A 229,012-nucleotide genomic window follows, 5' to 3' on the forward strand; every position below is an offset into this window, starting at 1 on the left:
CGGTTGCCGGCTGGCTGCTCGCCGCGGGGGTGTCGATTTTCTGCCGCTTGGGGGGGATACTGTCGACCGGCTTCAGCGTGGCGGGCTCTACCGGCCCCGCCGCCGCTGCCGGGCTGTCGGCCTTTTTCTCTTGGGCCCCATGCCGTTTTTCCCCCGGTTCTTCCAGCGGGCTCTTCCCTGCATCGCTGGCCTCCCGGGGTTTTTGGGGGTCCAGCGGCGCGCTGTTTTCACGGAGCTTGGCCAGATCGACCATGACGGCCTGGGTATGGTTGACCGGCGCCACAAAGGTGTAGGTCCCGAACATTCTCAGGATATACAGGAAGAGGATATGGGACAGCAGGGAGAGGGCCAGGCAGGATGCCAGTATATTGATTTTTTTGTGGGATATGTTCATCGGAATAAGAATAGCAAATTACCGGCCATAAGAAAACCCCGCCTCTTGCGAGGCGGGGCAGATACGGCATTACAGCGTTACGTCAGAGTTACGGACGTTCTGAAACACCGGAAGTAGAGCTATTCCACGCTCCGGTACTGCGGCTCCACCCGATCAAGAAGATCATGCTTTCAGTGGTGCCGGGGGACAACGTGGTCAAGGTACCGTCAGTATAGGCAGCCGTACCCATGCCAAACAAGCCATAGACAGGATTGCCGACTGTAGCGCTCTTCGTTGTTGCCGTTGTGCTAACCGATTGGTTCATGACGCCATCGTCAAGGAAGTCGATGGTGTCGTAGACAAGCCGACGGGTATAGGAACGAGCATGTGCGTAGGCGGCAGTTTCGTTGGTGAGGAGCCTGATGTTGAATGCAGCTCCCAACAGCTTCTGGCCGAATTTCTGGTTGTGCGTCCCAAGAGTCCAGTCCGTCACCGTCTTACTACCAATCTTGAAGGTCGACGGTGCGGTGAAGGTGATGCCATAGGTTGTCTTAAGGCAGTCAATCGCCAGTTTAATGGCATTTTGATACGATTCGGATTGCGGCTCAAGGAAGTACGTCTGGAAATCCGTCACGGTGGCAATAGCGTGTCCGCCTTCGCTCGTATGGCAATTACTGCATACCTGGTTGATTGCATCCTGATTAATTGCCAAGGTATGGCTGGAACCACGGCTAGGAACGCCACTGCCATTAAGGTGGCAGGTTACACAGGGGCCATTGGAGTCGAGCGTGCCGGCAACGAAGAAACTCGGATTGTGGCTGTCGCCGTTGATCGCGGTTGTGCCTAATTTGCGATGAGTCGAGGTCACGCCGCCAGCGATCCCGTTAATTGAATCTGAAGTACTGTCAATGGTCAATGTCTTGGCGTACGTAGTGGTCGCTGTGGCACTGGTCTTATATGAAGCACTTGAGGTGGTGAAGTCTTTAAAACCCGTCGATATGTACATCATCCCTGCAGCCGGCAAATAATGGGGGCTCGGCACTCTTGCAGACGTGAACGTGCCGTAAAGCGCCTTGACAGTGTTCCCGTTTTCGCGAGCGGAATGGCAAGCGATACAGAGGTTGGACGCACTGGCATTCGGGAAGGTCCATGGGTTTTTACCTGAGTTGTAAGGAGCCACAACCTGAGGAGCCTGGCGGACCCTGTTCTTAAAGTTGTAACTCGTGTGGCACGCTGCACAGGTAATGACCTCTTTGGTCTTGTCGCCAGTTGTTCCCCAAGCAGGGGCAGGATAGGCATAACCAGAATTCACGTAATTAATGAAGCCCGTCGAGGTGTGGCAACGGTTACAATCTGCATCAAATTTGAAGTCCTCGCCAAAGGCGGGTCCATTGACATCACCATGGCCACCGGCGGTTTCAGCCCAGTCTTTATGCTCAGTGCCCTTGGCTGCGCCTATGGTAAGGGTTTGTGGTTCCGCAGTAGTTGTAGTTACGGTGGAAGCTTCGCCATTCCGGACACCGTTTTCAGCCAAATGCGGATCATGGCAGCTGGTGCAGGATTTCTGGTAGTTCAAACTTACATAAACAGCGGGCCTGCCATTGTTTCCTGCTGCGGCTGTGTAATTGAAAAAATGACCATGATCATACTTCAGATAATTCTGGTGGCAAGCAAAGCATTTACCTGCCGCTGATGGGTCGGGATACGGCAGGGGGCCGACACCGTTATGCTGTGAGCCACCACCATGGCAATCCTGGCATCCGACCTCGCCACTTTTATAGTGTCCCGTGCCCAAATAGGCTTCGTAAATTTTTGTTCCAGCCACGGTATCAATACCCGTGCTATGGCACTGGGCGCACAAAGCCTCGTCGACCTTGGGCACATCACTCGGGAGTATGCCCGCTTCTTTGCTGCTGGCACCGCAGCCGTTCAATAATACGGCACAAGACAACGCGCCCAGCAACATCATGCTTAACTTCTTGATCTGCATTGTTTTCCTCCCTCTGGTTGGTAATTACCTAAAAGGTTCCCGACGTATGGCACTGCAAGCAAACCCTGCCGCCACTTCTGTCTTTGTAGTTGCCAGCCTTGAAGCCCCGCGGATGGGGGCTCACACCCGTTTTCGAACTGTGACATTTCTTGCAGGTGTTGCCGTCTTCATGGCACGTCTGGCATGCCTGCAGGTTCCGCCGCGCTTCGGTGGCATGCTCCATGCCCCATCTGTTCCCGTTCACCGCCTGGCTGTTGTGGGATTTGAAGCCCAGCGATTTCAGGCCGGCCTGGGGAAGTTTGCTGTGGCATGCCGTGCAGTATTTCTGGTCATGGCAGCGATAGCATTGCTGCTGGTTGTCCTGAGCCTTGATCGGGTGAATCTGCAGCCAGCCGCTCCGGTGGCTCTTCGGTTTGTAGTCGCGCCCAGCATTGCTCTGCGACAGGTCGTCCCCCGTGCCGCCACCTTGGTGACAGTCGAGACACCAGGCTTGGGCGTGGCATTGGCTGCAGTTGTTGCCGGCCCTGCTCGCCAGGACGCGGTGACCACGGACAAAGTCGGCGTCGTGGTTGGGCGCAATGCCTTCGCCTTTATGGCAATCGTTGCATTCCTTGATCGCCATCTTGGCGTATTCCGCGTGAGACATCTTCTTGTCGGCGTACGACCGTTGCTGTAAACAGATCAGGCCGAAGCCGAGAAGTGCCAGGATTAATACAATTCGCTTCACGTAGGTCCCTCCTTTCTAAAAGTCGTAGTTGAAGACCGCACGACCTTGCCAGTCGTTTTTGTACTGGGCATTGACGTTGTCTTCAACCCGGACGGACGCGGACATGTTCTTGGCAAGTTTGTATTTGCCGCCGACCCAGTATTTGCGCGCAGTTTCGTCCCCGGTCGTCCGGTCGAACTGGTAGACGTCGTACTGGAGGCCCGCAGCCAGTTCCAGAGGTTTGATCGGGGTGTAGTTCACCTCGGCGCTCCCGCCGTTCAGGTCGCCGCCGTAACCGTTGTTGTGGTCGTAGTTCAGGCTGATGAGTACCTGGTCGATCGGACGAATCCGGCAGCCGACCTCGACGACGTCGGAGGCATCGCTGCTCTCACCGTAGAATTGCCTGGTGTAGCCGGCGTTGACCGACAGTTTGTCGTTGATGGTGTAGTCGGCACGGATGAGGGCTTCCTGGTAACGGTCAACGGCAAATATCGAGTAGATGGACGTTGAGTCGAAGGTCGGGTAGCTCTGATACCATTCCGCGGTCAGGATCAGGTCCGCCGTGGGGAAGTATTTGATGCCCGTGAGAAGTTCGCTGAAGGTTTCACTCGGCAGGTCGAACCGGGTGTTGGCGTACAGTTTGAACGAGTTCCAATACTGTTTGAAGGTGCCGCCGATCTGGTCGCGCGCGACGCCGTCCTTGTCCAGCTTCATGAAGTAGCTGACTTCGGCGTCGGTGTTTTTGTACCCGTTCAGGTACGCGGCAACGCCGAAGGCGAAGTCGTGGTCCCGGGTCGCCTCGCCATTCAGGTCGAAGTAGACGTTGCGGCCGCCCATCACCGAGAAGGCGACCGGACCGACATTCTTCAGGTCGATCTTGCCACCGTCGATCAGGGCAGAACCCGCCGCGTAGTTGACGAATTGCCGACCGAGGCGAATGTCCACCTTGTCGAACAGGTTGCTGTAGTCGCCGTACAGGTAGTAGAGCCGACCGTTGATACCCTCACCGTTGCGGATGTCTTCGGTGACACGGCCGTATCCCTGGAATGACAGCTTGCCTTCTTTGTCGATCTGGGTGACCGACAGGTTGAGATACTCTCCGAGTTCGGCCTGTTTGTTGCCGGTAAAGATGTCGTTGAACCAGCCAAACTGGGTCGAGCTTCTGCCGTGAATCTCCGCCGGCCACGCAGCGGTCGAGCCAAACACAACCGCTGAACAGGCCAACAGGCAGAATAATCTTTTACATGTCATCAGAAACCTCCTTTCATGTAATCTCAAATCTTGAAAAACAAACAAACTTCGTGCGTTTCTTCACCACCTTTCTATCCATTAATATCTGGTCAACGAAAACATTGACAAAACACGAACACATTTTACCGCCCTGACGCGAAACGGCGACCACCATAAGCTGCTTCTTGCCGTTAAGCGCAAAGCATCAATCACATACGCATCAACCTCATAATACATTGAAATAAAAGATTAAAATAAAATTACGCTGAAATCGAATACAGAATGAAGCGCTTGCAAAGTTTACCGGCAAAAACGCCATATCACGCATCCATCCGCGATATGGCGCTTTCACGGGACGGACAATCCCTGCCGCCACAATCGGTGTGACGGCACAAGATTATCAAAAAAACATAACAATTGAAGCTTGTTATAGCTGGACATTTCCTCACAGTGGCGCAAATACGAGTGTTACCCCGTATTCGAGACCGATAATTACTGCACAAAACAGGCCAAGAGCGCCTGTAACTTGCTGATAAGAGTATTGTTTTGGAAAAGTGACGAAAAAATAGCACGATAGAAGGTTGCTGCACGACGGCTGCCGGCAAAGATCACAATCACCGGTGGCGGTTCTCCGCGATTTAGCGCAAGCAACAACGCCAAACAACCGATCCCACCCCGAGCCCTATGGCGGAGTTGCCCACGCAGCAAGTAATGGCCATATGCCGTAGACAAAACCGATACTAAACGGTATTGTAAAAGTCAAGCATCAACATTGACAAACAGGTCGCATAGTTATTACTATTGTTTGAGCACCAAAGAAAAACCGATCAACCAAGGAGGTTGGAATAAGGAGTTATGCCTGTCTACGAATATTGTTGTTCAGCCTGCAACCACCAGTTCGAGCTTCGTCAGAAATTTTCCGATCCGCCGGCCAGTGAATGCCCCAAGTGCGGCGGGGCCGTGCAAAAACTGATATCCTCCACCTCGTTCAGCCTGAAGGGTGATGGCTGGTTCAAAGAGGGATACTGCCACAAAGCGGATGGTCCCAAGCCCGCGGCCTGCGCAGGCGGAAGCTGTTGCGGGGGACACTGACCCCCCGGCGTTTACCTTGAAAATCCCCCGTTTGGGGGATTTTTTTTGTCGAAAATCATGTGCCGTCGCCCGACAACCCGCAAAATATCTTTACAAATCACCGGGTTGAAACGTAGTATACGCTGACGTTCCAGCCCGCGCATCACCGGGTTGTCCCCCTGGCATGGCAATGGGGCGGCAAAGAGAGCGACCAGCCGAAAACCGAACTAGCGAGAGGGACTCACATGAAAGTCAAGAAAGCGGTATTCCCGGTCGCCGGACTCGGCACCAGATTTCTACCCGCCACCAAATCCTCACCCAAGGAAATGCTGCCGTTGATCGATAAGCCGCTGGTGCAGTACGTGGTCGAGGAGGCGGTTGCTTCGGGAATCGAGCAGATTCTGTTCGTCACCGGCAGGGGCAAGCGGGCCATTGAAGACCATTTCGACATCTCCATCGAACTGGAGTCGCATCTGGAGGAACAGGGGAAACTGGCGACCCTGAAGGCAATCCGCGAAATCGCGAAGATGCTCGATATTTTCTACGTCCGCCAAAAAAAGGCGCTCGGGCTAGGGCACGCCATCCTCTGCGCCAAGGACTTTGTGGGCAACGAGCCTTTTGCCGTCCTTCTGGGTGACGATATTATCGACAGCAAACGCCCCTGTTTGCGGCAACTGCTGGATGTCTTCGAAGAGCGTGCAGGTTCGGTGCTGGCGCTTGAGCAGGTCCCCCTGGAGAATATCTCCTCCTACGGCTGCGTAAAGGCGGACCGGTTATCCGAGCGTGTCTTCAAGATCGAGGACATGGTGGAGAAGCCCAAACGGGAGGAGGCGCCTTCGGACATGGCCATTATCGGCCGTTACGTCCTGACGCCGCGGATTTTCGGGATTTTGGAGCAACAGGAACCGGGCAAGGGGGGGGAGATCCAGCTTACCGACGCCATCCTCAAACTTTCAAAGGAAGAATCGGTGTACGGCTGTCTTTTCGAGGGATTGCGCCACGACTGCGGCGACAAATTGGGCTTTCTCAAGGCCACGGTGGACATGGCCCTGAAACGGAGCGAGTTCAAGGTCGAGTTCGAGCGCTACCTGCATCAGAGACTGGCGCAGTAACTGCCGCCGCCCAGGGGAGACGCTCCGGGGCGGCACGCCCGGCCGTCTATTTCCGTTCCTTCTGCCAGACGTATTCCGGTTCGAAATAGGGGGCATAAAAACCGGGGAAGGGAAAAGGGAAGGTGATGACCTCGCCCACGCCGCTCAACGTTCTGACCAGCGTCATGCCGATCCCCTTGAGAGGCCCGACGGTGAGTCCCATCCCGACCCCATCCTCGTGAAAAGTCTGATAGACCTGCTTCGGCAACTCCCACCATCCCAGAGTAACATTGGATACCCCGCGAACCATCTTGACAGACATCCCCCCGACCACCTCCTGGGGTGTCGAGGTCTCCACCGTTTTGAACTGGTCCGTGGCGCGGGACGGTTGCGCACAGAGGCTTACCGCCAGGAGGAGGCCCGCTGCCGTCAGGGAACGAATCCGCCGCATGCTAGTGCGCCTCCTGCTGGGAAGGCTCCGTAACGCTTTGGGAGGAAACTGCCGACGTATCCCGTTTGGGCTCCCACCCTTCCCACACGTAGGCCGGGTCGATCATGGGGTCGTAGTAACCGGGTTGGGGGACAAGGAAAAAAACCGCCTCCGTCACGCCGATGAATCCCCGGTACAGCGTCATGCCGATCCCCTTGAGCGGACCGACGACATACCCGACCTTTCCCATATCGCGGACGGTCAGTACCGACTGCTTGGGGATTTCGACAATGCTGGTGGCAAAATTGGTTACGCCGCGGGTAAATTTGACGGCCATCTTTTCGGCGATCATCTCAGGCTGCTGATCGGCTCGGGCCATAACCGGAACCGTCAGTACGACGGCCAGTAGCATAACGGAAAGCAGCAGGTTCGTCTTCATGGCATCTCCTTTTGTCCGCGATTACTGTCTTTATTAGCCTCTTACCACAAACGACCTCTGCATGCAAGAAGGTTCACAAGTCGAAAAGCGTTGGCTCCTTGGGGAGATATGGCTCGAAACGCCGTTTGAGATGGCGCAGCTTATCGACGTAGTAGGGGATGTTAATGTCGGGGCGCTCGGGGACGAAAGCGCTCACGGGGCGGCAATGCTCGTACGCCGTCGCGTCCCGGCCCGACCCGCCGACATAGTAGCTCACCTGATCCCCGGCCCGGTAGACGCGCTGCGATGCCAGGGCGATCTCGAAGGCGGCGGCAGGGTTGCGCCGCCCCTTTTCGACCTTCTCCCGGTAGGTGGCCGGCGACTCGTTGAGCGTCTCGGTGCGGGCAACCCATGCCACATCCAGATCCCTGGACCGAAGGCGGGTCAGATACCCCTGGTACAGCCGCTCTATATCCGCCGATGAGCCGGTCAAGAGCAGCGTAATGGCGTCACGCATGAACTCCCGCAGGTAACGTTCCAGCCCCCGGGAACGGAGCCCGCTCCCCCTGATGACGACCCGGCCGCCGTAGTCCAGGAGGGCGTAGTTCTTGGCCTTGTAGGCGAACATGGACCGGTACCTGCCGTCCATCTCCACCTCGATCCCTTCGGGAACCCCCCGGGATACCCGTTCCACGAGGGCCGCCTCGTCGGCCTCCGTAACGCACGAGTCCGGCGGCCTGAAGTAGATCCCGTCCGTATCCACCTCCACCGGCACCGCCCCCTCCGCCTTCAGCAACGCGATCATGCTCCTGATGGTCAGACGCCCCAGGCGGGTGACCTCGGCAGCGGCCTCGGGGTCGGAAAAATTATGGAGCGGAGCCCCCAGGTAGCCGAAAAACGAATTGATCAGCACCTTGAAGACCTGTTGCAGGGCATCGTAGTAGTGACGCTCGCTCTCGGCGGCGCTCTCCCGGGCGGCCCGCTTTGCCTCCAGCCGGAAGCGGCGCAGCTCCGCCAGCATCGGGAGGAAAAGCCCCAGGGTATCCTTGACCGGGCCGAGCCGGTAGGCCAGCATCAGGGAGGGGTAGAGCGACGCCACGTCACAATGGACGATCGGCCCCGAGACTCCCTGCACCGCACTCTCCGTGTATCCCCCCTCGAAGGCGGGCGCTTCGCCGGTGCGTTGGGGGATGGCATGGCCACGGTGCAGATACTCCCGCAGAAACAGCGCATTGATCCGGGTTGCGTTGCCCCGCAGGGGGCAGTTCTGAAAGGAGTAGGGGAAGATGCGGGTCTGCAGGAACCAGGGGTAGCCCAGCAGGCGGAACAGAGCCAGGGTCTCGCGTACATCGTCCAGGTTATAGCGGTAGAGCAACTCCGGGTCGTGGTCGAAGGTTGCGGCAATCCCGTTCCCCTCCAGATAGACCCGTTCGTCCGCGGCGATGCCGAAATGCCGGGCCACCTGTTTCAGGCCGTGGCTTTCCAGGCTGCGCAGCGAGATGTCGTAGAGCTGCACCAGAAAATAGGTATCGATGATATGACGGCCGTACACATCCCACCGCGGATAGTCGATGACCTTCTCCGCCAGGGCCCAGCGGGAATTGGCCGTGATGTGGGGGGCGGCACCGTTACGGCCCCAGGTGAGGCGGATGCCGTGCAGCGCGGCGCGCGTGGCGATGTACTCCAGGTCGAACCGGAAGATGTTGTGGCCGATGATGACATCCGGGTCGCAGGTCCGGATCGCCTCGTTGAGCGCCCGGAGCATGGCCGGCTCGTCGAGCAGGTCGCCGCGCAGCACGGTTTCCTGGCCGTGGGAATCCTTGAGGGCGATGGAGACGATCCGGTCTTCCCGGCGTTTTGGGTTCGAAAACTCGAACCCCTCGGCGCAGTAGGTTTCTATGTCCAGCGCCAGGCAGCGCAGGTCGCCGAACTCCAGTCCCTTGAACAGCGTAGCGCCGGTGGCCAGCAGGTACTGATGGGAAAGGTCGGAGATGAACAGGTAGGGGGCAGCGGCGCTGCCGGCCGGCACCCCGGTTTTGGCGGCCAGGAAGTCCCGCGCCGTCAGGCAATCGCCCCACGAATCGAACAGGAGCTGGAACCGGTAGAAATCGTCGCCCGCCAGTTGACGCACCGAGCAGGGCGCCCGGCAACCGCTCACCAGGGCCGGGTCACTGAGCAGGATGAACGGGCGGAACGGCTCGTCATGGAACTGAACGCCGTGGCCCGTCCTGAAGAAGAGGCGCATAAACGGACCCGCCGGCTCCACGGCAATGATGCCGGTCCGGTTGTCATGGCCGAACAGTAACGGGTTATGTCCCATATCGCTCATCTGCATGGCGGCGACTCTCTCTAAGAGGTTGTTGAAAAACAGCATCTCGCCGCCGTCCTCGAAGTCCCTTTGTGCGGCGTAGCGCTGCTACGCCTCCGCGGGGCTTGTCTAGCGGGTGCGACGATCTGACTATTTTTGAACAACCTGGGCTTTTCAACAGCCTACAAGTGTGCCGTGGTTACTGGCGGCTGAACAAAAAAGGCGCAGCAAGAATGCCGCGCCTTTTCACGAATGGTGCCCTCATGGCCACGGGAGGATTGTTGCGTCTCTTAGCGGGCACCGGGTACACAGCATGCTCCCATGCTATTTGGCGTGTTTGGCAAGGTAGGTGGCAACCCCTTCCTCTGTCGCCTTCATGGCTTCGTCGCCTTCCTGCCAGTTGGCCGGGCAGACCTGGTCGCCGTGGGTTTCGACGAACTGGAGGGCATCCACCATGCGCAGTGCCTCAGCCACATTGCGGCCCAACGGCAGGTCGTTGATGACCGCGTGGCGGATGACGCCCTTGGTATCGATCAGGAAGAGGCCGCGCAGGGCAACGGATTCGTTGAAAAGGATGCCGTATTCCCTGGCGATGTTCTTGTTCAGGTCGGATACCAGCGGATACTGGATATTGCCGATGCCGCCATCCTCGACCGGGGTGTTTTTCCAGGCCAGGTGGGTGAATTTGGAGTCTATGGAGACGCCGATCACCTCGGTGTTGCGCTTTTTGAACTCATCCAGCTTCTTGTTGAAGGCCAGGATCTCGGACGGGCAGACAAAGGTGAAGTCCAGCGGGTAGAAAAACAGGATGACATTTTTGCCCTTGAGGCTGGATATGGTGATCTGACCGAAGGTATTGTCGGGCATGACCGCATCGGCGGTGAAATCGGGGGCTTGTTGGGTGACGAGAGTAGCGACAGGCATGGGATTCTCTCCTTTTTTGGAATAGTTACATCGAATGTGTAACTAATACCAGCCAATCCGGCACCTGTCAAGAAGATAAAAATAGTCTTTTAGTCTTTTTAATGCCGAAGACGCTGTGAAACCGGCAATCTATCGGTTGTCATTGGAAAGCGGGTGACAAAAATGTTCTTGACTCTTTGCTTCAAGCGATTTAGTTTAACATTAAATCGTTTAGCACTAATCAAATGTGAGACCTGCGGGCGATGAGGAACTGCTGCTTACGGCGGGCAGGGAAACAGCGGTACTCCTGCTGTCGATCCGACCGGGCTCGGAAGCACGCTTTCAACAATCAAAAAAGGAGATGTTGTATGCAGAGTTCATTTTGGGATGCCGTAAAGACGAGAAGATCCTACTACACTATCAGCAAAGAACGCGTCGCCACTGATGAGCGGATCGAGGAGATCGTGGGGGAGGCGGTGAAGCATGTGCCGTCATCGTTCAATTCGCAGAGCGCCCGGGTGGTCATCCTCCTTGGCGAACAGCATGATCGCTTGTGGGATCTGACCAAGGACGAATTGCGGAAGATTGTGCCGCCGGAGAGTTTTCCTGCCACTGAAGGCAAGATTGATGGAGCGTTTCGCAGCGGCTACGGTTCGATTCTCTATTTTGAAGAGACCAGCGTCATCGAGGGATTGCAGCAGAAGTTCCCGTTATACAAGGACAACTTCCCCGTCTGGTCCAACCAGTCCTCCGGCATGTTGCAGTTTGCCATCTGGACGGCTTTGGAGATCGAGGGATTCGGCGCCACATTGCAGCATTACAATCCGGTTATCGACGAGGCGGTAAAAACCGCCTGGAACATCCCGGCGACATGGAAACTGATGGCCCAGATGCCGTTCGGCAAGCCGGTTTCCCAGCCTGATGAGAAAGAGTTCCAACCTTGTGCGGAGCGGATAAGACTATTCAAATAGCTTTTGCAGCTACCACGATAAAGGAGCATAATGCCATGGCACCAGAAACCGGAAATGATACCTGCAGCGCTCGTGAGGAACACCAAGGCCACCTCTGCGAATTGGAAAGCCAGCAGGAGTGGGACATTATCAAACAGGTCACGGACCACCCCGCCGTTAGGTGCGAGAACTGCGGCAACGTGGCAAATTCCCCCAGAAACGTCTGCATGCCTACAGATTTATAGGGATAGCCGGTTACGGTTTCCCTCTGGCACGCCGTGCGGTAAAAACCGCCTCACGGCCAGCACTATAAAATCACCTGCAAGGAAAAGGAGAGTGTCATGAAGAAATTCGTCTGTACCATCTGCGGCTATGTTCACGAGGGGGATGCTCCACCGGCCGAGTGTCCCCAATGCAAGGCTCCGGCGGAGAAATTCGTCCTGAAAGACGACCTCGACCTTAGCTGGGCCGACGAACACCGGATCGGTGTCGCACAAGGAGTCGATCAGGAGATTATCGAAGGTCTCAGAAGCAACTTCATGGGCGAATGCACCGAAGTCGGCATGTATCTGGCCATGAGTCGTCAGGCTGACCGCGAAGGACATCCCGAAGTTGCCGAGGCCTATAAACGGATCGCTTTCGAGGAAGCAGAGCATGCCGCCAAGTTTGCCGAGTTGCTGGGAGAAGTCGTCAAAGCCGACACCAAGGCAAACCTTACGGTGCGTATTGAAGCCGAAAACGGGGCCTGCAAGGGCAAAAAAGAGTTGGCGACCAAGGCCAAGCAACTCAATTACGATGCCATTCATGACACCGTTCATGAGATGTGCAAGGACGAGGCCCGCCACGGGCAAGTCTTCGCCGGGCTGTTGAAACGCTACTTCTGAGATGTTCCCAAGGTTTCTGCCCGGGTAAAATCACGTACCCCGGACAGTGCCACGGTATCTCTCTCCTGATGTTGCCTAGCCCAACCGAGAGGAGCAAGAAGCCCCGACTCCGGGTCTCTTGCTCCTCTCATGACATAACAATTTCTGCAACCACGCCTACCCCTGGGGAACCGGCTGCATCGGCGTGACGAATCGTTCCATAACCCAGCCGCGCTCGCCGTTCGTCAACTCCACATAGTACCAGTCCGGCACCTTGCCGAGCACATTCAGCACCGTTCCCCGGCCGACCTCGGTCAGGATATCCTGCTCCAGGCTCGGGCCGCTGCGCACATTCAACAGTTCACTCTGCACCACGACCCGCTGGCCGGACTGGCCGACGCTCGGCGCGGGGGTTACCGCCGTCGCCGGCGGCTCCACCACCGCATACCCCTCGGGGACCTGCCGGTAGTAGATGCCGTTCAACTCATAGTAGGTGAGCCCACCCACCACGAGGGCGGCAAAACCCAAGGGGAGCGTGGGGACGATCAAACCAAACGGCGGAGCCACCAGAAAGAAGCCATCGCCCCCCCGGCGATAATAGCGGCCCCGGGTGAAATAGAACGAATCCCTGCCGTACCCTATGACCCGGTGCTCCCGGGGCAGTTCGCGAAAACGCGGTCCCGACCAGTATGCGGGTGGAGGCGACCGCCATGCCCACGCATCCCCGAACGTCATAAACGACGTCCCGAGGAGCGCCAGACACGCTGCCAGCGGATACCATCTCCGTTTCTTGAACATTACCATACCCATTACCTCCTGTTTTCACCTTGTGGTGCGTCGTAACCTTTCACTCCGTTCGCGGGGCGGGCCCCACACGGGACATTAGCCGTCGGCAGGCGTCGGCCGCACGGTTGATTCGGGCAGAATCCGGGGCGATTCGCCCGGCGTGAACGGCAACAGCAGAATCTGTTGAACCCCGCTGCTGCGAAAGCGGATCTGCAGCCGCAACGCCTTGGCGCTTTGGGCCTCGCCCGGGAAAAAGATGAAGCCGCTGGCCAGTGAACCGGCAGGGATTGCCTTGCCTTCCAGCACCTTTTCGCGAACATCGCCGGCAATCCGCGCCCGCTCTTCCCGGTCATCGGCCTTTGATGCCCCGCCGATGACGGCGCCGCCGGCTGCGCCCAGGACGCCCCCCGTTAGCGCCGCACTGCCGGCCCTATGACCGGATACGACCCCCAAGGCCAGACCAAGAATGGAACCGGCCGCGGCGCCGTACATGGCCCCTTTGCCGGCACCGCTGCCGATGGCCCCTCCGGCGGTCGCCGTATCGACACGACCTATCGCCTCCCCTTGGGTCAGGACCTTCCAGTAACGGTTGTTGCCATCGATGAGGAAGGTTTGCGCCGCCATGACCTCAACCCCCTGCCCGCTTTGGTTGTCCAGCACCAGTTGGATCGGGAGGAGGCCGGCGCTGCGGACATCGAAGCCAAAGGCGTCGTCTGCCTTGGCGGGATCGGCGAATGCCTCGGCCCCGACCCTCAAGCCGTTTACCTGCAAAGAGGTGGCGTTATCCTGCGGGGCGAGAAAGGGGACCGACCTGCTTTGGTACGCGACGCACCCCGTAAGATGGGCGGCAATAACCATGACACTCAGAATTTTCTTCATCGCTCAACTCTCCCAAAATGCAAAACAGCAACCCGCACGGGCCGGTCTTGCGGATACCTCTTTGGGCGCCCATCCCTCACCGGGGACAGGCGCCCCCTCTCCGGTTACTTATCCGTGGTTTCGGAGTGTTTCTGGTACAGTGCCTTCAGCTTGGCAAGCTGGTCCGGCGTCAGAATGGCCCGGAACCGGGCGCCGACCTTGGCTTTGTTGATATTCAGGTCCGCCTGGATGCCGGCAATCTTGGCAGTTTCGGCGCGGATGGCCGCTTCGTCGATGCTGTCGGCGTGGAGCAGCGCCTCCAGGTTTTTGCGTTCCGTACGGAGGTTGGCGACTATCGGCTTCACCACATCCCTGTTCCCCTGGAAGATCGCCTTGGCCTGGGCTTTCTGGGCGTCGGTCAGGCCAAGTTTGCCGAAGAGTTTACCCACGTGCTTGTGCTGCTGCCTGCCGCAGCCGCCGTCGTCCCAACCGCCGTCGTGCGCCTGTGCAATGCCGGCAAACGCCGTCACTGCCGTAATACAAAGCATCGCCGCAATTCTCTTGATACCGTTGTGAGAGTTTCCCATGATTTTGTACCTCCGGTAAATAATGACATCTACCTTCTAGACACCACGACTCCCGAAAAGGTTACTATGCCCTGAAAACCTTTTTGTATCAGGGGACTGGGCGGCGCTAGCCATGAGTGCCGGTGGAGGGGGAGGAGAGAAGGGACGCGGATGCACGCGAACGGCAAGCACTGTGGCTTGCGGCAAGGGAAAGCGCAACGTCATCGTTTGAGCGCGGCGCTGGTTTGGACGGCCTAGCGGCCGGAACGGTAATGGCGTTCAATCTCTTCGACCAGATGCGCCAGGGTGGAGTTGGACGGCTCTATGTCGACCTTGAGCCCCAGGCTCCGGCAGGCCTTGGAGGTAATGGCCCCGATGCTGGCCACCGACACCCCCTTCAGCATGTCCACCAGGAGGTCGCTGCCCAGCATGTCGGCCAGGTTGTGGACCGTGGACGAGGAGGTAAACGTGATGCAGTCGACGGTGCGCTTTTCCAGGGAAAAGAGCGCTTCGGGCGGCAACCGGTCCGGCATGACGTTGCGGTAGGCGACCGGGCTGTCCACCTGGGCTCCCATGCGTTTCAGTTCACAGGGGATGACCTCGCGCGCCTTGTCGGCGCGGGGGAAAAGAACCCTGGCACCGTTCATCGCCAGCTTGGCGAATTCGGCCACCACCCCTTCAGCCTTATAATCCGTAGGGACCATGTCGGGAAGAATGCCGCAGGCGCGTATCGCTTCGGCCGTCTTCGGTCCCACCGCACAGACCCGGCAGGTTCCCACCGCCCTGGCATCCAGGCCCAGAAAGGCGAGACGCTGGAAAAACCGGCGCGCCCCATTGACCGAGGTCAGCACCAGCCAGTCATAGTCGCTCATGTTCCGGATGGCGCCATCCAGCGGCTCCCAGGATTCCGGGTCCACCAGCTTGATGGTGGGGCACTCCATGACCAGCGCCCCGCGATCGGTCAGCATGGCGGCAAATTCCCCGGCTTGGTCGGCGGCGCGCGTCACCAGTATCTTGCGGCCGAAAAGCGGGCGGTTGTCGAACCACCGCAACCGGTCTCTCAACGCGACCACCTCGCCGACAATGGTCACGGCCGGCGGCTTGAAGCCGATAGCCTCGGCCCGGTCGGCGATGTCGCCCAAGGTGCCGACCAGGACCTGCTGTGTCGGCGCCGTTCCCCAGCGTACCAGCGCCACCGGCGTCTCCGGGCTTCTGCCGTGCCGCAGCAAACGCTCCATGTTGTTCCGCAGGGTGGTGATCCCCATGTAAAAGACCACCGTGCCGTTGCCCAGCGAAAGGCGGTCCCAGTCGATGGCCGACTCGCTCTTCTCTTTGCCCTCGTGACCGGTGACAAAGGCCACCGAGGCGGTGAAATTGCGGTGGGTCAGGGGAATGCCGCTATAGGCCGCCGCGCCGACCGCAGCGGTAACGCCCGGCACCACCTGGAAGGGCACCCCGGCCGCGCTCAGCGCCTCGCATTCCTCGCCGCCCCGCCCGAAGACGAAGGGGTCCCCCCCCTTGAGCCGGACCACGGTCTTCCCCTCGCGCCCCTTTTCCACCAGCAGACGGTTGATCTCCTCCTGGTCCTGATTGTGGCGGCCGCCGATCTTGCCGGCGTAAATCAGTTCCGCATCGGCCGGCGCATGGGCCAGGAGTTGCTCGTTGGCCAGGTAGTCGTAGATCACCACCTGGGCCCGCTGCAGACACTCCACCCCCTTGAGGGTGATCAGCCCCGGATCGCCGGGACCGGCGCCGACGAGATAAATCATCCCGGTATGCTGCGCCGGACTGTTCATGGATGCGAAGGAGAACTGATCTCTCTCTGGTAGACCTCTTCAAGGATAGCCTTGCCCCCCTCGCCCAGGAGCTGGTCGGCCAGCTGGGTGCCCAGCTTCTCGCACTCTCCCACCGGTCCGGTGACCTCCCCGCGTACGGAACGCCGGCCATCAACCGCCGCGATAAAGCCGACCAGGCGCAAGGCTCCGCCGTCGACCGTCCCATGGGCCGCAATGGGCACCTGGCAACCGCCCTCGCAGCGTTTCAGCAGGGCGCGCTCGGCCCGTACCGCATAGCTGGTGTCCGGGTGGTTGAAGAAATCGATGGTCTCCGTGATCACGGCGTCGTCCAGACGACACTCGATACCAAGCGCCCCCTGGCCGATGGCCGGGATGGAGAGATCCGTATCCAGGTATTCGGCGACCTTTTCGGTGAAACCGAGCCGTTTCAGGCCGGCTGCGGCCAGGATGACGGCATCCAGGTTATCGTCTTCCAGCTTGCGGATGCGGGTTTCCACATTGCCGCGGATAATGACCATCTGCAGGTCGGGGCGCACCTTCAAAAGCTGGGCCTGGCGGCGCAGGGCGCTGGTGCCGATGCGGGCCCCCTGGGGCAATTGGCTGAAGGTGACGTTGCGGGAGATGACGGCGTCGCGCGGGTCTTCCCGCTGGGTGATGCAGTGCAGCCCCAGCCCTTCCGGGAACTCGGTCGGGACGTCCTTCATGCTGTGCACGGCGATGTCGATATCCCCCCGCAGCATGGCCTCTTCGATCTCCTTCACGAACAGCCCCTTACCGCCGACCTGGGCCAGGGGCACGTCCAGGATCTTGTCGCCGATGGTCTTGATCTTGGTCAGGGTGACCTCCATGCCGGGATAGCGCTTCTCCAGCTCGGACTTGACCCAGTTGGCCTGCCAGAGGGCCAGCTGACTGGCACGGGTGCCGATGCGTAACTGTTTGGGGGGCATAATCTGTCTCCATTCGCGAGGAAATTCAAACAAATTCAAAAAAACACACCAACGTCTGCCACAGAGACACGGAGACACAGAGGTTCATAGAGAAAGGCGAAATGCTTTTCGGGAAAAGCAGGAATGTTGTCTTTTGGCCTGTCTTGCTTTTCCGGTTTTCTCTGTGTCTCCGTGTCTCTGTGGCGGATTATGCTGTTTAGCTTTCAAGCCTCACACGATGACCGGCAAGCGCTCCGTCAGCCTGATCTCCTGGGGCGTCACCAGCGCCCGGTAGGCCAGGGCCTCCACGCCGCTGTCCAGGGCCAGCCTGAGCAGCCGCCCGTATTCCGGGTCGATGGCGTCGGCCGGGGAAACGCCGGCGCCGTCTCCGCGCTGGACCGTGAAGAAGATCACCCCCCGGTCCCCCTCCCCGACGACCCGCATCAACTCCCGCAAATGCTTCTGGCCGCGGGTGGTGACGGCATCCGGGAACAGGGCCCGGCCGCCTTCCACCAGGGTGACGTTCTTGACCTCCACAAAGCAGCGTCCCCGCGCCCCTTCCAGGAGCAGGTCGATACGGCTGTGTTCGCCATAGGGCACCTCGGGCCGGATCGTCCCGTACCCCTGCAACTCCGCCACCGTACCGTCTTCGATCGCCTCCCGCGTCAAGCGGTTGGGCAGGGCGGTGTTGATGCCGGCCCAGAAGCCGTCCGCCTCCACCAGTTCCCAGGTGAGGGGGTATTTGCGCCCCACGTTGGCGCTGCGGGAGAGATACACCCTGCTGCCGGGGACGGCGCACCCCTTCATGCTGCCGGAGTTGGGACAGTGGACGGTCACGACCGTGCCATCCTCCAGCTCCACATCCGCCAGAAACCGCTTGTAACGCTTGACCAGGCGGCCCGCAATCAGCGGCGGCAACCTCATGGCCGGGCGCCCCGGGCGCTACACCTCAAGTTCCAGCTCTTCGTGCTCTTCGAGGACAGCCTCGAGTTCGAAGAGCTGCCGCAAGCCGTCCACGTACAGGTCCACACGCCCCCCCTGGCCGGCCTTCTTCAACACCGTGGTGGGGGTATGGAGCAGTTTGTTCATCATGGCCAGGGTCAGGGCCTCCAGGCGCTTCTCCGCGTCGGGGGGCAGGTCCTTCCAGTTGGACAGGGTCTTCTCCAACTCCGCCCGGCGGATCTCGTCGAAGTGGTTGCGCAGCGCAACAATGGTGGGGGTGACCTCCAGGGACGCGAGCCACTTGAAAAACTGGCCGATCTCCTGGTTGACGATCTCCTCGGCCTTCTCGGCCTCCAGGCTGCGCTGGGCCAGATTGGCCTGGACGATCTCCTGCAGGTTGTCCACCGTGAAGAGGTAGGCGTTCTCCAGGTCGTCCACCTTGGGGTCGATGTCCCGGGGCACGGCGATGTCGATGAAGAACATCGGCTTGAACTTGCGCCGCCTGACCACATCCTCCACGTCCTTGGGGCCGATGATGACATGGGGGGCACCGGTGGAGGAGAGGATGATGTCGGCCCGGTGAAGGTGCTGGAACAGCTCCTCGAAGCGCACCGCCTCGCCGCCGAACTCCTCGGCCAGGCGCTCGGCCCGCTCGAAGGTCCGGTTGGTCACCATCACGCCGCGGGCGCCGCTGTTCATGAAGTGCTTGGCGGCCAGTTCGCACATCTCGCCGGCGCCGATCAGCATCACGGTCTTGTCGGACAGGTTGCCCAGGATCTTCTTGGCCAGCTCGACCGCGGCAAAGGCGACGGAAACCGCCGAAGAGGCGATCTTGGTCTCGGTGCGCACCCGCTTGGCAACGGAAAAGGCCTTGTGGAGAAAGCGGTTCAGGATGATGCCGGATGACTTGTATTCGGCGGCGTAGCCGTAGGAGGTCTTGATCTGCCCCAGGATCTGGGGTTCCCCCACGACCATGGAGTCCAGACTCGACGCCACCCGGAAGACATGGCGGATGGCCGCTTCGGAATGGTAGCTGTAGAGGTGGGGCTCAAGGGATTCGAGGGGGATATGGTGATATTCCGCCAGGAAACGCTTGATCCGGGCGATGCCCCCCGCGATGTCGCGGGTTGTGGCATAGATCTCGACCCGATTGCAGGTGGAGACGATCACCCCCTCGACGATCTCGTCGAGGGCGACCAGTTCGTGGAGCGGTTTCTCGATCAGGTTGGGCGAAAATGCGACTTTTTCCCGTATTTCAACGGTTGCGGTCTTATGGGAGAGACCAACGACGATAATATTCATTCAGCACGCATTCCTTACAGCATGTGATAACTGCTGAAACGATGAGCTAGAGTACGATATCCTATTTATAGCTGTGGAGGCCGGGCAGCCACATGTTCACCCCGATAAAGGTAAACAGCATGATCAGAAACCCTGCGATGGAGAGCAGGGCGGCCCGCTTTCCGCGCCAACCGGTGGTCATGCGGCCGTGCAGAAGGGCGGCATAGATGAACCAGGTAATCAGCGACCACGTTTCCTTGGGGTCCCAGCTCCAGTACGTACCCCAGGCCTTTTCGGCCCAGATGGCGCCCGAGATGATCGCAACCGTCAGGAGCGGAAAACCGATGGTCAGGCAGCGATAGTTGATGTCGTCAAGGGTGTCGAGGGAAGGCAGCTTCTGGAACAGGGCGCCGAATTTCTTTTTCTTGAGAAAATGCTGCTGGATCAGGTAGATCACGGCAGCGGCGAAGGCGATGGTGAAGGTCGCATAACTGACGAAGGCCATGATGGTATGCACCCACAGCCAGCCGCTCTTGAGGGCCGGGTTGAGCTCCTTGATCACCGACGGGAAGGCGCTGGAGCCGATGATCATGAGAAGCGCCAAGGGAATGACGAACGAGCCCAGGATGGCGATCTTGTACTTGCGCACGAACAGGAGGAACGCCCCCACAATGACGAGGCTGAAGAAGGAGAGGGACTCGTGCATGTTGGTGATCGGCAGGTAGCCGGCCGAATTGAAGCGGTGGATGGTGGAGAGGAGGTGGGCCACAAAACCGGCGGCCACCAGCCGGCTTGCCCATGTCGCCACGCCCTGCGTCGTGCGCAGCAGATAGCCAAGGTAGAGCACGGTAGCCAAACCGTACAACACCAGGGTGCAATAGAAGAAAATCTGGCTCATGAAATGTCCTTGGGTGCGGAAAGCTCGGCGATCAGGCATCTCGCCTTCGTGCGTAAAACCGCTTTATTGTATGTGGTGCCATTCCCTTCCGTCAATAGCTTTTCTCGGTCGGCGGCCAGTTGCTCCACAATATCTGCGTAATCATTGCCAATCATGCCGGCGATGGCGTCGCGCACCTCGACGGCGAGGGCCGGGCAGCGGCCGCCCGTCGAAACGGCGATCTCCAGCCCTCCCCGCCGCAACACCGCGGGGAAATGGCAATCTCCCGCCTCCGGCTGGTCGGCAACGGAGACAAGAATGCTTCTCTCCCCGGCCTCCTGCGCTACCCTGCGGTTCAGGGCGGGGTCATCGGTTGCCGCCACCACCAGCGTAACGCCGTCCAGGTCGGCGGTTTCATAGCCGCCGCTCCGTATCGTCACGGCGCCGGACGCTTCCTGCTCCCGTATCGCGGGCAGCACCGCCGGGGCGACGACCCGGACCATGGCCCCCGCCTCGCGCAAGGCCTGCAATTTCCGGGCGGCCACCTTCCCGCCCCCCACTATCAGGACGGCCCGTTTCCCCATATTTATGTTCAGGGCAAGGTACGGCATCGGTTCCCTTCCGCAAAAAGCCCCCGCCCGGCCCGCTCACTTGTGCCGGGCGGGGCGGAGAGGCGGGGGTGGAATCTGCGATTTTGATCGAAGAATTGCCAACATACAACCTTTCGTCCCGTAATTCAACAAATGGGATACCTACTGAGTTTATTCTTGATTTTTTCCCCGGCTGGTATATCATTTTTCAACTATGAACCCACCAAAAGGAGATGTTTTTTATGTCCAGTGAAAAGGTACTTGCATTCACCGATGCAAATTTTGAGCGCGAGGTAATCCAGTCCGATATCCCGGTGCTCGTTGATTTCTGGGCTACATGGTGCGCCCCCTGCAAGGCCATCGCCCCGCTTGTGGATGCGGTTGCCGACGAATATGCCGGCAAGGTCAAGGTCGGCAAGGTCAATGTGGACGAAAATCAGGCAACGCCCGGCAAATACGGCGTGCGCGGTATTCCCACCATCATCCTGTTCAAGGGCGGGGCCGTCATCGACCAGATCGTCGGAGCGGTTCCCAAATCCCAGTTGGACGCCCTGATCGCCAAGGCGCTCTAACAACCATGATGGAGCGTATCAGACCTGTCCGCGGGCTTGTCATGGGCCTTGCCATAACCGGGCTCATAGCCCTGCTGCCGGCCCAGCTCCTGGCCCTGCCCAAGGCGGGGCAGCCGGCCCCCGCGTTCAAGGTGGTCACCACGTCGGGCCAGCCGGTGTCCCTGGAAAACTACCGGGGATATGTGCTGATCATCGATTTCTTCGCCACATGGTGCGAGCCCTGCCGCATGTCCATACCCCACCTGGTGAAGATGAACCAGAAATACGGGAAGCAGGGGTTGCAGGTACTGGGGCTGAGCGCCGATGAGGATGGGGAGCGCGTCGTCAAATCATTTGCCGCGGAACACCACATCAACTATCCCGTCGCCCTGGCGGGGGACCCGGTTACGGAAGGGTTCGGCGTCCGCTCGGTGCCGGTCATGATCGTCATCGACAAGCGGGGCAGGGTTGCCGAGGTATTCAGGGGGTTTTCCGACGAGATCGGCGGTTCCATGGAGACCCTGGTCAAAAAGCTGCTGGCTGAAAAATAGACTCCTCCTCGTCCCTGCCATCCGTGGGATAAAAAACCTTCATCAGGCAGAGTCCACAGGCCGGCGCCGTAACGCCGGCCTTTTTCCTATCCCGGTTCTGCAGCAGCCAGGCGATGTGGTCCGGAGCAAAACGCCCCTTGCCGATATCGACCAGCGTCCCCACCATGACCCGGACCATGTTTTTCAGGAATCCCTCTCCCACCACATCGATGAAAAGAAAGCCATCCTCCTGCCGCATGGTAACGGAGTCGATCCTCCGCACCGTCGTTTTGGCGACGCAGTTGGAGGCCCTGAACGCCGCGAAATCGTGCCGCCCCTCGAACGCCGGCAGGGCCGCGCCCATGGCCTCCAGGTCGAGCCGTTCCTTGACCTGCCAGGCATGGAGGCGGTGTAACGGCGAGCGCACCGGGGAGAGGAGAATGGTGTAGCGGTAGTGCTTGGCCAGGGCGTCGCCGATCGGCTTGAAGCCGGCCCGGACCTCGGTGGCGTCGATGATGGCGATATCCGCCGGCAGGAACCGGTTGGTCCCCTCGACGAAGGCGCGCAACGGCAGGTCCCGGTGCGTCGTAAAGGCGGCAGCCATGCCCCGGGCGTGCACGCCCGCGTCGGTCCGCCCCGACGAGCGGAGCCGCACCGGTTCTCCCAGCAGGCGTTCCAGGGCCTCCTCGACGACCTGCTGTACCGCCAGGCCATTGGGCTGGATCTGCCAGCCGGAATAATTGGTGCCGTCGTACTCTATGGTCAGCTTGACGGTCCGCATCCGTCAGACGCCGGCCGGCGCGGGGGACCGGGCGGCAAGCGCCGCCAGTTCCGCTTCGTCGAAACGGTACCGTTGCCGGCAGAACTCGCAGGTGATGTCGGCGCCCTGCTCCTTCTCCCCCATGTCCCTGAGCTCGTCCGGCCCCAGGGTCAGGAGGGCGCGCTCGACCTTTGCCTTGCTGCAGCCGCAGCGGAAGAACGCCTCGCGCGTCTCCAGCAGGTTGCAGGCCATGCCGCCGAACAGCCCGTGCATGATCGCTGCAGGCCCCCCCTCCTGCAAGAGCGTGCAGAGCGGCGGCAGTTCCGCAATCCGCCGCATCATCCCGTCGATCTCCGCGCCGTCCGCCTTCGGCAGCGCCTGGACGAGAAAACCGCCGCACAGCGCAACGCCACCCTCCTCGTCCAGCGAGGCGCTCAGGCCGACAGCCGAGGGGACCTGCTCCGAGTCGGTCAGGTAGTAGGCCAGGTCGTCGCCGATCTCGCTGCTGCGCAGTTGCACCATGCCGTGGTACGGTTCCCCGCCCATCCCCAGGTCCTTTGAGACCGTGAGAAAACCGGCATGCCCCAGCACCCCCGGGACATTCCACCTCCCGTTCAGCGGAGGGGCCTCGGCGCCGGGATCGCCGACGCACCCCCGCACCGCGCCATCCGCTTCCGCTTCGATGATCATCTTGCCCATGGGGCCGTTGCCCTCGAATTTCAGCGCCACCCTCTGGCCCGGCTTGAGCTGGGCCCCGAGCAAGGCGCCACCGGCAAGGCCGCGGCCCAGGGCCACGCTTACCGTGGCCGCTGCCTGCTGAAGCGAGCAGATCTCACGGGCAAGGCCGCTGACGCTGCACGTCAGCACGCGTAGCCCGCCTGACGCGCTCATGGCGCGGACGATAGTATCGGTCATGGTATCGGTCTCCTTTTTCAACCTCTCACAAGGGTACAAGTTCCCGGCAATGGCGGCAACCATATTTCTTAGCCGGGGTACAGACACAAAAAAGGCCGCATGCCGGGATGCGGTCCAGTCAGATGCGAAAACGCCCCATTCCTGAACGGGACAAACGGCAGGAGCCGCTCTTCAGCGGCGGTTATTGCCGTTTGGCTTCAGGCCTTCCGCTTCCGCAGCGTGGTAACGCTCTCCCCGCCGATGCCCCAGTTGTCCGTCTCCACCTCGTCGATCACCACCACCGTAGTGGCCGGATTCTTCCCCAGCACATCCACCAGCAGCTGGGTGGCCCCCTTGATCAATTGGGCCTTCTGTTCGGCGGTCGCCCCTTCACGGGTGATCCTGATATTCACGTACGGCATGCCGTTGCCTCCTCGAAAAAACGGTAGCGACCCGGTCTGCCTGGCCGCCTTGACGTCAGATTATCCCCTGCTCCTTGACCTCCGCCTTGAGCCAGGCATACACCACCGGCGCCGCCACCAATCCCACAAGGCCAAAGACGGCCTCCATGAGCAGCATGGCGCTCAAGAGCTCCCAGGCGGTCGCCTGGACCTCATGCCCCACGATTCTGGCATTCAAGAAATATTCGGCCTTATGGATCACCACCAGAAACAGCAGTGAGGCGACGCCGACCCCCGGGGAGACGCCGAGGCTGATCACGACGATCACCGAGTTGGACACCAGGTTGCCCACCACGGGCAGCATCCCGACGGCAAAGGTCAGCAGGATCAAAACCGTTGCCATGGGGAGATGAACGCCGAAGAGCGGCAGCGCGATCAACAGGTAGACGGCGGTCAATGCCGTGTTGAGTGCCGAGATCTTCACCTGCGCGAAAACCACCTTGTCGAAGGCTGTGGCAAGCGCCCGCAGCCGGGAGCGCAGCGCCCCCGTGAACGGCGGCACCTGGTCGTGCTCCTTGAAATGATGGACGGCAGCCATCCCGCCGACGACCATGCCCAGCAGGATATGGGCAAAGACCTTGAGCCCCTCCATACCGGCGATTGAGATCTTCTGGACATGATCGCCCAGCATCTCCACCATCTGCTGACGCAGCCCTTCAATGGTCGTCGGCAGCACCTCGGCAACCGAGGCGGGGAGCGCCCGGCGCAGACTGCCGAAGGTCTCGACCACCATGGCGAGCAGGGCGCCGATGCCTTGGCTGCTGCCGATGAAAGACCAGGCGGCGGCGCACGCGCTGGTCAGGCAGGCGATGACGCACATGACGACAACGCCCAGGGCGACCGTATGCGCAACGCGGTTCATGTTCTTGGGGAGGTGGCGGGCGAGCTTCAAGGTCAGCACATACACCGCAAGGCCGGCAAACGCGGCCGGCAGCAGATGGAAGTGCAGGACGGCCACGGCGGCCGTTACGGCCAGGATATAACTGATCATGGTAGAGCGGGGCATGGGTACCTTCTCACTTGGGTCGAAATCCGGGGTGGGGTTGCAGGGGACCGTGCCGGTGCGTCGTCTCGCCACTCGCCGGGTCCGGGTCAACCACCGCCGCACCGGAGATTATCACGAATGGCTTCTCTGTTCCACATAAAGGCGCGCCCAAAGCCGTTACCGCTGCGGCGTCACTGCCGAAGCCGTGAATCAATCCCACCAAAAAAGGCACCCGGATCGCCTCCGGGTGCCTCTGGTCGTGCTGTTTATGCAGCTCGTCGCCGCTTCAGGCCTCCTCCACCCCGCCGCCAGGATGGAGGAACAGGTTCGGGCCGCCGCGCACCTTGCCCGCTTCCCCCATCAGCATATCCAGCGTCAGGGTCGCCAGGTCGTCGGCCGTGGCTTCCATGCGGCCGTCCTTCTCCAGATACAGCAGCTTCAGGTAGGCGTTGCACTCCGGGCAACTCTCCGCCTTGACCGCACCGTTGGTCCCCTCCAGGCTGTAGTAGCCGAGCCCCTCGGTGGCCTCGCAACTGCTGCACTTGAGCCGCACCATGTGCCACTGGGTGGCGCAGAGGGAGCAGGAGAGGTAGCGCAGCCCCTGTTTCGAGCCGTTGGCGTGGACGATGCCGGAGGCCGGCGCCGAACCGCACACCGGGCAGACCCCGCCCGCTTCCAGCCGGGCAAAGGCGTGTTCCCCCAGGGCCGTGGCCATGTGCACCCAGTAGGCCTGGAGGGCGGCGGCGACAAAGGGGAGTTCCGGGGGAGGGACGGCGGCCTGATCGCCCGCCAGTATCTTGTCGGCCAGATCATCCAGCCTGCATTCGGCAGCAGCCAGCAGCCCCGCCGCGGCTTCGCGGGCGGCAGCGGGTACCTCCGCCCCGGCCATGCGGCGCAGGATCAGGGCCAGCCCCTCCCGCCAGGCCGAGTTGCGGCGCCAGGAGCGGGCGGCCAGGAGCGGCATGCCGTGCTCGCGGCAGAGCGCCTGTTCTTCGGGGGTGGGAGGAGGCACGGCGGGGAACCGGTCCAGGGCCTCCTGCTGGGCATCGGCCAGCAGCGCCAGGAAGCTCAGGTAATCCGCCAGGGGATGGCCGGGGGCAAGGAGCCGGAAGCGCTCGGCGCGGCGGGCGAACAGGTCGCGTTCGGCCAGGAACAGGAAACGTATCTCCCCGGCCGGCGGTTCGATCTGCCCCGGCTCAAGCAGCTGGTCTTCGTTGCTCATTTACGTCCTCCCGTCATCTCCCGGAACCATGCCGGGTGGTGCTGTTTCGCCCAGGCGCGTCTGACCTTGCCGTACAGCATGGCGCCGATGCTCTCCTTGGTCCAGATGGCCAGATAGATGTGGCCCATGATCAGGGAAATCATCCCCGCCCCGGTCGCCGCATGCACGACCGCGGCCAGGCGGATCACACCGGGGGGGAACAGGAACGAGAAATAGGCGCGCCACATGACGATGCCGGAGAGGACGAGCAGCGTCATGCAGGCGGCCAGCAGCCAGAACAAGAGCTTCTGGCCGCCGTTCAGCTTGCCCGCTTCCGGCATGTTCCGGTCATCGCCGCCCATCATCTCGCGGGCATGGCGCAGCCACTCCCAGTCGGCCGGCGTCAGGACGCACAGCTTCCGGAACCGGAAGAACATGCTGCCGAAGGAGAAGATCAGCGCCACCCCGATGAAGGGGTGGAGGATGCGCGTCCAGATGCCGCCGCCAAAGAGCTGGCTCAGGGGGTAGAAGGCGGGGTGGAACAGCGCCAGACCGGACAACGCCAGGAGGATGAAGGCAAACGCCACCAGCCAGTGGTTGACCCGCTCGGGAGCCGTATAACGGTCTAATTTATCGGGATCTCGTTTCATTCCTCGAACTCCTTCTCGATCTCTTCCGAGACCTCGTTGGGACCCTTGGTCACGTAGTGGAGAAAGGCGCCGGCGGCGACCGCGCCGAGGGCCAGGGAGGCCAACGGCTTGGCGGCCCCCTTCCAGAGTTCGACCATGGCGCCGATGGAGGGGTCCTTGGGAAGGCCGCTGTAGATCTCGGGCCGGTCCGCGTGGTGCAGCACGTAGATCACGTGGGTGCCGTCCACCCCTTTGGGGTCATAGACCCCCGCCTTGGCGAAGCCCCGGCTCTTCAGGTCCGCGATCCGCTCTTCGGCGTGGTGAAGCATCGCCTCCTTGGAGCCGAACACGAGGGCGCCGGTGGGGCAGGTCTTGACGCAGGCCGGTTCCAGCCCCGCCGCCACCCGGTCGGAGCAGAGGGTGCACTTGTAGACCTTGCTGTCCTTCCGGGACAGGCGGGGGATGTTGAACGGGCAGCCGGTGATGCAGTAGCCGCAGCCGATGCAGTTTTCCTCGTGGAAATCCACGATGCCGTTGCTGTACTGGACAACGGCGCCGGGTGCCGGGCAGGCCTTGAGGCAGCCCGGATTGGCGCAGTGCATGCAACCGTCCTTGCGGATCAGCCATTCGAGTTTCCCCGGTTCCAACTCCACCTCGGCGTAGCGCATCACCGTCCAGGAGTTTTCGGTCAGGTCGGTCGGGTTGTCCAGGACGCCATGGTTGGCGCCCACGGCGTCGCGGGTGTCGTTCCACTCCATGCACGCCACCTGGCAGGCCTTGCAGCCGATGCACTTGGTGACGTCGATCAGCTTGGCCACCTCGATCGTCTGGCGCTGGCTCGGCGAGGGGGTGGTGGTGGCGGAACGGCGGGTGATGTCCAGTGATTGCAGTGCCATGATCCGCCTCCTATGCCTTCTCGATATTGACGAGGAACGACTTGAACTCCGGCGTCTGGGTGTTGGCGTCCCCCACGAAGGGGGTCAGGGTGTTGGCCAGGTAACCGCTCTTGGCAACGCCCTTGAAGCCCCAGTGGAACGGGATGCCCACGTGGTGGACGGTCTGGCCGTTCACCGTGAGGGGCCTGATGCGTTTGGTCACCACCGCCACCGCCTTGATGAAGCCGCGATGGGACCAGACCTTGACCCGGTCCCCGGCCTTGATCCCCTTTTCCTTGGCCAACTGCTCGCCGATCTCCACGAACTGCTCCGGCTGCATGATGGCCGACAGCTTGGTGTGCTTGGTCCAGAAGTGGAAGTGCTCGGTGAGGCGGTAGGTGGTGCCGGCGTAGGGGTACTCCTTTCCCTTGCCGAAGGCCTCCAGATCGCCCTTGAACACCCGCGCCGCCGGGTTGCTGATCACCTTCGGGTGCAGGAGGTTGGTGTCGATGGGGGTCTCGAACGGCTCGTAGTGCTCGGGGAACGGCCCTTCCGCCATCTTGTCCAGGGCAAAGAGCCGCCCCACGCCTTCCGTTTGCATGATAAAGGGGTTCATCCCCTCGCTGGGAGGTGAGTCCGCCTTGAAGTCGGGCACGTCGGGGCCGGTCCACTTGGCGCCGTCCCAGTACACCAGCGCGCGCTTCGGGTCCCACGGCTTGCCGGACGGGTCGCAGGAGGCGCGGTTGTACAGGACGCGCCGGTTGGCCGGCCAGGCGAAGGCCCAGTTGAGGGTGTTGCCCAGGCCCGAGGGATCGGAGTTGTCCCGCCGGGCCATCATGTTCCCCTTCTCCGTCCAGGCCCCCGAATAGATCCAGCAGCCGGACGAGGTGGTGCCGTCGTCCTTGAGTTGGGCGAAGCCGTCCAGTTGCTGCCCCTTCTTCAGGACGACCTTGGTCGGGTCCTTGGGGTCGGTCAGGTCGGCCAGGGCCTTGCCGTTGTACTCCATGGCCAACTCCTCGGGAGCCGGCGCATGGGGGATCTTGTAGTTCCAGGTGAGGTTCATGAGCGCGTCCGGGAAGGCGCCCCCCTCTTTTTTGTACAGCTCCCGCAGCTTGAGGAAGATGCCGGCGATGATGTCCGCATCCTGTTTGGCCTCTCCCGGCGGCTCGGCCCCCTTGTAGTGCCACTGCAGCCAGCGCCCGGAGTTGGTGAGGGAGCCGTTCTCCTCGGCGAAGCAGGTGGAGGGGAGGCGGATCACCTCGGTCTGGATCGTGGCCGGGTCCACGTCGTTGAATTCGCCGTGGTTCTCCCAGAAGCACGAGGTCTCCGTGGCCAGGGGGTCGATCACCACCAGGTATTTCAACTGGGACATGGCCTTGCTCAGCTTGGCCCTGTTGGGGAACGCGGCCAGGGGGTTGAAGCCCTGGCAGACGTAGCCGTTCAGCTTGCCCCGGAACATCAGCTCGAACACCTGGAGCACGTCGTACACCTTGTCCAGCTTGGGCAGCCAGTCGAAGCACCAGTTGTTCTCCTTGGTCGCCCTGTCGCCGTACCAGGATTTCATCAGGCTGACGTGGAACTTGGGATAGTTCTGCCAGTAGGACATCTGGCCGGGGCGCACGGGCTTCTGGGTCCGCTTGTCCACGTAGGCCTGGTAGTCGGCCTCCGTATCCCGGGGCAGGGTAAGATACCCCGGCAGGGCGTCGGACAGAAGCCCCAGGTCGGTGAGTCCCTGGATGTTGGAGTGGCCCCGCAGGGCGTTCATCCCCCCGCCGGCCATGCCCATGTTGCCCAACAGGAGCTGCACCATGGCCGCGGTGCGGATCATCTGCGATCCCACCGAGTGCTGGGTCCACCCCAGGGCGTACATGAAGGTCAGGGTGCGGTCGGGCGCCGAGGTGGTGGCGATGGTTGCGCACACCTTGAGGAAGGCGTCTTTGGGGGTGCCGCAGATGTTGCTCACCGCCTCCGGCGTGTAGCAGGAGTAGTGCTGCTTGAGCAGTTGCAGCACGCAGCGGGGGTGCTGCATGGTCTCGTCCACCGCGGCAAAGCCGTCCGCCCCGATCTCGTAAGACCAGGTGGATTTGTCGTAGGTGCGTTTCGGTTCGTCGTAGCCCGAGAACAGACCCTCGTCGAACCGGTATCCCGCGTTGACGATGAAGGTGGCGTTGGTGTAGGCCTTGACGTATTCGTGCTGGATCTTGTCGTGGGAGAGCAGGTAGTTGATCACCCCGCCCAGGAAGGCGATGTCCGTGCCGGTGCGGATGGGGGCGTAGTAGTCGGCCACCGATGCCGAACGGGTGAAGCGGGGGTCTACCACGAGCAACGTCGCGTGGTTGTGGGCCTTGGCCTCGGTCACCCATTTGAAGCCGCAGGGGTGAGCCTCGGCGGCGTTGCCGCCCATGACGACGATGACGTTGGCGTTTTTGATATCAACCCAATGGTTGGTCATGGCACCGCGACCGAATGTGGGGGCCAAACTGGCCACCGTTGGTCCGTGTCAGACTCGGGCCTGATTGTCGAAGGCCAGGGCGCCCAGGCTGCGGATGGCCTTCTGGGTGATGTAGCCGGATTCGTTGCTGGAGGCGGAGGCCGCCAGGAAACCGGTGGTCACCCAGCGGTTGACCGTGACGCCGGCGGCGTTTTTGGCAATGAAGTTTTTGTCCCGGTCGTCCTTCATCAGCCGGGCCACCCGGGTAAATGCCTCGTCCCAAGAGATGCGCTGCCATTCCCTGGAGCCGGGGGCGCGGTATTCCGGGTACTTGAGCCGGTTTTCGCTGTGGATGAAATCCACCAGCCCCGCACCCTTGGGGCAGAGGGTACCGCGGTTCACCGGATGGTCCGGATCGCCCTCGATGTGGAAGATCGCCGACTCGGCGTTTTTCGCCCGGTCCCCCAGGCTGTGCATGATCAGGCCGCAACTCACCGAGCAGTAGGGGCAGGTGTTGCGGGTCTCGGTACTGCGGGCCAGCTTGAACGTGCGGACCTCTGCCTGCGCTTCGCCGGGCGAAAAGCCCAGCATGGCGATGCTGGAACTCCCCAGCCCGCCGGCAGAAATCTTGAAAAACTGTCTTCGCGTCACTTTCATTGCCACGCCTCCTCTGGTTAGTCGGATACCGAGCATGCGGTCAACATGCTAATTTTTTATATGGTATTATTCTATTGCCACAATGGCCAAACATCAACCCCCGGCAAAAATTATTTTGGTCTGAGAAAGGCCAAAACACCGAAGGGGCACCCTCCATGACGCTCGTTTCCCTGCAGGATACAACGGCAATTTGACGCCGGCCCCCAGAGGTGAGCAAAAAATGAATTTTCGGTCACAGGGAGGCGTCACGGCCATGGGCAACGGCAGGAAGGGCTCAAAACAAGGGGGAGAGGCTCCTGCGCCGAGTGGCTTGACAAACACGATTAACGGTGTTAATTATAATAACAATAGTACCATGCTGAATGAAGACAGGCCATCCCATGGGCATAGTCGAACGAAAAGAACGGCAGAAAGAATCGCTCCGGCAGGAGATTCTCGACGCAGCGCGGGAAATCCTGCTCGCCGAGGGATATGCCAAGCTTTCCATGCGCAGCATCGCCAAGCGCATCGAGTATTCCCCCACCACGATCTACCTCTATTTCAAAAACAAGGACGAAATCCTCTTCCATCTCTGCGACGAATCGCTGGAGCGCCAATTCGAGGCCATGGATGCGGCGGCCGACGGCAAATCATCCCCCCTGGCGCGGTTACGCGCAACGTTGCGGGCCTATATCGATTTCGGCCTCTCCGAACCGGACCGCTACCGGATTACCTATATGACCGATATTTCCCCGTATGTCAGCGTGGCCAGCATATTGAACGAGGGGAGCTTCGGCAATAAGCTGCTCGAGTTGGTGCGGCGGCGGCTGAACGACATACTCGTCGAATCCGGGTCGGCCCTGGACCCGGAAAGCGCCTTCCAGACGCTCTGGGCCCACAGTCACGGCATCGTGTCGCTTTTGATAAGCTGCCCCGACTTCCCCTGGGTTGAACGGGACAAGCTCATTGAAACAAACATCGACATAAGCTTGAAGGGTTTACTGCCCTGACCCGCCGCCGCGCGACTTTTTTTTACCCATTAACTTAACACTGTTCTTTTGATTCACAGCGATAACACAGCCAAAACGACGCATTACGGCAGAGAAGGAGTCAGCAATGAAAGCAGTCGTTCTTTTTCTGGCAGGGATGTTGGCCATGACGCTTCCGGCATGCTCATCGGGCAAAAAAAGTGAACAGAGCGCCGGTTCAGCGATACCGGTGAAGATCGGCACGCCGCACCATCGGGAAGACCGGGAGGCCGTGTCGGTCAGCGGGACCACCGCCGCTCCGGATGCGCCGGCAAATGCCTCGTTCCTCGTATCCGGAAAGGTGATCCAGGTCGGCCCGCGGGAAGGGGACCCGGTCAGGAAGGGGCAACTGCTGGCATCGGTCGATCCGACCGATTACCGGCTGGCCCTGGCAGCGGCCACGGCACAGGCCGACATGGCCCGGGTCGCCTATGAACGCGCCGAGGATGAGCATCGGCGCATGAAGATGCTGTTCGACTCCAAGAGCCTGGCGCCCAACGATTACCGGAAATTCAGGGCCGCATTCGAATCCGCCCGGCAGCAGGTGGAGCAGGCCGTTGCCTCGGAAAAGCTGTCCCGGAAACACGTGGCCGATGCAACGCTCCATGCGTCCGTCAGCGGGTTCATTGCCAAACGCGCCATCGAACCGGGCGAAATGGCGAGCCCTGGCCGCCCGGTCTTCGAAATCGTCAGGTTGGATACCGTAGAGGTCAGCGTGGGGGTCCCCGAGACCGACGTGCACCTCGTCCGTGCGGGACAGAGGGCCGAGGTTACGCTGCCGGCATTGCCGGGGAGGTCATTCGAGGGGACCGTACGCCTCGTCAATGTTTCCGCCGATGCCGGCACGCGCACCTATATGACCCGCATCAGCGTCCCGAACCCGAAACACGAGCTCAGGATCGGCATGGTTGCGGAAGCGCACATCCGCGGCGACAGGACGGTAAAGCTGCTGACCCTGCCGGTGGAGGCGATCGTGCGCGACCCGCAGGGCGCCACGATGGTCTACATCTACTATCCCGCCCAAAAACGGGCGTATGCCAAGCGGGTCGAAACCGGCGTCATGTACGGCAATGAGATCGAAATCAAGCAGGGGCTCACGGGGGACGAGCCGGTCATCCTTGCCGGCCAGGAGCGCCTCCGGGACGGCGCCCCCGTTTCCGCCATACCGGCCGGGGAGGCCCCGGGAAAGAAGACAGCGGCACCCGAAAAGGGGGCGCGGCAATGAACCTGGCCAAGGCCTCCTTGCGTTATCCGACCGTTACCGTGATCCTCGCGGCACTGCTGGTCATCGTCGGCGTTCGCGCCTTCCTCGTCATGCCCCGCACGGAAGACCCCACCATAACGATACGCACCGGCCTGGTGCTGGCCCTCTACCCGGGCGCCACATCCGAACAGGTGGAAAAACAGGTCACCAAAACCCTGGAAAAGCATATCTTCAAATTCCCCGAGGTCAGGAAGGGCAAGACCTATTCGACGAGCCGCCCCGGCCTGGTCGCCATCAATGTGGAGCTTGAGGACTACGTAAAAAACGCGGATCAATTCTGGGCCAAGCTGCGCAATGAACTGAACGAGACCCGGGCCACGGAACTGCCCGACGGCGTGCGCGGCCCCATGGTGAACTCGGATTTCGGCGACACGGTGGCCATGCTCATCGCCGTGCACGGGAAACGCTACGGCTACCGGGAACTGCGCGATTACGTGGACCGGATTCAGGATGAGCTCCGGTCGGTCCGGGATATCGGCAAGCTGGCAACCTATGGCGGCCAAAGCGAAGAGATCTGGATCACCAGCAGCCTTGAGCGAGTCTCCCAGTATTTTGCCGACCCGGCCCGGGTTGTCCAGGCGCTGCAACAGCAAAACATCATTGCCGGTTCCGGGAATTTCGAGGCGTCCCAGGCCAAGATACCCCTGCGCACGACCGGTTTTTTTACTGCTGAAGAACAGATCCGCAGGACCATGGTCGATGTATCCCGAACCGGACAGCCGGTATACCTGCGCGACTTCGCCACGGTCGAGCGCCGGTATCAGGACCCCACATTCCTGGTGCGCCACGATGGCGAGCCGAGCATCCTTCTGTCCGTGGAGATGCAAAAGGGGAAGAACATCGTCCAACTCGGGGAACAGATCGACCGGGTCTTCACCCGCCTGAAAAGCGCCCTGCCCCCGGACGTCCAGCTCGAGTTGATCGCCAACCAGCCGGCGGTCGTGAAAAGCCGCATGACGAGCCTAAGCCACGAGTTCCTCCTGGCGATCGGCTCCGTGATCCTCGTGACCGTCATCCTCCTGCCGATCCGCGTTGCCGTGATCGCCGCCCTGGCCATACCCATCACGCTGTGTGCGACCCTGGGGGTCATGAACGCCCTGGGCATCGCCCTGCACCAGGTTTCCATCGCCGCCCTGATCGTGGTGCTCGGAATCGTCGTGGATGACGCCATCGTCATTGCGGACAACTATGTGGAGCTTCTCGACCGGAAGGTGCCGAAGGCCGAGGCGGCCTGGCGTTCGGCCACCGACGTGGTGGTCCCGGTATTCACCGCGACGGTGACGATCGTCTTTTCCTTCCTGCCGCTCCTCATCCTCAGCGGGTCGGTGGGGGAGTTCATCATGGCGCTGCCGCTCACGGTCGCCATTGCCCTGACGGTCTCCTTCATCGTGGCGGTGCTGTTCACCCCCATACTCTGCCGGTTCTTCATCAAAAAGGGGCTGCACGACCACGAAAACGGGGAAACAAAGGGTGCGAAAAAGACCTTCAGCGTGCTGGATGCACTCCAGGCCGGCTACAAGATCCTGATCACCCGGTTCATGGCGAAAAAGCGCTGTGCCGTACTGCTCGGCGCCGGCGCCTTTGCCGCCGGCGTGGTCCTCTTCGGGACCGTGCGGGAGCAGTTCTTCCCCTCCGCCGAGCGCAACCAGTTCGTGATCGACGTGTGGATGAGCCAGGGAGCGCGCATCGAGAGCACGGATGCGGTAATGCGCCGCATCGAGAACCACCTGGCCAGCAGGCCCGGGATCACCCACTACGCCAGCTTTGTCGGGCAAAGCGCCCCGCGTTTCTACTACAACGTGAACCCCCAGTTGCCGGACGCGGCCTATGGCCAGTTCATCGTCAACACGAAATCTGTCGAAGCGACGCCGCTGCTCGTCGACGAACTGCGCACCAGCCTGGCCAGCCTGGCCCCCGAGGCGCTGGTCATCGTCAAGGAGTTGCAGCAGGGGGAACTGCTGGAAGCCCCGATCGAGGTCCGCATCTCCGGCGACGATATCGGCGAGCTGAAGCGCCTGGCCGCCCAGGTCCAGACCATCGTTTCCGCCGTGCCGTACGCCCAGTTTGTCCACAACGATTTTTTCAACGATTCGTGCCTGGTGGATGTGAACGTCAACAACGAACTGGCGAACCGGCTCGGCATAACGAACTCCTCCGTTTCCCGGCTCTTGAGCGGCGCCCTGGACGGCGGCCCGGTCAACACGCTGTGGGAAGGGGACCGGCCGGTGAGCATACTGCTTCGCCTCGACCAGGACTCCCGCACCTCGTTCGCCGCTGTGCAAAACGCCTACCTGACATCCCGGCTTACCAACGCCAGCGTGCCGCTCCGCTCCATAGCGACCCTCCAGCCCGAATGGCAAACCAGCCGGATTGTCCGCCGCAACGGCGTGAGAACCATCACGGTGCGAGGTTTCGTCAAGCAGGGATGGTATGCCTCCGATCTGTTGAAAACCGTCCGGCCGCACATAAAAGCCATGCAACTCCCCCCGGGCTACCGGATCGAATACGGCGGGGAAAGTTCCAACAGCGAGCAGACCCTGCCGGAGATGACGGTGGCCCTCGGCATCAGCCTGCTGGCCATCTTCCTGGTCCTTCTCGTCCAGTTCAGGACCGTGAGCGAACCTCTCGTCATCATGTCGTCCATACCGTTGGCCCTGCCCGGGGCGGTGCTTGGCCTGTTGCTCACGCACAACCCCTTCGGCTTCACCGCCTTCATGGGGATGATCAGCCTCTGCGGCATCGTGGTGCGCAACGCCATCATCCTGGTGGACTACATCAAGGAGAAAATAGCCGAGGGCGAAAGCCTGGAGCAGGCGGCAACGGAGGCGGGGGAACGCCGTCTGCGCCCCATCTTCCTGACGACCATGGCCGCTGCGGTGGGGGTGACGCCCATGATCCTCTCCGGGTCCAGCCTCTGGAGCCCTCTGGCCAGCGTCATCGCGGTGGGGTTGATCCTCTCCATGTTCTTTACGCTCCTGGTGGTGCCGGTCCTCTACGTGATCGTCATGTCGCGGAAAAGGAGGGCCGTCCCCCCTGCCCTGGCCGTGATCCTGGCCGCGGCCGGCCTGCTGGCGGCCGCGGCGGGGCAGGCTTGGGCTGAGCAGGTGAAGCTCACGCTCCCCGAAGCGGTGGACCTGGCGCGGCACCAGAACAGCGCCCTGAAGATCTCCCTGGCAAAGGTCCGGGAAAACGGGCAGCGCGTGGTTTCGGCCCGGGCGGACTACTTCCCCCGCCTGTCCAACACGACGTCGTATGTGGGCGTTTCCGACCAGGAACTGGTCACCGTACCCGCCGGCAGCCTGGGCACCATCCCGGGGGCGGGGCCCTTTCCGTCGCAAACCACCACGCTCCGCCAGGGTGCCGCCGCCACACTGCTCAGCACCACGACCCTGAGCCAGCCGTTGACGCAACTGTTCAAGGTCCACGAAGCCAACCAAATTGCGGATACGGACCAGAGGATCGCGGAAGCGGACGCCAAAAAGGCGGAACAGGAGGTGATCCTTGGGGTACACCAACTCTATTATGGTGTGTTGATCGCCCACAAGCAGCAAGAGGCGGCCCAGGCGGCAGTGGCGGCTACACGGGAAGAGGTGCGGGAAAGCGAGGACGGCGTCAGGGCCGGCAATCTGCTCGATGTCGCGGTGGCGGGCAGCCGCGTGCAGAGCCTCCAAAGCAGGCATTCGCTCCTGGCCGCCGAGATCCTGATAGCCGATTTGACGGCGGAACTGAACGACCTTCTGGGGCTGGCGCCGGATACGGAACTGATTCTGGCGCCGGTGGCTGAAGCGCCGCCCGCGCCTCAGCCTCTTTCCGGGTATCTCCGGGACGCGCTCTCCCGCAACCCCGAACTGCTGGCGGCACGGGGCGCCGCCGTCAAGGCCGGCCACGCCCTAAACGCCGCCCAGGACGAGTACATCCCGGATATCAGCCTGTTCGCCCGCCACACCTATCAGGACGGAGTCCCCTTCCTGGCCCACAATATCGGCACCTTCGGCGCGCAGATGACCTGGACCATCTTCGACTGGGGGAGCCGCCGGGGCGTCGTCGGCCAGCGCAGGGCGCAGGTGGCCCAGGCCGAGGAGAACGTGAAGCGGCTGGAACAGCGCGTCACGGTCGAGATTGACAAGGCGTACCGGAAGCTGGAGCAGACCCGGCTGATGGTGGATGTGGCCCGGGAGGAGCTGCAACTGCGGAAGGAGCAACTGCGCCTGAGCGCCAACCGGGTAAAGGCCGGGGCCACCACGGCGGCCCGCCATGCCGAATCGGTTGCCGCCGTCGCGAAGGCCGAGGCCGATGAACTTCAGGCTGAGTTGGGATACCGCCTTGCCCAGGCGGAGTTGGAGCGGATCACTGGTATCTCCAGCTATTGACGATAGCCCTCTGCTCCCAAGTGACAGCTTCCACTTTTATCGGCGACCATAAACAAAGGGAGTTAACCAATAGGCTAATTCCCTTTGTTATTACGCATAGTTTCAAATGAAATCCCGCAGAAAATGTTGGATATCAAATATCGAGATTCACGACATTGAGTGCGTTGGTTTCGATAAAATCGCGGCGCGGCTCCACTTGGTCGCCCATCAGGATGGTGAATATTTCATCCGATTCGACGATATCCTCGATCTTGACCTGAAGCAGCACCCGGTTGTCGGGGTCCATGGTCGTCTCCCAGAGCTGCTCCGGGTTCATCTCGCCGAGGCCTTTGTAGCGCTGGATGGCAAGTCCCTTCTTGGCCTGTTCCAGGAAGAACGTGAGCAATTCTTCGTGGTTGCTGGTCTCGAACAGGAGTTTTCCCCCTTCCTGTTGTTCGAAAAAGGCGTGGCCGTCAGCCATGGTCTCGATTACGCGGCGATGGTTATCGACCAGCAATTCGTATTCGTGGGTCGAGAGCACGGACAGCACCTGATGGTCGATGACGGCGCGGATATTGCCGATGCGGAAGGTGATCCGATCCTCCTCCACCTGATAGTCGGCGCCGGTGGAGAGTGCCTTCATGGCATCAAGGTACGGCTCCAGGGCGGTAAGCTCTTCCAGGTCAGCCGGCACATTGCTGCGGATGATGAGCGAGAGCAGGTCGCTGGTAATCCCTTTTTTGACCACCTTGTCGAAGATGGCGCGGTTTTCGATTAACTGCTTGATGACCGGAATAATCTGCTTCCCGATATAAACCCGGTCCCCCTTCTCCAGGCGCAGGGTCAGATCCTCGGCCCCCTCCTCCAGAAGGTAGTTCTGCATCGCCGCTTCATTCTTCAGGTACATCTCCCTTTTGCCGCGTTTTACCTTGTAGAGCGGCGGCTGGGCGATGTAGAGGTGCCCGCGCTGGATCAGCTCCTGCATGTTCCGGTAGAAGAAGGTCAAAAGCAGGGTCAGGATGTGGGACCCGTCCACATCGGCGTCGGTCATGACGATGATGCGGTGATAACGGAGCTTGGAGATGTCGAAGTCGTCCTTGCCGATGCCGGTGCCCAGGGCCGTGATCAGGGTGCGGATCTCCTGGGAGGAGATCATCTTGTCGAAGCGCGCCTTTTCCACGTTGAGGATCTTCCCCTTGAGGGGCAGGATGGCCTGGAATTTCCGGTCGCGCCCCTGCTTGGCCGAACCGCCGGCGGAATCGCCCTCGACCAGGTACAGTTCGCACTGGGCAGGATCCTTTTCCTGGCAGTCGGCCAGTTTACCCGGCAGGCCCCCCATGTCCAGGGCGCCCTTGCGGCGGGTCAGGTCGCGGGCTCTGCGGGCCGCTTCCCGGGCCCGGGCCGCGTCGATGGACTTTTCCAGAATCCGTTTGGCGATCTGGGGATTCTCCTCCAGAAACTGGGCCAGTTTGTCGTTCAGCAGGGTCTCGACATATCCCTTGACCTCCGAGTTGCCCAGTTTGGTCTTGGTCTGCCCTTCGAACTGGGGCTGGGGGATCTTGACCGAGATGACGCAGGTCAGCCCCTCCCGCAGGTCGTCGCCCGAGATGGTTACCTTGGCGTTCTTGAGCAGGTTGTTGGCCGCGGCATAGCTGTTCATGGTGCGGGTCAGGGCCGCCTTGAAGCCCGCCAGGTGGGTTCCCCCCTCGTGGGTGTTGATGTTGTTGGCAAAGGTGAAGATCTTCTCGTCGTAGGAGTCGTTGTACTGCAGGGAAACCTCGGTCTCCACCCCCCCTTTTTCGCCCTTGATGTAGATCGGCTTGGGGTGCAGCGGCGTCTTGGTGCGGTTCAGGTACTCAACGAAGGAGTTGATGCCCCCCTCGTAGTAGAACTCGTGGGACTTGTTCTCCACCCGCTCGTCGGCGATCCTGATCCTGACGCCGGCGTTGAGGAAGGCCAGTTCCCGGAGCCGCTGGGAGAGCACGTCGAAAGAGAACTCGGTGGTCTCGAAGATCTCCTCGTCCGGCATGAAGGTGACCTTGGTGCCCCGTTTCTTGGTCTCGCCGGTTATCTCCAGGGGTGCCTGGGGATCGCCCCGGCGGTAGGACTGGCGCCAGACCTTGCCGTCCCGGCGGATCTCCAGTTCCAGCCACTTGGAGAGGGCGTTGACGACGGAAACCCCGACGCCGTGCAGACCGCCGGAGACCTTGTAGGAGTCGTTGTCGAACTTGCCGCCGGCATGGAGCACGGTCAGGACCACCTCAGCCGCCGATCTGCCTTCGGTGGGATGCATGTCGGTAGGTATGCCGCGGCCGTTGTCCACGACCGTCACCGAACCGTCGGTGTTGATGGTCACGCTGACATCGTCGCAGTGGCCGGCCAGGGCCTCGTCGATGGCATTATCCACGATCTCGTACACCAGGTGGTGCAGGCCGGCGCTGGAGGTGGAGCCGATGTACATGGCCGGGCGTTTGCGTACCGCTGCCAGCCCTTCCAGAACCTTGATGTTCTCCGCTCCATACTCTTCCACATCTTGCGTCGTGTTATCCAATTGTTCACTCATGCGGTTCATTTCCCTCAAACGTCAGATTGCCGTCTTCCACACGGAAAACGGCGCAGTGTGCAGCAGCGCCCAACAGGGCAGGTGATCGTTCCGTGGTGGTGATAAACACCTGGATATCCCGGGAGAAGAGAAAATCCATCAGGTTCCTGTTCCGGCGGGCGTCGAGCTCGGAACTCATGTCGTCCAGCAAAAGCAACGGCGGCTCCTGGAAAATGGCCTGGAGATTGTCCACCTCGGCCATCTTCAGCGCCAGAACGAAACTCTTCTGCTGCCCCTGGGAACCGAAACTCTTCAGCGGCCGGCCATCCAGGCAGAGCATCAGATCGTCCCGATGGGGGCCGGCCGTCGTCGTGCCGTACCGTTCGTCGCTCCGGGCATGCCGGGCGAACAGCTCCAGCAGCTGGCCGCGGATGGTCTCCCTCTCCTCCGCCCGCACCCCCTCGGGTTGGTAAGCGATGCCGGCCGTCTCCTTCTCCCCGGAGATGGTGGCATAGTGGCGTTGCAGCATGCCGTTGAGTTGCGCCACGTAGCGAATGCGCCGTTCGATGACCTCGGCCCCCGCCTCGGCCAGCTGCTCGGTCCAGGTATCCAAGCCGGTCCGATCGGCACTCTTCAGGAGATGGTTGCGCTGCTTGAGAATCCGGTGATAGCCGTGCCAGCTATGCAGGTAACCGATATCCCCCGTGTAGACGGCCCGGTCCAGGTAACGGCGCCGCGCGTCGGGCCCCAGCCTGACCATGCCGGTATCGTCGGGGGAGAAAACCACCGCATTCAGCCTGCCGTGCAGGTCCGATGCCCGTTGAATCCCCTTGCCGTCCACCTCCACCCGGCGGCCCGCCGCCTCCAGGGTCAGCCTGATGCGGTTCAGCGTTCCGGCCGACTGAACCTCGCCCTGAATCTGGGCGATCTGCCGGTCATGTCCGATGAGTTCGGGAAGACGTGCCGTTCTGAAGGAGCGAGGGCTTCCCAGCAGGTAGATCGCCTCCAGCAAATTCGTCTTCCCCTGCCCATTGAGGCCGTACAGCAGGTTAAAGCCTGCGCCGGGGCTGATGCGAACCGCAGCTATATTCCGAAAACCGGCAACCGCCAGCTGTTTGAGCAGCATCCCGCTCTGCCGCTAGAGTCTCATGGGCATGATCACCGCAAGAAAGCTATCCGAACCTTCCGGCACAATGATCGATGGGGAGAGTTCATCCCGGAATTTCATCTCCACGCTTTCGGTTTCGGCCACGGCCAGCACGTCCAGGAGATAGCGGGCATTGAACCTGACGGATATGGGCTCGCCGTCGTACGCTACGTCGATATCCTCCATGGCGTCGCCCAGTTCCGGGTTGCTCGAGGATATCTTCACGCCGCCGGAAGATATCTCCAGCATGATCCCCTTGAATTTTTCGCTGGAGAGTATGGCCATCCTGCGGACGGAGTGGGTGAAATTTTCCTTGTCGACCGTGACGATGCGATCATTGGCCGCGGGGATAACCCGGTTGTAGTCCGGGAACTCGCCGTCGACCAGACGCATGACCATGTAGGAATCGCCCCGCTTGATCACCGCACTGTTGTCCATGAAGCCGAACATCAGGGTGCCGCCATCCTCGTCGGTGATCTTTTTCATCTCGTACACGCCTTTTTTGGGGAGGATGACCCCCTTCAGGAGTTCTGGGCCGGCCGTTCCCTTGAGGGCTCCGGTGGCGATGGAGAGGCGGTGGCCATCGGTGGCGACCATTTTGAGGGCGTTTTCGCCGTTTTCGTTAACCTCGACCTTGGCGAATATCCCGTTCAGGTTGTATTTTGTCTCGTCGGTGCAGATGGCGTAGGATGTCTTTTCGATCATGCCTTTCAGCAGGGCGCTCTCTATCTCGAAAAGATTTTCTTCCTTGATTTCGGGAAAATAGGGAAATTCGTCGGGAGAAAGTCCCACGATGTTGAATTTCACCTTGCCGCATTTTATCTCGACCCAGTCGTTGTCCTTTGTTGAGAAGACGATGGCCTGGTTTGGGAGTTCCTTGACGATCTCGTACAACTTTTTAGCCCCGACCGTGATCCTTCCGGGGGCCGTGACTTCGGCGGGGTAGGTGCCCTTCATTCCTACCTCGAGGTCGGTGGCGGTTACATGCAGTGAGGAGCCGGTTGCCTCCAGAAGGACATTCGACAGAATCGGCATGGACGTTCGTTTTTCGACGATACCCTGAATCTTTTGCAGCGACTTGAGGAACAGTTCCTTATCGATTGTAAATTCCATCTGTCACTCCTTACTGGAAAAGGTTTTATGTTTAGTCTTTAAACCTTTGTTGTTTATTGTTGGTCCTGTTGATATGGGTAAAAACGTGCAACACGACGACCTGGCGGAATAATTTCGATTTCAGCCCTGTTGACAACTTCGGGACGCAGGAGCCGGTTATCAACAGTACGACGGTTATGCACAGATATCCACAATTAGTTAACAGGGTTGTCTCATTTCAATATTCCCTGCCTGATATCGTCGACAAGTTTGAAAAGTTTCTGATCGTCGTGCAGCGCCTTGTCGATTTTCTTGGTGGCGTAGATGACGGTTGAGTGGTCCTTGCCACCGAACTTCGAGCCGATGTCGGGGTAGGAGGCCTTTGTCATGTCCCGGCAGAGCCAGATGGCGATCTGACGCGCCTGAACGAGATTTTTCTGCCGTTTTTCCGATTTCAGGTCGGCTATCTTAATAGCGAACTGGTCCGCCACCGCTTTTTGTATCAATTCTATGGTGATCTCTTTGCGCCGGTCACCCAGGATATCCTTGAGGCTTTCCTTGGCCATCTCAAGGGTAATGGGGATGTTCTGCAGGCTGCTGTAGGCGCCGAGTCTGATCAGCATGCCCTCCAGTTCGCGTATGTTTCTCGTATCGCTGGAGGCGAGAAAGTAGGTGACATCCTCGGGAAGACGTATCTTGGTCACTTCCGACTTCTTCTTAAGAATGGCTATCTTGGTTTCCAGGTCGGGAGGTTGGATATCCGCGATCAGGCCCCATTCGAAACGCGAGCGGAGACGCTCCTCCAGATCCGATATCTCCCGGGGGAACTTGTCGGAGGTGATGACGATCTGCTTATGGGCCTCGTGGAGGGCGTTGAAGGTGTGGAAAAACTCCTCCTGGGTCCCTGTTTTCCCGGATATGAACTGAATATCGTCGATAAGGAGCACATCGACATTCCTGAACAGGTTTCTGAATATATCCATCTTCTTGAGGCGAAGGTGGTTCACCATCTCGTACATGAACTTTTCTGCCGAACAGTAGCAGACATTCAACGAGGGCGACGTGCTGCGGATGGTGTGGCCGATGGCGTTCAGCAGGTGACTTTTGCCGAGGCCGACGCCACCGTAGATGAAGAGCGGGTTATAGGTATCGGCCGGATTGTTGGCCACGGCCATAGCGGCTGCATGGGCGAAATGGTTACCGGTGCCGCTGACAAACAGGTCGAAGGTGTATTTGGAATTCAGGGGGGTGACGGTGGAATCCAACTGGGCGCTCTTCGCCTGTTCAGCCTCTTCCTGGTGCCCCTTGATGATGAGATCTTCCGCTAAAAGGGTTTCGGACTCGCTGTTGTGGTCCCTGACCACAAAGGAGAGAGAGAGGTTATGCCCCGACGTGACCGTCAGTGCGCCGAGGATGACCTTCTGATAGTTTTCCTCCAGCCAATCCTTGAAAAACGAGGTGGGAACGGAAAGATAGACCGTATTGCCATCGTGGTGGCTGTAATTTACCGGCTTGATCCAAGTGGCAAAATCTCGCTCGGAAAGGACTTTTTCCAGATTTTCGGCGGCTTGTTGCCAAGCTTCATGCATATTCACATCACATTCTCATTATCAAAAGGGTGGGGATGAGTGGGGTTATCCACAATGGTCTCACAGGGCATATTACCAGTGGTATGAAGTGCTTTTACGTCGCTGACCCTTATGAATATCCACAGTTATCAACACGATTTTCAACACCTGTTGATAACTTATAGCGCAGCTAAATCAAATAGTTAAACATACTTTACTGAATATTAAGGACTTTTTTAAGCCAGAGCAGATTAACAGAGGCGGGGTCATTTTTCAAGGCAAATCACTTTGAAGTTGCTGTTCCGGTCGAGTAATAATTTTCTTGACAATTTCAAGGTGATATGGTTAAAAGCTCATTTCCTGATACAATCATTCAGAGGAGCTATGATATGAAAAGAACATTTCAGCCCAGCAACACCTCGCGCAAGCGTACCCACGGCTTTTTGGTGCGCATGTCCACCAAGAACGGCCGTCTCGTGATCAAGCGCAGAAGGGCCAAAGGCCGTAAAAGTCTGTCCGTCCGCATTGCTGCCAAGTAATACTTGTGGGAGGGTGGAACGCCGGTGTTTTCCAAAGTCGGTACGGCTGAGGAAGCGTTTGGAATTTCTCAGGCTTTTGAACTCTCCCCACAAGTTTTCCACCAAGGGGTTCCTTGTTGTCTGGCAGGAAAACGGCGGCAGCCAGGCGCGTCTGGGGGTCACGGTCAGCAAAAAGGTCGGCTGCGCCGTGGTTCGCAACAGGATCAAGCGGTATACCAGAGAAACATTCAGGCAGATGCGGCTCCTTCTGCCGTGCGTGGATTTGAATGTCGTGGCACGACGCGAGTCGGCAATGATGGACTTCGGCGCTGTTCGACGAGAACTTGAAAAGGCCTTCAGGCATATCGGCATATCCCCATGCTCAAGCGCATTGCGCTCATCGTAATCAGGCTGTACCAGAAGCTGCTGTCGCCGCTTCTTCCGCAGACCTGCCGGTTTTATCCCTCCTGTTCCGAGTATTCCCGCGAATCAATTATACGGTATGGCGTTGTCAGGGGCGTTTGGCTTACCCTGATCAGGCTTTGTAAATGTCACCCCTTTCATCCGGGCGGGTTCGATCCGGTACCTTAATCAAGAGAGCACAACTGGAGCTTTTATGGAAAAGCGCGCATTTCTGGCAGTCATTCTTTCGATAGCGGTTTTCTATGTTTTTACCACGGTCTTCGGCCCGGGAAAAACACAAATCCCGCCTAAAGCCACCCCCGCAGCAAGCTCTGCCGCGCCAACGCCGGCCCCGGCTGCTGCGACGTCGGCACAGCCGGCCCCGGCAGGAGTCCCCGCACCCACCCCGGCCGTTGTCAAGGACGTGACCGTGGAGACCGGCCTCTACACGGCGGTTTTCTCTTCGCGGGGCGGAAGTCTCAAGAGCCTTACCCTCAAGAAGTACCGCGAGCAGAATACCCCCGCCGCCAGTTCGGTTGTGCTCGGGACTCACGCCGATCCCTCCCTTCTCAACTTTTCCACCAGGGGGGCCGGGTTCAACCTCCCGGACGGCACCGTATTCGTGCCGGATACCGGCGCCATTACCCTGACCGGCGGCGAGAGCCGGCAACTGACGTTCAATTACGTATCCGGTCAGGGGTTCACCGTGCGTAAGGTCTTCACCTTTGCAGGGGACTCCTACGGCATCAAGTTGGATACCCAGGTGTTCAACAACTCCGCTGCGCCCCTGGTCGGGACCATCCAGCAGGTGATGACCTATCCGGCGGAACATAAGGTTAAGGACAACCGCCTCGATACGGCCGGCTCCTACCTCTACTCGGACAACAGCCTCAAGGCCGACAAGGCCAAGGATGTGGCCGGTGCCTCGAAGAAGTATGACAAGAGCATCCTTTGGGCGGGCTTTTCCGACAAGTACTTTCTGAGTGCCCTCCTTGCCGACAAGGGGAGCATCGCTTCCGTCGAATTGAAAAAGAACGCCGCCGGCTTCCTGGAATCCATCGTCTCGGCCCCGCAGTTCACGATCAATCCCGGACAGGCCGCCACGGTGACCCAGCGGCTGTTCGTCGGCCCCAAGGATATCGACATCCTCAAGGCCCAAGGCAATTCGCTGGAACAGTCCCTCGATCTGGGGTGGTTTACGGTGATTGCCAAGCCGCTCCTGTACACCCTTAAATTCTTCTACCGCTATGTCGGCAACTACGGCATCGCCATCATTATCATCACCATCATTCTCAAGGCGCTGTTCTTCCCCCTGACCCACAAGAGCTACAAATCCATGAAGGGGATGCAGAAGATCCAGCCGGAGATGAACAAGATCCGCGAGAAGTACAAGAACGACCGCGACGCCATGAACAAGGCGGTCATGGAACTGTACCGCGACCACAAGGTCAACCCGTTGGGGGGGTGCCTGCCCATGGTCGTCCAGATTCCGGTGTTTTTCGCCCTCTACAAGGCGCTCATGTTCTCCATCGAGCTGCGCCATGCGCCGTTCTTCTTCTGGATTACCGACCTGTCCGACAAGGACCCCTACTATGTCACTCCCGTCATCATGGGGGTCACCATGTTCGTGCAGCAGAAGATGACCCCCTCCCAGATGGACCCGGTCCAGCAAAAGATGATGCTGGCCCTGCCGGTGGTGTTCACCTTCATGTTCTTGAGCTTCCCCTCCGGCCTGGTCCTGTACTGGCTGGTGAACAATATCCTGACCATCGGCCAGCAGATGTACATCAACAAGCTGGTCAAGGATTGACGAACGCCGTGGCTTGCGGCACAATCGAAGCGCCCTTGCCAATGCAGGGGCGCTTTTTGCTTTAAACCTAAAAACGACGGCAGTCATTTACCACAAAGTCACAAAGGGCACAAAGAAATTCAGATACTTATGAAGATAAAGAGTCGAACCAATCAGGTGAAAGACTTTGATAAGATAGCCGACTGATTTTCCTTTGTGTCTTTGTGGTTCAAATGTTTTTTCTTGGTTAAAGGATACGACCTTCATGGATTACATCGCCGACCTGCATATCCATTCCCCCTTTTCGCGGGCAACCAGCCCGCAGAGCAGCTTGGCCGGCCTGGCCGGTTGGGCGCGGATCAAGGGTATTCAGGTGATCGGCACCGGCGACTTCACCCACCCCGGCTGGTTCCGCCGCCTCAAGGAGGAGTTGGAGCCGGCCGAACCGGGACTGTTCCGCCTGAAGGACGAGGCCGCCGTCGCTTCGCCGCTGCCGGGGGCGGCCGCCCTTGCCGGCCCGGTGCGGTTCCTCCTTTCGGCGGAGATCAGCAGCATCTACAAGCGCCACGGCGTGGTGCGCAAGGTCCACAATCTGCTCTACGTGCCGGATTTCGTCTCTGCCGAGCGGCTGAACGCCAAGCTGGCCGGCATCGGCAACATCGAGTCCGACGGGCGCCCCATCCTGGGGCTGGACAGCCGCAACCTGCTGGAGATTCTGTTGGAGCAGGCGCCTGAGGGGTTCCTGGTGCCGGCTCACATCTGGACGCCCTGGTTCTCCCTGTTCGGCTCGAAATCCGGCTTCGACGCCATCGAGGAGTGTTTCGACGACCTGACGCCCCACATCTTTGCCCTGGAGACCGGGCTCTCCTCCGACCCGGACATGAACCGCCTGATATCGGCTCTGGACCGTTTCGCCCTGATCTCCAACTCGGACTGCCATTCCCCCTCAAAATTGGGGCGGGAGGCCAACCTCCTGGCCACCGACCTCGATTTTTTCGCCCTGCGGGCCGCCATCAAAGGGAACCGGCGGGAGACCTTCCGCGGCACGGTGGAGTTTTTCCCCGAGGAGGGGAAGTACCACGCCGACGGCCACCGGGCCTGCCATGTCTGCCTCGACCCCGTGGAGAGCCGGCGGCTCGGATTGCGCTGTCCGGTCTGCGCCAGACCCCTGACCATTGGGGTCTACCACCGGGTGATGGAACTGGCCGACCGGGAGGAGCCGCTCTACCGGGAGGATTCGCCGGAGGTGTTCAGCCTCATCCCCCTGCCCGAGGTGCTGGGGGAGATCATCGGGGCCGGACCGGCCTCCAAGGGGGTCATGGAACAGTACCGCCGCACCATCGGGCGGTTCGGGTCGGAATTCAACCTGCTGCTGCACGTCCCTCTGGACGAGATTCGCCAGGCCTCGCCGGTCCTGGGCGAGGCCGTGGGGCGCATGCGCGCCGGCCGGGTCATCCGCCAGCCCGGTTTCGACGGCGAGTACGGCGTGATCAGGGTCTTCGAAGAGGGGGAGGCGGGACAATTTGCCGGCCAGGGGAGCCTGTTCGGCGATGGGTCGGCGCCGCGGCGCCGGAAAAAGAAGACCGAGGCCGTGGCGTTGCCGGCTCTCGATGTTGTCGGGGAACCCGTGGACGACGCCCCCGGGGCAGCGCCCGGCCCCAACCCGGAGCAGGCGGCGGCCATCGGCTCCACAAGCCGCCATATCCTGGTGGCGGCCGGACCGGGAACCGGCAAGACCTCCACCCTGATAGCGCGCATCGCGGCGCTGCTGGCGGCGGGGAACGACCCGGCCCGCATGGTGGCCGTCACCTTTACCGCCAAGGCGGCCGATGAGGTGCGCGAGCGCCTGTTGAAACAGGTCGGGGCGGCGGGTGAAGCGGTCTTCGTGGGGACCTTCCACCGGTTTTGCCTCGACCGGCTCCGCCGCGAAGCGCCGGCCCTGGCGGTGGTCGGCCCGGAGGACCGGGAGCGCCTGTTCAAACGTCTCTTCCCGGAACAGGGCGCAGCCGAGCGCCAACGCCTTGGCGAGGCGTTGGCCGATCATTTTGCCCAACCGGACGGCGAGGCCTCCGCGGCCATCCGGCGCTATCTGGACGAACTGGACCGTCTCGGCGCCCTGGACCTGGATGCCGTTATTCCGGTGTTCACCCGACGGCTGAGCCGTGAGCCCGAACTGCGCCGCCGGGTCTGCGACCCGGTGGCACACCTGTTCGTGGATGAGTTCCAGGACCTGAACGCAGGCCAGTTCGAGCTGGTGCGCATCCTGGCCGAACAGGCCCGCGTCTTTGCCATCGGCGATCCCGACCAAGCCATCTACGGCTTCCGGGGGAGCGACCCGGAGTTTTTCTTCCGCTTCGGCACTATGGCCGGTGTCGAGCAGATCTCCCTGACCCGCAACTACCGGTGTCCCGCCCCGGTCATCGCCGCGGCAACGGCGGTCATCGCCCATAACGGCCGGCGCAGCGGCCTGCCCCTGGTCGCCGCTTCCGGGCGGGGGGGCGGCATCGAACTGCACACCGCGCCGTCCGGGGCGGCCGAGGCCGAATTCGTCGTGCGCCGCATCGAGGAGTTGCTGGGGGGCATCGAGCACTTTTCCATCAATTCCGGCCGGGGCGGCGACGGCGGGACGGGACGGGGCTTGAGCTTCGGCGACATCGCCGTGCTCTTCAGGCTCGGGAGGCAGGCCGAGGAGATCTCTGCCGCCCTGGAGCGGCGCGGCATACCGTTCCAGCAGGTCGGGGTGAGCCCCTTTTACCTTGCTGCGGAGATACGACCGGCCTACTATTGGGTGCAGGCCGCCGCCGGATCGGAGACCATCGCCGACTGGCTGCAACTGGCAAGCGCCCTTCCGGGTGTCGGAGCGGCAAGCCTCGGTCGCATGGAGGCGGTACTCCCCCTGGCGGGCGATTTCTTCGCCTCCCTTGCCCCTCTCGAACTGCCCCGGGCGCTGCGTGACGGCATCGTTGACCTGGAACGGGCCATGAGCCGGTTCCGTGCGGCCGCGACCCGCAGCGGCCTGGCTGCGGCGTTGCTCGATGCGCTGCCGTTTCTCTCCCTGGACCCGGCCCAGGCCGCCACCGTGCGGTTCCTGGACCTGGCCGGCAGTTTCGGCCATGATCTGCCGGGCTTCGGCAGCCACCTGCGCCGCTACGCCGAAGCCACCGTCTACGACGAGCGTGCCGAGGCGGTCGCCCTCATGACCCTCCATGCCGCCAAAGGGCTGGAGTTCCCGGTGGTCTTCCTGACCGGCGCCGAGGAGGGGCTGCTTCCCTGTACCCTCTGGCGTGACGTGGATACGGAGGAGGAGCGGCGGCTGTTCTACGTCGGCCTGACCCGCGCCAAGGAGCGGCTGCTTCTGACCGCTTCCGCCACGCGTCCCTGGGTCGGCCCGTCCCCCCGGCAACTCTCCCGGTTCGTCGCCGAGATACCGGGGCCGCTGCTGTCGGCCGCGAATGCCGGCCCAATCAGGAAGGTGAAGGGTACGAAAGACCCGGGCCAGATGGACCTGTTTTGATGCCCCGAACGGAACAAGGACGTAGCCATGTATATTGAAGATACCATCGCAGCCATCAGCACCCCCCAGGGGGAGGGGGGCATCGGCATCGTTCGGGTCAGCGGCAGCCTGGCGGAGGCCATCGGCCTACGGCTCTTCCGTTTTTGCCGGGGTGTCGCTTTTGCCAGCCATTTTTTGCACTACGGCGCCGTGGTGGCGCCCGGTGGCGATGCAGTACTGGACGAAGCCATGGCGGTCCTGATGCGGGCACCCCATTCCTACACCCGCGAGGATGTGCTGGAACTGCACTGCCATGGCGGGATGCTGGTGGTGGAACGGGTCCTGGCCGCGGTTTTGGCCTGCGGCGTGCGCCTGGCCGAACCGGGTGAGTTCACCCGCCGGGCCTTTGTCAACGGCAGGATCGACCTGGTGCAGGCCGAGGCGGTCATGGACGTGATCGCCGCCAAAACCGAGGCATCCCTGGCCCTTGCCCAACGCCAGCGGACCGGTGCACTGTCTGACAGGATAGAGACCATCCGCCGTGCCCTGACGCGAAGTTTGGCCTTTGTGGAGGCCTCCATCGATTTCCCCGAGGACGACATTGGCGAGACCGACACCGTTGCTCTGCGGTCCGGTGTCAGCGATGCCTTGGACGTTATCGGCGGTCTGCTGGCCGGTTTCGACGAAGGGCGCATCCTCAGGGAGGGGATTTCCGTGCTGATCGTCGGCAAGCCGAACGCCGGCAAGTCCAGCCTGCTCAACCGCCTGCTCAAGGAAAACCGCGCCATCGTCACCCATGTCCCCGGCACCACCCGGGATATCATCGAGGAGACCGTCAATCTGGGCGGCTTGGCGGTCCGTCTGTTGGACACGGCGGGTATCCGCCACACGGATGATGTGGTGGAGCGGGAGGGGATCAACCGCGCCCTGGACAAGATTCCCCTGGCGGACCTGGTGCTGTTCGTCCTCGATTCGGCGCGGCCGTTCAGCGACGAAGACCGGCTGATCCTGGATGCCGTGAAGGGGAAAACCACCATAGTGGTTTTGAACAAGAGCGATCTTTCCCCGGTCCTCCAGCTTCCCCCAGCGATGGGAGTGCTGCCCCGCGTCGCCCTGTCCGCCGGCACCGGTGCGGGCATCGACGAGCTGCGCGAGGTGATCCGCACCACCTTTCTGCACGGATCGGCCCTGGATAGCCGCGAATTCGTGGCCATCTCCCGGGTCCGTCACCGCGACGCCCTGGTCTCGGCCCGTGCAGCCCTCCACCGGTTTCTCTCCGGTCTGGACGAGGGGCGCGAGTTGGAGACCCTGGCCATCGATCTGCGCGACGCCCTGTCCGCCGTGGGGCAGGTCACGGGCGAAACCACGACGGACGATGTTCTGGATGTGGTCTTTTCGTCATTCTGCATAGGAAAGTGATGCCCATGTTTCACGTGAAACAGGGCGAGGATAGACATGCACTGTTATGAAACCATATATGACGTGATCGTGGTCGGGGCCGGCCATGCCGGCTGCGAGGCCGCCCTGGCGGCAGCCCGCATGGGCTGTTCCACGCTCCTTTTAACCATCAACCTGGATGCGGTCGCGCTCATGTCCTGCAACCCGGCCATCGGCGGCCTCGCCAAGGGGCACCTGGTCAAGGAGATCGACGCCCTCGGGGGGGAGATGGCCAGGAATATCGACGCCACCGGCATCCAGTTCCGCATCCTCAACACCCGCAAGGGACCTGCGGTGCGCGCCTCGCGCGCCCAGGCCGACAAACAGCTCTACCGGCTGCGTATGAAGCGGGTCCTGGAGCAGCAGGACAACCTGTATCTCAAACAGGGTGAGGTGACGGGCCTCTACCTGGAGGGTGAGGAGCTGCGGGGCGTCGATACCCGCTCCGGCATCCGTTTTCTCGGCACAACGGTCGTCCTGACCACCGGCACCTTCATGCGCGGCCTGATTCACATCGGCCTGAACAACTACCCGGGCGGCAGGGCGGGGGATCTCCCCTCGGTGGGGCTTTCCGACCAGCTCGGGCATCTCGGTTTCCAGGTGGGGCGGCTCAAGACCGGCACCCCGGCGCGCCTCGACGGGCGGACCATCGACTTTGCCCGGTTGGAGCCCCAGTATGGCGACGATCCGCCGGCGCCGTTCTCCTTCTCCACCGAGCGCATCACCATGCCCCAGGTGCCGTGCCACATCGCCTATACCAACCCGCGCTCCCACGAGATCATCCGCTCCGGCCTGGACCGCTCGCCACTCTACGCCGGGGTCATTGAGGGGGTTGGCCCCCGCTACTGCCCCTCCATCGAGGACAAAGTAGTGCGTTTCCCCGACAAGGACCGCCACCAGACTTTTATCGAGCCGGAAGGTCTGGATACGGTCGAGGTCTATCCCAGCGGCATGTCCACCTCGCTCCCCATCGATATCCAGATACCGTTTTACCGCTCCATAGAGGGACTGGAACGGGTGGAGATCATGCGTCCGGCCTACGCCATCGAGTACGATTACGTGGACCCGATCCAGTTGCGCGCCTCCCTGGAGACCAAGCTGATCCGCAACCTCTACCACGCCGGTCAGATCAACGGCACCTCGGGGTATGAGGAAGCCGCCGGGCAGGGACTGATGGCCGGCATCAATGCCGCCCTGCGGGTCAAGGGGCGGGAACCGTTGGTGCTGGGGCGCAGCGAGGCCTATATCGGGGTGATGATCGACGACCTGGTTACCCTGGGGACCAAGGAACCGTACCGCATGTTTACCTCCCGGGCCGAGTACCGTCTGTTGCTCCGTGAGGACAACGCCGATATGCGCCTGCGCGAGAAAGGACATGGGGTCGGCCTGGTGCGGGACGAGCTCTTCGAGCGTTTCCTGCGGAAGCGGGAGATGGTTGCCGCCGAATACGAGCGGATTTGCTCCGGGCGGCTGGCCATGAGCGACCCGGAACGGGAATTCCTTGCCCGGCACGAGTTGGCGGACATCCAGAAAGGGACCTCTCTCGAACAGTTGCTCAGGCGCCCCGAGATCACCTATCAGGAGCTGGCGGAATTCGATGACGTTTCACGTGAAACACCCCACGAGGTGCGTGAACAGGTGGAGATTCAGGTAAAATACCGGGGGTATATCGAACGACAGCTTGATCAGGTGGAACGTGCGCGCAAATTGGAAGGCACGCCGCTGCCGGAGGAGATGGATTATTTTTCCGTCAACGGGCTCACGACCGAAGTCCGCGAAAAGCTGGCCAAGAATCGTCCCGGCACCCTGGGGCAGGCTTCACGCATCCCCGGCGTGACGCCAGCCGCCATCTCGGTGCTGTCCATTGCCCTGAAAGCCAAAGACGGGAAACGGAACGGCCGGGAAGCCGGGCCGGAGGAGATATGATCCGCCGCGCACTGGAAGAGGGGGCGCGGGAGATGGGGCTGGAGATTTCGGAGGAGAGCATCCGTGCCTTCGAACAGTTTGCCGATCAACTCAAAAAGTGGAATCGCAAAATAAACCTGACCGCCATCATCTCCGATGAGGAGATTGCGGTGAAGCACATCATCGACGCCCTGATGTTTGCCGGTTGCGTCCGTGACAACGAACGGGTGTTGGATATCGGTTCCGGGGCAGGGGTGCCGGCCATCCCGTTGAAGATCGTCAAACCCTCGGTCCCGGTAACCTCTGTGGATGCGGTTGGGAAAAAAATCCTCTTCCAGCGGCACGTGGCCCGCCTCCTGAAATTCGCCGGCTTCGAGGCCATTCACGGACGGGTGGAGGAGTTGTGCGACACCCACGGTCACGGTTTCGACCTGATAACCTCGCGGGCCTTTTCGCGTTTGGAACAGTTTGTCGGGCTGGCCGCACCGCTCTTGGCTGGAACCGGGCGGTTGATCGCCATGAAGGGGCCGGGCGTTGCCGATGAAATCAAGGTGGATGAAGAGCGCCTCGCCGCCCTGGGGTTCGAAATCGTGTCGGTCACGCCTTACCGGTTGCCGTTCGGCAAGGGAGAGCGTAACCTGATCGAGATTATACCTCATAAAGCCGCTTGAAATGGGCGTTCACGAGATGGAATCCCAAAAATTGCCGCTGACGCCATTTTGAGGCTCTATCCATGCTTGTAGTTGCCTTGGTCGCTGAGACGCTTTGTAGGGCAAATTTGGGCTTCTTGTTCCTGAAAGAGCCGGAAATGGGCCTTTTGGCATAGAATGAAGTTGCAGACGGGCCGATTCTGCACTAAAGTGACAGTAGTAGGCAGTACTTTTACGATTGGAGATGAGCCATGAGGAAAATCATCTTGCTCTTGATGATGGCGGCGCATCTTTCCGCGTGCGCCACCTACGAGAGCCGTTCGGTTTCGTTCCGGCCGCCCCAGGACTATGTAAACTACCAGGACGTTGCCGGGATGCAGGTGGGGGCCGAGGCCTTTGCCGATAAGCAGCAGGCCGAGGACGCCTTTGGTTTCAATATTCGGGACGCCGGACTTTTGCCGGTGCTGGTCGTCATCGACAACAAGAGCGGCCAGGGAATCGAGGTCGTGTCCGGCCAGACCTTTCTGATCGACAGTTCGAACCGCTATTGGAAGCTCCTTTCCAACCGCGAGGCCGTTGAACGGGTCGACAAGGCGACCCAGGCGGGCTCCATCACCAGCGGAGCGGGCAAGGGGGCGGCCTGGGGGGCTGCAACCGGTGCCTTGCTGGGTTTGGCGATAGGGATCGTCTCCGGCCATGATGCCGGCTCTGCCCTCGTGAAGGGGGGCGTCCTGGGCGGGGTAGGCGGTGCCGTCATCGGCGGCGCCTCCAAGGGGGACGACCGGGAACGGGAATACAAGATCGCCGACGACGTCCGTGAGAAGGGAATGGAAGGCAAGATCATGGCTGCCGAGGCCCTGGCCTCCGGCTTTATCTTCTTCCCCGGCGAGGCGGAATCGGTCAGGGAACTCCGCCTGCAGGTCCGGTTCCGCGAGAGCGGCACGGTGCGTACGCTCAACCTGAGGCTCAAATAGACATGGACGTTCGCATCTACTACGAAGACACGGACGCAGCCGGCGTGGTCTACCACGCCAGTTACCTCAAATTCTTTGAACGGGCCCGGACGGAGTATTTCCGGGAGCGTGGCCTGGGGGTGGCGGCACTCGCCACTGCCGGTTTCGTTTTCCCGGTGATCAGGATGGAAATCGATTTCAAGGCGTCTGCGCTGCACGACGAACTCCTGTCGATCATCACCCGCCCGGAGCGGATTGGCGGCGCATCCTTCGTCGTCCGGCAACAGGCGGTGCGGCCGTCGGACGGCAGGGTTCTGGTGGAGGCCCAGGTCACCCTTGCCTGCATCAGCCCGGAACGCCGGGCGCGGCGGCTTCCCGCCGAGGTCAGGCGCGTGCTTGAGGAAGGTGTGGCGCAGGGGCAATGATGGTACAGCAAACCACGGATACCGTTGAAGGGCGGCGCATGGAACGCGGGGAGGCGCTGCGGCTGCTGGAGAGCGCCGAGCTGCTGGAACTGGGGATGTACGCCGACAGGATACGTCGCAGGCTCCACCCGGAAGGGGTGGTGTCGTTTGTCGTTGACCGCAACGTCAATTACACCAATATCTGCAACTCGAAATGCGCCTTTTGCGCCTTCTACCGCGACGGCGACGCGGCGGACGCCTATGTGCTCACCCAGGAAGAGATCTTCGCCAAGATAGAGGAGCTGGTAAGGCAGGAGGGCACGCAGCTCCTCATGCAGGGTGGGCTCAACCCGGACCTGAAGATCGGCTTTTTCGAGCAGTTGTTCCGCGAGATCAAGTCCCGCTTCCCCGCGGTGCAGAACCATTCCCTTTCCCCCGCCGAGGTGGTCAGTATCGCAAAGAGTTCGGGGCTGTCGCTGGACGAGACCCTGGAGCGGCTCCATGGGGCCGGCCTGGATTCAATACCCGGCGGCGGGGCCGAGATCCTGGTGGATGATGTCCGCGGCGCCATCTCGCCCAACAAGATCGGCTGGCGCCAGTGGGCGGAGGTCATGTCCAAGGCCGCCGGACTCGGCATGCCGACCACGGCCACCATGATGTTCGGCAGCCGCGAGAAACCGGAGGACATCGTCGAGCACCTGTTCCGGGTGCGGGAGATCCAGGACGGGGGCGGCTCGTTTACGGCCTTCATCCCCTGGACCTACCAGCCGGGCAACACGGAGCTGGGCGGCGATACCGCCACCGGGGTCGAATACCTGAAGGTGCTGGCCCTGGCCCGCATCGTGCTGGACAATATCCCCAACATCCAGGCCAGTTGGGTCACCCAGGGCGCCAAGATGGCGCAGGTTGCCCTCTTTTTCGGGGCGAACGATCTGGGGGGCACCATGCTGGAGGAAAACGTCGTTGCCGCAGCCGGTTGCAGCTTCCGCATGTCCCGGGAAGAGATGATCGACCTTATCCGTGGGGCCGGCTTCCGTGCCGCCCAGCGCACCACCACCTACCACATCGTAAAGGAGTTTCCGGCTTGACACATCCAAACCGGCAGGCCGGAACGTGCGAAATAGTCACTACCGCAGCACGCCTGAAAGAACTGGCAGAGCACCTCTGCCGGCACCGTGAATTGGCCGTAGACCTGGAGATGGACTCGCTCCATCACTACCGGGAGAAGGTCTGCCTGATCCAGGTCTCGACCCGCAGCGAAAGCTGGCTGATAGACCCGCTGGCCCTGGGGGACCTGTCGCCTTTGGCCGCGCCGCTGGGTAACCCCGCCATCCTGATCGTGATGCATGGCTCGGATTATGATATCCGCTCCCTGCATCGAGACTTCGGCATCGAGGTGAAAAACCTCTTCGACACCATGCTGGCGGCCCGCTTTCTGGGCGTCGCCGAGTTCGGTCTCGCCGCGCTGCTCAGGTCGCGCTTCGGCATCGAACTGGACAAAAAATACCAGAAGGCCGACTGGAGCAAGCGGCCGCTTTCCCCTGAGATGTGCGCCTATGCCTCGGCTGATACGTCCGACCTGCTCCCCCTCTATGATCAGCTGCACGGCGAACTGGCCGGGAAAGGCCGACTTGCCTGGCAGGAGGAGGAGTGCGCTCTGGTGTGCCAGGCACGGGTGAGCGAAAAGGAGGGGCCGCTGTTCCTCTCCTGCAAAGGGGCGGGTAAACTCAAGGGGCGCAGCCTGGCTGCCCTGGAAGAGTTGCTGCGTTACCGCGACCGTCAGGCGCAGGAGGTGGATCGGCCCCCCTTCAAGGTCATGTCGGCCGAGACGCTCCTTGAGACGGCGGAGAAGAAGCCCCGCTCGTTGAGCGAGTTGGCGGGCATCAAGGGAATGACGCCCAAGCAGCTCCACCGCCATGGGCCGGCCCTGCTGGCGGCTGTTACAACCGCCCTGGAACTGCCCGAGGAGAGGCTGCCGCGGTTTCCGCGCACCCGGAGGGAGGACCCGTCCGAGGGGGCCAAGGAACGGCTCAAGCGGCTCAAGTCGTGGCGTGAGAAATCGAGTGCGGCCCTGGGGCTGGAGCCGGGAGTGATCGCTCCCAACTGGCTTCTGGAAGCTGCGGCGGATATGAATCCACCCACACGTGCCGGACTGGACGGAATCGCCGGGATGCGGGAGTGGCAAAAAGGGCTCTACGGAACAGAGCTGATCGAGGTGCTTGAAGCTGATGGACAATGATACAATACGCACGGAACAACCCTACCTGAGCATCGTCGTACCGGTCTACAACGAGGAGGGCAACCTCGGCCCCCTGATGGAACGGCTCTATCCGGCCGTGCAGGGCATCGGCAGGCCGTTCGAGATCCTCTTCACCAACGACGGTTCCCGCGACCGCTCCCTGGAGATCCTGCGTCGGATGGTGCAGCAGTATCCGGGGGTCAAGGTGATCGAGTTCAACGGCAACTTCGGTCAGCACATGGCCATCCTTGCGGCCTTCGAGATGTCCCGGGGGGAGATCGTCATCACCCTGGACGCCGACCTGCAGAATCCCCCCGAGGAGATCCCGCGCCTGGTGGCGGAGATCGAAAAGGGGCACGACGTGGTCGGCACCATCCGCCAGAAACGCCAGGATACCTTCTTCAGAAAGTTCGCCTCGCGCATCGTGAACATCACCACCAACCGGATCACCGGCATGCAGATGCAGGACTACGGCTGCATGCTGCGGGCCTACCACCGCTACGTGGTGGACAATATCAACCGCTGCCGGGAATCCACCACCTTTATCCCGGCCCTGGCCCAGACCTTTGCCTCCAACCCCACGGAGATCCAGGTGGGACACGCCGAGCGGGTGGAAGGGGAGAGCAAGTATTCGTTCTATAGCCTGATCCGGCTCAATTTCGACCTGATGACCGGCTTTTCGGTGGTGCCGCTGCAGATCTTCGCCCTGTTCGGCATCAGCACCGCCCTCTTCTCCCTGGTCTTCGCCCTGTTCCTGCTGGTGCGGCGCTTCATCGTCGGGGCGGAGGTGGAGGGGGTCTTCACCCTGTTCGCCATCCTGTTCTTCTTCGTCGGCATCATCATCTTCGGCATCGGCATCGTGGGCGAGTACGTGGGCAGGATCTACCAGGAGGTGCGCAAACGCCCCCGGTACGTGGTGCGGCAAACCTACGGCTTCGAAGAATAACAGGTTGTTGAAAACAGCCATCAGGCCTTCATCCTCGAAAGGCCCTTCGTGCGGCGTAGGCCTGCTACGCCTCCTCGGGTCTTGCCTATCGGGTGCGACGATCTGACTATTTCTGAACAACCTGAGCGGATAGTTGAAAATAAAAATAATCATTCCATGGGAATAACCTTGCAATCTGACAAACTGATCGTCTGCGCCTACCATAATGTGGGCTATCGCTGTATCGAGGAGTTGCTGCGCCAAGGGGCGGACATCGCCTTGATCTTCACCCACGAGGACTCACCCACGGAGGAGATCTGGTTCAAATCGGTGCGGGAGTTGGCGGACCGCCACGGCATCCCGTACCTGACCACGGACATCTCCCTCCCGGAAAATGTGGAACGGGTGCGGGCCATTGCGCCGGATTTCCTCTTCTCCTTCTATTACCGTAACATGATCAAGCCGGCGGTGCTGGAGATCCCGAAACAAGGCGCGTTCAACCTGCACGGCTCGTACCTGCCCAAGTACCGCGGCCGGGTGCCGGTCAACTGGGCGGTGATCAACGGCGAGAGCGAAACCGGGGCGACGCTGCACCACATGGTGGCGAAGCCCGACGCCGGCGCCATCGTGGATCAGGAACGGGTGGAGATCGCCTTCACCGACACGGCGTTCGATGTCTTCAACAAGATCACCGATGCGGCGGTGGCGGTTATGGCCCGCGCCTGGCCGCAACTCAGGGAGGGGAGGGCGGCGTGCATCCCCATGAACCTGGCCGAGGGCGCCTACTTCGGCGGCCGCAAGCCCGCCGACGGCCAGATCGACTGGCAGCAAAGCGCCCTACGGATCTATAACCTGGTCCGGGGCGTAACCCACCCCTACCCCGGCGCGTTCAGCCACCTGGATGGCAGAAAGGTCGTCATCTGGTCCGCCTGGCCGGTGGAGGGGCGCGGAGAGCCGGGGCGCATCGTGTCGCACCGTCCGCTCCTGATTGGCACCGGAGAAGGATTGCTGGAGATCCGCTCGCTCCAGGCCGAGGGTGGTGACGAGGTCACCGCCACGGATTTTATGACCATTGACGAGCAGTTTACTTAACAGACGGTTGAAAAACTCAGGTTGTTCAAAAATAGTCAGATCGTCGCACCCGCAGAATGCCCTGAGGAGGCGTGAGCTTTGCTACGCCGCACGAAAGGGCCTTCGAGGATGAAGGCCTGATGGCTGTTTTTCAACAACCTCTCAAGGAGAAAAGAGCATGAAAGTACTGATCCTCGGCGTTAACGGCTTTATCGGCAACGCACTGACCCACCGCATCCTCACCACCACCGACTGGGAGGTCCATGGCCTGGACATGGCCTGCGACAAGCTTGAGCGCTCCCTGGGTGACCCCCGCTTTCATTTTCTGGAGGGGGACATCACCATCAACAAGGAGTGGATCGAGTACAACATCAAGAAATGCGACGTCGTGTTGCCGCTGGTTGCCATCGCCACGCCGGTGACCTACGTCAAGGACCCGCTGCGGGTCTTTGAACTGGATTTCGAGGAAAATCTCAAGATCATCAGGCTGTGCCACAAGTACAAGAAACGGGTCATCTTCCCCTCCACCTCCGAGGTGTACGGCATGTCGCCCGACCGGGAATTCGACGAGGACAACTCGCCCCTCATGCTGGGGCCGATCGCCAAGGAGCGCTGGATCTACTCCTGCGCCAAGCAGATGCTCGACCGGGTGATCTACGCCTACGGCATGCATGAAGGACTCAAGTTCACCCTGTTCCGCCCCTTCAACTGGATCGGTCCCAAGCTGGACAGCATCCATACCGCCAAGGAGGGGAGCTCCCGGGTCCTGACCCAGTTCCTGTACGACATCCTGGCCGAAGAGCCGATCCAGTTGGTGGATGGCGGCAACCAGCGCCGTTCCTTTACCTTTGTCGAAGACGGCATCGACGCCCTGATGCGGATCATCGAGAACCGGGACGGTTGCGCCGACGGCAAGATCTTCAACATCGGCAATCCGGCCAACGACCTGTCCGTCAAGGAATTGGCCCACAAACTGCGCGACATGGTGGCCGAATTCCCGCTTTACCGGGAAAAGGCGGAGAAATGCCGGATCGTGGAGACCTCCTCCGACCAGTTCTACGGCAAGGGGTATCAGGATATGCTGACCCGCGTCCCCTCGATCAAGCGCGCCAAGGAATGCCTGGGATGGGAGCCGGTGACGAGCGCCGACGAGGCCCTGCGCAAGACCCTGGAGTTTTACCTGGTGGACGAGCGGGAGAAACTCTCGGAATTTCTGTAAATCACAGCAAAGTCACAGAGATGCGGAGACAAGACAAAAGTATGTCGGGTCATCAGGAAGACAACAGGGAACATCGTGCTTTCCGCATTGTTCACTCTGAACTGAGCACCGTGGTGTCTCCGTGTCTCTGCGCCGCTGCGGCGGGTGTGCAGCACAGTGTTTGACCGCCGGGGTTTCACGCTCATAGAGCTGGTGGTGGTGCTGGTGATCATCGGCATGGTGATGACGCTGGTCATCCCCCGCCTGCCCAGCTCCGAGGCAGAGGACCTGAAGACCTCGGCACGGACCCTGGCCTCGACCCTGCGCTACCTGCAGGACCGTGCGGCCACCACCGGGACGGTTTACTACCTGCGCCTGGAGCCGGGCACGGACACCGTCAAGGTCTTGCAGGCGGCGGGCGACGGGACCGAAAAGGAACCGGAAGACCCCTTCCTGCAACAACGACCGACCAAGGAAGGGGTCCAGGTGGCGGATGTGGTCATCCCCCGCCTGGGCAAACTGAGCGACGGCCAGGTACGGCTCGACATCGGCGCCGGCGGCCTGCGGGATTTCGTCGCCATCCACCTGCGCTCGGCGGGCGGCGCGTTCTGGACGGTGATGGCGTTCCCGTCCAGCGGCAAGGTCAAGATTTACCAAGGGTATCAGGAAGACGCACTATGAGAGGTTTCAGCCTGCTTGAGGTGATGGTGGCCCTGGCCATCATGGCGAGCGTCATCCTGACGGTGCTGGGGGCGGTCAACTACCACCTGACGATCATCACCAACGAACGGGACAGCACCGCCCTGACGCTTCTGGCGCGGGCCAAGATGGCGGAATTGATGCAACTGGCGGCGATCCCCGAGAAGAGCGAGGGCACCCTGGCCCCGGCCCACCCGGAACTCTCCTGGCAGGCCGATATTTCCGCCACGGACCTGACCGTTCTCAAGAAACTGGTGGTGCGGGTGTGGCGGACCGGCGACAAGCGGGAGGTGGCGCTTGAGCGCTATCTCACGCAATAAGGGGTTTACCCTCCTGGAAGTGCTGATCGCCGTGGTCCTGCTGGCCATCCTGACCGCCGCCCTGTACGGGAGTTACTTCACGGTGTTGAAGGCCCGGGAGCGGTCGGCGGAGGGGATGGAGGCGCGGCGCGAACTGGGCACCACCCTCGACCTCCTGCGGCGGGAGATCGGCTCGGCCCTCTATACCCCCACCGACAAACGGCTCAAATTCATCGTCGAGGACCGGGACAGCTTCGGCCGACCGGCCTCCAACCTGGAACTGACGACCCTGGCCCCCCCGTCCACCCTGAGCGACACCCGTAAGGAGTCCGGCACCATAGACGTCCAGTACCGCATGGTGGAGAAGGAAAAACAGCAACTGCTCCTGACCCGCACGGAACAGGATCTCCTGTTGGACTCGACCACCGTGCCCGCCTACCCGCAGATGGAGCGGATCAACTCCTTTCTGGTGGAATGCAGCAACGACGGCACGACGTGGGTCAAAACCTGGGATACGGCCCTGAACGGCAACAAACTGCCGAAGCTGGTGCGTATCACGGTGCAGGTGGAGGAGGAGGGGACGCCGGTGACGTTCACCGTCTATGCGGCCCCCAGGATGGTGGGCTCGTGAGAGGCGAAAAGGGCTTTGCCCTGGTCCTGACCCTGGTGGTCACCGCCCTGATGGTGGCGGCAGCGGTGGAGTTGATCCACCAGGTGTATGTGGATATGTCCCTCAACCGCAACTTCCGCGATGGCCAGCAGGCCTCGCTGCTGGCGGAATCGGGGGCCGAGGGGGGTAAAAAGCTCCTCCAGACGCTGCTTGCGGCGCAAAGCTACACGTCGCTCTCGGACAAGTGGGCCGCCCCGTTCAAGATGGACGACGAGGTCGGGCGCATCGAGATCACGACCACCGAGGAGAGCGGCAAGATCAATCTCAACGCGCTGGTACAGCAAAACGATGAGATAAACGCCGATACCCTGGCGATCCTGAAACGCCTGGGCACGCAATTGCAAATCCCGGAAAGCGTGTGGAACGCCCTGGCGGACTGGATCGACACCAACGACCTGCCAAGCTCCGGCGGCGCCGAAAACTCCTATTACAAATCCCTGAACCCGCCTTACTCGGCCCGCAACGGCAGGCTGACAACGGTGAACGAACTGTCCCTGGTCAAGGGCTTTACGGCGGATATGGTCAACAGGCTCAAGCCGTTCGTGACCGTCTACCCCAACAAGGCCGGTGGCCTCGGCGCCACCGTGGCCGTCAACGTGAACACCGCCCCCAAAGAGGTGCTCATGGCCCTGGACAGCCGGATCAGCGGAAGCATCGCGGACCGGATCATCGAGGAGCGGCGCCTGGCGCCGTTCAAGTCCATCGGTGAACTGGCTCGGGCTGACACGATACTTACCACGATCAAAGGCATGACAATCCAAGGCAAGATCTTCCGGATCACGGCCCGGGGGTTCGTCAAGGAAGCGGCCCGCACCGTCGAGGCGGTGGTCAATATGGACGGCACGGGAGAGTTCCTCTCGTGGCAGGAATTTTGATGGCAGCCCGCCGCCGCGCCATGCCTGTTGTGTCCTGCACCCCTGCGCCCCGCCCGTTGCCGGCGGGCATGCCGCTTTTCCCCAGTGTCGTCAACCCGACTACGGCGCTTGCCGCCCCAGGAACCCATGGCCATACCGACTGACATCCAGAGCCAGGTGTACAACCTGCTCTCCCAGGCGTCCAACCTCTCGTTCGTAAGCGCCGAGCAGGAGGCGGGGGCGCGGGTCAGCTTCGTTCCGGGCCAGCAGGTGAGCGCCTCGGTGCTGACGACGCTGCCGAACAACCTGACCCAGGTGCAGATCGGCACGGAACGCTTCAACCTGGCGTTGCCCATGGCGGTCCGTCCGGGGCAGACCCTGGAAATGACCTTTGTTGCGGGGGAGCCGCGCTCGACCTTCGCCGTGGCCCGCCAGGGCGTCGCCGCCCCGCCGGTCAGCCTCTCGGATGCGTCCCGGCTGTTGAGCCTCCTGGTCGGCAGCGAAGAGATCGTCGACCCGAGCCTGCGGGCCTCGCTCTTGAGTATCAGCGACATGCTGCGGCGTTCCCCGGGAGAGGCGGGCGTCCTTGCCAACCTGATGGACGAGGCGCTCACCTACGGGGCGCCCGGCGAAGGGGAAACAGCGCCAACCCTGCTGCCGGACGTCCCCCTCCAGCAGGGGCGTGCCGGACAGGAAGGGACGCTACCGGCGGCCGGCCAAGGCGCCGTCCCCGAACAGACCCGCCTGTCGTCCTTCGAGGCCAATGCGGCGCGGATCCTCCAGAATATCGCCCGCAATTCCCGTTTCGACCTGACCGAGGCGGCCAACCAGCCGGTAACGCCGCTGCCCCTGATGCCGGGGGAAGAGGTTGACGCCGCGGTGCTCGGTACCGTGCCGGGCGGCAAGGTGTTCGTCCAGCTTGCGGGGACGTCGTTGGAACTGCTCATCCCCCGGCCGGTCCAAGCCGGAGACATCCTCCGTCTCACCTTCATCACGTCGGACCCCCGGCCGCTGTTTGCGCTGCAACGGGCCGCCGCCGGCGTCCCCAGCTCGCTCAGTGAGGCGGGCCGGTGGCTGAGCGCCTTGGAACACGGTGAAGGGGGGGGATCGACACAGCAGATGTACGTGCTGGAGCGTCTGAACACGGTGCTGAAAAGCCTGCCGCCGGACTCGCCGGCCTTTACCGCCATTCAGGACGAGGCCATCACCTACCAGACGGTCATGCGCGGCCGCCAGCCCGTCGATCAACAGCCTGCCCAACCGGGGGCGGCGCTCCAGGCGGGCGCGGCCGCCGTGCAGAACCCGCAGGCCACCTTGCAGCCCGGCACCGGCATCGTCCTCAGCGACGATATGGCCAAACTGCTCCAGGCGCTGATCAGGGGTAACCGCTTGGCGCTCCTTGAGGCCATCAACCAGGAGGCTTCCGGGGAAGCTTTTTCGCCGGGACAGCAGGTAAGGGGCGAGATCACGGCCTCCCTGGGCGGGGGGCGCTTCATGGTGCAGGTGGCCGGCCAGGCCATGGAATTCATGCTGCCCAAAGGGATCAAGCGGGGGGACATGGTGACGCTCTTCTTCGTCACCGACGAGCCGCAGCCCACCTTCCTGATGACCCGTTTCGGCAAGCCCGGCGATGCGCGGGTCAGCGAAACCGGCCGGTGGTTGAGCGGGTTCCTCGGCGCTGCCGGCGACCAGATGCCGGCCCGGGAGGCCCTGGGAATCCTGAGGACCCTGCTCTCCGAGCCGCCGAGCGATGCCTCCCGGGTGAGCGGGCTTCTGCAGCGGGGATTGCGGGACAGCGGCCTGTTTTACGAATCCCACCTGGCGCGCTGGTTTGGCGGCGACTATCCCCTGGAGGATCTTTTGCGGGAGCCCCAGGGCCGGTTGTCCCCGCTCCAGCGTCCGCCCGGGCAGGAGGCGGCGGGCAACACGGCGCAGGAGATGGCCCTGGCCGGTTTGAAGGGGGGCTCCGTGGAGGTCATGGAGGCTGCGCTCAAGACGGCCGGCACCGCCACGGCCCATGAGGGGATTGTGGACCAGCAGGCCTTGCCGGTCGTCAAGGAACAATTGGCGGCGTTGCAGAGCGGGCAGGTCCTCTTTCGCGGAGACCTGGTGCCGGGCCAGCAGGTGGAGTGGGCGGTGCGGGAGCGCGAAGCGCACCGCAACGAGTCCGGTGAACAGACGCGCTCCTGGGAGACGTCGCTCACCCTGGATATGCCGAAGTTGGGGAATGTCACGGCCAGCCTGAAACTCGACGGCAGCAGGGTGAGCATCGAGCTGAACGTCGCACAGCCTGACTCGGCGGAACTTCTGAAGGCCGGCCTGCCGCGCCTTGCCGAACAGCTCGAGGCGTCCGGGCTGGTGCCGTCGGAGATCGGCGTAACCCATGAAATCCCGTAAGGACGAAGAGCGCCGTGCGGCGGCCCTTACCTACAAACAGGGCTTTTACGCTCCGGTGGTCGTTGCCAGGGGTAAGGGGGTGATGGCCGAGGCGATCATCGCCTGCGCGCGCGAAGCGGGAGTCTATGTCCACGAATCGCCGGAACTGGTCAATCTGCTGATGCAGGTGGATACCGATGCGTTCATCCCGCCGGAATTGTACCGCGCCGTGGCGGAGGTGCTGGTGTGGCTGTACGGAATCGAGCAGGAACGGCAGTGAAAGGCGGTTAGAAGGTTGTTGAAAAACAGCCATCTCGCCGCCGTCCTCGAAAGCCCTTTTGTGCGGCGTAGCGCTGCTACGCCTCCGCAGGGCCTTCTGCGGGTGCGACGATCTGACTATTTTTGAACAACCTGGGTTTTTCAACAGCCTTTAGAGGGGGGTAGCAATGCAGATCAAATTCGGAACCGACGGCTGGCGCGGGGTCATTGCCCGTGATTTCACCTTCGACAACCTTTCCCTGGTGGCCCAGGCCACCATGGATTACTTGAACCGCGACGGCTCGGGCAACAAAGGGCTGGTGATCGGTTACGACCGGCGTTTCCTGTCCCGCGATTTCGCCCGGCGCGTGGCCGAGGTGGCGGCCGGCAACGGCATACGGGTCCGCCTGACCGACGGCTATGCGCCCACACCGGCCGTATCGTGGGCGGTTCGCGAGTCGGGAGCCGGGGCGGGGATCATGATCACGGCAAGCCACAACCCGCCCGAATACAATGGATTCAAGGTCAAGGAGGCTTTCGGCGGTTCGGCCCGCCCCGCCACCACAAAGGTGCTGGAGGAGATCGTCGCTTTCAATGTGGCCAACGACCGCCGCGTGGTGGCCACCCCCTTCGAGGAGGCCCTGGGGAAGGGGATGATCGAGATCTTCGACCCCTGTGAAGGGTATTTCCGCCAGATCGGCCGCTACGTGGATCTGGAACTGATCGCCAGGGCCGGCATCCCGGTGGTCGTTGACCCGATGTACGGTGCCGGCTCGGGTTTTCTGCCCCGCCTGCTGGCCGGGGTCCACGAGATCCACAACAGCGAGAACCCCTCCTTCGGGGGGCAGCCGCCCGAGCCGATCGGCGAACATCTCGCGGAACTCTCCGCGCTCCTCAAGGGGGGCACCTACCGGGTAGGGCTGGCTTTGGACGGAGACGCCGATCGGATTGGGGCGGTGGATGAGAACGGTGATTTCTTCTCGTCCCACTGCATCTTTACCGTCATCCTGCGGCACCTTATCGAACACAAACATCTGCGGGGCGGTGTGGTCAAGACCGTCTCCACGACCCGCATGGTGGACCTGCTGGCCCGGAAATACGAGCTGCCGCTGTTCGAGACACCCATCGGCTTCAAACATATCTGCGAATTGATGCTGGCGGAGGATATCCTCATGGGTGGCGAAGAATCGGGGGGGCTGGGCGTCAAGGGGCACATCCCGGAACGGGACGGCATCCTGCTCGGGCTCCTGCTCCTGGAGGCCATGGCGGCCAGCGGAAAAGGCCTCCGCCGGCTCCTCGACGAAACCATGGACGAGATCGGGCATTTCTCCTATCGCCGTATCGACCGGCGTATCGGGGGCGACGCCAAGGAACAGCTCATTGCGCGTCTGAAATCGGCCCCTCCGGCAGAGATCGACGGCCGGCGGGTGGCTGCTACTAACTTCAGCGACGGCTTCAAGTTCATCTTCGAGAACGGCGACTGGCTTTTGATCCGCCCCTCGGGCACCGAACCGGTCCTGCGGCTGTACAGCGAGGCCGGAACCCCGGGCCAGGTGGACCGTCTGCTGCGCGCTGGGGAAGTCCTGGCGGCACGGTAACGACCCGGGCGTGCCGCTAAAAATATGCGGTATGAAATTAATAACTTGACATATCCTCACATTATTTTTTATATCAATGACCTGAGTGTAATTGGGCCATCAGAGGGCAAAGCATGGGCAACCGTGTGACGCAAAGCCACCTGTCCAATGCTGTTTGGAAAGAGGGGTTGTAAGATCGGTGCAGGATAAAGCCTACTGCGGTTATCTGGGTAGGCTTTCTTTATGGTGCATGCCCCGCCGACGCGGAATGCCGCAACCCCGTTCCCTGATTGGCAAAAAGATAAAAAGTGGATGAATTTTATTGTTTTTGTGATATTAAGTTCCCACGTGCACATTCACGTAATTACTAAGCCCAATGGCATGTTTGAAAGAGGAGGATTACTGGCATGGCGAATATTCTCATCGTTGACGATTCTTCCACAATGCGCAAGATCATTTCACGCTCACTTCGGCAGGCCGGCCTGGCTGTTGATGAAATATACGAGGCCGGCGACGGCATTGAAGGGCTGAGCGTGCTGGCCTCCGGCAAGCCGGTTACGCTGATCCTCTCCGATATCAACATGCCCAACATGGACGGCCTGGAATTCATCAAACAGGTCAGGGCCAACGGCAACGCCGTCCCGATCGTCATGATCACCACGGAGGGGGGCGAAGAGATACTCAAGGAAGCCATCGCGAGCGGGGCCAGCGACAGCATCAAGAAACCCTTCACACCCGACCAGTTGCAGGAAAAACTGGGAGGGCTGATATGAGCCTTAACGCCGACATCGCCGGCACTGCCAGGTTTACGGAAGAGCAGCTTGCCCGGTACGTCATTGATGCCACCAAGGATGTTTTCTCCACCATGGTCATGATGGATCCGGCGGACGATTACCCCCTCAAGGACCCGATTCATCGCTTTCAATGCAGCATCACCGGCATGGTGGGATTCGCGGGCATCTATTCGGGCGTGATTTCCATCCACTGTCCGGTTGCCCTGGCTCTTCAGATCACCTCGAGCATGCTGGGCATGGAATGCGAAGAGGTCAACGAGGATTTGAACGACGCCATCGGCGAAATAGCCAATATGCTGGGCGGGAGCGTCAAACAGGTGCTTTCCAAGGGAGGCATGGACGTCAAGCTCTCGATTCCAACGGTTATCTCCGGCGAAGATTATACCGTCAACTCGCTCTCCGACATCGACTGTGTCGTCATCCCGTTCAGCGTCAGCGACAACAGGTTTCTCGTCGGGCTCACCCTTAAGAAAGAAGACTGACAACGCTCTGTGGACGCGGACGTGCTTGCCGCAGCCCATGGCTTGACCCAGCACCGGAAGACAATCCCTGATGGATGGATATACCACGTTACATGAGATGTTGGCCTCTGCCCTGAAGCAGGCTGGCGAGGAAAGCGGCATGCTTTTGGGGCAGGAACTCGCCATTGCCCTTTCGGATTCTCTTACCACCAGTAAAACATCCTATTTCGGCGGCCTTGAGGATGCCTGCTTCGTGATCGGCGTCGAGTCCCGGGAGGCTTACACCGGCCAGTTCTATCTGGTGTTCTCCCTGCGTGACGCCATCGTCATGAGCAGTATCCTGCTGGGTATCCCCCCGGCCCGCATCCAGGAAAAAAAGCGTCTCAGCATCATCGAAAGCGATGACATCGATGCCTTTGCCGAGATTGCCAATATGATCAACGGGGCGTTCAACACCGTTTTTCAGGGCAGCCTCCCCAACAAGGTGCATCTGAAGTTGCTTTCGCCCAAAAAGTTTATTCCCGAAGTCGATGAATTGAGCGAAAGCGAGCCGCTTCCCGAAGGCGACTACCTCATGTTCCGCTCGAAACTGGAGATGCCGGACCAGGAGCTGAACTATCTGGACGTGCTCATACCCGTTGGGTTGGGCAACCAGTTCGATCCCCCCGGCGAGGAACCGCCGGAGCCTCCCGCCGAGGAGGAGGCCCCCGCGCCTGATGAGGCCGGTGATGCCGCGGCGCAGCCGCAACCCGAGGCCGAGGAAGGGGCCGCGCCCCCCCCAAGGGAGGAAGCCGGTTCGGCAGAGGCCGGGATCGACAGCGTCGTGGTGCTGGAGGACGATAACGAGGAACGCCGCCAGATGGTGACCGTGGCCGCCTTGACCGGTTATCAGGTGGTGGAGGGAACGCTCAATGCCGATATCAAGGAGCTCTTCACCGGCCGCAACGTGCGGTTGGTGCTGGTCGGTTCGCAGGATGCGAGCGACCACGAGTTGGCGGTTTGCATCAAGGTCAATGCCATCCGCCAGAACTCGCCGCCCCCGATTATCATGAGCGCCCAGCGCTGGACCCGGACGGCCGTTTTGAAGGCGTTGAAATACGGAGCCCGGGAGATTATCATCAAGCCGTGCAGCGAAGAGGAACTGATTGCCAAGGTGCGCAGGTTCTGCAAACCGCCGGTGCAGTGACGGCCCGTGACGGTCGGGGGGATGTCATCATGTCGTTTTATCGGTGTGGCATAGGTGCGTTGACGCGCAACGGGATGCGCGCGAAAGCCATGCTGTTGGTACTGTCGGCCGTTTTTGCCGTTGCCGCGCTCTTCCCGACGCCTGTCCAGGCCTCCATCCCCAACCGGGTCTTTCGGGTCGATATTCGCCCCAAACAGGGGTATACCCGCATAATCCTCCGTCTCCAGGAAAACCCGCAGTTTACCGTCGCGTCGCTGCCCGGCAACCGCTTGCGGCTGACGCTTCAGGATACGGACGGACCCCTTTTCCACAAATACCGCCGCTATTCGGATGCCAGCATCGGCGGCTTGCTGTTTTCCCGGTGCGGGTCAAATCTTCAGGTCACGTTCCAGGCCGCTTCCGGGACAGGGTGGCGCAATGCCACGGTAGACGGCATCTGCGCCATTGCCCTTGATGTGGGTACAAAGTTCACCCCGCCCCCTCCCCGGCTGTACATTGCCGGGCGTGAGCGGATTTGGAACGGCGTTGAGAAGCTGGTGCGGGATTTCGACCCGCCGCTGAAAACGGATATCCCCTTTGTGCCGACTGACCGGCAGATTTTGAAGAATATCCTCAATGACAGCGACCAACAGGCCTTCATGGCGGCAGAAGCGGCACTCTACAAGGGGTCCCTGACCGAGGCCGAGGAAGTCTTCACCCAGTTTGCCTCGCGGCTGAGCGCGGTGAGACCGCTGGCCCTCTACCGGCTTGGCGAAACGTGGTATAAGCTGCAAAAATATCCCCAGGCCCTGGCCGCGTTTCGTGAAGCCGAAAAAATCTGGCCGGCATTTCTCACCTTCAACCCGAGTGTCACGTTTTATTACGGGGACAGTATCGCCCGGAGCGGAGACCTTGCCGGTGCCCGGGTGCTCCTTGCCCGCCTGATTGCCCGGCTTGCCGACAAGAAGTACGCCCCCACCCTGCTGGTGCGCCTGGCCGACATCCTGACGCGCCAGGGGCATGACCGGGAGGCCCTGGCCATCTACCGCACGGTAGCCGATAATTTCCCGGACAACAAGGCCAACCAGATGGCGCAGTTGCGTCTGGCCGACCGCGATTTTCTTCGCGCCACCCCGTGGGATTACCAGCGTCTGAGCGACCTTTATCTGAATATCTCGCGCCAGAACAGCGATGTGGATATGCGCGAGGAGGCCCTGTTCAAGCATGTCCTGCTCCATGCCATCCATGGCGACGCCTCCGACGCCCTGCAGCAGGTCGTTTCGTTTCAGAAGCGGTTTCCGCGCGGGGTCTATGTCACCGTGTGCCGGACCATCCGGGAGGTGCTGGTTGCCCAGGTGTACCATGAAAGCAGCTGGCGCAAGGATGCCCCGGGGCTGATCAGGTTTGTCGAGGAGCATCAGGACTACCTGGCGGCCTGCATGGATGCGCCCGATTTTCTCCCGGATGTTGCCAAGGCCTACGATGAGGCGGGCCGCCCCATCGAACTGATCAAGTTTTTCAGCACCCTCCTGGACCACCAATGGGTGGGCGCCAATGGCCCCTATCTCCATGAGGAGATCGCTTCCAATGCGGACCTCCTGGGCGATAGCGCACTGGCCGAGAAAACCCTGCGCGCCTTTTTGCGCAAATATCCCACCCATCCCCGGGCGCGGCTCATGCTGGAACGCCTGGGCGGGGTATATTTCATGGGGGGCAAGTATCAGGAAGCCCGGGATACCCTGCTGTGGCTGCTCAACAAGAAGGAGCGCGCCCAGAGGAGCGAGAGCTACTACTATCTCGGCCGTTCTTTGTGGGAACAGAACGGGACCGCCCAAGCCGGCAAGGCCATGGACCTCTACATTGCCACGGCCGGCCGGGATGCGAAGGACCCCCATCTGCTGCCCGACGCCTACTACGTGGCCGCCTCGGCACGCCTGGCCACGGGCGATCGCAAGGGAGCTTTGCGCATACTCGACGCCGGCATAAGGCTGCCCGACAACGAGCGGAATGAAGAGTTCCTCTACAAGGCGGGCGAGATCACCGCCCTCGAGGGCAAGAAGCCGGCCGCCCGGGCCTATTTCGAGCAGGTGATCAAAAAGGGCAAGGACGATGACTGGAAAAAGCTGGCGCAACAGGCCATCGAGTCGTTGAACGTGGGGCCAGCCAAGCGGTAGGCCTCGGGGGCTGTCAAGAATCGGACCCAGTCAAAAAACCGACACAAAATGTGACAAAAATGTGCATGGTGCGTTTTGCCTGGCGGTGGTATAAATGAGAGCATTCTCCCCAGCAAGGCGCGCTCTTGTCGTAGGCTGTAAAACTGGTATGTTTTTTGCAAAACAATTCCAGTTGTTCTTTAGTGTCAGGGAGGTTCAGCATGCCGGTTAATGGGATTTTTGGCACGACGATCGACGTGCTGGGCAAAAGTATCGATCTGCGGACCAAAAGCCAAAACCTGATTTCATCGAATATCGCCAATGCGGAAACCCCCAACTACATCCCCAAATCGCTGGACTTCGAGCAGGAGTTGCAGAGTGCGGTGAAAAGCGGCAGCAAGGGGACGCCGGCAATCACCCATCCGCGACATCTGCCGTTGAGAGGCAGCGGGGCGGGGCTTCAGTCCGTGACCGGCCAGGTCGTGGAAACCCCGGCCAAGACCCCCGGCAACGACGGCAATGCGGTGGAGTTGGAGAACGAGATGGGCAAGCTGCTGGAAAACCAGATCATGTTCAACGCCTCGGTCCAGATGCTCTCCAAGAAGTTCAGCGATTTGAGCGTAGCGATCAAGGGAGGTAACTAATGGATTTTTTCAGTTCCATGAATATCAGCTCCTCGGCCCTTACGGCTGAGCGCACCAGGATGAACCTGATCTCCAGCAACCTGGCCAATGCCGGTTCAACCCGGACATCCGAGGGGGGGCCCTACAAGCGTAAGGATGCGGTCTTTTCCGCGACCCCCCTGGAGAGCGGCTTCAAGCGGGCCTTGAACAGCGCTGTCGGCCAGCAGACCCGCCAGGTGGAGGTCACCGAGATCGTAGAGGACCAGAATCCCCCTCGCATGCAGTACGATCCCGGCCACCCCGACGCCAACGCCCAGGGCTACGTGGCCATGCCCAATGTCAATGTGGTCGAAGAGATGGCCGACATGATCAGCGCAAGCCGCAGTTATGAAGCCAATGTGACGGCGGTCCAGGCGGCCAAGAGCATGGCCCTGAAAACGCTTGAAATCGGCAAGTAGTTTCCCGGCCTCGCCTCTGCGCGCTTTCGCGCGCGTGGCGGGCTGAACCTTCGGGAGGTTTAGTGTGGATGTAAAAGGTATAGAAAGCGGTCTCGGCCTCGGCGCGGTATTCCCGGGGGCCGGCGAGGCAAAATCGGCGTCTGCGCCCGAGGGTGCCGGCAAATTTTTCAGCGAACTCGTCTCCAAGGTGAATGACCTGCAGACCCAGTCCGATCAGGCCATCCAAGGCCTTGCCACGGGAGAAAACAAAAATCTCCATGAGGTTATGATCTCCATGGAAAAGGCGAGCATCTCCTTCCAATTCCTGGCCCAGGTGCGCAATAAGGCTGTCGAGGCATATCAGGAAGTGATGCGCATGCAGGTGTAGGACGTGTGGCCCGCAAGGCCCCCTGATCCCCGGCAGTTGCAAAGAAATTCCGTTTTCCACCCGTATCTGAAAGGATGTTAGCGTTCTACATGCCCGAAGGATTCCAAAGAGTTATAGAGCCTTTCATGGCGTTGTCCCCCGGCAAACGCATGCTCATCGCCGGCATCGCGCTGTTGTCGGCGTTGGCCTTCGCGGTGCTGATCTTTGTCGTAAATCGTACCGACTATAAGCCGCTTTTTACCAATCTGTCCGCTGAGGATGCGGGGGAAATCGTAAAAAAGCTGAAGGATGCCAAGACCCCTTACCAGATCACGGCAGACGGCAAGGGCATCCTCGTCCCGTCCGACAAGGTGTATGAGATGCGGCTTTCCCTGGCTTCGGAGGGGTTGCCCCAGGGCGGCGGCGTCGGTTTCGAGATCTTTGACCGCAAAAATTTCGGCATGACGGAGTTCGTCCAGAAGCTCAACTACCAGCGTGCCCTCCAGGGGGAGCTTTCCCGCACCATTTCCCAGATAAATGGCGTCGAGCAGGCGCGCGTTCATCTCGTGATGCCGGAAAAATCGCTCTTCAAGGATAGTGAGAAGCCTGCCACCGCGTCAATCGTGCTCAAGATGAAATCGAACCGCTCCCTGAGCGATGGCGAGGTCCAGGGGGTGGTGCATCTGGTCGCTTCTTCCATTGAGGGAATGGACCCCGAGCATGTCACCGTCCTGGACAGCCGCGGCAAGATCCTCAGCAAGGGGGGCAGCAGCGACCCGGCGGCCCGCATGACCGCGTCCATGCAGGATACCCAGCGCGCCTACGAAAAGAACGTTGAGGAACGCATCCAGTCGCTCCTGGACCGCGTTGTCGGTTCGGGCAAATCGGTGGCGCGGGCAACAGCGACCTTTGACTTCAAACAGGTGGAGCGGGTCGACGAGAAGTTCGACCCGGAAACCATTGCCGTCAGAAGCGAGCAGCGCACCGAGGAGAAGGGGGCGTCCACCACCGCGATCGCCGGTGTCCCCGGCGTGCAGACCAACCTGGGCAAGACCGCTCCCAAACCGAATTCGGCGTCCGGCGGCGGCTCCAAAAACGATGAGACCCTTAATTACGAGGTGAGCCGGTCGACCTCCAAGACGATCGAACCGGTGGGGACCCTGAGCAAGATCTCCGTGGCCGTCCTTGTGGACGGCAAGTACGAGATGCCTGCAGCCGTCAAGGATGGGCAGGTCGGCAAAGCCAAATATGTCCCCCGCTCCCCCGACGAGTTGCAGAAGATCGACGCCCTCGTCAAGAGCGCCATCGGTTTCGACGCCAATCGGGGGGACCAGTTGAGCGTACAGAACATCCCGTTCCAGGATATGGGCGATACGGGCATGGACGAGACGCCCTCCTGGTGGAGCAGCCCCTTCTTCATGGCGCTCTACAAAAACCTGCTGATCGGCCTGGGCTTCCTGGCGATGGTCCTCTTCGTTATCAGGCCGCTCCTCAAATCGCTCAAGGTGATAAAGCCGCAGGTCTTTGAAACGTTTGAACCGCTCGGCGAGGCGCCCGAGAAGCTCACTTCCGCCGAAAAGGCCCAGATAGCCGTGCAGGTGGCTGAACAGCAGAGTCTTATCGAGACGGCGAAAAAGGACCCCTACCAGGTTGCCCAGATACTGCAGAACTGGTTGGGCGAAGAGAACAACAGCTAAAAAAATATTCAAGCGATGAACGGGTGTATTCATGACAGGGTCCATGACGGGGTCTGAAAAAGCTGCCATCCTGCTGCTCTACCTTGGCAACGAGGTTACCAGCAAGGTGTTCGAGCATTTGGATGACGACGAGATAAAGAAGATCAGCAAGAGCATGGCCCACTTGGGCCATGTGCCGCGAAGCACCATCATGGAAGTGGTGGAGGATTTCACCGGCGTTATCAACCCCGAGGCGGGAATTTTCTCCCAGGGTGAAGAGTTCGTCCGCAAGATCCTGGAAAAGGCGCTTGGCCCCGCTAAAGCGGATATGCTCATGGAGGAGTTGCAGGCCTCCAGTTACGGCGATCTGGTGGATATCCTGGGCAATATGGATTCCAAGAGTATCGCCAACTTCCTGTCCCAGGAGCATCCCCAGACCGTTGCGGTCATCCTGGCCAAGCTGAAATCCAAGCAGACCAGCGAGATCATCAGCCTTCTCCCCCAGGAACTTCAGGCCGAAGTCGTATTGCGGATTGCCGATGTCGAGCAGGTCTCGCCGGATATCCTCCAGGAAATCGACGACGTCATCCGGCGGGAAATCAAGTCCATGGGCGGCGTTCAGCGCTACAAGGTGGGCGGTGTCGAGAAGGTTGTGGACATGTTCAACCATTTCGACCGCAGCAAGGAAAAGCAGATCCTCGACAAACTGGATGTGCTCAGCCCCCCCCTGGCCGAGATCATCCGCAAGCACCTCTTTACCTTCGAAGACATCTTCAAGCTGGATGACCGCAGTATCCAGGCCATCATGCGCGAGGTCTCCAACGACACCCTGACCCTGGCCATGAAGACGTCGCCGGACGAGGTCAAGGACAAGATCTTCAAGAACATCTCCAGCCGCGCGGCGGAAATGATCAAGGAGGACCTGGAGGTCATGGGGCCGGTGCGGCTCTCGGATGTGGACAAGGCCCAGTCGGAAATCATCAAGGTTGTGCGCAAGATGGAAGAGGAAGGCAAGATCGTGCTGGCCGGCCGTGGGGGAGACGATGTCCTCGTCTAAGATCTTCAAAGCGGCGCAAACGGAAGGGATCGTCGTCACCGACTACGCCTTCGGCCAGGTCGGCCAGGCGCACGGCGCTGCCCATGAAACCGGCTTTGTGCCCATGGGGCTCTTCGACTCATCGGAGATCGACGCGGCACCGGTTGCCCCGTCTCCCGAAGCGGCCCCGGAGGTTGTGGAGCCCGCCGGGGTGGCCATGACCGAGGAGGAACTGGACCAACAGCTCCGCGATGCCTTCAACAGCGGCCTCCAGGAGGGTAAAAACCTGGCCGAACGCGGCCTGGTGAACGTCTTCAGGTCGCTCAGGACCGCGGCCGAAGGGGTTCGCGACCTGCGGGAGAAGGTTCTGCGGGAGTCGGAGGAAGAACTCCTCAAGCTCGTCATCATGGTCGCCCGCAAGGTGATTCTGCGGGAAGTCAAGATGGACCGCTCCATCCTCGAGGATGTGGTCCAATCGGCCATTGCGGGGCTCTCCGAACGCGACATGGTAACGGTGCGCCTGAACCCTGACGATCATGCGCTGATTACCAGCGGCCATGGGGGCTACTTCCAGCAGGAGTTGAAGAGCGACCGGATGAACTTCAAGGCCGATGCGGCCGTTTTACCGGGCAATTGCCAGATAGATGCCGAGATGGGCACCATTGATGCCAGCGTTGATGGCCAGCTCGACGAGATCTATCGGCGCCTTCTCGAAGAGCGGAGCCGGGCCTCGGCTCCCGACGCCTGAGGCCGGGGAGAGCATGTCGCACCTCAACCTGAAGAAATACCGGACAGCCCTGGAATCGGTCAAGCCGGTAAAATTACACGGCAAGGTCACCCAGGTCGTCGGGTTGGTGATCGAAGGGTATTGCCCGGATACGTCGGTCGGGGCCATTTGCGAGATCAAACCCCAGAACGGGGACCCGATTCCGGCGGAGGTGGTCGGTTTCCGCAACAACAAGACCCTCCTGATGCCGTTGGGAGAGTTGCGGGGCGTCGGATTGGACAGCCTGATCTCCGTCCGGCGGGAAAACGCCACCTTGGGGGTGGGACCGCTGATGCTGGGCCGGGTGATCGACGGTCTCGGCAACCCCATAGACGATAAGGGACCGATCAGGGTGGAGGAGGAGTACCCGATCTACGCAACGCCGGTCAACCCCATGACACGGCCCCCCATCAGAAAGCCGCTCGACCTAGGCATCCGCAGTATCAACGGGCTTCTGACCTGCGGCCAGGGGCAGCGGGTCGGCATTATGGCCGGTTCCGGCGTCGGGAAATCGACACTCTTGGGGATGATCGCCCGCTATACCGAGGCGGACGTCAACGTGATCGCCCTGATCGGCGAGCGGGGGCGCGAGCTGCGGGAGTTCATCGAGAAGGACCTCCAGGAGCAGGGGCTCAAGAAAACGGTGGTGGTGGTCGCCACCTCTGACCAGCCGCCGCTTGTCCGCATGCGGGGCGCCTATATCGCCACCACCATCGCCGAATATTTTCAGCAACAGGGCAAGAAGGTGCTGCTGATGATGGACTCGGCCACCCGTTTTGCCATGGCCATGCGCGAAGTCGGCCTGGCCATCGGGGAACCGCCGACCACCAAGGGCTACACGCCGTCGGTCTTTGCCGCCCTGCCCAAGCTGCTGGAGCGCACCGGCAATTTCCCCGACGGGAGCATCACCGGCCTGTACACCGTGCTGGTCGAGGGGGACGATTTCAACGAACCGATATCGGACGCCATGCGCAGCATCCTGGACGGTCATATCGTCCTCTCCCGAAGCCTGGCGGCGCGCAACATCTATCCGCCCATCGATGTGCTGGCCAGCGCCAGCAGGGTCATGGCGGATGTGACCACCGGCGAGCACCTGGACCTGGCCGGCAAGTTCAAGGAAGCACTGGCAACGCACCGCCAGTCCGAGGACCTTATCAATATCGGGGCCTACAAGGCGGGCAGCAATCCCGGTATAGATTATGCTGTAGCACGCTATGACGGCATGGTGACCTATCTCAAGCAGGCCGTCCAGGACCCGGTGTCCATGTTCGATGCGGTCCAGGGCCTCAAGAAGCTCTTTGAGGCCTGAGCGGCAGACCGAGGTGAGCGTTCGTGAAAGGCAATGGCTTCAAACTGGAGCAGGTGCTCCACTACCGCTGCGAAATCGAAAAGATGCGCAAGCAGGAGTTTGCCTCGGCCAAGCGTGATTTCGAGCATGCGGGCGACCGGCTCAAACGGGAAAAAGAACGGGTGGCAACTCTTGCCGAGGAGTTCAGCCACCGCCAGGGCGAACTGGAAAGCATCCAGGAGATGCGCATGTACGCCGACTTCTTTGCCCGCAAGCGTGAGGACATCAAGCAGCAGAAGGAACGGCTCGATCAACTCGGCACCATCATGAATGATCGGCGAGATTTTTTACTGGCTGCGGCCAAGGACAAAAAAGTGTTGGAATCGCTTAAAGAACAGAAGGCGAAAGAGTTCAAACGGATGATGGACCATAAGGAACAGGCGTTTTTGGACGAAATATCCATCCAGAAAAAGGGTAACAAACCGTGATGTTCCGTCCAGCCAGATTATTGACAAGGGTTTCGGTAGTGGCCGGTTTGGTGGTGGGGATGGTGGCCCTGGAGCCCCCCTGGGCCGGGGCCGAGAGCGGGAGCTCCGCCAGGAGGGGAGCAGGGGGGGGGAAAGAAGCTGCGCAGGATCAGACGTTCAGCGCCTCCCGTGCCGCCCGCGAGGAAAAAGCCATCCAGGATGCGCGCCGCCAGCAACTGGTGACGAAAGAGGCCGCACTGGCCGCCAAGGAACAGGAGCTGAAAAAACTCAGCGCCAAGCTCGAAGCCCAGGTCAAGGCCCTGGAGGAGAGCAAAAAGAGGGTCGATGAGAGCATGAAGGTGCGCTCCACGGCCCAGAAAAAAACGCAGGACGAAAAGATGCAGAGGATGGTCAAACTGTTCAAGACCCTGCGTGGCGAACAGGCCGGCCAATACATTGACAGCTTGCACGAAGACCTGGCCCTGGCGTTGCTGAGTCGGCTGGACACGAAAACGGTGGCGAAACTGGCCCCTTTCATCAACCAGCCGCGGGTCGTCAAGTGGATAAGTGAAAATCTTCGGGGAAGATAAGGAATCGGCTTTTATGGGCACGTAACTGTCCCTGCCTGTAAAAAATCTCGCGAGAAGGGAGGTGAAACGAAAATGGATACAGGACAGATGAGTATGATGCCGGCGAGTGCCGCTGTGGCAACGCTGGTCGCCATGCAGCTGGCTTCTCCCGCAACCGGGTTACCGGAAGGGGAGGGGCAGGCCGGCGGCAATTTCGCCGGGGTGCTGCAAGGGATGACGGACCAGAAGGCGCCTCAAGGGGCGGGGTCCGCTTCCGCCGGCACAGGCGCTCCGGCGTCGGTGCCGCCGGAGAAGGATGGCGGGACCGATGCGGCGACGGTCGCGCAGGATGGCATGAGCGGGCTGATGGCGGGATTGCTCGCGACGCTCGATATGAGCGCCAAACCGCTTGCAACGGGCGCGGAGCCCACTACCGATGTGCCGTCGGCTGGCACTTCGGCCGCAAAGCCACAGGATGTGGCGCTGAATGCAGACGGGATACAGTCGGCCCTGCTGGTTCAGATGAATGGCAGCAGAATGCTGCAAGCGGATGGCACGGTTATGCAGCAGACTGCTGCGGCGCCGGTGCCGGAGGTTGGCACAACGACAGGCGGGACCCAGCCGGCCCTGCCGATTCGGACGAACGGCAGCAGCATGCCGGGGGCCGACGGCACGGCTGCCCAGCCGAATGTCGCAGCGCTGGTGGCGGAAAGTGCCGTTGCAGCCGATGGCGGCGCCATGGCTATCCCGGGGGCGTTGGCCGCAGGAAGCGACGGCGGGCAGAAGCCGGCCGGAGATGCGGAATCGCTGACGGCCTCCCAGGCGGTTCCGGCGAAGAGCCGGTTGCCAGACTTTTCAGCCACGTTGGGGGGAGCCCCCCGGCACGCTTTACCGACGGAGCCGGCGGCAGCACAGCCGGTTATGGCAGCTGCAGAACAAAACGCTTCGACGACGAGCGTTGGCAACCTTGCCACAGAACGTGGCACGGCGTCGAACGGTCAGACCGTGACTGCCGGTGAAGCGACGCTCACCCGTGCCGGCTCGAACACGCCGGGGCAGGTCGCCGCAGAGGTCAAAACGGCACCATCACCGCAGGTGACTGTGGAACAGCAGCAGGCAGTGATCCTGCCACGCTCAGCCGCTCTTGAGGCTGCGCTGGCGGGAGGCCCCACCCAGAAGGATGGCGGCGCGCCGGAACCGGCCAAAACAGTTCCAGCGGCGCCGACGGCGCAGAATGCGCAGGCAACGGAAACGCTCCCGGCCACCGCAGGGAAGGCGGCACCGGATGTGCAGCTGCCGAACCAGGCGGCGGCAACCGCCGATGCCCGTACCAGCCGTGAACAAACACGGATGGCGGCCGATACCGGAGTCGTGCCCGAGGCCGGGAAAAAGAGTGCGGAGCTTGGAGGAGAGACCGCCCAGGCGCGTGTCGAGCGCGAGGCGGTGGCAAAGGCCGTGGAAAGCGCCTCGGTTGACGCGGCACAATCCCCCGGCGATGCGCCGACCGGCGGCGAGTTCAGCAACGGCGGCGAGAAAGGTGCGGCGGACCAGTTTACCAACGGTCAGTTCCAGACCGCCGCGGTGCACCAACAAGGGAAGGTCGAAGGCGCAAGCGTAGCGAGCAACATCGCTGCTCCGCTCCAAAACAGCGGGCAGCGGCCCGTACTTTCCGAGCAGATCATGCAGCAGGTCAAGGACCGTCTCGCGAACCACGAGATCAAAACGGGCACCGACCAGATCGTGCTGAAGCTTTCGCCGGAAAATCTCGGCGACTTGCGGGTGAACATGAGTATGGACGGGCAACGCCTGAAGGTTGAGATCGTGGCGGAAAACCGGATGGTGCGTGACACCCTGCTGCAAAATACCGACTCGCTCAAGGAGTCGTTGGCGCGGCAGAACATCAGCATGGAGTCCTTTGACGTGTCGACCGCCGGTCGTGGCGGAGCGGGCAACCCCGGCCAGGGGCAACAGCAGAATGCCTGGCGCGAGTTTGCCGAGCAGAAACAACAAAACGCCTGGCTGTCGTCGGGCGGCTACCGCCTGCCGGATACAGCAACGGCGGTTTCAAGCCAGCTGGCATATCAAACGCCATCCCGGCACACGATGGTCGATCTTCATTTTTGAAAGAGAGGTGATTTTCAATGGTAAGTAGCGTCACTTCAACAACCACTACCTCGTCGGCCGCGGTCCAAATGCAAAAAGACCTGGGTTTTACCGGCCAGGACTTCCTGAAACTTTTCATCGCCCAGCTGCAGAACCAGGACCCCTTGTCACCCCAGGATTCCTCGGCATTTTTGGGACAACTGGCCCAGATGTCGCAAGTGGAACAGGCCTATAATACGAACACGAATTTGACGAGCCTGCTGACGGCCCAGAATAACGCCACCAGCATGAACAGCGTGTCGTTTATCGGCAAAACGGTCAAGGCGAACGGCAACAGCGTAGCGTTCGACGGAACATCGGCGGCAACACTCCAGTACAACCTCGCCGGCGCTTCGGCATCCTCCACCGTCACGATCACCGATGCATCGGGGAAAACGGTCAGGACCGCCACCGTCGCGGCACAGTCCGCGGGGGATAACACCTTTACCTGGGATGGACGTGACAACAGCGGGACGCTGCTCCCGGCCGGGGCCTACACCTTTGCCGTATCGAGCACGTCGGCCGGCGGTTCTGCCGTAACGGCAACCCCCTACACCAGCGGGACGGTTAACGGCGTGGCCTTTGTCAACGGTGTCCCAGCCCTCACCATCGGCTCCGTGTCCGTGGCGTTGTCCGATGTCCTCAGCGTCAAGGGGGTGTAACCAGAAAAATGGTAGACCAGATTTTTTTCCCAAACCCCGTCCAGCCGGGAAGGCAAGAACGCCCCCAGCCGCAGAAACCGACGAGCGGACAGGTTGCGGATTCTTCGTTTGCCCGCGTACTGGATGGAAAACTCCCGAGCCAAGGGGTAAAGTTCTCGCAACACGCCCAGGAGAGGCTCAAATCGCGTAACATCGTCCTCTCCGCCAACGACATCGCCAACCTTGAAGGGGCCGTCAACAATGTAGCCCAGAAGGGTGGCAAGGAATCTCTGGTCATGATGAAGGATGCGGCACTGGTGGTGAGCATCACGAACCGCACCGTGGTAACCGCCCTGGACAGAAACCAGATGCAGGGCAACGTGTTCACGAACATCGATTCAGCAGTCATCATCTGACAACGAAACAGGGCTGGACCTCCTTGAGGAAGCCCCGAAGCGCCGACCGATTGACGCGCTTCACCCAAACCCACAAAGAATAGAGGAGGCATCACCATGGGTCTTACATCCGCAATGTTTACCGGCGTCAGCGGCCTTCTGGCCAACGCCGATGCCATCAACGTCATAGGCAACAACCTGTCCAACGTCAACACCGTCGGGTACAAGGACTCCCGTACGCTCTTTTCCGACATGCTGTCCCTGAACGTCGGCAACAATTCCCAGATCGGCACCGGCGTGAAGGTGCAGAAGATCGACAACCTGTTCTCGGCCGGGTCGTACGAGAGCAGCACGAACGTCACCGACGTGGCCGTGCAGGGTGACGGCTTTTTCGTACTGGCCAGCCCGAATGCCACCACGGCTACCGCCTCGACGGCATATTACACCAGGGCCGGCTCCTTCCGGCTCGACAGCACCGGCTTCGGCCTGGTGAACCCCGATGGCTACAAGGTGGTCGATACGGCCGGCAACGCCATTGTGTTCAGTCAGACAGCAACGGACGCCGCCGGCAACACCCTTCAGTTCCAGAAGGTTTCCGCCATAGACTCGACCGGCACCCTCTCGCTGCTGTACGCGGACGCCAACGGCAATACGGCCACCCTCCCCTATGCCGGGGCGGGCGTTGCCCCGACACCCGCCTCGACGGCGGTGAAGATGGCCGAGGCCAAGATTCCCAACCCCCAGGGCATGCTTAAGCAGGGGGGGACGCTCTTCACGCTGACCGCCGCCTCGGGTACCCCGACGACTCCGGCGACCGGCGTCTTCGCCAGTGCCAACGGCACCAGCGAAAAGCTCCTCTCCAACGACCTCGAGTACAGCAACGTGGACATGGCGACGGAGTTCGTGAACATGATCACCACCCAGCGGGCCTATTCCGCCAACTCCAAGACCATCACCACGGCGGACCAGATGACCCAGGAAGTGTTGAACCTTAAACAGTAAACAGGCATCGGCACGGGCACCGAGGCGCGTCCCGCAAGAGCGGGACGCGCCTTGAGGCCGGTTTAATTGGTTGCATTGGCATGCAATAAGTTTTAATAAAGATACGACGTTCCACTTTACTGGAATCAGCATTGATGCGCACGGAGGAAGAAGATGGCCAAGGACGATCAGGCTGCTGTTGAAACGGAAGGCGGAGGCGGCAACAACAAGCTGTTTATCATCATCGGGGCTGCCGTTGCAGTAGCGGTTATCCTGGGTGCCGTTGTCTTCATGTTGGGTGGCAAGGGCGACAAGAAGGATAAGAGCAAGGATGAGGCCAAGGTCGAAGGCAAGGCCGACACCAAGGCCGAGGGCGCCAAAGGCGGCGAAGCGGGCGGCAAGGATGGCGCGGCCGCCAGCAACATCTATCCCTTGGAACCGTTCATTGTCAATATCTACGACGGCCAGGAACTGCGCTACCTCAAGGTCAAGGTGGAGATGGAGATGGTCGGGGCCGGGGTCAAGGCGGAGATCGATGCGCGCCTGGCGCCCATCAGGGATGCGATCCTGGTGTTGCTGAGCGCCAAAACCCTCCAGGACATCCAGGACGTGCAGGGGAAAAATCAACTCAAGGATGAGATCCTGGGAGCGATAAACAAGGTCCTCCCGCCCGGCAAGATCGCCAGGGTCTACTTTACCGATTTCGTCGTCCAGTAGGGCAGCGCCGCCGATTATGGAAAAAATCCTCACAAAAGCGGAAATCGAGGCGCTCCTCAACGCCGTCTTCGACGGCAGGATCGAGCCGGAGAAGGAACTGGCCAAAACCGAAGGGACTGCCGTCAGTTACGACCTCTTTAACACGGAGGCCCACAAGGGGTTCGTCCCCAACCTGGATATCGTCTACGACAGCCTGATCCGCTATAACCGCGTCACCCTTTCCAACCGGCTGAGGAAGGTCGTCGAGATCAAGAAGGTCGGCGCCCGCTCTTACAAGTTCGACGACTTTCTCCAGACCCTGCCGTCACCCGCGTGCATGGCCATCTTCAAGATCGAGCCGCTCAAGGGGGCGGCGCTGATCGCCTTTGACAGCCCGCTGGTGTTGGCCCTGGTCGACAGCCTGCTGGGCGGGACCGGCAATTCGAAAGGGCCTGTCGGCAACCGGCTTTTCACCTCCATCGAGGTGCGGCTGATCGAAAAGATCGCCAAGGACATCCTGCAGGATTTCGAGAAGGCCTGGGCGCCGCTCTACGCGACCCACATGAACCTGCTGCGCATGGAGATGAACCCGCGCCTGGTCAACATCGTCCCGCCCGAGTATCAGATCGTGGCGATGTCGCTCAAGATTCAGATCGAAGAAACCGTGGGGAACGTCGTGTTCGCCGTCCCCTACATGACCATCGATCCGATACGGGAAAAGCTCAAGGCGGGCATGCAGTTCGACCTGATGGCCATCGACCCGCAATGGTCGTACCGGCTCTCGTCCGAAATCCTCGAGGCCCCGCTTGAGGTCTCCGTGGAGATGGGCAATGCCAATATTTCCCTGCGGGAACTGCTGGACTTGGCGGCGGGCGATACGATCATGTTGGACAAACCCTGTTCAAGCGAACTGCTGGTCAAGGTTGAAGGGATGCCGAAATACGATTGCGTTCCCGGCATCCGCCATGGCAACAAAGCGATACAGATCACCAAGATAAAAGGGGGCAGCAGTGAGTGACAAGCCTGAAGAGAACGAGCCGGAACAAGATAGGAAGAACCTCGACTTCATCCTTGACATCCCCTTGCAGGTGACCGTGGAACTGGGCCGTACCAAGCTTTTGGTCAAGGACGTTCTCCAGCTTAACCAGGGGGCGGTGGTGGAGTTGACCAAACTGGCGGGGGAACCTTTGGATATCTTTGTCAACTCCAAGCTGGTGGCCCGGGGCGAGGCGGTCGTCATCAACGACAAGTTCGGCGTGCGCCTGGTTGATATCGTCAGCCCCAACGAGCGCGTGGAGAAAATTTTGTGAGAGGTGCGGTTGCCGCACTGCTCCTCTGCCTGCCATCCTTCGCCTGCGCCGAAAGCACCACCGGACAGGAATTCAGTTTTTTCTCCAGCTTTCTTCAGATGATCGCCGCCCTGGCCGTCGTTATCGGCCTGATCCTCGTTACGTGGCACGTTTTCAACAAGTTCACCCGGGGCGCTACGGTTGGCCGGTCCGCTACAAAGCACATCCGCCTGGTGGAAAGCCGCTACATCGCCCCCAAAAAGGCGCTCATACTTGTCGAGGTGGGCGGGGAGTATCTGCTCCTGTCGTGTACCGAGGACAGTCTCAGCCTTATCAAGCAGATCGACATGCTCGAGGAAATAGAGGTCATACCCGAGGGTAAAGGCTCCGAAAAGGGCTTTGCGGGGATTTTGGACAGGCTACGATCATGAAAATGAACAGTATGACGAAAAGGGTATGTTTCCTGGCGGTCCCCGCCCTGGCGGTGCTCCTCTCCGCCACGGCCCTGGCGGCCGAGCCGCTGCCGTTCCCCTCGCTGAATATCGGCGTCGGTACGGCGAGCAAGCCGGGCGACGTTGCCATGACCATCCAGATATTCCTGCTGTTGACGGTTCTCTCCCTGGCTCCGGGCCTCTTGATCATGACGACCTCGTTCACCCGCATCTCGGTCGTGCTTTCCTTCGTGCGCACCGCCATGGGGACCCAGCAGGCGCCGTCCAACCAGGTCATTCTGGCGCTCTCCATGTTCCTGACTTTCTTTATCATGAGCCCGGTCTGGCAGCAGATCAACAAGGAGGCCTACCAGCCCTGGAAGGCCCAGCAGATTACCCAGGATCAGGCAATGGAGCGAGCCGTCAAGCCGGTGCGCAAATTCATGCTTTCCCAGGTCAGGGAAAAGGATTTGGCGCTGTTCGTCAGTCTCTCCAAGCTGCCGCGCCCCAAGAATGCGGACGACATCCCGACCCTGACCATTATTCCGGCCTTCATGATTTCCGAGTTGCGGACCGCCTTCCAGATCGGCTTTCTGATCTATATCCCCTTTATCGTGGTCGACATGGTGGTGGCCTCGGTCTTGATGTCCATGGGCATGATGATGTTGCCGCCGGTCATGATCTCGCTCCCTTTCAAGATTCTCCTGTTTGTGCTGGTCGACGGCTGGGGCTTGGTAATCGGATCATTGGTGAAGAGTTTTGGATAATACACAGGCTCGGGCCACGGCTGTGGCCGCTTTCGACCTTCGCCTTCTCCCGGGCCCCCCGCAGAGGTTTCTATGACACCCGAATTTGTCGTTCAGCTCGCACGCCGCAGCTTCGAGGCGACGCTCCTCCTGGCTGCGCCACTCCTGATTGGCAGCCTGGTGGTGGGCTTGCTCATAAGCATCTTCCAGGCGGTGACCTCCATCAACGAGGCGACCCTGACCTTTGCCCCGAAGATCATCGCCGTGATGGTCGCCATGATAATCTTTTTCCCCTGGATGATGAGCTATATGAGCGATTTTACCCGCGAGGTGTACTCCTTCATCGCCACAATGCGACACTGACGTGGCGACGCATCGCTACCAAGGAGCGTTGCCCGTGGCGAGCCCGGGGCAGCCGGGTCCCGGGGCACGCCGGCTGCAGGCGAGGGATTAGGGCATGTTGCCGCTGCTCCCCTTTCCCTCGCTGCGTGACGTGATCGTCTTCGCCCTGGTGCTGAGCCGGGTTGCCGGCATCTTTGCCGCGCTGCCGCTCTTCGGCGGCAGCCGCGTGCCGATGAACGTCAAGGCGCTGTTGGTCTTCATGATCACGCTGGTGTGCTTTCCCGTCCTGAAGATAACGCCGCCGCCCATGCCCACGGACCTTTTCACCCTGGGGCTTCTCGCCCTGAGCGAGGTCATGGTCGGGCTCACGCTGGCGTTTATCGCCCAGATCGTCTTTGTGGCCGTGGAGTTCAGCGGGCAGATCATCGGCATGCAGATGGGGCTGACGATCTCCTCGATTCTCGATCCCGCCATGGGAACCCAGGTCCAGATCATGTCCGTCCTGCAGAGCCTGTTTGCAACGCTGCTCTTTCTGGCTCTGGACGTTCACCATGTCTTCATCCGGGCCGTCGTCGACAGTTTCAGCGTCATCCCCATAGGGGGCTGGCATCTTACCGGCGGGGTGATCACCTTTCTGGTCCAGCGGACCTCGGATATTTTCGTGATCGGCATCCGCTTGGCGGCGCCCGTCATGGTTGCCCTGCTATTGGCCAGCGTGGCCTTGGGCATCATGGCGCGGGCCTTCCCGCAGATGAATATCTTCATCGTCAGCATGCCTTTGAACATCGGGCTCGGTTTTCTCATCATGGGGGGGACGCTGCTGATTTTCTTCCACGTTCTGGAGGTGTCATTCGGCAACCTGAAGGGGCAGATCGATACCCTGTTCAGGTTGATGGCAAAGGGGGGATGACGCCTGGCGGAAGATTCCGACAAGCATTCCAAAACAGAACAACCGACGGCAAAAAAGCTCAGCGAAGCACGGAAAAAGGGGGCGCCGCCCAAAAGCCAGGTGCTCACCTCCTCGCTCACACTGCTGTCCGGGATTGTCAGCCTCTACATCTTCGGCAGCTACATGATGGACGGCCTGAAAAAGCACATGGTCTCAATCCTGAGTACCATGGGCACCTTCGATCTGACCGAGTCCAACATGTACACGCTTTCGCTCAAGCTCTTCGCGCTGGTGCTCATGCTGCTCACCCCCCTGGTGGTCACCATCATCGTCACGGCGATACTGGCGAATATCATCCAGGATAACGGGCAGTTCGAGTTTCAAACCGAGCGTCTTGCGTTCGACATCACCCGGCTCAACCCGCTGAATGGCTTCGGCAGGCTCTTCAACAAGGATGCGCTGATGGAGATGGTGAAGTCGCTCCTCAAGCTCCTGGTGGTGGGCTACGTCACCTATCGGGTCATGAAGGACGAAAGCCAGAACATCGCGTTTCTGGCCGAGGCCGACATCGAGGCGATCATCACCTATGTGGGCCATATAGCGTTCCAGATCATCACCCACGCCTGCGGCGTCCTGATAGTTCTCGGCGTTTTGGACCTGATGTACGTCAAGTGGCGCTACATCGACAATCTCAAGATGACCAAGCAGGAGGTCAAGGAAGAGACGAAAGAGCAGGACATCTCGCCGGAGATCAAGGGCCAGATCAAAAAGATGCAGTACCAGATGGCGCGGCGCCGGATGATCAAGATCGTCCCGACCGCCGACGTCGTCATAACCAACCCGACCCACTATGCCGTGGCCCTCAAGTACGACCGGGAGCGGATGCTGGCCCCGGTGGTCATCGCCAAGGGGGCTGACGTGATGGCGCAGGCCATCAAGAAGATCGCCAGGGAGCATAAGGTCACCCTGGTGGAAAACAGGTTCCTGGCTCGGGAACTCTACGATCAGGTCGATGAAAACGCGCCGATACCCGAGTCGCTGTATGCCGCGGTTGCCGAGGTGCTGGCGTATGTGTACCGCCTGAAGGGGAAGATGTGATGCCCGGTGGCGGGCCGGCGATGTCGGTCAAAATTATGACAATTTCAAGAAATTGACACGCGGCGGGTACGCCCCGCATGCCCGCAAAAGGCGTTCCTGCGGGCTCCGGCGGCTCGGGGATGCCGGAGCGGGTGGTTTGATGACGGCATAATAAATGCATAAAACAAATGATTTTTGGATGCGTTACGTAACAACGAACAACGGAAGCGGAAATGGCAAACGGGACAACTGACACGATAGAATTACGGGGCTTCCGCAAAAATTCGGATATCTACGTGGCGATTGCCCTGATCGGCGTGCTCTCGCTGATGGTCATCCCGTTGCCGGCGTTTTTCCTGGATCTGTTTCTGGCGACCAATATCACCATCGCTCTTTCCATCCTGCTGGTCTGCCTTTATACGCAGCACCCCCTCGATTTTTCCGTGTTCCCATCCGTGCTGCTCGTTACCACGCTCTTCCGCCTGGCCCTGAATATTGCATCGACCCGTCTGATCCTTCTGCACGGCAGCGAGGGGGTTGAAGCGGCCGGCGCGGTCATCAAGGCGTTCGGCCAGTTCGTGGTCGGGGGGAATTATGTCGTTGGGGCCGTCATCTTCCTGATCCTGGTCATCATCAATTTCGTGGTCATCACCAAGGGCGCCGGGCGCGTGGCCGAGGTTACGGCCCGCTTTACCCTGGACGCCATGCCGGGCAAGCAGATGGCCATCGATGCCGATCTCTCGGCCGGCATGATCACCGAAAAAGAGGCCAAGGCGCGGCGCATCAAGATCTCCCGCGAAGCCGATTTCTACGGCTCCATGGACGGCGCCAGCAAGTTCGTCCGCGGCGATGCCGTGGCCGGCATCCTGATCGTAATGGTCAATATCTTCGGCGGGTTGGTCATCGGCGTCTGGCAGCAGGGGATGCCGCTCCAGGCCGCGCTGGCCAACTATACCCTCCTGACGATCGGCGAGGGCCTGGTGGCCCAGATTCCGGCCCTGATCATCTCGACCGCGGCCGGCATCATCGTGACGCGGTCGGCCGACGAGAACAACTTCGGGGTCGAGATTACCGGCCAGTTCATGAACTATCCCAAGGCGTTTTACGTCTCGTCGGGGGTGCTGTTCCTGTTCGCCATGATCCCGGGCCTGCCCCACTTCGCCTTCCTGCTGCTCTCGGGCGCTACCTTGCTGGTCGGCAAGATGGCGCGGGAAAAGGCGCAGGTTGTCGCCGAAGAGGTCGGCGCGCCCGAAGCGGCCTCCGGGGAAGAGGCCATCGACCAGGCTTCGACCATCCGGCCGCTGGATGTGCTTGAACTGGAGGTCGGCTACGGCCTCGTCCCGATGGTGGACGCCTCCCAGGACGGGGAACTGCTGGAGCGCATCCGTTCGATCCGGCGCCAGTACGCCCAGAAGATGGGGTTTGTCGTCCCCCCCATCCATATCCACGACAACCTGCAACTCAGGCCGTACGAGTACAACCTGCTTATCAGGGGGGCCCGTGTCGGCGGCAGCGAGTTGACCGGCCAGTACCTGGCTATGGATTCGGGTGCGGTGACCTCGGCCCTGCCGGGAAACGCCACCAAGGAGCCGGTGTTCGGGCTGCCGGCGGTCTGGATACGCTCCGACGACCGGGACCAGGCCCAGGTCAGCGGCTATACCGTTGTGGACAGCACCACCGTGGTGGCGACGCATATCAGCGAGATCATCAAGCGTTATGCCCACGAACTGGTGGGGCGCCAGGAACTCCAGCAACTGCTGGACAACGTTGCGGTCAGCGCGCCCAAGGTGGTGGAAGAGCTGATCCCCAACCAGCTCAACCTGGGCACCGTCCTGCGGGTGGTCAAGGGCCTTCTCAAGGAAGGGGTGTCGATTCGGGACATGCGCACCATTCTGGAGACGCTGGCGGATTACGCCGGCCTTACCAAGGACCCGGATGTGCTGACCGAGTTCGTGCGTCAGGGGCTCGGCCGTTTTATCGTCGATCAATACAAGCTGGACGACGACACCCTGTACCTCATCGCCCTGGACCGCGAGGTGGAGGATGTGATCGCCGAAGCCATCCAGCCGTCCGACCAGGGGAGTTTCCTGGCGATCGAACCCAACGTCGCCCAGCAGATCATTACCACCATCCGTGCCATGGCGGACCGTTTCGGTTCGAGCGGCGCCCAGCCGGTGCTGTTGGCGTCGCCCACCATCCGCCGGCATGTCAGGAAGCTGATCGAACGTTTTATTCCGCATATGGCGGTGCTTTCCCACAATGAAATCCCGCAGAACATCAAAATCCAGTCGCTAGGAGTGGTAAGCGTCAATGCTGGTTAAGACCTTTCAAGCAGCAAGCATGGCGGAAGCGCTCCGCATGGTTAAAGCCGAACTCGGCCCGGACGCCATGATCCTGTCCACCAAGAAGGAGAACACCGGCGGGATTCTCGGCTTTTTCAGCAAGTCGGTGTATCGCGTGACCGCCGCCATAGAGCCGGTGCCGAGGCCCGCCCCGGCGCCGCCACCGGCGTATGCACCGCCGCGCCCCCGGCCGGAGCGGGAACGAACGGCGAAAGAGGAGCTGGAAAGTTCCATGTTTGCGCCCCTGGCGCGGGAGCTCAAGGAACTGCGGGAGAAGGTCGATGCTCTCGCCCGGCGGGAAGACGACGCAAAGAAACCGGCGGCCAAGGGGGAAAATCAAAGCCAGGAAGAGCCGTCGCCGGTTGGTCTCAACCTCAAGAACGTGCCCCGCGAGGATCTGGAGGAAATCAAGAAGCTCCTGCTCAATACCCTGGCCAAGAGTCAGGAGGGGGGCGTCAAGGCGGTGCAGTGGCCCGATGCGGCGGAAACGTCCGCTACGGAGCCCCAGACCGGCCTGGAGCTGTTGCCCGAGGATTCGCCCCTGGCGCGGGAATTGGCCCAATCCGGCATCTCCACGGATCTTGTCAGGAGGATTCTCGACACCCTCAGCGCCTTGCCGGCCGAGGACGGCAGCCAGAGCCAGAAAAGCCGCCTGGTGGCCACGTTCTCGAAGCTGATCAAGTTTGCCGGCACCCTCAAGATGCGCAAGAACTCCCCCCGCATCATCGCCCTGGTGGGGCCGACCGGCGTGGGCAAGACCACCACCACCGCCAAGCTGGCCGCCATGTACGCCCTCAACCGGGGCAACAAGGTGGCGCTCATCACCATGGATATTTTCCGCGTGGGCGCGGTGGAACAGCTCAAGACCTACTCCCGTATCATGGGGATCCCCCTGGAGGTGGCTTCCACCCCCAAGGAGCTGGAAAAGGCCGTGGAGAAACATTCCGCCTGCGACCTGATCTTCATCGATACGGCGGGGCGCAGCCACAAGGACAAAGAGAAGCTGGACGAGATGAAGAACTTTCTCGACAACAAGATCCCTATCGAGGTCTACCTGTGCCTCTCCGCCACCACCAAGGATCGGGAGCTAGAAGAGATCCTCAACCGGTTTAAAATTTTTCAGATCAGCAAGGTCGTGTTTACCAAGATCGACGAGAGCGAGAGCTTTGGGAATATGGTCAACCTGTTGATGAAGGACAATCTCCAGATAGCCTACTTTACCACCGGGCAGCGGGTGCCGGAGGATATCGAGGTCGCAACCTCCGCCAAACTGGCCGACATGATCCTGCGGGAGGCGGCCGAATGAGCACGGTAACCGGAACAGGCGACCAGGCCGATACCTTGCGCCAGATGGCTCGCCAGAGCCGAAAAAACGCCTCTGCGGAGCAATCCGGGCCGGGTGCGGTTGACGAAGCGCGCGGCATTCGCGTCATCTCGGTAACGAGCGGCAAGGGGGGCGTGGGCAAGAGCAACGTGGTTTCCAACCTGGCCATGGCCCTGTCCGCCCAAGGCAAGAAGGTGCTGATCGTCGATGCGGACCTGGGGCTGGGGAACCTGGATGTGCTCCTGGGGCTCTCGCCCGCCTATAACCTGAACCATGTGCTCAACGGCGAGAAGAGCATCAGCGAGATCATCATCGACGGTCCTGCCGGCATCAAGGTGATCCCGGCAGGGTCCGGCGTCCAGGAGGTTACCAGCTTGAGCCAGCACGACAAGCTCAGGCTCCTGGACGAGCTCGACATCCTGGAAGAACAGTTCGACATCATGATCGTGGATACCGAGGCCGGTATCTCCGAGAATGTGACCTATTTCACCGTCGCGGCGCAGGAAATCATCGTCGTGGTCTCTCCCGAGCCGACCTCCATCACCGACGTGTATGCCCTGATCAAGCTCCTGGCGACGCGCTATTCGGAACACCATTTCAAGGTGCTGGTCAACATGGCCAAGGACAGCGAGGACGCCTTGGAGGTGTTCCGCAAGCTGGCCAACGTCGCCGGCCGTTTTCTCGACATCTCCCTGGACTATCTGGGGTGCGTCGTCAAGGATGAAAAGGTGGTGGAGGCGGTCAAGCGGCAAAAGGCGGTCTACGACCTCTTCCCCGATTCCGAGGCGGCCGGCTGCTTCACCACCCTGGCGCGGAGGGTCATCGAGAACACGTGTCAAACAAGGCTCAAGGGGAATATCCAGTTTTTTTTCCGGCGGTTCCTCGACAATTCTGCGGGCGCTTAAGCCGTGGCCGCCGGCAAGCAAAACTGTCCCTACGCCGAGGCTGAACCGGCGCTGCGCGACTCCTTGATCATGGAAAACATGCCCATGGTCAAGTATCTGGTGGGGCGGATCGTCTCCCAGCTTCCGCCCCATCTGGACCCCCAGGATCTGACGAGTGCGGCGGTGATCGGCCTGATAAATGCGGCCGACAGGTTTGACCCGGCACGGGGGGTGCTGTTCAGGACCTTTGCCGAACAGCATGTGCGTGGGGCCATTATCGACGAATTGCGCTCCTACGATATTCTGAGCCGTTCCATGCGCGAGAAGTACAAACGTCTGGAGCGGGAGGTGACGACCCTCGAGCACACCCTGGGCAGGAACCCCACCAGTGAAGAGGTGGCCAAGGCCCTTTCCATAAGTCTCGACGAATACTTCGACTTGTTGGACGATGTGCATGTGCTCACCTTTCTCAGCCTGGACGACAGCTGGGAAGACGAGGACGGCAACTCGCTCTGCCTGGCGGATGTGCTGAGCGAGCAGGAAGAAAAGAGCCCGCAGCAACAGGTCATGCGGATGCAACTGGCCCAGGCGCTGGGGGATGCCATCGAGGCCTTGCCGGATAAAGAACGGCTGGCGGTGACGCTCTATTACCACGAGGGGATGAACCTCAAGGAGATCGGCGCCATCGTGAGTTTGACCGAGTCGCGCATATCGCAACTCCTCAGCCAGGCCATGATCCGGTTGAAAAGCAAGCTGAAGCTGTACCGGGACTAAAGGAGGCTTTACATGAACAGTGGCATGTATTCCGCGCTTTCGGGCAATATCGCGGCCATGAAGCGGATGGACACCATCAGCAACAACCTGGCTAATGTGAATACCCCGGGCTTTAAAAAAGACAAGATGACCTTCGAGGGGTTGATCACCAGCGCCACCACGCCGCCGGCGTACCCCCAGGCCAAGACGGCCGACCCGATCATGCAGAAGGAGACCGTCTACATCGATTACGCCACCGGCCCGGTCAGCCAGACCGGCAATACCCTGGACGTGGCGATCGACGGCGACGGCTTTTTCGCCGTCTCGACCCCCAGCGGGACCGCGTACACCCGCCAGGGCAATTTCCGGCTGACCGCGGACGGAACGCTGGTCACGACGGACGGCTACCCGGTTCTGGGGCAGGGGGGCCCGATCAGCATAAAAGGGAGCAAGGTCGACATAAACGCCAAGGGCGAGATCAGTGTCGACGGCACCCCCGCAGGGGCCTTGAACCTGGTGGATTTCCCCAAGCCCTATAAATTGACGAAGACGGGCAGCGCACTGTTCGTGCCATCCGGCGCACCGGCCGCCGCGCCCCAGCCCGCCAAGGCGGAGGTCCGCCAGGGGCACCTGGAGGGGTCCAACGTGGATACGGTCGGCGAGATGGTGCAGATGATCGAAAACAACCGCTACTTTGAAGCATGCCAGCGGGTGATACTGAGCTACGACAATATGGCCACCAAGGCCGCCAATGATCTGGGCAAATTGTAAGGAATCCTACTAGGCACTAAACGAAAAGAGGAGTTGAGACCATGTTACGAGCGCTTTGGACCGCCGCGTCAGGTATGCAGAGCCAGCAAACGAATATCGACGTCATTGCCAACAACCTGGCCAACGTCAACACAACCGGCTTCAAGAAGAGCCGGGCCGATTTCCAGGATTTGATCTACCAGAACCTGAAGACGACCGGTTCCCCGTCCACCAACACCACCCAGGTGCCGACCGGCATCCAGATCGGCCTCGGGACGCGCCTTGCCGCCGTTACCAAGATCTTTACCTCCGGCGATCTCACCCAGACCGGCAACGATCTGGACATGGCCATCGAGGGCGACGGCTTTTTCCAGATCCAGATGCCCGACGGCACAACCGCGTACTCGCGCGCCGGCGCCTTCAAGAAGGACAGCACGGGGCGGGTCGTCACCTCCGACGGTTACCCTCTGCTGCCGGAGATCGTTATCCCGACCAACGCCACCAAGATCAGCGTCGGCAACGACGGGACCGTATCCGTAAACCAGGCCGGCCAGACCGCCCCCACCAACGTGGGCAATATCCAGTTGGCCCAGTTTGCCAATCCCGCGGGGCTGGCGGCCCAGGGGAAAAACCTGTTCCTCCCGACGGATTCTTCCGGCAACGCCACCACCGGCACCCCCGGCCAGACCGGCCTTGGGACCATCTCCCAGGGGTTCCTGGAGATGAGCAACGTCAACGTGGCGAGCGAGATGGTCAACATGATTGTCGGCCAGCGGGCGTACGAGATCAATTCCAAGGCGGTACAGGCGGGCGACGAGATGCTGCAGACCGCCAACAACATGAAGAGGTAAGCGGCTCTCTTTGCGATGGCTGCGCGCCGTGCGGACTGTTTGCCCCTGCAAACAGCCATGCCGCAGAGTAGGACCCAAGCGAACATATGATACAGCGATTGATCGGCATACTCCTTTTTTGCCTTCTCCTGGCGCCGTCCATGGCCGCGGCCGCCCCGGCGCACCAGGGCGCTTCACCGGGGCAGGCCAGGGTCCATGAGGCCGTGTCCGGGTACATCCAGCAGAAGACCGCCCATCTCGGGCTGGAGATCCGCATCAAACGGATGAGCATCAACGGCAACCCGGCCCTGCCGGAAGGGCCGCTGGATTTTGAGGTGGTGGCCCCGCAGCAGTGGGAAGGGTGGGGCAACGCCAATCTGGGGGTGGTTGTCCGGCAGCGGGACCGCGTGGTGCTGAACACCTCGGTTCAGGTGGAGGTGGAGGCGCTGGCCGATATGGTGGTCGCCCTGCGGCAGCTGGACTACGGCGCGGTCATCTCCGAGGGGGACGTTACCCTGCAGAAGCGGGATGTGGCCGCTGTGGCGGGCAAGTATAGCCGCAGCCTGGATGCCATCGTGGGCAGACGGACGCGGACGTCCATCAAGGCCAACGCCGCGATCCGGACCGACCAGGTGGAAAAGGTCCCCCTGATCAAATCCGGCCAGCTGGTGACCATTGTGGCTGAAAACGAGGTTATGAGGATTACCGTCACCGGCCGGGCCAGGAGTGCCGGCGCGGAAGGGGACACCATCATGGTGCAGAACCTGAGCTCGCTCAAGGAGCTTCCGGCCCGGGTGGTCAACGCCACGACGGTACAGGTGGGGTTCTAGATGCACCGGGGAAAAGGACGTGGTATGAAACGGAGCATATGCCTTCTTCTGCTACTGCTGTGCGCAGGCTGCGCACAGCAGAAGACGGAAATCAAGACGGTCGGCCTCGACGAGCAGATTCCGAAAACGCCGTTGGATTATTCCAGCGGTTCCATCTGGCAGGCGGCCTCCTCGGGCGGCATCACCGAGGACGTCAAGGCGCATCGGCGGGGAGACATCATCACCATCGTCATCTCGGAGACGGCCAGCGCATCCAAGAAGGCCAGCACGGATACGGGGCGGAGTTCGTCGGTCAGTGCGGGCATGCCGAATTTCCTGGGCCTGGAGAAGGCCGGCATACTGAAGAACAACATGGATCTGAGCCAACTGATCAATGCCAATGTCGATTCGAAATTTTCCGGTTCCGGCTCCACCTCGCGCCAGGAAAACCTGACGGCGACCATTTCCGCCAAGGTGATCGATGTGCTTTCCAACGGCAACCTGCTGATCGAAGGGCGAAGAAACATCAAGGTTAACAACGAAGACCAGGAAATCGTCCTGACCGGCACCGTGCGGCAGCGGGATATCAGTCCGGACAATGTGGTCAATTCCATTTATGTCTCCGACGCCAAGATCAGCTACTCCGGGAGGGGCATCATCTCCGACCGCCAAAGCCCGGGATGGCTGATGAATATTGTCGACAAGATCTGGCCTTTCTAAGGTTCGTTCCGCAAAGGTGATGTGAAATGAGAAGAATAGTCGTCTTTACCATGCTCGCTCTGCTTCTGGCTTCCTCTGCCCATGCCATCAGGATCAAGGACATTGCCGCCTTCGAAGGGGTGCGCGAGAACCAGTTGGTCGGATACGGCCTGGTTGTCGGCCTCAACGGCACCGGCGACAGCGACCAGGCCTCGATTCATATCCAGTCCGTCGTCAATATGCTGGAACGGATGGGGATTACCACCAACGTCGGTTCCATCAAGCTGAAAAACGTGGCCGCGGTCATGGTCACGGCAACGCTGCCCCCCTTCACCAAGCAGGGGAACCAGTTGGATGTGCTGGTGTCATCCATGGGCGATGCAAAAAGCATTGCCGGAGGCACCCTCATCATGACGCCCCTCCGGGGTGGCGACAGCCAGGTGTACGCCGTTGCCCAGGGGTCGGTCCTGACCAACTCCTTTGCCTTTGGCGGCCAAGCGGCCAGCGCCCAGAAAAACCACCCCACCGCCGGCAGCATTCCCAGCGGCGCGCTTGTGGAGCGGGAGATCCCCAACGTGCTGGCGGGCAAGACGACCCTGCGCCTCAATCTGCACAAGGCGGATTTCACTACCGCATCCCGCATAGAGACGGCCATTAACGCCAAGTTCAACTCGGCCGTCGCGACCACCACCGACCCCGGTTCGGTGATCCTGAAGATCCCGGAGGCCTACGCCAACCGCCCGGTAGAGTTTGTGGCCGCCCTGGAAACCCTCGAGGTTCGGCCGGATAACCAGGCCAAGGTGGTGCTCAACGAACGGACCGGCACCATCGTCATGGGAGAGAATGTGCGCATCTCCACGGTGGCGGTGTCCCACGGCAATCTTTCCCTCGTGATCAGGGAGACGCCGCAGGTGTCCCAGCCGACGGCGCTCAGCACGGGCGGCCAAACGGTGACCGTGCCCCGCACCGAATTGAAGGTGACGGAAGAGTCGCGGCGCCTGATGGTCCTGCCGGAGGGCGCCAGCATCGGCGATGTCGTGCGGGCCTTGAACCAACTGGGGGTGACCCCCCGCGACCTGATCGGCATCTTCCAGGCGATCAAGGCCTCCGGGGCATTGCAGGCGGACCTTTCCATCATCTAGGAGGTTGTTAAAAACAGCCATCAGGCCTTCGTCCTCGAAAGACCATTGTGCGGCGTAGCGCCCCTCATCCTATCCTTCTCCCAAAGGGAGAAGGAACACCGTTACCCTCTCCCTCTGGGAGAGGGTGGCCAAAGGCCGGGTGAGGGCCTCCTCAGGTCTTGTCTCGCGGGTGCGACGATCTGACTATTTTTGAACAACCTGAGTTTTTCAACAGCCTGCTAGTTTTCTGATGGAAACTTTTTAGCCCCCGGGACTCAAGAACCCGGCTCATGTGGCGATAAGAAAGAATGGCTATGGATATCGGCATCTCCCCCATAATAACCGATACCGACAATGCTGCCGCCGAAAAGGCGCGGCAACTGCAACGGCAGACAAAGGGCACTTCGACCGGCCTGAGCCCGCAGCAGCTCAAGGAGGCCCACAAGGTCTCCCAGGATTTCGAAGCCCTTTTCGTGGGCATGATGCTGCAATCCATGCGGGCGACGGTCGGCAAGGACAAGCTGACCGGGGGCGGCCACGGCGAAGAGATTTATCGCTCCATGCTGGACCAGGAGTATGCCGCAGCCGCAGCCAAGCGGGGCGGCCTGGGGCTGGCACCCCTCATCGAGAAGGATATTATCCGCCAGGAAAGCCGAACTGCCGTCAAAAAAACGGACCATCAGGAATGAGCGCCATGTCCGGGAGCCGCAACCATGAATAAAGCGATGATCGAGACCCTCACGTTCCAGCTGCACCTGCTCGAAGAGTTGCGCAGCCTCCTTGAACGGGAGACGCATGAACTGGGGGGGATGAACCTGGATGCCATGGCTGAGATAAACCGGCTGAAGGAAGAGCTGACGGAGCGCATAGAGGCCCATACCGAGCCGCTGCGCCAGGCGATCTCCGCGGCCGCCTCCGCCATGGGGCTCGGTCCCGAGGCCTCATTGGGCGACGTTGCGGCCAAAACCGCCCAAAAGGATATTCAGCGGTTGTACCGCGAGCTCAACGTTGCGGCCCGGCAGGTGCAGGAACGGGCCGCCATGAACCGGGACATCGCGGAGCGTTTTGTGGCGGCAGCCAGCACCACCTTGAGCCTGTTGACCCGCCTCGTCAACCAGTCCAGCGTGTACGGCGCATCGGGCGGGTATCAGCAGCGGGCGACAGGGTCGGTCATGATCAACAGGGAGGCATGAGATGAGCCTTAATTCAATAATGCAGATCGGCAAGAGCGGCCTCAGCGGATATCAGATCGCTACCGAGGTCACCAGCGAAAATATCGCCAACGTCAACACCCCCGGCTATTCGCGGCAAAGGGTCATTCTGGAGACCGCACCGCAGACCACCGCCAACGGTTTCTCCCTCGGCACCGGCGTCAGCGTCAACGGCGTGGAGCGTTACTACGACGGCTTGATACAGCAACAGATGGTGACTGCCCAGACCACCCTCGGCTACGACACGGCCAAATCCACCGTGCTGCAGCAGATCGAGCCCACGTTCAACGAGGTCGCCAACAACGGCCTGGGCGCCTCCATTTCCAATTTTTTCGGGGCGTGGCAGGATCTTACCCTCAATCCGACCGGCACGTCGGAACGCCAGACGGTTTTGACCCAGGCCCAGATCATGGTGGACAACTTCCATGCCACCAGCAAGACCCTGAGCGATACCATCGCCACCCAGAATACGTCGCTCGTCGCTACGACGGACAGCATCAATGCCACCCTGAAAAACATCGCCCAACTCAACGGCCAGATCAGAACGACCCAGTTGGTGACCGGCAACGCCAATGAGCTGAAGGACCAGCGGGATCAATTGGTGCAGGATCTCTCGAAGCAGGTCGGCATCACCTACACGGAAAACAGCGACGGCACGACGGACATCAAGTTCGCGGACAGCGGCGCCGCCCTGGTGACCGGTTCCCAGGCCGGTGCATTCTCGCTGACGCCCAATGCCACGACACCAACCCTCTATGATGTCAATCTGACGCCGGCCGGCGGAGCGGCCGCGGCGGTGGTAACGCCGACCTCAGGGGCGCTGGGGGCAACCCTGGCGTTGCGCGATACGATCATCCCCGGCTACCAGAGCCAGGTGGATACCCTGGCCAAGTCGATTGCAGACACCGTGAACAGCCTGCATACCGCGGGGTTCAGCCCGACCGGCGGGACCGGCCAGGATTTCTTCACTCCGCCGGCCGCCGCCAGTGGCGCCGCGGCCGGCCTTCAGCTTGCAAGCGGGTTGACAACGGCCACGATAGCCGCATCGGGAAGCGCCACGCTTCCCGGGGATAACACCAAGGCCTCGGCGATTGCCGTGTTGCAACACGACACCGCAACCATGTCCGGGGCGACCTTCAACAGCTATTACGACACCCTGGTCAGCAAGGTCGGCCTGGACGTCAAGTCGAGCGGGGATACCGTGACCCAGGATACGGCATTCAGCAATCAGTTGAAAACGCTCCGCGATTCCAATTCCGGCGTGTCGCTGGATGAAGAATTGACCAATCTCGTGCAATACCAGCGTTCCTACCAGGCTTCGTCTAAATTGATCACCACGGCGACCGATATGATGGATACCGTCATTGGACTTATCAGATAAGAGAGAATAGGAGAATCCGGCTATGCGCATTACCTCAAACATGACCTCCGATCTGGCCCTCTATAATCTCCAGCAGGGGCAGGCCAAGTTGAACAAGCTGCAGGAACAGGCGTCGTCCCAGGTGCAGATCAACCGTCCCAGCGACGATCCGATCGGTGCCAGGCTCCTGACCGACATCGGCGATAAAATCAAGGCCGGCGACCAGTATGCCAGCAACATCACCAAAACGAGCACCTGGCTGCAGACGACCAGTACGGCGCTGGACGGCATGGCCGGTTTCATGGAACAAGCGAAAAAACTGGCCGATTCGATAACCGCCGGCAGTACCGACCCGAGCGTCGGCCAGACGGTAATCTCCCAGTTGCAATCCCTGAAACAGCAGCTGGTGGACATGGGCAATACCCAGTACGGCGATCAGTATGTGTTCGGGGGGACCAATAACCAGCAACCCTTCAGCTATACGAGCAATAGCTATCAGGGAAATGAAAATACCCTCTCGGTGGAGATCGGCCAGGGGGCGACCCAGCAGATGAATATCACGGGAAACCAGCTGCTTACGGGAAGCTCTACGGCAACGCCGGCGAATCCGACCCCCTATGGCACCACCAATATCCTGCAGACCATCGACAATCTGATCACGGATATCGGCGCCAACAACGTGAGCGGCATCAAGGCCGATTCCAAGGCCATCGAGGCCGGCGCCACCCAGATCACCAACGCCCAGACCGACGTGGCGGCGCGCCTGTTGCGGCTCGATAATGCGACCACGTTGAACACGAACACCAAGAATACCCTGGAGACGATTGCCGGGAATGTCCAGTACGTGGACTTGGCGCAGGTGGGTGTGGAATTGACCCAACAGCAAACCTCTTACCAGGCGTCCCTGTCGGCCACCGCCAAGATTTCACAGATGTCGCTTCTGGACTACCTGAAGTGATCCCTCCGCGGCTGGTATGAATACTGCCAAGGCGGGGCCCTGCGGCCCCGCCTTGGTTGCGTGAAAAGCATTGACCTCCCCGGAAGTGCGCCCTATAAAGGACCATGTTCAACAGCCCTGCCAGAATCGTTTCGCACCGTCATAGGCCGGTCTCCATCCGGCGTAACGTTTTCCGCCTCTCCATGCCGGTGCTCCTCTCCTCGCTGTTCCAGCGCCTGGTATCCATCGTCGATATCTTCCTGACCGGCGGGCTGGGGGCTGCCGCCATTGCCGCCACCGGACTGGGCCAATTGCTGATGTTCGTCACCATGACCGTGTTCTGGGGGTTGGCCACCGGGGCAACGGTGGTGATCGCCCATCTGTGGGGTGCCGGTAGGCGCGAGGAAGCCCGCCGGGCGGCCTACGTGAGCTGCCTCGCCTGCCTGGCCATGACGGCGGTCTGCACGGCGGCGGGCGCCGCCTGGGGAGGCGATATCGCCCGCATGATGGGCACCGCACCCGACGTCCAGGCTTTGGCCGCCGACTATATCCGCCTGGTGTTCCTCGGGCTGGTCTGGACAACCGGCCTCAACATCCTTTCCGCCGTCATGCAGGGTGCCGGGGATACCCGCACGCCCATGGAGGCGATCATCCTGGTCAACATCCTGCACGTTGCCCTGGCCTGGCCGCTGATCTACGGCGCGCCCGGCTTTCCGGCGCTGGGGGTCAAAGGCGCTGCCATTGCCATCAACAGCTCGGAATTCGTCGGCTTTTCCTACCTGCTGGTCCAGGCGGTGCGCAAGCGTTACCTTACCTTCGGCCGACCGGACGGCTGGCTTTTCGGCATGGTATGGCGGGTGGGGTGGCCGGTGGCTCTGGAGCGGGTCGCCCAGCAGAGCGGCCAGCTGTTCTATTCGAGCTTCATCATCGGTTACGGCACCGGCGCCTACGCCGCCCACCAGATCGGCATTTCCATCGAATCCCTCTCCTTCATGCCCGGCGCCGGCATGGGGATCGCCGCCGCCACGCTCATGGGGCAGGCCCTGGGGGCCGGGAAGCTCCGCCGCGCGCGCATCAGCCACAACGAGGCGCTGCGGCTGGCCGTGGTGGTCATGACCCTCATGGCGCTCGTCTTCTTCTGCGCCCCCCACTACCTGATCGGGCTGTTCACCCATGACGGCGACGTCATCGCCAAGGGGAGCGTTTTCCTGCGGCTGGTGGCCTTCGCCCAGGTGCCCCTGGCGCTTTCGTTCGTCTATGCCGGCAGTCTCCGGGGGGCGGGCGATACCTTCTACGTCTTCATCGTCACGCTGTTGGCCATGTGGGGGATACGGGTGGCGTTGTCGTGGGTGGCGGCCGCATGGCTGCACCTCTCCCTGTACGCCGTATGGGGGGTGTTCCTGATCGACTGGTATTTCCGCGGGGCGGCCTTTGCCTGGAGATACCACAAACGCGACCTGCACGGCATCGCGGTGTAGGGACGCAGGGAAGCCGCCTGCTGCCTTTCCCTCTCACGTCACGGTTCCTTGTTCTTGCCGCTGTAGCGGATAACCGTCGCCTTCTCCAGCGTGATCATGCCGCCGTCCATCATCTCGTCGATGCGGGGCATGATGGCGTTGATCCGCTCCTGACTGTCCACCACCTCGACGATCAGCGGCAGGTCGGCGGAGAGGTCCAGGAGTTTTTGGGTGTGGCACACGCTGTGGGCGCCGAAGCCGCAGACCCCGCGCAGGACCGTGGCCCCGGCAAAGCCCTCCTTGCGCAACAGTTCCACGAGCGCCTCGTACAGCGGCTTGCGGCCGTGGCGGTCGCTCTCTCCGATGAATATCCGCATCAGCATCTTCTCGCCGATCAGTTTTGTCATCACAAACCTCCTTGGAGCATCGTTCGGACGGTGATAATACCCAGCCAGGTGAACAGCAGGCAGAGCGCTACGCTTGCCAGCACATTGGCGCAAGCGACGAGGAACTGGCCATCCTCCAGCAGCTTGAAGGTTTCGTAGCTGAAGGTGGAGAAGGTCGTCAGCCCCCCCAGGAAACCGACGGTCAGCCCCAGGCGCAAGGTATCGGGGATGACGGTGCTGCGCAGGCCCAGTTCCATGACCAGGCCGATGAGGTAGGCCCCGATGATGTTGACGGCAAAGGTGCCGTAGGGGAATACCCGGCCGAGCTGGCTGTAGACCCAGCCGGAAAGGTAGTAGCGGGTAAGCCCCCCCCCGGCGCAGAAGATGGCGATCGTGGCAGCGGTCTTCATCTGAAACCTCCTCCATGCATGAAAAGTATAGCGCCCTTCCGGGCGATGTCACCACGCAGGCGACCCGTTTGCCGGGGATATAAAAAAACTCCTACCTCGCATGTGAAGGTAGGAGTCATCAGCTTTGGCAAGCGGTTATGGCGAACTCCATCGCCGGGCATACAATTATGTACGGAACTATAGCCGAAGGGGGCTGCTTCGGTCAAGCACCGGAATGCTAGCTGAGCCCCTTCCTGATCTGGTAGAGCCCTTCCAGGTCCAGCCCGTTCTTCTCGTAATATTCCCGCTCCAGCTCTTCAACATAGAAACGGTCGAGGCCCGAGTTTTCCAGAAAATCCTCCCGCAACCCCACATTGCGTTCGGCGATGATCTGGGGCAGCAGGGAGTGGAGATACATGGCCTCCTTCTTGATGGTGAAGATGGTTTCATGGAAGATGTGGCCGGGGATATCGGCCTTGATGAGCCGCTTGTTCTTCAACTCCTCGATCACCTCGCGGCGCAGCGCCTCCTGGTCGGCCCTGGTGGTGAACCGGGAATAGAAGTTGCGAATCCGGTCGCGTACATGCTCCAGCAGCACCGATGAAATACGTTCTTCCTGGTCGATTTTCTGGAGGTGCCGGTGCAGTTCTTCCGTGGTGCCGGTACGTTTTTCCACGGCCCTGAGCCCTGCCAGGAGAGCGGTTACCTTGCGCCGGCCGAAACGGCCCAGGTAGGCGTTATGGAACAGTTCATGGATGAACAACTCCTCGAAGCACCCCTCCCTGAGATTGTCGAAGGCGGCCTTGTGCTCCAAAAGTCCCTGGAGCATCTCCTCGTTGACCCGCACGTTCTCCATGAAGGCCAGTTGGCTGATCAGGTTCGAGACGCTGTCGAAACGGTCCAGGTAGGTGATGACGTAGGAAAAACCGTCCATCAGCCCCGGGTCGGCGCCGTCGCGGATCTTTTCGTCGCACTCCTTGCTCGCGTCCAGCATGAGTTGGTCGAAGGAATGGTCGCGGTTCTCCACGGCTCGTTTCTTGGCCTGGATCAGGTTGAGCATGTCCTCGCGGTTGATCGGGCTTTCGATCTCCTTTTCCCTGAGGAAGATCCCCTGCAGCACCTCGCGGGTGGCGGCGATGTAGTCCTGTTCCTCGTGGTGGACCAGGTTGCGCCCTCGCTTGAGCATCTCGTCCAGGGTATAGAACAGGGCGCCGGGGATCTTGTTACGCACCGACAAGGTCTTGAGCCGGGTCAGTCGGGCGTTGTCCAGATGGCTGATCTCTCCCTTGGTGTTGCAGGCCAGGAGGATGTTGCGGTATTCGTCCACGATGCGTTTGTTGGACGGGTGGCGGTACATGGCGTCGATGCGCATGCGTTCCTGCTGGTAGCGGTCGATTTGGTAGGTGGCCGCAAGCTTGACCAGGCGGGCGAAATCATCGTCGGCGATCTTCTTGTTGCGGTAGTACAGGCTTTTGAAGAGGTCGCGGTATTCCCGGTGGTGGCGGTTGATCAGCTTGATGATGAAGAGTTGGGCCGAATCGTCCCTGAGCAGCGGAAAGATGTTGGAGATAAGGGCGTCGTCACGCTCGTCGCCCACCGATTCGGAGCGCTTGATGATCTTTCCGAGGTTTTTGACCAACTCCTCCTGCTGGTATCTCAGTTTGCGGGAGAGCTGGTTGGAATGGACGAAAAAATAGTAGTTGCAGACGGCGTTCCCCTCGAAAAAAATATTTTCGAAGCTCTCCTCCCCCTGGGTGCGGTCGCTGAAACGGATGGAGCCCGTGTCGTGGGAACGTGCCCCGTACATGACCAGGCGGTTGATGATGTCCGGTTTGGCGAGATCGGAGGAGGGTTGGTCGACGCCGAACATGTATTCGCAAAAATAGCCGCCGTTCCCCTGGTAGCCGATCCCCTCGGGGGAAATGATGAACTCGTTGCCCGGAGAGAAGATGCGGAGGTGTTCCTCATCCTGGACTATGTTGAAGAAGTAACGCTGATAGGCCTCGTTGCCCACCACCATGACGAAATACTCGACATGGCCGCCGACCTGCCCATGTAGCCGTATGTCCTTGTACATGCTCCCCCTCTCCTCTTGCAATCACATTACATCGACCGCCATGCCGTCGTAGGCGAATTCGAAACCGGGCGGCAGTTTGGCTTGCTCGCTGTGGAGCACTTCGTGGGTCAGATGGGTGAGGACGACGCGGGCCGGCTTGATCGGTCCCACCGCGCTGATGGCCCCCGCAATATTGAAGTGGAACGGATGGGGCGTCCAGCGCAGCCCGTCCATGACCAGCACGTCGAGCCCCTCCAGAAGCGGCAGGGAGCTGGCGGGAATGGCGCTGCAATCCGTCAGATAGGCAAACGACCCGATACGGTAGCCCGTGGCGGTGCCCTTGCCGTGCAGGAGCGGGATCGGGATGACCGTCAGCCCGAACAGTTCGAAGGGGCCGGAAACCTCCCGGGGCGACAAAAGCGGCGTATAGCCTGATCCGGTGGCTGCGAAAAAGATATAGCGGAACCCCGCCCACAAGACCTGGAAGGTCTCCGGGGAGGCGTAGCAGGGAACGACCTCCTTGTGCAGAAAGTGGAAGCCGCGCAGGTCATCGATGCCGTTCACGTGGTCGGCATGGGGGTGGGTGAAGAGAACGGCGTCCACCCTATCCAGCCCCTCCCGCAGCGCTTGCCGGCGCAGGTCGGTGGAGGTGTCCACCAGGATGTTCCGCCCCCCGTGCCGGATCAGGAGGGAGGCCCGGGTTCTCCGGTCCTTCGGGTCATCCGACGTGCATACCCGGCACCTGCACCCCACCATGGGAACACCGGTCGATGTGCCGCTCCCCAGGATGGTTACCCTCATTCAACGTCCTTTCCGTGATATGCCGGGAAAATAACAGAAATCCCCGATGCAGGCAAGGCGGATTTCTTGAAAGCCGCCACTGCTGCCGGCGTTTGCGGGCCATGATGAACCGGTCCGGTTATGCCTTGGGGAGCGGGATCAAGAGCAGCGAGATCTTGCTCAGGGTACAGATCCGGTGGGTGACGCTCCCCGCCCAGAAGGCCTCCATGCCGGTTTTCCCATGGGTGCCCAGCACGATGAGGTCTACCCGGGCATGGCTGGCGGCCTTTGCAATCGTCTGGGCCGGATCTCCCCGCAATACGTGGGCGCTTGCCGTAAGCCCCTGTCCCCGCAAGGTTTCCAGTTGTTTCCGGAAGGTCTCCTGGGCATCCTGGGAGGCCATTTCGAGAATTCGGGACGTGGTGGCGGGAAGCATCCTGCTGGAAACCTTTGCCGCCCCCGACAGGGAGGCGAAACGGGGAATAACCATCATGAGGTGCAGTGCCGCGCCGCAGGCCCGGGCGATCTCCTCCGAAACCGGCAGGGCCTGGGCATGGGCGGCGTCGCCGTCCAGGGGGACGAGGATGTTGTTGCAGGCGAACGCCGGCGCGCCGCCCTGGTCGTCGGGGTGGGTGATAAGGACCGGGCGGGAGCCCAGGGCAATGACCTTCTGGGCGATGCTCCCCAAAAACAGGTGAAGGGCCTGCCCGCGGCCGTGGGAGCACATGATCACCAGGTCGTGTGCCAGTTCGTCCGCATGGGCGACGATGCTGTCGGCCACATCGTCCGCTTCTGCGGCATGCACGTGGCAGTCAACCACGATCCCCGGCGGAAAGGCGCCTTGCGACAGGCGGCGCAGATAGGCCGCCGCATCCTCCGCATTCCTCAGGTGGGACTGGCCATGGACCTCGCTGGGGGCGTTTTTCTCCACGACATGAAAGAGCGTGACCCGGGCGCCGAGCTTGCCCGCCAGGAAGACGGCGGCCGGCAGGGCCGCCTCGGCCAGGAGTGAACCGTCTAAAGGGACAAGGAAATGCTTGAACATGGGATCACCCCGTTACCAGTGTCTTATAGATGAGGTAGATGTTGAGCGCGAGGATGATCCCCGCGATCATTGCCGCTATGGCCGTCGTGATGCGTTTGTTGACCAAATCTCCCATGATCTCGGGGCTGCGGGTGAACATGACCAGGGGGATGGTCGCGAACGGGAGCCCGAAGCTGAGCACGACCTGGCTGACCACCAGGGTGCGGGTCGGGTCCAGGCCCACGCCGATAACGATCAGCGAGGGAGCCATGGTCACCAGGCGCCGCAGCCAGATCGGGATGTGCCGCTGCATGAAGCCCTGCATGATCACCTGCCCGGCGCTGGTGCCCACGGTGGATGACGATAGCCCCGAGAGCAGCAGGGAGAGGCCGAAGATCCATTTTGCCGATGATCCCAGGAGCGGTTCCAGGGTCCGGTAGGCCTCCTCGATGGTGCCGACGGCGGAGTGCCCCGTGGCGTGGAAGGTGGCTGCCGCCATGACCAGCATGGCGATATTGACGAAGCTGGCCATGCCCATGGCGATGACCACATCGGCGATCTCGAAACGGTACAGGCTGTGGAGCCGTTTTTTGTCCCGCACGACGATGCGCCCCTGGGTCAGGGCCGAATGGAGGAAGATGGCATGGGGCATGACGGTGGCTCCCAGGATCCCCGAAGCCAGGAGAACGCTTTCGGCCCCCGAAAAATGGGGGACGACGGCATGATAGGCGATCAGCCCCCAATCGGGCTTGACGATGATGGTCTCCAGCAGGTAGCAGAGGGCGATCATCCCGACCATGGATGAAATGACCGCCTCCAGGGGGCGGAACCCGTACCGCTCCATCCCCAGGATCAGGATGGTCGCCAGGGCGGTGAGCAGGGCGCCGACAAACAGCGGGATGCCCATGAGGAGTTGGAAGCCCAGGGCGGCGCCGAGGAATTCGGCCAGATCCGTCGCCATGGCCACGATCTCCATCAACAGCCACATGGCGACGACCACCGTCCGGGGGAAGCGCGCCCGGCACTGCTCCGCCAGGTTCATGCCCGTGGCAATGCCGAGTTTGGCCGAAAGGGTCTGGATGAGCATGGCCATGAGGTTGCTGGCCACGATCACCCAGACCAGCAGGTAGCCGAATTGGGCCCCCCCCTGGATATTGGTGGCAAAGTTGCCCGGGTCCACGTAGGCCACGCTGGCGATAAAGGCCGGCCCCAGAAACGGCATCAGGCGCGTCAGCCGGTTTGGGCGCGACTGGCCGTCCAGGATGTCCAGGGCGGTTTGGACGGTCCGGGAATCGGGAGAAACAGGTGGAGGGGTTTCTTCTGCCATAATGGGTGCCGTTCCCCCGCGGTCAGGTGCGATCTGCGTCGCGGCTTGCCGCCGGATTGCGGAAAGTGCGGACCGCGTCGGCAGTATAGAGCGCCAGGCCGCTCCAGATCAAGACGAATGTCGCCATGTGGGTGGGGGTGAACGGCTCCCCGTAGGCAAACACGGCCAGGGCGAACTGCAGGCTGGGGGTCAGGTATTGGAGGAAGCCGATGGTGGCCAGCCGCAGCCTGCGGGCCGCCGCGGCGAAGAGCAAAAGCGGCGTGGCGGTCAGGACGCCTGCCAGGGGGAGCCACAGGGCACCCTGGCCCACGGCCGCCGGGAAGGCCCCCTGGCCGTGGGTGCCCAGCCAGATCAGGTACGCCAGGGCCAGCGGCCCGGTCAGGATGGTTTCCACCAGCAGCCCAGCCAGGGATTCAACGCGAGCCGTCTTGCGCAGCAGACCGTAGAGGCCGAAGGATGCGGCCAGGCCCAGGGAGATCCAGGGCACCGCCCCGACCCGGGCCGTCAGCAGGCCGACCCCGGCAGCCGCCAGGAGCAGGCTGATCATCTGCAACGGCCGCAGCCGTTCCCGCAGAAAGATCATGCCCAGCAGTACATTGACCAGGGGGGTGATGAAATATCCCAGGCTCGACTGGAGTACCTGACCCTGCTCCACGGCATAGATGAACACCAGCCAGTTGATGGTGATCAGGGTGGTGGAGCCGATCAGGGTCAGCAGCACCCGACGGGATGCAAAGGCGGCCCTGACCTCGCCCCAGCGGCCCGTGGCGGCAACCAGCGCCAGCAAAAAGAAGACCGACCAGACGATGCGGTGGGCAACCACCTCCAGGGGGGGGATGCCGTGCAGCGCTTTGAAGTAGACCGGGAAAAAGCCCCAGACCAGATAGGCCAACAGGCCGTAGGTCAGGCCTTGGCGGAGCGGTTCCTGCCGGGCGCGGGAAGACATGGGCCGCCCCCGGTTCAGGAGAGGGGGGCCGGTCGGCCGCCGGTTACGGCCACGAGGTCGGCCGGGGCGATGCGGAACAGGGCGTGGGGGGTGCCGGCCGCGGCCCAGACCTCGGGGTATGCCAGGAGATCCCGGTCGATGACCGGGCACAGCGGCTCCCGGTGGCCGAGGGGCGGGATGCCGCCAATGGCGAAGCCGGTACGCTCCTGGACAAAGGCCGCATCGGCCTTGCCGACCGGCTCGCCGCAGGCCGCTGCCAAAAGCGCTTCGTCGACGCGGTTTTTACCGCTTACCAGAGCCAGCACCGGCGCTCCCGAACGGGTGCCCTTGAATACCAGGGATTTAACGATCTGGGCCACATCGCACCCGACCGCTTCGGCCGCTTCGGCGGCGGTGCGGGAACTGGCGGCCAGTTCGTGTACGCGGCAGGGGACCCCGGCCGCCTCCAGGGCCTCCTGCACCTTGCGGGCGCTGGGGCTGAGTTCATGGTGCATGGATCGGTTTCCTCCTTCTTGGAATGGGTCAGGCAGGCTGCGGGGGACGCGCCGCCACCCGGGTAAAGAGATAGAGGCCGCCGAAGATAAACGCTCCCCCCGCCATCTGTCGCAGGGTCGGCGGCTCACCGAGGAAAACGGCGGCCCACAGGATGGCCCCCAGGGGTTCCCCCAGGATGCTGACCGAAACCACCGAGGCCTGGACGTATTTCAGTGCCCAATTGAAGATCGTATGTCCCATGACCGTACAGACCAGGGCCAGGGCCAGAAACAGCAGCCAGTCCCGGGGGGGGTAGCCGCCAAAGGGGGTTCGGGTGAACAGCGTTGCCGCCACCAGGGCCAGGGAACTGGTCCCGTAGGTCACGAAGGTATACCCCTCCAGGGGGATGCCCTTGCGCAGCCTGCGGCCGATCAGCAGGTAGCCGGAGATCATGACGGCCGCCAGGAGCGCCAGCAGGTCGCCGATCAGCGCCCGCGGGCCCACCTGGAAATCGGCGGCCCCGATGATGATGCTCCCCGTAAGGGCCAAGAGCCCCCCCATGACGGCCAGGCGCGAGATGCGCTCCTTGAAGAAAAGCAGCGACCCGAGCACCACGAAGACCGGCTGGAGGGTCACCAATACCGTGGAGCTGGCCACGCTGGTGTAGCCCAGGGAGGTGAACCAGGTCACGAAGTGCAAGGCCAGGAAGAGGCCGCTCAAGGCGGAGAGCGCCACCTGGCGCCGGTCGAGGGTGGCCAGTATCCCCCGTTTCATCAGGGTAAAGGGGGCCAGGGCCAGAAAGGTGAACAGCAGGCGGTAGGTGGCGATGACCAGGGGGGGCGCCGTGGTGAGCCGCACGAACAGGGCGGAGAAGGAAACCGCGACCACGGCGGCCATAACGGCCAGGTAAGGGTTGAGGGGCGGCCTTGGCATCAGTCGTTGATATACTGCAGGGCGTAGTTCACGTAGTTGTCGGCGGATTTCCGCAGCCAGGCCACCTCGTCCGGGGTCAGGTCGCGTTTGTACTTGGCCGGCGCGCCGATCCACAGGGTGTGGGGCGGGATAACCGTCCCCTCGGTGACCAGGGCACGGGCACCCACCAGGGCCCCTTCACCCACCACGGCCCTGTCCATCACCATGGCCTGCATGCCGATGAAGCAGCCGTTGTGCAGGGTGCAGCCGTGCAGGGTCACGCTGTGGCCGATGGTGACGTCGTCGCCGATGATGAGCGGCGCGCCGGGGTCGTCGGCATGTTTTTTGTGGGTGACGTGCAGCATGGTCAGGTCCTGCACGTTGCTGCGGGCGCCGATACGGATACGGTTCACGTCGCCGCGGGCCACGCAGTTGTACCAGATGCTGCTCTGGGGGCCCATCGCCACATCGCCGATGATCACGGCGGTCTCCGCCACGAATGCGGTCGGGTCGATCTTCGGCTGGATGCCCTGAAACGGTCGGATCATGACTCAGTCCTCCGGTAACGGTGAATGAAGGGATGAAGTATACGCATTCCGGGTGGGATTGGCAATAAATGCCTTGCAGATGCGGCTTTTGCCGAGCCCGTACCGATTTATTTACTTGTTGCACCGCCCCATATTTGGTATGTTTTACAGTCTCTGGTAAGATCGGGAAAAGGAGATGGAGTGCGATGAAATTCACCAAAATGCAGGGCGCCGGCAACGATTACGTCTATGTGAACTGCTTCGAGGAGACGGTTGCCGATCCCCGGCAGGCGGCCATACAGGTTGCCAACCGCAACTTCGGCATCGGTTCGGACGGGCTCATCCTGATCATGCCCTCGGACAAGGCCGACGTGCGCATGCGGATGTTCAATGCCGACGGTTCCGAGTCCGAGATGTGCGGCAACGGTATCCGGTGCGTGGCAAAATACGCCTATGATCACGGCATCGTTGCGAAGACCGAGATCACCGCCGAGACCGGGGCCGGCGTCCTGACCCTGCGACTGGTGCCGGGGGGCGACGGCACGATCGAAAAGGTCCGTGTCAACATGGGACCGCCGCGGCTGACCAGGGGCGAGATCCCCATGACCGGCGACGCCGCGGCCCGGGTGATCGCGGAGCCGCTCACGGTCCTCGACCGCACCTTTTCGATCACCTGCGCTTCCATGGGCAACCCCCATTGCGTGATCTTCGTGGATGATGTGGAGAACTTCCCGGTTTCCACCTATGGGCCGTTGATCGAAAACCACGAACTGTTCCCGCGCCGCACCAACGTCGAATTCGTCCAGATTTTCTCGCGCAGCGAGGTGCGCCAGCGGACCTGGGAGCGGGGCGCCGGCGAAACCCTGGCCTGCGGCACCGGGTCCAGCGCCGTGACCGCGGCCTGCGTGCTGAACGGCCTGACCGAGAGGAAGATCCTCAACCACCTTTCGGGGGGCGACCTGGAGATGGAGTGGGCCGAGGACGGCACCATCTACATGACCGGCCCGGCGGTAGAGGTTTTCAACGGCGAGATCAAGCTGTAGGACGTCCCGCAAAAACTTCCTTCTCTCCCCGCTTGCCCAAAGGGGAAGGTGATATACACTTATGCCACGTGCTCTTACCATCATAAATGTCCTGCTTGGAATTGTCATCATTGCCCTTGTGGCGGCCATCACGGCCGACGGCCTGGGGCGGCGGCTCACTTCCGCCTTTGTTTCCAGGGGCGCGGGGGNCCGCTTGCCCAAAGGGGAAGGTGATATACACTTATGCCACGTGCTCTTACCATCATAAATGTCCTGCTTGGAATTGTCATCATTGCCCTTGTGGCGGCCATCACGGCCGACGGCCTGGGGCGGCGGCTCACTTCCGCCTTTGTTTCCAGGGGCGCGGGGGCCGGCAGACCGGCCCCCGCGCCCCTGCCGCTGCCCAAGATCGAGGACTTGGCGTTTTATGCCCCGATCCTGGTCAACGGCCTGTTCGGCAAGGCCGCCCAGGGGCCGCTCACCCCGCTGGCGAACGCCCCTGCGGCAGCCCAGGCTGCCGCGCCGGTGACCGCACCGGCCGAACTGCTGTTGCTCGGCACGGCGACGGGCTCGTTCCGCGAGACCTTTGCCCTGGTGCGCAATACCGTCAAGCAGGAGGAGCGCGTGTTCCGCCTGGGCGATATGGTCTTCGACGCCGGGCGCCTGGCCCAAGTGACCAAGGAGCGGGCCTTTATCGTGATTAACGGCAAGAAGGTGGAGATTTTGACCCCCATGAGCCCCCCTCCGGCCGCTCCGGCCCAGCCGGGCACCCCCCAGGGAGGCGTGTCGGTCGCCAATATCGGCGGTGGGAATTTCGTGATCGACCAGCGGGCGCTCAACGCCGCCCTGGACAACCCGGCCCAGGCCATGAGTGACGCCCGCCTGCTCCCCAGCCAGAAGGACGGCAAGGTGGAGGGGTTCCGGGCCTCGGAGGTGAAGCCCAACGGCCTGTTCGCCCTGGTCGGCGTCAAGAACGGGGACGTCCTCCTGCGGCTCAACGATTTCCCCATGGACTCGCCGGACAAGGCTCTGCAGTCGTTCATCGCCCTCAAGGGGCAGAGCAAGCTCAAACTCGACCTTATCCGGGATGGACAGCCGGCGACATTCAACTACGATATCCGGTGAATAGCCCCTCTTCCGCTTCATGCCTGAAAAGGAAAACCGTTTGCCGGTCATCACGATTCCGCTGTTACGAAACAACGTGGAGGCATGCTTGAAACAGTACCTGATACGCACATTCTGCACCCTGCTTCTGGCAGGAATAGTATGCACCCCGCCGGCTTTTGCCGCCCATGGGGTGGTGTTGAACTTCAACGACGTGGACATCTCCACCATGGTGAAGTTCATCAGCGACCTGACCGGGAAGAACTTCGTGATGGACGATCGGGTCAAGGGTAAGATCTCGGTCTATTCCCCCTCCAAGCTCTCCACCGAAGAGGCCTACAATGTCTTTACCTCGGTGCTGGAACTGAAAGGTTTCACGGTGGTGCAGAGCGGCAAGGTGTTGAAGGTCGTCCCTTCGGCGAGCGCCAAGACCTCCGGCTTTCCCCTGCTGCCGTCGGGCAAGAGGCCGCCGGTCAACGACAGTTACATCGCCCAGGTGATCAAGCTGGAAAACATCTCGGCCCAGGAGGCGATCCCCTTCCTGCAGCCGCTGGTCTCCAAGGACGGCAGCATCTCGGCCTTTGGCTCCAGCAACCTGCTGGTGCTGGACGGGGCCATCAACCTGCGCAAGATCCAGGATATTTTGAAGATAATCGACACGGAGAAGACCCGTGAGGGGATCGAGATCATCTACCTGAAAAACGCCGCCGCCGAGAGCGCCGCCAAGACTATCCAGCAATGGCTCACCGGCAACGAGAGCAAATCCGGCGGGCAGCCGGGCGCGGCTACGGGCGCGGCTACGGCCTCCAGCGGTCAGGCAAGCGTGCTGGCCGACCAGCGGCTGAACGCCCTCCTGGTCTTCGGCAGCGACAGCATCAAGCATGCGGTGCGGGAGATGGTGACCAAACTGGACGTGCCGTCCCCCGAAGCCAGCAACAAGGTCAACGTCTACTACCTGGAAAACACCGACGCCACCGAGATGGCCAAGGTGCTGGACGGCGTCATCAAGGGGATGAGCAGCGCCGCCGCGGCCACCACAGGACAGGCGGCCGGTACGACGGCGGCGCCCCAGACGTCACCCTTCGACAGCGGCAAGGTCACCATCACCGCGGACAAGGCCTCCAACTCCCTGGTGATCATGGCGTCTCCCGCCGATTACAACAACCTGGTCCAGGTGATCAAGAAGCTGGACCGGCGCAGCAAGCAGGTCTTCGTGCAGGTGCTGATCGCCGAGGTCACGCTCTCCAAGTCGCGGCAAGTAGGCTTGCAGCTCGGCACCCTGGGGGTCAGCAGCATCAGCAGGTATTTCGGCGTCGCGGGGTACTACGACCCCTTCGGCGTCCTCTCCACCATTGAAACCGCCACATCGTCGATTTCGTCCACCAGCGGCCTGTCCAGCTTATCCACGCCGGCCAACATCGGGGCCGTACTCCAGGCCCTTGACTCCAACGGCTTGGTGAATGTCCTCTCCACCCCCAACATCCTGACCTCGGACAACAAGGAGGCCGAGATCGTCGTGGGTCAGAACGTCCCGTTCCAAGGGTCGTCCACGGTCTCCTCCGGGGTCACGACCACCTCCATCGAGCGCAAGGACGTGGGCATCACCCTGAAGATCAAGCCCCAGGTCAGCGAGGGAGACTACATCCGCATGGACCTCTCCCAGGAGATCTCCGCAATAGGCTCCACGGTCACGGTGGGGAGCGGCTCCACGGACCGCATCACCACCAAGCGCTCGGCCAAGACCAACGTCGTCGTCAAGGACAACGAGATGATCGTGATCGGCGGTCTGATCCAGGACCAGGACGACATATCGGAGAGCAAGGTCCCGTTCCTGGGCGACATCCCCGGCCTGGGGTGGTTGTTCAAGACCAAGACCAAGAGCAAGAGCAAGACCAACCTGATGATCCTCTTGACCCCCCATATCGTCAAGGACAACGCCGACCTTACCGCCGTCTCCGACACCCAGCGGGCAAAATTCGGCGATGCCGCCAAGAAGGTCGAACCGGTGGACGTGCAGAAGGAGATCGGCGCGAAATGAGTCCGAGCCTGCTCCCGGAAGAACTGGCCGCCACCGCCCTGCGGCTGGGTATCGCCTGCCAGCCCGAGATCGCGGTGGCCGAGGTCGATCCCGCCCTGTTGGCCCGGGTGCCGCTGACCTTCGCCCGGGCCCACGCCATCCTGCCCCTGCGGGAACAGGAGGGAAGGATCAGGATCGCCCTCTCCAGCCCCGCCGCCCTCCTGGCCCTGGACGAACTCAGGCTTCTGTTCGGCAAACCGGTGGAGGCGGTCCTGGTGCCGGACGCCACCCTGGGAGACGCCATCAACCACGTCTACGGCAGCCTCTCCGGCACCGCCCAGGAGGTACTCCAGGAGTTGGAGGGTGAAGACCTCTCCACGGTGGCCACCGCGCTCAACGACCCCCAGGACCTGCTGGACCTGGCCGACGAGGCCCCGGTCATCCGGCTGTTGAACTCCATCCTCTCGGAAGCGGTCAAGGAACGGGTCAGCGACATCCACATCGAACCCTACGAGCGCGACCTGGTGGTGCGCTTCCGCATCGACGGCATCCTCTACGAAAAGCTGACCCCCCCCAAGATCATCCAGGATGCCCTGGTATCCCGGGTCAAGATCATGGCCGGCCTCAACATCGCCGAGAAGCGCCTGCCCCAGGACGGCCGCATCCGCGTGCTCGTCGCCGGTCGCGACGTGGACATCCGCGTCTCCATCATCCCCACCTACTACGGGGAGCGTGCCGTACTGCGCCTTCTGGACAAGAAAAAAGGGGTGCTCTCCCTGGAGGACATAGGCCTGGGGGACGAAGGGGTGCGCACCATGGAGCGGGTGCTCGGCCGCACCAGCGGCATCGTCCTGGTGACCGGCCCCACCGGCAGCGGCAAATCCACCACCCTCTACGCGGCCTTGAACCGGCTCAACACCAGCGAAAAGAACATCATCACCATCGAAGACCCGATCGAATACCAGATCAAGGGCATCGGCCAGATCCAGGTCAACGCCAAGATCGACCTGACCTTCGCCGCCGGGCTGCGCTCCATCCTGCGCCAGGACCCGGACATCATCATGGTCGGCGAGATCCGCGACGCCGAAACGGCCGAGATCGCCATCCAGGCCAGCTTGACCGGCCACCTGGTGCTCTCCACCCTGCACACCAACGACGCCCCCACGGCCGTAACGCGTCTGGTGGACATGGGCATCGAGCCGTTCATGATCGCCTCGTCCCTGACCGCGGTCATGGCTCAGCGCCTGGTGCGGGTGATCTGCCCCCACTGCCGTGAGGAATACCGGCCGGTGGAACAGTATGCCGGCATCACCCTGCCGGAGCGGCTCTACCGGGGACGCGGCTGCGACAAATGCTACGGTCTGGGCACCATGGGCCGCAGCGCCATCTACGAGATCATGCCGGTGGACCAGGAGATCTGCTCCATGATCATCAAGCGCGCCCATGCCGGGGAGATCAAGGAATACGCCGTATCCCGCGGCATGAGGACCCTGCGGGACGACGGCATGGCCCGGGCGGCGGCCGGCGTCACCACCATCGAAGAAGTACTGCGCGTCACCCAGGAAGACTATGCCGACGTTCCGGTATAAGGCATACACCGGCGCCGGGGCCACCGTCTCCGGCTCTATCGAGGCCGACTCCGAACGCCATGCCCTGGCCGACCTCAAGGGCAGAGGGCTTTTGCCGCGGGAGGTCAGCGAGGAGACGGCCGGGAGCGGCGCGAGCCGGGCCTTCTCCTTCAAGCGGGGCATCACTACCGCCGAACTGTCCCTGTTCACCCGGCGCCTGGCCACCCTGGTGGCCTCCTCCGTCCCCCTGTTCGAGGCCATGGGGTCGCTGCACGAGCAGGAGGAAAACGGCCCGCTCAAACAGGTGCTGGCGCGGGTGCGGGACCGGATCGCCGAAGGCGCCGCCCTGTCCCGTGCTCTGGCGGCCGAGCCCAAGATCTTCGGCGAGAGCTTCGTCAGCATGGTGTCTGCCGGCGAGGCCAGCGGCGCCCTCGATGCCGTCCTGGACCGGCTGGCCGACTTTCTGGAGGAACAGGAACAGGTAAAGAGCCGGGTTGTTTCCGCCCTGGCCTACCCGATCCTGATGGTGCTGGTGGGGAGCGGGGTCATGCTCTTCCTCCTGACCGTGGTCATCCCCAAGATCGTGGTCATCTTCGAGGAGAGCAAGGCCGCCCTGCCGCTGATCACGGTGATCCTGATCAAACTGTCCCATTTCCTGCGGGGGTGGTGGTGGATCCCGGTCGGACTGATCATCGGCTCCGTGTCGCTCTACCGTTCCGCCATGCGGCGGGACAACCTGCGCATGAAGCGCGACCAACTGCTGCTCCGGGTGCCGGTAGCCGGCGGCATGCTGCAGCATCTGCTCCTGTCGCGCTTTGCCCGGGTTCTGGGGCTGTTGCTCTCCAGCGGCGTGCCGATCATCCGGGCCCTGGAGATCACCTCCGAGGTGCTGGTCAACCGGGTCTACCGCGCCTTTCTCCGCGAGGTGATGGAAGAGGTCTCCCAGGGGGGGAGCCTGTCGGGGAGCCTGAAGAAGAGCCGCCTGTTTCCCCCCATGCTGGTGCATCTTGCCGGCGTGGGCGAACGGGGCGGGACCCTGGAGGAGATGCTGCTCAAGGCCGGCACCGCCTACGAGCGGGAGTTCAGCACGCGGCTGACCCGCCTGATGGGGTTGATGGAACCGCTGTTGGTCCTGGGCATGGGCCTGGCCGTCGGCGTCGTGGTCATGGCCGTGCTGTTGCCCATATTCGAGATGAACCAGCTAATCAAGTAGCAGGTTGTTGAAAAACAGCCATCTCGCCGCCCTCCTCGGGGCTCTCTCCGGGGTGCGGCGATCTGACTATTTTTGAACAACCTGGGTTTTCAACAACCCTGATTAGAGGTGCCGTTATGGACTTTACCAAGATGCTGCACAAATTCACGGTCGTTCCGTCGCTGACCGACGAGTTGGTTGCGCTCCAGCGGGTCGCCTACAACTTCTGGTGGTGCTGGGAACCGGACGCCATCAACCTCTTCCGCCGCCTGGACACCGAATTGTGGGAAGCCACGCGTCACAACCCGGTGGAGATGCTGGGCATCCTCCAGCAGACCACCCTGGAGAGCCTGAAGAACGACGAAGGCTTCATGGCCCATCTCGCGATGGTGGACGAGAAGCTTTCCGACTACCTGGCGGAGAAAACCTGGTTCCAGAAGACCTGCAACGGCAGTTCCCAGATGAAGGCGGCCTATTTTTCCATGGAGTTCGGGCTGCACGAGTCGCTGCCGGTCTATTCCGGCGGCCTGGGCATCCTGGCCGGCGACCACCTCAAATCGGCCTCCGACCTGGGGCTGCCCCTGGTGGGCGTGGGGCTGCTCTACCGCCAGGGCTACTTCCGCCAGTATCTCAACAACGAGGGGTGGCAGCAGGAGTACTACCCGGAGAACGACTTCTACAACCTGCCCCTGACCCTGGAGCGGGACGAACAGGGAGCCCCGCTCAGCATAGAGCTGGACTTCGGCCCCCGCAGATTCAAGGTGCATATCTGGCGGGTGCAGGTCGGCCGGGTGCCGCTCTACCTCTTGGACACCAATCTGGAGGAGAACAGCCCCGACGACCGCCTGATCACGGCCCAGCTCTACGGCGGCGATCAGGAGATGCGCATCCTGCAGGAGATCCTGCTGGGGATCGGCGGCATTCGCGCCCTGCGCGCCCTGGGGATCATCCCCAACGTGTGCCACATGAACGAAGGGCATGCCGCCTTCCTGGCCCTGGAACGCATCCTGCTCCTGATGGAGAAACGGGGCGTCCGGTTCAACGAGGCCCTGGAGATCGTCAGAGCCGGCAACGTCTTCACCACCCATACCCCGGTGGAGGCGGGCATCGACCATTTTCCCGCCGACCTGCTGGATCGCTATTTCGGCAAATACTACCGCTCCCTCGGCCTGAGTCGCGACGATTTCCTCGGCCTGGGGCGCCAGAACCCGAAGAACCCCCAGGAGACCTTCTGCATGGCGGTACTGGCCCTCAAGCTGGCCGGCCACGCCAACGGCGTCAGCGAACTGCACGGCGAGGTCTCGCGCAAGATGTGGAAGAACACCTGGCCGGAACTGCCCGAGGAGCAATTGCCGCTCACCTCCATCACCAACGGCGTCCATACCCGCACCTGGATGTCCAACCACATGGCCAGCCTGCTGGTGCGCTACCTGGGGACCCGCTGGCTGGACGACCCGACCGACCACAACGTCTGGCGCCGTGTTTCAAAGATCCCGGACGCCGAGTTGTGGCGCACCCGCCAGAGCTGCCGCGAAAAGCTGGTGGATTTTGCCCGCAAGCGTCTCAAGGAACAGCTGGTCAAGGTGGGGGCCACGGTCAAGGAGATCGCCACGGCCGAGGAGGTCCTGGACCCGGAGGTGCTGACCATCGGGTTTGCCCGCCGTTTTGCCACCTATAAGCGCGGCACGCTGCTGATGCGTGACCTGGACCGCCTGGCGCGCATCCTCAACAATACGGAGATGCCGGTGCAGATCATCTTTGCCGGCAAGGCCCACCCCCAGGATCAGGAGGGGAAGGAACTGATCCGCCAGATCAATCAGATCTCCGACCTGGAACGTTTCCGCCACCGGATCGTCTTCATCGAGGACTACGACATGGCGGTGGCCCGCCACCTGGTGCAGGGGGTGGACGTGTGGCTCAACACCCCGCGGCGGCCCCTGGAGGCCAGCGGCACCAGCGGCATGAAGGTGGCCTTCAACGGCGGCCTCAACATGAGCATCCTCGACGGCTGGTGGTGCGAGGGGTATCAGGGCAACAACGGCTGGGCCATCGGCAAGGGCGAGGTCTACGAGGATACGGAGTACCAGAACCAGGTGGAGAGCCGGGCCATCTACGATCTGCTGGAAAAGGAGATCGTTCCCCATTTCTACGACCGGGGCAGCGACGGCATCCCCCGCTCCTGGATCGCCACCATGAAGGCCTCCATGCAGAGCCTCTGCCCGGTATTCTCCACCGACCGCATGGTGCAGGAATACGCCGGACGCTCCTATACCCCTTCCTACCAGCAGTGGAAACAACTGGTGGACGACAACCTGGCCCTGGCCCTAGACCTGGCGCGGTGGAAGGAACGCACCTTCAAGGCCTGGCCGTCGGTGCGCATCGAGGATGCCTCGGCCCAGGTCGCCGACGCGGTGGCGGTGGGCAGTCTCGTACCGGTGTCCGCCAAGGTGTTCCTGGGGGATCTTCCGGTGGAGGATGTGGCGGTGGAGGGGTATTTCGGCGTACTGGATTCAACCGGAAATATCCAGGGAGGGGAAACGGTCCCCCTGGAGCGTGTAACGCCGGCCGGAACCGGCCTCTACCAGTTCAGCGGCACCATCGAATGCCGTTTTTGCGGGCGGCACGGTTTCATGCTGCGGGTCATGCCCCGGCACAAGGTGTTGGGGAATGTGTACGAACCGGGGTATCTGCTCTGGGGATGACGGGCAGCCCTCTGCCCGTTTATTCGATTATTAACGTAACATAGGAACGACATGGACTATCTGGTCATACAGGTCGAATCGCAACGTGTTCTGGCGGCCCGCTTCGGGGTTGGGGGCACGTCCCTCTCCTTTTCGGGGGCAGCCGAATTTGAAATAACCGAGGAGCAGCCGCTCCCCGCCGTTGCCGGCCGGATCGCCGCCGGCATCAGCGGCGGGCCGCGCATCGTGCTCTGCCTCTCTCCGGCGTTCTTCGCCCAGCGGGAGGTGGAATTGCCGCTGGACAACCTGCGCAAGGTGCGGGAGGTGCTGCCGGGGCAGCTGCAGGGGGAGATCGCCCTGCCGGTGGAAGAGGTCGTGTTCGATGCCCTTCCGCTCGGAAGCGGGCGCTACTTGGCCCTGTGGGCGCGCAAGGCCGATCTCGGCCACGCCATCGACACCTTCCGGGAGGCGGGCTGCGAACCGCAGGTGGTCACCTCCGCCCTCTTCGCCTGGAATTTCCTGCCGGAATGCCCCGCCGACGCCGCGGTGTGCGACGGCACCGCCCTGGCGATCATGAGTGAAGACCGGGTGACCTTCGCCCGCGCCCTTGACGCCGCCGAGCCGCACCAGGGGATCGCCGCCACCCTGGCGGCCCTGGAACTGGCGGAGGCGCCGCTCCCTCCCCGGCTGGTCATCTTCGGCGAACACGCGGCCGAACTTGCCGCCGGTGGCGATCTCTCCCTGCCAACGGAGCGGCTGGAGATGCCCCATGCCCTGGCCCCTCTGTTCAAAACCGATCAGGCGTTCCAGCACCTGGCCGGGCTGTTGGCCGTGGCCCGGGCCTGCCAGGCCGGCGTGCTCCCCGACTTCCGCCGGCAGGAGCTGGCCTGGACGGCCGGCGACGCCGCCCTACGGAAAAAACTGATCGTCACCGCCTGCCTTTCGGCCGTGGCGGTCATCCTGCTGTTCGTCTCCCAGGGGCTCAAGTACCGGGCCGCGAAGGCCGACCTGACCTCCCTGGACAAATCCATCGCCGCCATCTACCGGGGGATCTTCCCCGGTCGCCCCAAGGCCGTGGATGAAGTGGCCGAGGTCAAGGGGGAGATCAGAAAGCTGGCCGGCCCAGCGGAGGGGAGTTCCTCTCTCGACGTATTCAAGAGACTGGCCGAAGCCAAGGGTACTACCATCAACGGCCTCTACGAGGCCGAGCTTGAGGGGGGCAACCTGCGGGTAAAGGGTGATGCCCGGTCGGCCCAGGCGGTCAACGAATTCAAGGCGGGCCTGGCGCCGTTCATGGCGACCGTGGAGTTGGGCGAGGTCAAAAGCCGCCCCGACGGCTCCGTGACCTTCACCCTGGCCGGCACGCTCAAGGAGGCCAGGAAATGACGAACCTGCTGGCAGAACTCCAAGACTTCTGGCGCGACCTGGACCGCCGCACCCGGCTTACGGCCGGCTACTGCTTGATCGCCCTCCTGGCCGTCTTCCTCGTGTGGTCGGCCCTGGCCGGCCGGACCGCGGCCCTGGAACAGAAACGCCACGCCCGGGAGGCGGTGCTCAAAGAACTGCTGCCGCTCAGCGTGGCCTACCGCACGGCCAAGCAATCCGCCGACCAGCTTGCCGGTCGCATGGCGTCGGTCCGTCCCGACGATTCCGTCGCCAAGGTCATCGACGAGATCGGCATCAAGGGCAAAGGGGTCAAGATCGCCCCGATCAAGGGGGAAGAGCGGGGCGGCATGCTGGAGGATGCCGCCGACGTGAGGATCGACGCCGTGACCGCCAATGAGGCCATCAACCTGATCTACCGCCTGGAAAAGGGGGGGCGGCCGGTGCTGGTGAAAAAGGTCAACCTGCGGGTCCGTTTCGACGACCCCTCCCGTCTCGACCTGGCCCTGATCGTCGCCCTGCTGAAACCGGCCCCCGGACAGCGCAAATGATACCACGGCAACGCCTGCTGCGGGTGGGCGGCCTGGTGGCGGGGGGCATCGCCCTCTTCCTGGTCTGTACCTACCTCTTCCTGCCCATGCAACGGGTGAACGAACTGATCGGCCGCCTGCTGGCCGATCAGGGACTTGCCCTGACTCCCGGAGCGCACAAAACCCTGCTCCCCGGCCTGGCGTGGCACCAGCCGGTCCTCTCCTCCGACCAGGGGACGCTGGCGCGCTTCGACCGCCTGGCCGTCCGGCTCCGGCTGCTGCCGTTGGCCACGGGGCACTCCGTGGTCGGCGTAACCGCTGCCCTGGGGGCGGGACACCTGGACCTGGGATACGGCATCAACGGCCCTGACGCCCTGGAACTCGCCGCCGACGGCATACAACTGTCGGACATTCCGTTCTTCAAGACCGTCCTGGGTGCCACGGCCGGGGGAAGCCTCTGGAGCGAGGGGCGGCTTACCCGCACGAGGGGCAGGGTGTCCGGCGACCTGAAGCTGGAGGTGAAACAGCTGGCATTCACCGGGGTCAAACTGGGGGCCTTTCCGCTGCCCGACGCCGCCAACCTGCGCTGCCAGGGGATGGTGCGGGTCACGGACGGCCGGGCGCGACTGGAGAGCTTCACCCTGCAGGGGGACGGCCTCTACATGCGGCTGTCGGGGGAACTCCCGAGCGGCGCCAATGCCGCGACGCTGCCGCTCAACCTGACCCTCGAGATCATGCCCAAGCCGGAGTTCATGGACAAACAGAAGCTGGTGTTCCTGCTGTTGGCCAAGTTCGCGGCCTCGCCCGGCGTGTACAAGGTGCCGATCAGGGGAACCCTGCTCAAGCCGGTCATCATGTAAATATTAAGATAAAAGCAAAGCACTTCTGCCACAGAGACACGGAGACACAGAGAACGTCAAAGGCGGAACCTGCTTTGCAAGGAAGACTGTCGCAAAAGTCTTACACATCAACTTCCCCTACCCCGCAAGGGGGGAGGGGACTTTTCAAGTGCTTCCTGTTTATTGCTTTTCTCTGTGTCTCCGTGGCGGATGTTGATTTTGGTTTCAATCGGACGGTGAAAGCAACATGCGAATTGGACTGATGGGGGGCACCTTCAACCCGGTGCACCTTGCCCATCTTCACATAGCGGATGAGGCGCGGGAGGCCTGCGCCCTCGACCGGGTGGTTTTTATCCCGACCGGCGACCCGCCCCACAAACCGTTGGCGGGGGAGGTGCCCTTTGCTCTGCGCAGCCGCATGGTCGCTCTGGCGATCAGCGGCAATCCCTTGTTCGAACTGTCGCTGGTCGAGGGGGAGCGGGCCGGGAAATCCTATTCCATCGATACGATCCGCGCATTCCGGGAGCGGTTTCCCCGGGATGAACTCTACTTCATCATCGGCAGCGATTCGTTCCTGGAGATCGGGCAGTGGTATCGTTTCCGGGAGATCTTCGCCGCCTGCAACCTGATCGTGGTGGAGCGGCCGGGCAAGCGCATCGGCGACCCGGTGGCAGCCCTTCCTGTTGCCATACGGGCAGAGTTCAGCTATACTTCCGGCGCGCGCAGGCTGGACCATGCTGCCGGCACCAGCGTCCAATTCCTTTCCGGCTGCCCGCTGGATATTTCGTCCAGCGAAATCCGCGAGCTGGCGGCGGCGGGACGTTCCATCGCCGCTTTGGTGCCGCCGCAGGTGGCGGCCTACATTACAGAACAGGGGATCTACAACACATGCCGGTAAAGAAGACGACAGCAGCAGAGAAACCGGTGCTTTCCTCCCAGGAACGGGCATTGAAATGCGCCGAGTTGGCCTTTGACAAGAAGGCCTTCGACATCCGGGCCCTGGAAATCTCGAAGGTCTCCTCCATCGCCGACTATCTGGTGATCATCTCCGGGAACTCGGACAAGCAGAACCAGGCCATTGCCGACGGCATCCGGACCGGCCTGAAGCAGTACGGCAAGATTCGGGATATCGAGGGGGAGAGCGAGGGGAAGTGGATCGTCATGGATTACGGCGACGTGATCGTGCATATCTTCAGCGACCAACTCCGCCACCACTACAAGCTGGACGAGCTTTGGCTCCTGGCGCCGGAACTGGACCTGCCGGAGCAGATCAGAAGCGCCCGCAAGGAAGACGATTTCTAGTCGGTTGTTGAAAAACAGCCATCTCGCCGTCGTCCTCGCAGGACCTTTCGTGCGGCGTAGCGCTGCTACGCCTCCTCAGGGCCTGCTGCGGATACGACGATCTGACTATTTTTGAACAACCTGAGTTTTTTTGTAGTCTGACAGAACGGCACAAACCATGAAACTCCGTGTAGTATGGGTGGGGAAGAGCAAGGAAGAGTGGGTTAAGGAGGCGCTGGCCGACTATGCCGGGCGCATCCGCCGCTACTGCCCGCTGGAGTTGTGCGAGGTGCGGGACGAAAAGGGCGCCGGGGCCGAAGAGATGCGGCGGCGCGAGTGCGAGCGGCTGGAAAAGCAGATTCCGCCCGGCGCGACCCTGGTGCTTTTGGACGAGCGGGGCCGCCAGATGGATTCCCCCGGATTGGCCGCTTTCATCGGGACACAGCGGGATGCCGGCGTCGGCGAGTTGGTTTTTGCCGTGGGCGGGGCCTACGGTTTTTCCGAAGAATTCCGCAGCCGTGGGCGGCTGCTCTCGCTGTCGAAGATGACCTTTACGCACCAGATGGTGCGGGTCTTCCTGTTGGAGCAGCTCTACCGGGCGTTCAGCATACTGAATAACGAACCGTATCATCATTGAACCTAAAGGCAGTTATTCACCACAAAGGCACAAAGAGCACAAAGGATTCATAGCGTTAGGGGCGAAAGGCATTCACCCGAATGGTGAGTCCAGCCAATTATGAAATTGTCATGTAACTAACTGAAACCATTCTTTGTGTCCTTTGTGTCTTTGTGGTGAACTGCTTTTTATAGGTTGAAGCGAGACAACCGTGGACGCTTCCCGAATTCGGGCATACCTGTATCTGGCGTTGTTTGTTCCAATCACCTTCCTCTTCGCCGCCAGCGCGCTTGTCGGCACGCTGCTGGACGGCAGCGGGAGGCTCTACGCCGTTCACGCCCGGCTCTGGGCGCGGCTGGCCCTGGCCCTGGCCGGCGTCAGGGTGACGGTGAGCGGCAGCGAGCATCTCCCGGCCGGGCCGGTCGTCTTCATGAGCAACCACCAGAGCAATTTCGACATCCTGGCGCTCCTGGCGGCCATGCCGCGCCAGATCTACTGGATCGCCAAGAAAGAGCTCTTCGACATCCCGGTCTTCGGCCCCTCCATGCGGCGCGGCGGCTACATCCCCCTGGACCGGGGCGACGGCCGCAAGGCGCTGAAGAGCATGGACAACGCCGCGGCGATCATCAGGGAGGGGAAGAGCGTGGTCATGTTCCCCGAGGGGACCCGCTCCCTGACCCGGGAACTGCTGCCGTTCAAGCGCGGCGGCTTCATCCTGGCGCGCAAGGCCGGGGTGCCGGTGGTCCCGGTCACGATCAACGGCAGCGGCAGGATCAACCCCGCAGGCCTGATCCGGCTCTCGCGGGGGAATATCGCTATCGTGCTGCACCCGCCGCTGGTTCTGCCGCCGGATATTTCAAAAAGTGAAGCCGAAACAGCACTGATGGAGCGGACCCGTGCCACCATCGTTTCGGCCCTGGAGCATTGAATGGAAATCGGTTATCAGTATCTCGCGCTGGTCGTTGCCGGTCTCGCCGCCGTTATCTGGGGGTTGCCCGCGGCCCATCGCCTGCAAAAGCCGTACGACATCGCCGCCGCGCTGGCGGTCCTGGCCGGCGTCATCCTGACGGCGGTCGGCATCCTGCTGACCATCATCCCCTCATTTTTCAGGTGAATTAATGGACGAACGAATCAAGAAAACCGCCGTCAACGCCGCCGTCATCATCGTGCTCACCCTGCTGTTGTTCCTTGCCGGAACCTGGTGGCGGCTGGAGGCCCAGTTCCAGGCGGGCGAAGCGGCCTTCAGCAAGGGCGATTTCACCGGGGCGCTGGCGGGATACGAATCGGCCATCCATATGTATATCCCCTCCCATCCGACTATCGAGAAGGCAGCCCAAAAGCTCTGGCTCCTGGGAGAAATCGCGGAGCGGCAGGGGGATGTCAACCGTGCCCTGATCGCCTACCGTGCCCTGCGGAGCGCCTTCTATGCCGACCGCTGGCTGGTGCAGCCCGGCACGGAGTGGATCGGGCGCTGCGACCAGAAAATCGCCATGCTGGTGCCGTTGCAGCGGGAGCGGTAACTTAGCTCAAGATCCATTCTCGGTACGCCCCGTAGCCTGAGGCCGTACCGAACCCATCGGCCCGTTGCGGCAGAAAGAAACGTCTATGGATACCCCAGAACCAACCAATAGCGCCCTTCAGATCATCCCCCTCGGGGGGCTGGGCGAGATCGGCCTGAACATGATGGCCTACCAGCACGGCGACGATATCATCATCGCCGACTGCGGCCTCATGTTTCCCGAACCGGAGATGCTCGGCATCGACTACGTCATCCCCGACATCGCCTGGCTGCGGGAACACAGCGATCAGGTGCGCGCCATCTGCCTGACTCACGGCCACGAGGACCACATCGGGGCGCTGCCCTTCGTGTTGCAGGAGCTGAACGTGCCGGTGTACGGCACGGCCCTGACCCTCGGCTTCGTCAACGAAAAGCTCAAGGAGTACAAGCTGGACGGGGTGGTCGAACTGGTCACGGTCAAGCCGAGGGACACGGTCGAGCTGGGCTGCTTCCGGGTGGAATTCCTGCGGGTGGCCCATTCCATCGTGGACGGGTGCGCCCTGGCCATCACGAGCCCGGAAGGCGTGGTGATCCACACCGGCGACTTCAAGATCGACCAGACCCCGGTGGACGGGGAGCTGACCGACCTGGCCCGGCTTTCCGCCTACGGCGACCAGGGGGTGCTGGCCCTGCTTTCCGATTCCACCAACGTGGAGCGGGAGGGGTACACCATCTCCGAGAAGTACGTGGGCGAGGCCTTTGCCGACATCTTCCCCAAGTGCCAGGGGCGCATCATCGTGGCGGCCTTTTCCAGCAACATCCACCGCGTGCAGCAGGTGGCCGACGTGGCCATCGCCTGCGGCCGCAAGGTCCTCTTGAACGGCCGCTCCATGATCGCCAACGTGCGCATCGCGCGCGAGCTGGGCTACCTGAACATCCCCGACGACATGCTCCTTGATGTGCGCGAACTGCCCTACCTGCCGCCCGAGCAGGTGTGCATGGTCACCACCGGCAGCCAGGGCGAGCCCATGTCGGCCCTGACCCGCATCGCCCTGGACGACCACAAGCAGATCAAGCTGGAGCGGGGCGACACGGTCATCCTCTCCTCGCGCTTCATACCGGGCAACGAGCGGACCATCTCGGAGCTGGTCAATCACCTCTACCGCCGCGGGGCCGAGGTCTACCACGAGAAGGTCTCCGAGGTCCACGTCTCGGGCCACGCCAGCCAGGAAGAGCTCAAGCTGATGATGAACGTGGTCCGGCCGCGTTTCTTCATGCCGGTGCACGGCGAATACCGCCACCTGGTCAAGCATATCCAGCTCGCCCAGAAGGTCGGCATCCCCGAGGAACGCTGCATCCTGGCCACGAACGGCGACGTGGTGGCCTTTTACGCCGACACGGCGGCGATCATCGAAAAGGTGGAGGCGGGGCGGGTCTTCGTGGACGGCAAAGGGGTCGGCGACGTGGGGAGCGTGGTGCTCAAGGATCGCAAACACCTCTCCGAGGACGGCATGGTGGTGGTGATCATCGGCCTCAACCAGTCCAGCGGCGCCCTGATCCACGGGCCGGACATCGTCTCCCGGGGGTTCGTGTTCGAGGACGAGAGCCAGGAGTACCTGGAAACCGCCCGCGGCATCGTGGTCGATGCGCTGGACGAACTGAACGACGAGATGCGCCGGGATTCGGAAGCGGTCAAGACCGCCGTGCGTCAGGCGTTGCGGCGGTTCTTCAAGAAGACTATTGAGCGGAGACCGGTGATTTTGCCGGTGATTATGGAGATGTGACGGGGGAGCCTCACCTCTCCGCATAGTCGTAACCAAAGCAAGGGCCTACAGAGTCGATCTGTAGGCCCTTTTGTTATGTCGCCGCACGTCCCCCTGTGCCTGTCCCGAACAACTTTTTTTGTATCAAAGTGATACAAATGACGGCGCCCGAACAGGTTTCGGGTGCCATTTTTCGTGTAAAAACAGTGGGATATGCAATGGCATTGTTTATGTTAAATTTATTAACATGCTGAAATTGCGTTGAAATGTATGTTTGGGTGGAGTAGAAGGGGGATGGTGAGGGCAGCATATTGAATTAAGAGTTAAGTATGTTGCCCCCGGAACTCCCACGTCTTTAGACCTGCCCGATGGTAGGTCAAGGCCGACCCCGTTGTGCAAATTAAATGGAGGACAGATGGCACTCACTAAAGATTTGAACAATAAAATTCACAGAATTGAGTCATCAGCCGCCGTTTTTCAAAAAGGTATATATCATTTGTTCTTGTTGTCAAATAAAGCTGAGATCGACATATACTCAACTATTATTAGAAAATATCAGGTTTTGTTTCAGCTTTGCCTTGCGTGTTATCTGCTTGATTTTAATGCAAATATTGAAGTTAAAAACATCAACAAAAGACTTAAAAAATTTTGTAAAGATCCCAACAGCCCAACTGGAGAAGAATTGGACCCGGCAGCTACAGTTACTCATTCAATATTTGAGAATGGTAACTGGCCGAATAAAATTGGATCGACGCTGTACACTACTAGTAAAACATCTGTAACTCTAATATCTAAAGTTGTTAATGCGCGACATAACCTAATTTACAGACCTTTTTTGTTGCATAAGGACAAAATGCATTGGGGAGACTGTACCTTGATTGACCTGCTCAAAGAAGTGCCCAACACAACTGATATTATGGCAGTTTATGAACAATTCATTGCCGAAGTATTTCAATATCAGGCAATTGAAATTTCTGATCAAAAGAAAATTTTAGAAGCTTTAAATAAAAACCCCAGAGAGTTTTCCTCGATATTAGGTAAAGGAGATCAAAAGTGGGCTGATTATTTCGTCCAACTTCAGTTCTGGCCCTTTGCAGACAAGGGTTCCAAACGACCGACAGAGACTTTACTGATTACGTATGCCAGAATGCTTAATCCGAACAATGACCAAATTTTGAGTGACTTGCGGAAATTTCGGAATAATTTTCTGCAGATTGAGAAGATAGTTCCCTTGATGAACTTGAATCCAAGTTGGCGAGTAGGCGAAATTTGATCTTGCACAACATGCGCACAGACCTTGACCGGGCTTGGTATTGAATAGGGACACTCCCCATTTGGCGAATGCCGGGGGCAGTATTAAATTGAGAGTTAAGTATGCTGTCCCCGGAATTCACCAATGCATATAGATGCCATATACATTCTAACTGGTGATTAAGGAGTTGGATGAAAGGAAGATAAATGCAAAATTCGGTTCAAAACGTATTCATCAAAATACTTGACCATAATATAAGAAAAGTTCCCATACCTGAAAAAACCTCCGAAGAATGCCTCAATGATCTATATGATTATCTAAAAGAATTAAGAACCAAACACGTCAAGAAAAATTACTTGCAGAACCCGGCATATCTTGTAGGCTGGCTACATACTAAAAATAGAGTCCTTAAAACTGAAGCCGAAGCAAGTGGATTTTGTAGAGCTCACCTTTGCGTTGCAGAGTATTGCTTTGGCAAATTGCTAGAGGAAATTTCAAAAACACCCGAAGGTCACTCAGAAGAACGAATCAAATCTTTCAAAAACATGATCCATGAGTACTTACACGACCTGCGACCGATTGTTGAGTATTTAGAAAAAAAACAAGAACCAGCTTATTCATTTTTTGGTGGAGGCAAGTTTTACGGTACTTGGACGTTAGATTCATTCAGGATGTGTACAAATCTGTTTTGGACAAATGCGTTCGAAAAAAACTTTGTTGATATTCGCGCTGGCTTAAACCTTTCGACATTTTCATTACGGCAGAGCTTGGAGCTAAAATTTAGGCGTATTTTAGGAGTCAGGGCGATCACCCACAAGGCAACAGGTGATGAGCCAAAACTAAAACATGATTATTTTTACAAATTTATTATATCCGAAACAGATCATTTCAAGTTTTACACGCCACATATTACGGCGATCTGGAAAATTTATGAATGGACGAATATGACAGTACATACTGGAAATATCCCTAGAATTTGGGAACTTCAATATGCTATTGAAATAGTAACACCCTTTTTTGCACCACAACCAGCATCATCAAGTGGAAAGTGGTCGATTGACAGTAGCGTCGAAATTTATGACTACCAAGGGCTTAAGGACAAGTTCAAAGCTTTATTCCACAATAAATACACAGAAGCTGAATGGACTATCCATTTTGAGAAGCCTGAAGCTGTACTTCAACAGTAAACTTTCAATAATAAGTTGGAACAAGGAGTAAATGAAATGGAACAAAATGCATTGTTTTACCCCCATATCGGTTTACATAACCCCTCATGGATTAAGGCAATGGCTCTTTTTTACGACACTATTTATCGGATCGTTCCAGACAATGTAATCCCTGACGATTCTCCAGAATTACAGCCTTTGCTTGAAGAGGGGTCAATTGGGAGAATGATTGATCCTGCAAAATACTCAAAACAAGCTTCCGAGGAGTTCTTGGCTAAAATCGATGATTGGCGCGCCGCAGCCCTATGCTTCAGTGATGAAGAAGAACAAGAGCTATCAAGGCTACACACTGATAAGACAGATGAAAGAGTACGCGAGCTTTTCCGCGAAGCAGGATATAAAGAAGAAAATAATTGGATGTATGTTCCGACTGCGCTTGCTTCAAACTTCATGCTCTATATGGCTAATTTGATAGGAACGCAAAACAAATTGTCGCTCATTACAAGTGATTGGGGCGCTTGGACGGGGACAAGTTATTTTGGTCTCAATGGGCAGATAGACGAATTTATTATCAATATTGGACAAGAATGTGACGATGATTTTGCTGAAGCTTTCGGGCTTTTTGGGCTTGTTTTGAGTGAGCTTGTTCCTATAAATATTGCAGAAATTCCCGCAAATGACATACTCAAGTTCCGAGATAAAAGACGAGATGAAATAAACAATTTTAGAAAATGTATGCATGATTTACGTGAAGAATTATCAAAGCTTGAATCACATGAAGTTAAGATCGGTACAATACAAGACAAGGTAAAAGAGTTGATTAGAGTGCAGGATCAGTATAAGTCAAGTGCTGATATCATAAAAGCTAAGGGCTGGTTTGGTGTTTCACTGATGGGTTTTCCTGCTCCAATGATATTTGGCCAGCTATTTTCAATTCCACATGCTTCTACTGTTGCTTTAGGTGCTGCAGGGCTTTCAATTGGTGGTTTATTCAATATCCAAAACACGAAAGAAGAACTTAGAAAACTTAATCAGCAAAACACTGCATCGTTCTTGGTTGAGTTACGAAAATCCTTCAAAGGGTATACTCATGCCAGGGGCGGCGGAGATATTAATTTCCACGCATTCAATTGCATGGAAGAATACGTAAACGACTAATCGAAACCCGCCAAGTAATTTGGAGATAAATTCGTGAAACCTCGATGTGATAATCCAGATGAATGTTACAGGTGTTTAACATCCCCTGCTGCGCCTCGCTTTGCTCCACGTTTAAAATTCATTCCGCGTTCCATTCTTCAAGCCTGTAAAGTTTCAGCAAAACTCGACACCCCATCTTTTGAAATACAATCGTTCTGCAATCGAGACCTTGAGTTTAAAAAACTCTCAAAGGCTGCGAGAGAAGATTTGAAAGTTTTTCTGGAAGAGGTAAATTCAGAAAAGGCAATAGTTGATAAGTACATGGCTGAACAAGCTATAGATGAAGAACGTGTATCCTACGACCCACTAGAACACCACGAATCCCATGTGTTGTTTAAAATAGATACTGAACTTCACAGAGCGTTTAGCCGTCTAAATAACTCAATCTCTAGTTTTTCGAATACGCTAGGATCAACATTCATTACCTTTAAAGATATATCCGGATACAAAATAGGATATGGAGAAATCAATTATTGGCATGTTTCTGCACTTCAAGATGCTTATCTTCTTCGTACTAGGCTTTTCATGGCAATGGACTTTATTTACGCATTGCATTTGGCAGAATCATCAACTGCTATCGATTATACTGAGTGGAAAAGCAAAGCTGTAAAAAAGTTCAATATCAAATTCAACATTTCTTCTCGCAATCGACTTATTCACACGCGGTTTCTTGACGCGAGAAGCCCTGTCTTAATGTACATAGTTCATGTAGGTGATGATATAAGAGAGCGATTTTTGAAAGATGCAAGGATTCAACAGCACTTGAGTGATGAAAAAATTTCGTGGGAACAGTATGTTAAAGAACTTAGAACGGCAGTTTTGTCATACTCAGACTTTATTTCTGAATCAGTCAGGCTGTTGAACATTCTCAACCAAATATGAAACTGACCAAGTTCCAATACGCGCTCAGGCCATGGCCGGGCGATAAAGCTGCCCGCCAGTTCAAGCGCAGCACCGTTATAGCGAAATCAGCTCTTCCCAGTGCCCACTTTTGTCCGTACCGGGGAGCCAGTACGGACTCGAACCAAGACCATATCCTCGCCCGCTTGACACCCCATCCCCGCCGCGCTACACTCAACTGTGTAAAATATCTACTCAAACTGGGCCGCCAATAAGCGCGGGATGCGCCGCTCCGCAGAGCGAATCCCGCCCCAACTCAGGAGCACATATGCCCAACGATACAAGACTGGACGCCCTGCGCGCCAAGATCGCCACCTATGGCAAGGAGAACCAGGGGGAACTGCTGTACGCCCTCTCCGAGGGAGCCCGGCTGCTGTCGGGGAGCGAACGGGTGCGCATCTACCTGGAGGACCTGACCCGGGGGGCGCTCTCCTGCGTGTATGCCACCGGCGACCAGGCGGCGGCCATCCGCGACGTGCATTTCCCCATCATCTCCACCGAGACCGTGGTTTCCAGCGTCTTCGTCAGCCAGTATCCCGTGGATTTCAAGAGCGCCACGGCCCCACTCCAATCGGCCGACCGCCTCTTCGCCGAGACCTTCGGCTTTCGCGCCGCCTGGATCATGCCGGTGGTGAGCCTGGGCAAATCCATCGGCGTGCTCTGCGTCGACAGCGAGGCGGGCGGGGAGATCCTGAACGCCCAGGACAAGTCCCTTCTGGCCGATTTCGCCGGTTTCACGGCCGACCGGCTCGACCAGGCCCGCATCTACCACCAGCAGGTGCAGTTGGCCCGCCGCCTGGAGGAGTTCAAGGCCCGGGAGGCGGCGGGCATGATGGTGCAGTCGGCGGTGCGGCTGATCGAGAAGCTTTCCCTGGCGTCGGTCCTCGTGCCGGGGCAGCAGCCGGGTGCGGTGGTGGGTGAACTGGAAATCCTGGCCAGCTATTCGGAGGACGCGGGACTCAAGGCGCTCTACGACCAGCAGGGCTCCATCGACCTGCACCGGGGCAAATCGCTGATCTCCCTGTATGTGAACGATCAGGCGGTGATCGACGACGAGCGCCTGCTCAAGCCGATCTTCATCGCCGACCTGACCCAGCACCGGCTGCAAAAGCGGGAGTTGACCGAGTCCATGGCCCTGCGTTCGCTGTATGTGGTGCCGCGCTTCGAGCCCAAGAGCCGCCGCGTCATCTGCCTGGTGAACTATTTCTCCCACGACCTGTACCGTTTCAGCGATTTCGAGATGGGGCTGTTGCAGACCCACGCCGAGATGGTGGAACGGGTCATCAGCGAGGTGGGGGGCGAACACCTGGAGATCCGGGTCCTGTCCGAGATCACCGACCTATTGAACGAGAGTACCGAGAGCCTCCAGCCGTTTTTGACCAAGGTGCTCTCCAAGGCCACCGAACTGATCGGCGCGGATACCGGCAGCATCGCCGTGGTCAGCGAGCGGGACGGGGTCAAGTGGCTGGTGGTGGAGGACGAGGCCGGGACAATCATCGGCGCCAAGAACAAGGAGTGGCTCAAGAGGTATATCCCGCCGTTTCTCATCGGTGGCGAGGAGTTGCCGCCCGAGGAGCGCAGCCTCACCGGCTACGTGGCCTTCACCAAGCAGCCCAAGATCATAGCAAAGGTCGAGGAGGAACAGCAGGCCGGCGGCTTCCACCGCTCCATGAGCGATCTCCTGAAGAGCGAGATCGCCGTGCCGGTCATCTGCGACGACGAGGTGATCGCGGTGATCTGCCTCAACTCCCTGTACCACGACCATTTCCGCGAGGAGCATCGCCGCATCCTCCAGATCATCGGCTCCCTGACCGCCCGGCACATCTCGGACCTGCAACGCATCGAACGCCTCCAGGGGGAGGTGAACCGGCTGACCAACGACGTGGCCTACAAGGACCCGCACGTCTCCTCCTACCGCCTGGGCAACATGATCGGCAACAGCTCCGCATCCCAGGCCGTGGTGGAGTTCATCAGCACCGTCTCGCCGCCGCTGTTCAACCGGATCGTCTTCTGGAACCGCAACATCCTCCAGGAGGCGACCATCGGCCTCCCGTCGATCCTGGTGACCGGCCCCACCGGTTCGGGCAAGGAGTTTTTCTTCAACAACCTGTACAACAACTTAAACGGCCTCTACCGCCAGCAGATCAACCCGGGGGGCGAGCTGCCGGTCAAAAAGACCAACATCGCCGCCTATGCCGGGGACCTGACCTATTCCGAGCTGTTCGGCCACAAGAAGGGGGCCTTTACCGGCGCCTACACCGACCGGCGCGGCATCCTGGAGGAGACCATCGGCGGCATCGTCTTTTTGGACGAGATCGGCGACGCCGACCCCAAGACCCAGGTGCAACTGCTCCGCTTCCTGGACAACGGCGGGTTCGTGCGCCTGGGGGAGAACACGGAACGCTACAGTCGCGTGCTCGTAGTGGCCGCCACCAACAAGAACCTGCAGGAGGAGATCGCTGCCGGCCGTTTCCGCGAGGACCTGTACCACCGCCTGGCCGAGCTCTCCATCCGCCTCCCCTCCCTCAACGAGCGGCGCGAGGATATCCCCGACCTGTCGGTGCACTTTCTGGGCAAGCTGTACCGTACCTACCGGGGCGAAAGCGAACCCTCGGACAAGCCCCCCGTCCTCACCAAGGGGGCCAAGGAGATTCTCACGCGGCACACCTACAAGGGGAACATCCGCGAACTGCGCAGCATCCTGCTCAGGACGCTCTTCTTCCGGCGCACGAACGTCATCTCCGGCGACGCCATCGCCCAGGCCATTGCCGGCATGGGCGGGGGCGATACCGGCGCCCGGCCGCTCCCGCCGGCCCGCGACCTGGACGAGCGGCTGGCGGATGACATCCTGGAACGGATCGCCGCGGGGGGCGATTTCTGGGGCGAGGTCTACGAGCCGTTCACCCGCAGCGACATCCCGCGGGAGACGGTGCGGCTGGTGATCGAGAAGGCGCGCGCCGCGGCGGGCAAGACCATGCCGGCCGTGGCGCGCCATCTCAAGGCGGTGGTAGCTGGCGGAGATGCGGAGGAGGAGCGGCTGCGGCTGTACAAGTTCAAGAATTTTCTCTACAAGACGGTGAAGATCGGCTGAGGAGAAATTTTCGGAACGGAACGAACGAAGGCCGGGCGCACCTGCTGCCCGGCCTTCGCTGTTATGGGTGGTGTATTACGCCGTTACCACGTCTGAACGCCCGGCCCGCTGTGGCATCCGCTGACGGCCAGGCTGCCGTGGGTGCAGGTGGCGCCGGTGCCGCGCGGCGTCTTGGGCACGATGCCGGCGGCGGTGTTGACTACGTTCGTCTGGCTGGTGCCGCTGGTCATGGTCTTGTTGGGGCCGTGGTTCACCCCGGCGCCGGAACCGGCGGCGACGGTGCCCGCGGCGACGGTGCCGGTGAACCTGCCGGTGGTGTCCACATTGGGGTGGCAGTAACCGCAGCTCGCCCCCTGATGGCTCGGATGGCGGGCATTCGTGTTGGTGCCGCGGATGTTGGGCCAGGTGGTGCCGGTCGGGGCGGCCAGCGTGCCGGTGCCGCCGGTGCCGTGGCACGATTTGCAGTTGCCCAGGCCGTTGCCGGTGCCCAGGGGATCGGCCAGGGTGTGGCACGCCATGCAGTCCGGCGGTACGCCGGTGGCGGCCGGATAGGGGGAGGCGGCCGTGCCGGTGCTGTGGCAGCCGCCGTTGGCCGCCAGGCAGGAGGCCGCGGCCGAGGCGTTATGGGTCAGGTAGGGGACGGTGTGGGCTCCCGTGGCATCAACAACGCCGTTGATGTGCTTGGTGGCGTCGGTGAAACCGGTGCCGCTGCTGTTGACGTGGGGGTGGCAGGTGATGCACTGGGTGGCGGTTACACCGGAGTGCGGCGCAACCATCGGAGGATAGCCGTGGCATGTGGAACAATCACCTGAACCGGGTGTGGTACTGCCGTTGCCGACAACACTGGCGACCCCCAGAAACGGGGCGTTCCACGCCGGGATTGCTATTCTTGAGCCAGGAGGGTTGCTTATGTTGCTGGCCATGGTACTGCCGTGACAATAGGTGTTGGCGCAGGTGAATGTTGCCATGGTGAAGGCCGGCGTTGCACCGTTGGCGGTGCTGAGAACGCCGCCGAATACGACCGCACCGGCTTGGGTGCTGGTGGCGGTTCCCAGTTCAATATTTTTGGCCCGCAGGAAATGGTCGAGCGTACCGGAGCCGAGACCGGAATGACATTCGGTGCACAGTCCGCCGGTGGGAACGTTCAGGGCGGTATGGCTGCTGTGGACGCGATTGATGTTCGGATACGTCGTGCCGCTGGGGGGCTGGGAGTGGCAGGAACTGCACGGATCCGCGCTGGAAATGGTAGCCGTCGGCAAGGCGCCCACATGGCAGCTCTGGCACTTTGGACCGACACCACCGGTCAGAGTCGCGCCATGGCAGCGATTGCATGCGTCGAAATTGGTGGCGGTCCGGTGACGGAACCATGGGGTGCCGAGGGGATCGGGACTGGTGATGCCAAAGGCCGCTGGAATCTGAAAGACCGGCGGGTGGGCCGTATTGGGCTCGTGGCACGTTTCGCAGCCTGACGTCAACCGGCCCAGCACGGCATTGAAGCGTGGATTGGTGCCGGGGCCGCCGGTCGGGTTGTTGGCGTGACAGGTCTGGCAGAAGGTCAGGTTGGCCTTGGCGGTCGCCCCATGCTGGGCCGGATCGGCCCAACCGGCCGGATGCCCCATGGAACCGTGGCATAGGGTGCTGTTGAAGCAACTGGGAGTACCGGTTGCATAGGTGGTAAGTATCGGCGTGCTGAGATTGGCGCCCTTGAGATGGCATTGGGCGCAGACGGCGGCATTCAAGCCCAAGGCATCATCGACCGTGGTAGTGTGGGTCGGACTGGGCGAAGTTGCATGCCAAGGGAGCGCCGCGTGGGGGGCATTCACCGGAGAGCCGTTGCGCAGGTGGCAACTGCCGTTCTGGGAATTGGCCGAGAAACAGCTGACGCCTGAAGATCCGCCCCTGAAATCAGTGCCGTGACAGTTTTGGCAGTTGTTGAAACCGGCGCCGGTACCTGGTTGCGATTTGGCCGCCGCGCCGTGCTGAGCGGGAGCGATCCAACCGGCAGGGTGAAGTCCGGCATGGCAGAGAGTGTTGTTGAAACAGTCGGGTTGCGCCCCGGCGGCCGGGGCGGGGGGCATGGGAAGGTTCGTAAGGAATCTACCGCCCGCGTGGCACTGGTAGCAGGCCGCCGCGTTGTTTGAGTTGGTCGTGGAATGATTACTCGTGGTACTGGTCGCCCAATTTTTGGCATGGGGGGCGCTTACTCCGTGGCAGGTAAAGCAGGAAACCGACGATAGCAGGCCGCCCACATAGCCGCTGCCGTGGCAACCGCGGCAACTGTCGAGACCGCTGGAAAAGGTGGGAGCAGACTTGGCGGCAGCGCCATGGATCTGGGGATTGGCATAGCCTGCCGGATGGAAGTGGCAGGTCGTGGCGCCAAAGCCTTGGCTGAAACAGCTTACCTTGGCGATACCGCCCTTAAGGTCGCTGCCATGGCATTCGGCGCAGCTTGTTGTTTGGGCGGCCGCTTGACTGTCGGCCGCTCCGGCGGTCTGCCGGAAAAACGAGGCATGGTTCTGAATCCAGTTGGCCGGATGTTTGCCGGTCGCATCAAGGATTCCCGCCTTATCGTTGCTCTTGCTGCATCCGAGTACAATAAAAAAAACAAACAATATCAAGCTGCACCGAAATGAGATCATGGTTTAACTCCTATCTGTGACAGGCCACGCAGCGTTCGTTGTTGGCCCGCCCGTGGCAGCGGTAGCAACTGGCCGGGTCGAGCTTGCCTTCGATCTTGTGGAGCGTCAGAAAATCACCGCGGTGGGGCATCTCCCGGTCGGGGCGATAGCCGAATTTGTAGGACGGCTTCATCTCCACCTTGTTGGTATGGCAGTCGTTGCAGAAGGAACTCTTGTGGCAGACGGCGCAGAGGCGGTCGTCCGAGGCGGCGTAGAAACGGTGGTTTTTCACGAACGCCGGGGTATGGCTGAAGGCGGTGAGGGCCTTCAGGGTCCCCTTGGCCTGGTCGTCATGGCACTCCGAACAGTCCGCCTGTTGGCCTATGGCCAACGCCTCGGGGTGGGATGCGGGGAGGCTGGGGAGTTCCTGCATCTGGGCGCAGGCCGCCAGGAGCAGGATCAACCCGGCCAGGAACGCCGCGGGAAGCATCCGGTGCACGATTCTCATTTTTTTCCTCCCTTGCGGTCAAAGGTCGTGGTGTAGGTCAGGCGGACGAGCCCCTTGGTCTCTTCGGTAAACTGGGGGTTGCGGCCGTAGCTCACGTCGCCGGAAAGGGCCAGGGCCGGCGTGATGTGATACCCCAGGGACGCGGTCCCCTCCCAGGCGCTCTTCTCGTTGTAGACCTTGTCCTTGAAGATGTAGTCGATGCCGTCCAGGGCGGCGAAAATGCCGGCGGAGTCGTACAGGGCAAAGGCGTGCAGCTCGTGGTAGGAAGCGCTGGGGTTCGTGCCGATGGCGAAACCGGACCCGGCGCGCAGGTAGTGGTAGCCCAGGCCGGTTCGGACGGCGTTGTTCAGGAAGCTGAGGCGGCCGGTGACGCCGTAGCGGTCGGCATTGCCCACTTCGCGGGTGTAGTGTTTGTAATCCGCGGACAGCCCTGCGTTTTTGGCGACGTCATAGGAGACACTCCCCCCCAGGGAACGGGATTTGTCGGAGGGGTTGAGGGCGGCGCCGGAGAACATGGCCCAGGCGGAGAGGTAGCTGCGGTCCCGCTGTTCGTTGAATTCCGCCGTGGCGACCAGGCTGCGCACCGGCGTGAGGTTGATGAGGTAGCTGTGCTCGGCCAGGGTCCTGGTCTCGGTATTGTAGCTGCTGTGCCCCATGATCTCCACCATGCGGACGGGGCTCAGCCAGATGTCGCCCCCCACCAGGCGGTGGGTGGTGGTGGCGTAATTGACCAGCCTGGGGGCGTTGTCCTCGTAGACCACGGAGGCCCCCAGTTCCAGCAGCCCCCGGTAGCGGTAGCTGCCCCGGCCGCCGATGATGGAATCCCCCTTGCCGTCGCTCTTCTCCCCGTACAGGTGTTTGGTATGCACGGTGGCCCCGCCGAAGGCCGACAGGCCGAAGCCCAAGGGCAGGTCGGTGCGGGCGCTGATGCCGTCCACCTGCTCGTTCACGATTCCCTCGTGCACGAAGAGGCGGCCGAGGCGGACGTTGGCGTTGGCCTCCTTGAAGCGGTACTGGAGGTACCCGTAGGTGAAGCTGCCGTCCACCCTGTCGTTGTTGTAGCTTTTGTCGGCCAGGTCGGCGCGCCCCCAGCCGGAAAAATGCAGGGAGAGGTTGCCGTCGGCCAGCTTTTCCACATCCAGGCCCAGGAACTGGGTGGCGGGCATGAGGTCCTGTTTGGACGCCCCCGAAATATCGCGCTGTTCAAAGCGGAAGATGGTGGTGGCGTCGACGGCGGTTTCGGCCGCCGAAGCGGCAGCGGGGAGGGGCAGGAGGGAAACGGCAGATAGCAGGCGGCAAAGAGCTCTTTTCATGGGCATGCTCCCGTGCTTTTAAAATAAGAACGCCGTTAAATTAATAGCTTAAACCTATATCATAGATTTTTGAAATAGCAACTAAACGGATATTTGCAATCTTATTTGTCCAATGTGCGGCGTGGAAAAAGCCGGACTCTATGGTCCGGCTTTTTGTGGAAGGAAGGGAGGGGAGACTGGGTCAGACGGTTTCCTTGAGGCGCTTCTGCCGTAAATTCAGCCTGTTGAGCGCATGAACGTAGGCCTTGGCCGAGGCCTCGATGATATCGGTGGAGGAGCCCTTGCCCACCACGACGTTGTTCCCTTCGGCCACACGCACGGTGACCTCGCCCTGGGCGTCGGTGCCGCTGGTGATGGCGCCCACGTTGTATTGCACCAGCTTGGCCTTGGTCTTGGTCAGTTTCTTGATGGCCTTGAGGGTGGCATCCACCGGGCCGTCGCCCAGTTCGGCGGTGCGCACCGGCTCGCCGTCGATCTCCAGCTGCACCGTGGCGGTGGCCACGGCAAAGGAGCCGCAGGTGACGGTGATGTGCCCCAGCCGGTACTTCACGTCCTCGCGGGACTCTTCCATCACGATGGCGTCCAGGTCTTCGTCGAAGACCTCCTTCTTCAGGTCCGCCAAGGCCTTGAAGCGCTCAAAGGCCCGGTTGAGCCGGTCGTCGTCCAGGTCGTGGCCCAACTCCTCCAGGCGTTGCTTGAAGGCGTGGCGTCCCGAGTGCTTGCCCAGCACCAGGGCGCTGGCGGAAAGCCCCACCGATTCCGGCGTCATGATCTCGTAGGTGGACTTGTCCATCATCATGCCGTGCTGGTGGATGCCCGCCTCGTGGGCAAAGGCGTTGGCCCCCACGATCGCCTTGTTGGGCTGGACCCCGATGCCGGTGATGTTGGACAGGAGGCGGCTGGCCGGGGTGAGCTGTTCGGTCGCCACGTTGGTGGTAAAGGGGAGGATGTCGTGGCGCGTGCGCAGCGCCATGATGAATTCCTCCAGGGAGCAGTTGCCGGCCCGTTCGCCGATGCCGTTGATGGTGCACTCCACCTGGCGGGCGCCCGCCTGCACGGCGGCGATGGAATTGGCCACGGACAGCCCCAGGTCGTTGTGGCAGTGGACTGAGATGATGGCGCGGTCGATGTTTTTCACATGCTCCTTCAGGTAGGTGATGATGTTGAAGTACTCGAAGGGGATGGTGTAGCCGACCGTATCCGGGATATTGACCGTGGTGGCGCCGGCGTCGATGACCGCCTCCACCACCTCGGCCAGAAACGGCAGCCGCGTCCGGGTGGCGTCCTCGCAGGAGAACTCCACGTTGGGGGTATAGGAAGCGGCCCTTTTCACCGCCTTGATGGCCGCCGCCAGCACCTTGGCCGGCTCCATCTTCAGCTTGTACTGCATGTGGATGTCGGAGGTGGCGATGAAGGTGTGGATGCGCCCCTTGTCGCCGGCGTGTTTCAGCGCCTCCCAGGCCCGGTCGATATCCTTGTCGCCCGCGCGGCACAGACCGGCGATCTGGGGTCCCTTGATCTGTTGGGCCACCAGCTTGACCGCCTCGAAATCGCCTTCGGAAGCAATGGGGAATCCGGCCTCGATCACGTCCACGTTCATCTTCTGGAGCTGTTTTGCCACCCGCAGTTTTTCTTCGATATTCATGCTGTTGCCGGGGGCCTGTTCGCCGTCCCGCAGCGTGGTGTCAAAAATCCTGATCAGTTGCCGGTCGTCCTGCTTCTGTTTTTTCGTCGGTGCCTTTGCCATGTCTCGCTACGCTCCTTTCCTGGTTGTACACGAACGCCGTTCGTTCGTCGAAAGCCCTGGGGCAAGTATATCCCCTTTTCGGCGCTTTCGCTCTGCCGGAGGGAGAATTCCGGCGTCGTGGTATGGTGATGGAAAATAAAAAAAGCCTCCGCCCCAAACAGGGGCGAAGGCTTTGTAAGCACATTCGCGGTACCACCCTTTTCACCCGACACGACGATCTGTGTCAGGCCTCGATTCACCCTTGACGCGGGAGGACGGCTTCGGCTAGCCGGAGGTTCACCGAAGCGGCTCTGAGGCGAGTTCATCGATCACGCTTACCGGTTCGCACCAACCACCGGCTCTCTGGGAAGCCTGAAACGACTACTACTCCTCTTCGTTGCCTTTCGAATATGGGCCATCATAAGAGCAACAATTCGGCAAAGTCAAGATGTTTTATTTTTGGCGGGGTGGATTTGATAATGCCAAACAAAATGTTTAAGACTGGTGGGTTGGCACTACCTCAATCTGCCGCACCGGGGTGACAGCCCCGAAGACGGCACATGCATGTCCCCGTAATTGCTAATACATCATGACTTCTTCGTATCAAACGCGGATTGGGACCTCCTCACGGCTTCCCAATTCCCGGAAACCCAGTCGAAAAGCACTTCCATCGGGCGCAGCAGACTCTTGCCAAGGTCTGTGAGTTCGTATTCGACGCGCGGCGGGACCTCCGGGAACAACTCCCTTATTACCAGCCCGTCCCGTTCCAGATTCCGCAACGTTACCGTCAGCATTCTCTGGGAGATATGCGGGATCGATTTTTCCAGCTCGGAAAAGCGGGCGCGATTGCCGTGAATCTTGGCAAGGGCCAGGATCAAAAAGATCGTCCACTTGTCGCCGACCTTGGTCAGCAGTTCCCGGACAGCCAGAGGGTCTTTGTGGCCACACACGTACGCGGGGTCCAACCCCTGGGTTTTATTGGCGCTTTTCATAGCTTACGTTCCTGTCTGCTACCTATTTTGAGGTGCGTACTTACCATCCTGCAACGACCGATATATAATCGACTATAGATCAGGAGGCGACATAAGAAAAGCACGTAACGAAAGGAGCCGGTCCATGCCCAAGGACAAATACCCCCACCACGAAGCGCTCAACCCCTTCTTTGCCGTGGTGATGGAAGGATTGCACGGTCTGGTCGATGGCGACCATTACTTCGACACCATTGCCGACGATGCCGAATTCGAGTTTCTCTACCGTTTCCCCGGTTGGCCGGAGAAGATTCACGGGCGGGAAAATCTGATAGCCGCGTATTCCGGCTATGGCGACAACATCAAGGTCCACAAGGGCGACAACCTTGCCGTGCATCATGACCGGGAGCAGGGCGTCGTTGTGCTGGAATACCAGGTTCACGGCACGATCCTGAGAACCGGCGCCGCCTATGACAACCGGTTTGTCTCCATCGTCACCATACGGGACCGGAAAATTGTCCGCTGGAGGGACTACATGGACTCCCTCGCCGCATGGCAGGCCCTTGGCGGCAACTGATAGTCCCCCTTACATCGTCATCACCTGAAAGGAAGAACATCATGACCAAGCAAATCCTTGTTGTCTCCGCAAGCCCCCGAGGCAGTGAATCCGCCAGCCGGACGATCGCTCAAAAACTGGATGCGAGACTGCGCAAAGAATTCCCGGACGCGCAGTATGTCTACCGCGATCTGGCGGAAGATCATCTGCCCCATCTGGATGGCAGCACCCTGAAGGCGATCACGTCGCAAGATGCAAAAGAGGTCGAAGAGAATCGCGAGGCGGCCCGTCTGTCCGACAAACTGACCGCGGAGCTTCTGGCGTCGGACCTGGTGGTCATTGCGACGCCCATGTGGAATTTCGGCATCCCTTCGCTGCTCAAGGCGTGGATAGACCTTGTGGTGCGTCCCGGAAGAACCTTCCGGTACGCAGAGGCGGGGGTGGAAGGGCTGGCCAGGGGGAAAAAGGCCATCCTGGTGATCGCTTCGGGAGGGGTCTTTACCGACGGCCCGTGGAAACCGTGGGATTACGTGGACCCCTATTTGCGCCAAATACTCAAGTTCATCGGCATCGAGGATGTGCAGACCGTTCGGGTCGAAGGCCTGAATGTTCCGCCTCTCGTCGCCGCGGCCATTCCGAATGCGGAGCGAGCCATCAGCGAACTCGCCCTCGCCGAGGCATGATGCATATCGTGGCTCACAGCAAAGCCCCTCTGAATCGGAGGGGCTTTGTTTGTTTGAAGAGTCCGGTTGTGAGGTGGGGGCGTTATTGCAGGGTCCAGTCCTCAAAATTTGAGTTTTGGAGCCCTGCCCCTTAAGCCTCCTGCGAACAGTCCTGTAAAACGTGGAATGTCATTGTTAAAGCCGCAAGTAATTCACTTGACAATAACAGTATTGTCAGCCGGACCGGTGGCGCTGGTTGGAGCAGACACTATGGAACCAACGGATGTGTTGATGGCGTTTTGATCTCCGTTTACCGTTACGGTACTACCGCCTGTTGTCCTGATGATTGTTCCAGAGGGGACCAAAATTGTCTCGCCGCTGGTTGTCAGAGTAATTGATTGCCCGGCAGCGAGTGTCGCCAGGGAAACTTGGATAGTCAGAGTTTGCTTGCACGTTGTGACGGGATTGGAGGAATCGGAGACTTCGACCGTAAAGGTGCTGGTGCCGGCAGTAGTGGGGGTTCCTAATATCTCTCCCTTTGCGCTGAGGGTTAAGCCGTTTGGTAGACCGCCGTCTGATATTGACCAAGTATAAGGGTTCTCGCCATTGTTGCTTATAAGTATTTGATAATAAGCGGTCCCCACGGTCGCGGCCGGCAACGTTTTTGTATCAATCTCTACGTTGGTGCCTCCGCATCCCGCGCACATCAGGATTACAACGCCTACAAGAAAAGATTTCATGAACAAAACAACTCCCAAATCAATATTCAAGGCCGTGACGTCCAAAAACTCATGAGAATATATGTCCTTTTACTCCGTCTAGATGCACATTTCAATTGTAAAATCAGTATGTTAAAATAATTACCACTCTCCTGAAAATGTTAAAAAAAATTAACACTCCCCGCCTCTCTCCCCAACTCCCTGTCATCACACAAAAAAAGGCCCTCGAACCGCCTTCGGGAGCCCCTCCTTGTATCATTTTGAATCACGCCCTCCCAAGCAAGCGTCGAACCCCAAACACCATCTGTCCACGAAAGACACGAAAAGCACGAACGAAACAAACAACCGGGATGAAGTGGGAACTTTGACCACTCACCAGAAAGGCAAGCCGCTTGTACCCATAATCAACCGGCTTTGTTCGTGCCGTTCGTGCTTTTCGTGGACCGCCGTCGTTTTAAGGCCGAAACAGTAACTTGTCATCATCAGGTCTCTATGCTAACGTAAAATCACCGAAAACAAGGAGGGTGATCATGCCACGTTCCGCAACCGATCTGCTTGATCTTTCCGAACTTCCTGCTCCTCAGCGTCGCGAGGTGCGGGATTTTGTCCAGTTTTTGCTTACCCGGCAGGCAGGCGCGAAAAAACCTGCGGCATCCTATCGTTTCAGCGATCTGTGCGGCACCATGGCCTGGAAGGGGGATGCTGTAGCTGCTCAACGGAGTCTGCGGGATGAGTGGTAAACTACGCTATGTGCTCGACACCAATGCCGTTGTATCGCTTTTGAACGGCAACCGAGAACTGGCTACCCGGCTTGAAGCAGCGGAGTATGTCGGCATTTCGGTTGTTACCTACCTCGAATTTCTCGCTTTCGATGGCTTGACACTTAATGATCGGAAAAGTTTCAAGCGATTTTGCTCAAGGATCGAGATAGTTCCGCTTGTCCATAATGACGAACTCGCGGACAGTGCCTTGACATTGCGCACACAGCATCGACTGAAACTTCCCGATGCAATTATTGGCGCGACCGCTCTTTGTCGCAAAGCCATTATCATCACAAACGACTCTCATTTTTCCGGCATTGCATCCCTTACGGTTCAAAGCTGTTGATCCCTCTTCCCCCTCCCTAACCCTCCCCCGACGGGGGGGACACACTACAAACAAAAAACGCCCCGCCGGTATCCCGGTAGGGCGTCGCTATAGGTGTATGCAAGGGGCGGTTATTCCCCCAGATAGGCCTTCCTGACCTCCGGGTTGCGGGCCAGCTCCCCGGCGTCGCCGGACAGGACCACCTCGCCGGTTTCCAGCACGTAGGCGCGGTGGGCGATGGAGAGGGCCATGGAGGCGTTCTGCTCCACCAGCATGATGGTGGTGCCGGATTTGTTGATCTCCACCACGATCTCGAAGATCTTCTCCACCAGCATGGGGGCCAGCCCCATGGAGGGCTCGTCCAACAGCAGCAGGCGCGGGTTGGACATAAGCGCCCGCCCCATGGCCAGCATCTGCTGTTCGCCGCCGGAGAGGGTGCGGGCCGGCTGCTTGCGGCGTTCGGCCAGGCGGGGGAACAGGGTGAAGGCCCGCTCAATCCCCCGGGCGACCTCCTGCTTGCCGGAGAGGATGAAGCCGCCCATCTCCAGGTTTTCCTGCACGCTCATGCGGGCGAAGACCCGGCGTCCCTCCGGGACCTGGCAGATTCCCTTGCGCACGATCAGGTGCGGGGCCATGCGGGTGATCTCCGTCCCTTCGAAGGCGATGACGCCGCCCATGGAGGGGACGATGCCGGAGATGGTGTTCAATATGGTGGTCTTGCCGGCGCCGTTGGCGCCGATGAGGGCCACGATCTCCCCCTGCTCCACGCGGCAGGAGACGTCGTGCAGGGCGCGGATGGCGCCGTAGTTGACGGAAAGGTTCTCGACCGACAGCATCAGTGGGTGGCTCCTTTCCCCAGGTAGGCCTCGATGACGGCCGGGTTGGCCCGGACCTCCTCGGGCTTGCCGTCGGCGATCTTGACGCCGTAATCCAGGACCGCGATGCGGTCCGAGAGCCCCATGACGAATTTCATGTCGTGCTCCACCAGAAAAACGGTCACGCCGGAGGCGCGGATGTTGCGCACCATCTCCAGAAGGGTCTGCTTCTCCTGGGGGTTCATGCCGGCGGCCGGCTCGTCCAAGAGGAGCAGGGCCGGTTCGATGGCCAGGGCCCGGGCGATCTCCAGGCGGCGCTGTTCGCCGTAGGGGAGGTTGCAGGCCTGCTCGTAGGCCTTGTGGGCCAGGTCTACCTGGGAGAGGCAGCGGATGGCCAACTCCAAAAGACGCCCCTCTTCCCGGCGCACCGGGGGGAGCAGTTTGAGCAGCGCGCCGGTCAGGTTCCAGCTTCCCCGGGTATGGGCGCCGATCAGCACGTTTTCCAGGACGGTGAGTTCGTTGAACAGGCGGATGTTCTGGAAGGTGCGGCCGATTCCCCCGCCTGCAATGATGTGGGGGGGCATGCCGGCGATGCTTTTGCCCTTGAAGCTGATGCCCCCTTCCGTGGGGGGATAGATGCCGGTGATGAGGTTGAAGATGGTGCTCTTGCCGGCGCCGTTGGGGCCGATCAGGGCCATGATCTCCCCCTCTTCCACATCCAGGTTGACGCTGTTGACCGCAACCAGGCCACCGAAACGGATGGTGGCGTTATCGAGTTTGAGCAGCGCCATCAGTGTTTCTCCTCCAAGGTGCGGACCGCGCCGCGCGGCCTCACCCCCAGCTTGCGCAGCACCAGGTCGGTGAAGTTGACGCCCCCCAGCAGCCCGTTGGGGCGGAAGACCATGAGAAAGACCATGAGGGCGCCGTAGACCAGCATGCGGTACTGGGACATGAAGCGCAGGACCTCGGGGGCCGCGGAGAGGAGCGAGGCGCCGAAGACCGCGCCGGGGATGCTTCCCAGGCCCCCCAGGACGACCATGCTGAGCATGTCCACGGACTTGAGAAAGCCGAAGTCGGACGGGTTGATGTACCCCAGGAAGTGGGCGTAGAGACAGCCGCCGGTCCCGGCCATGAAGGCGCTGACCGCAAAGGCCTGGATCTTGTAGCGGGCGATGTTGATGCCCATGGATTCCGCCGCGATTTCGTCGTCCCGGATCGCCTTGAGGGCCCGGCCGAAGCGCGAGTTCTGGATGAAGGTCGAGGCGATGATGGTCAAAATGGCGACGATCAGTACGATCACCGGCATGGGCAATGCGGTCTGCGGGGGGGGGACGGTCAGACCCAGGGCCTTGTTGGTGATCTCCAGGTTGAGGAAGACCACCTTGACGATTTCGGCAAAACCCAGGGTGCAGATGGCCAGGTAGTCGCCGGTCAGCCGCAGGATCGGCCAGCCGATGAGGGCTGCCACGGCGGCGGTGAAGAGGCCGCTCAGGACCAGGGTAAGGTAGAAGGGGGAACCGGTCTTGAGGGTCAGGAGCGCACCCGCGAAGGCGCCGACGCTCATGAAGGCGGCATGGCCGAGGGAGAGCTGGCCGGTCAGGCCGGTGATGATGTTGAGACCCAGCGCCAGGGTGATGCCGATGCCGATGTTGACCAGGATCTGCAGGAAATAGGGGTCGATGGAATTGACAAAGCCGTACAGCATATTCAGACCTTCTTCAGGATCTTGCGGCCCAAAAGGCCGGTAGGCCGGACCAGCAGCACCAATACGAGAATGGCGAAGGCGATGGCGTCGCGGTAGGAGGAGTAGCCGATGGCAACCCCGAACACCTCGGTCACGCCCAGGAGGAGGCCGCCCAACATGGCCCCCGGTATGGAACCGATGCCCCCCAGGACGGCGGCGGCAAAGGCTTTCAGGCCGGCCATCAAGCCCATGTTGAAGGAGACGGCGTTAAAGAGCATCCCCACCAGGACGCCGCCGGCGGCGGCCAGGGCCGAGCCTAAGGCAAAGGTGAAGGATATGACGAAGTTGACGTTGACCCCCATGAGGGCCGCGGTGTTGTAGTCTTCGGAGGTGGCCCGCATGGCCTTGCCGACCTTGGTCTTCTGGACGATGAACTCCAGGCCGATCATCAGCACCGCCGACACGCCGATGATCAGGAGTTGCAGGGTCGAAATGTCCGCGTCTCCGATGCTGATCTGGTGCGAGGGGAATGCCTGGTCGGGGAACCCCTTGGCGTTGGCGCCGAAGACCATCAGGGCCAGGGAGGAGAGGAAGGTGGAGACGCCGATGGCGGAGATGAACGCCGAGAGCCGGGACGACTTGCGCAGGGGGCGGTAGGCGATGAACTCGATGACGACCCCCATGACCATGCAGAAGATCATGGCGCAGGCCATGGCCAGGAAGATATTGAGCTTGAAGACGCCCACCATGAGGAGGCCGACGAACGCCCCGGCCATGAAGATCTCGCCGTGGGCGAAATTGATCAGGGCGATGATGCCGTACACCATGGTATAGCCCAGGGCGATCAGGGCGTAGGTGGAGCCCAGGGCGATGCCGTTGATGAGTTGTTGCAGAAACATAGTGGGGTGTCCCGTGTTTATGCGTAAAAGTGTATGAAAATAGGTGCCTTTTACAAAGAAAAAAAGCACTGTTTTTTATCACGGTAAACAGTACGCCTGCAAGCGAATTGTGCGATCCGTTACATTTTGTTTGATTTAAGGGAAAAATTGTGTGGTATAGACGTGAATACTCTTCGGCAGGATCACCTCTCGCCAGCGGAAAAAGGACAGCATGCATACAAGCGAACGTCAGACCATGCGCGGGTACTGCGCCCTGGCCGCGGCGGCCTCCATCTGGGGCGGCATGTACGTGGTCAGCAAGTATACCCTCGATTTCATCCCCCCCTTCACCCTGCTCTGGCTGCGGTATGTCACCGCCTTTATCACACTCTATCCGCTGGCCGCGCGCCGGCAGACCGCCCCGCTGACCCGCAGCGACCACCGCGCCTTCATCGCCGTAGGCTTTGTGGGCTACTTCATCTCGGTCGGCCTGCAGTTCATCGGGACGCGCCTTTCCTCGGCCCACAACGGGGCGATCCTCACCTCCGCCAGCCCGGTCTTTATCCTGCTCTTGGCCTGGCTCATGCTGGGGGAGCGCCTGACCCGCCGCAAGCTGTTCTCGGTGCTGCTGGCGAGCATCGGGGTCATCATCGTCGTGGGGTGGGACGCCACCGCCACCGGCAGCCGGGTACTGGCCGGCAATCTGGCCCTGATCGGCGCCGCCGTCACCTGGGCGCTCCTGTCGGTCCTGGCCCGGAAATTCTCGGCCAGCCTGTCCCCCCTGGTCATCACCACCGGGGCCATCTTCTGGGCCACCGTGATGACGACCCCGGCCATGGTCATCGAATGGCGCTTCCTGCCGGTCAGCGGGCTGGGTAATCCGGTGCTCTGGGGGGCGGTGCTCTACCTGGGGGTCGTTTCCACCGCAGGGGCCTTCTATCTCTGGAACAAGGGGATGAGTCTGGTGGAGGCCGGCTCCGGCTCGGTCTTCTTCTTTCTGCAGCCGGTGGTGGGGGCGCTCCTGGGGTGGCTGGTGCTGGGGGAGCATCTGTCGCTGTCGTTCTTTGCCGGGGGCGGGGTGATTCTGCTGGCGGTGCTGATCGTTTCCTGGCGCCGGGCCTGACCCCTCTTCGGCGCTTTCAACGCACTGCGGGGGAAACGGTCTGCCGTTTCCCCCGCAGTGCGAGCCATGGTCGGTAAACTTAGACCTGCTGCACTTCCTTGACGCCGGGGACCTGCTCCTTCACGGCCCGCTCGATGCCCATCTTGAGGGTCATGGTGGACATGGGGCAACTGCCGCAGGCACCTTTCAGACGCACCTTGACGACGCCGTCGTCGGTCACCTCCACCAGTTCCACATCGCCGCCATCGGCCTGCAGGCCGGGCCGCACCATGTCAAGTACCTTTTCGACTTCTGCTTTCATCGCTGTTCTCCTTTTTGGTATGTGTAATGACACAAAGTCGTGAAAACCGAATCGCCAGGGAGGCAGGATAGCGGTGCCTTTGTCCTGCATATCCCTGTAAAACCGTTTATCAGCCCTGTGTTCCCCTGCTCTCAGTGGTATCACCGCAACGGCAGCCCCGGTTCGGTCAGGTGTTCCGGCTTCATGACCGCTTCCAGCTCCGCCTCCGGCATCAGGCCGCGTTCCAGCACGATCTGCCGGATGGACGTGCCGGTCGCCACCGATTCCTTGGCCACGTCCGCCGCCGCATTGTAACCGATGTACGGGGCCAGCACCGTCACCAGCCCCAGCGAATCCTCCAGATACCGGCGGCAGCGTTCCGCGTTGGCCTCTATCCCCAGTATGCACGATTCGGTGAATTTGCGCACGCCGTTTGTGAGCAGCTCCATGGCGAACAGCACATTGTAGGCGATCAGCGGCATCATCACGTTCAATTCCAACTGCCCGGCCTGGGCCGCCAACATGACCGCCTGGTCGCACCCGATCACCTGGAAGCAGACCATGTTGACCATCTCGGCCATGGAGGGGTTGATCTTCCCCGGCATGATCGAGGAGCCGGGCTGGACCGCCGGCAGGCGGATCTCGTCCAGCCCCGTGCGCGGCCCGGAGGCGAGGAGGCGCAGGTCGTTGGCGATGCGGCCGACGGCGACCGCCGTCCCGCGCAGGGCCGCCGAGAGGGCCAGGAAGGGCTCCATGTTCTGCATGGCCTCGAACAGGTTAGCGCTGGCAATGACCGGAAAACCGGTTGCAGCGGCCAACTCCGCCACCATGCGTGTGCGGTAGTCCGGTTCGGCGTTCAGGCCGGTGCCCACGGCGGTGCCGCCGATGCCCAGTTCCAGAAGCGCCGGAAGGCAGCCCTCCACCCCCTCGCGGCTCCGGCGCACGGCCTCGGCATAGGCGCCGAACTCCTGCCCCAGGCGGATCGGCACCGCATCCTGGAGATGGGTGCGCCCCGATTTGAGGATCGGGTCGAACTCCCGTGCCTTGTCGGCCAGGGCCCTCTCCAGCCCCTCCAGTACCTCCAGCAGCGGGTCGAGCATCCTGAGCGAAGCCAGGCGGATGGCGGTGGGGATCACGTCGTTGGTGGACTGGGCCATGTTGACGTGGTCGTTGGGGTGCAGGGTGGAGAAATCGCCCCGCTGCCGCCCCAGAAGTTCCAGGGCCCGGTTGGCCAGGACCTCGTTGATGTTCATGTTGTGGGAGGTGCCGGCCCCCGCCTGGAAGGGGTCGACCACGAACTGTGCGTCGAATGCGCCCGCCAACGCCTCGTCGGCCGCCGCCACGATGGCGGTGCCGATCTCGGCGGGGAGCCTGCCGCCGGCCATGTTGGCCTTGGCCGCCGCCCTCTTGATGGCCACCGTGGCCCACACAAAGGCGGGATGGGGCTTCAGGCCGGAGATGGGGAAGTTGCGCACCGCCCGTGCCGTCTGGGCACCGTAATACGCCTCGGCGGGGATTTCCATCTCACCGAGGGTGTCTTTTTCCTTGCGTGTGGTCATAGGTGCACCCCCTTTCACGATCTCATCATCTCCTGCATATTTTACCACGCCGGAGACGGAGGAGCGCATGAAACTTCCCGTGAAGCTACTTGCGGTCACTTCTCGAATTTGATGGCTATACCTCTGACGTTGGTGCAGGTATAGGAGAAGATGTTGTAGATGGGTATGAAGCCATAGAGACTGCTGGAAACGGTGACGTTCAGCAGGGCGTCCCCCTTGCTTTGCTCCAACGCCTCGTCCACGGCTGCGGAGAACGAAGAGTTGCCGAAGGGAACAACATTCAATAGAAAGAAGCGGCACGCTTCACCTGCGGCGGGGCCGATCTCTTTATACTGCTGTCCGTTTCTCAGCAGGGCGCCGGGGTCACCCATGCTTTTGGTAACCATGCCCAGATTGCCCACTGAGGTACACCCGGCACACAACATCACGACCGCCAGCAAGATCCACAACCTCTTCATCATCTCCCCTTCGTGCTTATGAGTTTCATCCCGCACCAGGCAATGCCTGGCAAAGGGTTCAGGCAATCACGATCCTGGCAAACCTGCGCTTGCCGATCTGGACGATGTACTCGCCGGCGCTGGCCAGTTCCAGGTTGGTGTCGCTGACCTTTTCGCCGTTCAGCTTGACCCCCCCCTGGTCGATGGAACGCCTCCCCTCGCCGTTGGACTTGGTGAGCCCCGCCTCGGTCATGGCCTTGGCCAGGAGCACCGGGCCGTCGGCCAGGGGGTAGCCGACCTGGGGCATGTCGTCCGGGATCTCGTTCTCCTTGAAGCGTTTGACGAAATTTTCCTCCGCGGCCTCGCCGGCCCCGGCACCGTGGAAACGGGAGACGATCTCGCGCCCCAGGGCCTTCTTGGCCGCCATGGGGTGGACGGAATGATCCTTCAGCCCGGCCTTCAGTCGTTCCAGTTCGGCCAGCGGCATGTCGGAGAGCAGTTCGTAGTAGCGCAGCATCAGGTCGTCGGAGATGGACATGACCTTGCCGAAGATCTCGTCGGGGGCCTCGCTGATGCCGATGTAGTTGCCCAGGGACTTGGACATCTTGTTGACCCCGTCCAGCCCTTCCAAAAGCGGCATGGTCAGGATGCACTGGGGCGGCTGGCCCCACTCCCGCTGCAGTTCACGCCCCATGAGCAGGTTGAACTTCTGGTCGGTGCCCCCCAGCTCCACGTCCGAGTGGAGCGCCACCGAATCGTACCCCTGGATCAAGGGGTAGAGGAACTCGTGGATGCTGATCGGCTGCTGACTGGTGAAGCGCTTGTTGAAGTCGTCCCGCTCCAGCATGCGGGCCACGGTATATTTGGAGGCCAGGCCGATCATGCCGCCGGCGTCCAGGTTGTTGAGCCACTCGGAGTTGAAGACGACCCTGGTCTTCTCCGGGTCGAGGATCTTGAAGACCTGCTCCTTGTAGGTTTCGGCGTTCCTGAGCACATCTTCGCGGGTCAGAACCTTGCGGGTCACGGATTTGCCGGTGGGGTCGCCGATCATGCCGGTGAAGTCGCCGATGAGGAAGTTGACCTCGTGCCCCAGTCGCTGGAACTGGCGCAGCTTCTGGATCAACACGGTATGGCCCAGATGGAGGTCCGGGGCGGTCGGGTCGAACCCGGCCTTGATCTTCAGGGGAACACCGCTTTTGAGGGACTTCTCCAGCTTTTCTTCCAGTTCCTTTTCAACAAGGATTTCCACGGCGCCGCGCTTGATGACGGCCATCTGCTCTGCTACGGACATATCTCTGACTCCCGGTATGGATAGAATTCTAGAATCTTTAGAATCTGCCACAGAGACACAGAGACACGGAGGGACATAGAGAAAAAACAAAAGAAATAAAATTTGGTAAAAGCCCTGAGTTCGTGATCTTAATGCTTTTCTCTGTGTCTCCGTGTCTCTGTGGCGGACTTTTTGTTTGTATCAGTAGTACTCGGGCCGGCGATCATTGAAGCAGGGTATCTGGGCTCGCCAGTCCGCCATGGCCTGCATGTCCAGGGAGGCAACGATTTCACCCTCACCGTCGCCCGCCTCGGCCAGGATCTCACCCTTGGGGTCAATGACCATACTCATGCCGAAGAGCTCCAGTTTGCCGATGGGGCCGCAGGCGTTGCAGGCCACCACGAAGAGCTGGTTTTCGATGGCCCGGGCGCGGAGCAGGGTGCGCCAGTGTTCCTCCCGGGGGCGGGGCCACTGGGCCGGAATGCAGATCACTTGAGCCCCTTCCACGGCCAGCCGGCGGGAAAGCTCGGGGAACCGCAGGTCGTAGCAGATGATCACGCCGACCTTGCCTACGGAGGTCTCGGCCACCAGCCAGCGGTTGCCGCCGGAAAAGGCGCGATCCTCCCCCAAAAGGGAGAAGAGGTGGATCTTGCGGTAGACCCCGGCCAGGGTGCCGTTGTCGGCCAGGAACACGGTGTTGAACACCTTGTCCCCGCCCGGCTCGGGCATGCTGCCGACGATCACCAGGTTCAGCTCCCGCGACAGGGCCAACAACTCCTCCACGATCCCGGCGGTGCGCTGGGCCAGTTCGTTGAGGCTCTTGTAGGCGAAGCCGCTGGACCACATCTCCGGCAGCACGGCCAGGTCGGCCCCTTGCGCGGCGGCGCGCCTCAGAGCCTCCCGGACCTGGGCCAGGTTGGCGTCCACTGCACCCTGTTTGACGTTGAACTGAATGGCGGCTGCCCGGATCACGCTCATGGGTTTCTACCTCACCTCGTCAACGGGGAATTCAGGTAGGCATTGATGATGTCCGTGTAGATCTCCCGGGGTTTGCTGGTGCCGTCGCTGGGGGCGACCATGCCTTCCCGCTCCATCATCTCGATGATGCGCGCAGCCCGGTTGTAGCCGATGCGCAGACGGCGCTGGACCATGGAGATGCTGGCCTGCTTGGTCTCGGCCACCAGCCGCAGGGCATCCTCCCAGCGTTCGTCCTGCTCCTCGTCATCACCGTCGCTCCCCTTCTCGTCCGGATCCTTCATCTCCAGGATGGATTTCTCGTAGACCGGCTTGCCCTGCTTCTTGAGAAAATCCACCACCCGCTGGACCTCGGCGTCGGAGACGAAGGCGCCGTGGATGCGTTGCAGCCTGGAGGTCCCGGGCGGCATGTAGAGCATGTCGCCGGCCCCCAAAAGGCTCTCGGCCCCGTTGCAGTCCAGGATGGTGCGCGAATCGACCTTGGACGACACCTGGAAGGAGATACGCGACGGCAGGTTGGCCTTGATCAGACCGGTGATGACGTCCACCGACGGGCGCTGGGTCGCCAGGATCAGGTGAATGCCCGAGGCGCGGGCCTTCTGGGCCAGGCGGGCAATATGCTCCTCCACCTCGCGGCCGGCCACCATCATCAGGTCGGCCAACTCGTCCACGATGACCACGATGTAGGGGAGGTGGCTGTGCTCCAGCTCCTCCTCGGCGTCCACCGTAAAGGGGATCGGATCGACGGCCGCCTCACCCTCCTGGACGATCTCCTCCAAATCCTCGATGATCTCGGCTTCGGGGATGGCGCTCAACTCTTCCTGCTCCTGGGCTTCGCCGGCCAGCTTCTTGTTGTAGGACTCGATGTTGCGCACGCCCTTGTCGGCCATCAGTTTGTAGCGGCGCTCCATCTCGTTGACCGCCCACTTCAGGGCCAGGGAGGCCTTCTTGGGCTCGGTCACCACCGGCAGCAGCAGGTGGGGGATGCCCTCGTACATGGAGAATTCCAGCATCTTGGGATCGACCATGATCATGCGCACATCCTGAGGCGTGGCGGTGTAGAGCAGGGAGAGGATCATGGTGTTGATGGAGACCGATTTGCCCGATCCGGTGGAGCCGGCCACCAGCAGGTGCGGCGCCTTGCCCAGGTCCGTGACCACCGGCATGCCGGCGATGTCCTTGCCCAGGGCCAGGGGGAGCTTCATCTTGTTGTGGTGGAACTCCTCGCAGTTGAAGATCTCCCGCAGGAAAACCATGTCCCGATCGCGGTTCGGGACCTCGATCCCCACCACCCCCTTGCCGGGAATGGGGGCCACGATACGGATCGACATGGCCTGCAACGCCATGGTAAGGTCATCGGACAGTCCGGCGATCCGGCTGATCTTGATGCCGGGGGCGGGGGAAAACTCGTACATGGTGATGACCGGCCCGGGACAGATCTCCACCACCTCGCCGTCGATGCCGTAGTCCTTGAGTTTCTTTTCCAAAAGCCGGGCGTTCATGGTCAGGGCGTCCCGGTCCAGCTTCTTCTCGGTGACCGGGGGATTGTCCAGCAGGGAGAAGGGTGGGGTGAGGAAGTCGCCGTCGGCCTTGATGAACTCGAAGGATTCCTGGACCGAGGCGCTCTTTTCGGCTTCCTTTTTCCTGGCCTTCTCTTTTTTGAACACATTGGCCTGGACCGGCGGCGGGGTGGCCGGTTTGATGACCGGCCCGGCCGCTGCCGCGGCAACCGGCATCCCCTCCTGCTTGGCCTTTTCCCGCTGGCGCTCCTTGAGCCCGTGGGCGCGGCGTTCCTGCCAGGCGAGCCATTTGTGCTTGATGGTCTCCAGCCACCACCCGGCAAAGAGGATGAAGGAGAAGCGCGACAGGATCATGATCGAGGCCGCCAGGAGCGGCAGCAGGAGGAGCATGGAGCCGGTTACGCCGACCGTTGCCCGGAGCTGGCGGGCGACGATCACCCCCACGGCGCCGCCGGTGGGGACCTGCTGGCCCAGGAACATGGTCTTGTCCCGGAAGAAGGCGAACAGGACGGAAAGGGTGAGCATCAGCCCGAAAAACGCCAGAAGCTTGTAGGAACGCAGGCGGATCTCTTTGAAGCGGAACAGGGTGTAGGCCATGTACAGGAGGGCCAGGGGGACCAGGTAGGAGGCCAGGCCGAAGCAGATGAAGAACAGGTCGGCCACCTGGGCGCCCAGACGCCCCCCCAGGTTATGGACGGTACCCTCGTTGGAGTAGCTGTTGAAGGAGACGTCGCCGGCGTTGAAGGTCACAAACGCCAGCAGGATGAAGACGCCGACCGTGGCGAGCGCCATCCCCTGCAGTTCTTTGGTAAGTTTTTCTTTTCTTTGTTCTGCCATGGGGTCTATAGACTCAAATTCGCAATCAGGTAATGATGAAATCGGGTCATATTACCTGCAATCCGGGGGGAGAGGCAAAGGAAAAAATGGAGCCGGGCCGCAAAAGGAGTTTATTTGACCTTTGTCATGTAAGATTCCGGGATAAGGGGGCATGATGACAACCATGGAAGCGCTTACGAAGCAGCAGAAAAAGGATATCAGGCTGATCGGCAGGTTTGTGGAGGTCTACTGCGCCGACAAGCACGGAGCCGGAGAACGTTCGCTGTTCGGCCTTCCGGCAGGGTTGGGAGAGCACGCCCTGTGCGCCGAATGCGCCGAATTCATGGCCTATGCCGTCGCCCGGCGGTTGAAGTGCCCCCTGGAGGCGGAGAAGCCGACCTGCAAGCGGTGCCGGATTCATTGTTACAATGAGGCGAACCGGGCGAAGGTGAGGGAGATCATGGCCTACTCCGGGAAGAAGCTGCTGTTGCGGGGGCGGCTGGATTATGTGTGGCATTACTTGTTCTGAGATCGAGAATCAAAACCTGCCGCAGAGACGCGGAGACACAAAGGAACTCAGAGATAAAGCTTGAGTCAAAAATTTACGGGGAAAAAGGAGAAAAACATGTTGAGAAAGATCGTAAAGATAGACCAGGACAAATGTGACGGCTGCGGGTTGTGCGTTCCCTCGTGCGCCGAAGGGGCCATAAAGATCGTTGGCGGCAAGGCGGTGCTTTCGGCCGAGAACCTGTGCGACGGCCTGGGGGCCTGCCTGGGCGAGTGCCCGCGTGGCGCCATTACCGTCGAGGAGCGGGAGGCCGACGAATTTGACGAAGCGGCCGTTGAGCGGCATCTTGTCGCCGAGGGTAAGCCCGTTCCCGGCCATCATCACGCCGCCCCGGCACCTGCCCAGCATCACCACCACGGCGGCGGTTGCCCCGGTTCCCGCGCCATGAGCTTCGCCCGCCCGCAGGCGGCGGCCGCTTCGGAACCCACCGGCAGCCGCCAGAGCCAACTGGCCCAGTGGCCGGTGCAGCTGCACCTGGTCTCCACCAGCGCCCCCTATTTCCAGGGCGCCGACCTGCTGATCACGGCCGACTGCGTGCCGGTGGCCTATGCCGGCTACCACGAGGATTTCCTCAAGGGGCGCGCCGTTGTCATGGGCTGCCCCAAACTGGACGACAACCAGTTCTACCAGCAGAAGCTGACCGAGCTCTTTATCCGTTCCGATATCAAGAGCGTCACGGTGCTGAAGATGGAGGTGCCCTGCTGCGGGGGGATCGCCGCGGCTGCCCGGCAGGCCGTTGCCGCCAGCGGCAAGCAGATACCCTACAACGAGGTTACCATCGGCATTCAGGGGCAGATCAAGAAATAGGATTCCGTTGCGGGGGTGTTCCAACAAGGCTTTTATTGCTGACAGACGCTGCAAGTTTGAGTTAGTATACAAAATTTGCATCATTGGAATTCAGTAATAAAACACCCTGGAGCACCCCCGTGAGGCAACGGTCCGCACTTACCATCACGCAGTTCAAGACACGCGTCAGGCTTATCGTCGGGCTGCTGCTGGTGGTTGTTATCGCTATCTCGGCCTGGCAGATGGCTTCCGAACGCCACGCCATCGTCAATGCCGCCGAAAAACAGTCCGAGGGGTATGTCCGCGCCCTCGGAGAACACGCCGGCAGCGCCTTTGCCGAGGCGGACCGCGCCTTGCAGGATATCGTCGGCGAGATCGATCAGCGGGGGGGGATGGAGCGGGTCGATCAACGCACCCTGTTCCACCTCATCAGGCGCCAGGGAGGCGATACCCCCCAGATCGGCGCGATCTTCATCGTCAACCGCAGCGGGGTCATGACGGTCAATTCCCTGGAGTTCCCTTCCCGGCAGATCAACGTTGCCGACCGGGACTATTACCTCTCCGGCAGGGGCAACCCCCGCGCCGGGCTCTTTTTCAGCAGGCCGCTCGTGAGCCGGTTGAGCAATTGCTGGCGTTTCACCATGACACGGCCGCTCGTCGCGGCGGACGGCAGCTTCTCCGGGCTGGTGGCGGCGGCTTTCGAGATCGATTACTTCCATCGCTTTTATACCTCGACGAGCCTCGGGCCGCGGGGCAAGGTGCTTCTGGTCCGAACCGACGGGGCGCCGCTGGTGAACGAGCCGTTTGCCGAAAACGCCTATACGACCGACTTCCGACAGTCCGCTCTCTTCCGACGCTATCTGCCCCATGCCCCGGCAGGAACCTTCCGCGGCTCTCAGAGCCCCCAGGATACCACCCCCCGCATTATTTCATACTATCGGATCTCCCGCTTTCCCGTCGTGGCTGTCGTCTCCCTGCACCAGGGCGACTTCCTGGATTCCTGGCGGCAGAAAGCCGTTTTTCAGGCAACCATCCTGGCGGGCCTCAGCCTGACCATCCTCTTGCTGATGCACCTGTTGCTGAACTACCTCGACCGCCTGCACGGGGCGCAGAACTCCCTGCGGGAGGAGCGGGAACTGGTTCGGCTCAAGGCGGCGCAAATCGATGCCGCCAACGACGCGATCCTGTTGACGGATCGCGAGGGGCATCTGCTGCACGTCAACACGACCCTGTGCCACATGACCGGTTTTACCCAGGACGAACTGCGGCACAAGAACCTCCGTGACCTGCAGACCCGGGAATTTGCGGCCTGTACGGATGCCCACACCACCGCGGCCCTGGAACGCGGAGAGGCGGTCTTCGAGTCGGCCTACCTTGCCAAAGGTGGAACGGTCCTGCCGGTGGAAATCCATGCCCGGGCCATGACGGATGACGGGAAGGGCCTGATCCTGAGCATCGTCAGGGATATCAGCGAGCGCAAGCGCAACGAGTTGCGCGAGCATACCAGGCTGCGCATCCTGGAAGAGATGGCGACCGGCGCCGGTCTGGCGGACATCCTGCTCCACATTGTCGGCTTTGTGGAGCAGGAGTGCAGAGGCGCGCTCTGCTCCATACTCCTCTTGGATGAGGACGAACAACACCTCCGCCGTGGCGTCGCCCCGAGCCTTCCCGATTCCTATAACCGGGCCGTTGACGGGCAGCGGCCCGGTCAGTGGCTGCTCTCCGGCGGGGCGGATGGCCGCCGATACCGGCGGATGATCGTGGACGATTTGGCGGCACACCCCTCGTGGAGAGACTTCATCCCCGCCCGGGAAGCGGGCCTGCGCGCCTGTTGGGCGGAACCGGTGTTTTCGTCGGAGGATGAGTTGCTCGGCACCGTTGCCATGTACTACCGGGAGCCACGGACACCGGATCAATTCGAGATCCAGATGATCGAGACCGCCGCGCATCTCGCCAGCATCGCCATCGGACGCTTCAAGATCGAGGAACGGCGGAACCATCTTGAGGTGCAACTGCACCATGTGCAGAAGATCGAGGCCATCGGGCAGTTGGCCGGCGGGATCGCCCATGACTTCAACAACCTCCTGACCCCCATACTCGTCTATGCCGAAATGATGCAGAACAAACTGGCCAAGGACGACCCCCAGAGGGGCAAGACCCAGGGGATTATCTCGGCGGCCTGCAAGGCGCGGGATCTGACCCAGCAGCTTCTCAGCTTCGGGCGCAAGCAGATGCTCACGATCCAGCCGGTGGACCTGAACGGGATCGTCCGCATGTTCCAGGATATCCTGCGCCGCACCATTCGGGAGAGTGTCTCCATCGATATCCGCCTGGCGCCGGGAAAGGTCGTCGCCCTGGCGGATCGCGGCCAGATCGAGCAGGTCCTGCTCAATCTGGCGGTCAATGCCCAGGATGCGATTACGGGGAACGGCACCATCATCGTCGAAACCGGCCATGTGGTGCTGGACAGCGAATATGCCCGCCTGCATCCCGGCATGCGGCCCGGTCCCTATGCCTTGCTGGCCTTCAGCGACAATGGCTGCGGCATGGATGACGAAACCCTGGTGCACATCTTCGAGCCGTTCTTCACCACCAAGCAGGTGGGGCATGGGACAGGGCTCGGCCTGGCCACGGTCTACGGCATCATCAAGCAGCATGAAGGGTATATCACCGTGAGAAGCGGCAGTGGGGAAGGGACGACCTTCTGCCTCTATCTGCCGCTCGGCCACCATGAAACGGCCGCAAAGGAGCTGGAACCCGCTGCACCGACGGCGGCGCCCGGCACGCCCCGCGGCGGGAGCATCATGGTTGTGGAGGACAACGACATGGTCCGGGAGATGACGGTGGAACTGCTGGAGTCATCGGGCTATCGCGTGCTTGTGGCGGACCATCCCGCCGCGGCCCGGGAACTCGCCCGGCAGCACAGGACCGTCATCGACCTGCTGGTAACCGATGTGGTCATGCCGGAGATGAACGGCAGGGAGCTGTACGGCTGTTTGCATGAATCCCTGCCCAAGCTCAGGGTGCTGTATATTTCCGGTTACGCCAATGAGCTCTTTGTCCACGACGGGATGCTCGAAGAGGGCATTGATTTTCTCCAGAAGCCGTTCACGGCGGAACGCTTTCTGGAACGGGTCAGGCAGGCGTTGGAGTGATTAAGCCGCCGTTCCTGTTTCAGGGGGGCACGCGGATGAACCGCCGTCCTTGCATGGGGGGCTTCCCATGAAGATATTCCGGGGTATCCCCTCCCGCCATGGGTCTGGTGTGGTATACTTGCCGGCAATGATATCCCACCTGCCGGGAGCGAGACCATGAACCCACGAATCGAGATCATACGGGGAGACCTCACGCATATGGCCGTGGACGCCATTGTCAATGCCGCCAACAACACCCTGCTGGGCGGCGGCGGGGTCGACGGCGCCATCCATCGGGCGGCCGGGCCGGAACTGATGGCGGAATGCGCCGGCCTGGGGGGCTGCGAGACCGGGGATGCCAAGATTACCAGGGGCTACCGGCTGGCTGCGCGCCATGTCATCCATACCGTTGGCCCGGTCTGGCGCGGCGGCGCCCAGGGAGAACCGGATCTTCTGCGAAGCGCCTATAGGCGCTGTTTTGAGGTGGCCGCAAAGAGCGGGCTGGCGAGCATCGCGTTTCCGGCCATCAGTTGCGGGGTGTACGGCTACCCCATGGGGGCTGCGGCCCTGATCGCGCTGGCGGCGGCAAAGGAGGCCGCGGCGTGCGATCCCGCGCTGGAGCGGGTCGTCTTCGTCGTGTATAACGACGAGGCGCTGCAGGTCTATCGGCAGGCGGCCGCGGCCCTGAAACTGGAAACGGATTGAGGGGGGAGCGCTACTGGGGAGGTTCCTTGTCTTCCGAGATGCTGGTCCGCCAGTTGAAGGCGTCCAGTTGGGCGGTCAGCAGGGTTGCGATGGGGATGCCGCAGGTTTCGGTCAGGTTGGTGACTTCGCCGAAGTTGGTCTGTTCCAGGGTCTCGGCCAGGGCCAGAAGGCCACCCAGCTTCCCCTCGCGGTTGATCAGCGCCGCGGAGATTTCGTCGTTCAACTGCAATTCGCGCACTACCCCCTCCACGGAGGTCTCGAAAAGCACATCGACCAGCGACAGGATGCCGAGCATGAAGGCCGCCTCCACCTGTTCGCTGCCCCGGGGCAGGTGGTAACGCTCCATGACCAGGTACTCCAGCAGGCGTCCCCGAACGGCGGCCATCTCCAGCAGGGGGTTGTCGACCCCGCGGCTGTCGGCGCTGGCAAAGATGGCCAGTTGAACCCAGCGGCGCAGCTTGCCGAGCCCGAGCAGCATGATGGCGTGCCGCAGGCTCTTGATCTTCTCCCGCAGCCCCAGATGCACCGAATTTACCAGTTTCAGCAGGTTGTACGACAATTCCGGGTGGTCCCTGAATACCTCCTCGATCTTGCCGAAATCCGTTTCGCTCTTAAGGTAGCCGAGCAGCCGCAGCATAGCCATCTTGGAAGGTTCGAGCCCTTTGCGCTTGAGCACCACCGGCCGTTCGAAGAAGTACCCCTGGAAGAGCTCGAAGCCCAGCTCGAGGCAGTCCTGAAACTGCTCCTGGGTTTCTATCCGTTCCGCCAGGAGCGTGAGGGGAAACTGGCGGAGCGCGGCGACGGCCTCGTGCAGGACGACGGGATCGGTCTCCAGGAGGTCGATCTTGACGATGTCCACGAAGCTATACAGATCGTGGTGGTCCGGGGAATAGATGTGGTCGTCCAGGGCGATGCGGAAGTTCTTGGCCTTGAGTTCGCTGCAGCGCTCCTTGACCGCGCCGGTCAGTTCCACCGACTCGAGCAGCTCCAGGATGGTTTGCTTGGGAGGCAGGACTTCGACCATGTCCGAGAAGAGCACATCGTGGGTGACGTTGATGAAGCCATCCTTGTCCCCCAGCACATTGCGGAAGCCGAAGTTGGCCATGGCGCTGGATATGACGCTCATGCTGGCCTGGTCCTGGCTTTCGAATTCGCTGTAATTTTTCTCGGTCGAACGGAAGAGGAGTTCGTATCCCACGATCTCCTGGCGGATGTTCAGGATCGGCTGGCGCCCCAGAAAAAATTTTGTAAGCGATGGTCCGTTCATGGCTGGCTCTACCCGCGCCCGAAGCGCAATTCTCCCCATGGTTGCCGATTGTCCCGCCGGTCGGGCGGACGAAAGGATGATAAACTTTACCATCGTATTGCCAGGAATGCGATGGTAAAGTTGCAGGACTCCCCCGGCGAATATGCCCGCGGGCCACGCGCGTCACTTGCCGATGACGCCTCTGTTGTGCTACAACAATGCCATGCTTCAACTCATAGATATCTCCAAAGACTTTGCCGGCAACCCGCTTTTTACCGCCATTTCCTGGCACCTGAAGAAGGGTGAGCGGGTCGCCCTGGTAGGCGAGAACGGCGCCGGCAAATCCACCCTGATGAAGATCATCGCAGGACTCAGCGAGCCCACCTCGGGCGAGATCCAGCTTGCCCGGGGCGCAAAGGCCTCCTATCTGCCCCAGGACGGCATCGTCACCAGCGGGCGCACCCTGTTCCATGAAGCGCGGACGGCGCTTGCCGAATTGCTGGCCATGGAGGACGAGTTGCACCGCCTGGGGCAGGAATTGGAACGGCTCCCCCACGATGCCGCCGAACATCCCGCGGCCCTCCAGCGTTATGGAGACCTCCAGGAGCAGTTCCGCCACCGGGGCGGCTACACCATGGAGGCCGAGATCGGGACGGTGCTGAAGGGGCTGGGGTTTTCCCAGGCGGACTGGCAGCGGGACTGCGGCGAGTTCTCCGGCGGCTGGCAGATGCGCATCGCGTTGGCCCGTTTGCTTTTGCAGAAGCCGGACGTGCTGCTCCTGGACGAGCCGACCAACCACCTGGATATCGAGGCCCGCAACTGGCTGGAGGAGTACCTCTGCTCCTATCCCGGTTCGGTGGTCCTGGTCTCCCACGACCGATTCTTCATGGACCGGGTCTGCAGCCGGATCAGTGAGGTCTGGAACCACACCATCGCCGACTATCATTGCAGCTACTCCACCTACCTCGTGCAGCGGGGTGAGCGGGTCACGGCCCTGCGTGAGGCCAAGCGCCGTCAGGACGAGGAGATCGAGAAGTCCGAGGACTTTATCCGCCGTTTCCGTTATCAGGCCAACAAGGCCTCGCTGGTGCAGTCGCGCATCAAGCAGTTGGACAAGATCGAACGGATCGTGCTGCCGCCGGAGCGGAAAAAGATCCGTTTCCACTTCCCCCCCGCCCCCAAAAGCGGCAAGACCGTCATGGAGCTGAAGGGCCTGACCAAGGCCTACGGCGACCATGCGGTCCTCAACCGGGTGGATCTCGTTATCGAAAAAGGGGAGCGGGTCGCGCTGGTGGGGCATAACGGGGCCGGCAAGTCGACCCTCATGTCGGTCCTGGCCGGCGCCGAATTCCAGGGGGGCGAACGGACCCCCGGGCACAACGTGGTCATGGATTACTTCGCCCAGGACCAGGCCAGCGTGCTGGACGCCACGCGCAGCGTCTACGACGAACTCTATGCCGACGCCCCCTACGACATGGTCCCCCGGTTGCGGGACATCCTGGGCGCCTTTCTCTTCTCGGGGGACGACATCCACAAGAAGGTCGGTGTCCTCTCCGGCGGCGAACGCAACCGCCTGGCCCTGGCCAAGATGCTGCTGCGTCCGTCCAACCTGCTGCTGATGGACGAACCGACCAACCACCTGGACCTGTTCAGCAAGGAGGTGCTGCTGGACGCCCTGCGCTCCTTCGACGGTACGGTGGTGTTCGTCTCCCACGACCGCTATTTCGTCAATGGTCTGGCTACCCGTGTCGTGGAGGTCGATGGCGGCACCCTGGTCAATTACTACGGCGATTACGAGTATTATCGGGAGAAAAAGGAGCGGTCCGAGCCGGCGGCCGCCGCATCTCCCACTGCCGCGCGGAGCGCCGCCGCTGCGCCGGTGGCGGCCGACGACTCGGGCGCAGCCGCACCGCCGCTGCCGCTCCCCGAGATGACCAAGGAAGAACGCAAGAAGGGGCGTGAGGAGGAAAAACAGCGCAAGCGGGAGGAACAGGGGCGCCAGAAGCAGTTGGCCGCCGTGGAGTCGGAGATTGCCCGCACCGAGGCCGAGATCGCCCGCCTGGAGGTGGAGATGAATGGGCCCGGCTTCTTCGACGACCCGCAGCGGGGCGCCGAGGCGGGCGAACGCCATGTTGCCCTCAACGTCCGGTTGGAGGAGCTGTATGGGGAGTGGGAGGCGCTGTCGGGGTAGGCTGCCGGCCGATACGGCCACGGCTATGCGGCCTTGTCGTCCCCAAAACCGGCCCCTTTATTCTGCCTAAAAGCGATGGACCGCCCCTTTACGGCGTGCCGGATAACTGCAAGGCAGTTCAGGCGGTTAAGCCTGGCGAAACCGGATTTACCCTCTGTGGCATTTATTTAGTAAAACGCTTTTGCATTTTGATACTCCCTGTGGTATTTACTACAGATAAATTTTTTTGTTATTGCATGGGGAAGCAGGACAGCAAAATTCAACGGTGTTTACCTGTCGCCACAGGGTTGAAAGCAGGCCCGAAAAAGGTTGCCGAGGTTTTCACCCAGGACCCAGCCATTGCCCTAACCAGCCTGATCATGGCTGTTTGCCCGCCCTTCTTCCGTCGCAATTCCCATCGATATACGGCGCTAACACCGTCAGTATGATCAATCATGCTACCTATCTTGACCAAGATCTTTCCGGTTTTATTAGGTATGAAACTTACTTAAACATGAGGAGGAAGTGGTATGGGTTACGAGGTAAAGAACGAGCAGTTGCGGAAGTGGGTCGAAGAAGTTGCGGCGCTGTGCGAACCCGATGCGATACATTGGTGTGACGGCTCCGATGCGGAGTACGACAACCTCTGTAACCTGCTGGTGAAGAGCGGAACCTTCCGGAAGCTGAACGAAGCGAAACGTCCCAACAGTTACCTGGCCTGGTCCGACCCCAGCGATGTGGCCCGCGTCGAGGACCGCACCTTCATTTGCAGCCTTTCCAAACAGGATGCCGGACCAACCAACAACTGGATGCCCCCCAAGGAGATGAAGGAAACCCTGCACAAGCTCTTCAAGGGCTGTATGAAGGGGCGCACCATGTATATCATCCCTTTCAGCATGGGACCGCTCGGCTCCAATATCGCCAAGATCGGGGTGGAGATCTCGGATTCCCCCTATGTCGCCGTCAACATGCGGATCATGACCCGTATGGGCAAGGCTGTTCTGGATGTGCTCGGCGACGGCGAATTCGTCCCCTGCCTCCACTCGGTGGGTGCTCCGCTGCAGCCGGGCCAAAAGGACGTGATCTGGCCGTGCAACAAGGAAAAGTACATCGTCCACTTCCCGGAAGAACGTTCCATCTGGTCGTTCGGCAGCGGTTATGGCGGAAACGCCCTGCTCGGCAAGAAATGCCTGGCCCTGCGGATCGCCTCCAAGATCGCCAAGGACGAAGGGTGGCTGGCCGAGCATATGCTCATCCTGGGGATCGAATCGCCTCAAGGCGAGAAAACCTATCTGGGGGCGGCCTTCCCCAGCGCCTGCGGCAAGACCAACCTGGCCATGCTGGTGCCGCCTGCATCCTTTAAGGAGAGCGGTTGGAAAATCTCCACCGTGGGCGACGACATCGCCTGGATCAAACCCGGCCCCGACGGGCAGCTGTATGCCATCAACCCCGAAGCGGGCTTTTTCGGCGTGGCCCCCGGCACCAACGTCAAAACCAACCCCAACGCCATGGCGTCCTGCTCCCGCAACACCATCTTTACCAACGTCGCTCTGACGCCGGACGGCGATGTCTGGTGGGAGGGGATGAGCGATGAGCCGCCCGCAGAGTTGACCGACTGGCAGGGCAACGCCTGGACCCCCGGTTGCGGCAGGAATGCCGCCCACCCCAACTCCCGGTTCACCGCGCCTGCGGGGCAGTGCCCTTCCATCGATCCGGAATGGGAAAACCCCAAAGGGGTGCCGATCAAGGCCTTTGTATTCGGCGGCCGCCGCAACAACGTCATCCCGCTGGTGTACCAGGCATTCAACTGGAGCTACGGCGTTTACCTGGCCGCGACCATGGGTTCCGAGACCACGGCCGCTGCGGTGGGCAAGGTCGGCAACGTGCGCCGCGACCCGTTCGCCATGCTCCCCTTCTGCGGATACCATATGGCCGATTATTTCAATCACTGGCTCCAGGTTGGGCGCACCAACCCCAATCCGCCGCGCATCTTCAGCGTCAACTGGTTCCGCAAAGACGCCAACGGCAAGTTCCTCTGGCCCGGTTATGGCGAAAACATGCGGGTGCTGAAATGGATCGTTGACCGGGCCAATGGGCGGGGGTCGTCCACCGAAAGCCCCCTGGGCTGGATGCCGCGCTACGAGGACCTGGACTGGACCGGGTTGGACAACGTCACCCGCGAGCAATATTCCGAGTTGATGTCCATTGACCGGGATGTATGGAAGGAAGAGGTCCTTTCCCATGAGGAGCTGTTCGTCAAGATGTACGACCGCCTCCCCAAGGAATTCCTCCATATCCGTGAATTGATTCTTTCCAGCCTGTGGCGTTCCCCGGAACATTGGGAGCAGATCGGCGAGGTCAATTCCGAAGGGTGGAATGAATAAGGGCCGCTACAGCCACTGAACCCCGGCCCGGGCCGGGGTTGGCAAACTTAAGAAAGCTGGGTAAGACGCCGCAGGGGTATGGTTTCTCGCCCAGCTTTTTTTTAAACCGTTCCGCAGGGAATAACCGCCATATATCACACGGGAGGTGCGACGATGAAATTCAACGATGTCACCCGCGGCACAGGGCTTGAGGAGCACGGCATCACCAATGCGAACCTGATCTTCTGGACCCCTCCCACGGCGGTCCTCTACGAACAGATCATCAAGCGCGGCGAAGGGCTCGTCTCCCACCTGGGAGCCATTGCCGTCAAAACCGGTCATTACACCGGACGGGCCGCCAATGAAAAATTCATCGTCGATGAACCGGCGTCCCGCGACAACATCGCCTGGGGCAAGGTCAACAAGCCGTTTGATCCGGCCAGGTTCGACGCCCTCTATGACCGCATGCTGGCCTACATGCACGGCAAGGACCTGTTCGTGCAGGACTGCTTTGCCGGTGCCGACCGGGAGCACCGCCTCCCGATCCGGGTCATCACCGAGAAGGCCTGGCAGTCGCTCTTCGCCCGCAACATGTTCGTGCGCGCCACCCAGGAGGAACTGGCGACCATCCGCCCCGAGTTCACCGTCGTCAACATGCCGAACTTTCACGCCGTTCCGACGGTGGACGGCACGAACTCGGAGACCTTCATCATCGTCAACTTTGCCAGGAAGCTGATCATCATCGGCGGCACCAGTTACGCCGGTGAAAACAAGAAGTCGGTCTTCACCATCCTCAATTACCTCCTGCCGATCGAGAAGAAGATCCTTTCCATGCATTGCTCGGCCAATGTGGGGCCCAAGGGGGACACGGCCATATTCTTCGGCCTCTCCGGGACCGGCAAGACCACGCTTTCGGCCGACCCCCACCGTTCGCTGGTCGGCGACGACGAACACGGCTGGGATGACAAGGGGATTTTCAACTTCGAGGGGGGGTGTTACGCAAAAATCATCAGACTTTCCCGGGAGGCCGAACCGGAGATCTACGAAACGACCCGCAGATTCGGCACCATTCTGGAAAACGTCGCCATCGACACCCAGAGCCGCAGGGTAGACCTGGACGACGATTCGTTCACCGAAAATACCCGGGCATCCTACCCCCTGACCCACATACCCAACATCGTGCTCTCGGGAACGGCCGGACATCCCAGCAACATCATCATGCTGACCTGCGACGCCTACGGCGTGCTGCCCCCCATTGCGCGGCTCACCAAGGAGCAGGCCATGTACCACTTCCTCTCCGGTTACACCGCCAAGGTCGCCGGCACCGAAGCGGGGGGCAAGGAGCCCTCGGCCACCTTTTCCACCTGCTTCGGCGGCCCGTTCATGCCTCTCGACCCGGCGGTGTATGGTGAACTGCTCCGGGAAAAGATCGCCCGGCACACGGTGTCCTGCTGGCTGGTCAATACCGGTTGGAGCGGCGGCCCCTACGGCGTCGGCTCGCGCATGAAGATCGCCTATTCGCGCGCCCTGGTCAACGCCGCCCTCGACGGCACCCTGATCGCCGGGAGCTTTGAGCAGGACCCCTTCTTCGGTCTGGATATCCCCACCAGCTGCGCGGGGGTGCCGGCGGAGGTGCTGAATCCGCGCAACACCTGGGCCGACAAGGCCAAATACGATGAAGCCGCCCGGAAGCTCGTCGAGTTGTTCAGGGGGAATTTCGAGAAGTATCGGGCCTCTGTCCCGGATGACGTGGCAAACGTCATGTGATCCGGCTCAAAAGCAAGAACGGGCGCTGCTTCCGGCAGCGCCCGTTTCTATTCATCCACCTCGATTTCCCGGACCCGCATCTCTTCCCCCGTTTCGATGGTTACCCGATAGCCGCCGCAGCGGCTACACGATCCAAAGGCCGCGGTGAGCGGCGTGTCCATCCCGCAATCCAGGCAATGCCCCCGGCCCGGAATTCGCAGGATATTCAGGCGCGCCCCCTCCAGCAGGGTGCCGCGGCTGCATGCCTCGAAGCAGAACTCCACCGCGTCGGGGACAACGCTGCTCAGTTCCCCGATCTCCACGTCCAGCGAGAGCACGCGCCTGCCGCCGGCATGTTGTTCGCAAATATCGATGATTCCCTGGGTTATGGACATCTCGTGCATGGTGGGTTCTCCTGCGGTAGCGCGCATTCATCTGCTGCGCTGCATTGGTACTGCTCGCACTCGGATAATTGAACACAAAAAAAGCCTGCGGGTTGCCCCGCAGGCTTGTGCAATCCACACAGGGAAAGCAGAATTACTTCTTGTCGGCAGCAGGAGCTTCCGGAGCCTTAGGAGCTTCAGCAGCAGGAGCTTTAGCGGAAGACATCGGTTTCTGCTCAGGAGCCGGAGCAGCGGCAGGAGCCGGAGCAGGAGCAGGAGCTTCTTCCGTCTTTTTCTTGCAGCCAGCAGCAAAAACGGTAGCAAGGGCCAGTACCAGCGTCAGGGAGATCAGTTTTTTCATTTTGTGTCACCTCTTTCTCTTAGAATTCACCATTTGAACGCTATGCGCATGGTTTTGAAAATCAAACACGAAATATACTCGCAAAAAAAACTATGTCAATATTTTTTTATGCAAATAGAGCTATTTTTTTAGAAAAAATAATTAGAACACAAATCAAACCGTCTGCGGCAGCGGTTCGCTGCGGGCCACGGGGATCAATGATGAAAGCGCCCTTTGCGCCCCTGATGCGCCGGCGTCGGTGATTTGTGACAATCGAAACATGCCAGCTCCTCGACCTTTTTGGTGTCAAGGGGGGATTGCTGCTTGCCCTGCTGGGAGAGGTTGTATTCCGGGGTCTGGAAATATTGCCTGCCCCGTTCATCGGACACCATGGCCGGTTGATAGGTGACCTGCCAATTGGCGGAGATCGCCAAGGTGTGGCACTGGTCGCAACCGCCGGGCGGCGGAATGCTCTTCCAGGCGGAGAACATGGTGCAGCCGCTGAGAGCCAGGCCAAGGGCCGCCGCAACAGCGGCAACAAGATATTTCATGATGAAGCTCCTCGCAAGGGGTGACGACAAAGCTTACCCTCTGATCTTGACCTAAGCAAGTCATTTTAAGCAAATTCGCTAAAAATAGCAGGAATCATCCGCCTGAGGCATCCTGCGGCTGATGTTGCGGTCAAGGTCTTTTGCGGCATCAGGGAGCGGTTTCTGCCCATCGGTTGCGCCACCAAGAGGCCGAGGGCACATGAAAACGGGCCGCAATGGCGGCCCGTTTTCATGCCTGCCGGTGTCCCCGGCGTCTTACGGCGCGACAACCTCGAATGGCCGCATCATGTCGTTATCCTCGTGTGAGAGGATGTGGCAATGCCACATATAGATGCCGAGGCGGTCGAATTTTGCGCGGATGCGCACATATCCCCGATTGTTGGGATCCGGATTGCCATTCGGGTCCAGACCGCCCGGCGGGACCTTTACCGTATCCTTCAAGCCTGTTTCGTTGCCGGTGACGGTATAGTTCCTGTCGAATTCGAAGTCAAGCGGCGTACGTCCGGCCGGGTCGGTATCCTTATTGAGTGCGGCATAGCGGGGCGGCAATCCGAGGGCGGCCGGGATGTAGCCGGTCAGGGTCCCCTTCTCCACGACCTCGAAGCCGACCAGGTGGAGGTGCATCGGATGCATATCGACGGTGCCGTTGACGATGATCCAGTCCTCCACGGTATTCAAGACCGGTTTTTCCGTGATCGGGTCCGTAAAAAGGTTTCCGTTCAGGAGCAGGAGGTGGCGGTAGAAGAGGGTTCCCTCGCCGGCCGGATCATAATTGATGCCGAAGATATCGCGCAACTCCTGGAGATCGACGATACGGACGTTATCCGCAGCCGCCAGAGGCGTGTGCGGCCGGGAGGCGGTGGCCGCGCTGGTATCGGTGCCTGAAAGGGGTTTCGTCACCGTGAATTGCATGATCTTGCCGGTGGTCTTCGGATCGGGCGGGTTGCCGCCGGGGTAGGGGCCGTTGGCATTATTGCGCATGGTGATCTTGGTGCCGGGCGGCACCTTTGAGAAGTCGATGATGAGATCGGCACGTTCGGCAAGCGCGAGCAGGATGCCGTTGTCCTCCGTGTCGCCCACGGTGGCGGGTGTCGGGAGCAGACCGCCTTCATTGCCGATCTGGGTGATCATGCCTGCGGGGAGCGGGCTGCCGTTGGGAAGTTCGATCCACAGGTTGTAAAAGCGTGAATCGGAGCCGTTGAGCAGCCTGAAGCGATAGCGCCGTGGCTCGACCTCGAGCTTTGGCCAGACCTTCCCGTTTACCATGATGGTGTTGCCGAAAAACTCGGGAAGGGACGACAGAACAGGCCTACCGTTTGCGTCAACGATCGGGAGATGGGTGTAGGGGTCGAGCAAGGGGGTTGTGGGGTAGGCGATGGAGCCGTCCTCGTAGAATGATTTGTCCTGAATGACCAGGGGAATCTCGTAGTTCCCCTTGGGCAGGTTGAGGCTGTCCTCGTAATTGTCCCTCAGGATATAAAAGGCGGCAAGCCCGGCGTAAACGTTGAGCCGGGTAATCCCCATGGCATGGTCGTGGTACCACAGCGTGGTGCCCAATTGATCGTTGTCATAGGTATAGGTGACGGTATTCCCGGCCGGCCCACCCATGCCGTTGGCGGGAGCGTTCGGGTTGTTGGTGAACCAGTACAGCGGGTTTCCGTCAAAGCCTGACTGGGTGTGGCCGCCGTGGAGGTGGGGAACGATACGGATTTCCGGCTCTCCATTGTTGGTCCCGTCCAGCGTCGGATCAACGTACAGGAGGTGCTTCGTGAGCAGGTTGCCGGCAGCGTCACGGAGATCATTGATATATTTGACTACAACCTTTCTGCCCGATGTGTCGAGGGTCGAGCGGGCCTCGATGGTCGGCCCCAGGTATCCTGCGCTGAGGCCGTTCACAGAGTAGCCCCAGACCGTGCTTCGGACCGGCTTGCCGGTGTATGGATTCGTGAGTTCGCTGCCGTCACTATTCCTCAGCCCGAAATCATAGTCGGTGCTTTGCTGAGCCTTGACCACGTAAAAGTCGGATCCGGCGACGGATGTCGTGTCGGCGGTGGCCGCCGGGATGATCGGCAGGGGTGTGGCAAATTGTTGGAGCATCAATGGGTTGAGCGGGCTCTTCGAACCGGAAGCGGCGGAACGCGTCGAAATATTTGTGGTGTCGCCGTTGCATCCCCACATCATCAGGGCGCAGCCGGCAAGCAGTATGGAGCGATAGTACCGATACGCCCGGTGTGGCCATTTTCCCTTTGCCATGTTGAACCTCCCCACTGTTTTTGTTGGATCGTAGAGGCGGGCCGAGGGCGTATCGCTTACACGACGCCCCCCAACGCACTGATTTGGCGAGTACGTTTGCAGTTATCGGGCCCAAAAAAATAGATTAATAATAACCGGATGTTATCGGGATGTTTGCGCGAGGGGACGGGACGGTGCTGCAATAAACGTTGCAGCCGATGCGCGGCGAAACGTGTGGTCTAAGCCCGCGAGAGATGAGGGAAGAAGAGGATGTCAATATTTGTTGATTGTGCAACAAATATGGATAGGGGCGTTGCTGATGCGGCTAAATCACGAGAGGGGGATGGCGCCATGGGGGGGAGCGCTGCAACCGGCCGATAATGAACCGGTCTGCGACATTGTGCCGTTTGTTGCGATACGGCCGCTACGGGATAAGGCGAGTCAAGAGACGTTGCTCTCCCCGGAGAGGCCGAGTATCCTGACGGCATTATCCCGTGTGGCCGCGGCAACGGTTTCCGGCGTGTTGTTTTTGGCCGCTGCGAGGGCGAGCAGGGTCTCGACCATCCAGGCCGGCTGGTTGGCGCTCCCCCGGTGGCCCTGGGGGGACAGGTCGGGGGCGTCGGTTTCCAGGACCAGCTGTTCCAGCGGGACCTCCCTGGCGAGGCGCAGGGGGCGCACCGCGCCTGGCCAGGTCAGGGTGCCGGAGAGGGAGATGAGGAAGCCGAGGCGGATAAACTCCCGCGCCATCTCCGGCGACCCGGAGAAGGCGTGCATGATCCCTCCCACCCGATCGGCCCGTTCCTCCCGCATGATCTGCACGGTCCGCTGGAAGGCCCGGCGGCAGTGCACCAGCACCGGGAGTCCCCGGGAGGCGGCCAGCCTGAGCTGCCCGCGGAATGCGGCTTCCTGGATTTCGAGGGGGACGGGGTACGTCGGGTCCAGGCCGATCTCGCCGATGGCAACGCTGCCGGCGGCCAGCCGGGCCAGGGCGGAGAGGGCGTCATCGTCCGCCAGAGCGGCATGCATGGGATGGATGCCGACGGCGGGCAGGATCTCATGGTGCGCTGCCGCCAATGCCCGGATCCGCTGCCAGCCGTCGGGATGCACCCCGGGCACCACGAACCGGGTCACCCCGGCCCGGCGCGCCGCCGCAAGCGCCTGGGGCAGGTGCGGGGCAAGCGGCTCCAGGTCCAGGTGGCAGTGGGTGTCGATCAATCCCGCGTGAGCTTCGGATTGCAAATATGGCTGATTCGGATACACTGGACTGCATTCTCCCGGAGCGCCCATGACCAACGATCACCCCCCTGAACTCTCCATCATTGTGCCGGTTCTCAACGAGGCCGCCTACGTGGCGCCCCTGTTCGCCACCCTTGCCGCCCAACAGGGCATCCGTTTCGAATTGATCCTCTGCGACGGCGGTTCGGAGGACGGCACCCCCCAGCGGGCCGCCCGCCTGGCCCGGCAGGTGCCGTTTGCAACAGAGGTCGTCCCGGCGCCCCGCGGTCGCGGCCGCCAGATGAATGCCGGTGCCGTGGTTGCCCGCGCCGATACGCTGCTGTTTCTGCACGCCGATTCGACGTTCGCCGCGGCTGATGCCCTGGCCCGCGGAGTCGCGGCGCTGCGGGCCAGGCAGGCCGCCGCCGGGTGCCATGAGGTCGCCGGGCGTTTTGCCCTGCGTTTCCACCGGAGTGACGCCACGCCATCCCCGGCCTATTTCTTCTACGAGGCCAAGGCGCGCCTCGACCGCCCGGAGTGCATCCGGGGCGACCAGGGCTTCATGCTGCCCCGCCCGTTCTTCCGGTCTCTGGGCGGTTTTGACGAGCAGATGCCCTTTCTGGAGGACCTCCGCCTCGCGGATGCGGTGGCGGCGCGGTGCGACTGGCTGCTCCTCCCCGCCGAGATCGGCACCTCGGCCCGCCGCTTTGAAGCGGAAGGGCTGTGGGAGCGGCAGGTGCTGAACGCCATCATCGTCAACTGCCTGGTGGCCGGCTGGACGGAGTTCTTCACCACCCTTTCCGGGCTGTACCGCTTCGACGCCTATACCGGCCGGCTCTCGCTCCACCCGATCCTGGACGGCATCCGCACCCTGCTCGCGTGCCGGTCGGGGGAGTGGCGCCGCTCCTTTTGGCGCATTACCGGCCGCCATGTGGCCGCCAACGCCTGGCAGATCTTCTTCTGGCTGGATACCCGCCGCGCCTTTTCCCGGGGGAAGGGGCCGGGAGAGGTTGCGCCTTGTTGGCTTCGGCTGTACGAGCGGCGCCTGAAGCCGCTCTTCGGCACCCTCCCCGCGGCCCTGGCGGCAGCAGGGTTGGTCCGGCTCTGGTTCGGCTTCATGCTCATGCGCCCTTTGCAGGGAGCGGCTACAAAAACCAGGCAAACAGGTTGACCAGCTTCTCCAGCAGCTGAGACAGCTTGCCCCGGCGCTCGTGGTCTGCAAGGGTGATGGCCCGCGAATCCCGGAAGTCCTGCTCCAGCATCCGGGCGATCTGTTTGCCGAAGGAGTTGTTGTCGACGATGCAGTTGATCTCGAAATTGCGGTGGAAGCTGCGCTGGTCCAGGTTGGCCGAGCCGATCACCGTCCGTTCGCCGTCGATCAGCATGACCTTGGCGTGCAGCACCTCCCGCTCCACCTCGCAGATCTCGATGCCCGCCTTGAGCAAGGCCGTATAGTAGCTGCGCCCTACCAGCCGCATCAGCGGCACGTCGCTTTTTGCCGAGAGCAGGATGCGCACCCGCACGCCGCGCCGGACCGCCCGTAGCAGGGAACGAACGATGCGCGGGCCGGGAACGAAGTAGGGGGTGACGATGAGGACGCTTTCCGAGGCGGAGGTGATGGCGGCCAGAAAGGCGCTGCGTATGTAGGATCTGCGGTGGTGCGGCCCCCCGCTGACGATGATGACGTTGGCCCGTCCGGGGCGGGGTGCGCCCGGGTCCCTGCCGCCGGTGGGAACCCGGGGCGGTTCGTCCCGTTCCATCTGCCAGGTTTCGGAAAAGATGCGTTCCAGTTCATGGACGGCGCAGCCGGTGATGCTGAAACCCACGTCGCGGAATTTGACAGGGCTCGAGACCAGACCGGCGTATTCGTCGCCGATGTTGAATCCTCCCAGAAATGCCCGGCGGCCGTCGATGATGGCCATCTTGCGGTGGTCGCGTTTGTCGAACCAGTGGATGCCCCGCTTGAATGAGGGCACGTTGAAGGAGAGGGGCTTGATGCCGTGCCGGGCCAGGTCCCTGAAGTAGGCGGAGGGGGTCTCGACGCAGCCGATGTAATCGTAGATCAGGAACACCGGCACGCCCCTTTGCTGTGCATCGAGGAGTTCGGCGGCAAAGGCGGAGCCGGTGGTGTCGTTGCGGATCAGATAATATTCCAGGAGGATGTACCGCTCCGCCGAGCGGATGGCGCCGAAGAGCGCCCGGAAAAAATCAGGGCCATCCGGGTGGAGCACGACCCGGTTGCGCCGGTAGGTGACCGGCTGGCCCACGAAGCGGATATGCCGGAACAGGCGCAACATCCGCACCAGGCGCTTGTTATGCCGAATGGGAGCACCCTTAGCCATGATACCCCGCCTCGCATCCCGTCTTCGCAGCATCTTTGCCCCGGCCTCAATCGCAAAATCCGTAGGCGTTGACCCTGCTACGCCTGCGGTTTTGCTCAATCGGCCAAGTCAAATCTGCCGCAAATCCGGGCGCGGTACTCGCAGCAGTTATTTACGGACAAGCTCATTGATTTGGAATCGGTATTATTCGACAGTAACGCTCATCCGCCCCACGCCCGTGATCTCGGCAACCATGCCGTCCCCCGGCTGGACCCGGCCCACGCCGGCGGGGGTGCCGGTGAGGATCACGTCCCCCTCTTCCAGCGTAAAGATAGTGGAGAGATAGCTGATGATCCGGGCCACCGGATTGATCATCAGGCCGGTGGAGCCGTTCTGGCGTTCTGCGCCGTTGAGCAGCAGCCTGATGGTCAGGTCCTGCGGATCGGGAACCTGCGCCGCCGGGGTAAATGCCGACAAGGGGCAGGAGGTGTCGAACCCCTTGGCGATCTCCCAGGGCAGCCCCTTCTTCTTGAGGGTGTCCTGCACATCCCGCAGGGTCATGTCGATGGCGACCCCATAGCCGGCCACATGGGACAGTGCCTCGGCCTCGGGGATATCCTTGCCGTCCGTGCCGATCAATACCGCCAGTTCCGCCTCGTAATGGCATGCCGTGCTGTAGGGGGGGATGACCACGGTGCCGCCGTCGTCCACCACCGCGGTGGCCGGCTTCAGGAAGACCACCGGCGCCGCCGGGGTCTCGTTCCCCAGCTCCTTGATGTGGTCCACGTAGTTGCGGCCGATGCAGAGGATCTTGCCGATCAGGTATTCATTGTCCGTGGCGGGTATCTTTGCGGTTTTCATAGCAGACTCTCTCCTGTCATCTCCGTGGGTTGGGCCAGGCCCAACATCTTCAGCATGGTCGGCGCGATGTCGGCCAGCCGGCCCCCTTCGCGCAACACGGCATCTTTGCGGCTGTCGTCCACCAGGAGCAGCCACACCGGGTTGGTGGTGTGGGCCGTGAACGGCTCGCCGTTGTCGTCCGCCATCTGCTCGGCGTTGCCGTGGTCGGCCGTGATCAGCGCCGCGCCCCCTTTTTCCCGCACCTTGGCCACGATCCTGCCCACGCAGTCGTCAACGACCGTGACCGCCCTGGCGGCCGCCTCCAGGACGCCGGTGTGTCCCACCATGTCGCAGTTGGCAAAGTTGAGGATGATCACATCGTAGAGGTCCCGGTCCATACGCTTCAGCAACTCCTCCGTCACCGGGTAGGCGCTCATCTCCGGCTTCTGGTCGTAGGTGGCCACCTCCTTGGGGGAGGGGATCAGGCAGCGCTCCTCGCCGGGGAACGGGGCCTCCACGCCGCCGTTGAAGAAAAAGGTCACATGGGCGTATTTCTCGGTCTCCGCGATGCGCAACTGCTTCAACCCGGCATGGGCCAGGACATCGCCCAGGATGTTGGTCAACTGCTCGGGGCCGTAGGCGATGGGCAGGCCGAAGGTGGCGTCGTATTCCGTCATGCAGACATAACCGGCCAGCTTCGGACGGCAGCGGCGCGGGAAACCGTCAAAGTCGTCCAGCGCCAGGGCGCGGGTGATCTCCCGGGCCCGGTCGGAGCGGAAGTTGAAGAAGATGAAGCCGTCGCCGTCCCTGACCGTGCCGACCGGCGCGCGGTTTTCCGTGATCACGGCCGGGACGACGAATTCGTCGTGCACCCCGGCGCCATAGCTGGCCTCGATGGCCTCCCGGGCCGAGGCGCGTTGTTCCCCCTCGCCGCACACCATGGCGTTGTAGGCCTTTTCGACCCGTTCCCAACGGTTGTCCCGGTCCATGGCGTAGTAGCGCCCCATGACCGTGGCGATCCGGCCGGTGCCGATCCGCCCGATCTCCGCCTCCAACTGGGCCAGGTAGTCGCTGCCGCTCTGGGGCGGGGTGTCGCGGCCGTCCAGGAGGCAGTGCACGAACACCTCCTTCACCCCTTCCCGTTTGGCCATCTCCAGCAGGGCATACAGGTGGCTGTTGTGGGAGTGCACCCCCCCGTCGGAGAGGAGCCCCGCCAGATGCAGCCTGCCGCCATTGGCCTTGGTCTTGGCGATGCACTCCAGCAGCACCGGGTTGGCGAAGAAATCCTTGTCCCGGATCGATTTGGTGATGCGCGTCAGGTCCTGATACACGATCCGGCCGGCGCCGATATTGAGGTGGCCGACCTCCGAGTTGCCCATCTGGCCGTCGGGCAGGCCCACCGCCATGCCGGAGGTATGGATCCGGACATGGGGATAGTCCGCCAACAGCCTGGTCAGGTTGGGGGGGTGGGCCAGGGCGACGGCGTTATTGTCGGGATTGGCGTTGATCCCCCAGCCGTCGAGGATCATCAGGAGAAGCGGTTTGTTCATGGGCGGACCCCGTATTCATGGAATGGTGGGTACTGTAACCACGTGGCATAACTGTAAGTCAAAACAGCCGGGGCTTCAAGCGCTATATCTCGTTTCTGTCCGGAAACCCGGACGCAAGCTGCCCAGCATGGTGCATGCACATAAAAAAAGGGCCCCGAAAACGGAGCCCTTTTTTGTAACTGGCCGAAACTTAATAGGATACTGCTGCTATGGCGGCAATCTGGGCAGTAGTCAGGCTGCTGAGAGAACCCATACCTCCGTAGTTCCCCGTGATCGCTGCCTGGATCTGAGCTGCTGTCCTGACGCCCAGCGAACCGTGGCACCCGAGGCAAACGGTATTGTAGTACGATAAGGCGTCAAAGGCCGGCGCCGAGGTGGCCGCCGATGCCTGGGCCGAAGCGGCGCTTTCGCCGGCGCTGTTCACTGCGGTGACAACGTAGTAGTAGGTCGTGCCGGCGGCGAGTCCGGTCTGGACATAGGGGCTGGTGGCGCCGGCGATCTTGGTGCCGCTCGTTTTAGAGACCCCGCTGGTGGTGGCGTAGTAGATGTTGTACGAGGTGGCACCGCTGACCGCCGACCAGGAGACGGTCACCTGGTTGGTCCCGCCGGTGGCGCCCACGCCGGTCGGCGCGGCCGGGACGACCGGGGCCGGTGCGCTGGTGCTTGCCGATGCCTGGGCCGAAGCGGGGCTTTCGCCGGAGCTGTTCACCGCGGTGACGATGTAGTAGTAGGCGGTGCCTGCGGCGAGCCCGGTCTGGACATAGGGGCTGGTTACGCCGGCGATCTTGGTGCCGGAGGCGATGGTGACGCCGGTGGCGGTTGACCAGTAGATGTTATAGGAGGTGGCGCCGGAGACCGCGGACCAGGAGACGGTCATCTGATTGGTGCCGCCGGTGGCGGCCACGCCGGTCGGCGCGGTGGGGACGGCCGGGGGCGCCGCGTTGGTGGTGGCCGATGCCTGGGCCGAAGCGGTGCTCTCGCCGACGCTGTTGACGGCGGTGACGATGTAGTAATAGGTGGTGCCGGCGGAAAGGGCGGTCTGGACATAGGGGCTGGTGGCGCCGGCGATCTTGGTGCCGGAGGCGGTGGTGACGCCGGAAGCGGTGGCATAGTAGATGTTATAGGAGGTGGCGCCGGAAACCGCGGACCAGGAGATGGTCGCCTGTTTGGCGCCGCCGGTGGCGCTCACGCCGGTCGGTGCCGCCGGGGCGGTCGGTGCCGGGACGGCAGCCAGGGTCGTCGCGGCAACCTGGACGGAGGCGGCGCTCTCGCCGACGCTGTTGACGGCGGTCACCACGTAGTAGTAGGTGGTGGCGTCGGCGAGCCCGGTCTGAACGGCGGGGCTGGCGGCATTGCTGATCTTGGTGCCGTTGGCGGTGGTGACGCCGGAAGCGGTGGCATAGTAGATGTTATAGGAGGTGGCGCCGGAAACCGCCGGCCAGGAGATGGTCACCTGCTTGGTGCCGCCGGTGGCGGTCACGCCGGTGGGTGCCGCCGGGGCGGTCGGGGTCGGCACGGCGGCGTTGGTGGTGGCCGATGCCTGGGCCGAGGCGACGCTTTCGCCGGTGCTGTTGACGGCGGTCACCACATAATAGTAGGTGGTGCTGGCGGCGAGCCCGGTCTGGACGTACGGGGTGGTGGCATTGGCGATCTTGGTGCCGGTGGCGGTGGTGACGCCGGAGGTGGTGGCGTAATAGATGTTATAGGAGGTTGCATTGCTGACGGCGGTCCAGGAGACGGTCACCTGGCCGGCGCCGCCGACTGCGGCTACCCCGGTCGGGGCTACGGGAGCCGCCGGGGTCGAGGGGACGTTGCCGGGGTAGAAATTGCCGTTGGCGATGTCGGTCACCTTGCCGCTGTAGATAACGGCGCCGGTTTTGGCGTTGATGATCGACAGGTCCCCATTGGCGACGGTGATCTTCACGTTGTCGAACATATCGTCAAGGTCGAGATGGTTGGCGATGTAGCGTGACGTGATCGGGTTGGTGTTCTGGGCGTTGTATTGCTGGAGCAGGGGTTGCAGTTTTTTCAGCAGGGCATCGACGGTCGCCGCGAGGTTCCCCTTGATCTTGCCCAGTTTGTCGTGATCGGCGTTGTCGTAGGTTTTCGACGCGTCGTCATCCCCTGCGGCGCTGGCTACGATGGCGTCGGAAAGCGGGTTGATGTTGGCGGTGCCGGTGCCTTCGGCAAAGGAGTGCAGCTTATAGCTGGTGCCGGAGGCGCTGCCGGTCGCCTGGAGGATAAAGGGGGCCTGCATGCCGGTGACATCGATGGCAAATGTGCCGTCGCCGGCGATAACGGTGGTTCTTGTCAGCGGCGTGCTCGAGGAGTCCTTGAGGCTGACCTGGCCGGACAGGGGCGCCCCGACGGCGGCCGTGCCGTTCACGGTCTGGGAGGAGAGCCCTCCTCCGCCGCCGCATCCGGCAAGCGTGAGGCCGATTATTGCCAGAGAGGATATCGTGATTGCTGCAAGTGTCCTTTTGATCAGGTTTGTCATTGATGCTCCTTTCTTTGCTCCATGTGGTGCGCTGTTTGTCCTACTCATACGTGTCTCCATTTGTTCTCCTTGCTGCTTTCTGCTGCGGCTGGTTGATGGTGAGCAGCATCTGTTTCGTTGTTTCTGCTTACCGTTTTGCAAGGATACCGGGCACAAAAAAGCCGGGGCCCAATATCGAGGGTGATATTTCGGCGACCCGGCTGTCTCGGTGAGACCCTGTAGGCTTTCCGTCCCATCCTCGCGGATGGTTTAGTAGTATCGTGTATCACGGGTGTCTTGTACCGGTTTTACGGGCAATCTTGACCGGTACAAATGTCCGCCCTTCAGGCGTTGCAACGCTGGTGTTCTCTCTACCCCCTCATTTTCGATACCGGGTACAAAAAAGCCGGGGCCGAATATCTGGTACGATATTTCGGCGACCCGGCTGTCTCGGTGAGACCCTGTAGGCTTTCCGCCCCATCCTCGCGGATGGTTTAGTATTGTCGTCTATCTTGATCGCTGCTATTTTGATTAAAGTTGTTTACAGGATATAAAATGATACTATTAAAGTCAAGAATAAATTTCACATTCTTTGCCTTTGGGATTCACGGTAAGAAGGAACCGGCTGTCGGGCTGAAAATGGGGCGGCACGGGGGGCGGACGGGAATCCTTGCCCTGGCGTGCCAGATGATGTATTCTGCATCCGCCTGACAGGGGGGCGACGGTTTTCCAGCGGCGTTACCCTGTGATACTATTGCAGCAAAAGGAGCACGAACATGGCAAGCCTGAACAAGGTCATGCTGATAGGAAACCTGGGCAAGGACCCGGAAGTACGCTATACCCCGTCCGGGGCTGCCGTCGCCAGCTTTAACCTGGCGACCAGCGAACGCTTCAAGAACAAGAGCGGCGAATGGGAAGAACGCACCGAATGGCACCGGGTCACCCTCTGGTCGAAATTGGCCGAGATCGCCGGCGAATACCTCTCCAAGGGGAAGACCGTTTACATCGAAGGGCGCCTGCAAACCCGCAAGTGGCAGGACAACAGCGGCAATGAGCGCTACACCACCGAGATCGTCGGTGAAAAGATGCAGATGCTCTCCCCCAAGGGTGAAGGGCGCCGGGGCGGCGACGTGACCTCGGAACCGGTGCAGCATGGCGGCGGAGGGTTCGAAGAACCGCCGTTCCAGGATGACGATATTCCGTTCTAGCCGGTGCGCCTATAACGTAGATGTAGGCAAAGTCCCGTCAGACCCGCTTCTGGCGGGACTTTGTCGTTAACGTGCGGAAGATGCGGGATTCACCCGCCACCGCTCGATCCGCAGCGGTAACAAAAGCGGGCGGGAGCCTTTTCCCTCCGTTATACGCAGGGGCCGGGCACGATCATTCACCTACCGCCAAGTGCCGCAAGTTCGCGATGTCCCGCAACGGCGGTGCCCCGAATAACCGGTTGTATTCACGGCTGAACTGGGAAGGGCTCTCGTAGCCCACTTGAAATGCCGCGGTCGCCGCATCCATACGCTCTGCCAGCATTAAACGCCTGGCTTCCTGCAGGCGCAGTTGCTTTTGGAATTGTAACGGGCTGAGGGCGGTCATCGAGCGGAAGTGATGATGAAACGTCGCGCTGCTCATGCTGGCCTGCTCAGCCAGGTCGTCGATACGCAGCGGCTGGTCGAAGTGGTTCTTCAGCCAGTCGACCGCCCGCGCGATCTGATGGCTCTGGCTCCCCACCGATGCTATCTGGCGCAGGTGCGCACCCTGGTCCCCCACAAGCAAGCGATAGGTGATTTCCCTCTTAATAACCGGCGCAAGGATCGGTATGTCCTTCTCTTCCGCAAGCAAGTCGATCAATCGCTGAAAGGCGCCGACCAGCGGCAACGTCATTTCGCCGAGCAACATGCCGCGGCCCGATTGCTGCGCCCGAGGCGGAGGGAGATGACTGTCCACCATCAGCTGTGAGATCTCGCGCTGATCAAGCTTCAATACCAGTCCCAGGCAGGGTTTCTCCTCGCTCGCTTCGACAATATGCACCATGGTGGGCAGATGTATGGACGTAACCAGATAGTGGCGGGCGTCATAGACATAGGCGTCATCGCCGAACAACACGCGCTTGGCCCCTTGGGCAACCAGGCAAATGCTCGGTTCGTACAGCGCATTCTGCGGTGGGGTCGGTTTCTCATGTTGATAAAGCGACAGGCCCGGGATCGCGGATTCAAGCAAGGTGTTTTTCTCGGTCCAGCGGGCAATGCTCTTTCCCAAGGCTTCGACCGCTGTTCCCATGCGGTTGCTCATAATAAACCCCTCTCGTGCTCGCTTCGTAAATAATCCTTTTAAATAATACCTCGGAAATACTAACAATTCCCTCTCCGCATTACAAACATTTCTATGGCGTCTTTTAGGATCGGGCAAGAAATTGAGAGGAATGGTCTATAGCATTCGTCCGTTCGGGAGTACTATCCGAATAAAGGGTACACCATACGGAAAAAATGGTTGTAACGAACTCACCTCTAAGGAGATTACCATGAAATTTGAATTTCAGAATCCAACCCGTCTGGTCTTTGCCGCCGGCGCCCTCTCTCGCTTGGGCGAGGTGGCAAGCGCGCACGGTAAACGTGCCCTGCTGGTAACCGGCGGCGGCAGTGTCAAGCGCAGCGGCGTCTTTGATCGTGCCGTTTCCAGCCTGAAGCTTGCCGGTGTCTCGGTGGTGGAATGTTCCGGCATCGAGCCCAATCCGCGGATCTCGTCGGTGATTCGTGGTGCCGGGATTGCCAGAAGCGAAAAGTGCGATGTGGTCATCGCCCTGGGAGGCGGCAGCACCATGGATGCCTCCAAGGTGATCGCGGCGGCTGTTCTCTATGAAGGGGACCCGTGGGACATGTTCCTCCACGGGCAGGCGAACGTGCATGTACCGGCTTCGGCCCTCCCGGTCATTACCGTGCCGACACTGGCTGCCACCGGCTCGGAGATGAACTGCGGAGCGGTCATCAGCAATGAAGAGTCGAAAGTGAAGTCGTTCATACAGGCCGACTGCCTCTACCCCAGGGTCGCACTGGTGGACCCGGAGCTGACCCTGACGGTCCCGGCGGATCATACCGCATACGGCGTCTGCGACATGATCACCCATGTGACCGAGGGGTACTTCAACGGCGTCGAGGGGACGCCGTTGCAGGACCGCTTTGCCGAGGGGGTCATCCTCACCGCCATGGAGTGGGGTAAAAAAACGGTAGCCGACGGCAGTGATATCGAGGCCCGCGCCCAGGTCCAATGGGCATCGGTCGTGGCCCTCAACGGCTGGGTGCAGATCGGCACCGATGCGGCCTTTCCGGTGCACATGATCGAGCACACGCTGTCCGCCCTCCACGATATCGCCCATGGGGCGGGGCTGGCCGTGGTCAATCCGGCCTGGATGCGCTTTGCCGCCAAGGCGCGTCCCGCACGCTTCGCGCAGTTCGCCCAGCGCATCTTCGGGGTGCCGGCCCGGCCGGGGGACGAGCTCGGCTGCGCCATTGAAGGCATCGAGCGCTTCGAGGGGTTCCTCGCCTCCATCGGCTGCCCGGTGCGGCTGTCGCAGTTGGGCATCGGCGCTGCCCTGCTTCAGCAGTACGCTCAGGATACGCTGCACATCGTCCACGACGACCAGGGGCGTCTCCCCGGTTGTCCGCCCATGGGCGGAGCGGACATCGTCGACGTCCTGCGTTCGGCACTGTAACGGTTCCGGGTTGGGCCTTGCGGCAGCAAAATGATGGAGTCACGAACCGTCGAAGGAGATTGTACATGAAGACCACAGCAGTGCTTTTTTTGTCGCTTTTACTTGTCATTGCGGCGGGTGTTGTTACGGGCCGGGCATCGGCCGCCGAAGCAAGCAAGCCGTCGCAGAGCATATCCCCGGCCGGTTCACAGCCTTCCGTCAAAGGACCTGCCGCATATTTTACCGGTCAGGTCCGTGTTGCCCCCCTCTTCCCGGCACATGATGCGGCGCCCTATTCAGGTGGCCAGGTCACCTTCGAGCCGGGGGCCAGGTCCGCATGGCATACTCACCCGACAGGGCAGCATCTGCTCGTTACCGCCGGTGTCGGCCGGACCCAGGAATGGGGCGGCCCGATCGTTGAAATCAAGGCGGGAGACGTGATCTGGTGCCCGCCAGGGGTAAAGCACTGGCACGGGGCCGCACCCGCTACCGCAATGACCCATATCGCCATCACGGGTACCGTCAACGGCAAGAACGTCGAATGGCTGGAAAAGGTCACCGACGAGCAATACAACGGCAAACAGGGACGTACCCATGAATAGGAACATCAGTGTATTCCCGGCCGTCACGCTTGCCGCATTGTGCTGTTTTTCCACTATTTCGGAGGCGCAAAACATGGACAAGAATCTGGCTCTGAACGCCAAACAGCAAGGTATCGTCACCATTGCGGCCTTTACCGCCACCGGTGATCTGGAGCGGCTGAAGCCGGCATTGCATGAAGGCCTGGATGCCGGTCTGACCGTGAATGAAATCAAGGAGATCCTGGTGCAGTTGTATGCCTATACGGGGTTCCCGCGCAGCCTGAACGCGCTCAACGCCTTCATGGGCGTTATGGAAGAGCGGGGCCGGAAGGGGATCAGGGACAAGGCCGGCGAGGAGGCACGCCCCTTTCCCGCCACTAAAAGCAGCATGGAGCTTGGCACGGAAATCCAGACACGCCTGGCAGGAAAGCCGGTCACCGGGGCGATCTATACCTTTGCTCCCGCCATCGACCGGTTTTTGAAAGGACACCTGTTCGGAGATATCTTTGGGCGCGACAATCTGGACTTCCAGAACAGGGAGCTTGCCACTATTTCGGCTCTGGCCAACATGAAAGGCGTCGATCCCCAGCTGCAGGCCCATTTTGCCATCGGGTTCAACACCGGGCTCACAGAGGCTCAGATGAGGGGCCTGATAACCGTTTTCACGGTCAGGGTCGGTGAGAAAGAAGCCGAAAATGCCAATGACCTTTTGGGGAAGGCTCTCAGCAGCAGGGCAAAAGAGCGATCACTGAAATAAATCATGAAAATATGGCCTCCTCCCGGGAAACCGGTCCAGATTCTGGGGGAGTCCAGTGGGAACGAAACCCCTTCAGATCCGATTCTGAAGGGGTTTTTTGTTCATAGATGACCTGGTCGGCACGGCTCTGCCGAATAGGGGACCATGTCCGAAAATGGCAAGCACGGGTGCGCCGCACTATGGTATATTTCTTTTATCGAGCAGGACGTTCGATGAAAGAGGGGGCCGCCCTGGCGTTCCTCTGCTACCCTGAGCCTGTGCACTTTGCTTGAGACGATAGGGGAGGAAAAACTATGAAACGGTATTGCACCATCCTGACGCCTCTGGGAGAAATGATCGCAGCGGTGGAGCAGGAACACCTCTGCGGACTCTGGTTTGTCGGTCAGAAACATGCCCCGGAACATTTCCGCGAGTGGCTGCCAGACCCGGATCATCAGGTTTTCACGGCGCTACGGGGGCAACTGGACGCCTATTTTGCCGGTCGACTGCGCCGGTTCGATCTGCCGGTCGCCCCTCGGGGAACGCCGTTTCAAATGGCGACATGGGCGTTGTTGCGTGCCATCCCCCCGGGGACGGTCACCACATACGGCGCCCTGGCCCGGCAACTGGCCCCGGAGCGCGAAGGGCGCATGACCTCTGCCCGGGCGGTGGGCGGTGCCGTGGGGCGCAATCCGATCAGCATCGTCATCCCCTGCCACCGCGTCGTGGGGGCGAATGGCTCCCTGACCGGTTATGCCGGCGGCCTGGAGCGCAAGGTCGCCCTGCTGACCCTGGAGAACGTTGCAAACTTGAAGATTTCAATCTAGAATAAGACGCATTGGTTGTCAGGGGGCCGTTTGAAGCATATGTATCCTTTTCCGGTTGATTTCATGAGGCACACGCATTAAAGATCTCGCTTTGTTAGTTCCATACCTGGGAGCGCTCTGCCGCCGTTATGCCGGCGGTGCTCTCTTTCTCCTGCTGACCAACGGCTTTGCCCTGCTGATCCCCTGGTTCATGAAGCTGGCCGTGGAGGGATTGCAGCATCCGGCCGCCGTACGCCTCTCCCCTGCCGCCTGCGCCGCGGTGATCGTTGCCTTGGCTTTGGCGCACTGCATCACCCGCATCTTTTCCCGCACCCTGATCCTCAACGCGGCCCGCATCATTGAGTTCCGTATCCGTGACGATCTTTTTCGCCGCCTGATGCTCCTCGATCTGCAGTATTTTTCCCGCAGCAGGACCGGCGACATTCTCTCCCGATTCTCCAACGACCTGACCAACGTCCGCATGCTGACCGGATTCGGGGCCATGAGCGCCGTAAACACCGTAATCCTTTATCTGGCGGCGGTGACGCTGATGGTGCGCATCCAGCCCTGGCTGACCCTGTGGGCCATACTGCCCTTTCCCCTGATGGTGCTGGTGGTCAGGCGGATCAGCCAGAGCATGTTCCTGCGCTCCCTGGCGGCCCAGGAGGAGTTGGCCCGCCTGTCGAGCATGGCCGAGGAGTCCGTCTCGGCGGTACGTCTGATCAAATCCTATTGCCGCGAAGATCATTTTCTGGGCCTTTTTGAAGCCATGTCCGGCAGCTATCTGCACCACAACCTGCGCCTGGCCCGGCTGCGCGGACTCGTCTTGCCGGTAATGGCTGCCGCCACCGGGGCCGGCACGCTGGTGGTGGTCTTTCTGGGGGGGCGCCTGGTCATTGCCGGGGCCATGACCTTGGGGGATTTTGTCGCCTTCAGCGGCTATCTGACCATGTTGGTTTGGCCGACGGCGGTGCTGGGGTGGATACTGACCCTGGCCCAGCGCGGCGCGGCCTCAATGGCGCGTCTGGCCGTGATTCTGACGGCCGAGCCGTCGGTTGGGGATGCGGCCGACGCGGAACCCCTTGAGGAGGTGCGGCAGGGGATCGAGTTTCGCGAACTGACCTTCGGCTACGGGAATGAGACCGTGCTGGAGCGGATTTCCCTCCATATTGCGCCGGGTGAAAAGGTGGGGATCACCGGGGAGGTCGGCAGCGGCAAGTCCACGCTCCTCAGGCTGCTGCTGCGGCTCGTGCCGGTGGGTGACGGGATGCTGTTTCTGGACGGCCGGGATATCAACCGCATCGCCCTGAACAGCCTGCGGCGCCTGATCGGATATGTGCCCCAGGAAGCCTTTCTCTTCTCCCGCAACATCCGGGAGAATATCGCCTATGGCCTGGCGGCGGGAGCCGAGGGGGCCATTATCGCCGACGCGGCGCGGCAGGCCGGGTTCCTGGAGGATGTGGGCAACTTTCACGACGGACTGGACACCATGGTGGGAGAAAAAGGCGTGATGTTGTCGGGCGGGCAGAAACAGCGGCTGTCCATCGCCCGGGCGCTGGCGACGGACCCGCGCATCCTGGTGCTGGACGACCCGCTTTCGGCCGTTGATGCCGGTCACGAGGAAGAGATCCTGGCGCAACTGGGGGTGTTCTACCGTAACAGGACCGTGGTGATCGTTTCGCACCGCCTGTCGGCTTTTCGCGATTGCGACCGGGTCGTTGTGCTGAAAAACGGCGGGATCGCCGAACAGGGAAGGCCTGCCGACCTGTTGGCGCAGGGTGGGCTGTATGCGCAGATGTATCGAAGCCAGCGTTTGCAGGAGGAACTGTTATAGCCGCGCGCTCCGGCTGACCGCTGCGGGGGCGGCTCAGGGCCTAAAACGGGTAGCCCAAGCCGACGAATATGGCCGGGCCATCCCGGCCGATCCCCATATCGACCCGGCCGATGATGTTCGGCCGGACAATGGCGCGGAAGCCGACGCCGGGGTTGAACTCGAAATTGTTGGCGCGGGCCTTGTCAAACGCCTCCATCACCGCCCCCAGATCGACGAACGGGGCGACCTCCCAATCTGCGGTTACGTTGAATATCTCCCAGCGGAAAAGCCTGATTCGTTCCTCAAGGTTGCAGAGCAGGAAGCTGTTGTCGATGAAACGGTTCCGGCCATACCCCCGCAGGGTGGTCTCCCCCCCCAGGATACTCTGTTCCAGGAAAGGAACGTCTTTCCCCAGGGTCTGATTGTACATAAGGCGAAAGACGCTGACGTAGCGGGCGTCGTCCAGGGGGAAGAACCCCTTGGCTTCTGCCTCGTAATGGCGGAAGTCCGCTGCTCCGCCGAGAGCCTTGAACGTGGGCTCAAAGGTGACCTTGGCAAAACCCCCGAAGGTCGGAGTGGTGGCGGAGTCCAGCGTGCTGTAGACCAGGGAGATGCGTTGGGAATGGGTGGCGAATCCGTTTATCCCCGGCACGTGCCCCGCGCTGAACTGGTCTTTGATATAGGGGATTCCCTTGACCGCGCCCGGGTCGATACCGACATCACGGTACCGTTCCCCCAGGACCACCTGGAAGTGGCGACCGATGTCATAGCCTACGGACAGGTTGAAACCGATTTCCGCGTCGGTGTAATTGGTTTCCCGTTGTTTGGGGCTCTTGGCTTCGAAACCGAAGAAACGGGCGGAGCCGTCGTTGAAGAGATAGGTCACGAGGTTCAATTCCAGATGCTTGTCAAAAAAGGTCTTATCGTGGAGTTTGATCTCGTAATCGTTGTTGATGATGGTGGATTGGGAGAGGTTGATCTCGGCGTTCCGGTCGGGAGTGGGATAAAATGCGCCGTACAGGGACGTGGTGACGCCGAAATTCGTGTTATGGTTCACCTGGGGGGCCAGGAGGGCGTTGATCTCGTCGTTTTTGTTGTGGAAGAGGAATGCGGTCAACGCGCCGGCGGTTATCCCCTCGTTGGGGCTGGAGGCAATGACCGGCAGCGGTATGGCGACCGCCTTGACCGGGGTGTTGCCGGTATAGGACGCAAATATGCCGGGGACCTTTTCCCGCGGGATATAGCTCGTACAGCCGCCGAGCAGCACCGCAAGGAACAGGAAAAATGTAAACGGAATCAGGCTTCTGCCTGGCATGTGGCACGATTTTGACATAAGTGATATATGTATCATTCTGTCGAGCAGAGTGTCAACGCCGCAGTTGTGAACAAGGTTATAGCGCTTGTTTCTGGCGTCCCCCTGAGCTATACTTTTGCATTATTCCGGCTAGGTAAGGGTCTCCATGAAGCTCAACGCCAAACTCGTCATTATCATGCTCACGCTGCTGGTGCTGGCCATGCTGACCCTCTTTATCCTCAACCAGTCCGCCCAGGACGACCTGGTGCGCGAGATCCAGGAAAGCTCCCAGGAGATCTCCAAAGCGGTCCAGATGAGTATCGCGGATCTTACCTCGGACGCGGAGACCTCCCGCCTCACCGATTATCTCCACAATGCCCGCGACAAGGGCATCAATGAAATCAACATCATCAGCAATGAAGGAGAGATCATCGACTCCTCCGACCCCGAGAAGATCGGCAAGAAGCGGGAGGTGAAGAAGCTGGAAAAGGGCATCCGGGCGGTCCAGCGCCCCATCGGCGGTTCCCTGCTTTCCCAGAGGCCCTATGAGGTGGTGGTTCCGGTCATCGTGGGCGATGAACAGCTTGGCTATGTGCAGATCAACATGCTGCTGGACAAGATTCGCGACATCCAGCATGCCAATTTCATCCGCCGCTTGTTTGCCACCAGCATGGTGTTCGTGGTCGGTATCGCCCTGACCATCTTTCTGGCGCGCCGTTATACGGACCCGATCCATCGGTTGGTCGATGTCTTCAAGCGGGTTTCGTCGGGGGATCTGTCGGTGACCATCACCGCCGACAGCAAGGATGAGATCGGCGATCTGGCCACCGGCTTCAATACCATGGTGGAGAAGCTGCGTGAACGCGAGGTGTTGGAAAAACGGCTCTATGAGGCCGAGCATCTCTCCCGTGTCGGCCAGTTGGCGTCGGGCATTGCCCATGAGATCCGTAACCCTCTGAACTATATAAGCCTTGCCATCGACCACTTGCGGGCCGACATGCTCCCCCTGTGCGGCGAGCGCCAGGAAGAATTGGAGGATCTGGCCGGCAAGATCAAGGAAGAGGTGCGCCGGGCCAACTATATGGTGCTCAACTTCATGAACTACGGGCGGCCGCTCAAGCTGCGCCGGGTGCTGATCCCCTATGAAGACATCCTGGCAAAGACCTTGCCGCTCCTGAACGAGCGGCTGTCGGAGCAGCGCGTCGTCCTGGAGCAGCGTCTTGCCCCCGGCCTGCCGCCCCTGTGGGTCGATCAGGAGTTGCTGCGCAACTGCATCATCAACTTCGTCAGCAATGCCGCCCAGGCCATGAATGAGGGGGGCACCATCATCCTGGGGGCTGCCAGGGACGAGGCGTCCGGGCGGGTGCGCTTGACCTTTGCCGATCAGGGCAAGGGGATCAGCGCGGAAGATCTTGCCAAGATATTCCAGCCCTATTTTACCACCAAAGATGTGGGCATCGGCCTGGGCCTGGCGATAACCGAGCGTATCATCAAGGAGCATGGCGGCGAAATTCTGGTGGAAAGCCGGCTTGGCGAAGGCACGACATTTACCGTGACGCTGCCGCTTCAGCCGGAGGAGCCGGACAATTCCACAGAACAGGGGGCCGTGTAGTGGCTGCCACACAGGGAAGCATATTGATCGTCGATGACGAAAAGGGGCAGCGGGAGATTCTCACCGTTATCCTGAAGAAGGAGGGGTACGACGTCGCCGACGTACCCGGGGTGCGCGAGGCTTTGGAACAGTTGGACCGGCGGGAATTCGACCTGATCATGACCGACCTGAAGATGCAGGGGCAGAGCGGCCTTGATCTCCTGGAGGCGATTCAGGCCGCCGATCCACAGCAGTGTGTCATCATTATGACGGCGCATGGGACCATTGACTCGGCGGTGGAGGCCATGAAGAAGGGGGCCTTCGATTATCTGGAAAAACCGCTGGAACGGGACAACCTGATCCTCACCTTGCGTCGGGCCTTCGAACGCATCGGGCTGGTCCGGGAGAACCGGGTCCTGCTGAAGCGGGTCGAGCAGATTCAGACCATCCCCACGATCCTGGGCGAACATCCGAAGATGCGGGAGGTCTTCCGCATTGTGAGCAAGATCGCCGCGACCAATTCCACGGTGTTGATCGTGGGCGAATCGGGCACCGGCAAGGAGTTGGTCGCCCGGGCCATTCACGACGGCAGCCAACGGCGGGACAAGCCGTTTATGGCCATCAACTGCGCGGCAATACCCGACTCCCTGATTGAAAGTGAACTTTTCGGCCATGAAAAGGGGAGCTTTACCGGGGCCAACGCCCGCGAGATCGGCATCTTCGAGGCGGCCAACGGCGGCACGGTGTTCCTGGACGAGATCGGCGAGATGAATGTGGCCATGCAGGCCAAGCTGCTGCGGGCCATCCAGGAAAAGGAGATTCGCCGGGTGGGGGGCAAGGTCAACATACCGCTGGATGTGCGCATCCTTTCCGCCACCAACAAGGAGTTGGAACAGGAGACCAGACGGGGCAACTTCCGCGAGGATCTTTTTTACCGCCTCAATGTGATCCGCATCAATCTGCCCCCGTTGCGCGAACGGGGCGGCGATGTCAAAACTTTGGCAGAATATTTCGTGAAAAAGTACAGCCAAGCCTCCGGCATAGGGGTGGAGGGCATTTCCCGGCCGGCATTCAAATTGCTTATGAATTACACGTGGCCCGGCAACGTGCGCCAGTTGGAGTCGGTCATCGAGCGTTCCGTGTTGATGGCGGAGAGCAATTACATCGAGCCGGAAGACCTGCCGGCCGAGGTGACCGCGACATCTGCCCTGGGCGGCGGCATCCCCTTTGAGCTGCCGCCGGAGGGGATCGCCTTCGAGGAACTGGAAAAGGGGATCATCGTCAAGGCCATGGAGCGGGCCGATTGGGTGATCGGCAAGGCGGCTCCGCTTTTGGGGATGAGCTACAAGACCCTCCAGTACCGCCTGGAGAAGTTCGGCATCGAGAGACCCGAGCGCCGCCCGAAACTATAGCAGGCTGCCCTGCCGACAGAGATTGTTATGCCAAGCCACCAGAACGCAGCAATCATAACCTCCCAGACTATCCACGCGCTCGGCATGACGCTGTTGCAGGCGGGCAAGGCCGACGAGGCGGCCTTCCAGTTCAGGAAGGCGCTCAGCCTGGCGCCCGGCTTTACGGACGCCTACCTCTGTCTGGGGCATTGTCTTCACCTTGCAGGAAGGTTCGATGAAGCCCTCGAGGTGTATGACCGGGCGTTGCGGATTGCCCCGGATAGTGCCCCTGTCTGGAACAACCGGGGTAATGCGCTCTTGGAGCTGTGCCGGTATAACGATGCGGCAGAAAGTTATTCCCGGACCCTGGAGCTGGCCCCTGGCTTCCACGACGCCCGAGTGGCGCTGGGCACCTGCTATCAGGCCTTGGGGCAGTTCGCAAAGGCGCAGGCTGCCTGCGAGGCTGTTTTGCGGGTAGAGCCCAACCACGCCGAAGCCCACTGGAACCGCGCCCTGCTGCTCCTCCTGCATGGCGATTACCACGAGGGGTGGCGGGAGTACGAATGGCGCTGGCTGAAACGCAACTTTACGTCGCCGCTGCGGGATTTTGCCCAGCCCCGCTGGCAAGGTGAGCCCATTGGCGGCAAGACCCTTCTGATCCATGCCGAACAGGGATTTGGCGATACGCTCCAATTCTGCCGCTACGTCCCGCTGGTGGCTGCCCTCGGCGCCCGGGTCGTCTTCGAGTGCCACCCGCCGTTGGCGCCGCTGATGAATATGGCGGGGGTGCGGGCGGTCCCCATGGGTGAGCCGCTTCCCCCCTTTGATCTGCACGTGCCGCTCCTCAGCCTGCCGATGCTCTTTGGAACGAGGGTGGAGACCATTCCCGCGGAGGTCCCCTATCTGACGCCCCCTGCGGCTCGTCTCCCTTTCTGGCGCGGTCTCGTTCCAAACGAGGGACGCTTGAAGGTCGGCCTCTGCTGGGCTGGCAAGTCGTATCCCGATCCCGGCCGGAGCTGCCCGCCGGAGTTACTGGCACCCTTGGCGGCAGTAGAACCGATCTCCTGGTATTCGCTTCAGTTCGGCCGGGAGGGGGCGTTGCCGTTGCCGATGGCCGATCCAACGGGCCATGTCGGGGATTTCGGCGATACCGCCGCCCTGATTACCCAACTCGACCTGGTCATCACCGTGGATACGGCCGTGGCGCACCTGGCAGGGGCTTTGGGAAAGCCCGCCTGGGTCATGCTGCCCCATGCCCCGGACTGGCGCTGGATGACAGGGCGGGAGGACTCTCCCTGGTATCCGTCGCTGCGCCTTTTCCGTCAGGCGAGGCCTGGTTCGTGGCGGGAGGCCGTCCAACGGGTGGCACATGCCCTGGAGAGCCGGGCAAGGTCGGCTCGTCTTGCTCCCGCAGGCTGATGTTCTGCCGCCTGGGGCGCCCGAAGCCGTTCATGGCAATCTAATAACTAAACAACGAATTCTTTGTGCCGATAGTATAAGTTATGGGGCATTGCTCTGCAACAAGAGACCGAGGAGAAACCCATGAGTTCTTCAACTTCTGATTACACCGTTTCCTTTGATCTGACATCCATCTATCAAAATGTGCAGGATCAGCGCACACAGTTGGCTCAGTACGCCATCATGCAGGCGGCGACCTATATGCAGAACAACAAAACAGACCAGGCGGTCGCGGCCTTCAAGAAGGCCTTGGGCCTGGATCCACAGAACACCACCGCGTACAACTATTTAGGCCAGATATACATGTCCCAGGGAAAGAATGCCGATGCCGTCAAGGCGTTCCAGCAGATCATACGGATACAATCCAATGCCGCGACCGCAGACAGTTCGTCCACCGCGCCGACGTTGGCGGACGCCCATATCAGCCTGGGAAACGCCTATTTGCAGAATAAACAGTACACCCAGTCCGAGAAGGAATATAAAACAGCTGCGCGGTTGAATCCTCAAAATCCGGTTGCCGTTTACACCTTGGGGCAACAATATATCACACAAAATCGCCTCAGCGAGGCGGAAGCGCAATTTAAGAAGGTGCAGAAGTTATCCCCCAAGGATGGCAATGTCTACTATGCCCTGGGACAGGTTTACAACAAGGAGGGGAAATACGACGAGGCAGCAACAAATCTGGAGAAATCCCTTACCCTGAAAACAAAGTTTCCGTCTGCCAACTATGAACTCGGCGTGGCCTACAACGGGTTGGGCAGGACTGCCGACGCCAAGAACCAGCTGTCCATTCTGAAGAACACGGATACCACCCTGGCTTCACAGCTGCAGTTTCTCATCAACAAGCCGCAGATGGTCGCTATCAACACCACCGCCCCCGGAGCATTCAACGACATCCTGGGGCCGAGTACCCCCCTCTGGTATCTTGATTCGTCTCTGACCGCGCCCAACAGTTCAAAGACCTATTCGGTAACCATCAGCTTCACCAATGCCATGGACGTGTCCTCCATCACCAACCCGCAAAACTGGTCGATTTCACGCTCGAACAGCACGGCAGGGGGCTTCTACAATAACATGATGCCGGTAAGCGCCAAGGACGTCACAATCCTGAATACCCCTCAGTCGATCACCTATAACCCCCTCACCAACGAGGCGACCGTGAATTTCCGCATCAGCCAGAATGCAGCAGGTACTGCGGTAATCGACCCGTCCCATATCGTCTTCAAGTTCAACGGGAAAGACGCAAGCGGTCGGAGCATGGATCAGACTGCGGACGAGGTCGACGGAGCCAGCACCACCCCGTTCTAAGGTTTTTTGATTGTATTGCAACGGTTTTTTCTCTATATAATTAAGAATATACCGTAATTTTAATCTGTGAGAGGTCGCATGTCGTTACCTACCAACCAAAATTTGATTGCCATCGAGGGCGCTGCCACCTATGAGCGGATTCTTGCGGCTATTCGTGATATCGAAATCGAAGAGGCGATCCGGCACCTCCAGGATTTTTTGAAGATCTACCCGGAATTTGCCCAGGCTCACAACGATCTCGCGACGCTCAATTATCGAACCGGCAATAACCTCAAGGCCCTGGCCCATTATGAAAAGGCCCATAAACTGGACTCCGCGAACATAACCTACCGCAAGAATCTGGCAGACTTCTACTTTGTCGAATTGGGGTGGTCCGACGACGCCATCTACACCTATCTGGATATCCTCAAGGACAATCCGTTCGACGTTGAGGCCTTAAACTCCCTGGGCTCCATCAGTCTGCGCCTGGGACGCCGGGAACAGGCCCGGCAGTATTTCTCCCGGTCCCTGCAGCTTGACACCCGCAACGGTGATGCCAGGCAGGCCCTGCTGCAGTTAGGCGCGCAGCCTTCGAACGACCCCTGTCCGCCCCCTGAGGCTTTTTCTCCCGTCCCGGGAGAGGTGCAGCCGGCGGCAGCCGCTCCCGTCACTCCGGCAGCGCCAATCGTTTTCCCCGGGGTGCCCGAACCGGCGCGCTCTCCCGAAGAGCTTCACCGGGCTGCCCTGACCCTTGCCAACGACGGGAAACCCCAGGATGCGGTCAGGCTGCTTGAACAATTGCTGGAGCAGTACGGCAATTACGCGCCCGCTCATAACGACCTGGGGGTCCTCTATCAGCAACAGGGCGACTTGCGGCGTTCCCGCCGCCACCACGAAGAAGCGGTCCGGCTTCAGCCCGTCAGCACCGTCTTTGCAAAGAATCTTGCCGACGTCCTCTGCATCGGTTTTGGGGAGGTTGAAGAGGCGCTGAAGATCTATGTTCGACTTCTGACCGCCGCCCCGCAAGACATCGAGATCCTCATGGCCCTCGCCACCATCTGTCGGGAGGTGGGGCAGGAGTCCGACGCCCGTTTTTTCCTGGAGCGTATTCTCGCCGTGCAGCCATGGAATAACGATGCGCGCGCGACCCTCGCGGTTTTAGAAGGCCACCTGGGAGCTGAGAGTTGAGATGAAGGTTTCCATGCCCAGCGGGCGAACCCACGGGTGGGGGGTCGCCGGGGAGTACTTGACGAAGGAAATTGCGAAGCTGCCGCCGCTTGACGGCGTGACCCTGCACTGTATCAGCGGCCATGACTTTCGCCCCATGCAGCCGGCGGATTGGGATCGGATCAACATCGGCTACTGTTTCTTCGAAAATGATATCGAAGCCCTCCGGCATACCCGTCGGGCTGCCCGCGAATGGGACTTCATCGTCGCCGGTTCGTCGTGGTGCGAGCACCAGTTGCGGATCGGCGGGGTTCGGCAGACAGCCACAATCCTTCAGGGGATCGATCCGGACAACTTTTACCCGACGCCCTTTCTTGAAGACGACAGCAGGTTCATAGTCTTCTCGGGCGGCAAGTTTGAGTTCCGCAAAGGGCAAGACCTGGTGATCGCCGCCATGCGTACGTTCATGCAGCGCCATCAGGACGCCTGCCTGGTCTGTTCCTGGATCAATCAATGGCCTTTTTCCCTTGCCACAATGGCCAACTCCCCCCACATCTCGTTCCGGTTGACAAACGACGACTGCCTGACGATCCTGCAGCGGACACTTCACGAAAACGGCATACCTCTGGAGCGGGTCTGCCTGACCCCCCTTGTCGACAATGCCCAGATACGGCAGATTTACCAGCAGAGCGACATCGGCATCTTCCCCAACCGTTGCGAAGGCGGCAACAATATGGTCATGTGTGAGTATATGGCCTGCGGACGGACGGTGATTGCCAGCGATGCCACCGGCCAGGCGGACATTATAACCGGCCGGAACGCCTTTGCCCTTGCCGACTATACGCCTCTGCTGGTCAAGGACGCTGCGGGGCAGCCAAGCGGCATCTGGCATGAACCGTCCGTCGAAGAGCTTATCGAACAGCTGGAATCGGCCTACCGGAACCGGGACATCCGCCGCCACAAGAGCGCCGTTGCCGCCGAGGACATGAAAAGACTGGCGTGGGACAAAGCCGCGCACCAATTTCATTATATCGCCACGAAGCTCAACAATGCGGCCGCATTCGGCCATTCAAGAACGTGAGAACTATTTGATGGATGTTTCATTCAAAGGGATTGCCCGCCTTGTCTCCTTTGTGGATAAAATCGAGAGTGAAACCTATGTATTTCGGGGACAGCATGCAAGATATGAAAATATGGCTTAGCTACGTAGCGTACCCGGTAACGACAGCAGTCTATTTCGAACGGGCGCTGCGCAAAATGTGCCGAACCACCACCGTTGGACCTCCCCTCCCTGCCGATCTCATCGACCGATGGCAGCTGCATAATATGAAGCTGCCACTTAAGGAACAGGACATTTCGACTGATTTTGTCCCGGACATGGCCGCGATCCTCGGCGATACCGCTTCCATCGAGCATCCCGACCTCTACCTCTGGATCGAATCCGTGCCTGGTCACTTCCCCCGGAACCTGGCGGCACTCAAATGCCCGAAGGCTTGTTATCTCATCGACAGCCATCTGAGCCTTCCCCTGCATCTCGAGTGGGGGAAGAACTTCGATATGGTATTCATCGCCCAGCGAGAATACCTGGAGGAATTCCGACGGCACGGAATCCGGGCTTTCTGGCTGCCGCTCGGTTGCGATCCGGAGGTTCACAAGAAGGCTGGCTCGGAAAAAAAATTTGAAATCAGCTTTGTCGGCGGAATCCCGCAGGGGTCCAGGAGGCAGCGACTCCTCGCGACGCTGGACGCGCAGTTGCCGATTCATTACGAACGCTGCTTCTGGGACGATATGGCCCGGCTCTTCTCTGAATCGAAAATAGTTTTTAACGAAGCGGTCCGCAATGATCTGAACATGCGGGTCTTCGAGGTCATGTCCACCGGTTCTTTTCTCCTGACCGATCTGGCAAGGAACAGCGGCCAGGACACCCTTTTCAGGGATGGTGAGGATTGCGCGGTATACCGGGATAACGAGATCGTCGACGTGGCCCGCTTTTATCTGGAAAACCAGGCGCTACGGGAGCAGATGGCTGCCCGCGGACAACGCCTTGTTCACAACGCCCATACCTATGGGCATCGGGTCGAAGACCTGCTGGCGGTTGCACTCGGCGGTAAGCCGGACACCTTTTCTGCGGAAGAGTTGCGGGAACGTTCCCTCGTCGGCGTGCCGCCGGTGGATGCCGGGGTCCACGATTCCGCCTGCATCAGCACTGCCCGGCGCAGCTTCGTCATCCCGGTGCTCGACATGTCACCGGCGAGCGAATACAACGTCACCACCCTGTTGCGCGACCTGGAAGGGGTGGAGGGCGACGTGATCGTGGTCTTCAACGGCCAGGAGGTGGCGGAGCAGCTTAAAGGGCACCCCCGCATCGACCGCTACGCCATCATGAAACAGAACATCGGCGTTGCCCGGGCCTGGAACCTGGGGCTGGAGATGGCGGCGACACCGACCGTCTTCATCATGAACGCCGACCTCCATGTGGAGCGGGCCGCCATAGAGGCGCTCGAGCAGGCGTTGCACTCCCTGCCGGATGCCGCCTGTGTCGGCCCCCAGGGGAGCTTCCTCAATTTTGCCCTGACAAGGGATTACCTCTATTTCGACAAGGGAAGTTTCAGCCATCCGATTAAGGTGGATGCCGTCTCAGGGTTCTTCTTTGCGGTCAAACTGGAACATTTCAGCGCCAAGTTGATCCGCTTTGAAAACGGATTCACCCCGTGTTATTTCGAAGAGTGGGATTTGGGACTGCAGATCAAACAGGCTGGCCTTGAGTCCTACATCGTACCCACAACCGCCTATGACCACCACTGGAGCGGCACCATTCGGGCGCTGAGGGAGATTTCCTTCTATGAACGGGCCGAAACAGCCGGCGAAATCCTTGTGCGTAACCGAAAGGTTTTCTTGAACAAGTGGCGGGGAATCGCTGGCCGCGCCGGCAATCAATCTCTGTTCGAGAGCAGATTCCCGGCATACGTTGCGGATCAGGCGCAGGCCCTGATAGCCGAAGGACGGCAGGACGATGCCGGCAAGCTGCTTGCCGAGGCGTCGCTGCGCTATGGAGACGATCCATTAATTGCAGCCTTGCGACGGTTTATCGAGATCCAGGCATGTAAGTCCGATAAGCTCCTGCAAGGGATGGAGGCGTGATCTCGTGATAAATTATATGCTCGGCAAATTGACAGAACAGGTGCGTGAGTCGGTAACCCTGCAGAAGGACGGGGATCTGGCCGCTGCATTTGGTGGGTATGAGCTTGTTTTCGAGGCACTTCGATTTTACGAGGGGCTTGGCTACGGTAAAGAGACGGAAAATATTCAACGGTTGGCGCTCGAGGCCCAGCCGAGCCCGATGATGACCCTTTATTGCCATAGTTTGATTCTTTTTCACCGTCGGCACTATACCTGTGCCCTGGAGGCAATCGAGGCCGCTCTGGCGGTAGCACCGGAGATAACGATGCTACACGCGCTCAGGGGTAGGGTCCAGACCGCTCTGGGAGACTTGCCGGGCGCATATGAAACATTTAGCCAAATCCAGTCACGTGATCCCGCCTTCGGCGGAGCGGCCGACAGTCTTTTTGTGCTCACTGCGGAAAAAGAGATGCCGGGAGAAGATTACTACGACTGGCTGCAACATTTTCATAACTGGTTGCGTCCGGCCAGTTATGTCGAGATCGGCCTCGGGCATGGCCGGTCACTTGCCCTGGCCGGTCCAGATACAAAGGCGATTGGGGTCGATCCATACCAGGGATTCTGGGGGCGTCTGAACTATGTCTGCCCCCACGGCCCGGCTACGCTCTTCCCGTTGACGAGCGACGACTTCTTTGCCCAATATGATCTGCGCGAAGTCATGGGGCGGGAAACGTTTGATTTGGGATTTATCGACGGCCTGCACCTGTTCGAACAAGCCCTGAAGGACTTCATCAATCTGGAGCGTTATGCCAGAAAGGATTCGGTCATACTGATCCACGATTGCCTGCCAATTGCCCCAGTCGTTGCGGAGCGGGAGCGCTGTACCGGTTTCTGGACCGGCGATGTGTGGCGGATCATCCCCTGTCTCAAAACATTCAGGCCGGATCTGAAAATCATGACTATCCCGACCAAGCCTTCAGGGTTAGGGGCTGTGACCAATCTCGATGCCGCGTCGACCGTTTTGGCGGATCATTATGATGAAATAGTCCATTATTACCTCTCCCTCAATTGCCCGGAACGCTTTGATCAGCGTCGGGTAGTATGCAACGTGGGAATTGCGGATGAGGATTATGTCCAAGGAATTTTTGCGGGCAGCACAAATAGAACGGATATATAACTCGCCGGAGTAACGGCTAATAAACGGTGGCGGTACAAATTGACAGCGCAGGAGACTTGATTTCGATGGCTAATCATATTCAAACCATCTTCAACTCACCAAAAGAGCTAAACAGTGACGCTGAAGACTTCTATAGAGATTACTGGACCGACTCCGGTGTTGTAAAAAAAGAAACCATCGCAAAGAACAGGGCCATAATCGGCAAATTTTTTCCTCAAGGACTTTCTGGTAAAAAAATACTTGAGATAGGTGTTGGTGGAGAGGGGGGAACCCTCCTCCTGTTGAAGGACAACAATGAAGTTCATGGTCTGGATGTGTCGGATTCTGCCATAAGTAATTGTCACCGATTTGGTATTAACGTGACAAAGGTCAATCTGGACAGTGGGTTAGTACCATTTCAGGCTGATTATTATGACGTTGTCTTTGCTTTTGAGGTTTTCGAGCACTTTGCCAATCCCCAACATGCCATCGAAGAAATCAGGAGAGTTTTGAAGCCTGGTGGAATTTTTATCTCCAGTATTCCTGCCACCTTTACGTATCATTGGCCACGCCTTTTTTATGCAGACCTTTTTGAAAAGGGGAATTATGAAGATTTTCTCATAATAAATGAGTTTAGAGTTACCTGTTTCAATGATTGGATGATACATAATCGTTATGGGAAGTACAAAATCTCTCCCGATGTTACCTCTTGGAGTTGGTACTGCTTATCTGAAAAGTTGGGGTCGGAAGATGCGCAGGGCTATTTTGATGCAGGACTGCATTTTTGGGAAAAGCGCAATGAACTCGGCATCAGAACCAGACCGATTGAAGCAATTGATTTGTTCGGAAAAAGTTTAAAGTCTGCGCCGGACAAAACCGATGCCAAGTTATATATGGCCCATGCATTGCTTTATCGTGCGATTAATGGCGATCGCGATGAGTTTATCAAGCGCGTAGAGGAAATCATCGCTCACCTGATGACTCGGGATGGCGGTACTAATATTGAATACTTGTCAAGGCTACTATTGATCAACGTGGAAGCAAACAGATTGGGATTACAACTTATACATCCAGATGATTATAATAAGCTAAAAATAAAACTGAGTCAGACGGATGGCACTAAAGCAATTATTGAAGAGATAAACCGCGAAGAAGAGATCAGCGCGCATCTTGCCTCTTGTCAGCTGTGACCCAAATGATAAATATGAATAAATGGTTGAAATGAGTGAGAGAACAGATAGCGACCGACATCCCCGAAATTTGGTTTAATTGCGGTGTTACCGCTACGGCGCGGGGCGATTATGCCCACGCTGAAAACTGTTTCCGCCGGACACTGGCTTTTGTACCAAACTCCCTGGAAACCCTGCTGAACCTTGGGTATGTGCTGGGCGAACAGGGAAAGGCGGAAGAGGCGCTCGGCTGCTACGAATCGGTCCTGGCCGAGGCTCCTGGAAACGCCAAGGCACGCTACAACAGGGCTGCACATCTTCTCCGCAGGGGGGATCTGGCTGCCGGATTTTCCGACTACGAGGCTCGCTTTGCCGCCATTCGGGATGTGGACTGCCGCCCCTACCCCCAGCCCCGCTGGGACGGTTCCCCTCTAAACGGCCGCAGCATCCTGGTTTACTGCGAGCAGGGGTTCGGCGACGCGATCCTGTTTGGCCGATACGTGCCGCTGCTGGCCGGCCAGGGCGGAAAGGTGGTGCTGGAGGCGCAACCGCCGCTGTTGTCCCTCCTGGCGACGCTGCCCGGCGTCGACAGGGTTGTTGCAAAGTCCGCAAATCCGCCGGTCACGGATTGTCATATCCCCCTGCTCACTCTCCCCCACCTCTTCGGGACGACCCTGGAAACCATTCCCGTCTCGGTACCGTACCTTTTCCCCTCTGAATCTCTGACCTCAGTCTGGCGCGCGCGTACAGCATCTGAGCCGGGTATCCTGCGTATCGGCCTGGTTTGGGCCGGCAAGGAACGCCCCTACCCCAACCGCTCCTGTCCCCCCGAATGCCTCGTGCCGCTCCTGGCCACGCCGGGAGCCCGCTTCTTCTCCCTGCAGATCGGCGAACGGGAGCGGTTTCCCCTTCCGCCGGAGTTTGCCGCAGGGGTGATCGACCATACGGATGGCATCAGGGTCTTTGCCGACACCGCCGCCCTGATCCTCACCCTCGACCTGGTCATCACCATCGATTCCGCAGTTGCCCACTTGGCTGGCGCGCTCGGCAAGCCGGTCTGGACTCTCCTCCCCTGTGCCGCGGACTGGCGCTGGCTGGAAGACCGGAGCGACTCCCCCTGGTATCCGACCATGCGGCTGTTCCGGCAACCGGCCCCAGGCGATTGGGGGGCGGTGATTAATGCGGTCGCAGGAACGTTACGCGCCGTGACAACGCACGAAGCAGTGGCGGCCGCCTTGACGGACGAGCAGTGCGATTCCCTGTTCCGGGGGGCCATGGAATCCCTCGAGCACAACGTCCCAGACGCCGCTGCCGCCCAATTTCTCAAACTCCTGCCGTTGTTCCCGGACAATCCGGCTGTCTGGTTCAACCTGGGGCGCGCCCGCCGTCTCCAAAGAAACCGTGCCGATGCGGAGAAGTGCTTTCGCCGGGCGCTCCTCTTGAAACCCGACAGCCCCGACATCTGGCTCGCCCTGGGCCGCCTCTACCTGGAACTGAAGGCGTTCGAGGAGGCGGAGACGTGCTTGGGGAAGGCGCATGAACTCGCGCCGGGATCGGTTGATATCTTGCTCGACCTGGGTGCTGCATTGGTCCCCCAGGGGAAAACAACAGAAGCCTTCTGCTGCGACCAGAAGATCCTCGCCATCAAGCCAGACTGCACGGAAGCCATCTATAACATGGGGTTTTTGCAGCTGCGTAGCGGTGATTTTCTGTCCGGCTTCGCCAACTTCGAACAGCGCCTTTCCATAGAGAGGTTTCAGATCGACCCGCGCATCTATCCCCAGCAGCGGTGGGATGGTTCCCCCCTGGCGGGGAAAACCATCCTCGTGTTTGGGGAGCAGGGCATGGGTGATTCAATCCAGTTTTCCCGCTACATCCCCCTGATCGCCCAACGCGGCGGCAAGGTCGTTTTTGAAGTCGAGAAGCCGCTTGTCCCGCTGTTCAACTCTCTCCCCGGCGTGGCACGGGTTGTAGCGAAATCCGGGACGCCGCCGGCCACGGATGTGTACATCCAATCACTCAGCCTCCCGCATATCTTCCACACAACTATCGACACCGTGCCAAACCGCGTCCCGTACCTCACCCCTGAGCCGTCAAAGGTGGCGGCGTGGCGACAGCTGCTGGCGGGCGATTCTGCATTCCGTGTCGGGTTGGTCTGGCGCGGCAATCCCCTGAATCCGCTGGACCAGGACCGTTCCAGCTCATTGGCGGCATTTTCGCCACTCGCGGCTCTGGACGGCGTCAGCTATTACAGCCTCCAGGTGGGACCCGCGGCGGAAGAGGCTGCGTCTCCGCCCGCAGGCATGGAGATCACGGACCTGACCAGCCGGTTGGAAGACTTCTCCGATACCGCCGCCTTGATCGCCAATCTCGACCTGGTCATAAGCATCGAGACGGCGGTTGCCCATCTGGCCGGCGCCCTTGGCAGGCCGGTCTGGGTGCTGTTGTCCCATAATCACTGTTGGCGCTGGCTTGCCGGGCGGGATGATTCGCCCTGGTATCCCACCATGCGCCTGTTCCGGCAGGAGCGCCCGGGGGATTGGGGCGGAGCGGTCCAACGGGTCAAGAACGCCTTGGAGTCATTGGTACGTGAACGAGCAAACTGAACAGGGCCATATGGATATCGAATCATGCTATCAGCTCGGAGCGCTGCTCAAGGAACGGGGAGACCTCCCCGGGGCGGAGCGTTGCTTCAGGCGGATCGTGGAACAGGCCCCCGAGCTCCCGGACCCGCAGCACAGCCTGGGGGTCGTGCTGCAACTTCAGGAGAGGCTGTCGGAGGCCATCGAGCACTATCGGGCCGCCATCGCCCTCGATCCCTGTTTTGTGAAGGCCCGCTACAACCTGGCCACGGCCCTCTGGCGGAGCGGTTCGTACCAGGAGGCAATGGCTTGTGCCCGCAAGACCATAGACCTCGATCCGGCACATGCCGAGGCCCACGGGCTGCTCGGGCAACTCGCCCTCCTGACCGGAGATCTCGGCCACGGGTGGGATGAGTACGAGTGGCGCTGGGACACGAGAGAGGGCAGTACCAAGAAACAGGACCTGGGCCGGCCCCAGTGGGATGGTTCTCCGTTGGCGGGTAGAACGCTCTTGATCCATATGGAGCAGGGGCGGGGCGATATGATCCAGTTTATCCGGTATGCCCCGCTGGCGGCAGCCACGGGAGGACGGGTCGTCGTCTGCGCCCTCCGGGAACTGGTGGCGCTTTTGGCAACCGTCGAGGGGATAAGCCAGGTCGTGGATCGCCAAGGGCCGTTGCCGGAGTTCGATGTCCACATCCCCGTACTCAGTCTCCCCCGCGTTTTGGGGACGACCCTGGAAACGGTTCCCAACCGGGTTCCCTATCTGAGGCCGGACCCGGCAAAGGTCGCGGCGTGGCGGCAGCTCATGCCGGCCAACGGGCGGGTGCGCGCCGGCCTGGTCTGGGCCGGCCAGGAAAAACCGGACCCCTTCCGTTCCATGCCCCTGAGCGCGTGTGCCCCGCTCCTTTCCCTCCCGCACGTGGACATCTACTCGCTGCAAATGGGCAGGGGCGTGGAGGAGATGGCGTCTCTCCCGGCGGGGTGCGCGATCATCGATCACACCGCACGGATTTCCGATTTTGCCGATACCGCGGCACTGATCGCCAATCTCGACCTGGTCATCACCATCGACACTGCCGTGGCCCATCTGGCCGGCGCACTCGGCAAGCCGGTCTGGGCATTGTTGCCGTTCGTGCCGGACTGGCGCTGGCTGCTGGCGCGTGACGACTCCCCCTGGTATCCCACCATGCGCCTGTTCCGGCAACGGTCTCCCGGAGATTGGCCCGATGTCGTGGAACGGGTTCGGGAAGCGCTGGGGCAGCAGTTCGGCAGCCCTGCCTTCCATAATCAGCGGGGCATTGCACTGTTGCAGGCAGGGCAAGCCGGAGAGGCCGAGCAGGCCTTTTCCGCGGCCATTGCCTGCGCCCCGGATTATGCCGAGGCCCACAGCAATCTCGGGGCAACCTACGATAACCAAAAGAGATACGGGGAGGCGCTCGCCAGTTACCGGACCGCCCTCGCGCTCAGACCTGATTTCGTCCAGGCCCTGTTCAACATGGGCAATGTCCATCGGGAGTTGGGTGAGCTTGCCGAGGCGCGGCGTTGCTACGAACAGGTTCGGGAGTTGTCGCCGGGCCTGCTGCAAGCAGACCTCTGCCTGGCGCAGATCTGGAAGGAAGAGCGGGACTTCGCGCGGGCACGCGGCTGCGTGGAGCGGGTACTGGCGCTCAGGCCCGATGACGCCTCTGCCCTGCACAGCCTGGGAGAAATCTGTCAGGCCGAGGAACGGTTTCCGGAGGCGATCGAGGCCTACCAGCGGGCGTTGGCGATCGAGCCGGGCAACGTCAAATCACAGAATATGCTCGGCATGGTCTTTCACCTGGTCGGCAGTCTCGAGGCCGCTGAGGAGTGTTACCGGAAAGCGCTCGCAGCCAAGCCCGACGCCCTGACGGTGCTCAACAACCTGGGGGCCGTCTATCAATCCCAAGGGCGATTTCCCGAATCGGTGGCCGTGCTGCGCCAGGCTGTTGCCGTTGATCCCTCCTATGCGGAGGCGCACTGGAACCTGGCGCTGTCGCTCCTTGCCGGTGGCGAGTACCGCGAGGGGTGGCTGGAGTACGAATGGCGCTTCAAAAAATCCAATCCGGTCCCGGAACGTCATTTTGACCGACCCCGCTGGGATGGTTCCCCCCTTGGCGGCAGGACCATTCTGCTCCATTGCGAGCAGGGATTCGGCGATACCCTGCAGTTCATCCGCTACGCGACGCTGGTCGCACAGCGGGGGGGGCGTGTCGTTGTGGAGTGCCAGACGCCGGCACTGAAGCGTCTGATCGCGGGCGTTGCCGGCGTCTCTGACGTCATTGCCGCCGGTGAGGCCTTGCCGAGCATGGACTGCCATGCCCATCTCCTGTCACTGCCGCTGATCTTCCAAACAACGGTGGGCACCATACCGGCTGACGTCCCCTACCTCCGTGCCGATCCGGCGGATAGGGCAGTCTGGCGCGGCCGCTTGGGATCGGCCGAATCCCTGAAGGTCGGCCTGGTCTGGTCCGGCCGCCAAAACCTGGTGCTCAACAGGAAGCGCACCTGTAATTTGAGCACCTTTGCGCCCTTGGCCGCCGTCCCGAACGTGACCTTTTACAGCCTCCAGGTGGGCGATGGCGCCGAACAAGCGGCTGAAGCGCCTGCCGGCCTGCACCTGGTTGACCTTACCGCCCATATACGGGATTTTGCCGACACTGCCGCCTTGATTGCCGACCTGGACCTGGTCGTCACCATCGATACCTCGGTCGCACACCTGGCCGGCGCGATGGCCAAGCCGACCTGGGTGCTTCTTCCCCATGTGGCTGATTGGCGCTGGCTGGCGAACCGTGAAGATTCCCCCTGGTATCCGGGTATGCGCCTCTTCCGGCAATCGGTTCCGGGCGATTGGCAGGGGGTGGTGCGATCGGTCGCAGCGGCACTGGAACAGTATCGCAACGCAACTTCACCGGTGGCGCCGGGCCCGGCTTTTTTGAACGCCCCCTCTCCGGGTGAAGCAAGCGCCGGCGCGGCCGTCACGTGTCCGCAGACGCCGCCGGGACCGGCGAAGCGCCCCCGTGGGCTCAAGGTGGGGCTGGCCTGGTCGGGGCGCCAGAACAAGGCGCTCAACCGCAAGCGCTCATGCCCGTTGGCCGCCTTTACGCCGCTCGCAGATGTCCCGAACGTGACCTTTTACAGCCTGCAAGTGGGCGGCGGGGCGGACCTGGCTGTAGAGGCCCCGCCCGGCATGGCGCTTTTGGACCTCACCGGGCATATCCATGATTTTGAGGATACGGCGGCGTTTATCGCGAATCTGGATTTGATCATAACCATCGACACCTCTGTCGCCCATCTGGCAGGAGCGATGGGCAAGCCGGCATGGGTGCTCCTCCCCTATGCCGCCGACTGGCGCTGGTTGACAACAGGTGAGGGCAGCCCCTGGTATCCTGGCGTTCGCCTGTTCCGCCAGCCGGACCTCGGTGCATGGGATGCGGTGATCCGGGCGGTTGCCGAGGCCCTGAACGAACGTGCTTCCGGCGGGAGGGTCGAATGCCCCCCGCAGCCGCGATGCCCCGGGCCGGCGCGGTTTTCTGAGGAGCGGGCCTGGCTGGAACGCTCCCTTGACGGATACCTGCGGGAACGTGCCTTGAATCCGTCCGACCCGGTCGCCCACCTGAATGCGGGAGCGGCGCTGGGGTTGCTCGGCAGGCACCGGGAGGCGATCCCCCACTACCGGAGAGCGTTGGCACTGTCGCCGGAACATGTGCAGGCACACCTGAACCTTGCCTTTTCCCTGCTGGCCCTGGGAGAATTTGCCGAAGGATGGCGCCACCACGAATGGCGCCACGGCATGGTCGATTCGCAGCTCCCCCCCTGGCCGCTGCTCCAACGATCGGGCCTGGGGAAACACCCGGGGGGGCAAAGGCTCCTCGTACACAGTGAACAGGGGTATGGCGATACCATTCAGTTCATCCGCTTCATTCCGCGCCTCGCAGACCTGGGATACTGCGTGACGGTAACGTGCCAACCGGAACTGGCGACGCTCGTCGGTTCGGTGCGGGGGGTCTCCCGGGTCGTGCCGCATGGGGAGTTGCTTCCCGTGTGCGATCTGCAGGTACTGCTTCTCAGCCTCCCCTACCTGTTCGGCACGACCCGGGAGACACTGCCGGACGAGGTGCCGTATCTCGCACCTCGCCCGCAGCAGGTCGTTCTGTGGCATAACCGTTTGTGCGGATCATCCGCGACGGGAGGGGACCGACCCCGATTGTAACTTTTTTTGCGGTCCTTATTTTTTCCTAAAGAAATTTCACCAAAGAACGATGAGTATATTAAAGCGCAGAAAGCGCACCCGGTAGAATGGCCGGACACAACCCCAGAAAGGAGCATCACCATGGCAATCAATGATATTTCTCTCACATCGGGCATGCGGAACAACCTCCTCGCACTTCAGCAGACTTCGTCTGCAGTCTCGCAGACCCAGCAGCGCCTGAGCAGCGGCAAGAAGGTTAACTCCGCCCTTGACAACCCCACCAACTTTTTTGCAGCTCAGTCGGAAACCCAGCGCGCCAGCGACCTGAACGACCGTAAGGACGGCATGAGCGAAGCGGTCCAGACCATCCAGGCTGCCAACGCCGGCATCACGGGCATCACCGCCCTGATCCAGTCGGCCAAAGGTCTGGCCAGCCAGGCTGCATCGACCAACGACACCACCGCTCAGGCAACCTACTACTCCCAGTTCCTGTCGATCACCTCGCAGATCACCACGTTGGCCAGCGACTCCGGCTACCGCGGCACCAACCTGCTGACCAACGGCACGCTCTCCATCGAGTTCGGCCAGAAGACCGGCGACTCCAACCTCACCATCAGTGGTGTCAACGGCTCTGCCGCTGGCCTGGGTGTCAGCGCCAGCGCTACGTGGGTTGGCTCGACGGCCGATGCTACGTCCACTTCTGCATTCATGGACAACGCCCTCAGCACGCTGCGTTCCAACGCTTCTACCCTGGCCAGTAACCTGTCCGTCATCACGACCCGCCAGGACTTCACCACCAGCATGATCAACACGCTGCAGACCGGCGCCGACAACCTGACCCTGGCCGATATGAACCAGGAAAGCGCCAACATGCTGGCACTTCAGACCCGTCAGTCTCTGGGCACCACCGCCCTGAGCCTCTCGTCTCAGGCAGCCCAGTCTGTTCTCAAACTCTTCTAGTAGAGGGTGGGAGTGACAGGGAATCGGTAAATAATAAAGGGAGGGGACTTTGGTCTCCTCCCTTTATTGCTTGACAGGGGTAAGCCGTATCGGTACAAAATGTGCTGCCGCCAACCGCCGCCTCCAGGCAACCGGCAACGACAGAAAAAATTACTCAAAAAGCTGATTACTATGCCACTGAAACTCACCCTCAAGCCCCAAGAGAAGGTCATTATCGGAGGCGCCGTCGTCAAGAACGGGGCTTCTACCGCTCATTTCACCATCGAAAACAACGTCCCTGTCCTGAGGCAGGCGGATATCCTCACCGAAGCAGAGGCGACGACACCGTGTCGCCGGATCTATCTTGCCCTCCAGCTCATGTACATTGACGAGGGAAATTGCGCCGTCACGCTCCCCATTTTGAGCGCCCTCGTCGATGAGTTGCTGGAGGCCGTACCAAGCATGAAAGAGTTGATTTCAAAGATGAATCAGTATACCCTGAACAAAGAATACTACCAGGCGCTGAAACAGGCCAAGAAACTCATCGCCTATGAAGAGGAGCTCCTAATCAATGTATCAAAATCCTGTTGATGCCTACACAACAATGCAGAAGGAGTCGCTCAGCGGAAGGGAACTGGAGGCGTCGGTGCTCTCCCGTGCCGCTCTCATGCTGAAACAGGTGCAGGAGAATTGGGATGCGTCAGATCGTGACGCGAAACTAAGAGAGGCGATAAAGTTCAACCAGAAGGTCTGGAGCTTCTTCCAGGCCGAGTTGAGCAGTCCCGAAAACCCGCTCCCGCGAAATCTGAAGGAGGACATCCTTAACCTCAGCCTCTTCGTAGATAATCACCTTTTTAATGTTTTGGCCTTTCCCGACCCCGAAAAACTCTCCATCGTCATCGATATCAACTTCAACATCGCCACCGGCCTGCGGACCAAACCGGCCGAGCAATAACCCGGCTATTCGACCGTAAGGGCGTATCCCTTCCTTTCGAGACACTCGATTACCTTGCGCATATGTTCGAAGCCGCGGGTTTCGAGTTCGAGCGAGACGTCGGTTCTGCCGAGGGCCAATGATTTGGAACGTCTGTCGTGGCTGATGTGGAATATATTTGCGCGTGTTTCTGCGATATCCGTGGCTAACCGGGCCAACGCTCCGGGGAGGTCATCGAGCTCAATCGTCAGCTTCAGGTAGCGCCCCGCAGCCAGCAGCCCCCGTTCCACAACGAGCGCGATGGTCTTGACATCGATATTGCCGCCTGACAGCAGGCAGAGGGTCTTGCCTTTCAGATTCCGTACCTTGCCGTGCAGCACCGCCGCCAGGGGAACGGCGCCGGCTCCCTCCACCAGCAGTTTCGTCCGTTCCAGGAGCGATACGATGGACTGGGCGATTTCCTCTTCCTCCACCTGAACGATTTCATCGACACAGGCGCGGATGATGGGCACCGTCAGCTGCCCCGGGCGCTTTACGGCAATGCCGTCGGCGAGTGTCACCTTTACCGGCACCTCACAGGGAGCGCCTGCCGCAAACGAGGCCGACATGGACGGGGCGGCCGTGGATTCGACGCCGACGATGCGGACATGGGGTGCGCGCTCCCGCACCGCCGCCGCCATGCCGGCTATCAAGCCGCCTCCCCCTACCGGGATCAGCAGGTTTTGCACGTCCGGCAACTCTTCCAGTATCTCCAGGGCTATGGTGCCCTGGCCAGCCATGACCAGGTCATCGTCGAAGGGGTGCACGAAAAGGGCGCCGGTGGCACGTTGGGCCTCCTGCGCCGCTTCGCAGGATTCATCGAAATTTTTCCCGATCAGCACGATGTCGGCGCCGTAGTCGCGGGTGGCCTGAACCTTTTGGGGCGGGGTGATCTCCGGCATGTAGATGGTCGCCTTGACGCCCAACAGGTCCGCCGAAAAGGCCACGCCCTGGGCATGATTTCCCGCCGATGCGGTAATGACGCCATGCTTCAGGGCCTCCTTCGTCTGGGCGGTCATGAAGTTGAGAGCCCCCCTGATCTTGAAGGAACCGGTACGTTGGAGGTTTTCGCACTTGAAGAACAGCGGCGCACCCAATCTCTCGGTATAGTGGTGCGAGTAGATCAGTTCCGTGCGGCGGACGCGTTTCCTGAGGCGGTCGTAGGCTTCCTGTATGAGCTCGTAAAAGGGCATGGTACGTGGGCTCTCCAAAGGGTATTTGTGTCATAGTACCAGACGGGTCAAGCAGGGTCAAATGTGAAGAACCGCCGTTTTGAGCCCTTGGCAAGTTTTCGCTTTGCTGGTACATTAACAAAAGAACATCCCAGAGGAGGCATCATGGAGGCAGAGCACCATCAATTGATCATTCTCGGCGCCGGGCCGGCCGGCTACACCGCGGCCATTTACGCCGCACGGGCCAACCTGAGCCCCCTTATCATAACCGGATTGCAGCCGGGCGGGCAGTTGACCACGACGACAGAGGTCGATAACTGGCCGGGAGAATATGGAGGGGTCCAGGGGCCCGACCTTATGGAGCGCATGCGGCAGCACGCGGAACGGTTCAACACGCGCATGGTCCTCGACAACATCAAACGCGCCGACCTGCTCCAGAGGCCGTTCGTGCTTGAAGGGGACAGTGCCACCTATACCTGCGATGCCCTGATCATCGCCACCGGCGCCTCGGCCAAGTACCTGGGGCTCCCATCCGAGCAGGCCTTCAAGGGAAAAGGCGTTTCCGCCTGCGCCACCTGCGACGGTTTTTTCTACCGCGGCAAGGACGTGGCGGTTATCGGCGGCGGCAGTACCGCGGTCGAGGAGGCGCTCTACCTTTCCAACATCGCCCGCCACGTGACGGTGGTGCATCGCCGTGAGCAGTTCCGCGCCGAAAAGATTATGGCTGACCGGCTGATCGAAAAGACGAAGAACGGCAACGTTACGATCGAATGGCTCCATGTCCTGGACGAGGTCCTGGGGGACGCCGGAGGCGTGACCGGCATCCGTATCCGCCATCGCAGCGGCTCGACCAAGGAGCTGCCGGTCCACGGCGTGTTCATCGCCATCGGCCACACGCCTAACACAAGCATCTTCGAGGGGCAGCTGGATATGGAGAATGGCTATATCCGGACCAAGTGCAGCCTCGAGGGGAATCTCACGGCCACCAACATCGAGGGGGTCTTCGCCGCCGGCGATGTGCAGGACTACATCTATCGCCAGGCGATCACGTCGGCAGGGACCGGCTGCATGGCTGCGCTGGACGCCGAAAAGTATCTGGAAACACTTCGCAAGTAAGGAACGCGTGCCATGGCGGCGACCCCTGACGACCTGGATGCCCTGTTGGGTGACATCCACAAAACCATCCGTGATAATCGCCGTTTCCTTCAGGCCCTGGCGGACGATGCCGACAACGGTCAGGAACAGGATGACGAGGACGACGGCGGTGAGCGGGAGGATTTTGAGGAACTCTGAACATGAGCGCCCGGAAACGCAAAAAGCCCCTGGAAGAAACCTTCCAGGGGCTTTTTGCGTTTCCGGGCGCCTTAGCGGCAAGTTAAGTTAGTGCTTACCCCCGCCGGGGACGTCGTATCCGCCGGCGGCATGACACTCGCTGCAATTGGTCTTGTAGATCTCGTTGCCGATGTCCACCGGGTGCACGAATTCGGTTACCTTCTTCCCGGTGGGGATATTCTCCTGAATCTGGCCAAGCACTTCGTGACAGAGCTTGCAATCCTTGGAGATCAGTTTCCCCTCGGGCGACCTGTGTTTGCCGTCATGGCAGCGGAAGCAGCCGGCGGTGTAGAAATGGCCGATATGATTCGGGTAGGTCTTCCACGACACCTTCATCTTCGGGAAGTAATTACGCTTGTAGATATTCTGGATCTGCCCGATGGCCTGGGTGATGGCGGCACCCTTCTTGGCCGCGACCTCGGGATAATTTTTCGCGTAGTAGTCCCTGATGCCGGCGTCCAGGGCTTTCACGGCCTCTTCGGTACTTGCGTAGGGCTTTTCGAGCAGGTCCACGGCCACCTTCTTGATGTAGGGCAGGCCGCGATCGATGGTGTTGGATGCGAAGTTCCTGTCCATCTCCTCGCCCGGGGAATAGTAGATATGGGTCGGCTTGTTGTGGCAGTCGGTGCAATCCATGATACGCTTGGCCGCCTTGGCGATTTCATCCCGTGAAAGCGGTTTGGAGGGGTCCATGTATTCGGTGACCGTGCCGTCCTTGCCCTTGACCGCCACGTAGGGGATGGTCAGGCGCTTCTTGTCGCCGGGGATGAAGGTCACCTCGCGGCCGATGTGCCAGTGGATGCCCATGGCGTTGGGCGTCTTGGGGGTGCCGCCGATCTTGATCAGCATGTTGATCTCGCGAGGGGTGTTATCCTCGTTCGGGGCGTAGTGATAGAAGATCTTCTGGCGGCCCGCATAGAATTTCTCGGGCCAGTGGCAATGTTCGCAGGTGCTGCGCGCGGGGCGCAGGTTTTCGATGGGTGTTCCGATCGGCGTGGGCCAGGAGTGGGTCAGGACCGCCCAGACCTGGCGCAGGCCCGAGAGTTTTGCCCTCACGTACCATTCGGCGCCGGGGCCGACGTGGCATTCCACGCATTTTACCTTCGCATGGGGCGAGTTCGACCACGCGGTATGCTCCGGCTGCATCACCACGTGGCAGAGTTCGCCGCAGAAGGTGGTTGATTCGGTAAACTCGAACCCCTTGATGGACGCTGTGCCGACGACGATGATAAAGACCACCGACGCCAGTATGAAGAAGATGGAAAGCTTCAGGGTATGGGGGTCGTTCAGGTCGAGGCGCGGCAAGCGGGGGATGCCCAGTTCCGGGTGCTTGCGGAACCGGCTGCGGACCCGCCACGCGCCGGCCGGGATGAGGAGCAGGCCAACGATGAGCATGCCGGGGAAGGCGAAGTAGACAAACATGCCCATATAGGGGTTTTCCAGCCCGGTGAAGGCCTCAAGGAGCAGGAACGCAATGATCAGGACGGTTGCGATCAATGCCATGAGTGCCCCGATGATGCTGGTGCTGTTCATCAAATAGCGGTAAATACTTGAATTTTTAAGTTCCAACGTACACCTCCCTGCGTGTCTGTATGCCAAGAAAATTGAGTATACAGTAAATTTTTATTATTACATCTACAGTTGTGTATTTGTCAAACAAAATAAGTCCGCGGTTTCTTGTGCACCCACGGGTTTTGCTGGCGGAACATCCCGCACGGTATAACGTTTCGATCGCTCCCGGCGTCCTTGGTGCCGTTGCCGCAGCGCGTGCCCCGCGGCCGTTCAGGGGCATCAACGTGATAAGGTCCCACGCCACCTCAGACAGGGGGGCTCCGGGATCAAGGGTTCACGCTACAATGCAGGGGGATGCCAAAAAGAAAGGGGGGCGAAAGCTCGCCCCCCTTTGGGTGATTCAGGCTAGGTGCGGCCCCGGTTTAGTGGGCGCCGTTCCCAAAGGCCAGGATCATGAGCAGCAGCAGGCTGATGCCGATGAAGAGGGCGGTAAAGCCGAACCCTTTGACCAGGAAGTCGTAGGCCACGCCGCTGGTCCTCTTGCAGGCGTACTGTTCGGTGATGCCCAGTTCTTCGTAGCGCTTCCACTGATCGCCGCGCTCCTCAATCATCTCTTCCTTGCCGATCTGCCCATTGAAGATGACGAAGTCCATGGGGAACTTCTCCGGGCGGCCGTGGGTGTTGAAAAAGTGGACCGTGAAGATGAAGCCGGTTGCCAGGAGGGCCTCGTCAGAGTGGACGATGGTCGCTACGTTGAACACCCAGCCGGGCAGGAACAGGCCGAAGAATTCCGGGAACCAGAGCATCAGGCCCGATCCGCCGATGGCGAACATACCCCAGAAGACCGCGAGAAAGTCGAACTTTTCCCAGTAGGTCCAGCGCTCGAAGGTTGGCTTTGGCCCTTTGAAAAAGAACCATTTCAACATCGCGCCGACGTCCTTGATGTCCCGCAGATTGGGGCAGAGCGAGTCAGGGCCGAACAGGCGCTGGATCGGATTCCCCTGTATACCCTTCTTGAAGAAGAGGAAGTTGATGCTCATGACGATCGCCATGCCGAAATAGACGAAGGTGATGCCGGCGCAGATCCGGTGGATGAAGCCGGCATGGGCCGAGCCGCCGTAGAGATTCATCAGGGAGATGGCCCAGTGCTGGGTGCTGAACTTGAGCGGCAGGCCGGTCAGGGAGAGCCCCAGGAAGCTGGTGATCACCAGGATGTGCATGAAGATATGGATACGGTTGAAACGACGGTACTGTTTATGGGCTTCCGGTACGACGTGGTGGTATTCACCGCTGGCCAGTTTGGCCGCCTTTTCCCTGTTTTCCACGAAGCCGCGGAACATCCAGAACAGGGTGTGAATCCAGAAGACGGTAAAGGTGCCCAGCAGCAGGCCGGTCATGCCGAGGAAGGTGTAGTACAGGATCGGATACTTCTCCCGGTCGGTATGCTCGCCATGGGCATAGAACTTGGTAAAGAGCGTGGTCGCCTTGGCGTGGCACTTGGCGCAGGTGTTCACCAGGTTGGCCGGATTGACGCTTGAGTTGGGGTCGGCCTTGGGGAGCACCGAGTGTCCCGTATGGCAGTCGGCGCAGCCCGCGACCCTTTCGGGGAAACCGAGGCGGTAGTTCTTGCCGTGGTAGCTCTCCATGTAGGTCTTGACGGCAACGTTGAAGACGTTGTTGCGCTTCATCATCTCTTCGTTGCTGTGGCATTTCAGGCAGACCTTGGTGTGGAATTCCCGGTTGGAGCGGCTCTTGGGGTCTCCCAGGGGTTTGATCTCGTGCAGGCCATGGCAATCGTTGCAGGCTGCCGAGTCCTCGTTGCCGGCGGCAACCGCCTTGCCGTGGACCGATTTCTGGTAGACCGACTCCTTGTCGTGGCACTGGACACATTTGGCGACGACGATGCGCTTGTCGTTCTTCCAGTACTTGTGGACATGGATATCGGTATGGCAGTCGGCACACATGACACCCTTGGCAATGTGGACGCTGGCATAATGTTCGGCGTTCTGCTTTTTATGGCAGCGCTCGCACTGGACCTTCTGGACCTTGATCTCTTTTTTCATGTGCTTGGCGAGATCGGTGATATCCACATGGCAACTGGTACAGCCATTTTTGCCATGGACCGACTCGGCAAACGCCCGCACGGAAATCTTGTCGCCGTGGCATCCCAGACAGGTGGCCGGGTCGATCGCCATTCCCTGCTGGGCCAGCGACGGACCGGCCCAGACCATTAGCAGCATCAGAAACGGCAGCATACGACAGAAAACAAACTGCATGACAGTGCTCCTCCATACCAATAGGGTGTAATGAAGATGGGTGTATAAATTTAATATACACTACACAACAGAAAGTTCTAAATCAACGAAAATTGAATACTGCATACACACTTTCTGAATGGATGCAGTGAATAAAGAAGGTGAAATTACAACAGGATAAATGAGGTCTCCAACATCTGCATTAACAGTGCCCACGTAAATCGCGGCTCATGACGGCAACTTCCGGTGCGCCATCCCGGTCGTGCCCTTGTCCATACGCCGGGTCACCGGCCGGCATCTGGCGTCAGTGTATACCTAACCTCCCGAATTTACGGCCCTTGGCAATGCTGTGCCCTTGACTTTGCCAAGGGCTTTTGTTAGCTTGCCAAAGTAACATCTCGGTTCGTCGAAAAAACTCTGCCGCTGAACATCGCTTCAGGGCAAATCCGGAGTGCCTCATCATGTACAAAAAGCTCTTTATCCCCGGCCCCGTGCCGGTCCATCCCGACATCCTCGCCGCCATGGCGACCCCCATGATCGGCCACCGCACGAAGGAATATGCCGAAATGCATGAACGGGTGACCTCGGGCCTGCAAAAGATCCTGGCCACGGAAGGGAAGGTTTTCCTGGCCACCTCCAGCGCCTTCGGGGTCATGGAAGGGGCCATTCGCAATCTGGTGGGAAAGCGGTGCGCCAACTTCTGCAACGGCGCCTTCTCGGACAAGTGGCACAATGTCACCCTCCGCTGCGGCAAACAGGCCGATGCCATCCGCTTCGACTGGGGCAAGCCGGTTACGCCCGAGGCGGTCGAACGGGCCCTGTCCACCGGCCTGTATGACAGCATGACCATGATCCATAACGAAACCTCGACCGGGGTGATGTCGCCCTTGCCCGAAATCGCCGAGGTGATGCGCAAATTCCCGGATGTCATGTTTATCGTCGATACGGTTTCCTCCATGAGCGCCTTGAAGATTCCGGTGGATGAACTGGGCATCGACAGCTGTATCTTCGGGGTGCAAAAGGCCTTTGCCCTGCCGCCGGGCCTCACGATCTTCACCGCCAGCGACAAGGCGCTTCAACGGGCATCGACCATGGAGGGCCGCGGCTACTACTTCGATTTTACGGAGTTTGCCGCCAACGACGCCAAACACAACACCCCCTCCACACCCTGCATTTCCCAGATCTTCGCCATGGAGCGCCAGTTGGAGCGGATCTTTGCCGAGGGGTTGGAGACGCGCTGGGCGCGCCACCGGGACATGGCCGAGTATGTCCGCCAATGGTTGACCGACCGCGGTTTCGGACTTTTCCCCGACCGGGAATACTGCTCGCTCACCCTGACCTGCGCCCGCAACAGTCGCGGCGTCGATCTGGCCGGCTTGAAAAAGGGACTGGCCGAAATAGGCTTTGCCTTTGACGACGGCTATGGCAAAATTAAGGGTGAGACCTTCCGTATCGCCCATATGGGGGACATGACCCGTCACGACCTGGAGGAACTCTTTAGCGCCATTATCAGCCTTATGCCCGACCTGGCCTGAAATTCGCCCGGTGCACCGGCCGGGTCCCGTACCGATACACAGGAGGAACATGCCATGAAGTGCCCAAATTGCGGTAATAGGACATCCTTGAATCTTGACATGCATTCCGGTGGGTTTTCTTCCGACGAATCGCCGCTCAAGGAGTGCGGCGTCTGCGGGCTTGTCTGGCGGGTCAAGACCGAGGCGGGCGAGATGAAGATCGACATCATCAAGCCGCCCGACAAGAAAAAATGAAAAAAGCCCTCCTGACGGAGGGCTCGATGGTGCTGCATTGCTTTGTGCGGCGTCGCCTGGGGCTGACTTCAGCCCGACGTGCTATTCCTTTTCAAAGGCATCCTTGCCCGCGCCGCACAGGGGGCATGTCCAGTCGTCGGGCAGAGACTCGAAGGGCGTTCCGGGAGGAACTCCCCGGTCGGGATCTCCCGTGGCGGGATCATAGACATATTGGCAGATGGTGCAGATCCAACGTTCCATAGCAATGCTCCTTTGCGATAGTGATTATTCCCAGCTGATACACTGGACGGGACAACCGTCGATAGCCTGCTGAATATCCTTTTCAGGGGCGCCGGATGGGTCGAAGCATTCCGCCTTCCCGGAACTGTTGAAGCGAAAGACCTCGGGGCAGGTCGAAATACAGAGACCGCAACTGATACAACTTTCCTGATCCACAACCGGTCGTTTCATTGGTAACTCCCTCCCGAATCCTGGGGAGGTATTGTAGCAGCTTCAGGACGGATGTCAACCAAGCGGGAGAAAACGATGATATTTGATGCGGTGGTAGTCGGGCCCCTGTCGGTCAACTGCTTCATCCTGGGGTGCGAAGAGACCCGCGAAGGGGTGGTGGTCGATCCGGGCGGCGATGTGGAGCGTATTATCCAGACGGTTCGGCGCCATGGGCTGACGATACGGTATATCATCAACACCCATGGGCATTTCGACCATGTCGGCGGCAACCGCGAGGCGGTGGCGACGTTCAAGGCCCCGCTGCTGATCCACCGGGAGGATGCCCACTTGCTCGGCCTCGTTGCCGAAGTGGGGCGCATGTACGGTATCCAGGGGGAGAACTCCCCGGAGGCCGACGGTTTTCTCACCGACGGGATGGAGATCGAGTTCGGGACCCACCGCATGAAGGTGCTGCATACGCCCGGCCATACCCAGGGCGGGTGCTGTCTCTATCTGGCCGAAGAGAGCAAAATCATCACCGGCGACACCCTGTTTGCCGACTCCATCGGCCGGAGCGATCTCCCCGGCGGTTCCCACGATCAACTCCTGGCCTCCATCCAAGCCAAGCTCTTTACCCTGCCGGACGATGTGACCGCCTATCCGGGGCATGGCCCCGAAACCTCCATTGGCCATGAAAAACGCCATAATCCCTACTTCTGAGGAGCAGGACGCTATGCTGAAGGATACGCGGATTGTACTGGGTGTTACGGGGGGCATTGCCGCGTACAAGGCGGTGGAGTTGCTGCGCCTTTTGACCAAGGCCGGCGCCCGGGTGCACGTGGTCATGACCCGCTCGGCACAGGAGTTCGTCACCCCCCTGACCTTCCAAACCCTCTCGGCCAACCCGGTGCACAGCGAGCTGTTCAACCTGATCGCCGAGCAGGAGATCGGGCACATCTCCCTGGCCGACCGGGCCGACCTGTTTGTCATTGCCCCGGCCACGGCCAACGTGATCGGCAAGATCGCGGGCGGCATCGCCGACGACCTGCTCACCACCACCGTCATGGCGACCAAGGCGCAGGTACTGATCGCCCCGGCCATGAACGTCAACATGTACACCAATCCGATCTACCGTGAAAACGAGGACAAGCTGCGCCGGCTCGGCTACCTTTTCGTGGCGCCCGAAACCGGCACCCTGGCCTGCGGTTGGGAAGGGGAGGGGAAACTGGCGGCGCCGGAGACGATCTTCGAAGCGGTGGTGGCGGCGCTCAGGCCCGGCGATCTGGAGGGGCAGACGGTCATGGTCACGGCCGGCCCGACACGGGAGGAGATCGATCCGGTCCGTTTCATCAGCAACCACTCGTCGGGCAGGATGGGCTATGCCGTGGCACGGGCGGCCCGGCAGCGCGGCGCGCGGGTGATTCTCGTGAGCGGCCCGACCGGTCTCGCCGCCCCGGCGGGCGTCGAGCGAATCTGCGTGGAAAGCGCCCGCGATATGCAGGCAGCCGTGATGGAGCATGTCGCGGGATGCGCGGTGGTCGTCAAGACCGCGGCGGTGGCCGACTATCGGCCGGCCGAGCGCCAGGGGGGCAAGATCAAGAAACAGGCGGCCGAGATGACCCTGGCGCTGGTCAAAAACCCGGATATCCTGGCGGAACTGGGACGCCTGAAGAAACGTCCCTTCCTGGTGGGCTTTGCCGCGGAGACCTCCCGCCTGGAGGAGTACGCCGCCCGAAAGCTTGCGGAAAAGAATCTGGATATGATCGTTGCCAACGACGTCAGCCTGGGGGATGCCGGTTTCAATGTGGACACCAACCGGGCGCTCTTCCTCTTCAGGGACGGTTCCCGCCAGGAGTGCCCCCTGATGTCCAAGGATGAACTGGCAAACCGCATCCTGGACCAGATCGCCGCACGTCTCCCCGCCCAGCGCCCCCGGTAGGTCCGCGCCACTCACCCCCGGTGCAATTCCTTCAGCAGTTCCGGCTTGTGCAGCGCCTGCCGCAGTTTGTGCTTCAGCAGATCCACCTGCTCCAGGCCATCGGCCTTGGAGATCCGCCCGTTTTTATAGAGGAGCCGCAGGTTCTTCCGCAGGGCATCCGCGGCAGCCAGCGCTTTTTCCCCCGTCGGGTCCGTCGTCAGGCATTCCGATTCTTCGGGATGGCGGAGAAAATCAAAGACCGCCTCCTCGGTCAGGGTCATGTATTCATCCCGATCGCTCTCCGCCAGGGTATAGCGGGAGTTGTCCGACAGGGTCCGCATGACCTTCTGCCATTTTTCCAGGCGCGACAGGAGCATGATGGAGTTGAAGATGCGCTTGTTGGTGCCGAAGGAGAAGAGGGTGTTGGTCAGAACGCTGCGCAGCATGGCGTCGTTGGCGTGCTGATCGGAGCGGCAGATTTCCCGCGCCCGCTCCCACACCGCCTTGTCCGCAAAGGTCTCGAACCGCATCTCCCAGTAGGTATGCTTCATGGTCACCGAGGCGAATGAGCGCATGATCTTGTAGGGTACGAAATAATTGTGGGCAATGCCGTCCGCCGCCAGGTGGGAGAGGTAGCCGTAGGCGCAGGCCTTTTCGCCGTCGCTGCGGGCCGCCTGCAGCACCTTTTGCCCGATGCGCCAGCGGTGGCAGTTGAGCAGGTAATGGGTGTATTTCTTCCCCACGATGATGTCGGCCGCGATGCAGCCGTAGAGGTAGTCGCGGGGGTATGCCCCCAGAACCGCCCCAATGGCGGGGGGCAGGGTGTCGAGGGCGGACAGCACGCTCAGGCCCGCCTGGAGATGGATTCCGCCGCCCCAGGCGTGGGCCGCGTCGGGGACGAGCACGCCGCAGATGGTCAGCAACACCACGAATGGAAACATGGTCTCTTTCGCTTTGACATGGCTTTGAAGGAACTGGTACAGTCCGGAAAGCATACCATGATAATGATACCCCGGAATGGGGAATGATACAACACAAGGGATGGTAATGGCTCAATCGTTCAAGGCCGTGGCGGCATCGTCACTGCGGGAATACCTGTTGACCATTCAGGAAAGCGGCCTGGACGGTCTCCCCGTCGCCGCGCCTCCGGCAACGATGGCGCAAGCGGCAACGGGGCAACAAACGGCAGTGGTGGAAACCGGAGAGCCGCCCCACGACCGGAAGCATGAATCCCTGGAAAAGATACGGAAAAGCCTGGGTGACTGCCAACGCTGCAAACTGGCGAAGGGGAGGCGGAATCTGGTGTTTGGCGTGGGCAACCCCCAGGCGCGGCTGGTGTTTGTGGGAGAGGGGCCGGGGGGGGACGAGGACCGGCAGGGGGAGCCGTTCGTGGGGGAGGCCGGGCAGGTCCTGAACCGCATCATCACCGCCATGGGGCTCGAGCGGGAGGACGTGTATATCTGCAACGTCGTCAAGTGCCGTCCGCCCGACAACCGGGACCCGGAGACGGACGAGATCGCCGCCTGTGCCCCGTTCCTGCTGCGGCAGTTGCAAGCGGTCCAGCCCGAGGTTATCGTGGCGCTGGGCAGGTTCGCCACCCAGACCCTGCTGGGCACCAAGGAGGCGATCTCGAAGCTGCGCGGCAAGTTCCGCGATTATCACGGCGTGCCGGTCATGCCGACCTATCACCCCTCGTACCTGCTGCGCCACCGGGGCGATTCGGGGCCTTTCTGGGAGGTCTGGGAGGATATGACCCAGGTGCTGCGGCTCCTGAAGCTGCCGGTGCCCGAGAAATCGCGAAAGAGGTAGGTGTTGGACTTATTGCCCATTGCACCAAGGGCGACCCGTTGGGATCGCCCCTGCGGTTTATTGGATTCATATCTGGCAAATATAGGGCAATATAAATTTCCGTAGGGGCGGCGCCAACGGCTCACCCGTCTTTCGGTGCACTATGCTAGAGGCCGTACCACCTTCTGACCACAAAGACCCCCTGCCGTTTCCCCGGTGCCGGCCACGTATCCAGGGGCCGGCGGGTCCGCATGATCTCCGCCAGCCGTTGGCGCAACGGTGTCCTCACCACCCCCCCATTGCCGGGCCTGCCGCACTCCAGGCGGCTTTCGATGGTCGTATCCCGGTCCAGGACGATGATCACATGGCCGTTCCAGACGAGCAGATCGAGCGGTTGCAACCGCTCCGCGATCTCCCGGGCGCTTTTCCCCTCCACGGCCACCCCGGTGCCGTAGGCAACCAACTGGGATGTGTTGCGGGGCGTCCACCCGTTGGTGGCTTGGTAGAGCAGCCCGGAACAGTCCAGGCCGGCCAGGGCGATGCGACGTTTGCCCCTGTCGTCCCACGACGCCTCGGCAGGGTAGAGTGTCCCGAACAGGGCGAGTGCCCCCTCCCGCAGGTTGCCGCCCCACACGTAGGGGCTGCCGACGGCCTCCCGGAGCGCGGCGATGACCCGTTCCCGGGGCGGCAGGATTCGGGAGCGTGCCGGGGGCTGTGCGTCGCGGAGTTCGATGAAGCGGCTGTCCACATAGAGCGAGACACCGGCCGGGGCGGGATAATCGTCGGTCTCCACCCGATAGACGGCTCCCCCGGCCCCCGGAAGCGTTTCCCGCACCCTGAAGACGGTCCCCGGCAGGGCGATGAACTCCATCTCCCGCACCTGGCCGCAGCGGTCGGTCTTCAGGGACCGGCCGTCCGCTCCTCCAAAGATGCGGCTGAAGGCCGGGCTGTTCAGCACCGGCGCCGCACTCCGGGCCACGCCGTAGGGAGCGGCCCCGGCGGTACCGCTCCAGCCGAGAAGCATCACCAGGATGACGGGAAGGGGCCGCATCATGCCCTGCCCCCCTTGCCGCTCAAGGCCTGCCGGATCAACTCCTTCTGGGCACCGGTAAGGCGCGGCGCGGAGAGCAGTTCCCGCAGAGTACCGGGGGGCAGCCCCGGCAGAAACAGGGTGAACCAGATGACCGGTGTCCGGGGATTCTTGAGGAGCGCCAGGCGGATATTGGGTTTGTTTTTCCAGCGGCCGTTCCGGGCGACCATGGAGATGGTTTCGGCGTTCGACATCGCGGAGGTTATGAACTGGTGAACCGCCCCCTCCTTCAGGTGCGGGTTGTCCAGGCAGGCCTCCACCACCGGCGGCACCCCTTCCCGCAGCAGCGCCTCCACAATCGGAGCGGTGGCCCGCCGGGCCAGGGTGAGCTTGTTGCCCAAGGGTTGGGCGGGCAGGCGCTGGATGACGATGCGTTCGGCGCCCAGGCGCTGGTCGGGCGGCACGGCCGGTATGGTGCAGAGCTTGATGAGGTCGAAGATGTACAGTTGGGGCAGCAGGCTGCCGGCGATGTGCGCGGGGGTGTCGGGGTGGCCGGCCAGGGCGAACTTGAGCGGGTAGCTTTCGCTGAAACGCCTGCCGTTATACAGGGCGGTGAAGAGCTCTCCGGGCAGGCCGCGGCGCTTCAGCAGGGCCAGCAGATGGTTCTCGTCGAGGGACCGGTTGCGCAGGGCCGCCAGCAGAACTTCGCCGTCGGATTCCTGCATGATCTCGAACAACTCGTCCTTGTCGGCCGCAAGGGCCCGTTGGAGGTCGTGTGACAGTTTTTGATCGATATCCGCAAAATTTGCAGACTGGTTCATGGGGGTGTAAATCTCCTGTGGGATGTTCCGAAGCGGCACTTTCCGGGTGGTTTGCGCCTCGTACGCGTTCCTCTGCCGGATAATGATACTGCAAACAGCCTGCCAGAGAAACAGCTTATCGGCAAACCCGGGCGGAAGGTCCATACATGCGGTTGCGCCGGGAGCGGCTTCGTGGTACAGATGGGACCTGGGGAAATATTCCGGTGCGGGGCGGCATAAAGGCATCGGGTTTGCACGTGGTGGAATGTCCCTGCATACTCCGGCACGGCCGGCCCGGACAGAGAGGCGGCAGAAAAGGTGCCTTTGGGCGTAAGTATCTTTCCGGCGCTCCCGGAGATAAGCGACGAGGAACTCGCGACGATCGGCGCGATTCTGCAGAGGTGGCGCGGGTTCAGCCTGGCCGTCTATAAGGACACCTGCATGAAGCGGCGGGTGGCCATCAGGATCCGTTCGACACGCAGCAGCGATGCCGCCGCCTATTGCGACCTGCTGAGCCGGAGCGGCCAGGAGCTTGACCTGCTCCAGAAATCGCTTACCATCCATGTCAGCCAGTTTTTTCGCAACCACTCCGTGTTTGAAAAACTGCGCATGGAGGTCATCCCGGAGCTCTTCGCCTCCCGGACGGACCGCCGGGACGAACCGCTCCGGTTCTGGTGTCTCGGCTGCGCCGGCGGGGAAGAACCGTACAGCCTGGCGATCATGCTGCGGGAGTTTTTCGGCCGGGAGATCCGTCATGAGCGGGTGTCCCTGCTGGCTACCGACATTGACGACAAAACGCTCCAGGCCGCCCGGGCGGCCGAATATGACGAGGGGCGGTTCAAGGAGATGCCGGTCGAACTGCGGGAACGCTATTTTCGCCAGGACGGGCGGTTATTCCGCTTGGTTCCCGAGATCCGGGATATGGTGGTTTTTCAGCGGGGCGACATCTGCAACCCGGAAGAGTACGTACCCAGCGACCTGGTTTGTTGCCGTAATACCCTGATCTATTTCGCGCGGCCCGAACAGGAGAGGATCCTCAACAGGATCGCGGATATCCTCAGGCCGGGTGGTATACTTGTGCTGGGCAAATCCGAGGTGCTGGTCGGCAGTTCGCGCGGCCGTTTCGCGCCGGTTTGCCGCACCGAACGCATTTATCGGCGGATATCATGAATTGAATCGTAGGCGGAGGGGTGGTATGCGGATTCCCATAGGCTATAAATTCATCCTCGGGTTCATCGTGGTCGTGGCGGCGGTGGCTTTCAGCCCCCGGCTGGTCGCCTTATTCGGCTATTCTCCGGAGATATCCGGCATCCTGGGGTATGCCATGGCGCTGACCCTGGGGCTCATCCTGGGGTGGCTCTTTTCCAAGGGGTTTACGGCCAACATCAGCCGCCTGACCGAAGCGGCCGAATCCATCAGCAGGGGCGACCTGACCCGGGCGGTGGACATGCCCCCCACCCGGA

Annotated in this window: 209 protein-coding genes, 4 riboswitches and 1 other annotated feature (2 of these 214 only partly in view); of the genes, 134 read left to right on the forward strand and 75 right to left on the reverse strand. The window is 60.8% G+C overall.

The window, feature by feature from the left end; genetic code table 11:
* From F6V30_RS03100 to F6V30_RS03115, 4 genes are all read right to left on the reverse strand, one after another.
* A protein-coding gene (locus F6V30_RS03100; RefSeq protein WP_151155028.1) for a DUF3108 domain-containing protein crosses the window boundary here: on the reverse strand, positions 1-394 show its 5' end (the start). The gene continues 761 nt to the left of window position 1, outside the view; 394 of the gene's 1,155 nt are visible here — the first part of the coding sequence; its start codon is at positions 392-394; its stop codon lies beyond the left edge, outside the window.
* Positions 395-482: 88 nt separating this feature from the next.
* Positions 483-2,363 (reverse strand): cytochrome c3 family protein, encoded by a 1,881-nt coding sequence (locus F6V30_RS03105; protein ID WP_151155029.1) that lies wholly within the window; start codon positions 2,361-2,363, stop codon positions 483-485.
* Positions 2,364-2,391: 28 nt separating this feature from the next.
* Positions 2,392-3,090, reverse strand: coding sequence for a cytochrome C (locus F6V30_RS03110; protein WP_151155030.1), 699 nt, complete (start codon positions 3,088-3,090; stop codon positions 2,392-2,394).
* A 15-nt stretch (positions 3,091-3,105) separates the two neighbouring features.
* Complete coding sequence (locus F6V30_RS03115) at positions 3,106-4,320, reverse strand: hypothetical protein (RefSeq protein WP_151155031.1); 1,215 nt, start codon at positions 4,318-4,320, stop codon at positions 3,106-3,108.
* An 834-nt stretch (positions 4,321-5,154) separates the two neighbouring features.
* Here F6V30_RS03115 and F6V30_RS03120 point away from each other — a divergent pair.
* On the forward strand, positions 5,155-5,391 hold the full coding sequence (locus F6V30_RS03120) for an FmdB family zinc ribbon protein (RefSeq protein WP_151155032.1): 237 nt from the start codon (positions 5,155-5,157) through the stop codon (positions 5,389-5,391).
* 224 nt (positions 5,392-5,615) lie between these two features.
* Positions 5,616-6,482, forward strand: a complete 867-nt coding sequence (gene galU / locus F6V30_RS03125) for a UTP--glucose-1-phosphate uridylyltransferase GalU (RefSeq protein WP_151155033.1) — start codon at positions 5,616-5,618, stop codon at positions 6,480-6,482.
* A gap of 46 nt (positions 6,483-6,528) precedes the next feature.
* Here galU and F6V30_RS03130 read toward each other — a convergent pair whose 3' ends face one another.
* The 4 genes from F6V30_RS03130 to F6V30_RS03145 all read right to left on the reverse strand — a co-directional run bounded on the left by F6V30_RS03130 (position 6,529) and on the right by F6V30_RS03145 (position 10,541).
* Positions 6,529-6,912, reverse strand: coding sequence for an exosortase system-associated protein, TIGR04073 family (locus tag F6V30_RS03130; protein WP_151155034.1), 384 nt, complete (start codon positions 6,910-6,912; stop codon positions 6,529-6,531).
* A 1-nt stretch (position 6,913) separates the two neighbouring features.
* Complete coding sequence (locus tag F6V30_RS03135; protein ID WP_151155035.1) at positions 6,914-7,330, reverse strand: exosortase system-associated protein, TIGR04073 family; 417 nt, start codon at positions 7,328-7,330, stop codon at positions 6,914-6,916.
* A gap of 73 nt (positions 7,331-7,403) precedes the next feature.
* Positions 7,404-9,644 (reverse strand): DNA polymerase domain-containing protein, encoded by a 2,241-nt coding sequence (locus F6V30_RS03140; RefSeq protein WP_246163160.1) that lies wholly within the window; start codon positions 9,642-9,644, stop codon positions 7,404-7,406.
* A 297-nt stretch (positions 9,645-9,941) separates the two neighbouring features.
* Positions 9,942-10,541 carry a peroxiredoxin gene (locus tag F6V30_RS03145; RefSeq protein WP_151155036.1) on the reverse strand — a complete coding sequence of 200 codons (600 nt, stop codon included), beginning with the start codon at positions 10,539-10,541 and terminating at the stop codon, positions 9,942-9,944.
* 347 nt (positions 10,542-10,888) lie between these two features.
* On the opposite strand from F6V30_RS03145, the gene F6V30_RS03150 reads away from it, so the two are divergent.
* Together F6V30_RS03150 and F6V30_RS03155 are read left to right on the forward strand one after the other, a co-directional pair.
* Complete coding sequence (locus tag F6V30_RS03150) at positions 10,889-11,491, forward strand: nitroreductase family protein (protein ID WP_151155037.1); 603 nt, start codon at positions 10,889-10,891, stop codon at positions 11,489-11,491.
* A 320-nt stretch (positions 11,492-11,811) separates the two neighbouring features.
* Entirely contained in the window at positions 11,812-12,354 is a 543-nt protein-coding gene (locus F6V30_RS03155; RefSeq protein WP_151155038.1) for an NADH peroxidase, read from the forward strand.
* A 156-nt stretch (positions 12,355-12,510) separates the two neighbouring features.
* Here the strand turns inward: F6V30_RS03155 and F6V30_RS03160 are convergent, their stop codons facing one another.
* The 9 genes from F6V30_RS03160 to F6V30_RS03200 all read right to left on the reverse strand — a co-directional run bounded on the left by F6V30_RS03160 (position 12,511) and on the right by F6V30_RS03200 (position 20,976).
* Complete coding sequence (locus F6V30_RS03160) at positions 12,511-13,137, reverse strand: DUF6515 family protein (protein WP_191965558.1); 627 nt, start codon at positions 13,135-13,137, stop codon at positions 12,511-12,513.
* Between the two features lie 78 nt (positions 13,138-13,215).
* Positions 13,216-13,998, reverse strand: a complete 783-nt coding sequence (locus tag F6V30_RS03165; protein WP_191965559.1) for a glycine zipper family protein — start codon at positions 13,996-13,998, stop codon at positions 13,216-13,218.
* Positions 13,999-14,102: 104 nt separating this feature from the next.
* Positions 14,103-14,525 carry a Spy/CpxP family protein refolding chaperone gene (locus tag F6V30_RS03170; protein ID WP_191965560.1) on the reverse strand — a complete coding sequence of 141 codons (423 nt, stop codon included), beginning with the start codon at positions 14,523-14,525 and terminating at the stop codon, positions 14,103-14,105.
* A 272-nt stretch (positions 14,526-14,797) separates the two neighbouring features.
* Positions 14,798-16,312, reverse strand: coding sequence for a uroporphyrinogen-III C-methyltransferase (gene cobA / locus F6V30_RS03175; protein WP_246163162.1), 1,515 nt, complete (start codon positions 16,310-16,312; stop codon positions 14,798-14,800).
* A 23-nt stretch (positions 16,313-16,335) separates the two neighbouring features.
* On the reverse strand, positions 16,336-17,286 hold the full coding sequence (gene hemC / locus F6V30_RS03180; protein WP_151155042.1) for a hydroxymethylbilane synthase: 951 nt from the start codon (positions 17,284-17,286) through the stop codon (positions 16,336-16,338).
* A gap of 210 nt (positions 17,287-17,496) precedes the next feature.
* Positions 17,497-18,189 (reverse strand): DNA/RNA nuclease SfsA, encoded by a 693-nt coding sequence (gene sfsA / locus F6V30_RS03185; protein WP_151155043.1) that lies wholly within the window; start codon positions 18,187-18,189, stop codon positions 17,497-17,499.
* An 18-nt stretch (positions 18,190-18,207) separates the two neighbouring features.
* Positions 18,208-19,509, reverse strand: coding sequence for a glutamyl-tRNA reductase (gene hemA, locus F6V30_RS03190; RefSeq protein ID WP_151155044.1), 1,302 nt, complete (start codon positions 19,507-19,509; stop codon positions 18,208-18,210).
* 61 nt (positions 19,510-19,570) lie between these two features.
* Complete coding sequence (gene ccsB, locus F6V30_RS03195; protein WP_151155045.1) at positions 19,571-20,386, reverse strand: c-type cytochrome biogenesis protein CcsB; 816 nt, start codon at positions 20,384-20,386, stop codon at positions 19,571-19,573.
* Complete coding sequence (locus F6V30_RS03200) at positions 20,383-20,976, reverse strand: precorrin-2 dehydrogenase/sirohydrochlorin ferrochelatase family protein (protein ID WP_151155046.1); 594 nt, start codon at positions 20,974-20,976, stop codon at positions 20,383-20,385. The genes ccsB and F6V30_RS03200 overlap by 4 nt, the downstream gene beginning before the upstream one ends.
* Before the next feature lie 221 nt (positions 20,977-21,197).
* On the opposite strand from F6V30_RS03200, the gene trxA reads away from it, so the two are divergent.
* Positions 21,198-21,527 (forward strand): thioredoxin, encoded by a 330-nt coding sequence (gene trxA / locus F6V30_RS03205; protein WP_151155047.1) that lies wholly within the window; start codon positions 21,198-21,200, stop codon positions 21,525-21,527.
* A 5-nt stretch (positions 21,528-21,532) separates the two neighbouring features.
* On the forward strand, positions 21,533-22,057 hold the full coding sequence (locus F6V30_RS03210; RefSeq protein ID WP_151155048.1) for a TlpA family protein disulfide reductase: 525 nt from the start codon (positions 21,533-21,535) through the stop codon (positions 22,055-22,057).
* On the opposite strand, the gene truA is transcribed toward F6V30_RS03210, so the two are convergent.
* From truA to fdnG, 8 genes are all read right to left on the reverse strand, one after another.
* On the reverse strand, positions 22,032-22,817 hold the full coding sequence (truA, locus tag F6V30_RS03215; RefSeq protein ID WP_151155049.1) for a tRNA pseudouridine(38-40) synthase TruA: 786 nt from the start codon (positions 22,815-22,817) through the stop codon (positions 22,032-22,034). The two genes, F6V30_RS03210 and truA, sit on opposite strands and share 26 nt — an antisense overlap.
* A 3-nt stretch (positions 22,818-22,820) precedes the next feature.
* The gene (gene hslO / locus F6V30_RS03220) at positions 22,821-23,711 is read right to left on the reverse strand and encodes an Hsp33 family molecular chaperone HslO (RefSeq protein ID WP_151155050.1); all 891 of its coding nucleotides are present in this window, start codon (positions 23,709-23,711) and stop codon (positions 22,821-22,823) included.
* 197 nt (positions 23,712-23,908) lie between these two features.
* The gene (locus F6V30_RS03225) at positions 23,909-24,112 is read right to left on the reverse strand and encodes a 2-hydroxymuconate tautomerase family protein (protein ID WP_151155051.1); all 204 of its coding nucleotides are present in this window, start codon (positions 24,110-24,112) and stop codon (positions 23,909-23,911) included.
* 55 nt (positions 24,113-24,167) lie between these two features.
* A complete protein-coding gene (locus F6V30_RS03230; RefSeq protein WP_151155052.1) occupies positions 24,168-25,157 on the reverse strand; it encodes an AI-2E family transporter in 990 nt (329 codons plus the stop codon).
* 265 nt (positions 25,158-25,422) lie between these two features.
* Positions 25,423-26,358: a formate dehydrogenase accessory protein FdhE gene (gene fdhE, locus F6V30_RS03235; protein WP_151155053.1), complete on the reverse strand. Its 936-nt coding sequence runs from the start codon at positions 26,356-26,358 to the stop codon at positions 25,423-25,425.
* Positions 26,355-26,987: a formate dehydrogenase subunit gamma gene (locus F6V30_RS03240; RefSeq protein ID WP_151155054.1), complete on the reverse strand. Its 633-nt coding sequence runs from the start codon at positions 26,985-26,987 to the stop codon at positions 26,355-26,357. Before F6V30_RS03240 ends, fdhE begins: the two co-directional genes overlap by 4 nt.
* Positions 26,984-27,862 (reverse strand): formate dehydrogenase subunit beta, encoded by an 879-nt coding sequence (gene fdxH / locus F6V30_RS03245; protein ID WP_151155055.1) that lies wholly within the window; start codon positions 27,860-27,862, stop codon positions 26,984-26,986. Before fdxH ends, F6V30_RS03240 begins: the two co-directional genes overlap by 4 nt.
* A 10-nt stretch (positions 27,863-27,872) precedes the next feature.
* Positions 27,873-30,965: a formate dehydrogenase-N subunit alpha gene (gene fdnG, locus F6V30_RS03250; RefSeq protein ID WP_476739150.1), complete on the reverse strand. Its 3,093-nt coding sequence runs from the start codon at positions 30,963-30,965 to the stop codon at positions 27,873-27,875.
* A 344-nt stretch (positions 30,966-31,309) separates the two neighbouring features.
* Between fdnG and F6V30_RS03255 the strand changes: the two genes are divergently transcribed.
* The 3 genes from F6V30_RS03255 (at position 31,310) to F6V30_RS03265 (ending at position 37,570) form a co-directional block, all read left to right on the forward strand.
* A complete protein-coding gene (locus F6V30_RS03255; RefSeq protein ID WP_191965561.1) occupies positions 31,310-31,918 on the forward strand; it encodes a TetR/AcrR family transcriptional regulator in 609 nt (202 codons plus the stop codon).
* A 106-nt stretch (positions 31,919-32,024) separates the two neighbouring features.
* Positions 32,025-33,161, forward strand: coding sequence for an efflux RND transporter periplasmic adaptor subunit (locus tag F6V30_RS03260; protein ID WP_151155058.1), 1,137 nt, complete (start codon positions 32,025-32,027; stop codon positions 33,159-33,161).
* Positions 33,158-37,570 (forward strand): efflux RND transporter permease subunit, encoded by a 4,413-nt coding sequence (locus F6V30_RS03265; protein WP_151155059.1) that lies wholly within the window; start codon positions 33,158-33,160, stop codon positions 37,568-37,570. Before F6V30_RS03260 ends, F6V30_RS03265 begins: the two co-directional genes overlap by 4 nt.
* A gap of 133 nt (positions 37,571-37,703) precedes the next feature.
* Here the strand turns inward: F6V30_RS03265 and gyrB are convergent, their stop codons facing one another.
* From gyrB to dnaA, 4 genes are all read right to left on the reverse strand, one after another.
* Positions 37,704-40,112 carry a DNA topoisomerase (ATP-hydrolyzing) subunit B gene (gyrB, locus tag F6V30_RS03270; protein WP_151155060.1) on the reverse strand — a complete coding sequence of 803 codons (2,409 nt, stop codon included), beginning with the start codon at positions 40,110-40,112 and terminating at the stop codon, positions 37,704-37,706.
* Entirely contained in the window at positions 40,105-41,217 is a 1,113-nt protein-coding gene (gene recF / locus F6V30_RS03275) for a DNA replication/repair protein RecF (protein WP_151155061.1), read from the reverse strand. Before recF ends, gyrB begins: the two co-directional genes overlap by 8 nt.
* Positions 41,218-41,229: 12 nt before the next feature.
* Complete coding sequence (gene dnaN / locus F6V30_RS03280) at positions 41,230-42,351, reverse strand: DNA polymerase III subunit beta (protein ID WP_151155062.1); 1,122 nt, start codon at positions 42,349-42,351, stop codon at positions 41,230-41,232.
* A 212-nt stretch (positions 42,352-42,563) separates the two neighbouring features.
* Positions 42,564-43,919 (reverse strand): chromosomal replication initiator protein DnaA, encoded by a 1,356-nt coding sequence (gene dnaA, locus F6V30_RS03285; protein WP_151156400.1) that lies wholly within the window; start codon positions 43,917-43,919, stop codon positions 42,564-42,566.
* A 368-nt stretch (positions 43,920-44,287) separates the two neighbouring features.
* Between dnaA and rpmH the strand changes: the two genes are divergently transcribed.
* From rpmH to F6V30_RS03590, 62 genes are all read left to right on the forward strand, one after another.
* Positions 44,288-44,437, forward strand: a complete 150-nt coding sequence (gene rpmH, locus F6V30_RS03290) for a 50S ribosomal protein L34 (RefSeq protein ID WP_149308211.1) — start codon at positions 44,288-44,290, stop codon at positions 44,435-44,437.
* A 13-nt stretch (positions 44,438-44,450) separates the two neighbouring features.
* Positions 44,451-44,822, forward strand: a complete 372-nt coding sequence (rnpA, locus tag F6V30_RS03295; RefSeq protein ID WP_275938119.1) for a ribonuclease P protein component — start codon at positions 44,451-44,453, stop codon at positions 44,820-44,822.
* Positions 44,795-45,007 carry a membrane protein insertion efficiency factor YidD gene (yidD, locus tag F6V30_RS03300; RefSeq protein ID WP_149308215.1) on the forward strand — a complete coding sequence of 71 codons (213 nt, stop codon included), beginning with the start codon at positions 44,795-44,797 and terminating at the stop codon, positions 45,005-45,007. The genes rnpA and yidD overlap by 28 nt, the downstream gene beginning before the upstream one ends.
* Before the next feature lie 25 nt (positions 45,008-45,032).
* Positions 45,033-46,628 carry a membrane protein insertase YidC gene (yidC, locus tag F6V30_RS03305; RefSeq protein ID WP_151155064.1) on the forward strand — a complete coding sequence of 532 codons (1,596 nt, stop codon included), beginning with the start codon at positions 45,033-45,035 and terminating at the stop codon, positions 46,626-46,628.
* A 244-nt stretch (positions 46,629-46,872) separates the two neighbouring features.
* A complete protein-coding gene (locus F6V30_RS03310; RefSeq protein ID WP_151155065.1) occupies positions 46,873-50,121 on the forward strand; it encodes a UvrD-helicase domain-containing protein in 3,249 nt (1,082 codons plus the stop codon).
* Between the two features lie 27 nt (positions 50,122-50,148).
* Positions 50,149-51,519, forward strand: a complete 1,371-nt coding sequence (gene mnmE, locus F6V30_RS03315) for a tRNA uridine-5-carboxymethylaminomethyl(34) synthesis GTPase MnmE (protein ID WP_151155066.1) — start codon at positions 50,149-50,151, stop codon at positions 51,517-51,519.
* A gap of 36 nt (positions 51,520-51,555) precedes the next feature.
* Positions 51,556-53,463, forward strand: a complete 1,908-nt coding sequence (gene mnmG, locus F6V30_RS03320; protein WP_191965563.1) for a tRNA uridine-5-carboxymethylaminomethyl(34) synthesis enzyme MnmG — start codon at positions 51,556-51,558, stop codon at positions 53,461-53,463.
* Entirely contained in the window at positions 53,460-54,113 is a 654-nt protein-coding gene (gene rsmG, locus F6V30_RS03325; protein ID WP_151155068.1) for a 16S rRNA (guanine(527)-N(7))-methyltransferase RsmG, read from the forward strand. Before mnmG ends, rsmG begins: the two co-directional genes overlap by 4 nt.
* A gap of 230 nt (positions 54,114-54,343) precedes the next feature.
* Positions 54,344-55,066 (forward strand): glycine zipper family protein, encoded by a 723-nt coding sequence (locus F6V30_RS03330; protein WP_151155069.1) that lies wholly within the window; start codon positions 54,344-54,346, stop codon positions 55,064-55,066.
* A gap of 2 nt (positions 55,067-55,068) precedes the next feature.
* A complete protein-coding gene (locus F6V30_RS03335; RefSeq protein WP_151155070.1) occupies positions 55,069-55,470 on the forward strand; it encodes a YbgC/FadM family acyl-CoA thioesterase in 402 nt (133 codons plus the stop codon).
* Positions 55,467-56,537 (forward strand): cyclic dehypoxanthinyl futalosine synthase, encoded by a 1,071-nt coding sequence (mqnC, locus tag F6V30_RS03340; protein WP_151155071.1) that lies wholly within the window; start codon positions 55,467-55,469, stop codon positions 56,535-56,537. Before F6V30_RS03335 ends, mqnC begins: the two co-directional genes overlap by 4 nt.
* A complete protein-coding gene (locus tag F6V30_RS03345; protein WP_151155072.1) occupies positions 56,534-57,688 on the forward strand; it encodes a ribonuclease D in 1,155 nt (384 codons plus the stop codon). Before mqnC ends, F6V30_RS03345 begins: the two co-directional genes overlap by 4 nt.
* Positions 57,678-58,634 (forward strand): glycosyltransferase, encoded by a 957-nt coding sequence (locus tag F6V30_RS03350; protein ID WP_151155073.1) that lies wholly within the window; start codon positions 57,678-57,680, stop codon positions 58,632-58,634. The genes F6V30_RS03345 and F6V30_RS03350 overlap by 11 nt, the downstream gene beginning before the upstream one ends.
* Before the next feature lie 168 nt (positions 58,635-58,802).
* On the forward strand, positions 58,803-59,705 hold the full coding sequence (locus F6V30_RS03355) for a formyltransferase (RefSeq protein ID WP_246163164.1): 903 nt from the start codon (positions 58,803-58,805) through the stop codon (positions 59,703-59,705).
* Between the two features lie 157 nt (positions 59,706-59,862).
* Positions 59,863-60,903: a bifunctional UDP-4-keto-pentose/UDP-xylose synthase gene (locus F6V30_RS03360; RefSeq protein WP_151155075.1), complete on the forward strand. Its 1,041-nt coding sequence runs from the start codon at positions 59,863-59,865 to the stop codon at positions 60,901-60,903.
* 156 nt (positions 60,904-61,059) lie between these two features.
* Complete coding sequence (locus F6V30_RS03365) at positions 61,060-61,563, forward strand: pilus assembly FimT family protein (protein WP_246163165.1); 504 nt, start codon at positions 61,060-61,062, stop codon at positions 61,561-61,563.
* Positions 61,560-61,901, forward strand: a complete 342-nt coding sequence (locus F6V30_RS03370; RefSeq protein WP_151155077.1) for a prepilin-type N-terminal cleavage/methylation domain-containing protein — start codon at positions 61,560-61,562, stop codon at positions 61,899-61,901. The genes F6V30_RS03365 and F6V30_RS03370 overlap by 4 nt, the downstream gene beginning before the upstream one ends.
* Complete coding sequence (locus tag F6V30_RS03375) at positions 61,879-62,511, forward strand: type II secretion system protein GspJ (RefSeq protein WP_151155078.1); 633 nt, start codon at positions 61,879-61,881, stop codon at positions 62,509-62,511. The genes F6V30_RS03370 and F6V30_RS03375 overlap by 23 nt, the downstream gene beginning before the upstream one ends.
* Positions 62,508-63,425 (forward strand): type II secretion system minor pseudopilin GspK, encoded by a 918-nt coding sequence (gene gspK, locus F6V30_RS03380; protein WP_191965564.1) that lies wholly within the window; start codon positions 62,508-62,510, stop codon positions 63,423-63,425. The genes F6V30_RS03375 and gspK overlap by 4 nt, the downstream gene beginning before the upstream one ends.
* Positions 63,425-63,568, forward strand: coding sequence for a hypothetical protein (locus F6V30_RS16990; protein WP_191965565.1), 144 nt, complete (start codon positions 63,425-63,427; stop codon positions 63,566-63,568). The genes gspK and F6V30_RS16990 overlap by 1 nt, the downstream gene beginning before the upstream one ends.
* Positions 63,552-65,801, forward strand: a complete 2,250-nt coding sequence (fliK, locus tag F6V30_RS03385) for a flagellar hook-length control protein FliK (protein ID WP_151155080.1) — start codon at positions 63,552-63,554, stop codon at positions 65,799-65,801. The genes F6V30_RS16990 and fliK overlap by 17 nt, the downstream gene beginning before the upstream one ends.
* Positions 65,788-66,060 (forward strand): EscU/YscU/HrcU family type III secretion system export apparatus switch protein, encoded by a 273-nt coding sequence (locus tag F6V30_RS03390; protein ID WP_149308248.1) that lies wholly within the window; start codon positions 65,788-65,790, stop codon positions 66,058-66,060. The genes fliK and F6V30_RS03390 overlap by 14 nt, the downstream gene beginning before the upstream one ends.
* A gap of 166 nt (positions 66,061-66,226) precedes the next feature.
* The gene (locus F6V30_RS03395) at positions 66,227-67,636 is read left to right on the forward strand and encodes a phosphoglucomutase/phosphomannomutase family protein (RefSeq protein WP_151155081.1); all 1,410 of its coding nucleotides are present in this window, start codon (positions 66,227-66,229) and stop codon (positions 67,634-67,636) included.
* A 95-nt stretch (positions 67,637-67,731) separates the two neighbouring features.
* Positions 67,732-67,811, forward strand: a riboswitch (cyclic di-GMP riboswitch).
* A 211-nt stretch (positions 67,812-68,022) separates the two neighbouring features.
* Complete coding sequence (locus F6V30_RS03400; RefSeq protein WP_151155082.1) at positions 68,023-68,388, forward strand: response regulator; 366 nt, start codon at positions 68,023-68,025, stop codon at positions 68,386-68,388.
* On the forward strand, positions 68,385-68,891 hold the full coding sequence (locus F6V30_RS03405; RefSeq protein WP_151155083.1) for a chemotaxis protein CheX: 507 nt from the start codon (positions 68,385-68,387) through the stop codon (positions 68,889-68,891). Before F6V30_RS03400 ends, F6V30_RS03405 begins: the two co-directional genes overlap by 4 nt.
* A 70-nt stretch (positions 68,892-68,961) precedes the next feature.
* Positions 68,962-70,056 carry a response regulator gene (locus F6V30_RS03410; protein WP_151155084.1) on the forward strand — a complete coding sequence of 365 codons (1,095 nt, stop codon included), beginning with the start codon at positions 68,962-68,964 and terminating at the stop codon, positions 70,054-70,056.
* A gap of 29 nt (positions 70,057-70,085) precedes the next feature.
* On the forward strand, positions 70,086-72,209 hold the full coding sequence (locus F6V30_RS03415) for a tetratricopeptide repeat protein (RefSeq protein WP_151155085.1): 2,124 nt from the start codon (positions 70,086-70,088) through the stop codon (positions 72,207-72,209).
* 200 nt (positions 72,210-72,409) lie between these two features.
* Positions 72,410-72,832, forward strand: coding sequence for a flagellar basal body rod protein FlgB (gene flgB, locus F6V30_RS03420; RefSeq protein WP_151155086.1), 423 nt, complete (start codon positions 72,410-72,412; stop codon positions 72,830-72,832).
* The gene (gene flgC / locus F6V30_RS03425; RefSeq protein WP_151155087.1) at positions 72,832-73,269 is read left to right on the forward strand and encodes a flagellar basal body rod protein FlgC; all 438 of its coding nucleotides are present in this window, start codon (positions 72,832-72,834) and stop codon (positions 73,267-73,269) included. Before flgB ends, flgC begins: the two co-directional genes overlap by 1 nt.
* Before the next feature lie 64 nt (positions 73,270-73,333).
* Entirely contained in the window at positions 73,334-73,636 is a 303-nt protein-coding gene (fliE, locus tag F6V30_RS03430) for a flagellar hook-basal body complex protein FliE (RefSeq protein ID WP_151155088.1), read from the forward strand.
* A gap of 89 nt (positions 73,637-73,725) precedes the next feature.
* Positions 73,726-75,312: a flagellar basal-body MS-ring/collar protein FliF gene (gene fliF / locus F6V30_RS03435; RefSeq protein ID WP_151155089.1), complete on the forward strand. Its 1,587-nt coding sequence runs from the start codon at positions 73,726-73,728 to the stop codon at positions 75,310-75,312.
* Positions 75,313-75,355: 43 nt separating this feature from the next.
* Positions 75,356-76,348: a flagellar motor switch protein FliG gene (gene fliG, locus F6V30_RS03440; RefSeq protein ID WP_149308268.1), complete on the forward strand. Its 993-nt coding sequence runs from the start codon at positions 75,356-75,358 to the stop codon at positions 76,346-76,348.
* Positions 76,335-77,075 carry a FliH/SctL family protein gene (locus tag F6V30_RS03445; protein WP_191965566.1) on the forward strand — a complete coding sequence of 247 codons (741 nt, stop codon included), beginning with the start codon at positions 76,335-76,337 and terminating at the stop codon, positions 77,073-77,075. The genes fliG and F6V30_RS03445 overlap by 14 nt, the downstream gene beginning before the upstream one ends.
* Before the next feature lie 13 nt (positions 77,076-77,088).
* Positions 77,089-78,402 (forward strand): FliI/YscN family ATPase, encoded by a 1,314-nt coding sequence (locus F6V30_RS03450; protein ID WP_151155091.1) that lies wholly within the window; start codon positions 77,089-77,091, stop codon positions 78,400-78,402.
* A gap of 23 nt (positions 78,403-78,425) precedes the next feature.
* Positions 78,426-78,869: a flagellar export protein FliJ gene (gene fliJ, locus F6V30_RS03455; protein ID WP_246163167.1), complete on the forward strand. Its 444-nt coding sequence runs from the start codon at positions 78,426-78,428 to the stop codon at positions 78,867-78,869.
* On the forward strand, positions 78,866-79,438 hold the full coding sequence (locus tag F6V30_RS03460; protein WP_151155092.1) for a hypothetical protein: 573 nt from the start codon (positions 78,866-78,868) through the stop codon (positions 79,436-79,438). The genes fliJ and F6V30_RS03460 overlap by 4 nt, the downstream gene beginning before the upstream one ends.
* Positions 79,439-79,510: 72 nt before the next feature.
* Positions 79,511-81,541 (forward strand): flagellar hook-length control protein FliK, encoded by a 2,031-nt coding sequence (locus F6V30_RS03465; protein WP_151155093.1) that lies wholly within the window; start codon positions 79,511-79,513, stop codon positions 81,539-81,541.
* Positions 81,542-81,558: 17 nt separating this feature from the next.
* Positions 81,559-82,221 carry a flagellar hook assembly protein FlgD gene (locus F6V30_RS03470; protein WP_151155094.1) on the forward strand — a complete coding sequence of 221 codons (663 nt, stop codon included), beginning with the start codon at positions 81,559-81,561 and terminating at the stop codon, positions 82,219-82,221.
* An 8-nt stretch (positions 82,222-82,229) separates the two neighbouring features.
* Positions 82,230-82,616, forward strand: coding sequence for a TIGR02530 family flagellar biosynthesis protein (locus F6V30_RS03475; RefSeq protein WP_151155095.1), 387 nt, complete (start codon positions 82,230-82,232; stop codon positions 82,614-82,616).
* A gap of 96 nt (positions 82,617-82,712) precedes the next feature.
* The gene (locus F6V30_RS03480) at positions 82,713-83,597 is read left to right on the forward strand and encodes a flagellar hook-basal body protein (RefSeq protein ID WP_151155096.1); all 885 of its coding nucleotides are present in this window, start codon (positions 82,713-82,715) and stop codon (positions 83,595-83,597) included.
* Positions 83,598-83,750: 153 nt separating this feature from the next.
* On the forward strand, positions 83,751-84,293 hold the full coding sequence (locus F6V30_RS03485) for a flagellar basal body-associated FliL family protein (RefSeq protein ID WP_151155097.1): 543 nt from the start codon (positions 83,751-83,753) through the stop codon (positions 84,291-84,293).
* Between the two features lie 16 nt (positions 84,294-84,309).
* Positions 84,310-85,290: a flagellar motor switch protein FliM gene (fliM, locus tag F6V30_RS03490; protein WP_151155098.1), complete on the forward strand. Its 981-nt coding sequence runs from the start codon at positions 84,310-84,312 to the stop codon at positions 85,288-85,290.
* On the forward strand, positions 85,283-85,582 hold the full coding sequence (gene fliN / locus F6V30_RS03495) for a flagellar motor switch protein FliN (RefSeq protein WP_149308287.1): 300 nt from the start codon (positions 85,283-85,285) through the stop codon (positions 85,580-85,582). Before fliM ends, fliN begins: the two co-directional genes overlap by 8 nt.
* Positions 85,579-85,992, forward strand: a complete 414-nt coding sequence (locus tag F6V30_RS03500) for a FliO/MopB family protein (RefSeq protein ID WP_151155099.1) — start codon at positions 85,579-85,581, stop codon at positions 85,990-85,992. The genes fliN and F6V30_RS03500 overlap by 4 nt, the downstream gene beginning before the upstream one ends.
* Positions 85,993-86,003: 11 nt before the next feature.
* On the forward strand, positions 86,004-86,759 hold the full coding sequence (gene fliP / locus F6V30_RS03505; RefSeq protein WP_151155100.1) for a flagellar type III secretion system pore protein FliP: 756 nt from the start codon (positions 86,004-86,006) through the stop codon (positions 86,757-86,759).
* A 72-nt stretch (positions 86,760-86,831) separates the two neighbouring features.
* Positions 86,832-87,101, forward strand: a complete 270-nt coding sequence (gene fliQ, locus F6V30_RS03510) for a flagellar biosynthesis protein FliQ (protein ID WP_149308291.1) — start codon at positions 86,832-86,834, stop codon at positions 87,099-87,101.
* A 94-nt stretch (positions 87,102-87,195) separates the two neighbouring features.
* On the forward strand, positions 87,196-87,990 hold the full coding sequence (gene fliR, locus F6V30_RS03515; protein WP_151155101.1) for a flagellar biosynthetic protein FliR: 795 nt from the start codon (positions 87,196-87,198) through the stop codon (positions 87,988-87,990).
* 3 nt (positions 87,991-87,993) lie between these two features.
* Complete coding sequence (gene flhB, locus F6V30_RS03520) at positions 87,994-89,067, forward strand: flagellar biosynthesis protein FlhB (RefSeq protein ID WP_151155102.1); 1,074 nt, start codon at positions 87,994-87,996, stop codon at positions 89,065-89,067.
* A gap of 212 nt (positions 89,068-89,279) precedes the next feature.
* Positions 89,280-91,367 (forward strand): flagellar biosynthesis protein FlhA, encoded by a 2,088-nt coding sequence (gene flhA, locus F6V30_RS03525; RefSeq protein ID WP_151155103.1) that lies wholly within the window; start codon positions 89,280-89,282, stop codon positions 91,365-91,367.
* Positions 91,357-92,694 carry a flagellar biosynthesis GTPase FlhF gene (flhF, locus tag F6V30_RS03530; protein WP_151155104.1) on the forward strand — a complete coding sequence of 446 codons (1,338 nt, stop codon included), beginning with the start codon at positions 91,357-91,359 and terminating at the stop codon, positions 92,692-92,694. Before flhA ends, flhF begins: the two co-directional genes overlap by 11 nt.
* Positions 92,691-93,617 (forward strand): MinD/ParA family protein, encoded by a 927-nt coding sequence (locus F6V30_RS03535; RefSeq protein WP_151155105.1) that lies wholly within the window; start codon positions 92,691-92,693, stop codon positions 93,615-93,617. Before flhF ends, F6V30_RS03535 begins: the two co-directional genes overlap by 4 nt.
* Positions 93,618-93,620: 3 nt before the next feature.
* Positions 93,621-94,370 carry a sigma-70 family RNA polymerase sigma factor gene (locus F6V30_RS03540; protein ID WP_151155106.1) on the forward strand — a complete coding sequence of 250 codons (750 nt, stop codon included), beginning with the start codon at positions 93,621-93,623 and terminating at the stop codon, positions 94,368-94,370.
* A 12-nt stretch (positions 94,371-94,382) separates the two neighbouring features.
* Positions 94,383-95,120, forward strand: a complete 738-nt coding sequence (gene flgF / locus F6V30_RS03545; RefSeq protein WP_151155107.1) for a flagellar basal-body rod protein FlgF — start codon at positions 94,383-94,385, stop codon at positions 95,118-95,120.
* 41 nt (positions 95,121-95,161) lie between these two features.
* Entirely contained in the window at positions 95,162-95,950 is a 789-nt protein-coding gene (flgG, locus tag F6V30_RS03550; RefSeq protein ID WP_151155108.1) for a flagellar basal-body rod protein FlgG, read from the forward strand.
* 86 nt (positions 95,951-96,036) lie between these two features.
* On the forward strand, positions 96,037-96,759 hold the full coding sequence (flgA, locus tag F6V30_RS03555) for a flagellar basal body P-ring formation chaperone FlgA (RefSeq protein ID WP_151155109.1): 723 nt from the start codon (positions 96,037-96,039) through the stop codon (positions 96,757-96,759).
* A 24-nt stretch (positions 96,760-96,783) separates the two neighbouring features.
* Positions 96,784-97,458, forward strand: coding sequence for a flagellar basal body L-ring protein FlgH (locus tag F6V30_RS03560; RefSeq protein ID WP_151155110.1), 675 nt, complete (start codon positions 96,784-96,786; stop codon positions 97,456-97,458).
* A 26-nt stretch (positions 97,459-97,484) separates the two neighbouring features.
* Positions 97,485-98,579, forward strand: a complete 1,095-nt coding sequence (locus F6V30_RS03565) for a flagellar basal body P-ring protein FlgI (RefSeq protein ID WP_151155111.1) — start codon at positions 97,485-97,487, stop codon at positions 98,577-98,579.
* A gap of 293 nt (positions 98,580-98,872) precedes the next feature.
* On the forward strand, positions 98,873-99,247 hold the full coding sequence (locus F6V30_RS03570) for a rod-binding protein (protein ID WP_151155112.1): 375 nt from the start codon (positions 98,873-98,875) through the stop codon (positions 99,245-99,247).
* A 24-nt stretch (positions 99,248-99,271) separates the two neighbouring features.
* Positions 99,272-99,751, forward strand: a complete 480-nt coding sequence (flgN, locus tag F6V30_RS03575) for a flagellar export chaperone FlgN (RefSeq protein WP_151155113.1) — start codon at positions 99,272-99,274, stop codon at positions 99,749-99,751.
* Position 99,752: 1 nt separating this feature from the next.
* Positions 99,753-101,150 (forward strand): flagellar hook-associated protein FlgK, encoded by a 1,398-nt coding sequence (gene flgK, locus F6V30_RS03580; protein WP_151155114.1) that lies wholly within the window; start codon positions 99,753-99,755, stop codon positions 101,148-101,150.
* Positions 101,151-101,172: 22 nt separating this feature from the next.
* A complete protein-coding gene (flgL, locus tag F6V30_RS03585) occupies positions 101,173-102,087 on the forward strand; it encodes a flagellar hook-associated protein FlgL (protein ID WP_151155115.1) in 915 nt (304 codons plus the stop codon).
* Between the two features lie 104 nt (positions 102,088-102,191).
* A complete protein-coding gene (locus F6V30_RS03590; protein WP_151155116.1) occupies positions 102,192-103,544 on the forward strand; it encodes an MATE family efflux transporter in 1,353 nt (450 codons plus the stop codon).
* A gap of 38 nt (positions 103,545-103,582) precedes the next feature.
* On the opposite strand, the gene F6V30_RS03595 is transcribed toward F6V30_RS03590, so the two are convergent.
* From F6V30_RS03595 to F6V30_RS03640, 10 genes are all read right to left on the reverse strand, one after another.
* Positions 103,583-103,930, reverse strand: coding sequence for a DUF190 domain-containing protein (locus F6V30_RS03595; protein WP_151155117.1), 348 nt, complete (start codon positions 103,928-103,930; stop codon positions 103,583-103,585).
* Positions 103,930-104,319: a fluoride efflux transporter CrcB gene (gene crcB / locus F6V30_RS03600; RefSeq protein ID WP_151155118.1), complete on the reverse strand. Its 390-nt coding sequence runs from the start codon at positions 104,317-104,319 to the stop codon at positions 103,930-103,932. Before crcB ends, F6V30_RS03595 begins: the two co-directional genes overlap by 1 nt.
* A gap of 102 nt (positions 104,320-104,421) precedes the next feature.
* A riboswitch (Fluoride riboswitch) is annotated at positions 104,422-104,483 on the reverse strand.
* 53 nt (positions 104,484-104,536) lie between these two features.
* Positions 104,537-106,375: a TIGR04442 family protein gene (locus F6V30_RS03605; RefSeq protein ID WP_151155119.1), complete on the reverse strand. Its 1,839-nt coding sequence runs from the start codon at positions 106,373-106,375 to the stop codon at positions 104,537-104,539.
* Between the two features lie 21 nt (positions 106,376-106,396).
* Entirely contained in the window at positions 106,397-107,155 is a 759-nt protein-coding gene (locus F6V30_RS03610) for a GPMC system MBL fold metallohydrolase (RefSeq protein ID WP_151155120.1), read from the reverse strand.
* Positions 107,156-107,273: 118 nt separating this feature from the next.
* The gene (locus F6V30_RS03615) at positions 107,274-108,179 is read right to left on the reverse strand and encodes a universal stress protein (protein ID WP_151155121.1); all 906 of its coding nucleotides are present in this window, start codon (positions 108,177-108,179) and stop codon (positions 107,274-107,276) included.
* A 4-nt stretch (positions 108,180-108,183) separates the two neighbouring features.
* On the reverse strand, positions 108,184-109,485 hold the full coding sequence (locus F6V30_RS03620) for an Nramp family divalent metal transporter (protein WP_151155122.1): 1,302 nt from the start codon (positions 109,483-109,485) through the stop codon (positions 108,184-108,186).
* A 22-nt stretch (positions 109,486-109,507) separates the two neighbouring features.
* Positions 109,508-110,431 carry an EamA family transporter RarD gene (rarD, locus tag F6V30_RS03625; protein WP_151155123.1) on the reverse strand — a complete coding sequence of 308 codons (924 nt, stop codon included), beginning with the start codon at positions 110,429-110,431 and terminating at the stop codon, positions 109,508-109,510.
* A 14-nt stretch (positions 110,432-110,445) separates the two neighbouring features.
* Complete coding sequence (locus F6V30_RS03630) at positions 110,446-110,925, reverse strand: YbaK/EbsC family protein (protein ID WP_151155124.1); 480 nt, start codon at positions 110,923-110,925, stop codon at positions 110,446-110,448.
* A 28-nt stretch (positions 110,926-110,953) separates the two neighbouring features.
* Positions 110,954-111,838, reverse strand: a complete 885-nt coding sequence (locus tag F6V30_RS03635) for a DMT family transporter (protein WP_151155125.1) — start codon at positions 111,836-111,838, stop codon at positions 110,954-110,956.
* The gene (locus F6V30_RS03640; protein WP_151155126.1) at positions 111,838-112,365 is read right to left on the reverse strand and encodes a gamma carbonic anhydrase family protein; all 528 of its coding nucleotides are present in this window, start codon (positions 112,363-112,365) and stop codon (positions 111,838-111,840) included. The genes F6V30_RS03635 and F6V30_RS03640 overlap by 1 nt, the downstream gene beginning before the upstream one ends.
* A gap of 185 nt (positions 112,366-112,550) precedes the next feature.
* Here F6V30_RS03640 and dapF point away from each other — a divergent pair, with 185 nt between their 5' ends.
* The 21 genes from dapF to F6V30_RS03745 all read left to right on the forward strand — a co-directional run bounded on the left by dapF (position 112,551) and on the right by F6V30_RS03745 (position 137,444).
* The gene (gene dapF, locus F6V30_RS03645; protein ID WP_151155127.1) at positions 112,551-113,387 is read left to right on the forward strand and encodes a diaminopimelate epimerase; all 837 of its coding nucleotides are present in this window, start codon (positions 112,551-112,553) and stop codon (positions 113,385-113,387) included.
* Between the two features lie 222 nt (positions 113,388-113,609).
* Complete coding sequence (gene gspC / locus F6V30_RS03650; RefSeq protein ID WP_151155128.1) at positions 113,610-114,491, forward strand: type II secretion system protein GspC; 882 nt, start codon at positions 113,610-113,612, stop codon at positions 114,489-114,491.
* Positions 114,492-114,579: 88 nt separating this feature from the next.
* The gene (gspD, locus tag F6V30_RS03655; RefSeq protein ID WP_246163169.1) at positions 114,580-116,508 is read left to right on the forward strand and encodes a type II secretion system secretin GspD; all 1,929 of its coding nucleotides are present in this window, start codon (positions 114,580-114,582) and stop codon (positions 116,506-116,508) included.
* Positions 116,505-118,076 carry a type II secretion system ATPase GspE gene (gene gspE / locus F6V30_RS03660; protein WP_151155130.1) on the forward strand — a complete coding sequence of 524 codons (1,572 nt, stop codon included), beginning with the start codon at positions 116,505-116,507 and terminating at the stop codon, positions 118,074-118,076. Before gspD ends, gspE begins: the two co-directional genes overlap by 4 nt.
* A complete protein-coding gene (gene gspF / locus F6V30_RS03665; protein WP_151155131.1) occupies positions 118,057-119,268 on the forward strand; it encodes a type II secretion system inner membrane protein GspF in 1,212 nt (403 codons plus the stop codon). Before gspE ends, gspF begins: the two co-directional genes overlap by 20 nt.
* A gap of 116 nt (positions 119,269-119,384) precedes the next feature.
* A complete protein-coding gene (locus tag F6V30_RS03670; RefSeq protein WP_151155132.1) occupies positions 119,385-121,949 on the forward strand; it encodes a glycosyltransferase family 1 protein in 2,565 nt (854 codons plus the stop codon).
* A 51-nt stretch (positions 121,950-122,000) separates the two neighbouring features.
* Positions 122,001-123,314, forward strand: a complete 1,314-nt coding sequence (gspL, locus tag F6V30_RS03675) for a type II secretion system protein GspL (protein ID WP_151155133.1) — start codon at positions 122,001-122,003, stop codon at positions 123,312-123,314.
* The gene (locus tag F6V30_RS03680; RefSeq protein WP_151155134.1) at positions 123,311-123,862 is read left to right on the forward strand and encodes a general secretion pathway protein GspM; all 552 of its coding nucleotides are present in this window, start codon (positions 123,311-123,313) and stop codon (positions 123,860-123,862) included. Before gspL ends, F6V30_RS03680 begins: the two co-directional genes overlap by 4 nt.
* On the forward strand, positions 123,859-124,701 hold the full coding sequence (gspN, locus tag F6V30_RS03685) for a type II secretion system protein GspN (RefSeq protein ID WP_151155135.1): 843 nt from the start codon (positions 123,859-123,861) through the stop codon (positions 124,699-124,701). The genes F6V30_RS03680 and gspN overlap by 4 nt, the downstream gene beginning before the upstream one ends.
* Positions 124,702-124,927: 226 nt before the next feature.
* On the forward strand, positions 124,928-125,578 hold the full coding sequence (gene nadD, locus F6V30_RS03690) for a nicotinate-nucleotide adenylyltransferase (RefSeq protein WP_151155136.1): 651 nt from the start codon (positions 124,928-124,930) through the stop codon (positions 125,576-125,578).
* On the forward strand, positions 125,569-125,982 hold the full coding sequence (rsfS, locus tag F6V30_RS03695; protein ID WP_151155137.1) for a ribosome silencing factor: 414 nt from the start codon (positions 125,569-125,571) through the stop codon (positions 125,980-125,982). Before nadD ends, rsfS begins: the two co-directional genes overlap by 10 nt.
* A 157-nt stretch (positions 125,983-126,139) precedes the next feature.
* Complete coding sequence (locus F6V30_RS03700; protein WP_151155138.1) at positions 126,140-126,598, forward strand: 23S rRNA (pseudouridine(1915)-N(3))-methyltransferase RlmH; 459 nt, start codon at positions 126,140-126,142, stop codon at positions 126,596-126,598.
* 190 nt (positions 126,599-126,788) lie between these two features.
* Positions 126,789-127,505: a lysophospholipid acyltransferase family protein gene (locus F6V30_RS03705; RefSeq protein ID WP_246163172.1), complete on the forward strand. Its 717-nt coding sequence runs from the start codon at positions 126,789-126,791 to the stop codon at positions 127,503-127,505.
* Positions 127,506-127,691 carry a hypothetical protein gene (locus F6V30_RS03710; protein WP_149308383.1) on the forward strand — a complete coding sequence of 62 codons (186 nt, stop codon included), beginning with the start codon at positions 127,506-127,508 and terminating at the stop codon, positions 127,689-127,691. It begins immediately after the preceding gene.
* A 4-nt stretch (positions 127,692-127,695) separates the two neighbouring features.
* Positions 127,696-128,097 (forward strand): tetratricopeptide repeat protein, encoded by a 402-nt coding sequence (locus F6V30_RS03715; RefSeq protein WP_151155139.1) that lies wholly within the window; start codon positions 127,696-127,698, stop codon positions 128,095-128,097.
* Between the two features lie 85 nt (positions 128,098-128,182).
* Complete coding sequence (locus F6V30_RS03720) at positions 128,183-129,859, forward strand: ribonuclease J (protein ID WP_151155140.1); 1,677 nt, start codon at positions 128,183-128,185, stop codon at positions 129,857-129,859.
* A 394-nt stretch (positions 129,860-130,253) separates the two neighbouring features.
* Complete coding sequence (locus tag F6V30_RS03725; RefSeq protein ID WP_151155141.1) at positions 130,254-131,111, forward strand: hypothetical protein; 858 nt, start codon at positions 130,254-130,256, stop codon at positions 131,109-131,111.
* 185 nt (positions 131,112-131,296) lie between these two features.
* Positions 131,297-132,277, forward strand: coding sequence for a hypothetical protein (locus F6V30_RS03730; protein ID WP_151155142.1), 981 nt, complete (start codon positions 131,297-131,299; stop codon positions 132,275-132,277).
* A gap of 36 nt (positions 132,278-132,313) precedes the next feature.
* A complete protein-coding gene (locus F6V30_RS03735; protein ID WP_151155143.1) occupies positions 132,314-133,414 on the forward strand; it encodes a DUF6236 family protein in 1,101 nt (366 codons plus the stop codon).
* Positions 133,415-133,447: 33 nt separating this feature from the next.
* Complete coding sequence (locus F6V30_RS03740; protein ID WP_151155144.1) at positions 133,448-134,335, forward strand: hypothetical protein; 888 nt, start codon at positions 133,448-133,450, stop codon at positions 134,333-134,335.
* 286 nt (positions 134,336-134,621) lie between these two features.
* Positions 134,622-137,444, forward strand: coding sequence for a GPMC system transcriptional regulator (locus F6V30_RS03745; RefSeq protein WP_151155145.1), 2,823 nt, complete (start codon positions 134,622-134,624; stop codon positions 137,442-137,444).
* Positions 137,445-137,527: 83 nt separating this feature from the next.
* Here the strand turns inward: F6V30_RS03745 and F6V30_RS03750 are convergent, their stop codons facing one another.
* From F6V30_RS03750 to F6V30_RS03770, 5 genes are all read right to left on the reverse strand, one after another.
* Complete coding sequence (locus F6V30_RS03750; protein ID WP_151155146.1) at positions 137,528-140,083, reverse strand: hypothetical protein; 2,556 nt, start codon at positions 140,081-140,083, stop codon at positions 137,528-137,530.
* 10 nt (positions 140,084-140,093) lie between these two features.
* Entirely contained in the window at positions 140,094-140,570 is a 477-nt protein-coding gene (locus F6V30_RS03755; protein ID WP_246163175.1) for a cytochrome C, read from the reverse strand.
* On the reverse strand, positions 140,567-141,883 hold the full coding sequence (locus tag F6V30_RS03760) for a hypothetical protein (RefSeq protein WP_151155147.1): 1,317 nt from the start codon (positions 141,881-141,883) through the stop codon (positions 140,567-140,569). The genes F6V30_RS03755 and F6V30_RS03760 overlap by 4 nt, the downstream gene beginning before the upstream one ends.
* A 181-nt stretch (positions 141,884-142,064) precedes the next feature.
* A complete protein-coding gene (locus tag F6V30_RS03765) occupies positions 142,065-143,630 on the reverse strand; it encodes a 2-isopropylmalate synthase (protein ID WP_151155148.1) in 1,566 nt (521 codons plus the stop codon).
* A gap of 156 nt (positions 143,631-143,786) precedes the next feature.
* Positions 143,787-144,016: a binding site (T-box leader), on the reverse strand.
* Positions 144,017-144,196: 180 nt separating this feature from the next.
* The gene (locus tag F6V30_RS03770) at positions 144,197-144,601 is read right to left on the reverse strand and encodes a winged helix-turn-helix transcriptional regulator (RefSeq protein ID WP_151155149.1); all 405 of its coding nucleotides are present in this window, start codon (positions 144,599-144,601) and stop codon (positions 144,197-144,199) included.
* A gap of 124 nt (positions 144,602-144,725) precedes the next feature.
* Between F6V30_RS03770 and F6V30_RS03775 the strand changes: the two genes are divergently transcribed.
* Both F6V30_RS03775 and F6V30_RS03780 read left to right on the forward strand, forming a co-directional pair.
* Positions 144,726-145,154, forward strand: a complete 429-nt coding sequence (locus F6V30_RS03775) for a nuclear transport factor 2 family protein (RefSeq protein ID WP_151155150.1) — start codon at positions 144,726-144,728, stop codon at positions 145,152-145,154.
* 41 nt (positions 145,155-145,195) lie between these two features.
* Positions 145,196-145,816 (forward strand): FMN-dependent NADH-azoreductase, encoded by a 621-nt coding sequence (locus F6V30_RS03780; protein ID WP_151155151.1) that lies wholly within the window; start codon positions 145,196-145,198, stop codon positions 145,814-145,816.
* 191 nt (positions 145,817-146,007) lie between these two features.
* Here the strand turns inward: F6V30_RS03780 and F6V30_RS03785 are convergent, their stop codons facing one another.
* Positions 146,008-146,580 carry a putative Ig domain-containing protein gene (locus F6V30_RS03785; protein WP_191965567.1) on the reverse strand — a complete coding sequence of 191 codons (573 nt, stop codon included), beginning with the start codon at positions 146,578-146,580 and terminating at the stop codon, positions 146,008-146,010.
* Positions 146,581-147,044: 464 nt separating this feature from the next.
* On the opposite strand from F6V30_RS03785, the gene F6V30_RS03790 reads away from it, so the two are divergent.
* Both F6V30_RS03790 and F6V30_RS03795 read left to right on the forward strand, forming a co-directional pair.
* Positions 147,045-147,254, forward strand: coding sequence for a DUF2281 domain-containing protein (locus F6V30_RS03790; RefSeq protein ID WP_151155153.1), 210 nt, complete (start codon positions 147,045-147,047; stop codon positions 147,252-147,254).
* Positions 147,244-147,621 (forward strand): type II toxin-antitoxin system VapC family toxin, encoded by a 378-nt coding sequence (locus F6V30_RS03795; protein WP_151155154.1) that lies wholly within the window; start codon positions 147,244-147,246, stop codon positions 147,619-147,621. The genes F6V30_RS03790 and F6V30_RS03795 overlap by 11 nt, the downstream gene beginning before the upstream one ends.
* Positions 147,622-147,731: 110 nt before the next feature.
* On the opposite strand, the gene F6V30_RS03800 is transcribed toward F6V30_RS03795, so the two are convergent.
* The 4 genes from F6V30_RS03800 to F6V30_RS03815 are packed head-to-tail and all read right to left on the reverse strand — an operon-like array spanning position 147,732 to position 150,998.
* Complete coding sequence (locus F6V30_RS03800) at positions 147,732-148,436, reverse strand: ABC transporter ATP-binding protein (protein WP_151155155.1); 705 nt, start codon at positions 148,434-148,436, stop codon at positions 147,732-147,734.
* Positions 148,436-149,206, reverse strand: a complete 771-nt coding sequence (locus tag F6V30_RS03805) for an ABC transporter ATP-binding protein (protein WP_151155156.1) — start codon at positions 149,204-149,206, stop codon at positions 148,436-148,438. Before F6V30_RS03805 ends, F6V30_RS03800 begins: the two co-directional genes overlap by 1 nt.
* Positions 149,206-150,120, reverse strand: a complete 915-nt coding sequence (locus F6V30_RS03810) for a branched-chain amino acid ABC transporter permease (protein WP_151155157.1) — start codon at positions 150,118-150,120, stop codon at positions 149,206-149,208. The genes F6V30_RS03805 and F6V30_RS03810 overlap by 1 nt, the downstream gene beginning before the upstream one ends.
* A gap of 2 nt (positions 150,121-150,122) precedes the next feature.
* Positions 150,123-150,998, reverse strand: coding sequence for a branched-chain amino acid ABC transporter permease (locus F6V30_RS03815; RefSeq protein WP_151155158.1), 876 nt, complete (start codon positions 150,996-150,998; stop codon positions 150,123-150,125).
* Between the two features lie 211 nt (positions 150,999-151,209).
* Between F6V30_RS03815 and F6V30_RS03820 the strand changes: the two genes are divergently transcribed.
* Positions 151,210-152,100 carry a DMT family transporter gene (locus F6V30_RS03820; RefSeq protein ID WP_151155159.1) on the forward strand — a complete coding sequence of 297 codons (891 nt, stop codon included), beginning with the start codon at positions 151,210-151,212 and terminating at the stop codon, positions 152,098-152,100.
* A gap of 79 nt (positions 152,101-152,179) precedes the next feature.
* Here the strand turns inward: F6V30_RS03820 and F6V30_RS03825 are convergent, their stop codons facing one another.
* From F6V30_RS03825 to F6V30_RS03850, 6 genes are all read right to left on the reverse strand, one after another.
* Positions 152,180-152,401 carry a NifU family protein gene (locus F6V30_RS03825; RefSeq protein WP_151155160.1) on the reverse strand — a complete coding sequence of 74 codons (222 nt, stop codon included), beginning with the start codon at positions 152,399-152,401 and terminating at the stop codon, positions 152,180-152,182.
* Between the two features lie 140 nt (positions 152,402-152,541).
* Positions 152,542-153,939 (reverse strand): aspartate ammonia-lyase, encoded by a 1,398-nt coding sequence (locus F6V30_RS03830; protein ID WP_151155161.1) that lies wholly within the window; start codon positions 153,937-153,939, stop codon positions 152,542-152,544.
* A gap of 95 nt (positions 153,940-154,034) precedes the next feature.
* Positions 154,035-154,397 (reverse strand): hypothetical protein, encoded by a 363-nt coding sequence (locus tag F6V30_RS03835; protein ID WP_191965568.1) that lies wholly within the window; start codon positions 154,395-154,397, stop codon positions 154,035-154,037.
* A gap of 58 nt (positions 154,398-154,455) precedes the next feature.
* Entirely contained in the window at positions 154,456-155,667 is a 1,212-nt protein-coding gene (gene tyrS, locus F6V30_RS03840) for a tyrosine--tRNA ligase (RefSeq protein ID WP_151155163.1), read from the reverse strand.
* A gap of 180 nt (positions 155,668-155,847) precedes the next feature.
* Positions 155,848-156,624 (reverse strand): carbon-nitrogen family hydrolase, encoded by a 777-nt coding sequence (locus F6V30_RS03845; RefSeq protein ID WP_151155164.1) that lies wholly within the window; start codon positions 156,622-156,624, stop codon positions 155,848-155,850.
* An 11-nt stretch (positions 156,625-156,635) separates the two neighbouring features.
* Positions 156,636-158,978 (reverse strand): DNA translocase FtsK, encoded by a 2,343-nt coding sequence (locus F6V30_RS03850; protein WP_151155165.1) that lies wholly within the window; start codon positions 158,976-158,978, stop codon positions 156,636-156,638.
* A 151-nt stretch (positions 158,979-159,129) separates the two neighbouring features.
* Between F6V30_RS03850 and F6V30_RS03855 the strand changes: the two genes are divergently transcribed.
* From F6V30_RS03855 to F6V30_RS03870, 4 genes are all read left to right on the forward strand, one after another.
* Complete coding sequence (locus F6V30_RS03855) at positions 159,130-159,486, forward strand: nitrous oxide-stimulated promoter family protein (protein WP_151155166.1); 357 nt, start codon at positions 159,130-159,132, stop codon at positions 159,484-159,486.
* Positions 159,487-159,582: 96 nt separating this feature from the next.
* A complete protein-coding gene (locus F6V30_RS03860) occupies positions 159,583-160,332 on the forward strand; it encodes an ATP-binding protein (protein WP_151155167.1) in 750 nt (249 codons plus the stop codon).
* A 119-nt stretch (positions 160,333-160,451) separates the two neighbouring features.
* Positions 160,452-163,466: an ATP-binding protein gene (locus F6V30_RS03865; RefSeq protein WP_246163179.1), complete on the forward strand. Its 3,015-nt coding sequence runs from the start codon at positions 160,452-160,454 to the stop codon at positions 163,464-163,466.
* 156 nt (positions 163,467-163,622) lie between these two features.
* Positions 163,623-164,150 carry an O-acetyl-ADP-ribose deacetylase gene (locus F6V30_RS03870; protein ID WP_151155168.1) on the forward strand — a complete coding sequence of 176 codons (528 nt, stop codon included), beginning with the start codon at positions 163,623-163,625 and terminating at the stop codon, positions 164,148-164,150.
* Positions 164,151-164,160: 10 nt separating this feature from the next.
* On the opposite strand, the gene F6V30_RS03875 is transcribed toward F6V30_RS03870, so the two are convergent.
* Complete coding sequence (locus F6V30_RS03875; protein WP_151155169.1) at positions 164,161-165,417, reverse strand: EAL and HDOD domain-containing protein; 1,257 nt, start codon at positions 165,415-165,417, stop codon at positions 164,161-164,163.
* A gap of 202 nt (positions 165,418-165,619) precedes the next feature.
* On the opposite strand from F6V30_RS03875, the gene F6V30_RS03880 reads away from it, so the two are divergent.
* The 3 genes from F6V30_RS03880 to F6V30_RS03890 all read left to right on the forward strand — a co-directional run bounded on the left by F6V30_RS03880 (position 165,620) and on the right by F6V30_RS03890 (position 171,696).
* A complete protein-coding gene (locus tag F6V30_RS03880; protein ID WP_151155170.1) occupies positions 165,620-167,587 on the forward strand; it encodes an ABC-F family ATP-binding cassette domain-containing protein in 1,968 nt (655 codons plus the stop codon).
* A gap of 509 nt (positions 167,588-168,096) precedes the next feature.
* The gene (locus tag F6V30_RS03885; RefSeq protein ID WP_151155171.1) at positions 168,097-169,950 is read left to right on the forward strand and encodes a phosphoenolpyruvate carboxykinase (GTP); all 1,854 of its coding nucleotides are present in this window, start codon (positions 168,097-168,099) and stop codon (positions 169,948-169,950) included.
* A 153-nt stretch (positions 169,951-170,103) separates the two neighbouring features.
* Positions 170,104-171,696 carry a phosphoenolpyruvate carboxykinase gene (locus tag F6V30_RS03890; protein ID WP_151155172.1) on the forward strand — a complete coding sequence of 531 codons (1,593 nt, stop codon included), beginning with the start codon at positions 170,104-170,106 and terminating at the stop codon, positions 171,694-171,696.
* Positions 171,697-171,743: 47 nt separating this feature from the next.
* Here F6V30_RS03890 and hypA read toward each other — a convergent pair whose 3' ends face one another.
* The 5 genes from hypA to F6V30_RS03915 all read right to left on the reverse strand — a co-directional run bounded on the left by hypA (position 171,744) and on the right by F6V30_RS03915 (position 176,420).
* Complete coding sequence (gene hypA, locus F6V30_RS03895; RefSeq protein WP_151155173.1) at positions 171,744-172,079, reverse strand: hydrogenase maturation nickel metallochaperone HypA; 336 nt, start codon at positions 172,077-172,079, stop codon at positions 171,744-171,746.
* Positions 172,080-172,212: 133 nt separating this feature from the next.
* On the reverse strand, positions 172,213-172,419 hold the full coding sequence (locus tag F6V30_RS03900) for a hypothetical protein (protein ID WP_149308437.1): 207 nt from the start codon (positions 172,417-172,419) through the stop codon (positions 172,213-172,215).
* A 194-nt stretch (positions 172,420-172,613) separates the two neighbouring features.
* The gene (locus F6V30_RS03905) at positions 172,614-172,949 is read right to left on the reverse strand and encodes a cytochrome C (RefSeq protein WP_151155174.1); all 336 of its coding nucleotides are present in this window, start codon (positions 172,947-172,949) and stop codon (positions 172,614-172,616) included.
* A gap of 255 nt (positions 172,950-173,204) precedes the next feature.
* On the reverse strand, positions 173,205-175,202 hold the full coding sequence (locus F6V30_RS03910) for a multicopper oxidase family protein (RefSeq protein WP_151155175.1): 1,998 nt from the start codon (positions 175,200-175,202) through the stop codon (positions 173,205-173,207).
* A 420-nt stretch (positions 175,203-175,622) separates the two neighbouring features.
* Positions 175,623-176,420: a TatD family hydrolase gene (locus tag F6V30_RS03915; RefSeq protein WP_246163181.1), complete on the reverse strand. Its 798-nt coding sequence runs from the start codon at positions 176,418-176,420 to the stop codon at positions 175,623-175,625.
* A gap of 46 nt (positions 176,421-176,466) precedes the next feature.
* Between F6V30_RS03915 and F6V30_RS03920 the strand changes: the two genes are divergently transcribed.
* Complete coding sequence (locus F6V30_RS03920; RefSeq protein ID WP_151155177.1) at positions 176,467-177,567, forward strand: TIGR04283 family arsenosugar biosynthesis glycosyltransferase; 1,101 nt, start codon at positions 176,467-176,469, stop codon at positions 177,565-177,567.
* Here the strand turns inward: F6V30_RS03920 and F6V30_RS03925 are convergent.
* The 4 genes from F6V30_RS03925 to F6V30_RS03940 all read right to left on the reverse strand — a co-directional run bounded on the left by F6V30_RS03925 (position 177,542) and on the right by F6V30_RS03940 (position 183,604).
* On the reverse strand, positions 177,542-178,738 hold the full coding sequence (locus F6V30_RS03925; RefSeq protein WP_246163184.1) for a phospholipase D-like domain-containing protein: 1,197 nt from the start codon (positions 178,736-178,738) through the stop codon (positions 177,542-177,544). The genes F6V30_RS03920 and F6V30_RS03925 overlap by 26 nt on opposite strands.
* A gap of 183 nt (positions 178,739-178,921) precedes the next feature.
* Positions 178,922-179,578: a fumarylacetoacetate hydrolase family protein gene (locus F6V30_RS03930; protein ID WP_151155179.1), complete on the reverse strand. Its 657-nt coding sequence runs from the start codon at positions 179,576-179,578 to the stop codon at positions 178,922-178,924.
* On the reverse strand, positions 179,575-181,107 hold the full coding sequence (gene gpmI, locus F6V30_RS03935) for a 2,3-bisphosphoglycerate-independent phosphoglycerate mutase (RefSeq protein WP_151155180.1): 1,533 nt from the start codon (positions 181,105-181,107) through the stop codon (positions 179,575-179,577). Before gpmI ends, F6V30_RS03930 begins: the two co-directional genes overlap by 4 nt.
* Before the next feature lie 190 nt (positions 181,108-181,297).
* Positions 181,298-183,604 (reverse strand): fibronectin type III domain-containing protein, encoded by a 2,307-nt coding sequence (locus F6V30_RS03940; protein ID WP_151155181.1) that lies wholly within the window; start codon positions 183,602-183,604, stop codon positions 181,298-181,300.
* A 187-nt stretch (positions 183,605-183,791) separates the two neighbouring features.
* Positions 183,792-183,868, reverse strand: a riboswitch (cyclic di-GMP riboswitch).
* Positions 183,869-184,015: 147 nt separating this feature from the next.
* Positions 184,016-184,092, reverse strand: a riboswitch (cyclic di-GMP riboswitch).
* 267 nt (positions 184,093-184,359) lie between these two features.
* On the opposite strand from F6V30_RS03940, the gene F6V30_RS03945 reads away from it, so the two are divergent.
* Positions 184,360-184,791 carry a single-stranded DNA-binding protein gene (locus F6V30_RS03945; protein WP_151155182.1) on the forward strand — a complete coding sequence of 144 codons (432 nt, stop codon included), beginning with the start codon at positions 184,360-184,362 and terminating at the stop codon, positions 184,789-184,791.
* A gap of 172 nt (positions 184,792-184,963) precedes the next feature.
* Here F6V30_RS03945 and F6V30_RS03950 read toward each other — a convergent pair whose 3' ends face one another.
* The gene (locus F6V30_RS03950) at positions 184,964-185,872 is read right to left on the reverse strand and encodes an AraC family transcriptional regulator (RefSeq protein WP_246163186.1); all 909 of its coding nucleotides are present in this window, start codon (positions 185,870-185,872) and stop codon (positions 184,964-184,966) included.
* Positions 185,873-186,101: 229 nt separating this feature from the next.
* On the opposite strand from F6V30_RS03950, the gene F6V30_RS03955 reads away from it, so the two are divergent.
* The 5 genes from F6V30_RS03955 to F6V30_RS03975 all read left to right on the forward strand — a co-directional run bounded on the left by F6V30_RS03955 (position 186,102) and on the right by F6V30_RS03975 (position 191,225).
* Positions 186,102-187,289: an iron-containing alcohol dehydrogenase gene (locus F6V30_RS03955; protein WP_151155183.1), complete on the forward strand. Its 1,188-nt coding sequence runs from the start codon at positions 186,102-186,104 to the stop codon at positions 187,287-187,289.
* 65 nt (positions 187,290-187,354) lie between these two features.
* Positions 187,355-187,870, forward strand: a complete 516-nt coding sequence (locus F6V30_RS03960) for a (R)-mandelonitrile lyase (RefSeq protein WP_151155184.1) — start codon at positions 187,355-187,357, stop codon at positions 187,868-187,870.
* Between the two features lie 73 nt (positions 187,871-187,943).
* The gene (locus F6V30_RS03965) at positions 187,944-188,606 is read left to right on the forward strand and encodes a carboxymuconolactone decarboxylase family protein (RefSeq protein WP_246163190.1); all 663 of its coding nucleotides are present in this window, start codon (positions 187,944-187,946) and stop codon (positions 188,604-188,606) included.
* A gap of 293 nt (positions 188,607-188,899) precedes the next feature.
* Positions 188,900-189,412 carry a methylated-DNA--[protein]-cysteine S-methyltransferase gene (locus tag F6V30_RS03970; RefSeq protein ID WP_151155186.1) on the forward strand — a complete coding sequence of 171 codons (513 nt, stop codon included), beginning with the start codon at positions 188,900-188,902 and terminating at the stop codon, positions 189,410-189,412.
* Between the two features lie 91 nt (positions 189,413-189,503).
* Positions 189,504-191,225 carry an ABC transporter ATP-binding protein gene (locus tag F6V30_RS03975; RefSeq protein ID WP_246163194.1) on the forward strand — a complete coding sequence of 574 codons (1,722 nt, stop codon included), beginning with the start codon at positions 189,504-189,506 and terminating at the stop codon, positions 191,223-191,225.
* A 40-nt stretch (positions 191,226-191,265) separates the two neighbouring features.
* Here the strand turns inward: F6V30_RS03975 and F6V30_RS03980 are convergent, their stop codons facing one another.
* Positions 191,266-192,519, reverse strand: coding sequence for a BamA/TamA family outer membrane protein (locus tag F6V30_RS03980; protein ID WP_151155188.1), 1,254 nt, complete (start codon positions 192,517-192,519; stop codon positions 191,266-191,268).
* Positions 192,520-192,664: 145 nt separating this feature from the next.
* Here F6V30_RS03980 and F6V30_RS03985 point away from each other — a divergent pair, with 145 nt between their 5' ends.
* The 14 genes from F6V30_RS03985 (at position 192,665) to flaF (ending at position 213,526) form a co-directional block, all read left to right on the forward strand.
* Positions 192,665-194,110 carry a sensor histidine kinase gene (locus F6V30_RS03985; RefSeq protein ID WP_151155189.1) on the forward strand — a complete coding sequence of 482 codons (1,446 nt, stop codon included), beginning with the start codon at positions 192,665-192,667 and terminating at the stop codon, positions 194,108-194,110.
* Positions 194,110-195,501: a sigma-54-dependent transcriptional regulator gene (locus tag F6V30_RS03990; RefSeq protein WP_151155190.1), complete on the forward strand. Its 1,392-nt coding sequence runs from the start codon at positions 194,110-194,112 to the stop codon at positions 195,499-195,501. Before F6V30_RS03985 ends, F6V30_RS03990 begins: the two co-directional genes overlap by 1 nt.
* Positions 195,502-195,528: 27 nt before the next feature.
* On the forward strand, positions 195,529-196,899 hold the full coding sequence (locus F6V30_RS03995) for a tetratricopeptide repeat protein (RefSeq protein WP_151155191.1): 1,371 nt from the start codon (positions 195,529-195,531) through the stop codon (positions 196,897-196,899).
* Positions 196,900-197,022: 123 nt separating this feature from the next.
* Entirely contained in the window at positions 197,023-198,246 is a 1,224-nt protein-coding gene (locus F6V30_RS04000; protein WP_151155192.1) for a tetratricopeptide repeat protein, read from the forward strand.
* 78 nt (positions 198,247-198,324) lie between these two features.
* Positions 198,325-199,413, forward strand: coding sequence for a tetratricopeptide repeat protein (locus tag F6V30_RS04005; protein WP_151155193.1), 1,089 nt, complete (start codon positions 198,325-198,327; stop codon positions 199,411-199,413).
* A gap of 58 nt (positions 199,414-199,471) precedes the next feature.
* Positions 199,472-200,473: a glycosyltransferase family 4 protein gene (locus F6V30_RS04010; protein ID WP_246163196.1), complete on the forward strand. Its 1,002-nt coding sequence runs from the start codon at positions 199,472-199,474 to the stop codon at positions 200,471-200,473.
* Between the two features lie 245 nt (positions 200,474-200,718).
* On the forward strand, positions 200,719-202,533 hold the full coding sequence (locus tag F6V30_RS04015; protein WP_191965569.1) for a glycosyltransferase family protein: 1,815 nt from the start codon (positions 200,719-200,721) through the stop codon (positions 202,531-202,533).
* 4 nt (positions 202,534-202,537) lie between these two features.
* A complete protein-coding gene (locus tag F6V30_RS04020) occupies positions 202,538-203,689 on the forward strand; it encodes a class I SAM-dependent methyltransferase (RefSeq protein ID WP_191965570.1) in 1,152 nt (383 codons plus the stop codon).
* Between the two features lie 65 nt (positions 203,690-203,754).
* On the forward strand, positions 203,755-204,858 hold the full coding sequence (locus tag F6V30_RS04025) for a class I SAM-dependent methyltransferase (RefSeq protein ID WP_151155197.1): 1,104 nt from the start codon (positions 203,755-203,757) through the stop codon (positions 204,856-204,858).
* Positions 204,859-204,893: 35 nt separating this feature from the next.
* Complete coding sequence (locus F6V30_RS04030; protein ID WP_151155198.1) at positions 204,894-207,443, forward strand: tetratricopeptide repeat protein; 2,550 nt, start codon at positions 204,894-204,896, stop codon at positions 207,441-207,443.
* A gap of 10 nt (positions 207,444-207,453) precedes the next feature.
* Positions 207,454-211,653 carry a tetratricopeptide repeat protein gene (locus F6V30_RS04035; RefSeq protein ID WP_191965571.1) on the forward strand — a complete coding sequence of 1,400 codons (4,200 nt, stop codon included), beginning with the start codon at positions 207,454-207,456 and terminating at the stop codon, positions 211,651-211,653.
* A 120-nt stretch (positions 211,654-211,773) separates the two neighbouring features.
* A complete protein-coding gene (locus F6V30_RS04040; protein ID WP_151155200.1) occupies positions 211,774-212,592 on the forward strand; it encodes a flagellin N-terminal helical domain-containing protein in 819 nt (272 codons plus the stop codon).
* A gap of 171 nt (positions 212,593-212,763) precedes the next feature.
* Complete coding sequence (locus F6V30_RS04045; protein WP_151155201.1) at positions 212,764-213,162, forward strand: flagellar biosynthesis repressor FlbT; 399 nt, start codon at positions 212,764-212,766, stop codon at positions 213,160-213,162.
* The gene (gene flaF / locus F6V30_RS04050) at positions 213,143-213,526 is read left to right on the forward strand and encodes a flagellar biosynthesis regulator FlaF (RefSeq protein ID WP_151155202.1); all 384 of its coding nucleotides are present in this window, start codon (positions 213,143-213,145) and stop codon (positions 213,524-213,526) included. Before F6V30_RS04045 ends, flaF begins: the two co-directional genes overlap by 20 nt.
* A gap of 5 nt (positions 213,527-213,531) precedes the next feature.
* On the opposite strand, the gene ilvA is transcribed toward flaF, so the two are convergent.
* A complete protein-coding gene (gene ilvA / locus F6V30_RS04055) occupies positions 213,532-214,737 on the reverse strand; it encodes a threonine ammonia-lyase (RefSeq protein WP_151155203.1) in 1,206 nt (401 codons plus the stop codon).
* 144 nt (positions 214,738-214,881) lie between these two features.
* On the opposite strand from ilvA, the gene trxB reads away from it, so the two are divergent.
* Positions 214,882-215,832: a thioredoxin-disulfide reductase gene (gene trxB, locus F6V30_RS04060; RefSeq protein WP_151155204.1), complete on the forward strand. Its 951-nt coding sequence runs from the start codon at positions 214,882-214,884 to the stop codon at positions 215,830-215,832.
* A gap of 12 nt (positions 215,833-215,844) precedes the next feature.
* Positions 215,845-216,009 carry a hypothetical protein gene (locus F6V30_RS16995; protein ID WP_191965572.1) on the forward strand — a complete coding sequence of 55 codons (165 nt, stop codon included), beginning with the start codon at positions 215,845-215,847 and terminating at the stop codon, positions 216,007-216,009.
* Positions 216,010-216,096: 87 nt separating this feature from the next.
* On the opposite strand, the gene F6V30_RS04065 is transcribed toward F6V30_RS16995, so the two are convergent.
* Both F6V30_RS04065 and F6V30_RS04070 read right to left on the reverse strand, forming a co-directional pair.
* Positions 216,097-217,581, reverse strand: coding sequence for a cytochrome c3 family protein (locus tag F6V30_RS04065; protein WP_420850264.1), 1,485 nt, complete (start codon positions 217,579-217,581; stop codon positions 216,097-216,099).
* A 401-nt stretch (positions 217,582-217,982) separates the two neighbouring features.
* Complete coding sequence (locus F6V30_RS04070; protein WP_151155206.1) at positions 217,983-219,836, reverse strand: cytochrome c3 family protein; 1,854 nt, start codon at positions 219,834-219,836, stop codon at positions 217,983-217,985.
* Positions 219,837-220,276: 440 nt separating this feature from the next.
* On the opposite strand from F6V30_RS04070, the gene F6V30_RS04075 reads away from it, so the two are divergent.
* Positions 220,277-221,350 (forward strand): pyridoxal-phosphate-dependent aminotransferase family protein, encoded by a 1,074-nt coding sequence (locus F6V30_RS04075; protein ID WP_151155207.1) that lies wholly within the window; start codon positions 220,277-220,279, stop codon positions 221,348-221,350.
* 54 nt (positions 221,351-221,404) lie between these two features.
* On the forward strand, positions 221,405-221,584 hold the full coding sequence (locus tag F6V30_RS04080; RefSeq protein WP_149307567.1) for a hypothetical protein: 180 nt from the start codon (positions 221,405-221,407) through the stop codon (positions 221,582-221,584).
* An 81-nt stretch (positions 221,585-221,665) separates the two neighbouring features.
* Here F6V30_RS04080 and rd read toward each other — a convergent pair whose 3' ends face one another.
* Together rd and F6V30_RS17005 are read right to left on the reverse strand one after the other, a co-directional pair.
* Positions 221,666-221,824: a rubredoxin gene (rd, locus tag F6V30_RS17000; RefSeq protein WP_149307566.1), complete on the reverse strand. Its 159-nt coding sequence runs from the start codon at positions 221,822-221,824 to the stop codon at positions 221,666-221,668.
* 24 nt (positions 221,825-221,848) lie between these two features.
* Positions 221,849-222,034 carry a ferredoxin gene (locus tag F6V30_RS17005; protein WP_191965573.1) on the reverse strand — a complete coding sequence of 62 codons (186 nt, stop codon included), beginning with the start codon at positions 222,032-222,034 and terminating at the stop codon, positions 221,849-221,851.
* Between the two features lie 75 nt (positions 222,035-222,109).
* Here F6V30_RS17005 and F6V30_RS04090 point away from each other — a divergent pair, with 75 nt between their 5' ends.
* Together F6V30_RS04090 and coaBC are read left to right on the forward strand one after the other, a co-directional pair.
* Positions 222,110-222,733 (forward strand): MBL fold metallo-hydrolase, encoded by a 624-nt coding sequence (locus tag F6V30_RS04090; protein WP_151155208.1) that lies wholly within the window; start codon positions 222,110-222,112, stop codon positions 222,731-222,733.
* 13 nt (positions 222,734-222,746) lie between these two features.
* Positions 222,747-223,952: a bifunctional phosphopantothenoylcysteine decarboxylase/phosphopantothenate--cysteine ligase CoaBC gene (gene coaBC / locus F6V30_RS04095; RefSeq protein WP_151155209.1), complete on the forward strand. Its 1,206-nt coding sequence runs from the start codon at positions 222,747-222,749 to the stop codon at positions 223,950-223,952.
* A gap of 11 nt (positions 223,953-223,963) precedes the next feature.
* Here the strand turns inward: coaBC and F6V30_RS04100 are convergent, their stop codons facing one another.
* Positions 223,964-224,872, reverse strand: a complete 909-nt coding sequence (locus F6V30_RS04100) for a zinc dependent phospholipase C family protein (RefSeq protein WP_151155210.1) — start codon at positions 224,870-224,872, stop codon at positions 223,964-223,966.
* 106 nt (positions 224,873-224,978) lie between these two features.
* Between F6V30_RS04100 and F6V30_RS04105 the strand changes: the two genes are divergently transcribed.
* Positions 224,979-225,740, forward strand: a complete 762-nt coding sequence (locus F6V30_RS04105) for a uracil-DNA glycosylase (RefSeq protein WP_151155211.1) — start codon at positions 224,979-224,981, stop codon at positions 225,738-225,740.
* A 145-nt stretch (positions 225,741-225,885) separates the two neighbouring features.
* Here F6V30_RS04105 and F6V30_RS04110 read toward each other — a convergent pair whose 3' ends face one another.
* Together F6V30_RS04110 and F6V30_RS04115 are read right to left on the reverse strand one after the other, a co-directional pair.
* Positions 225,886-226,773: an NlpC/P60 family protein gene (locus F6V30_RS04110; protein ID WP_151155212.1), complete on the reverse strand. Its 888-nt coding sequence runs from the start codon at positions 226,771-226,773 to the stop codon at positions 225,886-225,888.
* Positions 226,770-227,570, reverse strand: coding sequence for a hypothetical protein (locus F6V30_RS04115; RefSeq protein ID WP_151155213.1), 801 nt, complete (start codon positions 227,568-227,570; stop codon positions 226,770-226,772). The genes F6V30_RS04110 and F6V30_RS04115 overlap by 4 nt, the downstream gene beginning before the upstream one ends.
* 303 nt (positions 227,571-227,873) lie before the next feature.
* On the opposite strand from F6V30_RS04115, the gene F6V30_RS04120 reads away from it, so the two are divergent.
* Together F6V30_RS04120 and F6V30_RS04125 are read left to right on the forward strand one after the other, a co-directional pair.
* Positions 227,874-228,719 (forward strand): CheR family methyltransferase, encoded by an 846-nt coding sequence (locus tag F6V30_RS04120; RefSeq protein ID WP_246163201.1) that lies wholly within the window; start codon positions 227,874-227,876, stop codon positions 228,717-228,719.
* 25 nt (positions 228,720-228,744) lie between these two features.
* Positions 228,745-229,012, forward strand: partial view of a methyl-accepting chemotaxis protein gene (locus F6V30_RS04125; protein ID WP_151155215.1) — the beginning only. It continues 1,013 nt past the right edge of the window; the window shows 268 of its 1,281 coding nt (coding positions 1-268); the start codon lies at positions 228,745-228,747; its stop codon lies off the right edge, out of view.

The sequence above is a fragment of the Oryzomonas sagensis genome (assembly GCF_008802355.1).
GTDB classification, from domain to species: Bacteria; Desulfobacterota; Desulfuromonadia; order Geobacterales; family Pseudopelobacteraceae; genus Oryzomonas; species Oryzomonas sagensis.

What these genes read in the sequence shown, in the direction of transcription:
- F6V30_RS03445 (WP_191965566.1), top strand. Translation starts at nt 76,335, where the DNA reads ATGTCCTCGTCTAAGATCTTCAAAGCGGCGCAAACGGAAGGGATCGTC.
- F6V30_RS03795 (WP_151155154.1), top strand. Translation starts at nt 147,244, where the DNA reads ATGAGTGGTAAACTACGCTATGTGCTCGACACCAATGCCGTTGTATCG.
- F6V30_RS03790 (WP_151155153.1), top strand. Translation starts at nt 147,045, where the DNA reads ATGCCACGTTCCGCAACCGATCTGCTTGATCTTTCCGAACTTCCTGCT.
- F6V30_RS03980 (WP_151155188.1), bottom strand. Translation starts at nt 192,519, where the DNA reads ATGCCAGGCAGAAGCCTGATTCCGTTTACATTTTTCCTGTTCCTTGCG.
- F6V30_RS03800 (WP_151155155.1), bottom strand. Translation starts at nt 148,436, where the DNA reads ATGCTGTCGGTCGAGAACCTTTCCGTCAACTACGGCGCCATCCGCGCC.
- F6V30_RS04070 (WP_151155206.1), bottom strand. Translation starts at nt 219,836, where the DNA reads ATGCAGTTTGTTTTCTGTCGTATGCTGCCGTTTCTGATGCTGCTAATG.
- F6V30_RS03265 (WP_151155059.1), top strand. Translation starts at nt 33,158, where the DNA reads ATGAACCTGGCCAAGGCCTCCTTGCGTTATCCGACCGTTACCGTGATC.
- cobA (WP_246163162.1), bottom strand. Translation starts at nt 16,312, where the DNA reads ATGATTTATCTCGTCGGCGCCGGTCCCGGCGATCCGGGGCTGATCACC.
- F6V30_RS03240 (WP_151155054.1), bottom strand. Translation starts at nt 26,987, where the DNA reads ATGAAACGAGATCCCGATAAATTAGACCGTTATACGGCTCCCGAGCGG.
- F6V30_RS04035 (WP_191965571.1), top strand. Translation starts at nt 207,454, where the DNA reads ATGGATATCGAATCATGCTATCAGCTCGGAGCGCTGCTCAAGGAACGG.
- F6V30_RS03890 (WP_151155172.1), top strand. Translation starts at nt 170,104, where the DNA reads ATGAAATTCAACGATGTCACCCGCGGCACAGGGCTTGAGGAGCACGGC.
- F6V30_RS03940 (WP_151155181.1), bottom strand. Translation starts at nt 183,604, where the DNA reads ATGACAAACCTGATCAAAAGGACACTTGCAGCAATCACGATATCCTCT.
- flhF (WP_151155104.1), top strand. Translation starts at nt 91,357, where the DNA reads ATGCTGGTTAAGACCTTTCAAGCAGCAAGCATGGCGGAAGCGCTCCGC.
- rd (WP_149307566.1), bottom strand. Translation starts at nt 221,824, where the DNA reads ATGGAACGTTGGATCTGCACCATCTGCCAATATGTCTATGATCCCGCC.
- F6V30_RS03760 (WP_151155147.1), bottom strand. Translation starts at nt 141,883, where the DNA reads ATGAAAAGAGCTCTTTGCCGCCTGCTATCTGCCGTTTCCCTCCTGCCC.
- F6V30_RS03260 (WP_151155058.1), top strand. Translation starts at nt 32,025, where the DNA reads ATGAAAGCAGTCGTTCTTTTTCTGGCAGGGATGTTGGCCATGACGCTT.
- F6V30_RS03120 (WP_151155032.1), top strand. Translation starts at nt 5,155, where the DNA reads ATGCCTGTCTACGAATATTGTTGTTCAGCCTGCAACCACCAGTTCGAG.
- gyrB (WP_151155060.1), bottom strand. Translation starts at nt 40,112, where the DNA reads ATGAGTGAACAATTGGATAACACGACGCAAGATGTGGAAGAGTATGGA.
- F6V30_RS03920 (WP_151155177.1), top strand. Translation starts at nt 176,467, where the DNA reads ATGACCAACGATCACCCCCCTGAACTCTCCATCATTGTGCCGGTTCTC.
- gpmI (WP_151155180.1), bottom strand. Translation starts at nt 181,107, where the DNA reads ATGAACAAACCGCTTCTCCTGATGATCCTCGACGGCTGGGGGATCAAC.
- F6V30_RS03210 (WP_151155048.1), top strand. Translation starts at nt 21,533, where the DNA reads ATGATGGAGCGTATCAGACCTGTCCGCGGGCTTGTCATGGGCCTTGCC.
- fdxH (WP_151155055.1), bottom strand. Translation starts at nt 27,862, where the DNA reads ATGGCACTGCAATCACTGGACATCACCCGCCGTTCCGCCACCACCACC.
- F6V30_RS03755 (WP_246163175.1), bottom strand. Translation starts at nt 140,570, where the DNA reads ATGAGAATCGTGCACCGGATGCTTCCCGCGGCGTTCCTGGCCGGGTTG.
- F6V30_RS03745 (WP_151155145.1), top strand. Translation starts at nt 134,622, where the DNA reads ATGCCCAACGATACAAGACTGGACGCCCTGCGCGCCAAGATCGCCACC.
- F6V30_RS03880 (WP_151155170.1), top strand. Translation starts at nt 165,620, where the DNA reads ATGCTTCAACTCATAGATATCTCCAAAGACTTTGCCGGCAACCCGCTT.
- fliP (WP_151155100.1), top strand. Translation starts at nt 86,004, where the DNA reads ATGACGAAAAGGGTATGTTTCCTGGCGGTCCCCGCCCTGGCGGTGCTC.
- F6V30_RS03225 (WP_151155051.1), bottom strand. Translation starts at nt 24,112, where the DNA reads ATGCCGTACGTGAATATCAGGATCACCCGTGAAGGGGCGACCGCCGAA.
- F6V30_RS03680 (WP_151155134.1), top strand. Translation starts at nt 123,311, where the DNA reads ATGACGAACCTGCTGGCAGAACTCCAAGACTTCTGGCGCGACCTGGAC.
- F6V30_RS03750 (WP_151155146.1), bottom strand. Translation starts at nt 140,083, where the DNA reads ATGATCTCATTTCGGTGCAGCTTGATATTGTTTGTTTTTTTTATTGTA.
- F6V30_RS03230 (WP_151155052.1), bottom strand. Translation starts at nt 25,157, where the DNA reads ATGCCCCGCTCTACCATGATCAGTTATATCCTGGCCGTAACGGCCGCC.
- flgN (WP_151155113.1), top strand. Translation starts at nt 99,272, where the DNA reads ATGAATAAAGCGATGATCGAGACCCTCACGTTCCAGCTGCACCTGCTC.
- F6V30_RS03955 (WP_151155183.1), top strand. Translation starts at nt 186,102, where the DNA reads ATGAAATTTGAATTTCAGAATCCAACCCGTCTGGTCTTTGCCGCCGGC.
- F6V30_RS03165 (WP_191965559.1), bottom strand. Translation starts at nt 13,998, where the DNA reads ATGAAGAAAATTCTGAGTGTCATGGTTATTGCCGCCCATCTTACGGGG.
- sfsA (WP_151155043.1), bottom strand. Translation starts at nt 18,189, where the DNA reads ATGAGGTTGCCGCCGCTGATTGCGGGCCGCCTGGTCAAGCGTTACAAG.
- mnmE (WP_151155066.1), top strand. Translation starts at nt 50,149, where the DNA reads ATGTATATTGAAGATACCATCGCAGCCATCAGCACCCCCCAGGGGGAG.
- F6V30_RS03810 (WP_151155157.1), bottom strand. Translation starts at nt 150,120, where the DNA reads ATGCTGTACGGCTTTGTCAATTCCATCGACCCCTATTTCCTGCAGATC.
- F6V30_RS03605 (WP_151155119.1), bottom strand. Translation starts at nt 106,375, where the DNA reads ATGTACAAGGACATACGGCTACATGGGCAGGTCGGCGGCCATGTCGAG.
- F6V30_RS03670 (WP_151155132.1), top strand. Translation starts at nt 119,385, where the DNA reads ATGGACTTTACCAAGATGCTGCACAAATTCACGGTCGTTCCGTCGCTG.
- F6V30_RS03130 (WP_151155034.1), bottom strand. Translation starts at nt 6,912, where the DNA reads ATGCGGCGGATTCGTTCCCTGACGGCAGCGGGCCTCCTCCTGGCGGTA.
- flgG (WP_151155108.1), top strand. Translation starts at nt 95,162, where the DNA reads ATGTTACGAGCGCTTTGGACCGCCGCGTCAGGTATGCAGAGCCAGCAA.
- F6V30_RS03995 (WP_151155191.1), top strand. Translation starts at nt 195,529, where the DNA reads ATGCCAAGCCACCAGAACGCAGCAATCATAACCTCCCAGACTATCCAC.
- F6V30_RS03835 (WP_191965568.1), bottom strand. Translation starts at nt 154,397, where the DNA reads ATGAAGAGGTTGTGGATCTTGCTGGCGGTCGTGATGTTGTGTGCCGGG.
- F6V30_RS04105 (WP_151155211.1), top strand. Translation starts at nt 224,979, where the DNA reads ATGGCTCAATCGTTCAAGGCCGTGGCGGCATCGTCACTGCGGGAATAC.
- F6V30_RS03825 (WP_151155160.1), bottom strand. Translation starts at nt 152,401, where the DNA reads ATGAAAGCAGAAGTCGAAAAGGTACTTGACATGGTGCGGCCCGGCCTG.
- F6V30_RS03910 (WP_151155175.1), bottom strand. Translation starts at nt 175,202, where the DNA reads ATGGCAAAGGGAAAATGGCCACACCGGGCGTATCGGTACTATCGCTCC.
- F6V30_RS03485 (WP_151155097.1), top strand. Translation starts at nt 83,751, where the DNA reads ATGGCCAAGGACGATCAGGCTGCTGTTGAAACGGAAGGCGGAGGCGGC.
- F6V30_RS03405 (WP_151155083.1), top strand. Translation starts at nt 68,385, where the DNA reads ATGAGCCTTAACGCCGACATCGCCGGCACTGCCAGGTTTACGGAAGAG.
- F6V30_RS03390 (WP_149308248.1), top strand. Translation starts at nt 65,788, where the DNA reads ATGAAATCCCGTAAGGACGAAGAGCGCCGTGCGGCGGCCCTTACCTAC.
- F6V30_RS03450 (WP_151155091.1), top strand. Translation starts at nt 77,089, where the DNA reads ATGTCGCACCTCAACCTGAAGAAATACCGGACAGCCCTGGAATCGGTC.
- rsfS (WP_151155137.1), top strand. Translation starts at nt 125,569, where the DNA reads ATGCCGGTAAAGAAGACGACAGCAGCAGAGAAACCGGTGCTTTCCTCC.
- F6V30_RS03135 (WP_151155035.1), bottom strand. Translation starts at nt 7,330, where the DNA reads ATGAAGACGAACCTGCTGCTTTCCGTTATGCTACTGGCCGTCGTACTG.
- F6V30_RS03735 (WP_151155143.1), top strand. Translation starts at nt 132,314, where the DNA reads ATGGAACAAAATGCATTGTTTTACCCCCATATCGGTTTACATAACCCC.
- F6V30_RS03590 (WP_151155116.1), top strand. Translation starts at nt 102,192, where the DNA reads ATGTTCAACAGCCCTGCCAGAATCGTTTCGCACCGTCATAGGCCGGTC.
- F6V30_RS03615 (WP_151155121.1), bottom strand. Translation starts at nt 108,179, where the DNA reads ATGTTCAAGCATTTCCTTGTCCCTTTAGACGGTTCACTCCTGGCCGAG.
- F6V30_RS03565 (WP_151155111.1), top strand. Translation starts at nt 97,485, where the DNA reads ATGAGAAGAATAGTCGTCTTTACCATGCTCGCTCTGCTTCTGGCTTCC.
- hslO (WP_151155050.1), bottom strand. Translation starts at nt 23,711, where the DNA reads ATGACCGATACTATCGTCCGCGCCATGAGCGCGTCAGGCGGGCTACGC.
- F6V30_RS03400 (WP_151155082.1), top strand. Translation starts at nt 68,023, where the DNA reads ATGGCGAATATTCTCATCGTTGACGATTCTTCCACAATGCGCAAGATC.
- yidC (WP_151155064.1), top strand. Translation starts at nt 45,033, where the DNA reads ATGGAAAAGCGCGCATTTCTGGCAGTCATTCTTTCGATAGCGGTTTTC.
- F6V30_RS16995 (WP_191965572.1), top strand. Translation starts at nt 215,845, where the DNA reads ATGGCGGCGACCCCTGACGACCTGGATGCCCTGTTGGGTGACATCCAC.
- fliQ (WP_149308291.1), top strand. Translation starts at nt 86,832, where the DNA reads ATGACACCCGAATTTGTCGTTCAGCTCGCACGCCGCAGCTTCGAGGCG.
- fdhE (WP_151155053.1), bottom strand. Translation starts at nt 26,358, where the DNA reads ATGAGCAACGAAGACCAGCTGCTTGAGCCGGGGCAGATCGAACCGCCG.
- F6V30_RS04075 (WP_151155207.1), top strand. Translation starts at nt 220,277, where the DNA reads ATGTACAAAAAGCTCTTTATCCCCGGCCCCGTGCCGGTCCATCCCGAC.
- F6V30_RS03310 (WP_151155065.1), top strand. Translation starts at nt 46,873, where the DNA reads ATGGATTACATCGCCGACCTGCATATCCATTCCCCCTTTTCGCGGGCA.
- F6V30_RS03780 (WP_151155151.1), top strand. Translation starts at nt 145,196, where the DNA reads ATGACCAAGCAAATCCTTGTTGTCTCCGCAAGCCCCCGAGGCAGTGAA.
- F6V30_RS03845 (WP_151155164.1), bottom strand. Translation starts at nt 156,624, where the DNA reads ATGAGCGTGATCCGGGCAGCCGCCATTCAGTTCAACGTCAAACAGGGT.
- F6V30_RS03395 (WP_151155081.1), top strand. Translation starts at nt 66,227, where the DNA reads ATGCAGATCAAATTCGGAACCGACGGCTGGCGCGGGGTCATTGCCCGT.
- mnmG (WP_191965563.1), top strand. Translation starts at nt 51,556, where the DNA reads ATGCACTGTTATGAAACCATATATGACGTGATCGTGGTCGGGGCCGGC.
- F6V30_RS03360 (WP_151155075.1), top strand. Translation starts at nt 59,863, where the DNA reads ATGAAAGTACTGATCCTCGGCGTTAACGGCTTTATCGGCAACGCACTG.
- tyrS (WP_151155163.1), bottom strand. Translation starts at nt 155,667, where the DNA reads ATGTCCGTAGCAGAGCAGATGGCCGTCATCAAGCGCGGCGCCGTGGAA.
- F6V30_RS03715 (WP_151155139.1), top strand. Translation starts at nt 127,696, where the DNA reads ATGGACGAACGAATCAAGAAAACCGCCGTCAACGCCGCCGTCATCATC.
- F6V30_RS04015 (WP_191965569.1), top strand. Translation starts at nt 200,719, where the DNA reads ATGAAGCTGCCACTTAAGGAACAGGACATTTCGACTGATTTTGTCCCG.
- F6V30_RS03465 (WP_151155093.1), top strand. Translation starts at nt 79,511, where the DNA reads ATGGATACAGGACAGATGAGTATGATGCCGGCGAGTGCCGCTGTGGCA.
- F6V30_RS03905 (WP_151155174.1), bottom strand. Translation starts at nt 172,949, where the DNA reads ATGAAATATCTTGTTGCCGCTGTTGCGGCGGCCCTTGGCCTGGCTCTC.
- F6V30_RS03330 (WP_151155069.1), top strand. Translation starts at nt 54,344, where the DNA reads ATGAGGAAAATCATCTTGCTCTTGATGATGGCGGCGCATCTTTCCGCG.
- F6V30_RS04025 (WP_151155197.1), top strand. Translation starts at nt 203,755, where the DNA reads ATGGCTAATCATATTCAAACCATCTTCAACTCACCAAAAGAGCTAAAC.
- gspE (WP_151155130.1), top strand. Translation starts at nt 116,505, where the DNA reads ATGAGTCCGAGCCTGCTCCCGGAAGAACTGGCCGCCACCGCCCTGCGG.
- F6V30_RS03105 (WP_151155029.1), bottom strand. Translation starts at nt 2,363, where the DNA reads ATGCAGATCAAGAAGTTAAGCATGATGTTGCTGGGCGCGTTGTCTTGT.
- flgC (WP_151155087.1), top strand. Translation starts at nt 72,832, where the DNA reads ATGGATTTTTTCAGTTCCATGAATATCAGCTCCTCGGCCCTTACGGCT.
- F6V30_RS03775 (WP_151155150.1), top strand. Translation starts at nt 144,726, where the DNA reads ATGCCCAAGGACAAATACCCCCACCACGAAGCGCTCAACCCCTTCTTT.
- F6V30_RS03200 (WP_151155046.1), bottom strand. Translation starts at nt 20,976, where the DNA reads ATGCCGTACCTTGCCCTGAACATAAATATGGGGAAACGGGCCGTCCTG.
- F6V30_RS03350 (WP_151155073.1), top strand. Translation starts at nt 57,678, where the DNA reads ATGGACAATGATACAATACGCACGGAACAACCCTACCTGAGCATCGTC.
- trxA (WP_151155047.1), top strand. Translation starts at nt 21,198, where the DNA reads ATGTCCAGTGAAAAGGTACTTGCATTCACCGATGCAAATTTTGAGCGC.
- F6V30_RS17005 (WP_191965573.1), bottom strand. Translation starts at nt 222,034, where the DNA reads ATGAAACGACCGGTTGTGGATCAGGAAAGTTGTATCAGTTGCGGTCTC.
- flgF (WP_151155107.1), top strand. Translation starts at nt 94,383, where the DNA reads ATGAACAGTGGCATGTATTCCGCGCTTTCGGGCAATATCGCGGCCATG.
- F6V30_RS03710 (WP_149308383.1), top strand. Translation starts at nt 127,506, where the DNA reads ATGGAAATCGGTTATCAGTATCTCGCGCTGGTCGTTGCCGGTCTCGCC.
- F6V30_RS03560 (WP_151155110.1), top strand. Translation starts at nt 96,784, where the DNA reads ATGAAACGGAGCATATGCCTTCTTCTGCTACTGCTGTGCGCAGGCTGC.
- hemC (WP_151155042.1), bottom strand. Translation starts at nt 17,286, where the DNA reads ATGCCCCCCAAACAGTTACGCATCGGCACCCGTGCCAGTCAGCTGGCC.
- F6V30_RS03640 (WP_151155126.1), bottom strand. Translation starts at nt 112,365, where the DNA reads ATGATCCGACCGTTTCAGGGCATCCAGCCGAAGATCGACCCGACCGCA.
- F6V30_RS03115 (WP_151155031.1), bottom strand. Translation starts at nt 4,320, where the DNA reads ATGACATGTAAAAGATTATTCTGCCTGTTGGCCTGTTCAGCGGTTGTG.
- recF (WP_151155061.1), bottom strand. Translation starts at nt 41,217, where the DNA reads ATGCTGCTCAAACAGCTGGCGGTTGCCGGTTTTCGGAATATAGCTGCG.
- flgA (WP_151155109.1), top strand. Translation starts at nt 96,037, where the DNA reads ATGATACAGCGATTGATCGGCATACTCCTTTTTTGCCTTCTCCTGGCG.
- F6V30_RS04115 (WP_151155213.1), bottom strand. Translation starts at nt 227,570, where the DNA reads ATGAACCAGTCTGCAAATTTTGCGGATATCGATCAAAAACTGTCACAC.
- hemA (WP_151155044.1), bottom strand. Translation starts at nt 19,509, where the DNA reads ATGAATATTATCGTCGTTGGTCTCTCCCATAAGACCGCAACCGTTGAA.
- F6V30_RS04090 (WP_151155208.1), top strand. Translation starts at nt 222,110, where the DNA reads ATGATATTTGATGCGGTGGTAGTCGGGCCCCTGTCGGTCAACTGCTTC.
- F6V30_RS04000 (WP_151155192.1), top strand. Translation starts at nt 197,023, where the DNA reads ATGAGTTCTTCAACTTCTGATTACACCGTTTCCTTTGATCTGACATCC.
- flgB (WP_151155086.1), top strand. Translation starts at nt 72,410, where the DNA reads ATGCCGGTTAATGGGATTTTTGGCACGACGATCGACGTGCTGGGCAAA.
- F6V30_RS03140 (WP_246163160.1), bottom strand. Translation starts at nt 9,644, where the DNA reads ATGCAGATGAGCGATATGGGACATAACCCGTTACTGTTCGGCCATGAC.
- F6V30_RS03985 (WP_151155189.1), top strand. Translation starts at nt 192,665, where the DNA reads ATGAAGCTCAACGCCAAACTCGTCATTATCATGCTCACGCTGCTGGTG.
- gspF (WP_151155131.1), top strand. Translation starts at nt 118,057, where the DNA reads ATGCCGACGTTCCGGTATAAGGCATACACCGGCGCCGGGGCCACCGTC.
- F6V30_RS03945 (WP_151155182.1), top strand. Translation starts at nt 184,360, where the DNA reads ATGGCAAGCCTGAACAAGGTCATGCTGATAGGAAACCTGGGCAAGGAC.
- dapF (WP_151155127.1), top strand. Translation starts at nt 112,551, where the DNA reads ATGAAATTCACCAAAATGCAGGGCGCCGGCAACGATTACGTCTATGTG.
- F6V30_RS03595 (WP_151155117.1), bottom strand. Translation starts at nt 103,930, where the DNA reads ATGACAAAACTGATCGGCGAGAAGATGCTGATGCGGATATTCATCGGA.
- F6V30_RS04080 (WP_149307567.1), top strand. Translation starts at nt 221,405, where the DNA reads ATGAAGTGCCCAAATTGCGGTAATAGGACATCCTTGAATCTTGACATG.
- coaBC (WP_151155209.1), top strand. Translation starts at nt 222,747, where the DNA reads ATGCTGAAGGATACGCGGATTGTACTGGGTGTTACGGGGGGCATTGCC.
- gspL (WP_151155133.1), top strand. Translation starts at nt 122,001, where the DNA reads ATGGACTATCTGGTCATACAGGTCGAATCGCAACGTGTTCTGGCGGCC.
- F6V30_RS03960 (WP_151155184.1), top strand. Translation starts at nt 187,355, where the DNA reads ATGAAGACCACAGCAGTGCTTTTTTTGTCGCTTTTACTTGTCATTGCG.
- flaF (WP_151155202.1), top strand. Translation starts at nt 213,143, where the DNA reads ATGTATCAAAATCCTGTTGATGCCTACACAACAATGCAGAAGGAGTCG.
- F6V30_RS03635 (WP_151155125.1), bottom strand. Translation starts at nt 111,838, where the DNA reads ATGCCAAGGCCGCCCCTCAACCCTTACCTGGCCGTTATGGCCGCCGTG.
- yidD (WP_149308215.1), top strand. Translation starts at nt 44,795, where the DNA reads ATGCTCAAGCGCATTGCGCTCATCGTAATCAGGCTGTACCAGAAGCTG.
- F6V30_RS03765 (WP_151155148.1), bottom strand. Translation starts at nt 143,630, where the DNA reads ATGGCAAAGGCACCGACGAAAAAACAGAAGCAGGACGACCGGCAACTG.
- F6V30_RS03150 (WP_151155037.1), top strand. Translation starts at nt 10,889, where the DNA reads ATGCAGAGTTCATTTTGGGATGCCGTAAAGACGAGAAGATCCTACTAC.
- F6V30_RS03925 (WP_246163184.1), bottom strand. Translation starts at nt 178,738, where the DNA reads ATGGCTAAGGGTGCTCCCATTCGGCATAACAAGCGCCTGGTGCGGATG.
- flhA (WP_151155103.1), top strand. Translation starts at nt 89,280, where the DNA reads ATGGCAAACGGGACAACTGACACGATAGAATTACGGGGCTTCCGCAAA.
- F6V30_RS03930 (WP_151155179.1), bottom strand. Translation starts at nt 179,578, where the DNA reads ATGAAAACCGCAAAGATACCCGCCACGGACAATGAATACCTGATCGGC.
- F6V30_RS03850 (WP_151155165.1), bottom strand. Translation starts at nt 158,978, where the DNA reads ATGGCAGAACAAAGAAAAGAAAAACTTACCAAAGAACTGCAGGGGATG.
- F6V30_RS03255 (WP_191965561.1), top strand. Translation starts at nt 31,310, where the DNA reads ATGGGCATAGTCGAACGAAAAGAACGGCAGAAAGAATCGCTCCGGCAG.
- F6V30_RS03860 (WP_151155167.1), top strand. Translation starts at nt 159,583, where the DNA reads ATGTTGAGAAAGATCGTAAAGATAGACCAGGACAAATGTGACGGCTGC.
- dnaA (WP_151156400.1), bottom strand. Translation starts at nt 43,919, where the DNA reads ATGCATGAAGCTTGGCAACAAGCCGCCGAAAATCTGGAAAAAGTCCTT.
- F6V30_RS03415 (WP_151155085.1), top strand. Translation starts at nt 70,086, where the DNA reads ATGTCGTTTTATCGGTGTGGCATAGGTGCGTTGACGCGCAACGGGATG.
- F6V30_RS03700 (WP_151155138.1), top strand. Translation starts at nt 126,140, where the DNA reads ATGAAACTCCGTGTAGTATGGGTGGGGAAGAGCAAGGAAGAGTGGGTT.
- F6V30_RS03475 (WP_151155095.1), top strand. Translation starts at nt 82,230, where the DNA reads ATGGTAGACCAGATTTTTTTCCCAAACCCCGTCCAGCCGGGAAGGCAA.
- flgK (WP_151155114.1), top strand. Translation starts at nt 99,753, where the DNA reads ATGAGCCTTAATTCAATAATGCAGATCGGCAAGAGCGGCCTCAGCGGA.
- F6V30_RS03370 (WP_151155077.1), top strand. Translation starts at nt 61,560, where the DNA reads ATGAGAGGTTTCAGCCTGCTTGAGGTGATGGTGGCCCTGGCCATCATG.
- F6V30_RS03885 (WP_151155171.1), top strand. Translation starts at nt 168,097, where the DNA reads ATGGGTTACGAGGTAAAGAACGAGCAGTTGCGGAAGTGGGTCGAAGAA.
- F6V30_RS03725 (WP_151155141.1), top strand. Translation starts at nt 130,254, where the DNA reads ATGGCACTCACTAAAGATTTGAACAATAAAATTCACAGAATTGAGTCA.
- dnaN (WP_151155062.1), bottom strand. Translation starts at nt 42,351, where the DNA reads ATGGAATTTACAATCGATAAGGAACTGTTCCTCAAGTCGCTGCAAAAG.
- fliR (WP_151155101.1), top strand. Translation starts at nt 87,196, where the DNA reads ATGTTGCCGCTGCTCCCCTTTCCCTCGCTGCGTGACGTGATCGTCTTC.
- F6V30_RS03770 (WP_151155149.1), bottom strand. Translation starts at nt 144,601, where the DNA reads ATGAAAAGCGCCAATAAAACCCAGGGGTTGGACCCCGCGTACGTGTGT.
- hypA (WP_151155173.1), bottom strand. Translation starts at nt 172,079, where the DNA reads ATGCACGAGATGTCCATAACCCAGGGAATCATCGATATTTGCGAACAA.
- gspC (WP_151155128.1), top strand. Translation starts at nt 113,610, where the DNA reads ATGCCACGTGCTCTTACCATCATAAATGTCCTGCTTGGAATTGTCATC.
- F6V30_RS03965 (WP_246163190.1), top strand. Translation starts at nt 187,944, where the DNA reads ATGGACAAGAATCTGGCTCTGAACGCCAAACAGCAAGGTATCGTCACC.
- F6V30_RS03830 (WP_151155161.1), bottom strand. Translation starts at nt 153,939, where the DNA reads ATGACCACACGCAAGGAAAAAGACACCCTCGGTGAGATGGAAATCCCC.
- F6V30_RS04005 (WP_151155193.1), top strand. Translation starts at nt 198,325, where the DNA reads ATGTCGTTACCTACCAACCAAAATTTGATTGCCATCGAGGGCGCTGCC.
- ilvA (WP_151155203.1), bottom strand. Translation starts at nt 214,737, where the DNA reads ATGCCCTTTTACGAGCTCATACAGGAAGCCTACGACCGCCTCAGGAAA.
- F6V30_RS03720 (WP_151155140.1), top strand. Translation starts at nt 128,183, where the DNA reads ATGGATACCCCAGAACCAACCAATAGCGCCCTTCAGATCATCCCCCTC.
- F6V30_RS03145 (WP_151155036.1), bottom strand. Translation starts at nt 10,541, where the DNA reads ATGCCTGTCGCTACTCTCGTCACCCAACAAGCCCCCGATTTCACCGCC.
- fliK (WP_151155080.1), top strand. Translation starts at nt 63,552, where the DNA reads ATGGCCATACCGACTGACATCCAGAGCCAGGTGTACAACCTGCTCTCC.
- flgL (WP_151155115.1), top strand. Translation starts at nt 101,173, where the DNA reads ATGCGCATTACCTCAAACATGACCTCCGATCTGGCCCTCTATAATCTC.
- nadD (WP_151155136.1), top strand. Translation starts at nt 124,928, where the DNA reads ATGCGAATTGGACTGATGGGGGGCACCTTCAACCCGGTGCACCTTGCC.
- F6V30_RS03950 (WP_246163186.1), bottom strand. Translation starts at nt 185,872, where the DNA reads ATGAGCAACCGCATGGGAACAGCGGTCGAAGCCTTGGGAAAGAGCATT.
- mqnC (WP_151155071.1), top strand. Translation starts at nt 55,467, where the DNA reads ATGATGGTACAGCAAACCACGGATACCGTTGAAGGGCGGCGCATGGAA.
- F6V30_RS16990 (WP_191965565.1), top strand. Translation starts at nt 63,425, where the DNA reads ATGGCAGCCCGCCGCCGCGCCATGCCTGTTGTGTCCTGCACCCCTGCG.
- F6V30_RS03900 (WP_149308437.1), bottom strand. Translation starts at nt 172,419, where the DNA reads ATGAAAAAACTGATCTCCCTGACGCTGGTACTGGCCCTTGCTACCGTT.
- truA (WP_151155049.1), bottom strand. Translation starts at nt 22,817, where the DNA reads ATGCGGACCGTCAAGCTGACCATAGAGTACGACGGCACCAATTATTCC.
- F6V30_RS03155 (WP_151155038.1), top strand. Translation starts at nt 11,812, where the DNA reads ATGAAGAAATTCGTCTGTACCATCTGCGGCTATGTTCACGAGGGGGAT.
- crcB (WP_151155118.1), bottom strand. Translation starts at nt 104,319, where the DNA reads ATGAAGACCGCTGCCACGATCGCCATCTTCTGCGCCGGGGGGGGGCTT.
- F6V30_RS03620 (WP_151155122.1), bottom strand. Translation starts at nt 109,485, where the DNA reads ATGGCAGAAGAAACCCCTCCACCTGTTTCTCCCGATTCCCGGACCGTC.
- F6V30_RS03570 (WP_151155112.1), top strand. Translation starts at nt 98,873, where the DNA reads ATGGATATCGGCATCTCCCCCATAATAACCGATACCGACAATGCTGCC.
- F6V30_RS03970 (WP_151155186.1), top strand. Translation starts at nt 188,900, where the DNA reads ATGAAACGGTATTGCACCATCCTGACGCCTCTGGGAGAAATGATCGCA.
- F6V30_RS03610 (WP_151155120.1), bottom strand. Translation starts at nt 107,155, where the DNA reads ATGAGGGTAACCATCCTGGGGAGCGGCACATCGACCGGTGTTCCCATG.
- F6V30_RS04110 (WP_151155212.1), bottom strand. Translation starts at nt 226,773, where the DNA reads ATGATGCGGCCCCTTCCCGTCATCCTGGTGATGCTTCTCGGCTGGAGC.
- F6V30_RS03870 (WP_151155168.1), top strand. Translation starts at nt 163,623, where the DNA reads ATGAACCCACGAATCGAGATCATACGGGGAGACCTCACGCATATGGCC.
- F6V30_RS03855 (WP_151155166.1), top strand. Translation starts at nt 159,130, where the DNA reads ATGATGACAACCATGGAAGCGCTTACGAAGCAGCAGAAAAAGGATATC.
- F6V30_RS04100 (WP_151155210.1), bottom strand. Translation starts at nt 224,872, where the DNA reads ATGTTTCCATTCGTGGTGTTGCTGACCATCTGCGGCGTGCTCGTCCCC.
- rarD (WP_151155123.1), bottom strand. Translation starts at nt 110,431, where the DNA reads ATGTCTTCCCGCGCCCGGCAGGAACCGCTCCGCCAAGGCCTGACCTAC.
- F6V30_RS03875 (WP_151155169.1), bottom strand. Translation starts at nt 165,417, where the DNA reads ATGAACGGACCATCGCTTACAAAATTTTTTCTGGGGCGCCAGCCGATC.
- rsmG (WP_151155068.1), top strand. Translation starts at nt 53,460, where the DNA reads ATGATCCGCCGCGCACTGGAAGAGGGGGCGCGGGAGATGGGGCTGGAG.
- F6V30_RS03730 (WP_151155142.1), top strand. Translation starts at nt 131,297, where the DNA reads ATGCAAAATTCGGTTCAAAACGTATTCATCAAAATACTTGACCATAAT.
- fliM (WP_151155098.1), top strand. Translation starts at nt 84,310, where the DNA reads ATGGAAAAAATCCTCACAAAAGCGGAAATCGAGGCGCTCCTCAACGCC.
- F6V30_RS03630 (WP_151155124.1), bottom strand. Translation starts at nt 110,925, where the DNA reads ATGCACCATGAACTCAGCCCCAGCGCCCGCAAGGTGCAGGAGGCCCTG.
- F6V30_RS03335 (WP_151155070.1), top strand. Translation starts at nt 55,069, where the DNA reads ATGGACGTTCGCATCTACTACGAAGACACGGACGCAGCCGGCGTGGTC.
- F6V30_RS04040 (WP_151155200.1), top strand. Translation starts at nt 211,774, where the DNA reads ATGGCAATCAATGATATTTCTCTCACATCGGGCATGCGGAACAACCTC.
- F6V30_RS03170 (WP_191965560.1), bottom strand. Translation starts at nt 14,525, where the DNA reads ATGCTTTGTATTACGGCAGTGACGGCGTTTGCCGGCATTGCACAGGCG.
- fliF (WP_151155089.1), top strand. Translation starts at nt 73,726, where the DNA reads ATGCCCGAAGGATTCCAAAGAGTTATAGAGCCTTTCATGGCGTTGTCC.
- gspN (WP_151155135.1), top strand. Translation starts at nt 123,859, where the DNA reads ATGATACCACGGCAACGCCTGCTGCGGGTGGGCGGCCTGGTGGCGGGG.
- F6V30_RS04045 (WP_151155201.1), top strand. Translation starts at nt 212,764, where the DNA reads ATGCCACTGAAACTCACCCTCAAGCCCCAAGAGAAGGTCATTATCGGA.
- F6V30_RS03535 (WP_151155105.1), top strand. Translation starts at nt 92,691, where the DNA reads ATGAGCACGGTAACCGGAACAGGCGACCAGGCCGATACCTTGCGCCAG.
- fliG (WP_149308268.1), top strand. Translation starts at nt 75,356, where the DNA reads ATGACGGGGTCTGAAAAAGCTGCCATCCTGCTGCTCTACCTTGGCAAC.
- F6V30_RS03410 (WP_151155084.1), top strand. Translation starts at nt 68,962, where the DNA reads ATGGATGGATATACCACGTTACATGAGATGTTGGCCTCTGCCCTGAAG.
- trxB (WP_151155204.1), top strand. Translation starts at nt 214,882, where the DNA reads ATGGAGGCAGAGCACCATCAATTGATCATTCTCGGCGCCGGGCCGGCC.
- F6V30_RS03470 (WP_151155094.1), top strand. Translation starts at nt 81,559, where the DNA reads ATGGTAAGTAGCGTCACTTCAACAACCACTACCTCGTCGGCCGCGGTC.
- F6V30_RS04065 (WP_420850264.1), bottom strand. Translation starts at nt 217,581, where the DNA reads ATGAACAGCACCAGCATCATCGGGGCACTCATGGCATTGATCGCAACC.
- ccsB (WP_151155045.1), bottom strand. Translation starts at nt 20,386, where the DNA reads ATGAGCCAGATTTTCTTCTATTGCACCCTGGTGTTGTACGGTTTGGCT.
- F6V30_RS03815 (WP_151155158.1), bottom strand. Translation starts at nt 150,998, where the DNA reads ATGTTTCTGCAACAACTCATCAACGGCATCGCCCTGGGCTCCACCTAC.
- rpmH (WP_149308211.1), top strand. Translation starts at nt 44,288, where the DNA reads ATGAAAAGAACATTTCAGCCCAGCAACACCTCGCGCAAGCGTACCCAC.
- F6V30_RS03820 (WP_151155159.1), top strand. Translation starts at nt 151,210, where the DNA reads ATGCATACAAGCGAACGTCAGACCATGCGCGGGTACTGCGCCCTGGCC.
- F6V30_RS03805 (WP_151155156.1), bottom strand. Translation starts at nt 149,206, where the DNA reads ATGGCGCTGCTCAAACTCGATAACGCCACCATCCGTTTCGGTGGCCTG.
- F6V30_RS03480 (WP_151155096.1), top strand. Translation starts at nt 82,713, where the DNA reads ATGGGTCTTACATCCGCAATGTTTACCGGCGTCAGCGGCCTTCTGGCC.
- galU (WP_151155033.1), top strand. Translation starts at nt 5,616, where the DNA reads ATGAAAGTCAAGAAAGCGGTATTCCCGGTCGCCGGACTCGGCACCAGA.
- F6V30_RS03160 (WP_191965558.1), bottom strand. Translation starts at nt 13,137, where the DNA reads ATGGTAATGTTCAAGAAACGGAGATGGTATCCGCTGGCAGCGTGTCTG.